This is a genomic window from Nannocystis punicea, assembly GCF_026965555.1.
Lineage (GTDB): Bacteria > Myxococcota_A > Polyangia > Nannocystales > Nannocystaceae > Nannocystis > Nannocystis punicea.
Window position 1 is genome coordinate 6,268,848 of the sequence record NZ_CP114040.1, and the last position, 230,686, is coordinate 6,499,533.

A 230,686-nucleotide genomic window follows, 5' to 3' on the forward strand; every position below is an offset into this window, starting at 1 on the left:
CGCATCGTGGCGATGGTCGCGGAGGGCCGGCGAACTCGCGCGCCCATCCAGCGGCTCGCCGACGTCGCCGCCGCGTACCTCGTGCCGGTCATGGCGGGCCTGGCGGGCCTCACGTTCCTCGTGTGGGGCGTGTGGGGCCCCGAGCCGCGAATGGCGTACGCCCTGATCAATGCGGCCTCGGTGCTGATCATCGCCTGTCCGTGCGCGCTGGGACTGGCGACGCCGATGTCGATCATGGTCGCGGCCGGGCGCGCGGCGACCGCCGGCGTGCTGTTCAAGAACACCGAGGCGATGGAGATGATGCGGCGCGTCGACACCCTCGTCGTCGACAAGACGGGCACGCTGACCGAGGGGAGGCCGAAGCTCGCCGCGATCGTCGCCACGGCGGAGATGGACGAGGCGGGGATCCTGCGGCTCGCGGCGAGCCTCGAGCGCGGCAGCGAGCACCCAGGGGCGGCGGCGATCGTCGAGGAAGCAGCATCCCGCCGGCTCGAGCTCGCCGCGGCGGAGCAGCTCACGGCGATGCCGGGCGAGGGCGTGACAGGCGTCGTCGACGGGCATCGCGTCGCGGTCGGCAACCTGACGCTGATGCGCCGCCTCGGTGTCGCGCTCGGAGCGAACGTCGAGCACGCCCATACGCTCCGCGCTGAGGGACACACCGTCATGCTCGTCGCAGTCGACGGGGCGATCGTCGGCCTCGTCGATGTCAGCGATCCGATCAAGGCGAGCACACCGGAAGCGATGGCAGCGCTCCGCGCCGAGGGTCTCCGCGTGGTGATGATCACCGGCGACGATCGGACGACGGCCGACGTGCTGGCGCGCAAGCTCGGCATCGACGAAGTCATGGCTGGAGTGGAACCCGATCAAAAGGCAGGCGCGATCGCCCGACTGCAGGCGCAAGGACGGCGCGTCGCCATGGCCGGCGACGGCATCGACGACGCGCCTGCGCTGGCATGCGCGCACGTCGGCGTCGCAATGGGCACAGGCGCGGACCTGGCGAGAGACAGCGCGGATATCACGCTGGTCAAGGGCGACCTCCGCGGCGTCGTGCGGGCGCGCCGGCTCAGTCGGGCAGCCATCGGCAACGTCAAACAGAACCTGATCCTCGCATTGATCTACAACGCCGCGGCCGTCCCGATCGCCGCGGGCATTCTCTACCCGGCGTTCGGACGCTTGCTCGACCCCGGCGTCGTGCTCGCGGTCATGTCGCTGAGCTCGGTCTCGGTGACCGTCAACGCGCTCCGGCTGCGTCGGCTGAAGGTCTGAACAGAGTGCGGTGCCATACGTCGCGTCGCACCTCGCGCCGCTGCCTGACCGCCAGTGACCGTGCGACATGGCTCGGCCGCCCGCTGGCGCGCCCAAAACTCGCGGCCACACTTCGCCGCGGACGCGTCCGATGCAGCGAATGACCGGACTCGACGCGAGCTTCCTTTACATGGAGTCGCCGTCGGTGTCGATGCACACAGTCAACGTCATGCTCATGGACGTGTCGCAGGTACCCGGCGGCTACTCCTTCGCCCGGATCAGGCAGCTGTTCGAGCGCCGCATCCACCTGGTCCCCCTGCTCCGGCGCAGAATCGTGGAGGTTCCGGGCGACCTCTACCATCCGGTGTGGATTGAGGATCCCACGCTCGACCTCTCCCAACACCTGCGACGGGCGAAGCTGGCGCCCCCCGGCGACAGACGCGCCCTCGAGTCTCTGGTCGGCGAGATCCTCTCGACTCACATGAGCCGCGCCCGCCCTCTGTGGGAGATCACGTTCGTCGAAGGTCTCGAAGGGAACCGGGTGGCGCTCATATGCAAGGTGCACCACGCGGTCATCGACGGCGCGGCGATGACCACAGTGCTGGAGCGAGTGATGGCCAGCGAACGGGACGACCACGACGTGGCGCCCCCGACGAGCACGTGGACCGCGGAGCCGCTGCCCGGCGCGCGACAGCTCGTCCTCGACGCGCTCCGCGATCGCCTGCGGGGCCTGTCCCGGCTGCCACGCCTCTTCGGAAGGACGGCGCGCGCCGGCGTGCAGCTGCTGCGGCGCACGCGCGGCCACAGGCTCTCACTCCCTTTTTCCGGGCCCCGGACCGCGTTCAACGCCCCGCTCACGCCGCGACGCAGCTTCGCCACGGTCGACCTGCCGCTCGCGGACGTGCTGACCATCAAGACCCTGACTGGTTGCACGCTCAACGACGTCGTCCTCGGCGTCGCCGCCGGCGCGCTTCGGCGCTTCATGGATCACCACAGCGAGGTCCATCGACGACCGTTGCTGGCGAGCGTGCCGGTCGCCACTGGCGGACTCGAGGACGGCCGGCTCAGCGGAAACAAGGTATCGAGCCTCCTCGTCTCGCTGCGCACGGATGTCGCCGATCCGCTGGCGCGACTGCGAGAGATCCACGCGCTCACGGCGGCAGCCAAGGACGCCCACGATCACGAGGTCGGCGGCTTGCTCGAGCAATGGAGCGAGTACGCGCGCCCCTGGCTGATACGGCTATTCATGGACCAGGTGCTGCCGCGCCTGCCGCGACCGCCGGTCAACCTCGTGATCTCGAACGTGCGCGGGGCGAGGGGGACGCAATACCTCGTCGGCTCCGCGCTCGACAGCGTCTACCTCGGCGGGCCGCTGCTCGAACAGATCGGACTCAATCTGACGGTCTGGAGCTACCGCGACACGGTGCATCTCGCCGCGGTCGGTTGCCCCGACACCATCCCCGATCCCCGCCTCCTGCTCGCAGAATGCGAGCACGCGCTCGCCGAGCTCGTCGTCGCGGCCCAGCGCGAAGGGCCGGAGCGCGGTCATCCCGACCTGTCCCATGAATGAAGATGAAACAACCGCCGGCCGGCGCGAACAGGCTCGCAGACTCGTCCTGCTCGCAACGGTGGCGGGCGCGTTCTACCTCTGTTGGTTGATGCTCGAGCCTTTCGTCGATGTGCTTCTGTGGGCAGGAGTGTTGACATTGACCTTCGGGCCCGTCCACCGGCGCCTCCTCGCGCGCGTGAGGCGGCCCGACCTGAGCGCCGGGTTGTCGACCCTGTTCGTGGTCGTCGTGATCGGAGCGCCGATGGGTCTCGTGACGTGGGTGATCGCCCGCGAGATCGCGCCGGCGGTCGGGATGCTGCAGACAGTGTTCGGGCAGCTCCTCGACCCCGACTCCGAGCCGCGGCCGCGTCGCCGCGGGTGAACGGCCGCCGTAGCCCCTCGGTTGCCGGTCGAGTCTGCTTCTCCGGGCCGTCGTTGCCCCACAGCCAGGCGCCGGCGGCGACGGACAGGGCGGCGATCCCGGTCGTTCGTATGGTCGTACTCGTCCGCATGGTCATGATCTCTCCTCCGTCGCTGCAAAGGCGGTCGATGCCAACATGGTGAGGGGCCGTTCCCACGGTGCCGCCGCCGACTTTCTTCCTGGCTCACAACGACACCTGAATCGCCCGAGCGGCTCTTTGTGGATTGGCCGACACAGCTCACGGCGATAGCGATCGGGCCGAGCTACGGGCCCGAGCGGCTCGTGGACGTATGGACGTGGCGCTGCATGTCAGCAGCGGTCGGCCGCCAACGTCCCTCTCACCGCTACTGCTCGTCATCACGCCCCTCCGACGTAACCCGCGTCGGGCGCTTGGGTCAAGACGCGGTACACTGGACGGTTACGCCTCACGTGCGGCTCCTGGGCGCCCGGGCGTCACCTCCTTGCCATGCACACCCCGATCAAGACCTCGCTCCTCGGCGAGCGTCTCGTCGCTGGTGGTCAGGGCGACCCCGCCGTCGCGCCCCGTCCACCGCACCTTCGGCGGCCGCCGGCCAACCTGTCCCCGTCCGCCGCTTCGTGCCCCAGCACGACCGGAGCGGAGGGCCGGCTGTCCGGGTGCCCCCGCCCTTAATGGTCGACAAGGTGGAGTTCCTCGACCCCAGACTGCCGCGGCCCGCTACGGGTCAAGGTCTTCGGTACGGAAGTTGGATTCGGTCTTCACGAACATCACCCCGGTGAATCTGCCGCTCACCGTCTCGTCGCGTTTATAGTATCCGTTGTCCAAGACGGTACCGGCGAACGGTGTCGTGTACCAGCGAGTGGCGGTGGTCGTGAACTGGAGATCCACCTTGCCGGTTTGGGCGATCCATCGGTAATCCCACCTCGTCTGCGCCGGGGCCGTGTATGTCTCGTTGGTAGAAACCGTGCGCGTTTCCTCGTGGCTCTTCGTGTTGCTGTCGGAAGCCTCGTAGTTGTAGTTGAGCGCCAGGGCTAGCGTACCCCCTCTACCGCCCGAGGGGGTCTCCCACGTATACGAATAGTCAATGGCACCGCCAGTGCTGTGCGTGGTGGTGACCGTGACGGAGGTCGACTCGGTGACGCTCCCGGTGTAATTGAAGTTGAGGATCGCGGGTTGATCTTTCGCGTTGACGGCGCCCTTCGATTCCAGCGTGCTGCTCGTCTGGTTGTGCGGGACGACATCGTGGATGACAACGTCCTGGATTACCTCCTTCACGGGCGTGACGCGAGTGAACTTGAACGAGCTTGCGGTGTCATTGAACGACACGGTCTTCAAATTGGCGACTTCCCCTTGGCCCCGGCCGACGTTCTGGAAACTCACTCCACCCCCGATGTGTTCGTAGAGAATCATGTTGACGGTGTCGAGCAGGCCCTGCCACTTGATCGCGCTGAGCCTATCGTTGATGTACCATTCGACCATGCTGTGGTCTTTGTTGAACTCCCACTCCGAAGGAAAAACCGTCGTCCGCGCGCCCGTGAAGTCGGCGCCTTCGAACAGGAACACATAGCCCTGAGACAGATCGACGATCCGCCACACGAAAGCGGAAACGCAGTCGTTCATGTTGTACTGCCGCAGATCGACTACGTGCTCTGCTCCGTCGCCGATGATGTCATAGACCCTGCCGGCCCTGTCGAGGAAGGGAAACTTTGACGTCGTCACATTGTCGAGCAGCGTGACGACGTGCCCCTTCGGGATGTTGTAGCGCACGAAAGATGTACAATCCTGAAACGTGCCAACGAGGGAATGGACGACGCTCGGGTTGTAGTTGTCCAGCTCAATGCGAAACTGTTGAGATTTATCATCAGCGTAATCCTTGTAGAGGATAACATAACTGTTCGACGTAGTCATGGTTCACGCTCCTTGTTCATGCCCCGTGAAGGGGAGAGTCGTCATTCTTCGCGTTCTGCGAATGCTTCGTCGTTTCGACTTGGGCGCAAGTTCGCCTAACCCTTAGTCCCTGTCAAGCCCCGTCGATGCTGGTCGACGCCGCTCGGCACCTCGACCAAGTGTTAAAATGCGCATTCTCTAAGGGCACCGCACGTATTTTTCAAAGTCGTGGTCCGCGAACGGACGATGTCGCCCTTTGGGACCGCGATGGCGGGCGTGGGACCGGACATCGACGAGCAAAGGAGGGGCGGCAAGTTCGAATCTGAGCTCGTGACGCGTCCAGGCAGCTGTCGCGGCATGGGCCTTATGCGATGGGCGGCCTCCGCAACGCCGTCTCGTCGCTGTTCGCCTCGGACTCGGGTCTCGAAGGAGGTGGCGGCCATCTTCTCCCTGCCAAGACTTCCTCGGAAGCGTTGGCCTCGAGGTGCGGGCGTCGAGCACCGAGCCACCGAGCCGACCCGGCCGTCGCCGACATGTCACTGGGGGCGGGACGGACGCGACGAGGTCGGGGAGATCGGCGGGCGCGGGGAGCTCAAACGGGGCGGTCGGACATCGCGCTCGAACTCTGGGGTCAGCGACGCGGGCAGCGCGTTGCGGGACGATTACAGCGAGGGCAGTTGGTGCGGGTGCCGCTCTCGCCGGGGGTGACCATTGTGTTGGTGGTTGGAACCTCAGTCGACGGCTCGTGGACGCTCCTCGTCGCAGACGGCCGCCGCTACCTGACGCGGGGCACACCAGACCTGCCCGAGACCTTCGCCTGCATCGCCCAGGTCGGCACGGACGGCGGAGACCTGCTCGGTGAGGCGCTGGTCCACGCGGTGAGCCCCGAGCCGAACGGCCCCGGTGGCTGCAACGAGCTTTTTCCGCGACGACGCGCTCCTCGTCGCCGCGCTCGTCTCGTGGACCGCCGACTACGATTCGGAGGGTACACCTGCTGAGTGGGCGAAGGCAATCGTGAACACCAAGGACGACGAGGAGTCCTTGGTCATGTTCAGTATTGGTGGTGCGCTCTGGTCGGCCACCGCCTGGGCCTGAATCCAGGTTGATGTGGAACCGGCGTTTCAGATGCACGGTTTCGAACTCTTGACAGGCGAACCAAAGTTGCTCCCTTCGATGGTCGAAGGCGAAGCGCATGGCGAGGTCGTCGGGCGCGAACTCGGGGCTCGACCGCGTCGCGCCGAAGTCGCTCGTGCGACGACGTGCCGCTGGGCACCACGGTCCCGGCCTGGTTCGCGCACCGGCGCGGTGCAGCCGGCCTCATCATGGCCGCCCAAGCGCCGCCGACCACGACCGCGCGAGCACCCAGCGAGGTCTGGGACGGGATCGCGGCCCTCGGCGACGCCCATCGACGCGCTTCACCGGTTCGAGCTCGCGCCGCGACCCAGCCCCCACGCCACGCCACGCCCTGCCGTGCCGATATCAGCCGGGCGCATGCACGAGCGGCGAGTGATGGATGATTCGCGCGAGCGCTTCGGGGTCGACCGGCTTGATCAAATGCAGATCGAAGCCGGCCTTCTTGACCTTCTCCGTGTCCGATGGGAGGCCGTGACCGGTCAAGGCGATGATGAGGGCGCCTGCTGTCGACGAGGCCGCGCGGAGGGCCCGGCACACCTCGTAGCCGTCCATGGAGCCGGAGAGGCTGAGGTCGCACAGGACCACGTCGGGTGGATCTGCGAGCGCCGCCTCCACCCCTGCTGCGCCCGAATCGGCGATCGCGGCGGCATGACCCCACATGCCGAGCAACATGCCGAGGCTCTGGGCGGCGTCCTCGTTGTCCTCGATCACGAGCACGTTCCGCCGATCGTCGGGGCGGCCCGGGAGCTCCGGCGCGTCCACTTCCGTGTCGGGCGGGGCTGAAGCCACAAGGGGCAAACGAATCGAGACCTCCGTACCACGACCCTGGCCCGCGCTCGTCGCCTCGACCGTGCCCCCGTGCAGCTCGACCAGCGCCTTGACGAGCGAGAGGCCGAGGCCGAGGCCGCCCCGCCCTCGTGCGAGGTGAACATCGGACTGCGCGAAGGGCTCGAAGGCTCTGGCCAGGGTCTCGGGGTCCATGCCGACGCCGTTGTCGCTCACGCGCACGACGGCGGTGTCGCCTCGCCGCTCGAGCACGACCGAAATCCGACCGCCGGGGTCGGTGAATTTGAACGCGTTGCCGAGGATATTGCTGATGCATTGCGACAGCCGCACCGCGTCTCCGTTCACCGGGAGAGGCTCGCGGGCGGTGAACTGCACGGAGACCCCCGCGCGGGCCGCCTCGGCGCGGTGATCCTCGACCACGGTGCGGACCACGGCGACGAGGTCTTCGCGCCGCTTCTTGAGGAGGATCTTCCCGCTGGAGATGCGCGAGACGTCCAGCAAGTCATCGATGAGCCGGGCCATGTGCGCGGCCTGGCGATCGACCATTCCCACCGCCCGCTGGATCGCCGGGGTGGGGGTGGGCAGGGCCCGCCGCAAATAATGAATCGCGTTGCGGATCGGCGCGAGCGGGTTTCGTAGCTCGTGGCCCAGCAACGCGAGGAACTCGGTCTTCTTCCGATCCGCCGCGTTGACCTCGTGGAAGCGCTCCTGGCTCTCGCGAAGGGCCTGCCGGTCGCGCTCGTGCTCGGTGATGTCGCGCGCGATCCACGAGACCGCAGCCCGGCTGCCCTGGGTGTCGGTGATGGGCGACAGACTCGCCAGCACCCGCACCCGCGAGCCGTCTTTTCGCTGCAGGAACGCCTCGATCGGCGGGCTGCGCTCACCGCGGAGGGCCGCGGCGAAGGCCGAGGCGAACGGCGACGATTCGTCGGGAGCGGCGAGGAAGTCGATCGTTCGCCCGGCGGCCTCCTTCGCAGTGTGACCGAACATCACCTCGGCGCCGTTGTTCCAGGTCACGATCGCAGCGCGGTCATCGAGCGCCAGGATGGCGTCGTGGGACGACTCCACGATCGCCGCGAGCCGGCGCGCCGAGTCCCTGGCGGACTTCAAATCGGTGATGTCGACGAATGTGATGACCACGCCGACGACCACGTCGTCGGTCGTTCGGTAAGGTTGGATCCGCTGCTGGTACCAGACATCCGCATCCAGCAGCTGGACCTCGCGTTGCGACGCGGACTGGGTCTGCAGCACTCGCTCGACGTCCGCGACGAGGTCACCGCCGGCGAACTTGGGGACGATATCCGTGATGTCCCGCCCGACGTCGCTGTCGATCAGCCGAAACAATTGGCTCGCCTCGGGCGAGAAGCGCTTGATGGTGAGGTCGCCGTTTAGGAACACGGTGGCGATCCGGCTGCTGGCGAACAGGTTTTGCAGGTCGTTGTTGGCCTTGTCGAGCTCCTGGAGCTTGCGGCTCAGCTCGGCGTTGACGGTATGGAGCTCCTCGTTGATCGATTGCAGCTCCTCCTTCGAGGTCTGGAGCTCTTCGTTGGCCGACTGGAGCTCCTCGTTGGACGATTGAAGCTCCTCGTTGGTCGACTTCAGCTCCTCGTTCGCGACCTCGAGCTCCTCGACCGCCGTCTGCAGGTTCTCCCGGGTGCTGCGCAGCTCGGTCTCCAGCGCCGCGGCGTGCGCGTCGCCGATTGCGGGGGTGCGGCCCTCGGCCTCCGCCTGTTCGGAGCTCAGGGAGGTGCCCGCCTCGTAAAAGATCACGGCGTACAGATCGGAGTCCGCGCCGAGCTCGAGCAGCGGTCGGACGACGATGTCGACCGGCTGAATGCGGCCGTCGACGGGGAGCGAGACTCCGCGCTGGATCCGCTCCTGGCGCTTGCTGGTGGCCTCGCGCAGCAGCACGTGCAAGTGCGGCCGGAGCTCCTTGCTGGCCATCTCGAGCACGTTGATCCCCGCGGCGCCCGGCGCGAGCTCGAGGAACTTCCGCGTCTGCCCCGAGACGAACACAATCCCGCCGTTGCCGCGGACGATGACGGCGGGGGGCGCATAGACGGCGAGGATCAGGCGCTCGAGCGTCCGGGTGAGGCTCTGATCCCGGGCCGCCGGCTCGTGGCCCTGCGGCGCCTCGGCGATCCGACGAGACAGGTCGAGCCCCCCGAGCGGAAACCTGACGGAGACCTTCGCCTCCTTCCGCTGGAAGATCCGTTGCTTCGCATCGACGACGGTGAACAGTTCGGGGTGGGCCGTGACGTTCTCGGACGGTCCGAGCAAAAGGAAGCCGCCCGGACGGAGACCGTAGTGGAACAACGGAAAGACGGTCCGCTGCAGATCGCTCTCGAGGTAGATCAGCACGTTCCGGCACGAGATCAGGTCGAGCCGTGAAAACGGTGGATCGCTGATGATGCTGTGCGTCGAGAAGACGCACATGTCCCGGATCTCCTTGCGGACCTGCCACCCCCCATTCGGTCGGGGAGCGAAGAAGCGTTCGAGCCGCTCCGGGGAGACTCGGTCCGCGATCGTCTCCGGGTATCGCCCGGCCCGCGCCACCTCCAGCGCCTCGTCGTCGATGTCGGTGGCGAAGATCTTGGCGCCTCGGGCCGCCGTCTGCGGCGCCTCGACCAGGATCATGGCGATCGAGTAGGCTTCCTCGCCGGTGGCGCAGCCGGGGACCCACACCCGCACAGGGTCGTCCGGCGCCCGGTCCGCGAGGATCCGCGGCAAAACGTCCCGAGCCAGCGCCTCGAACAGCTCGGGATCGCGGAAGAATTGGGTCACGCTGATCAGCAGGTCCTGAAACAGCTGATCGACCTCCGCGGGCGTGTTCTTCAACAAGTCGACGTAATCTTCCAGTGAGCGCTGCTGGAGCACATGGATTCGCCGCTGCACCCGTCGTTCCATCGTCGAACGCTTGTAGCGGCTGAAGTCGCGGCCGGTCCTGCGGTGAATGAGCGCGCACAGCTGATTCATCAGTACGTCGTGCTCGCGCGCCCTAGTCGGTTCGTGCGCGCCGTCGGCCGGGCGTGCGCTGGTACTCTGGATGCGTGCGACGTACTCCATCACCTTGGCGGGCATCGCCTCGACCGGGAGGATCCAGTCGACCTGGCCGGCGTCGATCGCGGTGCGGGGCATCGTGTTGTACTTCGCGGAGGCGAGCTCCTGTGCCATCGCCACCCCGCCGTGCTCCTTGATCGCCTTGAGGCCGAGGCTGCCGTCGCTGCCGGTCCCGGAGAGGATGACGCCGATCGCTCGCTCCCCGCGCTCCTCCGCCAGGGAGCGGAGAAACGTGTCGATGAGGTTGGTGCGGTCGTCTCGCGCTTCGAGTCGAAGCGCGCCGTGCTCGAGGGTGAGGGCTGCGTTGGGAGGGATGATGTACACGTGGTCGGGCTCGACGCGCGCTCCGTCCTCTGCCGCGCTCACCGGCAGCGCCGTCTGCTTGGCGAGCAGTTCGGGCATGAGGCTCGGGAGGTGCGGGGCGAGGTGCGAGACGACGACGAAGGCCACGCCAGGCTCGGGCGGCACGTGGGCGAACAGTTGCTCCAAGGCCTCGAGGCCGCCGGCGGAGGCGCCGATACCGACGACGGGACAGAGAGCCGAGCGTTCCTCCGAATTGCCGAGGCGAATAGAGGTCGGCACGTGTATTTCCTCGCGTGGAACTCGTCTGCGGCGCAGCAGAGTAACCCGATCGCATAGCACGCGGATGTCCCCGGGCGCAATCGAAAGCGCGGGCGCAGGGCCGAGGCCGCTCCCGCCTGCAAGAGCTTTTTCGCCTGGGGCGTGTGAGCCCCGCCTTCGGACGGCGGACGCGCCTGCCACAGACAGGTCTCGGGCGTTGGTGCTCGGCTACTCGCTGGCGCCGGTGGCGACGGTGGACATCGTCAAGCTGACCGCGCGAGGAGCCGCTCGTCGAGCGAAGGGTCGGCGAACGTGACGGCGCGGAAAGGTCATGAGCGACCAGAACAGTCTGCGGCGTGCAAGTGACGCCACGTCTTCGTCGACTCGAGCAGCCCCGTCGACAGGGGCGCAACAAAGACGCGAAGGATGGTCGACCCATCTGCGGCGCGCCGGGAACAGGTCCGAATGGCAGGTTCTCGAGCCGGCGGCGCGCCAGGCAGGCTCATCATGGCTCTGGCGCCTCGCCAGCTTCCGTGGCCTTCGGGGCCGCTCGAAGCAGGTCTTGTGCCGTCGCGAGCGCGGTCTCGGGGCCGAGCAGGACGAGGATGTCGCCGAGCTCGAGCGGCCCTCGCGACGACGGGAGGAGCGCGCCGACCCCAGGACGCTCGATTGCGACGACATCGGCGCCGCTGCGCGACTTCAGGTCGAGTCCGGTGAGCGAATTGCAGGCCGCGAGGCTGCCCGCTTCGAGGCGGATCCGTCTCAGGCTGGAACACCCGGGGGGCAGATCGTGCGCCGGTGGGAGCGGCTCGGCGAGCTCCGCCGTGTCGCGTCCCTGGCGCGCCAGTACCTGGACGATCAGTTCGGCGCCGGCGTGCGTGTGTGCTTCCAGCATGGTGATGCTCTGCCAGGCCTTGTGGGCGAGGAGGGCGAGCACGAAGACCAGGATGAGCAGGCCCGAATGGACGGGGACGAAGGGCTGCGAGAGGAGCACCAGCGGCAGGCCGATGACGATGAGGAGAGCCAGCTCGATCACGACGGTCAGCACGGGCCACGGCGCTTGCCCCACCTCCGCGGTGTCGGCCCTGTGAGGCGGGAGGGTCCCTTCGGCGAGGGTGCGGGCGAGTGCCGCGCTGCGCCGGACGACGCCGACGAAAAAGAGGCCGGCGAACAGCAGCGTCACTGCGGTCCAAACGCCGCCCACCAGCGCTGCGGGCAGCGCGAAGCGGTGAGAGATGACGGCGACGATCTCGTCCCGGACCTCGCTCGACGCGGCGAGCACGGCAACCAGCGACACCGCGTCGACCGCGAGATAGAGCGCGCCCCGGCGGAGCCGGCTCGACGCCGAGGCCGGGGGCGCGGACCAGAGGCGCTTGATCCACGCTTCGTAGAGCGCCACCAGGAGGCGCAGTTTGGCGGGCAGGTGCGCCTCGAAGCCCGCGGCAGCGCCGTGCGAGCGCCGGACCATCCACGGCGTGATCACCGACGTGAGCAGGGAGACGCCCACGACGACCGGGAAGATGAATTCGCCGGTGACCCCGGACGCGATGCCGAGCCCGGCGATGATGAACGAGAACTCGCCAATCTGAGCGAGGCTCATCCCTGCACGTACGGAAGTCTGCACCCCCTGGCCGAACAGGAACGCGCCGAGCGAGACGCCGGCGACCTTCCCGACGAGCACGAGGGCGGTGAACGCGAGCACAGGAAGCCAGTGCGCGGCGATCTGCGACGGGTCGATCGATATCCCGACCGAGATGAAGAACAGCGCGCCGAAGATGTCGCGCAGCGGTCGAATGACGTGCTCGACGCTCGTGCCCTCCCCCGATTCGGCGACGAGGAGGCCCGCGAGGAATGCGCCGAGGGCGACCGAGTAACCTGCGGCCGACGTCAGGGCAGTCGTGATGAAGCAGATGGCGATCCCGGCGATCAGCGTCGACTCGGCACGATGCTGTCCGACGACGCGGCGGAGGAAGCGCGGCACGACGAGCAAGCCCGCGGTGAGCACGACGATGAGAAAACCGAGCAGCTTGCCGAGAGTCAGTGCGAACTCGCCGGCGGACAGGCCGCTCCCCGAGGCGATCGCCGTCAGCACGGCGAGGAGCAGGATTGCGATCAGGTCCTCGAACACGAGGACGGCGGTCGTGACCGCGGTGAACTCGCCACGGAGGTGCTGATCCTCGAACGCCTTGGCGACGAACATCGTCGAGGAGATGGCGATGCACGCGCCGACGAACAGGCTCTCGACCCTGGTCCACGCGAACGCTCGACCGAGCAGGTAGCCCGCCGACACCATCAGCCCGACGACGAACAGAGCCGTCATGCCGGTCGAGGGGCCGATGCGGGCGATCTTTCGCAGGTTGAATTCGATGCCGATGCTGAACATCAGGAGGATGACGCCGAATTCGGACATCACGTGCGTCAAGGCGGCGCCGCCGGGGCCGGCGATCATCTTCCAGGGCACGTGCGGCCCCAACAGCATACCTGCGAGCAAATGGCCGAAGATGGGCGGTTGCTTGAAACGCTGCGAGACCAGGCTCGTCATCGCGGCCGTGCCCAGGACGACGCTGAGCGCCTGGAGGTAATATGGGAGGCTGGCCGCCATGGTCCCGCTAAAGGTACCATCCGCGAGGAGGGCGGCCCAACAAGGCCTCGCTCGCTCATTCCACCACGGCCGAGTTCGGTATTGTGGGCTCTCCGGGGTGGCGAAAAGCTTCGAAGAGCGAGAGGGCGATCGCCAACACCACCGGCCCGAGCACCAGGCCGATGAGCCCGAACACCTGCAAGCCGCCGAGCACCGCGAAGAAGATGAAGAGTTCGTGCAGCTTGGCCCGCTTGCCCACGAGCCGGGGCCGCAGGAAGTTGTCGACCAGGCTGATGACGAACACTCCCCACAGCGCGAGCAGGATGCCCTTGATCCACGCGCCGGTCACGACGAGGTAGATGGCGGCCGGGATCCACACCACGAACGCGCCGGCGAGCGGGATAAGCGACAGGAAGATCATCGCCACGCCCCAGATGATGGCCGAGGGCACGCCGAGCACCGCGAACGCCACGCCGCCGAGGACGCCTTGAAGGGTCGCGATGACGAGCACGCCGTTGACGCTGGCGCCGACGACCTCGCCTATCCGCCGCAGGATCTCCCGGGTCTGACGGTCCTGCAGCGGGATCGCGCCTGCTAGCGCGTCCCGCACCATCCGCCCGTCGCGGAACAGGTAGAACATCACGAACACGACGAACAACGCCCGAACGAACAGGCCGAGCACGTCGCCGAGGACGCCGAGGGTCCTGTTGGCGAGCTGCATGCCGAACGTCCGCAGCTGTTCGCTGATCTGCCGACGGATCTGCTCGAGGTCGACGTGTCGCCCCAACCACCGCATCGCCGGCCCGGTGAGCTCGGACTCGGGATCGAGGAGCTGGCCAAAGCCTGTCTGCAACAGCCCGACTGCCGGCGTGATCTCGCGGACGATCGCCCACATCACGAGACCCATCGGCGCGCCGATCGCTACGATCACGAACAGGGTCGTCAACCCCGCGCTGAGGTTGGGCCGTTTCGTGCGCGCGAGGATCCGCCGATGCACAGGATTGAAGGTGAGGATCAAGACACCTGCCCAAAGGAGCACGTCGACGAAGGGCAGGAGCATCAACCAGCAGAGATAGAACGCGCCGACCACCGCGGCGAGCAAGATGAGTCTGCGGGCCTGTTCTCGCCGATCCGGGTTCGTTTCCGTGTCGTTCATGAGACGCCAGACATGGATCGGATCTTGGCGTGTGGGGCCGGGCCGCGTCGGCCGGGGCGGCGGCTGCTGCGCCGACCAGGGTCCGCCGCGACCCCCGCTGCGCGTGACGCCGCGCGAGACACCGGAACCCCCTGGCTTGGTGGCGAGCGACCCGCTCGAGCCTATCTGCTCTCGCGTATCGGCGCGGCGCCCGAGGGCGAAGGCGCCGGCGGGCGAGCCGACCGGGGCGTGAGGCGCGGCTGCTACGGCCTCACCAGCGGCGGCGTGAGCGGAGGCATCGTCGGTGGGGGCAGGATGACCTCGGGATGGCGGAATGCCTCGAACAGTGACAAAGCGACCGCGAGCACGACCGGCCCGAGCACGATGCCGAGGAAGCCGAAGAGGTGCAGCCCGCCGAGGATGGCGAAGAAGATCAGGAGCTCGTGGAGCTCGGTGCGCTTGCCGACGAGGCGTGGGCGCAAGAAGTTGTCGATGAGTCCGATCACGAAAGTGCCCCACACCGTCAGCACGATCGCCTTGATCCACGCGCCCTGAACGGCCAGGTAGATGGCTGCTGGGACCCACACGAGGAAGGCGCCGATCAGCGACATGAAGATCATCACGAGGCCCCACAGCAGCGCCGAGGGCACTCCGAGCACCCAAAACGCCAGCCCGCCAAGGATACCCTGAATCGCGGCGATGACGACGCCGCCGTAGATGGAGGCAGCGACGACCTCGCGGACCCGCAGCAGTAACGCCCGGGTGGGTGCGTTGCGCAGCGGGATCGCGTTGGCCAGCGCGTCGCGGATCGTCAAACCATCGCGGAACAGGTAGAACATGACGAACAGCGCCAGCAGCGAGCCGACGACCGCCGCAGCCGTGTTTTGCATCACCGCGAGCACGCGGGCGGCGAGCTCGCGCCCGGCGGTATTGAGGTACTCGGTCGCCTCGGCGCGGATGTGCAGGACGTCCATGCGCTCGTTGAGCCAGCGGATCGCGGTGCCGGTGGTCGGCGAGTCGGGATCCATCAAGGCGGCGAGGGCCAACTGCAGGCCCGCGATCGCCGGGCCGATCTCACGCGCCGTCATCCACACGACGAGGGCCATCGGCAAGCCGAAAGTGAGGACCACGAGCAGGCACGACACCACCGCGCTGAAGTTGGGGCGTCGGGTGCGCGCAAGGAGGCGCCGATAAATCGGCTCGAACGCCAGCGCCAGCACGGCCGCCCACAGGAGCACGTCCACGAACGGCGCCAGCATCAACCAGCACAGGTAGAGCGCGCCGACAAGGGTGGCCAGGAGGACTATCCAGCGAGCTTTTTCGCGAGTATCGAGGGGAGATGTCACGTCGATCGTTTTCGGTGAGATTCGGTGGACAAGGCCGGCGAGGGCACGACACAAAAACGGGCTCCTGGCCGCGAGGCCGGAGCCGTCTACGCTCGGGGCGGCGGAGTCGCCGCTACAGCGCGCTCGAACCCTTGCGACCGACCTCTTCCTGGCCGTCGCCGAAGCGCCTTTGGATGGTCCCGTAGAGCTTATCGGCGGACCCCTTGAGTCGCTCCCACTTGCCCTGCATTTGATCGTGGTTCATCGGACGTCTCCCTGCGCCTGCGCCAACCCTGATCGCGGTTGCACAAGTCGCTAGTCCGCCTAGCGACCCCAAAAGCGTCTGGAGCACACCTGAGCTCGTTGGGAGGCAGTGATTCTGGCACGGTAGGAGCCCGGGTCGCCTCGTGCCCCCCGTTCAGCTCCGGACCCTGTTGAATCCGGCGCGGCGGGCAGTGGCGAGGAGAACCCAAGCCCACGACGGGGCGCCGGCAACCGCACAGACGAGGACATCGCCAAGCTGCGCAACCCTGACTGACCCGCTCGCCCTGCTCTGCCCGATCCTTCAGGCCCATGCTCTCGAAGGGTGGCTTGAGGAGGCAGGTTACTGCCCGCCGCGTTCCGGCAGGTCGCCAGCGGGAAAAAATCACCTGTCCTCTGGGTCACATCGAGCGCTGGCCTCGAGGCCTCCGCAGAGGGCGGCATCGGCGCGATCGGCCACGAGCGAGGTCATGGTCAAGAACATCCCAGCGCCGCAGGAAGACCGGGCGGCCTTCGCGGCCTACGGCGGCGGCCATCGAGATGGACCGGATAATTCGCGTCGTGAGGATGCGCGATTTCCGGGCATTCTATGAATAGAGAGCTGATTTCATGCAGTTCGCCGCTGGCGAAGAGCGCTGCGGGGGCTTCATTGGTTTGACTTTCCATCGTATCCTTCCACTCTCGCATGACTCGCGGCCTTACGGTGGCTGTCGGGCGAAGCGGTCGAACGGGACGAACATGTGGAATTTTTACATCCGCGCGCTCATGCGGGCCTGGGCCTCGTTTCGCGCCAGTAAACCTCCGCCGGGATGCCGGCGAAGCTCTCGGCGCCTGCGGGAAGTCCAGCTAGGCCAGGCCGTGCTTGCGGCGGAGTTTGCAAGGCGTCGCATAGGTCGCTACTGACGGCCTGCGAAAGTCAGGACATGTTCGGCAAGACTCGACGCAGGCACCGGCTCGCCGCCGCCATGGAGAGGATGACGGTCGCTCAGGGTGAGTTGACCGCGGCCATGGCCGAACTCGTCGTCACGGAGCGGGCCGAGAAGCAGATTGTGGGGGAGCGGCTGCGCACGGCGATGGCGGAGCTCGTCGCGGCACGAAGCGGGTTGTCCGAGCTCACTCGATGACGATCGCAGCGGATTCGGGTTTCGGCACAAGCGAGCTTTGGCCCCCCGCACGCCGAGTCGCCGACTTTGCTCAGGCGAGCGGCTCCCGGCTGGGCTCACAACCTGGCGAGGCGACGGCGCTACGGTGAGCGGTGGACGATGGCGTCTTGATAGACTGAGGGCACGGGACGCAAACCAATGCCGGACTCGACGGCCCCAGTCAGTCATCGCCGTGACCGCGCAGCACGTTCACATCTCTTGATCATTCTGGGAGCGGGGGCGGCGGTCCTACCCGGGTACGCGGCGCGAGGTCGGGGATCGCTCGACAGGCCCGCCGGCTGCACCTCACCGGCGGAGAACGAGTAGCGCTGCTGCGAAACTCTCCAAGGTGGGAGGAGCCACGGCGTCGAGCCGGCGCAGGAACGGTCGCCCCCGCGACGCGGGCTCGTCCCGGCGAGAGAGCAGCGTCTTACGGCTCCAATTCGAGGCAAAGGCCGACTTGGTGCCCACCAGCCCTCGGCTGCACCTTCATATCGGTGTCCGCCGGAGGGGTCTCGGTCGTCTCTGCCTCCGTCTCGCTCGGCGCGGGGGTCTTCTTCTCGATCTCGTCGATCGTTGGGTCGCTCATGATTTGATAGGTACCACAGACCCGCTCACCCCTGGAGAACTGCGGAGCGGCGAAGGGGAGTGATGGCGGGCGCGAGTGCGGGCGCGGGCGCGAACGCGACGCGTTCGTTGTCTCGATGGCCCATCGGCTGGCGGCCTCGCGGCTGGCGTTGCAGGAGTGTCTGGGTTGGCTCAGCGCCCCGAATGCGCGCCGGCGCGATCTCCGGGTTGTCTCGAGAATTCGTCCCGATTTTGTCGCGATCCGGGCAGTTTTCGAAACACTCCCTCGTATTCGAGATCGTAGAGGGGTCTAGCTGCGGTTGTACACCACATCACCAACGTCCGCGAGGACGGCTCCGTGCCGGCGGTCGAGCCGCCGAATTGGAAGACCGACGGTCTCAACAATTACCGCCAGAACGTCCAGCCCGAGGGCGAGTTCTCCGCGCCCGACCTGACCGCCAGCCTGTTCCCCCGCTGCGAGGGCCCCTACGGCCTCATCGCCCGCGTCCGCAACATCGGCCAGGCGGCCGTGCCCGCCGGCGTGACCGTCGGCTTCTACGAGGGCGACCCCGACATGGGCGGCGTCAAGCTCGGCGAGGGCACCACCAAGAAGGCGCTGTACCCCGCCGAGGCCGAGGACGTGGCGATCGACGTCCCCAACCCCTCGATGGCCCTCACCGACGGCAGCACCCCGGTCTACGTCGTCCTCGACGACGGCATGCCCGAGCACCTCTGGCAGGAGTGCCGCACCGAGAACAACAAGGTCGCGGGCTCCGGCTATTGCGTCATGCCGGGCTGAGTCCTCGCTGCCGCGAGCGCGCGGACCCGAGGGCAAACCGCGCGCGCTTCATCCGCCAGAGGACGCGCGCGAGCCCACCTGCCGAGAATGTCGCGAGCGCGACACACTGCGCGCGTCGGCGGCGCTGCGCCGGCGCGCCCTCGCCCGCAGGCTCGGTGCTACGATGCAGTAAAGGCGGGTCCTCATGCGTGCGCTGCTCTGGCTCTCGATCGTCGCGCTGGTCCTCGCCGGGATCGGCTGGTGCATCTATTCGCTCATCTACACCGATCTCGAGCCCGTCGCCCGCCGCGCCTTCTCGGCGGCACACAGCTGTCCCGAGGAGCGACTGACGGCGCGCGTGCGGCTCGACCTCGATTTCTTCGCCATGGCCTTCGGGCCAGCCGCGCCGGCGCCGGAGCCCCCGCCCGAGGTCCGCGCCGACCCGGCGCGCCTGGCAGTGTGGGAGTCGACCCGCCAGCAGAGCGCGGCCGGCCGCGACACCTGGAAGGACGCCGGGCAAGTCGTCGAGGTCGAGGGCTGCGACCGCCGCCAGCTCTACGCGTGCTTCCGCTGGGCCGAGACGAGCACCACGAGCAACATGCCGCTGTGCAACCCGGTCAACCCGGCGTTCCTGCCCGTGACGCCGCCGGCGGCACATGGACGGTAATGGACCGCCCGCGCGCGACCGGCGAGCCCGACCACGCCGGGCCCCCCGAGTCTCCCGCGCGATTCACTGCGGGTTGATCACCTTGAGCCGCGTCCCGCCCGGGTACGCGTACGAGGTGACCGGCGTGTAGCCGATGTTGAGGATGCCGAACGGCTGCGCGCTCTCGGCCAGGTGCGGGCCCTCGGAGATCTTCCAGTCGGCGACCTCGTAGCCGCCGACGACGGTGTAGCCGCTCACGACCGCCCCGTCGATCAGCACGTCCGGGGCACCCTGCACGCGGATGATCTGCGCGTAGTGCTGCGCGTAGTTGGTGCCGGTCGCGAACGCGTAGCGGTCGAGGTACTGCTCGACCGGGATCATCTGGTACATCGCCGGGTCGCCGGTGCCGGCGCCGCCGTTCTGGCCCTCGAGGTATTGCACCGGCAAGAACGGCTTGTTGCCCTCGAAGATGAAGCTGGTCCCGTTCGGCACCACGAGCTCCTGCCACTGGCCCTTGTTGAGGTTCATCGGCGTGCCCGGCTGCGCCGGCACCGTCGTCACCACCGTGCCGTCCTCGCCGCCGTAGACGCGCCAGTAGTGCTTCTCGTTGCCGCGCTTCGGCGACGCCGCGCCGACGTAGGTCATGCCCCAGTACTCGAGCGGCAGCATCTGCTCCTCGACGTGGTCGCAGTACAAAGTGTTGATGTTGGGCACGTTGACGCACTCGTTGGCGCCGATCACCGAGATCGGCTTGTCGGCGGTGACGATCGTCCCCGACAGGTCTCCGGGCGGATTGGGCGCGACCACCTGCAGCGTGTCGTAGCGGTTCAGCACCACCTGCCCGGTCTGCCCGGCCGTCACCGCCGGCACGCCGCCGCCGCCGAGGGTGTTGACCGGCGGCGTCCACGACACCGTGGTGTTGTCCGCCGCCGCGATCACGTTGAAGTAGCTCGGCGAGTTCGCCTGGCTCTGCTTGTACGAGGCGACGATGTAGTTCGCCTGCAGCGCGTGCTCGGGGAACATCATCGAGGCGTCATTGGTCGCCTGCGAGCCGATCGGCGAGTGCTGGTAGGCGACCACCGGGACGTTGCTGTCGATGCGGTACGCCCCGCCCTTGCGCAGCGTCGACACCTTGTCGATCGGCGGGTTGGTCAGCGTGAACGTGTAGGTCTGGCCCGGCGCGATCATCACCGGCGCGCCCTGCGGCTGCTCGACGTTCTGACCGGTGGGCGCCAGGTACAGCTGCACCGTCGCGGTCTTGGTCTTGTGGGTGTTGCCGACCACCAGCGAGTCGCTCTGATCGCCGTAGTAGTTGTCCATGCGGTTGGCGAAGAACGAGCAGCCGACGGTGCTCGGCGTCTGCAAGACCAGGTCGCACAGCGCGTAGCAGTCGCCGAGCGAACAGCCCTCGAACTCGCCGCAGTCGACCGGCGGGTCGTAGGCGCTGCCGTCGCCGTTGCACTGCTTGAAGCTGTCGTCGTCCTCGCAGGTCTTGGTGCCCGGCTTGCAGAAGCTGGCCGCACACGCGCCGCCGTTGCAGGTCGTGCCGGGCGGGCACGCCTCGGGCGCGAAGGTCATGCAGTCGTCCTGACAGACGAGGATGTCCTTGCCCTCGCACTCCGCGGTCTCGCCCGGGGTGCAGTCACACGGCAGGGTGGTCTCGCCGGGGCCGTCGGTGGTGGTCGTCGTCGAGGTCGACGACGTCACCGGCGCGCCCGTCGACGAGCTCGTCTCCTCGTCGGTGGTCGCGTCCGTGCCCGTACCGGTCGTCGACGTCGACCCCGACGCCGACGCCCCGCTGGTGGTCGGCGCCGCGGTCGAGCCGGTCGTGTCGGCGCCCGACGAAGTCGGGCCCGTCAGGCTGCTCGCGGTGCTCTGTCCCGACACCCCCGAGGCCTCCGAGACGCTCACGGTCGACGCGTCGTTTCCGCACGCACAGAGGATGGAGACCGCGACCAGGGGAGCCAGGGAGCCGAGCTTCGACATGCGGCCAGAGTCGCCGAAGACCCGTGGCTCGCGCAACCGACCCTGCGACCGGTAATTTCGTGGTGGCCGCGGCCGGCCGCTCGGCCATCAGCGAATGATGATCGCGTGTTCCCCTGCGTGACGCGGAGCTCCGCGAGCGTTCTCGATCCTCGCGCGGCAGGTGGCGATCGCGCCGAGCAGCACGTCCAGCGCGCTCGGCGGTGGCGCGCGACGAGGCCATCCACGGACCGATGCGGGCGGCCAGCGTCGCTCGCGCATGGGCCCGGCTCCGATCCGTATCAACGACGTTACTCGGTCCTCAGGCCGCAGACGTGTTCGTGAATGCTTGCACAGGCAAGCGACGACACCATCTTCGCGAGCCGTGTCCGACACGTCCAAACCAGAGTGGTCCGAGCCCGCGGCGATGGCGATCCCGGAGGGCGGCTTCTTCCCCGACGAGGTCGAGTACGGCCGCTATGGGCCCATCTTCCCCAAGACGCCCGCGTGCTACGGCTTCACGATCGTCGCCAAGATCATCCCGGGGCGCGAGGAGGTGTTCCGCGAGCACGGGCGCACCATCGAGAAGGCGGTGAAGGACCAGCCGGACATCCTCGCGCCGCTCGAGCTGCACTACCTGCGGTGGGTGCTGTTCGAGATCAAGGGCGAGACCTACTTCATGTATCAGGGCATCTTCGACACCGACTTCGACAAGTACACCGAGGACGCAGTCGCCCTGTTCTCGCAGTCCGGGATCAGCACCGTGTTCGAGAACCTGGAGGGTTTTCCGGCCGACTGGAAGACCAACCCGCCGGCCTTCATCGAATTCGTGCGAGCGCACCATTGCCCGAGCTTCCTCGAGTACGGCGAATATCCGTACGTCAGCGCCGACGAGATCAAGAAGTCGCTGCGCGTGAAGTACTTGGTGTCGCAGATCCTCGACCAGATGCAGTGACCCCCGGGGCCCCATGCTCGACCTCGACGACATTCAGTACCTCCTCCTGAACCGCGCCCCGGCGCGCGCCGGCCGGTACGAGTTCCTCTCGTTCCACAGCGCGGCGGCCGGGCGGGCGTGGCTGTCCGCGATGGTCGAGCAGGTGCATTCGGTCCAGACGATGCGCGCGTCGATCGCCGACGAGAAGCGGTGGGTGACGCTCGCGTTCACGTGGAACGGGCTGCGCGCCCTCGGCGTCGACGAGGCCGCTCTGGCCACCTTCCCGGAGGAGTTCCGCCAGGGCATGGCGGCGCGCGCGGAGATCCTCGGCGACACCGGCGCGAATCACCCGGACCACTGGGTGGGCGGCATGGCCGACCCGGACCTCCACGCAATCGTCCTCCTCTTCACCCGCGACCTCGAGGAGCAAGCGCGCTGCCAAAAAGAGCTCGCCGACCTGCTGGCGGACGCTCCGGGTACGGAGGTGCTCTCGACGCTCGACGTCGCGGCCGTCCCGCCACTGGACTACGCCCACGATCACTTCGGCTACCGCGACCAGCTCACGAACCTCGCCATCGAGGGCTCCGGCGACGAGCCGCTGCCCGGCTCCGGCGGTCTGCTGAAGCCGGGCGAGTTCATCCTCGGCTATCCCGACGAGCTCGGACCGCCGACGGCCGAGCCGCAGCCGGAGGTGCTCTCGCGCAACGGCAGCTTCATGGCGTATCGCCGGCTGCAGGAGCACGTGGGGAAGTTCCGCGACTTCCTCGCGCAGCACGGCGAGACCCCCGCGGAGCAGGAGCTCCTGGCGGCGAAGCTGATGGGGCGCTGGCGCAGCGGCGCCCCGCTCGTGCTCGCGCCCGACAGGGACGACCCGGCGCTCGCCGCCGACCCGCAGCGGAACAACGACTTCAATTACAAGCAGGATGACCCGTACGGCTACGCCGTCCCGCTCGGCGCGCACATCCGCCGCGTGAACCCGCGGGACACCGCGGCCAGCATCAACCGGCACCGCATGATCCGCCGCGGCGCCACCTACGGCCCCCACCTGCCGGACGATGCGCCGGAGGACGGCCAGGAGCGCGGCATCGCGGCCTTCGTGCTGTGCGCCAGCCTGATCCGCCAGTTCGAGTTCGCCCAGAACGTGTGGATCAACGACAAGAACTTCCACGAGCTCGGCAACGAGCGCGATCCGATCATCGGCACCCAGGACGGCACGCTCGAGTTCAAGATCCCGACGCGACCGATCCGGCGCCGGATCACCGGTCTGCCCGCATTCACCACAGTACGCGGCGGCGCCTACTTCTTCATCCCCGGGCTCAAGGCGCTGCGCTGGCTCGCCGCCGGCTGAGCGCACGCGCACGATCCTGTCCGAACGCTGCCCCGATTGATTGTCATGACCCCGAAGAACCCCATCTCACCGCCGGCGAGGACCTACAATCAGTCGCACGTCCCGCGCAAGTACACGCCGGGCAAGCGGCGCATCAGCATCTACTGGGCGTGGAGCTACCCGTGGGAGGCCCAGCGCGACCTCACCACGCTGGACAACCGCCTCTCGACCATCACCGAGGTGCGCAGGGTGCTGTGGCCGGCCTACGAGACGCCGGAGTTCAGCCCGGCGCAGTTTCTGCAAGGGATCGACGGCACCCTGGAGCTGTTCCACCGCTCCGCGCTGAGCTTTCAGGCGGTCGCGGGCGAGACCACCGGTCACCCCGTGGCGGTGTTCCAGCGCGTCGATCAGGCCGGCTTCACGCTGCCGATCGACGAGCGGATCCTCGCCGACACCGACACGCTGCTGGTGTTCGGCCTCGATCACCTGCTCTCCGACCAGGCGGCCGCGCCGGAGGAGATCGAGGCCATCCGACGCTGGCTGGAGCGGCAGGACACCTGCCTCGTGATCGCCCCGCACCACGACGTGGGCGCCACGCCGGATTACGCGCAGCGCCAGGAAGAATACGAGCACCACGGTGACCCACTCGTGCCGCGACAGCAGCGCTTCGGCGGCTATACCCGGTCGCTGCTCAAGGCGCTGGACATCCCCGTGATCAATCAATGGGGCCTGCACCCCGCCTTCGTCCCGGGCACCCCGGACATCGCCCCCCTGACCGCCTTCCACGATCTGGACGAGAAGGGGCTGCTCGCGGACGTGCCGACGCTCAGCTTCCACCCGCACCTCCCGCACTACGCGCTGATCGGCGACGACACGAAGTCGGTGCGGGTGCTCGCGCGCCAGCCCATCGATCTCCAGCGCCCGCACCCCTTCACCGCGGCGGGCCACACCGAGTTCAACTGCCTGCTCTGGCTCCCGCCCGCGGGGCAGCGCGCCGGCGACATCCTCATGGTCGATTCGACGCACTTCACGACGCTGTTCGGCGGCACGGACAGCTTGCGGCGCTTCTGGCGGAACCTCGCCCTGATGAAGTGACGCCGCGAGCCCGGGGCTCGGTCCTCGTGAAGCCGGGTGAACCTCTGCGCGGCCGGTCAGGCGCGGACGCCCACGACCTGCCGGCCGCGGACGACGCTCACTGCGGCGCCGTCGGGGCGCAGGTGGAGACACCGGCGCCGACGATGCTGATCGGCGCGTCGGCGACGACGACCGTGATGTCCTGCTGGCCGTTCATGTCGCTGTCGTCGTAGTCGATGTGGGTGACCTCGCTGCCGGGGCCGTTCTGGCTGTTGGTGAAGAAGTAGAAGTCGCCGCCGAAGAACGCGAAGGCCCAGGCGCTGCCGAGCTCGACGCCGGGCAGCGGGGTCACTGCCAGCTTCTGGCCGGTCGCCTTGTCGATCTCGACCAGCTTGGCCGGGTTGGCGCCGGCGAACAGGAACGCCCGGCCGTCGCCGGTGCCGGTGACCTCGGCGGTGCCGTAGTCGGACTTGCCGATCTGCTGGACGTTGAGCGACACGGGATCGATGGCGAAGAAGTCGGAGACGGCGTTGCCCTCCGGCACGAAGTTGGCGCGGTTGCCGTAGATCCGGTCACACGCGTCCGACTGGCTGTTCGAGACGAACGCCATGCCGAAGTTGGTGATCCCCTGCTGGCCGACGACGTAGCCGGGGTCGGTGCAATTGGCGACGTTGGTGACGTCGATGGTGCGCAGCTGGCCGCCGCTGTACTGGACCCACGCGTAGCCGAGCCGATCGACCGCCATGGAGAAGGTGTTCGGCGGCAGGTCGCAGCTCAGCGGACCCAGCTTTTGGAAGCTGTTGTCCATCGGGAAGAACTTCCACAGCTCGGCGGTGAGCGAGAGGACGAACACGCCGTCGTCGAGCGGGACCTCGAGGTCGGGGCACGGACACAGCTCCTCGACGCCGGTCGTCGACTCCTCGCCGGTGCTGGTCGAGTCGGGCCCGGTGGTGGTCGTCGTGTCGGGGCCCGTGGTGGTCGTCGTGTCGGGCCCGGTGGTCGTGGTATCGGGACCGGTGCTCGTGGTGCTGGTGACGGGCATGGTGGTGCTCGTCATGTCGACGGTGGTCTCGGAGGTCGACGTGGGCGAGGTCGTCGAGGTGGTGTCGGCGGTGCTGCCGCTCGCGGTCATGCCGTCGGAGCCGCCGGTCGGGAAGTCGCCGGTCGAGCTGGACGTGACGGGGCCGCCGGTGGTCGGACTCTGGGTCGTCGAGCCCGTCGAGTCGCTGTCGGTCACAGTCGACGAAGTGGTGCCAGTGGAGCCGCAGGCGAGGATCGTCGCGGAGAGGAGAGACAAGCCGTACGCGCGCATGATGGCAGCCTATCGCGTCCGTGGCGTCGATGTGCAGCTCAGGAGAAGCCGCAGCGGGTGCTGGAGGCACCGGCGTCCGCGGACGGCGGCGGGCTCGAAGCATGACGAAGCTCACTGCTCCTCGGCGGCCGCGCGCTGCTCGCCTGACCCCGAGTCGCCCACCGCCCAGCGTCCGCACATGCGCCCGCGGAATCATCACACCGCTCCACCGCCGCAGGGCCACGTCGAGCTCGACCCGAGCGGCCGCCCTCGGCCCGAGGCCGGTCGTGGTAGCGTGGTCGCATGTCTCCGCGCGCCTCCTGGCTCGCTGTCTCGGCGCTGTTCGCCTTCGCCTGCTCCGACGACGCCGTCGACGTCGACGCGCTGCTCGAGCAGCACGGCTTCGCTTGCGTCAGGTTCTGGGCCGTCGACGCGTTCGCCGGCACCGCGACGATCGAGGCGACGATCACCTACGAACAATGCCTCGCCGACTTCTACGCGGAGGTGCGACCCGACCTCCGCGTCGACCAGCCGACCGGCGCTGCGTTGTTCGAGGCTGCGCGCGCCCGGCTGTGCGATGGCGGCTGGCCCTGGTCGACTGTCCCCTGCGAGGTCGCGGCGGACGCCTTCACGCAACGATTCCCCGAGGATGGCAGCGCCTCGCTGACGATCCGCTACGACCTCGTCGGTACGCCCGACCTGTACAGCCAGACGCTCGTCTGGGGTCCGGCGCCGCTCGAGCCGCTCGCCGGCTGCGTGCCGCAGGTCTCGAACTGGCGGCTCCCCGACAGCATCATGGGGTACGACGCCCAGGGCGCGCCGCTGTGGCGCATGCACGCGTTCCACCAGCCGCAGACCACGGTCGCGGAGAGCCCGAAAATCTGCATGGAGGCGATGATCTCGGCCGTGCAATGAGTCCTTCGGCGAATGCTCGGTCGTGACGGCGATCCCCGGGACCTGCTCCGTCCTATGAGCATAGGCGAGGATCCGGCGCCCCACCGGCCTCGAGCGTGCGGCCGGCAGCCTCGACGATTGGCTCCGCTTCTGCTCCGGCAGGAGGTCACGGCGCGCGGCGCGTCCGTGGTCGCGTGAGGCAGCCTCGGCTGCAGGTAGGAACGGTCCTGCGCGATCCTGCGCGGTCCATGTGATCGCCGTCGACGGCTCTCGTGTCGCACCTGGCGCCTGCTTGTCGCATCGCTGGCCGGCGCTAGCCTGGCAATCAGTGCAGTCTGCTCTCCGCCACCCTGCGCCGTGAATGGTTCGGCGCGGGCTGGCGGGCGCTACCTCGGAAGCGAGGCCGGAAGTGCCGCCGCGAGAACGCATTTGGGTCGATAGCAAGGACGTCGGTCACCCGGCCGCGAGGCCCGGCACGATCGCCACGAGTCTGGCGATCGCCGCGCTCCTGGTCGGAGCCTGTCAGCCGGACCCGGGCGAGCGAGACGGGGCCGAGGATCTGGGCGCCGAGCTCGACAACGCCGGCTTTCGCGACCGCGTCGTCGAGTTCGTGCGCGACGTGACGACGGACGATCCGGGCCTCTCCTGCACCTTGCCGCTGAGCGCGGCGCAACCCTTCACCGTCGCCGTCTCGATGTACGATCGAGGCGCGGTCGTCGGTCGCGGGCTCGCGGCCGGCACCGAGCTGTGCGAAGCCCTGGAGGAGGCCACTCGCCGCGCCCTCGCCGCCTCCGGCCCCGATGGTTCGCGCGTGACCCGGGCGCGCTTCGTCGTCGAGCTCATCGATCACGACTACGCGCTGGTGGAGTACGAGGGCAAGGGCGTGGAGCTCGTCCGCGGCCTCGTGCCCGTGCGCGCGCTCGACCGCGCCATGGTGCGCCGGCGCATCGACGAGGGCAAGGCGTACCTCCTGCGGGTGATGGACCCCGCGCTCGGCGGCGTCCACAAGTACTATCACGCGCCGACCGACAGCTTCGACGACCGGCTGCACACGATCTACACCGCGTCGACCCTCTACACCTTGCTGGCGGTCCACGCCCACGATCGGGACGAGAGCCTGCGCGAGCCGATCGCCCGCGCCGCCGGGTTCCTGCTCTCCATGCAGCGCGTCGCCCCGGACCAGCCCGGTCACGGCGCATTCCACTATTCTCTGGACCTCCGGCGGCTGGAGCGCGAGCCGCGATTCGTCGTCGGCACCACCTCCAAGTCCATCTTCACCTTGATCGAGCTGCACGCGCTCACCGGCGACCGCGCGTACCTCGACGCCGCCCGGCTGGCCGCCGACTGGCTCTTGACCATGCAGGGCGACGACGGGCGCGTATCGTCGGAGCTGCGCCTGGATTCGAACCACACGTGGAGCGTCAGCGGGCGAGAGTCGATGCTGTACACCGGCCAGGTGCTCTCGGCGCTGTCGCGCCTCTACGAGGCCACCGCCGACGCGCGGTACCTCGACGCCGCCGCGCGCACCGCCGGCCGTCTCACCGCCAAGGTGGAGCGCGAAGGCTGCTACGTCGGCGACGACTATCGCTCGCCCAACCCGATCTCGAGCTCCTGGGTCATCCTGTCCCTCTTCGACTTCGCCCGCGCCAGCGAGGACCCGGCGATCCGCCAGACCGTGTGGGGTTGCGCGGACGAGCTGCTGACGCGGCAGATCGACGATCCCGACGACGTCTACCGCCACGGCCGCTGGCAGGCCTCGCTGTCGAGCAGCGGCAACGGCTGGCTGGCCGAGGTCCTGTCCGAGCTCTACCTCGATTGCCCGGACAGCGACCCCGACGATTGCGCCGGCTTCCGCGGGGCAGTCGTCCGCCTGTTTCGCCTGCTGATGCAGTACACCTACTCGCCCGAGAACTCCTTCGTCGCCCGAAACCCGGACATGGCCCGGGGCGGCGTGTTCTGGAGCGCCCGCGACCGCTACGTGCGCACCGACTCGGTCTGCCACGCCATGAACGCCTACGTGTTCATGGTCGACCACCTCCCGGACGGCGTCCTCGTCGAGCTGCCCGAGCCGCCCCTGGCCGAGCGGCTCGGGCTCGAGGAGCGGTCGGGGCGACTCGCCGGCGACGAGGACGAGGAGGTCGACGACGCCCTCGAGGAGGACGATGAACCCGCCCTGTAGATCGCCGATCGCGGCGCCGGACGTCGATTCGCGGCGCGGCCGCGCCGCCGCGCTCGTGGCCAATGGCCCCTCCCCCGGGCGGTCGACCGGCCGGCGGGCGACGTCATTCGCACCACAGTCTGCTGGACGCCTCGCGGGACGAATCACATGCTTGGTGGCCATGCCGAAGATACTGGTACGATGGGCTCGCGCCGCGGAAGTGCGCCTCGTCGTGCCCGGGTCTCTGCATGGCCGGGCCGCGGGTCGCCCCGGTCGATGTCGATTGCGAATACGCGGGCGGGCCCCTCGCCGGGCCTGACCGCATTCTCGTCTGTTCACAGAGAGTAGGAGGCTCAAGATGCAAATGTCACGAGGGATCACCGTGCTCACCCTGACGTCCCTGGCCGCGTCGCCGGTCGGCTGTACGTCGCATTCGGCCGCGGACGAAGCGTCCGACGAGCTTGCGATCGGCGGGGCGGCCGAGCCTCAGGAGCGCGAGGGCTCCTCACCGGGGCTCGTCCGCGCCCAATCGTGTGAGGACGTCGCCGGCGCCCTGAAGGTCAAGCTCGCCCAGGCCATGACGGAGCAGCTGCAGGCCAATCTCGACCAGGCCATGCTAGCCGCGACCTACACCTGCGACGAACTCTACGGCGAAGAGGAGGAAGAGGAGGAGGAAGAGGAGGAGGAAGAAGAGGCCAGCGAGTATTCCGGGACCAATGTCCAGGTGGAGGACGTGGACGAGGCCGACTTCGTGAAGAACGACGGCGGCTACCTCTACATCCTCGCCGACGGTCGCTTCCAGGTGCTGGACGCCTGGCCCGCGGCCAAGGCGCACGCGCTCTCCTCCTACCCGATCAAGGGCACGCCGCGGCGGATGTACGTCCACGAAAACACGGCGGTCATCTACTCCTCCCTGGAGGCCTGGTCCAGCGAGATCGCGGATACTGAATGTACGTACGGTTACGACTGCGACTTCACCGGGGACGGGCGCAATCTCCAGGTCACCGTGCTCGACATCAGCGATCGCGCCAAACCTCGCCTGACGCGCGAGGTGGAGTTCAACGGCTCGTACCTCAATTCGCGGCGAGTCGGCATGGACGTCCACACCGCGGTGGTGTTCCCCGAGTACGACGTCCCGGGCCTGTCCTACTGGCCCGATGCGCTGCCCGGCGTGAGCTGCGGGCTGAAGGAGCAGGGCTTCAGCCCGCTCAAGGTGCAGCAGCTGTTCGCCAAGCTGCGCGTCGCCAACCTGAAGCGCATCGAGGCCGCCCCGCTGACCGGGCTCATGCCGACGGTCCGGGACACCTGGTACTACTTCGGCGGCGGGATGGACGTGACGGAGGGCTTGCTCTCGGCCTGCGACGACGTGTACCTGTCGCAGACCGGTGACGCCCGCGGGTTCCTGTCGCTGGTGTCCTTCGCCATCGACGGATACCAATCCATGGCCGCCAGCACGATCATGAGCCGCCCCGGCGCGGTGTACGGGACGAAGGACTCGCTCTACGTCGCGGTGAGACACCAGCAGGAGGAGCAGGACGGCGCCTGGTTCCCCGAGCTCGAGGAGGAGGGCGTGGACGAGGCCACCACGGTGCACAAGTTCGCGCTCCAGCCCGGCGGGTCGGCGGCGGAGTACGCGGCCAGCGGCGTGGTCAAGGGCCGGATCCTGAACCAGTTCGCGATGGACGAGTACGAGGGCGCGCTCCGGATCGCCACCACCACCGGGCACCTCCCGGACCCGGAGGTCCACAGCACCGTCGAGGTGCTGCGGGAGCAAGGCTCGCGGCTGGTGGAGCTCGGCAGGCTCGATCACCTCGCCCCGAGCGAAGACATCCGCTCCGTGCGCTTCCGCGGCGACATGGGCTTCGTGGTGACGTTCAAGAAGACCGACCCGCTGTTCGTGCTCGACCTCGCCGACCCCGGCGCGCCGAGCGTCAAGGGCGAGCTCAAGATCCCGGGCTTCTCGACGTACATGCACCTCATGGACCACGACCACCTGCTCACGATGGGCTACGACGCCGACGATCAGGGCGACTTCGCGTGGTTCCAGGGCATCCAGCTGCAGGTCATCGACGTGTCCGATCTGGCGCACCCCTCGGTGCTGGACAAGGAGGTGATCGGCACCCGCGGCTCGACCTCGGACGCCGCCACCGATCACCTGGCCTTCACTTACTTCAAGGCGCGCGACCTGCTCGCGGTGCCCATGACGATCTGCGAGGGCGGCGGCGGCGGCGGTGATTTCGGCGACCTCATGACCTTCAGCGGCCTTTTGGTCTACCGCGTGACCGTCGACGGCGGCTTCACCCCGCTGGGCGGCGTCCCCCACGAGGAGCCCGAGACGGAGGAGACGTGGAGCGGCAGGTGCGACAATTGGTGGACGGATTCGGCGTCCACGGTCAAGCGCTCCGTGTTCATGGAGGACTGGGTGTTCTCGATCGCCAGCGATCGGGTCAACGTGGCCCAGCTCGACGATCTGGCGCACCCGACCGCGTCCATCCCGTTGATGGACGAATGAGGCCGAGCGCCTCGCGCATCGCCGGCGCGACGCCCCGCCGGGGCGTCGCGCCGGCGACGAATCACGCTTCGGCGCCGCCGGCGTTCGCGCCGGACTCTCGCCACATGCGGTGGAGGCCCGCGATGTCGCTCGAGCACAGCAGCGGCATCGCCTCGTGGATCCGCTCCAGCGGCCAATCCCACCAGGCCATCTCCAGCAGCATGGCGATCTCCGGCTCGGAGAAGCGCTTGCGGATCGGCCGCGCAGGGTTGCCGCCGACGATGGTGTAGGGCTCCACGTCGCGGGTGACGAGCGCCCGACTGCCGATGACTGCGCCGTGGCCGACCCGCACGCCCGGCATGAACATCGCCTCGGCGCCGATCCACACGTCGTTGCCGATCACTGTGTCGCCGGCGGGCTGGAAAGCGTCGCGCGCGCCGGCGAAGGCCGGCACCTCGGGCATGTAGAAGAACGGGAAGCTGGTGACCCAGTCGTGGCGATGGCCCTGATTGCCGGCCATGACGAACGCGGCGCCGGTGCCGATCGAGCAGAAGCTGCCGATGATCAGCTTGTCGACGTCGGCGCGATCCGGCATCAAATAGAGCGCGCAGTCGTCGAACGAATGGCCGTGGTAATAGCCGGAGTAGTAGCTGAAGCGGCCCGCGACGATGTTGGGGTTGGTGACCTGGTCGGTCAGCAGCTTGCCCTTGAACGGGCTCTCGAAGTAGTTCATGACGGGGCAGGTTCTACTCCAAATCGCGCCGCTCCGGAACGAGTCGCGCGGCGGGCCGGGCCTCCGCGGATCCCGCACGGCTGACTCCGAGCCTGGCGGACAGCCCGCGCCCGCGCCCGCCCGAGGACCGCGACATGTCCTCGACGACATGCCTTTCACGACATGCTCTATTAGACATGTCCGAATGTTCGCTCGCCGGCCCCCGGGCCCTTGTCGCTCACTGCACGATCACGCCGCTCTTCATCACGCCGTGGACGCCGCCCAGCAGGACGCTCACGTCGGTGAGCGGGTCGCCGTCGACCGCGACGATGTCGGCGAAGTAGCCGACCGCGACGCGCCCGACCTCGTGATCGACGCCGATGCTGGCCGCGCCCCGGATCGTCGCCGCGCGCAGCGCGTCGAGCGGGGTCATCCCGGCCTCGATGAACCACTCGAGCTCGCGCTTGTTCTCGCCGAACCCGCTGAACACCGCGTCCGAGCCGAGAGCGATGTCGACCCCGGCGAGGTACGCCTGGTTGGCGGTGGCGAGGTTGAGCGCGATGTAGGCGTCGAACTGCGGGCCCATCGCCGGGTCGTAGCCGAAGTAGGCCAGGTTGTCCCGGTAATAGCGGTTGTGATCGATGGTCGGGACGTACGTGATCCCCATCGCCAGCATGTCCATGAAGTCGACGGTATCGAGGCCCTCGGGGTGCTCCAGCGAGTCGGGCCCGGCCATGATCGCCAGCTTCGCGGTGTCGGCGTGGTAGGCGTGGATCGCGATCGGCTTGCCGAGCGCGTGCGCCTCGTCGACCGCGGCCTTGAGCTGCTCGAAGGTGAACTTGGAAGTGCAGGTGAGCGTGTCGTCGCTGCAGTTGTCGGCCCACACCTTGATCAGATCGGCGCCGTCCGCCGCGTTCTGCTGGATCCACCCCTTCATCGTCTCGATCGACGGCACCGGCCCGCTGATGCCGTAACCCGCGGTGTAGATCCGCGGACCGACGAGCTCGCCGGCCGCGATCGCGTCGCGCAGCTCGGCGACGATGCTGTCCCCGGGACCCGCGCCCTTGTCGATCGCGGTGGTGACGCCGAGCTTGACGAGCTCCTCGGCCGCCTGCTGCGCCAGCTCGGCGAGCACCGCCGGGTTGTTCTGAAACAACCACCAGCTGCGCGACCACGGGAAGGTGCCGGGCTCGTCGTCGGTCTGGTAGATGAAGTGCGTGTGGGCGTCGACGAGCCCCGGGACGCCGGTGTAAGCCGACCAGTCGATCACCTCGGCCCCACACGGGATCTTCGCCTCGTCGGTCTCGACCGCGACGACCCGATCCTCGTGCACGAGGACGATCGCGGGCTCGCGGACGCTGCCGTCGGCCGGATCGATCAATCGCGCGAGCTTGACCGCACGGTCCTGGCTGTCGCAGCCCCCGGTCGTGTCGCCCGTGCTGCTGTCGCCCGTGCTGCCCTCGCTCGTGCTCGTGCCTTCGCTCGTGCTCGTGCTGCCCTCGCTCGTGCTCGTGCCTTCGCTCGTGCTGGCCTCGCTCGTGCTCGTGCTGCCCTCGCTCGTGCTCGTGCTCGCCTCGCTCGTGCTCGTGCTCGCCTCGCTCATGCTCCCTGCAGTCGTGCTTCCGGCGCTCGGATCGGTCTCGCCGGTGCTCTCGTCCGGCCCCTCGGTCGTATTGGCGGTCCCTGTCTGCGCGGACGACGTCGCCGCCGTCGACTCCTCCTCGCCGGTGGTCTGCAGCGTGGTTCCGCCGGTGCTCGGCTCCCCGCCCCCGTCACAGCCGACGAGCGCGACGAGCAGGCCGCCGAGGCTGGCCATTCGCGTGATCCTCTTAATAAAACGTGTGCGGCTGCGCAGCGGGAGCGCGGCGGTGAAGTCGTACGTATCGATGATCGGACGTGGCGTCGAATGCATGGCCGTCGAATCTCCGGCAGCGTCCGGACCCGTCGAAGAATTTTCAGGGCACTTCACGATTTCTCGCCGCGAGGTCCGCGCGGTCCTTCGCTCGCGGATCCGGCCGAGCCGGGCGCGGAAAGGCGCCCGCTGCTCCGCGGTGAACTCCCCGATCCGGTGCGGCCTCCGCGACGCTCGACGCTCGCGTGCGCCCGCCCCCGGCCCGGACGCGCGGGCCCTCACGCTTGTCGCCGCGAGCCGGCCTCGCTACGCTCGCTCGCCCGCCGCACATGTCCTTTCGACCATGTTCTTGCCTCACCGCGCTGTGCCTGTCGGTCCTCGGCGCCGGCGAGGCCGCGGCGAGCCCGTCCTGGCTGGAGCTGCGCTGGCCGGAGCAGGCGGGCTGCCCGACGCGAGCCGAGGTGGAGGCGATCGCCCTGCGGCTGGCCGACGGCCAGTCGCCGCAGCCGGTCGCGGCCGAGGCCCTGCTCTCGGCGGACGCCGACGGCTTCACCCTGCAGCTGCACGTGCGCGACGGCGCCGGGGAGCAGCGGCGGACCCTGCAGAGCCCGCGCTGCGAGGCGCTGGCCGACGCGACCGCGGTGATCCTCGCAGTCGCGGCCGCCCCGCTCGACGTCGCCGCGCGCCTCCTCGACCCTCCTCCGCCGCCACCGCCGAGCGACCCGCTCGAGCTCGACCTCGTGCCGGCACCCTCGCCCTCGCCCTCGCAATCGCCGCTCTCGCCCCCGCCCTCGAAGCCCCCCGTGCGGCGGCCCGGGCTCGCGGTCGGCTTCGGCGCGGCCGCCGGGCTCGGGCCCACGGCGCGGTTCGCCGCCGGCCTGTCCGGCAACCTCTCTCTGGTGTGGCGCCGGGTCCGACTCGACCTGCGCGGCAGCGGCTGGCTCCCCAGCCCGCTGCACGACGCCGACCACCCGAGCGCCGGCGCCACGCTGCGGCTCGCCGCGGGGGCCGTGCGCGGGTGCCCGCGCCTCGTGCGACGCACCCTCGCGCTCGAGCTGTGCGCCGGGGTCGAGCTCGGGGCGCTGCGCGCCGAGGGCGTGGGCCTGACCTCGATCGAGCGGACCCGCGGCCTGTGGGCGGCCGGCCTGCTCGCGCCCGGGCTGCAGTGGCGACCGCTGCGCTGGCTGGTGCTCGGGGTCGAGGTGGAGGCCCTGGTCGCCTTCACCCGCCGCAGCTACGCGATCCGCGACGGCGGCGTGTTCCACGTCGTGCCGCCGGCCGGGGTTCGCCTGGGCGGCGGGATCGCGGTGCAGTTTTTCTGACGGATCCGCCACGACCCGGAGATCCCGCGACGCCATGCACCTCCAACCCCTCGAGCCCGAGACCCGCGCGGCGCCGCCCGCCGGCAGCCCTGCGTTCGAGGCGCTGTTCCGCGAGCACTTCGGCTTCGTGCACCGCAACCTGCGGCGCATGGGCGTGCCGCCGGCGACCGTGGAGGACGCGGCCCAGGAGGTCTTCCTGGTCGTCCTGCGCCGCCCCGACGCGCCGATCACCTCGGTCCGCGGCTGGCTGTTCGGGATCGCGCGGCGGATCGCGTGGCGCCAGCGACGGAGCGCGGGGCGGCAGCACCGGCTCGCCCAGGCGTTCGCCGACGAGACCCCGCGCGCGCACGACGGCCCGGGCGCGGTCGCCGAGCGCGAGGCCGCGGCGCTGCTCGAGCGCTTCCTCGGCCGGCTCGACGAGGACAAGCGCGCGGTCTTCCTGCTGGCCGAGCTCGAGCAGATGACCGCGCCGGAGATCGCCCGCGCCCTCGAGGTCAAGGAGAACACGGTCTATTCGCGGCTACGGGCGGCCCGCCAGGAGTTCGACCGCACCTTCGCGCGGGTCCGCCTGCGCGAGCGGCGGGCCGCCGGCGAGGCCGCGCTCGACGAGCAGGCGCTCCTGCTCAGCCGCGCGCGGCGGGCCGGCGAACCGAGCCCCGCGGCCCGCCAGCGCGTGTGGCTGGCCCTGGCGGCCCCGGGGGCGGCGCTGGCCGGCGCCGGCGAGGCCTGGGCGGCCTCCGGCGCGGGGCCGGGGCAGGCGTCGGCGTGGACCGCCCCGGCGCACGCCGGCAAGCTCGCGACCTGGGCCGGCACCCACGGGGCCTGGACGGCCGCCGTCGGGCTGGTCGGCGCGCTCATGGTCGTCACCCGCCCGGACAGGCCCGACGCCGAGCCCCCGGCAGCACGCCCTGCGGTCGAGCGCGCGGCCAGGTCCGCCGGCGAGGGCGCAGGCCCGCCTCCCGCCCCCGCCGAGCCGCCGGCGGACGACCCGGCGGTCCCGTTCTCGCGCCTGGCCGCGGCCGCAGCTCGAGCCACCGCAGCGCCGCAGCCCGTCGGCCGGACTCTCACCAATGACCCAAAAGACATGTCCTCGGAGACATCCACACAATCCGCCTCATCGCCCCCGACCGCGCCGGTCGACGTCGACGCGCTCCGCCGCGAATCCGCGCTGATGACCGACGCCCGGGCCGCCCTGCGCACCGGCGCCTGGACGCAGGCGCTCGCCCTGCTGCAGCAGCACGCCCGCGAGTTCCCGGCCGGCGCCCTGGTCGACGAGCGGCGCCTGTCCCGGATCGCCGCGCTCTGTTCTCTGGGACAGGTCGACGCCGCTCGCGCCGAGGCGGCGCAGATCGCCGGCGAACAGCCCGGCTCCGCCCTGGCGCGCAAGGCCGAAGCCACCTGCCCTCGCCCCGCGGCGCCGCCTCCGACGGGAATGTGAGCACCATGCATTCACCGTCCCTCTGCGCGCTCCTCCTCGCCGTCGCCGCGGTCGCCCCGGCCTGCGTCCTCTCGCCGGAGTTCGTCGGCGCGACGCTCACCGAGGCCGCCAGCAATGGCACTGCCGCCAGCGCCACCACAGTCGTCGAGGAAGGCGCGAGCGTCAGCAGCACCACGGCCGTCGAGAGCGTCACGACCGGAACCCCGACCACCAGCGCCACCTCGGGGGTCCCGGCCGCCGGCGCGTACGGCTCGTTCTGCGAGCTGGCCGGCATCACTTTCGTCCCCGAGAGCACCGTGATCACCCCGCAGCCCGAATGCGACGGCGGGATCTGCCTGGTCGTGAGCGACGACGGCCCGCTCGCCTGCGACTTCGACTTCGAATGCGCCGAGGAGGCCGAGGGCTCGGTTTGCGCCCCCAGCCGCGGCTTCTGCACGCTGTCGCCCGCGTTCCTCGAGGCGAACACGCGCTGCACTCAGACCTGCGAGCTCGACGAGGACTGCCCCGACCTGCCCGGCTGCGCGACCGGGTTCCGCTGCGCCACGATCACCTTCCTCGGCCCGCTGTGCTGCCAGAAGGTGTGCGCCTGCAAGGATCACCTCTACGACCTGCAGGCGGACGACGCCGACGCCTACTGCGCGATCGCTGCCGACGAGGCTTGCTCCTGACTGCGGCGCGCGTCACTCGAGGTCGACGAGGCGGAGATCGTAGCGCGGGTCGACGCCCGACGGCGCCGAGAACTGCGCCTCCCACGTCGCGAACTCGGGGCACTGCAGGACCACCTCGAGGTTCGCGTCGAGCACGGCGTCGTAGTAGTCGAGGTACGTGTCGCCCACGCCGCCGGCCTCGCGGAAGTGCAGCAGCGACGCCGCCGCGACCAGCGCCTCCTCGAGCTCGAAGCGCGCGCACGCCTCCATGTCGCCGCGGCGGAAGTACAGGTCGTTCATGGCCGCGTCGACGCTGTTGAGCCGGTCGACGTAGCGGTGCAGCAGCTCGTGCACCACCGTCTCGGCCACGCCCTCGCGCATGTAGCGGAGGAAGTTCTCGTCGTCGCCGGGCTTGTCGTAGATCGGCCGGCTGCCGACCTGGTCCGACGAGCCGAGGATCGTCTCGCGGTCGATGGAGATCGCCGGCGTGTTGCTGTAGAGGTCGAGGCCCATCTCGTTCGTCGGCGCAGTGTCGAGCACCGTGATGCCGGCCGCGATGTACAGCGGCGAGGTGTCGAACGAGATCACGACGCTGCGCACCCGATTCTTCCACGCGAGATCGTCGATCGGCGGATCCGCCGGGTAGTCCGTCGTGTCGACGAGCAGCGCCTGGTAGGTCGCCGGGTGGTCGACCCGCAGCAGCTCGAGCGCGCGCACGGTGAAGAACACCTCGAGCTGGTCGCGCGCCTGGTCCTGCTCGGTCATCACGTAGACCGCGTCGCCGTAGCGGTAGACGTGCCGTACGCCGTCGAGCCAGGCGATGTTCGACGGCGAGATCACGTCGTCGGCGGTGAACGCCCCCGACTCGTTCGGATGGATGTGGCCGAGGTACTCGAGCGGCACGCCGTCGAGCGAGAACTCGTCGCACAGGAGGCTGGTCTCGCCCGGCCCCGGCCGCTCGTCGGCGCCGCAGCTGAGCAGCTCGCAGTCGATCCACCGCAGGTCGTGCTCGGCGAGCTCGTCGGCCGCGACCTCAGGCACGACCCAGGTCGGCGCGCACACCATCGACCCAGTGTCGGTCTCCTCGCTGCCCGTCCCGCTGCTCGTCTCCTCGGTGCTCGTCCCCGTGCTCGTCCCCTCCGTGCCCGTCCCGCTCGTGCTCGTCCCCTCCGTGCCCGGCTCCGCGGTCGTGCCCGTGCTCGTCGCACCGGTCGGGTCAGCGGTCGTCGTCGGTTCGCCTGCAGTCGGGTCGTCTGCAGTCGTCGCGTCGGTCGTCGTCATCGCGCCGGACGAGCCGTCGGAGTCGGTCTGGCTCGCCGAGCCTCCACAGGCCGACGCGGCCGGGACGGACAGCGACAGGGCGCCGAGTAAAAGAGAGCTCCGTGAAATTCGCATGTCCGACGTCCTCCGGCGCGGGCGCTTCCTGCCGACGCCGGCGGACGGTACACCGCCCTGTCTACCGGCGGAAGTCGACGCCAAGGGCGAGCGGTTGGGGGCTCCGACCGACAAGCGCATCGACGACGCCGACGCGTGCGTCGCCCGACCGCGCGGCGTTCAATAATAGAACTCGGCCCGGACCGCGCGGTGGTCCGAATAATTCAGCTCCGGGTCGGTGTCGCCCGTGAGCTCCTTCGCCGCCGCCTCGGCCTCCGCGTACGTGATCGTGTGCGCGCGGCGGGTGCGGGCGCGGCAGCCGTGGCCGTCCTGGCCGAACAGCATGTCGATCCGGCGATCGCCGCCGATCGTCCAGTTGTCGTCGAGGCAGGCCTTGAGCCCCCCGCCGGACTTGCACGCGCGGAAGATCGGGTCGCGGTAGTTGAGCGCGCCGCCGACCTCGCCGTTGGCCTCGGCGTACCACGGGCGCCAGTCGCCGTTGTCCTTGCGGTCGGGCTCGTTGAAGTCGCCGCCGAAGATCCGCAGGTCGCCGCCGAAGCCCTTCTTGCGCAGCTTCTGGTCGGCCTCGAGCACGTTCGCCCTGGCGCACGCCGGATCGGGCCCCTCGCCCTGCGCGGTCGCCCAGTGCAGCGAGGCCACCGTCACGTCCCTGTCGGCGATCTTGTCGTGCAGCTTGATCATCACGTTGCGGGTGCGCGCCTGGTTGTTGCGCACGCACTCGCCGTCCTTGTTGACCCACGACTGCCAGACGTGCTTCTCGCCCACCCTGGAGAAGCGGCCCTGGCGGATGATGATCGCGTTGGTCTGCTTCTCCTTCTCCTTGCCGCACGGCGACAGCTGCGTCCACGGGTCGGCGTCGGCGATGATGCCCTCGAAGATCCCGGGCAGCTCGTCGGTCATGCGCTGGACCAGCGCGTCGAGCTGCGCGCTGTCCGAGATCTGCTGGACCAGGAACAGGTCCGGGCTCGGCTGGATCGACTTCATGGAGGCGATGAGGTCGGTCCAGTCGCCGGGGCACTGCTCGCCCTGGATCTTCAGGTTCTCGACGTTGTTGACGTAGACCTGGATGAACGCCGGGTCGTCGTTGATCGCCTCGGGCGCATCCACGGCCGGCGGCGCGTCGTCCTGGTTCGCGCACAGGTCGACCGGCGGCTCGTCGCCCGTGTCCGCCGGCTCGCCCGTGCTGCCGGGCTCGCCCGTGCTGCCGGGCTCGCTCGTGCTGCCGGCGGTCGCGGGCTCGTCCGCGTCCGTCGACGCGCCGGTCGTGCCGGTCGACGAGGTCGAATCAACGCCGCTCGTGCTGCTCGTCGGCGCATCGGTCGAGCCGGCCGCCGTCCCGCCGGTCGTGAGGGCCTCGCCGGAGGTGGTCGTGACGTCCTCGGTGCTCGCGCTCTGCTCGGAGCCCGCGCTGGTGTCCGAGCCGCACGCGGCGAGGATCACGAGCACGAGCGACGACGCGAGCCGAATCGATGAACATGAGTTCGCAGATGGGATGCCTTCCATGGCCCCACGACGTTAGCCCATCCCTCGCGGGCCCGCGCCGGCTCGCGAACGCGGGCCTGGGCGCGCGCTTCAGGGGTACGTCGCGCGCAGGTTCATCATGTACTCGGCCAGGGTCTCGGAGATCCGGATCCCCGCCGACGAGTACAGAGTGTTCGCGGCGCACGTGCTCGAGTTGCACTGGTTCCACACGGTGTTGCCGATGATGTAGGGCCCGTTCACGCCGGGGCTGGTGCTGTAGATCGGGCCGCCGCTGTGACCCCCGCTGGTGTCGCAGCCGGTGCGCAGCTTGCCGTTGGTGCCGTAGAGCGGCCAGCGCGAGTCCGGGTCCGACACCGCCGGAGCGACGCCGGCGCACGTCAGGTCGCCGTAGGCGACGTTGCTCGTGCACGGCGACGGCGACAGCGCGTCGCCGCAGGCGGGGTAGCCGACGTTGCTGGTCGCCCAGGTCCCCACGGTCGCGTCGCCGGCCCAGTACACGCCCAGGTAACCCGGCGCGCCGTTCGGGCTGCTCGCCCACGGGTTCGCCGGCAGCACCAGGATCGCCCAGTCGTTCTTGACGCACGACGCGGTGTAGCTGGTGTTGCAGCCGTCGTTCAGGAACGAGATCGGATAGACCGCGCCCTGCGACGTCACCGTGCCGTAGGGCAGCTCCGAGCCGTTGCGGCGGGCGCGGAAGGTGTGGTTCGCGCTGTAGTTGCCGCTGCCGTCGAAGATGCAGTGCGCGGCGGTCAGGACCAGTCGGTTGCCGAACAGCGCGCCCGTGCAGCCGCCGCCCACCTGGCCGATCCGGCGGAACGTCGAGTGCGTGAGCGAGATGTCCTCGAGCGAGATCCGGTTGTCGACGTCGTGCGACCACCCGCGCGGCGTCACGAGCTCGTCGAGCTCATCCTCCGCGCCCGGGCTGGCGTCGGCGAAGCCGAGATTCACCAGCTCCTGGGCCGCAGCGTGCACCGCCGCCCCGTCGTAGGTCGCGATGTACTCGGCGGCCTCCTCGTAATCGACGTACATGACGCTGAACTTGCCGTCGGCGCCGGCCTCGTGCTGCGACAGCAGCGGGTCGCGGCTGGCCAGACGCAGCTGCGGATCCTCGTCGACGATCGTCGGGTGGAACTCGTAGTCGTCCGGCACCGGGACGAGCTCGATCGGCGCCCGGAACTGCAGCTCGGGCTCGACGTGCAGCTCCGACCCCTCGGAGGCCTGCGGCTCCTGGTCCGCCTCGGGCTCGGCGTCACAGGCCGCCGCGGGCAGCAGCAGGGCGCCCAGGGCACAGACGAGACGGGAGACGGATACGCGACGATTGGCGGTCGAAGTAATGGAGGCGATGTCGTGGTTGCGCGTCATGCCGGAGGAGTGACGACGGGCCTCCCGACAATTGCGCCGCCCGAACTTTTGCGCGAAGAACCGCGTCCCCGGACGCTACGGGCTCCTGCGGCGACGCAGGGGCGCCCGTGAATCGCGGCGTGTGACGTCCTTCACCGGTCGCGTCCGCGGTGAAGCACTGAACTCGCCCGCCTCACTCGCGCGCCTCCTCCTCGAGCTCCTCGAGGACGCGCTCGATCACCCGCAGCAGCTTCGGGCTTCCGTCCAGCTTCACCAGCGCCTCGCGAGCGAACTCGAGATCCTCGAGCACGCCGAATTGCCCGGTCTCGGCCGCCGGCGACCACCGCCGCTGGTGCGCCGCGAGCCAGCGCGTGAACGCGGTCAGCTGCGACAGCGCCGCGCTGGCCTCGACGCGGACCGGGTCGGCGGCGATGATGATCTCCTCGAACATCTCGCGCGCCTGCGGGGCCACCGGCGCGCGCGCCAGCTGCTGCTCGAGCGCCTCGTACTCCGGGGCCTGCGCCGGCCTCACCGGCGGCGCCACGGCCGTGAACACCTGCGCGTGGATCAGCACCTGCCGCAGCGAGCGACCGTCGAGCGTGAAGGTCGCCTCGCCCCACTCGCTCATCGTGTTGACGCGCTCGAACAGGTAGAGCAGCGACTCGATGCCGGGCCGACGCACGAAGCTGGCCAGCTCGTCCCGCGCCCACCCGGCCTCGACCCGCTTCGCCTGGACGAACCGCGCGAAGCCGGCCACGAACAGCTCGGTGCGGAAGTCCGGCGTGAAGCCGTCGATGGAGCCGCCGCGGTCGTAGCAGCCGCGCAGCGGCAGCGACAGCGGCGACCACTCGCCCGGCGAGACCTCGATCAGCGCGACGTGGACGGCATCTGCGGCCCGCAGCGACAGGCCGGACACCGGACAGCGGAAATCGAACAGACCCACGCGAACCTCTCCTTCGCTGGTCCCGAAGGACATGTTTTAAAAGACATACGCCGCGCGACCCCGGCTCGCCCTCGCGGCGTCCGGACATCTCGCTCGGTGGTGAGTCCCTGCACGCGGCCTCGTGAGCGCCACGCTTATCCGAGGCGCCCCGCCGCCGCAAGCCCGGCGCAGGTCCTCACGCCAGCCGGCGGCCGTGGTAGACGGTCACCGCCGAGCCCTCGGCGAGGAACGCCGAGCGCGGCGCTGCGGCCAGGGCGGGCGCGAATTCGTGGCCGTACAGCGCGGCGACGTCGAGGCCGATCTGCGGCTCGACGCCCGACCACACCCGCCACGGCGGGTGCTCGACGCGGTACTCGACCGTCGGGCGGCCGGGCCCGGCGACGTAGCCCCAGTAGTGCTCGGCGATGAACTCCGCCTCCGACCCGGGCACGAGCGCGGCCGGCTCGCCGTGGTAGCCGAGGCCGAGCTCGTGCCAGCGACCGCCGACGCGCACGCCGTAACCGACCGCCCCGGCGGCCCCGGCGGTGGCCGCCGTCTTCGTGTGTCTCATCGGCCAGGCCTCGTAGCGCTCGCCGTACATCCGCCGCGCCACCATCGCGACCGCCGCCCGCGGCACGATCTCCTTGAGGAAGGCGACCCCGCGCTTGTTGCCGTCGGGCCCCACGTGCGGCTCGTCGTCGCGCCCGCGCCGGCGCACGTAGAGGCGGAGGTTGAGCTCCTCGAAGTCGCGGTGCCACGGGACCGGACAGCCGAGCAGCCGCGTGCGCAGGAACATGAAGCCGACCAGGCTGACGTAGGCCTCGCCGGCGAACAGGTCGAGCTCGGTGCCCGCGGGCACGTGCGGCGCGAGCAGGGCCGGGTCGACGACGAAGTTCAACATCACGAGGTCGCGCCACTCGGCGGTGAGGAACGCGGTGTCGGCCATGCGCACAGCCTAGCCCGGATTTCTCACCACGGATAGGTGGGGCCCGCCAAGCGGCTGTCAGGCGGCTTGGCGGGAGGTTGTTGGATGCCGTGGACGTGAGTCGCGAGGCCGCGCTCGTTACGCCCGGGGCTGGCGCGAGATCGAGCTGTAAGAGGGATTACAAAGCCGGCTACGCGTTTTGGGTGACCTGTGCATAAGGACAGACGAATCCCGGCGCGAGTGCAGCGCACCATTGTGTGACGGACGGCGAGGGCCTTCAGCGTCTCATGACGTGATGACGGTGGAGGTTCTCGAGGACGCGCCACCACACGTGCTGGAGTGGGAAAACCGAGCTTAGGGAGACGCGGATCCTGCGGACCGAGGCGGTGACGACGACACCGATCTTGAGCAGCCGCGTGCGGATCGTGGAGACCTGGGCATGGGCGAGCTCGGTGCCGGCGAGGGCGATTCGTCGGAGCTCGTTGAGGATCATGTAAGCGACGGATGAGAGCCACAGGCGGAGCTGGTTGGCGCGCAGCGTGTGAGCGCTGGTGCGGTCGGCAAAGAGGCCGAGCTGCTGTTCCTTGATCCGGTTCTCCATGTCTCCGCGAGCGCAGTAGAGGTCCTCGTAGAGCGAGCGCGCGTCGTACTCGTCGGGTGAGAGGTTGGTGGTGACGAAGCGAGGATTCTCCTTGTCCGTCGTGTACTCGGCCTTGCCGACCACCCGGCGCTCTCGTGACCACGTCCGGTTGGTCTCGTAGCGAAAGTCCTTGAAAACGCGCGCTTCCTTGCCGGTCTGCTCGGAGATGGCGCGGGCCTGCTTCATCTCGCCCTCGATCTCGGCGATCAGGCGCGAGTTCTTCTGCAGGCCGAGGACGAAGAAGAGCCCGTTCTCCTCGCACCAGCGCATGACCTCGTCGCGGCAGAAGCCGGAATCGCCGCGCACGATGATCCGGACGTCGGGCCAGCGGGCGAGGAGCTGACTGACGATCCTCTCGAGCTCCTCGACCGCGCCGCTCACTGGCTGCTTGTCGGCGGTGTTCAGCGCGGCGCCGAGGAGGAAGTCGCCGCAGAAGACGTACAGCGGCAGGTAGCAGTAGCTGTCGTAGAAGCCGTGGAAGAAGCGACCCTCCTGCTTGCCATGTACGGGGTCGTCCGTCGCGTCGAGATCGAGGACGATCTCGGCGGGCGGCCGATCGTGCGCGGCGAGGAAGGTGTCGACGAAGAGGCGCTGAATCCCGTGGTCGTCGTAGCTGATCTTCTTGTAGCGCTCGTCGCCGGCCACCGTGGGCTTCGCCAGCTCCAGGCGGTTCAGCGTGCTCTTGCCGGCCAGGGCGTGCCCCCGGTCGCGCTCCCGCTTGCGCTGTTCGCCGGTCGGATCGATCTTGCCTACCGCCAGCGCGAGCAAGGCATCATCGCGGAGCATGTCGTGGTCGTTCAGGTCCTCGTAACCACACAGCAGGCCCAGCACGCGCTGTGCGAGCAGTTCCTCGACGGTGTGCTCGACGCGGCTCGGGTCACGGTGGTCCCGGAAGCAGGAGGCGAAGTCCCGGAACACACCTGAACTCTCGGTCAACTCGCGCAGCAACAGCAGGCCGCCGTCCGAGCTGACCCGTCCGCCGTCAAAAGCGGCCTCGACGCGCCTCCGCCCGGCCGGTTGAAAATCGAACTCGGTGCGGATACACCTTGTCGTGTTCCGGCCGTACCCCTGGGTGGTCAGCAATCGTTTCACACCCGCTCGAACTCGGGAAGTACGGCCGGAATTCCTTCCCGTGGTGAGAAATCCGGACTAGCCGACCGACGCGCGCCTCCGCGGGGTGCGACGCGTTGTCTCGCAGGCGCGACTGGGCCGCGCGGACGCGAGCGAGGCCGGTGCTTCGCGGCCTCGCCTGCTCGCGGTCACCCGCTTACGATGGCGCATGTCTTCGCTTCGCCGCCCCCTCGTCGTCGTCCTCGCCGCCTCTTTCGCCGCCGCCCTCGCCTGCGGCCCGGGCGACGACGGAGGCACCGCCTCGGCGACGGAGAGCACGACCGTGGCCACCGGCGACACCGGCCCCACCACCACCGGCCCCACCACCACCGGCCCCACCACCACTGCGACCGGCGGGCCCGTCCCGAGCGGGCCCGAATGCCAGGAGGACGCCGACTGCGTGCTCGTCAACAATTGTTGCCAGTGCGATCCCAAGCCCGCCGACGCCGAGGTCGAGCCGTGCGAGGGGAACTGCCTGCAACCGACCTGCGACGCGCTCGGCCTCGCGGGCGCCCAGGCCGCCTGCCGCTCGGGGATCTGCGAGTTCGCCAGCATGCCCTGCGGCGACGGTCCGGTCGCCTGCGATCAGCAGAAGCCGATGTGCGTCGAGGGCACCGTCAACACCGTCGTCGACGCCTGCTGGGGCCCGTGCTTGCACCCCCGCTACTGCGAGGGCGGCGGCTGCACCCCCGGCTCCTGCGGCGACGGCTGGACCTGCGTCGGCCACCAGTCCGGCGCCAGCACCTGCGCCCTCCTCCCGGCCGCCTGCGCCGGCGAGGCCACTTGCGAGTGCCTGGCGCCGTACTTCGACGAGGTCTGCCCCGGCGCGTGCAGCGACGTCGACGGCGGCGTCCTGTGCGAGGACGGCGGCTGACGCATGTCCACGAGGACATGCTCTTTCAAACATGTCCATGAGAGCATGAACGTTCGCGCATTGTCGTGACCGCCCCCCGGCGCGCCGGGGCAGCGCCCCATCACTCACGGTCCGCGAGCGTCAGCGCCCCGCTCACGTCGACCACCGCGCCCAGGTCGCGCCAGTGCGGCACCAGCAGCGCCAGCGCGTCCTTCGCCGAGATGCCCCGCCGTCCGCACGCCCGCTCGAGCATCTTCATGCCGGTCCGTCCGAGCGAGCCGAAGTAGAGCTGCAGGCGCCAGGCGTCGAACATGTGCGGCCGGTCGAACTTGTCGTGGACGTCGATCGCCCGCCGCGACACCCGCTCGTAGAACCCGACCCCGCCGCCGTGGCGCACGTATTCCCAGCGCCGGCCGTCGAGCTCCATCGCTCCGACCTGCGGTATTTCGCGGAACCAGAACTCCCCGCGGGCGAAGGCCCGGTGAAAGGCCGCCACGAGCGCCACCTGCGTGTCGACGAAGCGCCGCAGCTCGCCCAGGATCGGCCCCTGATCGCCCGGCTCTGCGCGATGCACGTCTGCCTCGTCCGCCACGCCCGCCATCCTAGCCCGGCGCGCCGCGGACCGCGAGCCGCCGGTCTAGCGCACCTCGCCGAGCCAGTCCGCGACCCCGTCGATCAGCGCCGGCACCACGGGCAAGCTCGGATTCGTGTACGCCTCCCACTGCGACAATTCGTCGAGCCTCGCCGCCTTGAGCACGTGGTTCATGCCCTCGAAGATCATCAGCTCCGCCTCGGGGGCCGCCATGGCCAGCAATTGCGCGTCCACGACGCTCACCTGGATGTCGGTCGTGCCCTGGACGATGGCGATCGGCATCGTCAGGGTCGCGATCACCGCCGCCGGATCGTGGCGGAGCAACGAGATCAGGTACGGCTGGACGCTGGGCCGGTAGAGCGCGTAGAGCTCGGGCGACACCTCGGCGACCTCCTGCCCCGCCTCGAGCGACGCGATGATCGCCAGCGCCTCGGCGCGCAGCGGCCCGCTGAGGAACTTCTCCGCCTGCTCGCGCAGCAGCTCGGCCGGGGGACGGCCCATGCCGGCGATCGACACGAACGCCGCCGCGGAGCTCCGCCCCGCCGCCAGCATCCCGATCAGCGAGCCCTCGCTGTGCCCCGCGAACGTCACCCCGCGGAAGCGCTCGTCCTCGGCGAGCAGCTCCACCCACGCCGCCGCGTCGTCGACGTACATGTCGAAGCGGAGGTCCCGCTCCGACGGCGCCGCGTCCGCGCTGTCCGCCACCCCGCGCTTGTCGAAGCGCACCACCGCGAGGCCGCGATCGGCGAGCCCCTCGGCCAGCAGCCTCAGCGAGTCGTTGCGGATGCCCGGGCTGTTGCCGTCGCGGTCGGTGGGCCCCGAGCCCGCGTGGATCAGCACCACCTCGAACGGAGCGCAGCCGGCCGGAAACAGCAGCGAGCCCGCGAGGTCGCCCGTCGGCGTCGCCAGCACGATCTCCGAGCTGCTCGCCCCGGGGCACGGCGCCGGCTCCTCGCTGCCCCGGCTCTCGCTCGCGTCGGCCGAGTCCGCGGCCACCCCGGCGTCGTCGCAGGCGACCGCGGCGAACGCCAGCGCCGCACCGACGACGCGAGGGAACCACCCGCGCACCCATCGACGCGCGCACCCATGAAGCTTGCACTTGCGCATGAACCCATCCTCCAGCGGCCCGCTCGTCCGGCCGACCGACGCGCCTCGAGGCCAAGGTGTGTCGCCGCTCCACGAGCGCGTCAAGGCGACCGCGCCGGCGGACCCGTCTCGACCCACGACGAGCGGCCGAGCCCGTCGCGGCGCCTCCATCGCCGCGGCGAACCGCCGCTCGAGCCCCTGTCATGGTCATGGAATACGGCCGCGGACGCCCGCGCCGGGCGAGACCTCTAAAATGTCCCGAAGGACATGTCGATCGAATCCATGGCCTCCCGTCGAATCTGTCCCAAACAACATGTCCGTGAATTCCTGTCGAGGGCGACCCGCCGGCGCACCCGCACCGACGAGCCCCCGCCCTGACGCGCCTCGGCTCCTGTCTCTTGCGACACCTGACGCCGCTGTCGCGCGCGTGCGCATGAGGGTCGACTTGCCGGCGCCGTTCGGCTCGCGCAGGCCGAACATCCCGGCCTCGATTGTCCTGCAACGAGAGGTTCGCGCTAGCGGTGCTTCCACGGCTCGCCCGCCAGCTGCGGCGCGGTCGCCATGCTCGGAGGCGGTATCGCCTCCTCCTGGTGCGACGCGAACACCCCGATCGCCGCCTGCAGCGCCTGCGCGGCCGCCTCGAAGCGGCGCACCGAGCCCGCGAGCGTCACCTCGAGCCAGGCCGTCCGCGCGGGCGGAGGCAGGCGCTCGAACGCCTCTCGCGTCATTGCGTGGACCCACCCTGCAGTGGTCGCTACGATCGACGCAGTGCGCGCGGCGCCGGCGAATGCATCGACTCCGACGATCGCTCCCGGCTCGAGTCGACCCAGCAGCAGCGTCCCCCCGCGCGTGTCGACCGTGCGCAGCACGTCCGCCTGGCCCGCCGCCAGCACCAGCACGCGCGCGTCGGCGTCGCCCTGGCGCAGCAGCACCTGGCCGGCGCGGAACGCCTGCGGCGTGAACGTCTCGGCGATCGCCGCCCGCACCTGCGGGCTCGCGCGGCCCAGCAGCGGATGGTGGGCCAGGAAATTGGTGAGCGGCGGGCAGTCCGCCGGGTTCGGCGTGGTCCGGGCCACCCGGCGCCACAATCGGCGGAAGATCCCCGAAGACGCCGACGACGGCGCCGCGAACTTGCCGACCTGCAATTGCGCGAGCACGCGGTCGAACACCTGGCTGCGATGCGTCGCCGCCGCGATCGCCCGCCGCAGCAGCGCGTCGTGGACCGGGCTCTCGTGCGCGCGCAGCTGGGCGATGCTCGCCCGCGACAGCACCAGCGCGTGCGCCCGCACGCTCGCGCGCACGCTGGCGAATCGGCGCGCCTCCGGGGTGTACAGCGCCGACTCGCCGATCGTGTCGCCCGCCTCCACCCTGCCGATCACCGTCCCGTCGACCAGCACGTCGAGCGCGCCGGCCAGGACCAGCGCGAACGCGTCGGCGGGCCGTCCCTGCCGCCACAGGATCGACTGCTCGCGCACCTGCACCACGCTCCACAGCGGCAGCGTCGCCCGCAGCGCCGCCTCGGGCACCTCCGCCAGCACTCCCGACAATGCGAACAGCAGCGGCTCCATCTCCCGTTCGTGGCCCGATCTTTCGCGCTGCGCCACGGGACGCGATCACGCCCCGCCACGACGACCGCTCCCGCGCGCGTCCGCGTGTCATGAATCGCGCGACCTCGGCGACGGCTCGATCGCCGCGGGCGCCTGGCGACCGCGCGATCCGGACAGCGCCACGGGCGCCGAATCCATAGGCCCATTCGGACATGTCTAAAAGAACATCACCGCCAGGGACCCGCGCAGGGCCCCGGCGCCGCTCTGCGGAGCTCGAGCGATCGGCGACCTCGATCTCGACGCCGACGACCTCCGGCCCGGCCCGCCGCCTCGACCTCGAAGGCCTCGCGGCGGGCGTCCACTCGCGTCGCCCCGCCCGCGCGACCTTATGCAAAATTCAAAGATTAAAAGGCGAACGGCGGAAGCATTGCTGCGAACCTGTCGCAGCGCCCCGCCGACACCTTCGATTACCATGTCCATTCATTGGCGTCAAATAGCGATTCCGGTCGCGCGCGCCGGCGCTCGCCGGGATCGGCGCCGCCCACGAATGTGACAGACAGTCGACGCGAATCCCGTTCGCCCCGCCATATCGCCGTATTTCGCGACAATCGTCGCCCGTCGCCCCCTGACAAACGACGTCAACCACGCGCATCCGGACCCGGGCTATCCTACCTCGATGCGCGCACCGATCGCCGTCGCCGACGTCCTCGCCGCCGCGCCGCAGCGCCCGCCCTCGCTCGCCACCTGGCGGCGCCTCACCGCCGCCCTCGACGCCGCGACCGGCGACGACCTCGCCCGCGACCTCGACCTCGCGGCGACCGCCTGCGCCGACTGGCCCGACCCGGTGCGCCGCGCCCCCGGCCCGGGGTTGCACGACCTGTTCGAGGGCCGCCGCCAGCCGCGGCTGCAGATCGCCCGGACCCTCGACCTCGCCCTCCTGGGCCCCGACATCCGCGGCGATCGCCTCGCGTGGGCCGACGTGCCCGAGCTGGCCGCTGCCACGGTCGTCCGGATCTTCGACGACCGGCTCGGCGACGCCGGCCTCGCCCGCTGGCTCGCCTCGGCCAACAATGCGCGCCCCGTCGAGATCGCCCTGGCCGCGGGCATCACCGACGACGGCGCCCGCGAGCTCGCCGCCGATCCGCGCCTCGTCCACGTCCGCAGCCTCGCGCCGTTCCGCAACGCCATCGGCCCCGACGGCCTCGCCGCCCTGCTCGCCGCGCCCATGCCCCGACTGCGCCGCCTGCGGCTCGGACGCAACCTGTTCGGAGAGCCCGGCGCGCCGCGACAGGCCGGCCTGCAGCGTCTGTGCCTGTGAATCGCCAGAGGAGCCTCCGCGCATGCCCTTCATCAACCACACGGCCAGGGAGATCAACCTCAAGATCGTCTATTGGGGCGCCGGTCTGTGCGGCAAGACGACCAACCTCCAATACATCCACTCCCGGATCCGCCCTGCGCATCGCGGGGCATTGCTGAGACTGGAGCTCGAGACCGAGCCGATCCTGTTCTTCGACTTCATCCCGCAGACGCTCGGCGACGTCGACGGCTACAGGCTCCGCTTCCACCTCTACTGCGTCCCAGGCCCGGTGTTCTACGACGCCTCGCGCGTGCTCGTGCTCAAGGGCGTCGACGGCCTCGTGTTCGTCGCCGATTCGCAACGGGCCCGCGAGGAGGCCAACGTCGAGATGCTCGAGATCCTGCAGTCCGACCTCGCCGCTCGCGGCCACGACCTCGCGCGCCTGCCCCTGGTGTTCCAGTACAACAAGCGCGACGTGCCCGACATCTTCTCGCCCGCCGAGCTCGACGACCTCCTCGACGTCGGCGACCACCCGCGCGTCGAGGCCGTCGCAGTCCAGGGCGTCGGCGTGTTCGACACCCTCAAGGCCTCCGCCCGACAGCTCGTCGCCGAGCTGCGCAGGCCGGCCTGAGTTCGCGCTCACGCCCTGGGTATCCCGCCGGTCTTGCGCGTGCGCTCGAGGTGGCGCTCCGCGAGCGGCTGCCCGCATGTTCGCATCGGCTCCGGGTCGGCGCGATGAAGCCGATTGCGCGGCGGGCGAACGCGCTCGTTCGATCCCGCGAGTCGGCGAATTTGCCCCGCTTTTCGCCGGCCTCCGCGTGCCCCCGCAATCGCCGCACGACCGGCCGACGAGCGCGACCCGCATGCGCCGACTTGTCATCGTCGGGGTGCACGTGGTCCCATCCTCGCCGATGCGTCGCGCGATCCTGGCCCCCAATCTCCTCGTTGCGCTCGTCGCTGCGTGCGGCGACGACGGTCGCCCGGCCGGAGACACCGCGACCCCGACGACCCCCGGGACCACCGTTCCCGTGACCGACGGCCTGACCGAAGCCACCACCGGGCCCACCACCACCGACGCCGTCCCGACCGAGGGCACCGGCGGGCTGACCGACTCCTCGACCGGCACCACCGGCTCGACGTGCGACCTCGACAGCTGCCCCGAGGGCACCTGCGTCGGCGACGTCTGCTGCGCCGCCGATCTGGCCTGCGGCGACATCTGCTGCCAATCGGACCAGGTGTGCTCGTTCCAGCAGTGCGTCGTCCCCGGCGCCGAATGCGTCGACGCCGCCGAATGCCCCGAGGGCAACTATTGTGAATACACTCTGGGCGAACCTGGCAGCATGGGCGGCGACCAGTGCGGCGGCGGCTTCATGCCGGCGACCGGCAAGTGCCTGCCGGAGCCGCCGGAGTGCGACCCGGGCGTCGTACCCGAGGGCGACGACATCGACTGCCTGTCCAAGTGTGAATACAAGCCGCAGAGCAGCTTCGAGCCGGTGCTCAAGTACGCGTGGACCGACGCCAGCGTGATGATGCCGCCGATCGTCATCCAGCTCGACGACGACGACTGCAACGGCGAGGTCGACGAGCGCGACATCCCCGAGATCGTGTTCATGTCGTTCGACGAGGGCAACTACAGCGCCAACGGCACCCTGCACGCGATCTCGATCGTGAACGGCGCGCTGGTCACCAAGTGGACGCAGAAGCCCGCGGCCGACACCCTGTTCGGCGGGCGCTCGCTGGCCGGCGGCAACATCGACGGCCTGCCGGGCAACGAGGTCGTCGCTTGCACCGCCGAGGGCAAGGTGCGGGCGTACACCGCCGCCGGCGCCGAGCTGTGGATCACCGCCGAGGTGGTCGGCTGCGACCACATCTCGCTGGCCGACTTCGACGGCGACGGCAACGTCGAGATCCTCACCGAGTCGAGCGTGCTCGACGGCAAGACCGGCGCGCTCGAGCTGACCATCGACGGCCTCACCAGCAGCTGGTGGAACAAGAAGGCCATCGCCGCCGACGCCGACGGCGACGGCCAGCTCGAGATCGTCACCCCGACCCGGATCCTCGAGGCCGACGGCACCGTCCTCGTCGACACCGGCCTCGGCGGCACCTTCCCCGCCGTCGCCGACTTCGACCTCGACGGCAAGCCCGAGATCGTCGGCATCGACAACGTCCACGGCACCGGCACCCACGACCTCAACATCTGGCGCTACGACCCCAACGCCCCGGGCATGCACGTCATCGTCCGCCAGGACCTCGACATCAACGGCCCGCTGTCGCCGGACCTGTGCCCCGCCGACAGCGCCGGCAACATCGGCGGCGGCGGCCCGCCGACCATCGCCGACTTCAACGGCGACGGCACGCCCGACATCGGCGTCGCCGGCGGCATCGGCTACGCGGTGTTCGACGGCAAGAAGCTGCTCGACCCCAACGTCGCCGCGGCCGACACCTTCCTGTGGATCAAGCAGACGCAGGACTGCTCGTCCGCGTTCACCGGCAGCTCGGTGTTCGACTTCGACGGCTCCGGCTCGGCCGAGGTCGTCTACGCCGACGAGCAGTACATGCGGATCTACGACGGCGCCACCGGCGACGTCCTGCTCGAGGTCTGCAACACCTCCGGCACCCTGCACGAGTACCCGCTGGTCGCCGACGTCGACAACGACGGCCAGGCCGACATCGTCGTCACCTCGAACGACTACTCGAGCCTCACCTGCCCCAAAGAGCAGATGAAGACCCGCGGCGTGCGGATCTTCGGCGACGCCAAGAACCAGTGGGTGCGCACGCGCCGGATCTGGAACCAGCACGCCTACCACGTCACCAACGTCGCCGAGGACGGCACCATCCCGACCGCCGAGGTGACCAACTGGACCACCCCGGGCCTCAACAACTTCCGCCAGAACGTCCAGCCCGAGGGCGAGTTCGCCGCGCCCGACCTCGTCGTCTCCGGCCACACCCAGTGCTTCGACGGCTTCAAGGCGTTCGCCCGCGTCCGCAACCTCGGCCAGGCCGCCGTGCCCGCCGGCGTGCCCGTCGGCTTCTACGAGGGCGACCCGAACCAGGGCGGCACCCTGCTCGGCACCCTCAACACCACCAAGGTGCTGTACCCCGCCGAGGCCCAGGAGCTGGTGCTCGAGCTGCCCGAGCTGCCGCCGAGCTTCGTCGACGGCACCAAGCCGCTGGTCCTCGTCGTCGACGACGGCATGCCCGAGCACCCGTGGCACGAGTGCCGCACCGACAACAACACCTCGACCCTCGACCCCGCCTGCAAGATCATCGGCTAGGACGTGGGCGAAATGTCCGCCAAGACATGTCCTGAAGACCCTATCCTTGCGGCGACCGGCGGCCCCATCGATCGCGGCGAGGCGATGGGGAGCCGACGCGAGCGCGGATGGTGGATCGCAGCGGCGCTCGCGTGCGCCTGCGCGAAGCCGACGACCTCACCGACCGCGGCCCCTCCGGCCCGCGAGGCGAAGGCGCCCGCCGCAGCGCCGTGGGAGCCCGTACGGAGCCCCGCGGGGGCGTTCGCGGTGGAGATGCCGCCCGGGGTGGAGGCCAGTCGGAGGGCGATCGCGGAGGACGAGGGGAAAGCGGCCAGCTACACGTACCGCTCGGTCGAAGGCGAGACGATGTACGTGGTGTTCGTGACGGTGTACGCGGGCGCGCGCCGGCTCGACGATCGGGAGGCCGTCCTCGACGTCGCGCAGCAACGAGCGATGAGCAACGTCGGCGGGACCGTGTTCTCGACCCGCTCGGCGGACGTCGCGGGTCACCCGGGACGCGCGGCGGTGCTGCATCTCACCAGCAAGAACATCGCCCTCGAGGCGAACGTCCGCCTGGTGCTGCTCGACGATCGAGTCTACGAGCTCGTGGTCCTCGCCCAGCGCGACAAGACGCCGGCGGCGGGCGCGGACCGCTTCTTCGCGTCGTTCCAGCCGCTCGCGTCCGAGCCGAATGCATTCACCGGCGGCGACGAGATCCAGACGCTGATCCAGTCCGAGATCGACGAGGTCCGGCGGTGCTACGCCTACGCCAGCGCCGCCGCCGACCGCGAGCTCGCCGGGCGGATCGCCATGCACTTCACGATCGGACCGGAGGGCACGGTGACCGCGTGCCGCGCCGGCGAGACGTCGCTCCCCGAGGAGATGACGGGCTGCATGGTCGAGGTGATCCAGGCGCTGAAGTTTCCGCGGCCGAGCGACGGCAAGCCCATCGCCGTTCAGTACCCGTTCGTCTTCGACGGGTGAACGGCGCGCAGGCGCCTCGAGGTGGGCGCGTGGCGCCGCGGGTCGGCAGCGGGCGGCAAGTCTTGCGGCGAGCGATCGGCCAGGGAATGACGGCAGCGCGGGCGAGCAGGCGTGCGCGCATTCATTCGAGCGAACCGCGCGCGAATCGCCGGCCGCGTCCTTACAATGTTCAACCGGCGCAGGACAATGCCCATTCGCCGCACCGGCGTCCGCTCGCCTGCTCGCGGCCGGCGGCGCCTCGCCGCCCGCGGGCTTTTCATCGCCGCGCCCGCGTGGTCTGCTGGGCCTGTATGGCCTCCCCCGAACGCATCCGCGCCTGTGCGGAGTCCCTCCTGCCGCGGACGGAGCTCGAATCCGGCCGCTCCATCGACCCCATCGTCGCCGGCGCCGCGCAGTGGTTTCACCTCGACGCCCGGCAGACCGAGCAAGTGCGCACCACGGCGCGCAAGTGGATCGAGGGCGCCCCGCTCATGCCCGCCGATCTGGATTGCCTCGAGGCGATCCTTTTGCCCAAGGAGCGTCCGGTCGCCGACCTCGCCGGCGGCAAGCTGCTCGGCCTGCCGCAGGGCGAGTTCTTCGACCTCTACGCCGACACCGCCCTCCGCGGCCGGATCGAGGCGTGCTTGCCCGCGATCGGACGCATCGAGCTGCCGGGCAACCTGTCGCTGCCGTACGGCGGCGCCGGCTTCGTGGTCGGCGACGGCCTCGTCATGACCAATCGCCACGTCGCCCAGCTGTTCGCCAGCGGCGTCGGGCGCAACGCCCTGCGCTTCCTCCCCGGACAGACGGCGGCCTTCGATCCGCGGCACGAGCGGCCCGACGAGCCGGCGGGTCCGATCTACGCCCTGTCCCGCGTCGTCATGATCCATCCGTACTGGGACATGGCCCTGCTGGGCGTCGACGGCTTGCGAGTCGCCCCCCTCGAGCTCGCGACCGACGACGTGCCCGCCCGCCGGCGCGTCGTCGTCGTCGGGTATCCGGGCTTCGATCCGCGCAACGACGTCGAGGTCCAGCAGCGGGTGTTCCGCGGGCGCTACAACCTCAAGCGCCTCGCCCCCGGCTACTTCGGCGGGCGCCGCCGGGTCGCCAGCTTCGGCCGCACCGTGTCCGCCGCGCTGCACGACGCCTCGACCCTCGGCGCCTGCTCGGGCGCCGCGATCGTCGACGTCGCGACCGGCCGCGTGCTCGGGCTCCACTTCGGCGGCGTCTACCTCGATCGCAACTTCGCCGTCCCGGCCGCCGAGCTCGCGTGGGACTCGCGGGTCGTCGACGCCGGGGTCAAGTTCGCCGGCCGGCCCGCCGCGCGCCCCTTGCCGCGCGAGTGGAGCGCCGCGTGGAGCGACGTCGAGGAGGTCCTGCCGCCCGCGCAGTCACCGGGAGAAGTCCCGCGAATGGCAGTCGCCGGATCGGAGCAGACCCTCAGCCTCACCGTGCCGATCGAGATCACGGTGCGAATCGGCCCCGCCGGCCCGCACGGTGCCACCATTGCCGCCGGCCCGACGACCGAGCCGACGATCGTCGTTCGCCCCGAGCTGCGCCAGCTCGTCGCCGCCGCGCGGGCGCGCCGCTATTACGACGCCGGCCAGGACGCGGTCGACCGCGACAAGTACTACGCCGACGTCCTGCACGACGTCTCCTACGAATCGCTGTCGGCGCTGGTCGCGGCCACCCACCTGGAGACCCCGAGCTACGATCCCAGCCGTCACCTCTATCCGTGGGTCGACCTGCGGCCCGACCGCCGCCTGGCCTCGATCTACTCCAACGTCACCTTCACCCCCGAGGAGCTGATCGCCGCCGACGCCCGCATCGACGCGGCCCGCCGCGCCCGCCGGGCCGAGGCGCTGGCCTGGCGCAGCTTCGAGTCGCCCGCGGCGCTCGCCGAGCTCGAGGCCGCGATCGAGGCCGAGCTGCCCTACAACTGCGAGCACGTGGTCCCGCAGAGCTGGTTCCGCAAGCGCGAGCCGATGCGCGGCGACCTCCACCACCTGTTCGCCTGCGATCATCACTGCAACCAGCTGCGGGCCAACCGCTCGTACTTCGAGTTCGCCCGCGACGAGCCCCTGCCGCCCTGCGGCGAGGGCGAGGGCCCGCACTTCGAGCCCGCCAACGGCCGCGGCCCGGTCGCGCGCGCCACCCTGTACTTCCTGGTCCGCTACCCCGGCGAGATCGACGCGCCGCACGAACTCCAGCCCGCGCAGCTCGAGCTGCTCACGCGCTGGTCCAAGGAGGAGCCGCCCGGGCAGTACGAGCGTCACCGCAATCAGGCGATCTTCGCCGTCCAGGGCAATCGCAACCCGTTCGTCGATTATCCGCAGTGGGTCGACCTCGTCGACTTCACGCCCGGGCTGGGCGTCCCGTGACGGCGCCGATCATCATCCACGATTCGCAATGACGGCAGCGCGTCCCCGCTGAATCGCCGCCATCGGAGCGCCGACGTCGACTTCGGCCTATGCGGCAGCCCGGCGGGGACCCGCTGTCTCGGCCGTTCGAGGCCGGCCGAAGTCGCGCAGTCGAGCGAGGATTCGCCGATCCTCGCGGATCCGCGCGTCCGCTCGCCAGACCGCGCCGCCGGCTGCGCAGCGGTCGATCGGCTACCATCGCCGGCGATGAGCGTACGTCGCGTCGTCGCGCAGGGCGAGAGCCTGCCGCAGATCGCCGCCGAACACGGACTCTCGCCCGAAGCAGTGTGGTCGGCGCCCGAGAACCGCGAGCTCGCGGCGCTGCGGCGCAACTACAACGTCCTCGCGCCCGGCGACGTGCTCGTCATCCCCGACAAGCGCGGCAAGTCGTACGACGTCGCCGTCGATCGCCGCCACGTCTTCCGCCGCAACGGCGTGCCCGCGCAGCTGCGGCTGCAGCTCTACGACGGCGAGGCCCCGCGGGCCGGCCTCGAGTACGAGCTGGTGTGCGGCGAGCAGGTCTTTCACGGCACCACCGACGCCGACGGCGTGCTCACGCACTGGGTCGCGACCGGCCTGCGACGCGCGCTGCTGCGGGTGACCGGCAGCCCGGAGGTCGAGATCCGGATCGGCCACCTCGATCCGATCGACACCCTCTCGGGCGCGCAGAAGCGGCTCGCCAACCTCGGCTACGGCTGCCCGCTCTCCGGCCGCTACGACGCCGCCACCGCCGAGGCGCTGCGCCGGTTCCAGCGCCGCCACGGCCTCGATGACAGCGGCACCCTCGACCCCGCCACCCTCGCCGAGCTCGAGCGCCTGCACGACACCACCGCGCACCCGAAGCCGCCATGCGCCTGACCGAAGCCGAGATCAAAGCCAACCGGGTCACCGCCCTGCAGACCGCCAACCCGGGTCCCACCACCAGCACCACCACGGTGCAGGGCGCGCTCGTCAGCGGTCAGTCGACCACCACCACCGTCCCGGTCGTGATCGCCAAGCCGCCCAAGAAGATCTTCACGATCGTCTCGTGGAACATCCAGGACTACAAGGGCAGCAAGATCACCGACGACAGCAAGGCCTGGGTGCACGCCTTCGTCAAGCTGCTGGTCGAGTCGCTCGCCGTCGACCTGCTGCTCCTCATCGAGACCGACGTCGACCTCACCGAGGCCGCCGCGCGCATCGAGCTGGCCGACCACCAGAATTGGGGCAGCGAGCTGGCGACCTCGAGGTGCGACTTCCATCTGGCGGCCAGCGGACGCAGCTTCAAGAAGGTCGAGCTGCCCGCCAAGTTCACCCTCGACGACCTGCAGAAAGACAAGCAGACGCCGAGCGAGAACTGCGACTGGCGCGAGGAGATCGAGGCGTTCTTCTACACCTACGAGGTGACCTACAAGAACGCCCGGATCGACTATCCGACCCTGAAGCAGCTCATCCTCGGCGGCAAGTCCTACAACCCTGGCGACGTCCGGTTCAAGCGCAGCAGCGACTGCCCGGCCTGCGCCGGCGCCGGCTGCGTCTGCGCCGGCCAGAAGACCTGCAAGTACTGCACGTGCACGGAGTGCAACCAGCAGCACGACGCCTACCTCGCGTGCGGCGCGTGCAAGTGCGCCACCTGCGACGAGCGCGGCATCGTCGACCGCCCGTGCACCTTCTGCGGCGGCAAGGACCGCGGCTGCATGATGTGCGGCGGCGTCCCCACCGTCGAGCTCTGGTGCCCCGACTGCCACTGCACCACCTGCCGCGGCGAGGGCACCCTCGAGTCGAAGCAGCGGCAGGCGTGCCCGACCTGCAACGGCGCCAAGAGCCTGACCATCACCTGTCCCAAGTGCCAGGGAAAGCGCGGCCACCTCCAGCCGTGCGGCAACTGTCAGGGCGGCGCCCACCCGTTCGCCAAAGCCTGTCAGCCGTGCGGCGGCCGCGGCCAGGTCGCCGTCCCCTGCGACGCCTGCGGCGGCGCCGGCCAGGGCCAGCAGGCCTGCGGCGACTGCGGCGGCGCCGGCACCAAGGAGATCGTCGTCACCACCGATTGCCCCCGCTGCGGCGGCGCCGGCCGGCTGTCCAAGCTGAAGCTCGGGCAACAGTGCACCGCCTGCGAGGGCGTCGGCACCACCCACGTCCGCTGCCTCGCCTGCGCCGACGCCCGTTGCCCGGCCTGCGGCGGCGAGGGCGAACCGAACAGCGACGCCTGGACCCACGCGATCGAGACCGCGAGCTTGCTGCTCAAGGCCGAAACGTTCGGCACCTACGACGTCGAGACCTACACCGCGATGTGGCGCACGCCGAAGCACCGGCTCCCGAGCCAGTACGGGGTGGGCCACGAGGCCTGCGATCGCAAGCTCGCCTGGCTGTGCACCGGCTCGACCCTGTGCTCCACCGACAAGAACGGCGCCGAGCTCGGGTACCAGGATCTGAACGGCGACTTCAACTGTCGCTCGCCGTTCACGATGCCGCTGTGGCTCAGCCTCGACGGTCAGCACGTGCAAGTGCCGATGGCCGCGTTGCACGCCATCTGGGGCAAGAGCACTTCCACGTTCGTCAAGGCCCGCGGCGCCAGCGTCGAGAAGATGTTGTCGCTCGCCGTCGCCTACCCCGGCGCCGACCTCGAGAACCTCGGCGACTACGCCAACCCGCTGCTCGTCGGCGACTTCAACCTCAACTACAAGATCGGCACCACCGCCGAGGCCAGCAGGGCCATCAACAAGCTCATCGCCAGCGGCTATCGCACCACCACGTCCGCCACCCAGACCTCGCTGTCGATGCTGAGCGCGGGCATGAAGAAGGTGCTGGCCGCGAAGCCCGACAAGAACAAGCTGTACAGCGCGGCCTACGATCACTTCCTGCTCAAGACCGGCTCCGCGCTGAACCAGCACGTCGTCCAGGCCGGGGTCATCGACATCCTCGACATGGCCAAGCGCCTGATCGCCGGCAACTCGACGCTCGCCGCCCAGATCGACGCCGACGCCGCCGCCACCCACAAGACCAAGAATGGCACGACGAAGGCGAAGAAGAAGACGCAGATCTTCGACCTGTCGAACGCCAAGGACAAGGACCTCGCGCGCGCCTTCTACCTCTACCGCAAGTACGTCAGCGACCACATCCCGATCCTGATCGACATCCTCGTCGACACTCAGGACGCCAAGCAGGCCGAATGGCGCGACGGCATGCTGCAGCAGGGGCACGACCTCCGCTTTCGCCTCGGGCAGCAGCCGCCGCCGCCGCCGCAGGTGCCGAGCTACGAGGGGCACTGGACCGAGGGCAAGTTCGTGTTCACCGGCCCGCACTCGCTCAAGGTCGACAAGGGCGGCAGCGTCGTCCACGTGTGCGGCCGCGTCATCCGCTGGCGGCGCGACAAGGTGACCGTCCGCGTGTCCCAGCTCGACGACCAGGGCAAGGAGACGTGGCTGCACATCGACTTCGTCGGCACGCACACGATCGACCCCGAGATCCTGCGCGACTTCAGGACCGTCGGGGTCGTGTGGCTGCAGGGCGTCTTCACCGTCGCCCGCGCGCCCGACCAGATCTTCGCGCAGCCGAAGGGCCAGACGCCGGAGCCGCCGGCGTTCTGGCGCGCGAAGTGAGGCCGATCAGCCGGCCTTGAGCGCCGCCGCGAGCGCGTTCGGCGTCGACGCGAGCACCGAGCGCAGCATCGCGATCGGCCCGAACGACCTGGCGCGGTGGCGCTGCAGCTCGCTCTCCGGGTAGCGGCGCGAGATGTGGTGCCAGTCGAGGATCCCGGCCATCCAGTCCTTCAGGCCCTCGATGTAGGCGTCGAGCGCCGCGCGGGCCTCGGCGTCGAGGTCGAGGTCGGCGACCATCGGCGGCACGTCGTGCGCGAGCACGTGCTGGAACTGCTCCATCCGCGACGTCATCAGCTTGTTCGCCGCCAGCACCGCGTCCTCGCGCGACAGGTCGAGGAACGTCTGCAGCACCAGCACGATGTTGTGCAGCTCGCCCTCGTACTCGATCTCCTTCTGGTACGAGAAGATGTCGTTGGTGAAGCAGGCGTAGTCCTGGGCCGAGACCTCGAGCCACTGCAGCGCCCGCGAGCGCAGCGCCGCGGGCGGGATCCGGCCGCCCTTGGTGATCCGCGCCAGGTTCATCGTCATGTCGGAGCCGAAGGTCGCGCGCCGCATCTCGACGTAGTCGACCGGGTCGGGGATCCGGTGCTGGGTCTGGTTCATCAGCTCCCACAACCAGCTGTCCGTCATGTCCTCGACGCTCTTGCGGAAGCTGGCGCGCTGGTCCGGCGACAGCGGGCCCGCGGTGCGCAGCCACAGATCGGCGAGGCCGGCCTCGAGCGGGTTCAGCGGCGGCGGCGTCGGCTCGTCGTTCAGCGGCATGAACAGCTCCAGGCGATCGTTCTGCTGCTTGGCCGCCGCGAAGTTGCGCCCGCTGCCGAACACCAGCGGGAAGTAGTCGTCGCCGTAGGTGCCCCACGTCAGCCACGCCGACGACACGTCGAGCTCTTCGGCCGTCGCGTCGGGGTGGATCCGCGCCGCGCACTCGGCGAAGTCGTAGCCCGCCAGGCGATCCTCGTCCCACACGCACGCGCCCGGCACCCCCGGCACCTCCGCGAGCATGCCGGTCGCCCGCGCGTAGTCGATGCAGTGCTGCTTGGCGCGCGCGAGGTTGCCGTTCACCCGCGCCTTGTACGGCATGTAGAAGTCCGGCAGCTTCGTCGGCCCGACCGGCTGGAACAGCAGGTGCGAGAAGTTCTTGGCCCGCTTGAGCCCGAGCGCCGACGGCGACAGCGTCAGCCGCACGCCCGAGGTGCCGAGCCCGGTCGGCCCGCGGAGCACCCGCTCGATCAGCGTCGCCGCGCGGCTGGCAGCCTCGCTCGAGTCGCCGCGGGCCAGCCGCCGCTCGGTGCCGACGCGGAAGTACTTCGCCAGCGCCGGCGGGACCTGCAGCTCGGCCGTCGGCGACGACGTCCCGCCCTGCCCGCCGCCGTTCATGTAACGGCTCGAGCGCATGTGCCACTCGTGGCCGCCCGACTGCCAGTCCTGCAGGCCCTTGACGTAGAGGAACACCGCCTGCCGCTCGCTCGGGTCGAGCGCGTACTCCTCGAACAGCGGCGGCAGCTCGACGAACGTGGTGTTCTCGAACTGCTGCAGCCGCGACGTCAGCAGGTCGTTGGTGATCTCGGCCGCCTTCTGGGTCGGCACGTCGAAGAAGCGCTCGACGACCAGCACGCAGTTGGCGTTCTCACCCTCGCGCTCGACCTCTCGCTGGTAGGAGAACAGGTCGTTGCGCAGGTGCACGCCGTCGCTGAACGTGTCCTTCAGGACCCGCAGCGGCCGCGTCTCGGCGACCCGCGCCGGGATCTCGGCCCCGACCGCGTGCTCGACCAGGCAGGCCGACCACGGCGCGCCGCCGACCTTGCGCCGCATCTCGATGTACTCGATCGGGTTCGAGACCCGCGCCTGGCGGATGTTGCCGAGCTCCCACAGCGACTCCTCGAGCAGGTGCCGCGTGACGACGTGGAACCGCCGGCGCCAGTCCGCCGACGTCGTCGGCGTGGTGCGGCGCCACAGATCGAGCAGCCCCGCCTCGACCGGGTTGGTGGGCTCGGGGATCGGCGTCGTCAGGTCGACCGGCATGAACGCCGGCAGGCGGGCCAGGTACTCCTTGGCCCCGACCATGTCCCGCGTCTTCTTGTAGACCTCGAGGAAGTGGTCGTCGAAGAAGAACACCCACACGTACCAGTCGGTGATGAGGTCGAGCTCCTCGCCCGAGCAGTCCGGGTGGGTGTAGGCGCACAGCAGCGCGTAGTCGTGGTTGTCGAGGTCCTCCTCGGTCCACACCCCGGTGTCGATCATCTCCATCGCGTAGGCCCACTCCTTGGTGTGCCTGCGCGCGCCTTCGAGGTGAGGATTGATCCGCGCCGGATGCGGCATGTAGAAGTCCGGCAACTGAAACGGCTGCTGCGTCATTGACTACTCCTGGCGACCGATCGCCACGTCCTCGAGCATCCCGAGCGCGTCGGGCACCAGCACCGCGGCCGAGAAGTACGCGCTCACTAGATATTCGTGGATCGCCCGCTCGTCGACCCCGATCGGACGCACCGACAGGCTGGGCTCGACCTCGTCGGGGAGCCCGGTCTGATGCAGCCCGATCACGCCCTGCGAGTCGGCGCCGACGCGCATCGCCAGGATCGAGCTGGTGCCCTCGGGCGTGATCGGGATCTTGTCGCTCGGCACGATCGGCACCCCGCGCCACGCGATCATCGGGCTGCCGTCGATCGCCGCGGTCTGCGGGTAGATGCCGCGGCGGGTGCACTCGCGGCCGATCGCGGTGATCGTGCGCGGGTGGGCCAGGAAGAACCGCGTCGAGCGCCGGCGGCACAGCAGCTCGTCGAGATCCTCGGGCGTCGGCGGGCCGCTGCGGGTCGGGATCCGCTGCTTGAGGTCGACGTTGTGGAGCAGCCCGAACTCGCGGTTGTTGAGCAGCTCGTACTCCTGCTGCTCGCGCACCGCCGCGATCGTCAGACGGAGCTGCTCCTGCGTCTGATCCATGGGCTCATTATAGAGGTCGGCGACGCGGGTGTGTACGCGCAAGATCGTCTGCACCACCGAGAGCTCGTACTCGCGCGGGCGCAGCTCGTAATCGACATAGCCCAGCGGCAGCGGCGCCTCGCCCATGTGTCCGGCCGACATGGCGATCGCCTGCTGGCCGCTCTTGTCCTGCGGCCGCCTGCGCAGGCGCGCGTGGGCCTCGACGTGGGCCTGCAGCGCCGGCGAATCGGCGAGCGCCCGAGTCAGCGCCTGCTCCGACAGCGTCAGGACGATGCAGCGCGTGAGCGCCTGGACCGTGTAGGGCCACGCATCACCGCGCGCGACCAGGCCGTCGTCGCCGAAGTGGTCGCCGTCGACCAGCACGCCGAGAATTAGCGAATCGTCATACTTGCCGACCCCGAGCTTCTTCGCCTTGCCGTGCGCGAGGAGCACCACCTGATCGGCAGGCGCGCCCGCCGCCACGATGAGCTCGCCGGCGGCGACCTCGCGCTGGACGAAGCGGTCCGCCAGCGCGGACAGCACCGCATCATCCTCGAACCCGCGCAGCAGCGGGAGCTCCGTCAGCTCGCGCGGGATCACCTGCACGCGCGGGCCGACGCTGGTAAAGCCGACGCGGCCGTCGCCGACCGCGTAGGTCAGGCGACGGTTGACGCGGTAGGTCCCGCCGGGCACGTCGACCCACGGCAGCAGGCGCAGCAGCCAGCGCGGGCTGATTCCCGCCATCTGCGGCGCCGACTTGGTGGTCGTCGCCAGGTTGCGAGCCGCCGCCGTGGCGAGGCTCGTCTGCGCATTCTCTCTCGGGGTCGACGGGTCCGTCATGATCGTGGGCTCCTCCGCTGCGCACGTCCGCGATCAGTCGCGCCTCAGCGACCGATCTCCGCGTCCTCGAGCACCGCCAGCGCGTCGGGCACCAGCACGGCGGCCGAGTAGTAGGCGCTGACGAGGTACGAGATGACCGCCTTCTCGTTGATGCCCATGAAGCGGACCGACAGGCTCGGCTCGACCTCGTCGGGGATGCCCGGCTGGTGGAGGCCGATGACGCCCTGGTTCTTCTCGCCGGCGCGCAGCAGGATGATCGAGCTGGTGCGGGTGTCGGTCACCGGGATCTTGTTGCACGGAAGGATCGGCACGCCGCGCCAGGCCGGGATGTGGTGGCCGGCGAACTCGACGGGGTGCGGGTAGATGCCGCGCTTGCTGCACTCCTGGCCGAAGGCCGCGATCGTGCGCGGGTGGGCGAGGAACGCGGTCGGCTCCTTCCACACCAGCGCCAGCAGCTCGTCGAGGTCGTCCGGCGTCGGCGGGCCCGAGCGGGTGTGGATGCGCTGCTTGAGGTCGGCGTTGTGCAGCAGGCCGAACTCGGGGCTGTTGATCATCTCGTGCTCTTGCCGCTCGCGCAGCGCCTCGATGGTCAGGCGCAGCTGCTGCTGCGTCTGGTTCATCGGCTCGTTGTACAGATCGGCCACGCGGGTGTGGACCTGCAGGACCGTCTGGGCCACGCTGAGCTCGTACTCCCGCGGCGACAGCTCGTAGTCGACGAACGTGCCCGGCAGCACCACTTCACCGCGGTGACCGGACGCCAGCGCGATCTCGGCCTCGCCCTGCCCGCTCTGCGGCTTGCTGCGATTGGCCTTGAACTTCTCGACCTGGGCGCGCAGCGCCGGCGACTGCTCGACCGCGGCGGCGAGCGCCTTCTCGGGCAGGGTCAACGCGATCACGCGGGTCACCGCCTTGACGGTGAAGCCCCACGTGTCGTTCTCCTCGACGAGGTTCTGGTCGCCGAAGTGGGCGCCGTCGGCCAGCACGCCGAGCACCGTCTCGTCGCCGTACTTGCCGGTGCCGAGCTTGTTCACCTTGCCGTGGGCGATGAGGAACACCTGGTCGGCCGGCTTGCCCGCCTCGACCAGCACCTCGCCGGCCTTGTACTCGCGCTGGACGAACTTGCCGGCGAGGGCGTTCAGCACCTCGACGTCGTCGAAGCCGCGCAGCAGCGGCAGCTCGGTCAGCTCCTGCGGGACCACCGAGACCTTGGCGCCGACGTTGGTGAAGCTCAGGCGGCCGTCGCCGACCGCGTAGCTGAGGCGGCGGTTGACGCGGTAGACGCCGCCCGCGGCGCGCACCCACGGCAGCAGCTTGAGCAGCCACCGCGAGCTGATTCCTTGCATCTGCGGCTCCGACTTGGTCGTCGTCGCCAAATTCCGCGCCGCTGCGGTCGCCAGGGCGGTCTGCTGCGCGCTATCACCAAAATTCTGTGCATTCGTCATGACGTACCTCGAGGTTGCTTCAACTGCGACGATTGACCCGAACCGCCGAATCGACGCACGGTCCCCCGGAGACGGACTCGCAGGGCGCTCGCCATTCGATGGTCACAAGAACCGTACGGGTTCGTGACATTCCGCCGCGGTCCGTATCCGCGCGCGGAAATGGTGACTGAACTTCGGTCCGAGCTACTACCCGGCTCGCTATTGCCCTGTCAAACGTTAAATCAGCGGCGCGAATGCGAGCGAACGGGCGACGAATATTCTTACGCAACGTCGACGCGTGGGAGGGGAAATTCGCCGCTGGGCGCCCACTGGGCGCCCACTGGGCGCCCTTCGGAGCGCCCGGCGCCGACGCCGGACAGGTGTCACAATGCGCGCTAATGCCGGCCCGTTCATGTCGTCCCGTTCATGTTCTTTCGTGGAATGTCCCGCTCGCAATCGGTGTACACGGGGTCTCGACGAGTTACGGCCGATGAGCAACACTGTCGGGCCGATGTCCGCAGCCATGCTGTTGAACAACGCGCTGATATTCGGCGCGGCCCTCCTACTCGTCATCGTCGTCTCGCTGATCGCGTCGCGACAGTCCGGTCGCCTGCTCCGGCTGGCGCTGCGGCTCGTCCGCGCGCCCGACCACGAGGCGCTGGCGGCGTCGCTGGCGAACCGCGTCTCGCGGGCGATCGTCGTCTTCACCACCGTGGTCGCCATCGCGCTGATCTGCGCCGGCGTCTCCTTGACGATGTACGAGATCGACTGCGCCCCGCGGCTGTGGGCCTGGACCGAGGCGTCGCTCCTCCGCGATCCGATGGCGGCGGTGTGGCTGGTCCTCAGCGTGCTGGGCGTCCTGGTCGCGGCCTACGTGCTCTACCGGTTCATCAAGGTGGTCGTCCACTACCTCGTCGCCGGCCTGCGACGCAACCCCGCATTCTCCCAGCACGACGCGCAGCTCGCCACCCTGCTCGAGCGCCTGCTCGTCACCCTGCGCTGGGGCATCGCCCTCGCCGCGGTGAGCCTGTGCGTCGCGCTCGCACCTCCGCCGGAGCTGGTGGTGCAGGCGCTCGGGACTGTCACGATCGTCGCGCTCGGCGTGCTGATCGCGCGGACGATGATCGTCATCGCGCACCTCGCGGTCGACGTCGTGTTTCACTTCGCCCGCGGCCGGGAGAGCCACCGCACCCTGCGCTACGTCGGCCGGCTCGAGCACCTCGCCGGCATCACCAAGCGCACGCTCGACTACTTCTTCTTCGTCGGCGCGGCCACCTGGATCTTCGACCAGATCAACCCCGGCGGCCGGCTGTCCGAGTTCGGCCTCATCGGCATTCGCATCATCGCCCTGGTGTACGCCGGCCGGGTGCTGATCGAGGTGTTCGAGCTGTTCGTGCGCGAGCTGCTGCTGGCCGACCCGGAGAAGCGCAGCGAGGCCGAGAACCAGCAGCGCCTCACCCTCGTCCCGGTCGCCAGCAGCATCCTCCGCTACGCGATCTACTTCTGCATGACCGTGATGGCCATGCAGGAGCTCGGCGTCGACACCTCGCCGATCCTCGCCGGCGCCGGCCTGCTCGGCCTGGCCGTCGGCCTCGGCGCGCAGGCGTTCGTCGGCGACGTCGTGTCCGGCTTCTTCATCCTGTTCGAGGGCCTGTTCCTGGTCGGCGACCGCGTGCGCGTCGGCGACGTCGTCGGCAACGTCGAGGAGATCGGGGTCCGCGTGCTCAAGATCCGCGACGAGGCCGGCGTGCTCCACTGCATCCCCAACGGCGAGGTCCGCAGCATCGCCAACCACGCGCGCCTCTACGTCAACGCCCTGGTCGAGTTCCGCCTGCCCTACGCCCTCGACGTCCCCGGCGTCCTCGCCGGCCTCAAGGCCCACCTGCTCGAGTACCGCCCGCGCTGCCCCGACATCCTCGACGACCCCGAGTTCGTCGTCCAGGACCTGCAGGACACCGGCGTGCTCATCCGCTGCGTCGTCCGCGTCAAGCCCGGCCGCGACGACGCGACCTGCGAGCTGCTGCGCGCCGAGCTGCTCACCGCCCTCCTCGCCGCCGGCGTCGCGCCGCAGGCGTGCCACGTCGTCGCCCTCCAGGGCGGCACCCCGCGCTGACGGCCGGGCCGCCGGACCGAGGTCGCACGAACCCTCGCGGCGCGACGAGTCACGATTCGTCGCGCCGCTGCGCTCGTCTCAACCCGCGAGCACCGGCAGCACGATCGCCGACGGACGCGCCGGGTCGTGGTGCACCTGCTGCTCCGCGATCACCATGCGCGTCCCGGTGGCGAGCGGCTCGCCGGCGCCGAGGTTGCGCACGAATCGGGGGTGCGCGCCGCTCGAGACCTGCACCCGCAGCCGGTGCCCGCGCGGGAAGCGATACGCAGTGGGCCACAGCTCGACCGGCACGCGCATCACCCCGCCCTCGTCCTGCGGGACGCGCCCCGGCGTCAGTCGCAGCAGCCCGTCGCACACGTTGAAGGACCGCCCCGACGGCTGCACGTCGCACAGGCGCACGAACACGTCGGTCCACGACGTGCTCGACGAGAAGAACACCTCGGCGCGCACCGGCCCGACGACCTCGAGGTCGCGCTCCAGCGGCGCGCTGGTGTAGACGCGCACGTCGGCGCGGGCCTCGAGCGCCCGGTTGTCCTTCGCGCCCGCCTCGGGGCCGAGCAGCACGCCGCCCACGCCCGGCGTCGGATCGGCGGGATCGTAGCGGTAGCGATCGGGCGCCGAGACCGGCGGCGGCGCCTCGGACAGCCGGCCCTCGGGGTGCAGATGCAACCTGCGCTCGCGCGCGCCTGGCGGCGGCCACGCGGCGAGTTCACGCTCGACGCCCGCCGTCCCGTGGGTCATCACGGTCACGCGGATCGACGGCGCCGCGTCGCGCTCCTCGAGCACGTGCGCGCGCAACCACTCGATCCCCTCGCGCAGCCCGGCCGCCATCACCCCCATGTCGGCGTGCGCGAACGGGCCGACGTACAGCCGCGGCCGCCGGCCCGCGGCGACCAGCGCCTGAAAGTCCTGCAGGGTCCAGGGCAGGAAGATGTCGAACCACCCGGTCACGATCTGGATCGGCGCGGCGACGTGGGCGACGTCGCTGCGATGGTCGCGAGTCGCGGTCCAGTACGGATCGTCCTTCGCGTCGTGGGCGAGCCACGCCTGCCAGAAGTCGACCGTCTTGCCCGTCAGCGCGCGGTCGAGGCTCGCCAGCGGCAGCTGCGTGAACGCCTCGCGGCGGCGTCGCCCCCCGACCAGCTGCAGCGTCAGCACGCCCTGCTTGGCGACCAGGATCGACATCAGCTGCGTCCACGACAGCGTCGCGTCGAGCGAGTAACCCTCGCCCGCGTAGGTCTGATCGCGGAACTGCGACGCCGTCACTTGCATGCACAGGGCCTTGAGCGACGCCCCGGCCTCGCGCGCCAGGGCCCACTGCGTGAAGCCGTAGTAGCTCGCCCCGAAGGTCGCCAGCCGGCCGTCGAACCACGGCTGCTGCTCGATCCACCGCACCGTGTCGACCCCGTCGGCCCCCTCCTGCCCGAACGGGTCGAGCACGCCGCCCGAGCCGTCGGTGCCGCGCACCGCCTGCACCACCACCCTGAACCCGCGCTGGGCCAGCGGCGTGGCCGCCGTCAGCTCGGCGAACCCGCGGCGGCCGTACGGCGTGCGCACGAGCACCGTCGGCAGCGCCGTCGCGGCGACGGCCTTGCCGCGCGGCGTGTGCACGTCCGTACGCAGGCCCACGCTGTCGCGCATGGGCACGAGCTGGTCGCGTTCGACGTGGACCTCGCGCGTGAGGGGCGGCGGCAGCTTGGCGAGGCGATCGATCAGGCGAGACGCGAGCGACATGCGTGGCCTCCGAGCGTAACGCGTCCGGGCGCAGGATTGCCACCCGCGAAGCGTCGCGCTCTCCTGCCGGCGATGCGGCCCAGCTGCTCGCCGCTCGCCGTGCACGAGGCCCTGCGCACGACCCGGCGCGTCCGCCTGCGCTTCGGCTTCCTCGCCGCTCGGCGCCCCCGTCACGCGCGGGCGGCGGCCAGAGAGCCGGTCGCTCGCCGGCCGCATTCGACCGCGCGCGCGGGGTCCCGCCTCGACCTCTCGCCCCGCGACGGGCCCGCCGCGCGCGGCGATGACCTGTCTCGAGAGACAGCCATTGGATTTCCGTGCGCACCGGCGAATGCACCGTTCACGACCGCGCTTGCCACATTGGCCGGCCGTCCCGTAGCATCCGCCGATGCGCCTAAATTACCGCCCTGGCCTCCCCATCCTCGTCGCCCTGCTCGCCTGCGGCCCCACGACGCCCGGCACCACCGACGCGACCACCACCACCGACGGCACCTCGACCGTCGCGCCCACCTCGACCACCCCGACGACGACCGCGGGCGAGCCGAGCCACACTGACCCCTCGACCCTCGAGCAGGTGTGCATCGACTTCTGCCTCAACCTGATCGAGCGCGACTCCGGCTGCGCGCTGGCCGACATCGCCTGCTACGACGGGTGCATGGAGGGCTTCGAATTCGCCGGCACGTGCCTGGCCGAGCAGCTGGCCGCCCGGCGCTGCGAGGCCGAAGCGGCCGCCTTCGACGACGTGACCAAGTGCGAGGCCTCCGAGTGCGCCGCGGTCTACCTCGCCGCCGACGTGTGCAACGGCTGGTGCTACCACCTCGGCGGCAACCCCTCGAGCGGCGGCGACGCGAAGGAGTGCGAATGGGGCAGCCAGTGCCTCGACGATCACGACTACGAGATGGTCTGCTCGCTCGGCGACGCCCCGTTCTGCACCTGCTGGGTCGACAACAACCAGGTCGGCGCCTGCCAGCACGACGGCGCGCTCGAGCAGTTCTGCGACGGCGTGCACGTGTTCAGCGGCTGCTGCAAGGAGTTCTTCCTGCCCGTCCTGCAGCCCGCCGCCGTCGAGCCCGCGCCCGCCCCCGAGCCCGGCGGCACCGCCTCGCCCGGCGATCCGTGCCCCCTGGTCGGCCTCCACCTCGCCTGCGAGCACGACGGCGTCGTCGGCGTGACCTACTGCGACGACGACGGCAACCCCCCGGAATTCGGCCCGTGCATCGCCGAGCCGGAGTGCAGCCTGCTGGTCTCGGCGTGCGAGGGCACTTGCCAGCTGCACGACGGCGTCCCGACGTGGGTCCCGGAGGATTGCGGGGGCAACTCCACCGGCTGACCGGCCGTGCGCTCGCATCATTACGGCAATTCGAAGTCCCGCACGTGATTCCACGTGAACGGGTTCTGCGTGCTGTTGTACCAGTCCCACCAGATGGCGGCGCCGTCCGGCGGCGACACCGACGCGTGCAGGGCCGCCAGCTGCGCCGCGGTCTTGGCGAACGTCGGGCACGCCGGGACCACCCGCGAGAACCCGAGCGATCGATACGCCGCGATCGACCGCTGCGGGTAGCCCGAGCCCTGATTGTTGTCGATGTCGTAGATCTGCGGCACCGCGAAGTCGACCCCCGTGAACGCCGCCCACGGGAACCGCGGGAAGTTCCACGGCGCGCCGTACGACGTCAGTCCGACCGCCAGACCAGCCGCGCGGGCGGCCGGCAGCAGCGCTGCCATCAATCGCGCCGCCGCCTCCGGCGCCCCGACGTACGGCGCCTCGGCGTCGACCAGCACCCCGCTCGCCCCGCTGCTCGTCGCCGACGACAGCAGCACCTCGACGAATTCCGCCTCGCGCCCCGGCCACGGGAATCCCCACACCCAGCACGCCTGGCCCGCCGCGCGCAGCGCCTTCGCGTGCCCCGTGAAGCCGCTCCACACCTGGCTCTGCTTGTTCTCGTATTGCCAGATGCACTGGAACGCCAGCCAGCGCAGCCCCACCTGCGCGACCTGGGCCTGCATCGCCGCGATCGAGCCGAGGTGCTTGACCGAACGGACGAACATCCCCTTGCCGCGGGGCAGGCCGGCCGGCGCGCGGAACAACTCGTCGAGGACGGCGCGGGTCCTGGGACCGACGATTCCGTCGCTCACCAGCCCGTGATCGGCCTGGACCGCCCGGATCCCCCGGTCCAGCAGAAACAGCACCTCCCGCAGCGACAAATCGAGGCTCTCCGCCCGCACAGTCATGCTCGTCCCCACAGCCTTCCGCCTATTTCACCAGACTACGCGCCCGGGAACGCCGCTTCAACTCGGCCCGCCGGCCCGTCGCAATGCCGCCACCCCGCGCGGATCGCAGCAATGCGACGATCGCGGTCCCACGATTGGCGCGTCGCGCCTCCGCCGCGCCGGTGGGACCCCGAGGCGCCGACGTCCGTCGCGGTTCCGATCACGGCGAGGGCCCGATGCGGCGACGCCGACTAGAGTTCGAGCAGGAGGACTCGCCATGCCGCGGTACCTGTCGCTATTCCGCCGAGCCGCGCCGTTCGCCCTCGCCCTCGCGTGCGAGGCCGCGGGCGCCGGCACCACCACCGACCAGCCGCCGGAGGAGGACGACGACGGCGAGCCGGCCACGAGCAGCGGACCCACCGGCGGCGGCCCGCCCGAAACGGAGCCGGACGTCGGCCCCGGCCCGGCCTTTCAGTGCGACCCGTGGCAGCAGGACTGTCCTCCGGGCCAGAAGTGCAACCTCTACAGCCTCGACGGCGATGCGACCCTCGACGGCGCCAAGTGCGTGCCGCTCGACGACACGCCCGCGCAGGTCGGCGAGCTGTGCCTCGCCGAGGACGGCTACGGCGCGGGCCCGGACGACTGCGACGCGGGTCTCCTGTGCTGGAACGTGATCCCCGGCGGCCAGGGCACGTGCATCCAGGTCTGCGACGGCATGGCCGACACCCCGCAGTGTCCCGAGGGCCAGGTGTGCGGCAAGAGCTTCGGCAATTATCACTACATGTGCCTGACGCGCTGCGACCCGCTCGACCAGAACTGCATCGAGGGCGAGATGTGCGCCGCGCTCTCGGAGGACTTCGTGTGCGCCCCCGACGTCTCCGGCGACGGCGGCCAGATCTACGACCTCTGCACCGCCGCCAACGACTGCGACCGCGGCCTGATGTGCAGCCCGCCCGATGCCGCCCCCATGTGCCCGCAGGGCCCCGAGGGCGGCTGCTGCTTGCCCTACTGCGAGGTCGGCGGCATCTGCCCCGACGGCCTCGAGTGCTTCAGCTTCAACAACCCCGACCTGGCGCCGGAGCTCGGCGCGTGCGGTCAGCTCCCCTGACCTTCGGGACAGGCGAGCGCCCGCCCGCCGTCGACGACCCCGAGCCGTCGGGCGCCGAGTTCTCCTGGCCTTCGGGACAGGCGAACTCGCCCGCCGCTTCGGGTCGGCGACGCCGCAGCACCGGCGCAACATGACCTTTCGGACAGGCGTACGCGCGGCCCGACTGCGCCGTCGCCCGCGGCTGTCGAGGCCGCGGGCGCTTCGGCCTCGCCGTCGCCCGCGCTCGGCGGGATCGCCTGGCCTTCAGGACAGGCTCACGCGCTCGCCTCGCGGTCCAGCAGCTTGCGCTTGCGCTCGACGCCCCAGCGGTAGCCGGACAGCCCGCCGTCGCGCTGGACCACGCGGTGGCACGGGATGGCCACCGCCAGCGCGTTCTGGGCGCAGGCCTGGGCGACGGCGCGGACCGAGCGCGGCGCCCCGATCCGCTCGGCGATGTCCGCGTAGCAGACCGTCGCGCCGGCCGGGATGGTGCGCAGCGCCTCCCACACGCGCTGCTGGAAAGCCGTGCCGCGGACGTCGAGCGGCAGGTCGAGGCCGAGGCCCGGCGCCTCGACGAACGCGACCACCGACGCCACCTGGCGCTCGAACGCCGGGTCGCCGCCGATCAGCTCGGCGCGCGGGAACCGGTCCTGCAGGTCGCGCACCAGCTTGTCGGGGTCGTCGCCCAGCAGGATCGCACACACCCCGCGCGCGCTCGCGGCGACGAGGATCGATCCGAGCGAGCACTCGCCCACGGCGAAGCGGATCGCCGTCGCCGCCCCGCCGGCGCGGTAGGCCGACGGCGTCATCCCCAGCACCTGCTCGGCGCGCGCGTAGAAGCGGCCGCCCGAGCCGTAGCCCGCGCCGTAGATGGCCTCCGTGACCGTGGTGCCGCGCTTCAGCTCGTCGCGCAGCCGCGCGTCGCGGCGGGCCGCCGCGTAGCCTCGCGGCGTCAGGCCCGTGATCGCCTTGAAGATCCGGTGCACGTGGTACGCGCTGAGGCCCGCCTGCTCGGCCAGCACCGCCAGCCGCGGCGCGGTCTCGGCGTCCTCGATGAAGCGGCACAGCGCCGCCACCATCTCCGCGTGCAGCTCGGCCTGCGACTGGCCGCCCGGCTTGCAGCGCTTGCACGCGCGGAACCCCGCGGCCTCGGCCTCGGCCACGGTCGCGTGGAAGGCCACGTTCTCCGGCCGCGGCGTCCGCGAGGCGCACGACGGCCGGCAGTACACGCCGGTCGTGCAGACCGAGTAGAAGAAGTTGTCGTCGGCGGCCGGATCGGCCGCCACCACGGCCGCCCAGCGAGGGTCGCTGACGACGGCTGCCGCGCGCGCTGCGGACTTGGTGGACATGGCGCTCGTGCTCCTGGATCTGGCGGGACCCCCCCCGCCGCTGCCGTCACGCTAGCCGCTCGGCCGGCGCCGGGCACTCCGGGTCTTGCTGTCGCATTCGAGGTCGGCCTCCCGGCGCCGACGACCCGACACTGTGCCACCCGCGCCCGGCTCGCGCGCTCGCTCGGCTGTCGCAACGGTCAGGTCCTCCCTCGACGCGCGCGGCGCCCGCCCGCCGCGGTTGCGCCGGCCCGGGGCATCGCGCATCCTGCAGACGAAGCCCGCCGCTCCGGCGGGCTTCGTCTTTTTTCCGAGGCCATCGCCATGCAATCCACCCCACCGATCACGATCTCTCGCCTCGACCTCGGCCGGCTGAAGCGTCTGCTCACCGCCCCGGGCGTCCGCGACACCGACGCCGCCGACGCCCTCGACGACGAGCTCGAGCGCGCCGCGGTCGTCGACCCGGACGCGCTCCCGCCCACCGTCGTGTCGATGAACTCGCGCGTGCGCCTGCGAGAGCGCCGCAGCGCGCGGGAGCTCGAGCTCACCCTCGTCTACCCGGGCGACGTCGGCCCCGACCGCGTCTCCGTGCTCGCGCCGGTCGGCAGCGCCCTCCTCGGCCTGTCCGTCGGCCAGGACATCGAGTGGCCGCTGCCCGGCGGTCGGGTCGCCGAGCTCACGGTGCTCGAGATCCTCTACCAGCCCGAGGCCGTGGGCGAGGACCTCGAAGACGCCTAAAAAAACATGTCCCGAAGAGCATGCCCTTTACGACATGCTCTTCGTATCATGCCCATTCGGACATGTCCTTGGTCACACCAGCGCCGCGAGCGCCTCGAGCTCGCCGTCGAACAGCTCGAACACGCCGATGAGCTGCGTGACGTGCAGGATCTCGAGCACCTTCGGCGGCACGCGGCACAGCGCCAGCCGGCCCCCGGCGTTGGCGGCGCTCGAGTAGGCGCTGACCAGCGCGCCGATGCCCGACGAGTCGACCGTGGTCACCCGGCCCATGTCGAGCACGATCTTGCGCTCCCCGCCGTCGAGCGCCGCGAGCACCGCCTCGCGCAGGGCCACCGCGCCGGCGCCGATCGTAATCTTGCCGGTCGGCTCGAACACGCGGACGTCGTCGCGCTGGCGCGCGTCGATGATCGTCCGCGGCTCTCTCGGCAGCTGCTCGGTCCCCACCCCTGGCGGCCTCACGCGCTCGTGCAGGCGCGTCGACATCGTCACGGTCGTCCCGCCGCCGGCGCGGCGGTCGTGGACCACCTCGTCCATGAAGTGGCGCATCAGGAACACCCCGCGCCCGCGCGGCTCGAGCCGGCGCGACTCGTCGCGCGGATCGGCCAGCCACGCCCCGTCCCAGCCGGCGCCCTCGTCGTGCACGCGCACCACCAGTCGACCGCCGCCGAGCTCGACCGCGACGCCGACCTGCTTGCCCGGGTCCTCGCCGTTGCCGTGGACGATGGCGTTGGCCACCGCCTCGCGCACCGCGACCTCGGTCCGCCAGCAGGCCTCGTCGTCGACCCCGATCCGGCGCAGGAATCCCTTCACGGCCTGCGACGCGGACTCGACCTCCACGCGTCGGCTGGCGATTGCGAGGCAGAGTTGTGCGGACGCATTCACGGCGATCCGTGTAGCACCGTGTCGCAAGCGTGCAGACGCTGGCCCACCGCCGTCCGCTCGCGCGTGGCCGAGCGCCGGCGCGACGACCCGGCCATCGCTCGCCTGCGACGCCCTCCGTCCCGCGCGGCGCGGAGTCCCGCGCGCGCCACCGCAACGGCCGTTCGCAAGGTCCCGCCCGAACCTGCGCGGGCCTCGCCGCCAGCGTTCCAGCGGCGGCGAGGCCCATCGGGAAGGCCTGCGGGGCCGGAGCCGCTCGTCCCTGGTGACATGACCGTTCGGACATCCGCGCGCGGCGCTGCCGGCTCGCGGGCTTGCGATGGCCGGGGCCCGCGCGATCCATCACCCTCGCCGCCGGCCTGCGCGTGATGTCCCGCCCCGGCCCCAGGTTCCGCGGCTACCGGCGCGCGCGTAGCCTGGAGAGGATGTCGGCCGCCTCCTCGTCGCTCGCGTGTCTCCGGGTCGCCCTCCTCCACGCCCTCGGCCTCGGCGCGGCCGCAGGCTGCACCCGCCCGCCGCTCGGCGACGACACCGCGACCGCGACCGGCACCACCACTACCACCACGACCACCAGCGCCACGACCGCGCCCGCGACCACCAGCGTCCCGCCGGACCCCACCACCGGCGCGACCACCACCACCGGCGCCGCGACCACCCTCCTCACCACCGCGACCACCGGCGTCGACAGCAGCACCGGCCCAGTCACCACCACCGGCGAAGTCGAGCCGGCGACGACCACCACCACCTCGAGCACCACCGACGACACCACCACCACGACCTCGAGCGACGAGACAACCGGCACCACCGGGGCGACGTGCCGCAGCGTCTCGGCGCTCGGCGACGAATTGATGCCCACCGACCTGCTCGAGATCCCCGGGTGCGAGGAGTTCAACGCCTCCGACTGTTTTGATTACGTCCGGATCTGCGTGCCCGTGCCGGACGGCCTGCAGAGCTGCGACGAGTGCGTCCCCGACTGCCTCGGCGATCTGCCGGAGCTCTGCAAGGACTTCGGCTTCCTGGTCGCGTGCGGCCCCCTGCCCGCCGACGGTCAGTGCTGTCACGTCGTCCAGTACAGCTGGAATTGCCAGGACGGCCGACCCTTCCTGGTCGAAGGGACAGCTCGCACCGCCGCCCCGACGCGCCGCCGCGACTGGCTGGCCGACGCCACCGGCCCGGCCCCCGCCTTCGTCGCCGGCCTCGATCCGGCCGCGCGCGCCGAGCTGGCCGCCCTGTGGACCGCCGACGCCCTCGCCGAGCACGCCTCGGTCGCCTCCTTCGCGCGCTTCACTCTGCAGCTGCTCGCCCACGGCGCCCCGCCCGGGCTGGTCCAGGAGGCCTGCGCCGCCCAGCTCGACGAGGTCGTGCACGCCCGCCTGACCTTCGCCCTCGCCAGCGACTACGCCGGCGCCCCGGTCGGTCCCGGGCCGCTGGCCACCGACGACGCCCTGGGCGGCCCCGGTGACCTCGCCGCCGTCGTCGCCGCCGTCGTCCGCGAGGGCTGCGTCGGCGAGACCCTGGCCGCCGCCGAGCTCGACCTGGCCGCGAGGACATGTGAAGACCCGGCCCTGGCCGCCACCTTGCGGCGGATCGCCGCCGACGAGCAGCGCCACGCCGCCCTCGCCTGGCGCACCGTCCAGTGGGCCCTCGGCCGCGGCGGCCCGGCCCTGCGCCGCGTCGTCGCCGAGGCCCTGGCGGTGCGGATCGCCGCCCCGCCGCCCGACCGCCTCGACCCGGCGGTCCTGCGCCGTCACGGCCGCCTCCCCGCCGGCGAGCGCGTCGCCCTGGCCGCCCAGTGCATGCGCTCCGTGGTCCTCCCGTGCGCCCGCGCCCTCCTCGACGACCTCGCAGTCGCCCGCCCGACCACCGACCTGCCGGTCTGACCGCCGCGCAGACGACCTGGCCGCAAAGACATGTCGTGCCGGCCGGGTGCCGCGGCCGCCCGCCCCGCCGCTGCGGGTGCTACCATCGGCGCGTGCGCGCCTCCGTCGCCTCGTCGCCCTCGCTCACGCGCCCCAGAGGTGCTCTCGCGCCCGTCCTCGCCCTGCTCCTCCTGTCCCAGGGGACAGCCGCGTGCCACCGCCCCGCCGCCGACGAGCCGCCGCCCGCGAGCGCCCCCGTCGCGGCCGCCCCGGCCGACCTGCCGCTGCCGGCCCCGGCCCCGCCTGCGCGGGTGCGCGGGCGCAAGGTCCTCGCCGAGGCCACCTCGCAGTACTCGAAGATCCGCGTCGCCCAGAACGGCACCAAGCGCACCCTCGGCTTCATCCGCAAGCGGGGCGACGAATTCGTGCAGACCATCGTCGACCTCACCGACCCCGACGTCCCCGCGCATCCTTATGCGGAGACCATGGCCGCGCCGTTCATGGTCGTCGACGACCCGAAGCGGCTGCTGATCGTCGGCCTCGGCGGCGGGACCCTGGTGCGGTACTTCCATTCGCGCGTGCCTGCGGCCCGGATCGACGTCGTCGAGATCGATCCGGAGGTCGTGCGCCTCGCCGGCGAATGGTTCGGCGTGGTCCCCGGGCCGCGCCTGCAGCTCATCACCGACGACGCGGTGCGCTTCATCGCCGGCGAGGGCGAATCGTACGACATCATCTGGCTCGACGCCTTCCTCGACCCCGGGGCCCCCGGCACCGACAACGCCGGCGTCCCCGAAGAATTGCGCGGCCTCGGGTTCCTCCGCCGCGTCAAGGCCCGCCTCGGCCCCGGCGGCGTCGCGGCCTTCAACATTCACCATTTGACCGGCTACGACGCCCACGTGAACGCCATCGCCGAGGTGTTCCCGCAGGTCCAGGTGGTCCGCCGGCGGGACAGCAACGAATACATCGTCCTCGCATTGACGCGCGAGGAGCCGCTGAGTCCCGAGGCCCTGCGCAGCCGCGCGGCCGCCCTCGACGCGCTCGGCACCTGGGGGATCTCGTTCACCAAGCTCGCCGAGGCCACCTCCCCGTGGGAAAGGCGCCCCGCGCCATAAAATTGTGGCATTGCGGCATCGCGCTGTCGCACCCCGAAGCCCGCCATCTCCGCGGCTCCGCGATCGCGGGCCCCGGATTCGCGGCTCGCCGTCCGCGCAAAAAGCGCACGAACGTCACGTCGTCGTCACGCCCCGGTGTCAGCGCACGTCGGCCTCGCGAAGGCCCTGTAGCGAGCTGTGATAAGACGGACCGTAGGGAGACTCCAGCGTGATCCGGACAAGCCCGCTCGCCGCCACAATCGCCGCCCTGACGCTCACCGCCCTCGTCGGCGCCTGCGGCGACTCTGCCACCGAATCCGCCTCCGACGGCACGACCACCACCGGGTCGACCACCACCACCGACGGTCCGCCGACCGGCACGGACACGACCGTCCCGACCACCACCACCGGCACCGACGGCACCACCGGCAGCGTCCTGCCCGAGCCCGATCCGAACGTCGACTGGCCGACCCTCGAGTGCGATCCGCTCGACCCCAATTACTGCCTGTTCCCGTTCCCCAACAATGTCTATACCACCGCCGATCCGGCCACTCCGACCGGCCGGCGCGTCGCCCTCCCGCAAAAATCGCTGCCGATGTCGACCGGCGGCATCTTGCCCGAGACCGACGTGTTCGCCGAGCTCGACGGCTTCTCGGGCGGCCTGCCGGGGATGGTACACATGCCGGGTGCCACCATTACCGGCCTGCCCGGCCCGTGGAGCATCGAGCTCTCGCTGACCCTGGACAGCCCCACCATCGTCCTCGACGCCGACACCGGCGAGCTCGTGCCGCACTTCAGCGAGCTCGACATGTCGCACGGCGACGACGCCCGGCGCACCCTGCTGATCCGCCCCGTCGACCGCCCGCGCGACGGCGCCCGCCTGATCTACGCCGTGCGCAACGTCGTCGACGCCGGCGGCCAGCCGCTCGCGCCCTCGCCCGCGTTCGCCGCCCTGCGCGACCTGACCCCGTTCCCCGACGACCCCTCGATCGACGCTCGCCGCCCGCTCTACGCCGACATCTTCCAGCGCCTCGAGGAGGCCGGCGTCGCCCGCGACGACCTCCAGCTCGCGTGGGACTACACCGTCGCCAGCACCGAGAACATCACCGGCCGGCTCCTGCACATCCGCGACCACGCCCTGGCCCAGGTCGGCGCCGCCGGGCCCGACTACGAGATCGAGTCGGTCACCGAGAATTGCGACGAGTACATCGCCCTGTGCGTCGAGGGCGAGATGACCGTCCCGCTCTACCTCGACAAGCCCGAGTCGGGCGGCCGCATGATCCTCGACGACGCCGGCCTGCCGACCCAGAACGGCACCGCGACCTACCCCTTCACCGTCCTCATCCCGTACAGCGCCTTCACCGCGCCCTCGGCCCCGGTCGCCTACGGCCACGGCCTGCTCGGCAACCGCTCGCAGGTCAAGGCCAGCCACTTCCGCCAGTTCGCCGAGGACTACAACTACATCCTGTTCGCGGTCGATTGGGTCGGCATGGCCGAGGACGACATCGTCACCATCGTCGGCGCTCTCGGCGGCAACCTCCACCAATTCGCGGCGGTCCCCGACCGCGGCCAGCAGGGCATCCTCAACTTCATGCTCGCCACGCGGATGATGCTCGGCGACTTCGCCAGCGACCCCTCGCTGACGTACCAGGGCGACCCGGCGATGTTCGACACCTCGTCCGCCTATTACTTCGGCAACAGCCAGGGCGGCATCTTCGGCGCCACGCTGATGGCCGTGCAGGTCGACGCCACCCGCGGCATGCTCGGCGTCCCCGGCCAGCCGTACAACATCCTGCTCAACCGCAGCGTCGACTTCGACAACTTCTTCGCGGTCGTCAAGGGCGCCTACCCCGACCCGATCGACATCCAGGTCGTGCTCGGCCTGGTGCAGATGCTGTGGGACCGCGCCGAGCCCAACGGCTACAGCCACCACATCCGCGAGCCGCTGCCGAACACGCCCGCCCACGACGTCCTCCTCAACGTCGCCATCGGCGATCACCAGGTCACCACTCTGGGCGCCCACATCATGGCCCGCGCCATCGGCGACGTCGTCAACATGGGCCCCGTCAACCGCCCGATCTGGGGCCTGGAGGAGGTGGAGGGCAGCCACTCCGGCTCGGCCATGGTCGAGTTCGACTTCGGCCTCCCGCCCGAGCCGACCGTCAACGTGCCGATGAAGGAGGGCGAGGACCCGCACGGCGGCCCGCGCAAGACCGCGGCCGCCAACGCCTCGATGGACAAGTTCTTCCGCGAGGGCGTGGTCGAGACCTTCTGCGACGGGCCCTGCGACCCGGAGTGACGCCTGGCGGCACGAATGCCATGACATGTCCCACGGGGCATATCATGTCATTTCGCGAGCCCGCGAATCACTCGAGCAAGAAGGCGGTCAGGGCCGGATCCACGTACCCATTCCCGCTGCCGCCGAGCAGCAGCACCGGCCCGGTGTCGAGCAGCACCGCCGCGACCGGGAACGTCGGCGAGGGCAGCGACGGGCCGGGGGTGAGCGCGTCGGTGGCGGGATCGTAGAAGTGAGTGGCGACCCCCGGATCGTGGCCGGGTTCGCCGACGATCCACACCCGACCATCGGCGAGCACGACGCCCGTCGGCGCGCGGCTGAACGCCGTCTGCGGATCGGTGAACTCCTGCAGCGCGGTCAAGGTGTCGGCCGCCGCGTCCAGGCGCATCAGCCAGGGCCCCGGCAGGACGCTCTGCCCGGGGTTCCCGAGCAGGAGCACGCTGCCGTCGGGCAGGGTCAGCGCTTGCCGGCGGAAGGTCGTGGCGTCGCCGGCGTCGGCGCCGATCGTTCGACTGCTGTTGCCGGCGAAATCGATCACCTGGGGCCCCTGAACATCCCACGCGGCGTCGAACGAGCCGTTGATGCCGCCGAGCACCACGAGCTCGCCGTTGCCCCGCCACGCGGCCGATCTCACCGGCGCCAGGAAGGCGGAGGTGAACGAGAACTCGAGGTCGACCGGCAGCGGTGTCGACATTCCGGTCGACGGATCGAAGCGCTCGGCGACCACGAACGAATCGCCGAGGACGACCACAGTGTCGCCCGGCTCGGCAATTGCGATGATGTCGCGCCGCTCCTCCGTCAGCGCACCGACGACCTCGCTGGCCGACCCCTCGGGATCGATGCGCTCTACGTCGACGATCTTCGGCTCGAACTCGTGGCTCGATCGCCCCGAGAACACCAGGACGCTGCCGTCGCTCAGGGCCGCGCTGTCGTGCTCGAAGCGCGGCTGCAGCAGCTCGGGGCCGGCGACGAAGCCGTCCTCGCGGCGCCACAGCACCGTGCCGGCGACCGGGTCGGGGTCCTTGCCGGCGTCGGGACCGTCGGGCTGAAGTCCGCCGATCAGGAGCGCCCGACCGCCCGGCAGCGCCTCGAGCGAGAACACGCCCCTCGCGAGGTCGGCTCCATGCGCCGACAGTTGCGCGCGCATGGCCCCCGATCGCGGCCCTCGGCGGGCCCGAGTCGTCGCGCGACGCATGGGCGGGTAACGGCACGCGGACGCCCGTCGCGCTCTCGAGTGATTTGACCGCGCCGGCGCGGCGCGGCATCCTGCGGGGCGCGTGTCCGAACCGTCGCCTCCCGACGACGCGCTCCTCGTGGCCTGGCTCGCGGGCGACCGCAAGGCCGGCTTCGAGCTGTTCGAGCGCCACTACGACGCGGTCGCCCGCTTCTTCCAGAGCAAGGTCGGCGAGCACAGCGGCGACCTCGTCCAGCGCACCTTCCTCGCCTGCGTCGAGTCGCTGCCGAGCTTCCAGGGCCGCGCCAGCTTCCGCTCGTGGCTGTTCGCCATCGCCTACCGCCAGCTCTGCCGCCACTTCCGCGACCGCGCGCGCGAGCAGCAGCGCCTCGACTTCACCAGCGTCTCGGCCGAGGACCTCCAGCCCTCCGCCGGCGCCGCCCTCGGCCAGCGCGAGGAGGTGCGCCTGCTCCTCGCCGCGCTGCGACGGATCCCCGTCGAGCTGCAGGTCCTGGTCGAGCTCCACTACTGGGAGGGTCTCACCACCGGCGAGATCGCCGAGGTGCTCGAGATCCCGCCCGGCACCGTGCGCACGCGGCTGATGCGGGCCCGCGAGCAGCTCGACGCGGTGATGCAGCGGATCGCCGAGTCGCCGTCGCTGGCGCACAGCACCCAGTCGGGGTTCGAGCGCTGGGCGGCCGAGCTGCGCGCCCCGCTGCGGGCCCGGCGCGAGCCGGAGCGGCGGTGAGCGAGGCGCGAAAAAAAATCGACCGGCCCGGCGAGCAGGACGGCGGCGCGGGGAACCACTCCGGTGGAGCCGATTCGATGCCCGTCCCGCCGTTCGACCGCACCCACCATTTCCCCGACGTCGACCCCACCGACCCCGACGGCCTCGCCGACCTCGCCGGCCTGCCGCGGCCCGAGCTGCGCCGCACCCCCGAGCTCGAGGTGATGCGCGTCCGCCTCGCCGACGAGCTGTTCGGCGTGTCCGTGGCGACGCCGCGGATCGGTCGCTTCCGCGTCCTCGGGGTCCTCGGTCGCGGCGGCATGGGCGAGGTCTACGCCGCCCACGACGACGAGCTCGATCGCCGGGTCGCGGTCAAGCTGCTGCACGGCTCGCGCGAGGCCGGGCCGCTGGCGCGGGCCCGCCTGACCCGCGAGGCGCTGTCGCTGGCCCGCCTGTCGCACCCCAACGTCGTCCAGCTGCACGAGGTCGGCGAGCACGCCGGGCAGGTCTACGTGGCCATGGAGTACATCGACGGCCACGTCCTGACCGACTGGCTGCACGCCTTGCCCGCCGGTCCGCGCCGCTGGGAGGCCGTCCTCGCGGTGTTCCTCGCCGCCGGCCGCGGGCTGCAGGCCGCGCACGACGCCGGCCTGGTCCACCGCGACTTCAAGCCCGCCAACGTGCTGGTCGGCGTCGACGGCCGCGCGCGCGTGCTCGACTTCGGCCTGGCGCGCTTCTCGGGCGACCTCGAGGATGACCTGAAGGACATGTCCGAATCGCCAGGCGAATTCGCCGGCCTGACCGCCACCGGCGCGGTCCTCGGCACCCCGGCCTACATGGCGCCGGAGCTGTTCACCGGCGGGCTCGCCAGCCCCGCGAGCGACCAGTACGCCTTCTGCGTCGCCCTCTACCAGGGCCTCCACGGCCGCTGGCCGCACGCCGGCGACAGCTTCGCCGAGCTCGTCGCCGCCAGGACCTCCGGCGCGATCGCGGCCCCCGACCCGCGCCGCGGCGTGCCCGGCTGGTTGCACGCCGCCGTCGTGCGCGGCCTGGAGGTCGCGCCGGCCTCGCGCTGGCCGTCGATGGCCGCGCTGCTGCGGGAGCTCGGGCGCGACCGACGGGCCGCCGCCCGGCGCACAGTCCTGCGCCTCGCCGGCGCCGCCCTGGTCGGCGTGGCCGGCCTCGCCGGCACGCAGGCGTGGCAGGCCGCGCAGGAGGCCGCGCGAGCCGACCGCGCCGAGTTGCTGGCCGAGCGGCGCGCGAACGAGAGCGAGCGCGCGCAGTTCGAGCGGGCCACGATCGCCGCCGCCGAGCAGGCCGCCGAGGTGTTGCGCCTGTCCTCCACGCCAGGTCACGAACGCGACGCCCTGGTCCGCGGCATCCAGCTCGCGGCGCCGCACGGGCCCGACTTCGCCGGCGCGCCGGCGCTGGTGTTCGACGGCCTCGCCGCCGCGCTGCCCGCCCTGATCCCCCACGCCACGCTCGACGGCCGGCGCGGCGCAGTCAAGGTCGCCTTCACCCCCGACGGCACCCGCGTCGCCTCCCTCCACGGCGACGGCTCGCTCCGGCTGTGGGACGCCGACAGCGGCGCCGAGCTGTGGGCCACGCAGGGCGTCGAGGGTCACACGAACGCCGGCATCGGCAGCACCCTCGCCTTCGACCGCGACGGCACCCGCCTGCTCACCGACGGCGTCGGCCCGCGCGAGCGACCGCGCTGCACCGTCTGGGACGTCGCCACCGGCACGCTCACGCGCGAGCTGTCCGACTGCGCCGCGCCGCAGCTCGCCGCCGGCGGCGCCCACGTCGTCGGTCGCCTGCGCCCCGACGAGGACGACCGGGGCCTCGCCGCCTGGGACCTCGCCACCGGCGCCATCGCCTGGCAGCTCGCCGGCAACTTCGGCGACATCCTGCTCGCCCGCGACGGCCAGGCGGTGATCGTCGCCCGCGACGACCACGCGCTCGACCTGCTCGCGGTCGCCGACGGCCGCCGCCTGGCCCGCCTGCCACCTGTCCCCGGGGCCAGGCCGTCGCGCTTCGATCGCCTCGGCCTGGCCGCCGGCGGCGACCTCCTCGCGGTCGCCGAGGCCGAGGGCGAGCTGCGCCTGTGGGATCTCGACGAGAACCGCCTCCTGCGCTCGCTTGGCCCGGCCCACGGCGTGCCGCGCTTCCTTCACGACGACACCCGCCTCGTCCTCGACGACTGGCACCAGCGGCTCTACGACGTGACCACCGGCGACCTCCTCGCGCTGTGGCCCGAGCCCAGCAGCGGCGCCGTCGAGCTCGCCGGCGGCGCCGTCGTCTCGCGCTTCGACGACCAGCTCCTCCTGCGCAGCGGCGCCACCGGCCAGCTCGTCACCCGCACTCGCGGCCACCGCGGCTTCATCCGCGACGTGGTCGCCTCGCCTGACGGCACCCGCTTCGCCACCGCCAGCGACGACGGCACGGTGCGCCTGTGGCGGACCGGCGACCCGCGCGTGCTCCGACGCCGCCAGGCCCCGCCGGGCGAGCGCGTCACCGCCTTCGACGACGCCTTCGTCGCCACCCTCGACGAGGCCGGCGTCACCCGGATCCGCACCGACTCCGACGCGCCCGTGGCGACCATCCCGGCGTTCCCGGGCATCTTCGGCGTGCCCCTCGTCGCCCGCGTCCCCGCCGGCTTCCTCGTCTGGCCGTTCGCGGTCTACTCCCCGAGCGAGTGGTCGATCCGCCTGCTCGACCCGCAGACCGGCGCCGAACTGTTCCGCCACGTCGTCGCCGCCGGGGACGAGCGCGTGCTCGACGTCGTCACCGCCTTCGCCCGCGACGCCGATCGCGTCGCCGTCGGCCAGCGCGACGGCTCGCTCGCGGTGTTCGACACCCGCACCGGCGAGCGCGCCTGCACCCTCGCCGGCGACGGCCAGCCGCTGCACGCCGCTGCGTTGCGCGACGACGGCCGCCTCGGCGCCACCCACGATGCCCGCGGCACCCTCGCCGTCTGGGACCTGACGACCTGCCAGAAGCTGTACGCCGCCGCGACCGCCGGCTCCGAAGAACATGTCCGAGAGTTCAGGTTCGTGGGGACAGGCTCCTTCCTGGTCCAGCGCGGCGGGCGTGTCACCGTCTACGCGGCGGCCACCGGCGAAGTCCGCCTCGGCGTCGAGGACCCCTGCTCCGCCGACTTCGGTGACGCCGACCTCTCCCCCGACGAGACCCGCCTCGTCACCTACTGCTACGGCCCCGGCCGCGGGTGGCTCCGCGACGTCCCGAGCGGCGAGCTGATCGCCACCCTCGACGGCATCGACCCCTACGGCGACGTCCACGATCGCTTCTCGCGCTCCGGCGATCGCCTGACGGTGCCGGCCGACGACGGGGACGTCCTGGTGTGGGACGCCCGCACCGGCGAGCTGCTGGTGCGGATCCGCGACACCCACCGGAGCGACTGGCACGCGCCCCGGCTCGCGGACGACGGCGCCACCCTGCACCTCCACCAGGGCAACGACGCCGTCCTCACCCTCCCCGCGACGCGCCCCGGCGTGTTCGCGGCCGCCTGCCGGGCCCTCGCCGGCACCGACGCGCGCGCCGACGTCCGCGGCCCCTGCGAAGCCGCGCCGGCTCCCGCGCACATCATGCCCTGAGAGACATGTCCCTCACGCCACCTCACGACAATCGCTCCCCGCTCACCGCGACTTGCGGTGATTGAGCAGCGCCGGGAACCAGCGATAACCGACCCCGAACGCCACGTATTCGAACAGGCCCCACCCGGCGGTCGACTCGACGCCGTGGCGACCGCCGCGGGCCGTCCGCCAGGGCGTGATCCACAGCCGCCCCTGACCAGCCAACCCATGGTAAGAAACATCCCACGACGATACTTCATTGCCGGCCGCGCAGGCGCTGGCTCGTGGTCGCGACGTTTTGCCGCAATTTTAGCGCTCGCGTGTCTCCACGAACGCGGAAAAATCGAACTGCCGGTCCTTTCGATCGGTCGGTGTACCGGCCTGCAGCCGCCCGTAACGGAGCTCGCAGCTGCGCCAGCCAGCCAGCGCGACATCCTCGGCTTCCGCCAGGTAGCCTCGCCGCTCGTCGGGCAACAAACACCCCTCCAGTTGGACCTCAGGATCGAGATCCCACAGCCGCAAGGTCTCGTCGGCGAATGTCATCACATGACGTGCGTCGCGGAGGAACGCCGTCGTGAACATCGTCGAACTCTCGTGAGCGCCCAGGACGGCCAGTTCGCGGCCATCGGCGACCTGCCAGACGCGCGCCGTCAGGTCGGCGGCCGACGTGACCACCCGTGCGCCATCCGGACTGAAATCTCCAGAAATGGTGGGAGCGGAATGTCCGTTGAGCACCACGGGCGCGTCCGGCATGCCCAATGTCCAGATGCGCGGCAAGATGTCCTCGCCGATCGTGAGTACTCGGCGCCCGTCTCGGGAGAATCGCGCACGAGACACAACCGCGTTGTGCCCGCGGAGGACGAGCGGAGGGACGTCCGGAGCGAGCGACCACACTCGAGCCGTCCCGTCGCCCGAACTGGTGACGAACCGATCGCCGCCACGCGTGAACTCAATCGAGGTGATCCTGCCCAGATGCCCCGTCAATCGGCGCGGCTCGCCATCCTCCTCGATGCGCCACCTCCAGACCATGCCGTCTCCGAAACCGAGCACAACCTCCCCTCCGTCAGGGCTCAGCGCTGCGCAATCGAGCGCCGCGTCCCATCCAGAAAGAACGCGAGACCGATGGGGTGTTGCGCGGTACAAGACCTCGACCTTCTTGCCGAAGACCGCGACGATGACGTCGCCGTCCGCCGAGGCAACGAGCTCCGTGACGGAGTCCCCGTCCGGCTCGCGCAACTGCTCCGGGCTGTTCGGCTCGTCGAGCGCATACCGCAGCACGGCGCCGTCGAGCGAGCCAGTGAACAGGTCTCGTCCACTCGCCGAGAAAGCGAGCGCCTGTACCACGCTGCGGCGCTTGAATTCCAGCGGCGCTCCATCAGCGGAGACATCCCACGAGCGGACAATTCCGCCGTACGAGGCAGCGACGTGCTCGCCGCCGGGTGACACGGCGACTCGATATATCAACTCCTTGGAATTCGTCGGCGGGTGGAAGATGTGCGTCAGCAGCGGCCCACCCCGGGCCAGCGCCGAACGGAACAGCGTGGGATCCGGAGCTTTCACCTCCCGAAGCAGATACGGAGCGAGCGCTCGCGCGTGCAGCGGCAGCAGCAGCGCCTGGCTCATGATGTAGCGGTCGCGGTTGCGCGCGGATTCGGACAGCGCGCTCGCGGCCTCGACCGTTGCCCGGCGCCACTGGACCACCAGCGCACCCACCAACACGGTCAGCACCAGGACCGACGAGCGCTTCAATCGCCGCCATCGACGAGCCTGGCGCTGTGACTCCGCCAGGCTGGCCTTCACGAACGTCTGCGCCTCCAGTCTCAGCTCCGCGGCGACCGAGCTCGCCGCGTACAGCAGCGCGCCCCGCAACAACAAGTCGTCCGAGCGCCCGCCGTTCGTCCAGCGCTGCGCGTCGCGCTCGATCTCCAGCCGGAGCCGCAGCCGCTCACGGTTCGTAGCGATCCACGCGCTCCACGCCGCGCTCGCCGCGAACACGCTCTCATGAATGACCTCGACGACGCCATCCCCGTCGAGGCCGTGCTGATGCACGACGACGAGGCGGTGCTTCACCAGCGACTCGATCACCGGCATCACCGGGACAAGCGCCGCGAGCGGCGCCGTGCGCCGACGCGGCGCCTCGTCCTCGCCGAGCTCTGTGAGGTTCGCGAAGACGACCTCCCACGCGTCCGCAGGCTGCGAGCCAGCCCGCTCCATCGCCGCGAAGCGTAACGTCAACGCCCGCGCCAGGACATCGCCGTCGCCCAACTGCGAGCGGCGCAAGATCTTGTCCGGGGAGCCGCGCCACAGGTCCTCCATGGTCGCCTGCACCAAGGGGAGGCTTTCAGGCCGCGCTCGCACCGCGCTGAGGAGCACGTCCATCACCGCCGGTTCGATGAAGCCGCCGGCGAGCCCGGCAGGGCCCCGCAATGCCTCCCCGAGTTCCTCGGTCAAGTGGGGGACCGCGAAATGGACGCCGCTGCGACAGGCCTCCGGCAACGCCCCCAGCCGAAGCAATCGCGGGAGAAAGTCGGCGCGGATCGTCGCCAGGACATGAACATGAAATGCGGGGTGTTCGGTCGCGGCGGCCAGTGCGGTCAATACCTGCGCAGCACCCGTGCGCAGCTCGCCGAGTTCATCGAAGATCTCTTCGGACTGATCGAGCACGACGAGGATCGGTCGCGCTCGCCCTTCGTCCTGCACCCGGTGGAGCAGTTCGAGCAGTAGATCCGGGCATAGCCGTAGCTCTCGCTGTTCCTGCAGGCTCGGCGGAGGGCGGCCGAACGCGCGCGGAAGGCCGCTCACGGCCTGGGCGAACGCCTCGGCCGGTCGCTGTCCGGGTCGGAGAACGATCGCTGCGCCGGGATCATCGGTCCACGTCGGCCACCAAGCGGCGACCCCTGCCCGCGCCAGTGAGGACTTTCCGGAGCCCGAATTGCCGAGCAGCCACAGCCATCGCCGCTGCACGAGTGCCTCGAGTACGGAGGCAGTCTCTCGCTCCCGGCCGTAGAACCAGCGGGCGTTCGCCACATCGAACGATTGCAGTCCCGGATACGGCGACCCCTCGGCGAACGGGCCGTGGGAGCGATGGTCGGGGCGGCCTCCGCCCATGGCCCCGAGGATGTAGCCGGCGAGCGCGCCCCCAGCATCGTCCTGGTCCGTGAGCTCGTACACCGGTACATCGGGCTCGGACAGCATCACCGAGCTCCCGCCCGGCAAGCGCACGAAGAGTCGCCTGACATTGGCGGAGGCGGCCATGTCGAGCTCGCACCGCTGCCGGATAGCCAGCCCGCGGGCGCCGACGCAGCAGAGTACGAGGTCGGCTTGGCTCACGGCCCGCCGAATCGCCGGCTCCACGTCCTCTCCTGGGCGGATATCCCAGCAATCGAGCCAGACATGGACACCGGCGAACTCCAGCGCTCGCGCCAATCGGATCACCACCTGCTTGTCGAGCGGATGATGGCTGAGGAAGACGTGGCAATCACGGGCCTGCAAGGCCGGCGCGAGCCCGCGAACATCGCCGGACCATGCCCGCTCGAGGCGCTCGATCTCACGGCTGCGCCGCGGAAACTCCGTCGCCAGCCGGGCGAAGAACGACCGGTCGAGCAACCCTCGACGGTGCAGCACCTCCAGCCCGCCTTCGATCACCGCCGACGTGGACGCGATGCTCCCGGGTAACAACGCAGCGATCACCTCACCGCCTGGCATGCGTCCGATCCACGACCGGAAAGCGTCGCCGGTGAACAAGGAGCACATCAACTGAAAGATCTGCCGCTCGATCGACTCGGTGAGACCGTGGCCGACGATGTGTCGACGCAGAAGCTCGAGTTCGCCGGGGAGCACGTACTGCGGAAAACTCCGCAAGATCGGGGGAACGATCTCTACGGTCTCGCAGAAACGAACGAAGATCCAGCTCGCTCGCACCCGATCGTCCGCGCCGATTGAGTCGACCATGACGCCACCATCGGTGCCGGGGTCGCCGCCGTCGAGCAAACATACAACATGATCCACGGATGGTGGCGCCGGCGCCAGCCATTGCGATGGTTCGGCCGGCGACGTGCAGGGCGCGTCGAACTCGATGTCAGCGCCCCATCTCCCGAGTTCTCGCGCCAACCAGCGCGCCGGACCGTGATCACGTGTTCCGCAGCAACGGATGAGGATCCTCGGTGTATTCATGAGGCAGCCCCGCGCTTCCGGCGAAGCTACCAGAACCGGTGACGGGAGGCTCGACGAATCCCACCCGCTGGCGCAGCGCCGGTGCAAGACAGAATGGGCACCCCGTTCTGAGAATGTCCACGAGCGCTCTCCTGCAATAAAAAAGAGCACCTGGCGCACGGCGGTGCTCTTCCTGTCGGCGGCAATATGTCCTCACAGACAGGGCCGGCGCGGCATGTCCAGCGGCTGGCCCATCTCCGGCTTGCACACGCCGGGCGAGCCGGACTGCGACACCTCGTCGGCCTCCATGGGTCGCCGACGACTCGGAGCGCCCCTCGAGTCGAGACGACATCTACAGGCGGTTCACGGTGTGGAGTACGTTCCAGCCGGCGCCGCCGGGGACGAACGTATTGTAGATCGCCATCGACTTGTAGTGGCTCTCGGCCGGCAGGCTGAAGAACATCTTCGGGGCCGGCTGGGTCTTCGTCGACGAGGTAATCTGCTGCAGGGTCGGCGGATCGTAGATCATGAAGAACGAGGAGTACATATCGTCTCCGTTCCCGCCGATCTTGCCCAGTTCGGCGACGAGCTTGAGCCCGGCGTCGAACACGCCGAACCAATCACCGCCGAACGCTTTTGCCACCGCGCTCGAGGCCGCCAGGGCCGCGCTCACCCAGTTGAAGTTGCCCTCCTCGGGATCGTTCTCGCCGACGCGCCAGACGTACATGATCGGATCGTACGAGAAGCTGGCCGAGGACGGGATGGACGTCTTGTTCACGAACCAGTACTCGTCCCCAGGGTTCTTGACCTTGCCGACTTCGGTCTCGCTGAACCACTTCCAGCCGGGGCCCCACGCGCCGTGGGCGATGAACGGCTCCTCGCTGTCGCAGCCCCACTCGTGGCCCCAATCGTCGGCGCACCGGTGCGTCTTGATCGCGCGGACCGATACCTGATAGTTGAAGCTCGCGCGCATTTGCAGCTCTTCCTCGTCGGCCGCGTCTTTCGCATACGAGAGTGCCGCGCGCGTGTCCTCTCCGAGCCGCTCGTGAAGCCACAGCCGCGTGACTGGCATGGGCCCGCGGCGGTCCGCTCGTCCGCTCGAATCCAGGGCGTCGGAGATGTCGTACAGAGTCTCGTCTTCGACGCCGTACTGCGCCAGTGCGGCCTCAAAGTCCGCTTCGATCTCCGTGGCACCTCCGGGGTAACCGGCGATACGACGGTCGATCAAGGACGAGAACACTTCCATCAACTCCTCCGTGTCAGCGCACGGCAGGCCCCGGCGACGACAGAGGTCAGGGGCGTCGTGGATGCTGTGGGGCGCAGCCCAGTCGATCTCCTCGTTCATCGACACCTGGCTTTGAGCGGTGTCGCAGCCGAGGCTAAATAAGGGGATCATGAACCAACAAGTGAGCAGTACCGGGTTCTTCATGGCATATTCCTACGTTCTGACCTGAACGGTCGGACAACTCTCAGCGGTGTCTGTGCCCTTGCGAATCGAAGCTCTGCGCATCGGTCGAGAGGGTCTGTCCTGGAGTCGCTACGAGAATCGGCGCCGATCACAGGCATCGGCGCCATGAACATAAGACGTAGCTCACATGTTAACCTACGCTCGTGCGTGCGCCCGCGCGCCGGCGCCAGTCCCTCCCCCCACCTCCCAGCTCGAACAAACTCAATACGACCCGAGGACGCCTCACTCCTTGCCCGGCACGTCGTCCCACGCGAACACCTCGAGCGTCGGCGGCCCGAGCGGCGCTTCGTTGGGGTCATTGCCGGACAGGTCGAGCACCCGCGACTTGAACCACAGCTCGAAGTCGTCCTTGGACGCCGCGTACGCGTCGGCGGCCGGCGCCGGCGCGTCGATCCGCGTCACCACCAGCACCACCAGCCCGTCCGGCGTGTCCTGCAGGTGCCACGATTCGTGGCGCACCCCGTAGCGGCGGAAGAACGCGCCCGTCTCGGCGCGCCGCGGCCCGCGCAGAGCCGCGACGAACGCCAGCAGGTCGCCGATCGATCTGCGCAACGGGGTCATGCGGACGACGTACTGCATGCAGGGCCTCCGGCGAATGCGCCGACCGATCAACATAGCACCGCGACTGCGCCGGCTCGCCGCAGTCCCTGCATTCGCGCCTCGCCGCGCGACCGACCCCGGCGAGCCCCGCGACGACCCGACGCCGCCGCCCCCGCCGGCGCCCGCCTCGCGAACCTCGGCGCGCATTCGTCCCCGCTCGCGCGGATCGCCCTGTCGACGATCTGTCCCGAATCAAGCGCGATCCGACCGCCGGCGCCGGCGCAGGCCCAGCAGGGCGAGCGCGGCGAGCGGCGGGGCGGTGCCGTCGCTGCGGCAGCTGCAGCCGTCGTCGTCCCCCAGCCCCGCGCCGCCGCTGTCAGAGTCGGAGTCCTCGAGCTCGCCCGTGCCGCTGCTGCCGGACGACGTCGAGTCGCCGGTGGTGGTCGGCTCGTCGCCCCCGCTCATCCCGTGACTGTCGCCCTCGCTGTCGCTGCCGGTGGTGACGGCCTCGGGAGGCGGCCTGGGAAAACCGAGCGCGATCGGGTCGAAGCGGATCGTCTCGTCGAAGGCAGGCAGGGTGATGGGAATCTCGATGTCGGCGATCTCGTAGTCCTGGCCGAAGATCTCCATCACCAGCGTCGGCTTGAGGACGATCGTCGGGGTGGTGGCGAAGTCGCAGACGAGCACGCCGTCGGCCGTCAGCGGGTCGGGTGCAGGTCCGGGACCTGCGAGGAAGGACACCGCCTCGCCCTCCTCGGTGACGATCGCCAGCTGCGGCGCCGGCTCCTCGGCGCGGACCTCGATGGATTGACCCGCGAGCGACCCGTGGAGGATCACATACGCGTCGATGTCGAGGTTGCCGGCGGCGATGAGCACGTCGGGCGTCACCGGCACCGACACGACGGTCGCCGGATCGGTCTCGTCGTCGATCGTCACCGGCCGCTCCGGGTTGCCCTCCAGCAGATAGGGCGTGAACGTCTCGCCCGCGATCACCGCGTAGTCGTAGGGGCCGAGGATGTCGGACTCCCACTGCACCCCGAGGACGTCGAAGCGGATCTTCGAGTCGATCTGGAACCCGATGTCGAAGCCGACCTGGCCGGCATCGGCCGCGCCGGTGAAGCGGATCGTCTCGCTCGCCCAGTCGTACTCGGCCTCTCCGGGCATCGAGATCATCACCGAGTTGCCGGCGTGGACGATGAGCCGCAGTTGCACCGGCGAGTCGTTCGGGAACCAGTCGCTGTCGAACGAGAAGTCGTCGAGCCCGACCAACTGGCGCTCGTGCAGCGGAGAAAACGCAGACACTGCGACCTCCGCCCGCGCGGTCGGAACCCCGAGGAGGATGAGCGGCAGGAACAGCCAGAGACGCGGCACGGCGCTCACCCTACCGTAATCTCGCGGGCCGCAAGCGGAGCGACCTGCGCATTGGGTCGCGCCCGTTCGCAGCCGCGCTCCTGACGCGCGCAGACCCTCCTCGTGACGACCTCTCGGTCCCTCACGCCGACACGCTCCCCGCAGCTGCCATCAATACGGGCTCGCCGTCGGCCGCACGATCATCTCGCTGACGTCGACCTCGGGCGGCTGCTCGATGGCGAACAGGATCGCGCGGGCGATGGCCGCTGCCGGGATGGCGATCTTGCGGAACTCCTTCATCCCGTCGCGCGCGCCCGGATCGGAGATGGTGTCTGCCAGCTCCGACTCGGTCACGCCGGGCGAGATGACCGTCACGCGGATGTCGCCGCCGACCTCCTGGCGGAGGCCGTCCGAGATCGCCCGCACCGCGAACTTCGTCGCGCAGTACACCGCCGCGGTCGGCACCACGTAGTGCCCGCCGATCGACGACAGGTTGACGAAGTGCCCGCGGCGTTGCTGCTGCATCAGCGGCAGACCGGCCGCGATCCCGTGCAGCACCCCGCGGATGTTGACATCGATCATGCGATTCCACTCCTCGACCTTGAGGGCCTCGAGGTTCGACAGCGGCATCACCCCGGCGTTGTTGACGATCACGTCGACGCGCCCGAACGTCGCCTGCGCGAACGCCACGAACGCCGCCACGTCCTCGCGCTGCGTCACGTCGAGCCGGCGGTAGCGGACCGAGCCGCCGTCGCCCGCGATCTCGTCGGCCAGCGCCTCCAGCCGGTCCGTGCGCCGGGCCCCGAGCACCACGTGGGCCCCGTTCTTGGCCAGCAGGCGGGCAGTCGCCTCGCCGATGCCGCTGCTCGCGCCGGTGATCAATACGACCTTGTTCTCGATTCCAGACATGTGAAACTCCTGCGCTCCGATGGGCCGCCCGCATGCGGGCGTGCCGGGACCACGAACACCTTAAAAGCCCCGGCCGGGGCGCGTTAGCCTGTTCCTCGCCGGCCCTTGCCCGATCCTCCACCGCGCGTCGGCCTTGCTGCGGCGGAGCCCCACGAGTAAGCTCGGTCGATGGCGACGACTGCGCCCGCCGCCGCGGAGCTGGCGGCCTTGCTGCTGCGCCACACGCCCGGCGACGGCGTGCACGCGACCGCGATCCCGCGACTGTCGCTGATCCGCGCCGCGCGGCCGGGCGAGCCGCTCGTGCTGCTGCATCAACCCGCCCTCTGCGTGATCGCTCAGGGCAGCAAGCGCGTGCACCTGGCCGACGAGGTCTACCTCTACGACGCCTCGCGCTTCCTGGTCGTCTCGGTCGACCTGCCGGTCACCGGTCAGGTCGTCGCGGCCAGCCCCGCGGCCCCCTATCTGTGCCTCCGCCTCGACCTCGACCCCGCCGAATTGGCGCAGATGCTGCTGCAGCTCGGCCCCCCGCCGCCCGTGGCGCAGCCGCCCGCGCGCGGCCTCTACCTCAGCCACATGACGCCGGCGATGCTCGACGCGGTGCTCCGGCTGGCGCGCCTGCTCGACGCCCCGGAGGACATCCCCGTCCTCGCCCCGCTGGCCGTGCGCGAGCTGTCCTACCGCCTGCTCAAGACCGACGAGGGCTGGCGGCTGCGTCAGATCGCCGCCGGCGACGGCCAGGCGCGCCGGATCGCCCGCGCCATCGACTGGCTCAAGCAGCACTACGCCGAGCCGCTCAAGATCGACGAGTTCGCCCGCGAGCTGCGCATGAGCCCGTCCTCGCTGCACCACCACTTCAAGGCCGTCACCGCCATGAGCCCCCTGCAGTACCAGAAGCAGCTGCGGCTGCAGGAGGCCCGCCGCCTGATGTTCAGCGAGGCCCTCGACGCCGCCAGCGCGGCCTTCCGCGTCGGCTACGAGAGCGCCTCGCAGTTCAGCCGCGAGTACAGCCGGCTGTTCGGCGACCCGCCGGCCCGCGACCTGCGGCGCCTGCGCGAGAACGGCGGCCTGGTCCGGCCGGCGTGACGTCGCGGGAATAGCCTGTCCCTTCGGACATGCTCTCGCGGCCACACGCACATGTCCCCCGGGACATCTCGCGCGCCCGCGCGCTGCTCGCGATCCGCTGGTCCGGTCGAGCTCGCCGCGCTACGCTGAGACCGTGCGTGATCTGTACGTCGTCCTCGGCATCGAACGCAGCGCCGACCCCCGCGCGATCAAGCGGGCCTACCGCGAGCTGACGCGGCGCTTCCACCCCGACGTGAACCGCGGCCGCGCGTGGAGCGAGGAGCTCTACCGCGAGATCGTCGACGCTTACACGATCCTCGGCGACGACCGCACGCGCGCCCTCTACGACGAGTTCGGCGAGCTGTCCCTGACCCGCGGCTTCGACCCTGGGCGGGCCCGGGCCGCCCGCGAGCGGGCCCGCGAGCGCGACGGCGACGACGGCCCGGCCGGTCCGCCGTGGGGCGCCGCTCGCCCCGGCCCCGCGGCGGACGTCGACGTCGACGACCTGCCCGACGACGCCGGCGACCTCGACTTCGACGACCTCAAGCACGCCCGCCGGACCGTCTTCGAGGACATCCTGTCGAGCTTCTGGCGCGGCCGCGACGTCCGCCTCGACGACGACGCCGACGACGACGTGGAGGACCCGATGGGTCGCGACGCCCGCGCCGAGGTCTCGGTCCCGCTGGCGCGCGCGGTCGTCGGCTGCACAGTGCAGGTCCGCGTCGGCGGCGGCCAGGGCGGCGGCCGGATCGTCGACGTCGCGGTCCCGGCGGGCACGGCCGACGGCGCCGTCGTCCACCTGCCGGGCCACGGCGAGCCCGGCAGCCCGCCCGGCGACTTGCACGTCACGATCCGCGTCCCTGCCGATCCTGCGCTGACCCGTCGCGGCCTCGACCTCCACCTCGACGTCGCGGTCACGCTGCTCGAGCTGTACCGCGGCGACCTCGTCGACGTCGCCACCCCGCGCGGCACGGTGCGCGTGAAGATCCCGCCCGCCTGCGCGCCCGACCACAAGCTGCGACTGCGTCGCCAGGGCGTGCCCGGCCCCGAAGGCGAGGTCGGCGACCTCTACCTCGAGTTCCGCGTCCAGCTCCCGCAGGCCGGCGACGTCGAGTTGCTGCGCGCGCTCGAGCGCCTGCAAGCGGCCGCACGCCCGCGGGCCTGAGCCCGCCGACGCGGCCGCGAATGTGACAGTGAGTTCCACCCCCTCGCCGAGCGTCGATGTGACAGTGGGCCCCACATCCTCGCCGAACGCCGAGCGGCCGCGATCTCCGGCGCCGTGGACGCGAACCCCCGGGCGCAGGCGCGCCTGGCTGCGGCGGCGGGCCGCAAGAATCGCCGAATCAACGTTCTCTGCTTCAGCGCCTGGGCTGAGCAGTGTTCGCTCGCGCCGTGGTACGCTGCCCGCAGTGGCGACCACGAGCGCGAGCGAGCCCCTGCAGATCACGCGAGAGCCGGACCTCGTGCACCTGCGAGTGCGCGGGCCCTTCGACCTCCCGGTCGCCAGGGCGGTCCACGAGCTCATCGCGCAGATCATGGACGAGAACGGGCGCTGCTACTTGCTCGCCGATATGTCGCAGCTCGACGGGATCCCCAACGACGCGCGCCGCTACGTCGGCGAGTGGCACAAGACGCACACCATCACCGGCGTCGCGGTGTACGGGGCCAGCTTCGCCACGCGCGCCCTGGCGACGCTGATGTTCCACGCGGTCCGGATCGTCGGCCGGCAGCAGATGGAGATGGAGTTCGTCCGCGACGAGGCCGACGCGCGCCGCTGGATCGCGGCCCACATCGCCAGGACCCACGCAGCGACCGGAGGTCACGATGTCCGTCGGTGAGGTCGATGCCATGCTGACGGAGGTGCCGGAGCGCTTCCACCGGCTCATGGCCGTCGTCGGCCTGGCCTCGGTCGGCGAGTTCGCGGCCGCGCTCGACCACTTCTCCTCCGAGTTGCGCGAGGACGCGTTCGGCCTGCTCGAGGAGGGCCTGCGGGTGTTCATCACCGAGCTGAAGGCCACCCACGAGGAGCGCGAGCGGGTGGTCGCGGCGCTGCTGGAGGCCAACCAGGAGATCGAGCAGAAGCTGCTCCTCATCGAGACGCAGCGCCACGAGATCCACCAGCTGTCGGCGCCGATCCTCGACGTGTGGGAGGGCGTGCTGGCGGTGCCGATCGTCGGCACCCTCGATCGCGCGCGCGCGCTCACGGTCACCGACGCACTCCTGCAGCGCGTCGTGGCCTCGCGGGCGCGCGCCGCCCTCGTCGACCTGACCGGCGTCGAGGGCGTTGACGCCAGCACCGCCGATCACCTGATTCAGCTGGTCGGCGCGGTCAAGCTGGTCGGCTGTCGCGCCGTCATCACCGGCGTGAGCCCCGGAGTCGCCCGGACCCTCTCGGAGCTCACCCAGACGCCGCGCGACCTGCAATGCCTGTCGACCCTGCGCGAGGGCCTGCGTCACTGCCTGACGAGCCGCACCGACGCGCAACGAGCAGCGCCGGCGCCGACGCGGCCGTGAGCCGCCGTCCTCCGCGCCGGGGGCGGCGAGCAGGCCGCTGAAAAGTCTCCCCCGGAGTCGGCCTGTCCCTTCGGACAGGTCACGCCTACACGCGCGCCTCGCTCGCGGCCGGCTTGGTCCGCCCGTGTCCCGAACCGTCGCGTCTCCGCGCCCCGCGTGAACCTCAGGGCAGGCACAGCCGCAGGCGCAGCGTCGGCGCATCCGACCCCGACTCGCGCGTCTGCACCTGCACGCCAGGGTACGGCATGTGCTCCGGATACGACGTGCCCTTGAACGTCGACGAACTCGGGACGATCACGAGGCCGGCGGCGATCTCCGGCACCCACTCGCTCGCCGCGCCGAGCGGCGCCAGGTCGAGCGGCTCCAACAAATTGCCCACGTCCTCGACGCTCTCGACGATCCCGAGCAGGTTCGACGTCCCTGGCGGAACCGACCACGGGCTCGCGCACGCGTCGCCGGCCATCGGGCCACACTCGCGACAGCCATGCGACGCCAGACCGTCGACGCACGGCACAGCAGCCCCCCCCTCGCCTTCCACCCAGGCCGCGTCGGCGTCGAGTGCATGGACTGCGAATCGCAGCTCGGCGAACGTGTTGTGGTCGACCTGCGCCGACAGGTCGAGATGGGCAGCCTGAATCAATTCGTTCGGGATCGGCTCGCCGTCGAACAGCAAGGCCCCGTCCGCGCTCGGGAACCGGAGCGCCAGCACGCTCGTGCCGACGATCGCCGACTCGATGGCACCGTCGTCTTTGAACAACAACGCCTCGGGCACCCCGCCGAAGCTCAAGTGCTGGCATTCGAGCTCACCCTGCAGCTCGTCCATCGGGCACCCGGAGTTCACCGCGTCGACCGCGTCGCTGAAGAACGTGTCGGCCTCGACCGCGATCGTCACCTCGCAGCACCCGTCCATGTCGACCTCGTCGCAGAAGAACGCCTCGCCGCCGGTCGTGCTCGTGCTCGTGCTCGTGCTCGTCGGCTCCACCGTGGTCGCGGTCTCGGACGTCGACGTCGTCGTGCTCGTGGTCGTCGGCGACACCGTCGTCGCGTCGGACTCCGAATCGGTGGTGGTCGTCGTCGTGCTCGTCGGAGACGTCCCCGTCTGCGTCGAGCCGTCGGAGTCCGTCGAGCCGGTGCTGTCTCCCGGGTCGCCCCCACAGGCGGACGACACCACGAAGACCATGGAAGCGAAGACGAAGCTGCGTGAAGTCATGGCGAGAGACTATCAGCCGCAGCCGCGCCGGTCGGCGGCCTGCCGCCCTCGATCGCCGTCGAGACCGCTCGTTCGTCCGGCCTCGGGGCCGCCGCGCGATCGATGCCGCGACCCGACGTCGTCGGGGTGCGGATCGCCGATTCGGTAAACCTCGCGCGTCCTCGGCGCGACCGCGAGCGACCCGCGAGGTCGCGCGCTCGCACGATGGTCCTGGCGTCGCCGCCACGAGTGCGGCCGGGCGCGTCCACGAGGCCTGCGCCGCCGCGGACGAGCCAGTTCCCGCAGGTCGCGCGAGCGCCCGCGCGCCCTCGCCCGCTGCAGCCCCGACCTGACTTCGTGTAGCGTGCCCCGTGATGCGCCCCGCGCTGGTCCGCTCCCTCGGCGAATTCGTGCACCCCCTCCGAACCGCCGCGCTGGTCTGCTCTGTGGCCCTGCTCGCCGCCTGCAACGACGATCCGGGCCGCCCCGCCGACGGCCTCCTCACCACCTCCGGCGAGCCCGACGGCACCACGACCGCCACCACCGGGAGCTCGCCCACGACGACCACGGAGAGCACGACCGAAGCCCCCACTGGCACGAGCGCGACCACCGAGCTCACGGGCGACACCGGCCAGCCCGTCGACGCCTGCGGCGGCTGCGAGGCCGGCAGCGTGTGCGATCCGGCGGTCGGCTGCCTCGCCTGCGACGGCCCCGGCAGCTGCCCCGACGCCGTCCTCTACGCCGCGCCCGACGGCACCGGCAGCGAGTGCACGTTTGCCGCGCCGTGCTCGCTGGCGGGCGCCCAGGCGGTGGTCCGGATCTTCAACGACGTCATGACCGGCGAGCTGCAGGTCTATCTGCGCGGCGGCACCTATTCGTTGACCACCCCGTGGGTGCTCGGCGCCGAGGACTCCGGCAGCGGCGGTCACGATGTCGTCTGGCGCGCCTTCCCGGGCGAGACCCCGATCCTGAGCGGCGGCGTCCCCGTGGGCCCGTGGCGGCTCGTCGACGCCGACAAGAACATCTTCCGCGCACCTGTCCCTACGGACAGCCGCCAGCTGTGGGTCGACGGTCACCGGGCAGTGCGCGCCCGCGGCCCCGAGGCCCCCCAGGGGTTCGTCGAGACCGCCGCCGGCTACACCGCGCCCGACGCGAGCATGGCCGCCTGGGCCGACATCGGCGCCGTCGAGGTCGTCGGCTTCCGCCACTGGAAGAGCTTCCGCTGCCCGCTCGCGGCCGTGGCCGGCCCCGAGATCACCGTCCAGAACCCGTGCTGGACCGACGCCCAGCTCCACCAGGACATGAACGGCGACTTCAGCATGGACGCGCCGCAGTGGTTCGAGAACGCCCGCGAGCTGCTCGACGAGCCCGGCGAGTTCTACCTCGACGGCGCCGCCGAGGTCGTCGATCACATCCCGCGCGCCGGCGTCGACCTGCAGGCCGCGCCCGCGGTCCTGCCTGTCCTCGAGACCCTGGTCCATGGGGCAGGTACGATCGAGGCCCCGCTCCGGCACGTCCGCTTCGAGGGCCTCACGTTCGCCCACTCGACCTGGCGGGCGCCGAGCGGCCCGCAGGGCTACGTCGAGCTGCAGGCCGGCATCCGCCTGGTCGGCGGCGGCACCTGGGCCAGCGAGAAGACCCCGGCCGCGGTCCGCTTCGAGGCCGCCGACCACGTCACGATCGCCGGCTGCAGCTTCGAGCACCTCGGCGCCGGCGCCCTGTCGTTCGAGCTCGGCGCGCACGACAACCTCGTCGCCGGCAACCGCTTCGACGACATCTCGGCCGGCGCGATCCAGCTCGGCAACGTCACCGAGCCGTGGCACCACCACCCCGAAGACCCGGCCACGATCGTCGCCGACAACACCGTCCGCGACAACTTCGTCAGCCGCATCGGCGTCGAGTATCCGAGCACCGTGGCGATCTGGGCCGGCTACACCGAGGGCACGCGGATCGAGCACAACGACCTGTTCGACCTGCCGTACACCGGGATCTCGGTCGGCTGGGGCTGGGGCGCCGTCGACGTCGACTTCCCGACGCCCGCCTCCTCGCAGGGCAATCACATCGAGGGCAACCGCGTCGGCTATCACATGCGCGTGCTCGCCGACGGCGGCGGGATCTACACCCTCGGCGCCCAGATGGGCTCGACCAATGGCGGCAACTACGTGCACAACCAGGGCCACCCGTACGGCGCGCTCTACCTCGACAACGGCACCCAGCATTACGCGGTCACCGGCAACGTGGTCGAGAAGGTCGACTACTGGCTGCTCTGCACCACCTACGCGACCGACGCGACGAACAATACCATCACCGGCAATTACAGCGAGCTCGACAACCCCTACGTCCAGCCCGACCCGCCGCACCCGTCGAACACGATCGCCGACAACGTCGTGTTCGGCCCGACCATGCCGCCCGAGGCGCTGGCGATCGTGGCCGCGGCCGGCCTGTCGCCCGAGCACCGCGCCATGCACCCCGACGACGTCGCCCGCGGCCTGCCCGCCACGGCCTCGTCGATCTACGACCCCGGTCACCCCGAAGCCCAGGCCAACGACGGCGACGGCCGCACCGGCTGGTCGCCCAAGGGCGGCGACGAGGATCCATCCCCCTGGTGGATGGTCGACCTCCAGCAGCCGCGCTCCCTGGCCGGCGCCGAGGTGGTGATGCGCTGGGAGCTCGACCAGCCGGCCACCCGCGCCGACCTCGAGATCGTCGGCGCCAACCAACCCGACGCGAGCGACGCCGTGGTCCTCGCCCGCCTCGGCGCCACCCCGCTGCCCCACCGCGCGATCTGGCAAGCCCGCTGGCCCGACCGCACCGCCTATCGCTACCTCCGCGTCCGCAAGGCCGGCACCGGCTACATGTACCTCGGCGAGGTCCGCGTCCTCGCGGCCCCCGAATGAATCTTGGGACATGTTGCTCGAATCATCACAGCGCCTGGCGCTCACGACCTGGCGCTGAGGACCTCTGCGACGGCTGACAGCCGTCGATCGCACGACCTCAAGTCATTCGCACGTAGAGCTTCACCTCGAGGTCGGCCTCGGTCCAGCCCGCGCTCGCCATCATGCGCTGCCACGCCGGACCGCGGGCGCAGGCGTCGATGTCGGCCTGCGCGCCGGCGAGGCCCGCGTGCAACTCGTCGAGCTCGACCTCGGCGGTGAGCGCGGGAGCGCGGACCTCCGCCAGCGTCCGCGCGACCACCACGTACTCGTGGCTCTTCCACGGCGTCATGCCGTCCGGGAGCGGCAGGCCGCTCGCGTCCCGCGGGCGCATGCCGAGCCCGGCCAGCAGTTCCACGTGCGTGGGGGTCCGCCGGCCCAGCGCGAAGGTCGGCGCGCGGACCAGGAGGGCCGTCCACGGCCCGTCGAGCAGCTCGCCGAGGCCGACGCCGTGGTCCGCGGCGCACGCCCCCAGCGCCGCCCGGTCGCGTGGCTTCATGGCCGCCTGCTTGCCCGCGACGAGCTCGCCGAGCAGCCGGCGCGGCGTGCCCGGGATGACGAAGTCCTCGTCGACCCCGAAGTCCACCATGCGGTCGCCCAGGAGCGCGTCGACCGTGCGCGGCCGGCCGTCGTCGAAGGCGCCGGACGCCATCACCGGGATCACGCCCATGCGCAGGCGCCGGTCGTGCTCGTGCCAGGCCAGCAGGAAGGCCTCCAGCCGCGCCGCGTCGACGGGGCCGAGCCGCCCCCGCCGCCCGTAGTAGAGCCCGGCGCCGTCCAGCCGGTTGAGGCGGAGGACACCGTCGAGGCCGGGGTGCTTGCTGAGCGCGGGCATCGGCCGCGAGGGTATCGCGGTCGGCGGCGCCGCACCCCGGAAGCGCCGAGGAGAACCCCCTGGAGGTGTTCAAGTGTCCAGGAGAGTTGGCGCATCTCCCATCACGCGAATCGGGGGGCCCTCTCGGGTGTCTGTCAGTCATGACCACGAAGCTGGCGACCCCGATCATCCTCGAGAGCCTCGACCTCCTCGCCGCCGAGCGGCTCCTCTGCGACAAGGCGCTGCAGGAGGGCGGGTCGATCGTCGCAGCGGCGCAACTCCTGGGGATCACGAGGCATTCGCTGAAGCGCAGGATCGTCAAGCTGCGCCTCTCCTGGCCGCCCGTCCAGCCCGACCACCTCCTCGCCGAGCTGCGACCCCACTCGTCCTGACGCTTGCGGAGCGCCCCGCGAAACTCGCCAGCGAGCGCCTCGCGGCTCTCGCCCGCGTAATCATTCCGGGGCCGCGGAGCGTCCGCCTCCCTCCCAGTCACGCGCCGAGGCGCTCGCCGAGCCCGGTGGACGTGGCCCCATTCCCTTGCCGAGGGCAGCCTGCGCCCTTCCTGTCGCTCGTCCTCGCGTGCGTGGAGTTCGGCTCGAGTCTCCACACCCGAACGCGCTCGCACTTCGCCGCGGGAGCGAACCCTCCCTTGCGAATCCGGAAGCTGACTGGACGGCTCGTTTCGCCCTCGCGTGCTCCTCGACCTCGCTCGACTCCCCGCGGCGCGAAGGACTGGCCGGGGAGCGCCCGCTCAACGGAGCTCGGAGCCGGTCCACAGCCACCTCTCCGCGAGGCCTTCGGGGTCCGCGTCACAATACGTCCAGGAGCCCGTGAACGCGGTGTTCGGGTAGCCCCACGGATCCGTCCCCGACGCGATCAGATCCAGCATGAACAGTCCATACTGGCAAGGACCGCCGGAGTCCCCGCGGGTCCGCTCCCAACGCCCTTTGAATCGGAGGGACTTCACCGCGCCGAATTCAAGGACGTAATAGGAGTAACCCTTCATGGTGCCGTTGTCGTAGGCCCCCGAGACCTCGCCCACCTGCCCGCTGGCAGACACGTAGATATAGCCCGAGTATTGCCCGGTCGGCGATCCCCAGGTCGAAAGCCACGTCCCGTTCCAGTTGATCCCGTTGTAATCCCATCCCACGGACCGCCTCCTCGTCGGGCAACGAACATAGCACGGCGCTGCGTCTCGACCACCTGCCAGCGAATCGGCGGTCGCGACGGCGAGCCTGAGGAGGGGTCGCGGCGGCCTCCGCGACCGATCCTCGCCGAGCCGTCCGACGGCGAGCCCGCCTGAAGCGGGCGCCACGCCCGGGCCATTCCCGGACTGCGCGCATATGCACCGTCGACGACGAGGCGCGGCGCGACATTGTTGCCACCGGCGGCGTCCGCGGACGTGATCCCGATCTCTCCTGCCATTGCGATCGCCTCGGAACGTCGTATTTTGACGAAAGAGGAGATCGTGCGCATGAACAGATCATGGACCGGCCCAGAGTTTCTCGCGGCCCTAAAAGAAGACGTAATGATGGGCGTCCTATCCGCAGAAGGGATGGCGAAATGGGACGAGAGCGACCCGGAGGCCGTCCTGTTCTCCAGAGGCCCCAATGCCGTCTGCGGCGGTTGGGTGAAGGTCCCCGTCGGCGCGATCGTGCGTGTCGACGTGCTCGGGAGTTCGACCTGCAAGGAGCATCGACACCCCTACGTCCGCTTGCACCTCGATCTGAGGGCCGGCGACGCCAGACACGCCGCGGTGCTCGCGGCGCTCCGCGAAACTCCCCCCGCGGCGCCCGGTCGCACGATCCCTCGCCGCACGCCCAGGAGCTGCAGCAGCGACGGGCGCCTGTGTTACGACTGCTTCGATGCGAATGGCCAGTGCATTTGTAACTGGTTCTACGACGGCAGCTACTTCGCCACCACGGATTGCGGGACCTCGCCCTGAGCTTCGACGGCGAATGTCATGAGCCGGCCGCGCGCGGTCGGGCTCGCGGGCTCGATCGGCTCGCGTGACACGCACGAGCGGACACGCGGTCGAACCTGTCCTCCAGGACAGATCGTGCGCGGACTCTGCCAGCGGAGCGAGCTCAGGCCGCCTCGCGCCCCTCCTGCGCGGCGACCCACCGCAGCAGCCGCAGCACCGCCTGCTCCTTGGCCTTGGCCTCGACGTCGACCGTGATCCGCCGCCCCAGCCACGCGCGCGGCACGTCGGCGGGGCGCACGTAGTCGTCGTGGATCTGCGGCTGCTTGCTGGCCCACCCGCCTTTCGGGCTCGACACGTGGGCCCACGGCTCGCGCTCGCCCCACGTCGCGGCGGCCAGCTCGATCGCCTCCTCGACGTCGATCCGGCCCGGCAGGCAGCGGTGGTGATGGGCGTCGTGGACGAGCGGCAGCCCGGCGCGGGCGCACACCGGCAGGAGGTCGTCGACCGTGAACACCCGGTCGTCGTTCTCGAGGGCGATCCGCGAGCGTGCCCGTGACGACAGGCGATCGAGGCCGCGCTCGAGCCGCGCGAGCGCGGTCGCCTTGTCCGGCTGGGCGCCGCCGCCGTGGAGGGTGATCTGTTCGGCGCCCACGAGCTCGGCCATCACGCCGTGGTGCTCGAGCTCGGCGAGCGAGCTCTCGACCACCGCAGGCGACGCCGAGCCCGGAACCACGAATTGGTCGGGGTGAAAGCTGAGCCGCACGTCCCGCGCCCGCGCCAGCTCGCGCACGGCCGCGAGGCGCCGCTCCAGGCCGCTCCACGTCGGCAGTTCTTCGAGTTCGTAGCCCACCTCGGGGTGCGTGGCGAGCGGGAACAATTGCGAGGATATCCGGAAGGCGCCGATCCCTCGCCCGGCGCACCAGGCCACGGCCGCCGCCAGGGCGTCGGCGTTGGCGAGGGCGATCTCGCCGAGGTGCAGCCGCTGCGCCGCGCGCGGCTTGGCGCCGACGAACCTCGCGGTCGCGTGGCGGAACTTGATCGGCTCGGCGAGGAAGGTGCAGCAGAGCCCCAGACGCACGGCTCCAGCATGCGCCGTACTGCGCACATTCACCACTGGTTTTCATCGTCGAGAAGACGCTCGTCCTGCGCTCTCACCAAGGGCTCCGGCGCTGGGGCGAGCGCGCTGGCACCGGCGCTTCCATGAATTAAAATTGAATTGCGAGCTCGTCCGCGGCTCGCCGACAATCCAAAGAGACCCGCCTCCGCGCCGTCCGGCGCGAGATGCGGGCCTTCCATCGCCCTGGGCGGGGCTTCACGCGGTCGCGTTGCTCTCGAGGCCGAGCTCGCTCTCCTCGCGTTTCCAGGCGCGGGACAGCATCGTCCGGCTCTGGCGCTCGAGGTCGGCGACCGGCAGGTTGTCCTCGCGGAGCTCCTGGGCGACCAGGCTCGGCAGGATGCGATCGATGTGCATGACGAGCCGGGCCGCGTCGCGGTAGCCCTGCTCGGCGAGCATCGCCGTCTCGCGGTCGCCGAGCACGTTGGCGGTGGTGAACAGCATCAGGTAGCTGACGGCCACGTGCGACAGGAACGTGTAGTCGTCGCGGATCGCCTTGCAGGCCTTCTTGGTGTACACGCGGTTGAAGAGCCCGGCGAGGAAGCCGGTGACGGTGGTGACCGCGTCCTTGAGCGGCTGGCTGACCTTGCCGCCCAGCTGCTCGGCCCGCGCGTCGAGCAGCTTCAGGTGCCCCTCGAGCGTGCGCTGGAACTCCTGCACCGCGCCCAGCGCCTGCAGATCGCTCGTGCCGGTCAGCATCCGGGCCTGGCGTTCGACCGCCCGCAGGCCGTGATTCACCAGCGCGTGCATGTCCGTAATGTAGGTCGTCAAGGTCGCGGTCGTCTTTTCGGTCATGATGTCGTCTCTCGCGTCGTCCGGTTCGGCGCGAGGCATGCGTCATCGCGCCGCGGCGGCAACCGGGCTGGGCCGGGACTCCGACGATTCGCCGGCGCAGTCGAGGCCGACGAATGGTGGCAGCCCGATCGGCCGCCGACGCGGAGCCGCGCGCGCAAGCTCCGCCGAGACCGATCGCCGCCGGCGCCGCTCAATCGAGCGAGAAGCCGCTGGCCTCGTAGCAGCCGGCGAAGGTCGTGAGGCTCAGGCCGGTCGCCGCCTCGGCGCCGGCGACCAGCCCCGGCGTGTCGCAACCGCCGTCGTTCTCCGGCCAGAAGTAGCCGCACGCGGCGAAGAAATTGAACTGACCCGACACGTCGGTCACCGTCGCCGCGCCCTGGCCCTGCACGGAGTGGGCGTTGTAGCCGTTCAGGATCACGTGCTCGAGCAGCACCCCGGGCGCGAGGTTCAGCGTGAACGCGACCGGCTCGTAGGACGACAGCACCAGAGTGAGCGGCACGTCGACGCGCGTGACGTCGACCGAGATCGCGCCCGCGGTCGCCTGGTACACGCCGAGGACGTGCAGCTCCTCCGCCTGCGCGAGCGGCTCGACGAAGCTCGTCAGCTGGCCCATCGTGCACAGGCCCGCGGGCACCGGCGGCCCCACGACCTCGCCCGTGTCGCCGGTCGTGCCGGTCGTCGTGCCGGTCGTCTCGTCCGCGGTCGTCGAGCTGGTGTCGTCCGTCGTCGTGCCGGTAGTCGTCGAGGTCGAGCTGCCCGCCGAGCTGTCGTCGCCGGGCGAGGAGCTCGAGTCGACCCCCTGCGTGGTCGTGCCGGTCGACGAGGTCGTGCTCGTGCTGGTCGACGTCGAGGTGCTGCTGGCGTCGGAGTCGCTGCCCGTCGAGGTCGTCGTGCCGGTGGTGCTCGTCGTCGGCTCGCCGGTGGTCGGCGTCGGCCCGGTGGTCGTGCTCGTGCCAGGCTCGCCGGTGCTCGGGACGGCCTCGGTGGTGGCGATCGTGTCGTCGCCGCAGGCGGCGAGCAGCAACGCGGACAGGCAAACGGCGCGGGTCATCGTCGCACACCGTACCACGGCCCGCGGACCGCGAGGATCGCCGGCGCCGCACGCGAAGACGCGCACGAGCTCGCCGGCGACCGGCGAATCGGAGCCACGTCGCACGCATCGGTGCCGGGCGAGCGGGGCCGACGTCCCACGCGGCCATGCTCGTATGATTGAAATCTATGGACATGATCTTTGGGACATGTCCAATTCGACAGCGACAGTCCGGGACCACGACCGCTCGGCCGCCGCCGCGGCAGTCGCGCGATGCCGCGCGAGCGCGCCGGCCACGACCGCGGCCTGGCCGTGAGTTGGGGCGAAGTCCGATTCAGCGGTCCAGCCGACGCGCAGGCAGTCACCTCGGACCGGGCCCGGATCCCGCCAAAGCCGCACCAGACGGGCGATAAAGCCGTCGGCCCCGCCACCTGCGCGCTCGCCGAGTCGCCCCGGGCCCGCGGCCGGTCGGGACACTTTACCGGCGAGGGCGCGGCGGCTAGCCTCGCGACGTGAAGTTCACCGAGGAGCAGCCCGGCGAGACGGAGCTGGCCGAGGCGCACGAGACCTCGACGATGCACACGCCGCTCAAGGCCGACACGCGCGTGGGCGTGCTCCTCGCCGATCGCTACCGGATCATGGATCGCCTCGGCAAGGGCGGCATGGCGGCGGTGTACCGCGCGGTCGACCGCCAGTCGGGCATGGAGTACGCGATCAAGTTCCTCGACCGTCGCTTCACGGCGGATCCCGACATGGGGCGACGCTGTCAACGCGAGGCGCGGACGATGGCGGAGATCGAGAGTCGCCACGTGCCGCGGGCGTTCATGGTCGGCACGACGCCCGAGAACGAGATCTACTTCGTGATGGAGTTCCTGCGCGGGCGTGACCTCGACCAGGTGCTCACGCGCGAGGGCCCGCTGCCGTGGCGGCGCGCGGCGTCGATCGGCCTCCAGCTGTGCGAGGCGCTGGCGGCCGCGCACGCGCGCAACATCATCCACCGCGACGTCAAGCCGTCGAACTGCTTCCTGGTCGAGGGCGGCGACGGCGGCGAGGACTTCGTCAAGCTGATCGACTTCGGCATCGCCAAGGACCTCGACGCCAGCGGCGAACAGACCGGCCTCGGCCTGGTGCTCGGCACGCCCGGCTACGTCGCGCCCGAGCTGCTCGCCGGCGAGTCGCGGGCCTCGCCGGGGACCGACGTGTACGGCCTCGGCGTGACGATCTACAAGCTCATGACCGGGCGCCTGCCGTGGCAGCCCGGCAGCGCCGGCGACATGACCTACGCGCAGATGCACGAGGCTCCGCGGCCGCTGCACGACCACGTGCGCGGCCAGCTGCCGGTGACCGTCGAGGCCGCGGTGATGCAGGCGTTCGAGCGCGACCCGTCGCGGCGCTTCCGCTCGGTCGAGGAGGTCACCGCCGCCCTGCGGCTGGCGCTGGAGGAGCCGCGCGCGGTGCCGCCGAGCGGCTCGGCCCTGCGCGAGGCCGCGGTGATCCCGGCGTCGGCGACGGGCCCGAGCTGGCGCCGCGAGGCCGCGATCGCGGCGGCCATCGCCGCGGCGCTGTTCGGCGGGGCGTGGACTCTGGCGCCCGTCGACAAGCCCGGTCGCGGCGGCTCGGGCCGGGTGCCGCTGGCCGCAGTGCGACCGACGCCGACGCACGAGCTGTTGGTGCGCGAGGCGACGGCGCAGGTCGAGCCGACGCGCGTCCAGGCGGCGCCCCCCGTCGTCCGTGAAGCGCAAACCGTGGCCCAGGCCGCGCCGGCCCAGGCCCCGAGCGTCGAGGCGCCGGCCGATTCGGCCGCAGCGACCCCGCCTGCCGCGCCCGTCGAGGCCCCTGTCGAGGTCGCTACCGCCCCGCCGACCACGCCGCCTGCGCCCGCGCGCCCGTTCTCGGCCAGCAAGGTCGAGACCCTGCTCGATCGCCGGCTGACCGACCTGCGCGTGTGCGCCCCGCCCGGCGCCGATCGCCTGCGCTTCACCCTGCTCGTCGCGCCCGACGGCGCGGTCGCGGGCGTGCAGGCGAGCCCGGCGTCGTTCCGCCAGTGCATCGCCGATCAGCTCGACGGCGCCACCTTCCCCGCCAGCGACGGCGGCGGCGAGCTCGAGTACGCGTTCCGGGCCAAGGACGCGCCGAAGCCGGCCGGCAAGCCCGCGCCGAAGCCGAAGAAGACGCCGCCCAAGGACGCGATGGACGACGACCTTCTGCCCGTGGGAGGCAAGTGACGGCGCCGACGATCGCCACGCCGCAGGGGCTCGCGCAGGGGCTCGCGCCGCGGATCCGCGCCGGCGCGTGGTTGACGCTGGTCTCCGGGCTGGTCGGCCTCGGCGTCAGCACCTGGCTGGTGCGGCTCAAGTTCGGCGCCGACCACCTGTGCGACGCCAGCGGCTGCCCCGGCGGCGAGGACGGCCCCGCCTGCGCCGAGGCGCTGGCGAGCGGCTGGTCGCAGCTGCTCGGCCTGCCGCTCGGCGTATGGTCGATCGGACATGTCGTGACGACCATGTTCCTGGCGGCCGCGGTGCTGCGCCGGCGCGGGCCGCTGGCCGAGGTCGCCGCGCCCGGCCTGCTGGGCCTCGGCGCGCTCGGGGTCGCGGTGTCGCTGCTGCTCGGCCTGTATGCGTACACCCAGTTCGCGCACATGTGCCCGTTCTGCGTCGCCCTCTACGCCACCTTGACGGCCGCGTTCGTCGGCGCGCTGCTGGTCCGCGGCGCCGCGCCGATCTGCCCCGAAGGACAGGCGCGAGTCGGCGCCGCGCGGGCGGTGCTGATCTGGGCCGTGGTCACCGGCGGGACCGCCCTCGCCTATCAGCTCGCGGCGCGCTCCGTGACCTGCCCGCCCCCGCCGCCCGATCCGCCGCCCGTCACGCTCGCGGCCACCGTCGACGCGCCGCGGGTCGCGGTGATGCTGTTCGTCGATCCGACCTGCCCGCTGTGCCGGCGCGAGCTCCACTTCCTGCAGCAGTCGCTGCCGCGGCTGCGCGCGCACGGGGCCGAGCTGTGGGTGTACATGTTCCCGCGCGCCAACTGCGACGAGCGGTTCTTGCCCTCGCACGAGTTCGTCGACGCCGAGGGCAAGCCGCAGACCCACGGCGAGGCGCGCAGCAACAACGCCTGCCTCGGCGCCCTCGCGGCCCTGTGCGCCGAGCGGCTGGCCCCCGGGCGCGGCCTCGACGGCCTGGCTGCCCTGTTCGACCTGCAGGACACCGAGGCTCCGCGCTTCACCACCGACAAGGTCGAGCGGGCGCTCGCCGAGGTCGCCCCGGCGCTCGGGCCCGGCGACAAGCTGCGCACCTGCATCGACGGCGAGGACGCCTCGGCGACGCTGGCGGCCCAGCAGCGCTACCTGCTGGCGTGGGTCAAGGCGCGCGGCGGCCGGGTCGGCGTGCCGCAGGCGTTCGTGGTGCCGATCGTCGACGGCCAGCTGCACCTCGACGAGGCGATGCCGGCGACCAGCGCGGGGAAGATCCTCAAGCTGGTCGAGGCGCCCGGCGCCAAGTGATTGTTTCAAAATGGCGATCGATCGCATCACAGTGAGCTTGAGCGCCCTGACGGCCGGCGTCTGGGCGATGGTGCTGTTCGTGGCCTGGGCGGTGGTCTCGGTGCCGACCGCGGCCGTCGAGCCCGAGGGCGGCCTGCGCTGCGACCCGCGCCGGCCCGACGAGGAGCAGTGCCCCGACGGCGAGTGGTGCGTGCACGGCGAGTGCACCCCGCACGAGGAGCCCCAGGTCGCCCAGCGCGGCGAGCAGTGTCGCGACTGCCCGTGCGACGTCGGCCTGCAATGCGGCGCCGACCTGCGCTGCCGCCCGCGCGGCGAGCCCGAGGCGCCGGCCCCCACCTGCGGCGATCCTGCGGTCGAGGCGGCCGTCTCGCGGCTGACGCAGGCCTGCCTGCAGCGGCGCACCAGCGTGCAGGACAAGGTCGAGGGCGGCGAGGGCTGCAGCGCCGACGAGTGGCGGGCCCTGCTCGCCGACGACGAGGAGATGAACGCGCTGCTGGCCGCGTTCCCCGACCGCCTCACGGTCTACTTCCCGTCCGGCGAGCCCCGCGCGCGCGCTCCCTGGCCCGATCCGGCCACGCGGGCGCACATGGTCGGCGAGCTCGCGCGCCACGCCAAGGCCCTGCGCGACGCCAAGATGCTGTTCGTCATCGGCCGCTCGAGCCCCGACGGCAACCCGACCGACGACCACGCGCTCGCCCTGCGCCGGATCAACGCGGTCGAGCGGCTCATCGACCAGGCGCTGGGCCGCGACAAGCCCAGCGAGCGCGGCGAGGGCCCGATGCTGATCGGCTGGGGCGCGCCGAGCGAGCGGCCGGTCGCGCTCGAGGCGTTCGTGCGCAACTACGCCGGCACCCAGACGCCGGTCGCCAGCACCCGCGAAGCCGGCGAGCGGCTCGCCGCCGCGTTCGCGGCCGTACGCGCCGGCGAGCCGGTCCCCGCCCGCCGCTCGCTCGAGCGCGACGTCAACCGCGTGGTCCTGGTGATCCCCGTCCCCTGCGCCGGCACCAAGGAGGCGCGGTGAAGCCCGCCCCCGCCCGCCGCCTGCTGCTCGCCGCCGCCCTGGCCGCCACCGTCGCCGTCGCCGCCGCGACCGCCGGCATCTGGCGCTTCCTACAGGTGCGAAGGGACATGTCCCGGACGCTCGAGACGTGCGCTTGCTGCGAGGAGCCGGCCCCGTGACGGCGCTCGCGGGGCTCGTCGAGGTGTCCCTTCGTGCAGGTGCGAGAAGACATGTCCGGAGCATCAGGCTCCTAAGAGCCTGGCGCTTCGGGCATGACCCATCGGACATGTCCTCTACGACCTGCCCCTGCGACCGCCGCCAGGAGCGCGCGCAGTGAAGACCACGCCGCTGCCCCCGCCCGAGCCGGAGGCCCCGCGCGCCTGGATCGCCGCGGCCTTCGTGCTCCTCGCTTCGGTGACCGTGCTGTCGGGCCTCACCCTGGTCCTGACCTGGCGCCTCGCCGCGCAGACCGAGGCGCTGGCCGAGCTGCGCGAGCGCGCCGCCTCGTGTCCCGTGCGCGAGCCGACCTCGTCGGAGCCGCGGATCGAGGTGGAGGCCGTCCCGCCGCCGCCGAGCGCCCCGCTCGGGTCCGGCGCCTACGTGGCCGCCGGCGTCGACGTCGCGCCGCTGATGCGCCTGCGGCTCGAGCGCGTCCGCCACGGGTCGCCCGCGGGCACGGTGCGGTTCGGCGCCGCCGACGTGCTGTCGCCGCGGGCCGTGCACGTCCTCAGCCTGTGGGCCCCGTGGTGCGTCGCCTGCAAGGAGGTCCTGCCCGACCTGCGCGAGCTGTTCGCGCGCCGCGGCGCCAGCTGGGGCGACGCTGTCCGCTTCCTCCCGGTCCAGGTGCTCGACCCCACCGCCCCCGAGGACGCCATCCGGATCTGGGGCCCGCTCATGCCGCCCAGCGCGGTGCAGCTGGCCGATCGCTCGCTGGCCGACAGCTTCATCGCCGCCCTGCGCGACGAGTCGCGCCGCCTGTACCAGGGCACCTTGCCGGTGACCCTGGCGTTCGACTGCAACCGCCGCGTCCGCTGGGCCCGGATCGGCGTCCCGAGCCCGGCGGAGCTGAAGGAGCTCGAGGAATGGCTCGACACCTTCCGCGCCGAGCTCAAGGACGGCGACCCGCGCTGCCGCCAGGTCTGGTGCGGCAACGGCCGCTGCGAGAACGGCGAGGCCGGCCGCTGCGAGGAGGACTGCGGCACCCCGGCCGAGGCCGCGGCCCCGAGCGAACGCCCGGTGACCGGCCCGATCGAGGTCGCGGTAGCCGCCCCGAGCGACGTCGCCGCGACGCCGACCGGCCCCGCGAAGACCGCGCCGAAACCGCGCGAGTGTCCGTCAGAGTGCCCGCGCTGCGACGCGAAGGGCCGCTGCCTCACGCTATGGGACGGCCCGCCGGCGACCGTGCCCATCCCGGCATCCGGCTGCGGCGACGGCAAGTGCGATGCCGGCGAGGACTCGAGCACGTGTTGCCGCGACTGCGGCTGCAAGCCCCCCCTGCAGTGCCGGCGCGGCCAGGGCGAGCAAGACGTCTGCCTGCCACCGCGGCTGTGGCCGGATTAGCGGCAACGCCGCGATTCGCTAGAGAGACGGCGGGCAGGCAGACCGCGACTATCCCGCGTCAGCAACATGCGGCATGTTCTTCTGAACATATCTCCAAGGACATGTTCAAAAGAACATACACGTTCTCGGCCACCTCGCTGTCGTGCTTTATGGCTTAGAAGCCATGTCCTGAAGGGCACATTCTCGAGAACCACGACCTTCAGGTCCCGTACGGCACCCCGCCTGGGTGGCTCAGAATCGCCCCTCGAGCACCAGCGAAGCTCCACCCAGTCGCACCTGGGGCCCGGCCGCGACCAGGAAGCGGCCGCCTCGATCGAGCAGGAGGCCGGTAACGGAGCTCGCTAGCAGGCCTCCACCGAGCCCGAGGAAAGCACCGCCGACAGTGTGCGTCACGCCGATTTGGCCAATGTTCCGCCGCTCGTCGTTGGTCCAGGCCATGCCGTCGGTCGCGCGATCGAACCGCTGCGCCCCGAGCCCGAGTGCCACCGCGCCGCCGATCGACATCAAGCCGCCGAGGGACGCGGTGACGATCCAACCGACGCGCCGCTGACGAGGCTCGGCCACACGGGCTACTAGCCCGCCGACCAGCGAGCCGGTGCCGACGCCGAGCACCGCGGCGCCGGCGGTCCGCAGCGTCCCCGCCGAGGCCACTGCCGCCTCGCAGGCCTGCACCGAGTACAGCGGATCGCCTGCCTGGCAGCGCTCGATGGGCCCGGCGAGGTTGGTCGACCACCGGCCCTGCCCGACCCCGAGCAAGCTCGCGCCGACCACCACTCCGACTGCGCCTACCCCCGACCACGCGAGGGTGAAGCGACGCAGCGTCCGTGCGTCCTGTCGCGGCCGGAGCTCGAGCACCTGCGCACCCGCACCGTTCGCCTCGACCCGTACGTCCTGCGCCACTGATTCGAAGCGCGGGTCGTCGATGCGGAGCTGCCAGACCCCGGAATCGAGCGCCAGCGTCGCGCGCCCCTCCGGGGGTACGGCGATCGTCAGGTCCGGTCGCAGATCCGACGCGTATGTGCCCCTGTACGACAGCGTGACGGTGACCGCCGACTCAATCTGGCGCGGCGCTCGCAGCTCGAGAGCCACGGGTCGCGTCTCCGTGCGAGCCGTCCGAACCAGCGCCGCAGCCTCCTCGCGCTGGACCGGCGTCAGCCCCGGCTGGACGAGCAGCGCCTCGAGGTGTGCGATCGCGTGGGTGTGATGACGCAGGGCGATCCGCGATGCTGCCGCATTGAACAGGTCCGATGCGACATGTCCTTCTCGCCACAAGGCCTCGAAGTCGACCGCTGCCTCGGCGTACCCGCCGCGTTCGAATGCCGCCCGCGCGCGACCGCGACGCGCCTCGACGTCGCTTGGAGCGCTCCCGCTCGCGGCCGGGGACGCGGACGCGGCCGGAGCAGGCGGCGCGAGAAGCAGGAGAGCGACCAAGAGGACGCAGACCATCGGCGGGGAGTGTACGGAAAACGACGGACGAACGCGAGGCCCAACCGAACTTGGGCGCCCCCCAACGCCAGTTGGGGGGCTCAGCGCACGCGCGCCCCGTTGATCGCTCGATCTGCCTCGCTTAGAGTTCCTCGTGATGCGCGTGCACGTGCGACTCGGCCTCCTGTTGACTCTCGGCGCCCTCAGCTGCCTCAAGAGCGACTTTCCGCCGGCGGACGACCCGTCGTGGCAGTGCAACAAGAACTTCGTCTGCGACCCCGACGAGAACCAGGTCTCCTGCCCCGACGACTGCATCTGGTCCGAGGCCGCCGGCGAGGGTCCCGCGGCAGTTGTATGCGACGCGCAAGAGAACTGGACCTTTGTCGAAGCCTGCCGCGAGACTTGCGGCAACGGCCAGCAGGACGACGGCGAGACCCAGGACACCTGCCCCCGCGACTTCCCCGGCCCAGGCTGCGGCGACGGCATTTGCGCCCCCGCCGAGGACCCGACCCGTTGCCCCGTCGAGTGCCACCCCGGCAGCTGCGGCGACGGCCTCTGCGACCACCACGAGAACACCGCCGTCTGCGCCGAGGACTGCACCGACAGCTGCGGCGACAGCGTGTGCCAGGCCGGTGAGGAGACCACCTGCACCCGCGACTGCCCGCCCTGCGAGGACGACTCCTGTGTCTGCGGGGACATGGTCTGTGGGACAGGCGAGTCCATGACCACCTGCCCCCAGGACTGCACCGAGCCCACCTGCGGCAACGGCGTCAAGGAAGGAAACGAGCCCTGCGACGACGGCAACAAGGTGGACACCGACGCCTGCACCAACGCCTGCGTCCTCGCCACCTGCGGTGACGGCATCGTCTGGCCCGGCGAGGAGGAGTGCGACGACGGCGACAACAACGGCCCCGGCCAGCCCTGCAGCGCCGATTGCGAGCTCAGCGAGTGCGGCGACGGCCAGGTCGGCCCCGGTGAGACCTGCGACGACGGCAACGACGACGACACCGACGACTGCGCCGCCTGCCAGCCCGCCTCCTGCGGCGACGGCTACCTCTGGGCCAGCGAGGAGACCTGCGACGACGGCAACCTGATCGACACCGACGCCTGCACCAACGCCTGCGAACCCGCCGACTGCGGCGACAGCATCGTCCACGAAGGCGAAGAAGAGTGCGACGACGGCAACGAGGTCGACACCGACACCTGCTCCAACGAATGCCTCAAGCCCCGCCGCGTCATCTTCGTGACGAGCAGCGAATTCAAGGGCAATCTCGGCCTCATCGGCGACATCGACAAAAAATGCCAGACCGCCGCGATGGCTGCTGGCCTGCCGAATCACTCAACCTTCAAAGCCTGGATCTCAACGTCTGCAACCTGGCCGGCAAAGCGCATGGATACGGGCTACCAAGGCATGTACGTCCTTGCGGACGGCACACCGGTCGTCGAGAACGGCTGGACGGACCTCACAGATGGAGCCCTGCTACACGCAATCGACCAGACGGAGAATCAGGACGCAGTAAGCGCGGGATCGTGGACAAACACGAAAGCAGACGGGACCAGAATTGACGAAGAAGATTGCGAATCTTGGACGGCTGATAGTGTGGACTTCTACGGAGCATTCGGGAAGACTAACGCGGCGGACACGTCTTGGACCGATTCGATGAACTCAATCACTTGCGATATCCCCCGAAGACTCTACTGCGTTGAGGACCCTTGACGCACAATGGCCGTTTTGAACGCCGCGAGCGCGAACGCGACGACTGCGGACCCGTGAAGATCTGCCGACTTGAACGCCGCGACTGCGAGCGCGCCGTCTGCGTGCCTGCCAAGATTCGGTCGACTTGAACGTAGCGAGCGAACCCGACGTCTGCGTGCCCGCCAAGATCCGGCCGACTTGAAGGCCACGAGCGCGAGCGCGAGGTCTGCGTGCCCGTCAAGAGTTCGCCGAATTAACACGGCGAGGGCGAGCGCGGCGACTGCCGACTCCCGCCGACCAGCGCCCCGGCGCCGACCAGCCCCGCGCCCGTCACCACCCCGACCGCGCCCGCCGCTCCCCAGCCCAGCGCGAAGCGGCGCAGCGCGCGTGCGTCGGGGCGCGCGCGGAGCTCGAGGATCTGCGGCGCCGTCGGGGCCGACGCCTCGACGCGAACTTCGAGCGTGATCGGCTCGAAGCGCGGGTCGTCGACGCGCACGCGCCACACGCCCGGGTCGAGCGCGAGCGCCGTCCGGTCGCCGGGACCGATCGTCTTGGAGATGTCGGGGCGCACGTCGGACGCGAACGCCGACACGGTGCCGAGCGTGACCGTGAGCGGCGTCGCCAGCGGCCGCGCGGACCGCAACACCAGAGTCACCGCCACCGTCTTGCCGCGGGCGATCTTCTCGAGGTTGGAGGCCTCGCCGCGCTGCTCCGGCGTCAACGTCGGCAACGCCAGCAGCGACTCGAGGTGGGCCACCGCGTGCGCGTAGTGGCGGAGCGCGAAACGCGAGGCTGCTGCATTGAACAGGTCCGAAGCGCCATGTCCTTCGCGCCAGAGCGCCTCGTACTCGAGCGCCGCCTCGGCGAAGCGACCGTTCTCGAACGCGGCCTGGGCGCGAGCACGACGCTCTTCGCCGCTCGTCGGCGCGTTCGGACCCGTGGCCGGCGACGCGGAGGACGGAGCGGCAGGCGCCAGGAGCAGGAGAGCGGCCACGAGGACGCAGACCATGGGCCAGCGAGTCTACGGAAAAGTGCCGACGAAGGCGAGCACCCAACTGCAGTTGGTCCCCCCCCAACCGGCGTTGGGGGGCGGATGGGTGGCCCACGCCGTTGCTCGCCGCAGATCCGTGCCTTAGGATCCATCGATGGCGCGCAAGCACCTCCTGATCGCTTTCTCGCTCGGCCTCGGCGGCCCGAGCTGCCTCCGCGGCGAGTTTCCGGCGGCCGACGATCCGCACTGGCAGTGCAACAAGGACTTCGTCTGCGACCCCGACGAGAACCAGGTCTCCTGCCCCGACGACTGCGTCTGGTCCGAGGCCACCGGCGAGGGCCCCGGCGCAGAGGTGTGCGACGCCCGAGAGAACTGGACCTTCGTCGCCGCCTGCCGCGAGACTTGCGGCAACGGCCAGCAGGACGACGGCGAGACCCAGGACACCTGCCCCCGCGACTTCCCCGGCCCCGGCTGCGGCGACGGCATTTGCGCCCCCGCCGAGGACCCCACCCGCTGCCCCGTCGAGTGCCACCCCGGCAGCTGCGGCGACGGCCTCTGCGCCCTCCACGAGAACACCGCTGTCTGCGCCGAGGACTGCACCGACAGCTGCGGCGACAGCGTGTGCCAAGCCGGTGAGGAGACCACCTGCACCCGCGACTGCCCGCCCTGCGAGGACGACTCCTGTGTCTGCGGGGACATGGTCTGTGGGACAGGCGAGTCCATGACCACCTGCCCCCAGGACTGCACCGAGCCCACCTGCGGCAACGGCGTCAAGGAAGGAAACGAGCCCTGCGACGACGGCAACAAGGTGGACACCGACGCCTGCACCAACGCCTGTACCACGGCCACCTGCGGCGACGGCATCGTCTGGAAGGGCGAGGAGGAGTGCGACGACGGCGAGGACAACGGCCCCGGCCAGCCCTGCAGCGCCGATTGCGAGCTCAGCGAGTGCGGCGACGGCCAGGTCGGCCCCGGCGAGACCTGCGACGACGGCAACGACGACGACACCGACGACTGCGCCGCCTGCCAGCCCGCCGCCTGCGGCGACGGCCACCTCTGGACCGGCGAGGAGACCTGCGACGACGGCAACACGATCGACACCGACGCCTGTACCAACGCCTGCGAACCCGCCGACTGTGGCGACAGCATCGTCCACGAAGGCGAAGAAGAGTGCGACGACGGCAACCAGGTCGACACCGATGCCTGCTCCAACGAGTGCCTCAAGCCCCGCCGGGTCATCTTCGTGACCAGCGAGAAGTTTGTCGGCAACCTCGGGGGTCTGAGCGGCGCGGACATGAAGTGCGCGACGGCGGCGACCGCCGCGGGGCTCACGAACGAGGCGACCTTCAAGGCCTGGCTGTCGAGCGGAGGAACCTCGGCTGCGAAGCGGCTCGACACCCAATACCTGGGGATGTACGTGTTGAGCGACGGAACTCCGGTGGCCGAGAACGGCTGGGCCGATCTGACTGATGGCGAGCTCCTGCACGCAGTCGACCTGACCGAGACGAACGTGAAGATAAACACGACTCCGTGGACGAACACGAAGACCGACGGAGCCGCCGGCGAGAACCACTGCGACGGCTGGAATGACGATACCGGGGACTTTTCCGGCGGATTCGGCAAGACCAATGCGAGCAATGCGGCCTGGACCGACGCGATGGACAGCAACTCGTGCAACAATTTCGCCTCCATTTACTGCATCGAGGACCCGTGAAGTACTGGAGGAGTTCAGGGCCTGTGACCAGTAGGCCTCACGCAAACGGGCCCATAGGGACTTGCCTCCTCGGGCTCGCCCTCGCGACCTGCGCAAGCGAGCCCGAGCACCCGCCCTGGCAGTGCAACAAAGACTTCGTCTGCGACCCCGACGAGAACCAGGTCTCCTGCCCCGACGACTGCGTCTGGTCCGAGGCCACCGGCGAGGGTCCCGGCGCCCAAGTGTGCGACGCCCGAGAGAACTGGACCTTCGTCGCCGCCTGCCGCGAGACCTGCGGCAACGGCCAGCAGGACGACGGCGAGATCCAGGACACCTGCCCCCGCGACTTCCCCGGCCCAGGCTGCGGCGACGGCCTCTGCGCCCCCGCCGAGGACCCCACCCGCTGCCCCGTCGAGTGCCACCCCGGCAGCTGCGGTGACGGCCTCTGCGACCTCCACGAGAACACTGCCGTCTGCGCCGAGGACTGCACCGACAGCTGCGGCGACGGCGTGTGTCAGGCCGGTGAGGAGACCACCTGCACCCGCGACTGCCCCCCTTGCGAGGACGACTCGTGTGTCTGCGGGGACATGGTCTGCGGGACAGGCGAGTCCATGACCACCTGCCCCCAGGACTGCACCGAGCCCACCTGCGGCAACGGCGTCAAGGAAGGAAACGAGCCCTGCGACGACGGCAACAAGGTGGACACCGACGCCTGCACCAACGCCTGTGCCCTCGCCACCTGCGGCGACGGCATCCTCTGGAAGGGCGAGGAGGAGTGCGACGACGGCGAGAACAACGGCCCCGGCCAGCAATGCAGCGCCGATTGCGAGCTCAGCGAGTGCGGCGACGGCCAGCTCGGCCCGGACGAGACCTGCGACGACGGCAACGACGACGACACCGACGAATGCGCCGCCTGCCAGCCCGCCGCCTGCGGCGACGGCCACCTCTGGACCGGCGAGGAGACCTGCGACGACGGCAACACGATCGACACCGACGCCTGCACCAACGCCTGCGAACCCGCCGACTGCGGCGACAGCATCGTCCACGAAGGCGAAGAAGAGTGCGACGACGGCAACCAAGTCGACACCGACGCCTGCTCCAACGAGTGCCTCAAGCCCCGCCGCGTCATCTTCGTAACTAGCGGAGAATTTAAGGGGAATCTCGGCCTCATCGACGACATAGATAAAAAATGCAGGACCGCTGCGGAGAACGCCGGCCTCGCAAACCCCATGACCTTCAAAGCCTGGATCTCCACGGGAGATTTCTGGCCGGCCATGCGAATGGATACGAGCTACCTCGGCATGTACCTACTCGTCGACGGCACGCTGGTCGCCGAGAACGGTTGGGCTGACCTCACGGACGGGACAATTTTCCATGCCATTGACAGAACGGAAATGGGAACGCTCGCGGACGGCACCCCTTGGACCAATACCAAGGCTGATGGCACCGCGGGTCTCAACCATTGTGTGGGTTGGTCCAGTTCTTCTCAAATGAACACAGGGTTGTACGGCTCTACCCTCGCCACGGACACCGCCTGGACCGACTCGACGAAGATAGCCGCTTGCTCCTTCCCGGCCCCGCTCTACTGCATCGAGGACCCATGAAATGCATTGAGGACCCATGAAACAGCGCAACGAGCTGGCTTCTACGCCCGACCGATTCACCACAGACGCCACCTGGACAAATTCGACGTTCGCAGTCTTTTGCTCCTTCTCTGCCCCACTCTTCTGCATCGAGGATCCGTGAACCACCGCAACGGTCGGGCACTTGCCCCCAGTCGACTCGAGGGTCGTCTGCGCTTCGGAGTCTCCCTACTCGCCCTTGCCCTCACCACCTGCGCAAGCGAGTCCGAGCACCTGCCCTGGGAGTGTAACCACGACTTCGTCTGCGACCCCGACGAGAACCAGGTCTCCTGCCCCGACGACTGCGTCTGGTCCGAGGCCACCGGCGAGGGCCCCGGCGCTGAAGTCTGCGAAGCCCGAGAGAACTGGACCTTCGTTGCCGCCTGCCGCGAGACCTGCGGCAACGGCCAGCAGGATGACGGCGAGACCCAGGACACCTGCCCCCGCGACTTCCCCGGCCCAGGCTGCGGCGACGGCTTCTGCGCCCCCGCCGAGGACCCCACCCGTTGCCCCATCGAATGCCACCCCGGCAGCTGCGGCGACGGCCTCTGCGACCTCCACGAGAACACCGCCGTCTGCGCCGAGGACTGCAGCGACAGCTGCGGCGACACCGTCTGTCAAGCCGATGAGGCGACGACGACTCGTGTGTCTGCGGGACATGGTCTGCGGGACAGGCGAGTCCATGACCACCTGCCCCCAGCACTGCACCGAGCCCACCTGCGGCAACGGCGTCAAGGAAGAGAGCGAGCCCTGCGACGACGGCAACAAGGTCGACGGCGACGCCTGCACCAACGCCTGCACGACCGGCGGCGACGGCATCCTCTGGCCCGGCGAGGAGGAGCTCCCCCCTCTTTTGCATCGAAGACCCCTAAAAAACTCGGCCCGACCGACCCCTCGCCTGCGTCTGCCCAAGGCCGCTGGTGAAGGTTCCGCCTTCAGGTGTGCGACGTGCGAAAGACTGGACCCTCGTCGCCCTCGGGCCACCCATCGACTCGCTACCGCTCACCCCAGCCCCGCGGCCAGCCCTTCCGCCAGCCGGGCCACGAACGCCTGCTCGTCGTGCGCCTCGATCTCCTCCGCCACCTCGTTCATCACAGTATAGACATTCGCCATCACGAACATCATGTCGATCGGATCGGGCGCCTCGTCGATGGCCAGGCGGGTGAGTGCGCGGGCGATCAGCGAGTGGCGCTGCTGTAGGACGATCCCCTCGTCGAAGCGGGCGATGCCCGGCTCGCTACCTGTCCCGATGGCCAGGCGATCGAGGCGCAGCTGTTCGAGCGCCGACCCGTGGCGCGCACGGGCCCACTCGAGCTCTGCGCGGACCAGCGCCAGCAACTGCTGCTCGGGCGTCGGCTTCGGCGCGGGCGCCGGCACTGCCGAGGCCACGGCCTCCGCCCCCGGAGCCTTCCCCGGCCCTTCCCCGAGAAACGCCCGCCGCACCTCTTGCTGCTGCACCTGCAGCTCCCTCGCCTGCGCCCTCCTCGCCGCATCCTGCACGAGCCTCACCAGCTCCTGCTGCGCCGCCGCCTCCGCCTCCACGCGCCTCCTCGCCTCCTCGGCCGCCTTCGCCCGCGCCTTGCGCAGCGCCGGCGGCACGATCTCCGCCAGCGCCGCCTTCAGCTCCGTCAGCGCCTTCCCCAGGTCCCCTGACATCCCCTCTGCACTCTCCAGCGACTCATCCACGTGGGCCAGCCAGTTCGCCGCCTTGTCGCGCTCGCTCGCGTTCATCCGGCCGCCGGACTTCACCTGTTTCGCCAGCGTCTCGTACAGCCGGCACACCTGCTTGCCCAGGCTGCTGTGCTGGCGCGCGTCCAGCCTCATTGCTCCGGATTCACCGTTCAGCCCCCAGCCGCTCACGATCCCTGCGCAGGGCAGCCCCGGCGCTGCCTGGATTCGCCCGACCTCTCGCCCCTCGCGGGCCAGCGCCACAGTATCGTCATTCGTCGGTGTGCGTGGGATCCACAGGTGCGCCTCGAGTCCGCCTGCGATCATCGCCTTGCGATCGACCCACGCCACCTCGCGCAGATCGGGCAGCTTGCACTCCGGCGCCGCGGCCAGCGCCCGGATCGCCGCCAGCTCCGCTTCCCAGCGATAATCGAGCACCTTCACCTCGCCCAGCGCCTCGAGCAAGCGGCGCGCCGGGGGGTCGACCACCAGGATCCTGCGCTCCGACTCGGCCGAGCGCGGCGGCGCCTCCACCGGCTTCGTCACCACCTCGAACGACTTCTGCGAGCGCACCGAAATTTCCGCCAGCGAGCACCGCGAGCCCCACACATCGATCAGCAGCGGCAACGCCTTCACCGCCTCCACCCCGCGCCCAGGCTCCGAGCCCTCCTTCGTCGCCTGCTGGATCCGCCGCGCCGCGTACTCGAGCAGCAGCACCCGCCCCGCCGCGCGCTCGTTCACCGGCAGCGATTCGTAGCCCTCGCACAGCGCCACGATCAGATTCGTCGCCGCCCGCCGGCAGCGGCGCAGCAGATGACCATAGCGCTTCGTCCGAGTGTCGACCTCGCCGCTCGACGTCAGCGGCAGCTCGAGATCGCTGGCGATCGCCACCAGCGGCGCCGCTGCGCCCTCGTGCACGAATTCCCCGATCTTGCGCCCGTCCAGGCACACATCGATGCGCAGCGTCGCCTCGCCGTTCTCGCGGCGCAACCCCACCTCGCCCTCGACCTTGCCCTTCTCGTCCGCCAGCGACGTCTTCGTCCACACGCTCGCCGCGTCCAGAGTCAGCGACGTGATCGTCGGCAGCTCGGCCAGGCGCCGCGCCAGTCGCTGCGCCCGCACCCGCTCGCTCCCGTCGACCACGCCTGCCTCACCGACCCACCGGCGCAGCGCCGCGATCGCCGGCGCATCCTCGCGCACGATCGGCGGCTCCGGCAGCGTCGCCCCCGGCGTCGTCATCGGCACCCACGCGATCCGGCCCTCTGCGGCCACCACTGCCTCGACCTCCTCGAGGCTCAGGACTCGCCGGCCGATCGTCGCGAACAGCGGCACTTGCATGAGCAGCGGCGCCGCGGCCAGCACCTCTGCGCGCGTGCTCTCGGCCAATCGACGCAGCAGCTGCGAGCGCAACCACGTCCACGTCGCATCGTCGATGCCCGACCCGCGCACCCAGCGGTCGACCACGCCCATCACCAGAGCCCACGCCGCGCTGCGCAGCGCGATCGCCACCGCCGAGACCGCCGCCTCTTCCGCCACGTCGTCCCAGCTCGCGTTCGGCCGCAGCCCCGTCGCCGACGCCAACCCCGTGATCGGCCCGAAGCCCAGCTCGAGCGTGCGCCTCGTCAACGGTCGGCCCTCGAAGCGCAGCTCGATCGTCGCCGGCGGCACCTCTTTCGCCGGCGCGCTCGCCAGTCCCGGCGGATGCAGCGTCAACACCGCCTCGACCTCCTCCGTGCGCCACGAATGGCACCACAGCCCCGGCTCGATCCCCGCGGCGGTCGCTGCCTCGTGCGCCGCGCGCGTCAGCTCCTCGCTCGAGCGCGCGTTCTGGGCCCAGAACTCGCGCTCACGGCGGCGCACCGCCAGCGTCGGCGCCCACGACTGCAGCATGCTTTCCCCGCCGAGCAGGCCCGCGAGGATCTTGCGGTCGCCGCGGCCGAGCCACGCGATCTCGCGGCCGAGCGACGGCTCCTGCGCCACCGAGCGATCGATCTCCTCGAGCCGACCGACCCGCGCCTGTCGCCGCGCCAGCTCGTCGAGCGAGCGCCGCGCCCCGTCGAAGTCCTCGAACAGCGGCACGTGCATCAGCGCTGCCAGCGGCCACGACGACGCGCGCAGCTGCGCCGCTGACGGCAACCACTGCCCCACGACCTCCTGACCCGGCCACAGCGCCTCCGGCACCCCGAGCCGCTGCCACAGGCCTACCCGCGTCTCCGCGTCGAGCGCCAGCAGCAGCCACGCCTTGACCACCCCGCGCACGCCCATCTTGGTCGACGTCCCGCCTGACCTTTGGGCCAGATCGGCCAGCGGCCCCTGCAGCGCCGCCAGCGCGCGCAGCACCACCTCGACCAGCACCGCGTCGCGGGCCGCGTCGTCGAACATCTCGCCCGGCGTGAACGGCCCCTCGACCGCCAGCTCGAGCCCCGCCACGCCCCAGTCGACCTCGATCTGGCGCAGCAGACAGCCCTGTCCGATCAGCCAGATCCGCCCCTCCGTCCGCCCGCCCTCGACCGCCTCGGCCGCCAGCCCGAGCTCCCCGCGGATCGTCGCCGTCGCCGCCAGCGGCGCGCGCAGCAGGTACTTCCGGCTCTTCGGCAACTGCGGCGACGTCCGGCGCTGCAGCCACGCCAGCCGCGCCCTCTCGCGCTGCTGCGCCGCCGCGAGCGCGTCGTCGACCGCGATCACGTTGCACGCCAGCAGCCGCGCCAGCTGATTCGCCTCCGCGCGAGGCACCCGCGGGATCGGCGGGCCCTCGGCCTTCAGCGTCGAGTACGTGCCCGTCGCGTAGCGCAGCTCACGAGCCCCGCTCTCCGCGTTCGTCGTCACCGCCCCCGCCAGCACCTCCAGGCCGACCGTTTGAACATGTCCCTCCGAACATGTCCTCGCGTCCATCCACGTGATCGCCCGGGCCAGCGGCGCCACCTCGGCCCGCTTGCGCAGGTCGCGGAGCTTGAGGAACTGCAGCACCTCCGCGCGGATCCGCGGCATCACCGACTCCGGCCGCAGCTCCCCGCTCTCCACCCCTGCGACCGCGCGCGCCAGCAGGGCCCAGCGGGTCGCGCGGACCAGCACCGCGACCTGCTCGAAGCCCGCGTCGGCGACGATCTTCGCCATCGACACGTCCTTGCGGAGCGCCTCGGCCTCGACGATCGCCACCATCCCGGGCCCCACGCCCTCGAGCGGGTGAGTGTCGATCCACACCCCGTCCTTGACCAGGTGCACCTCCGCCGGCGAATCGCCCGGGAGCAGCGCCACCATCCCCGTCATTCCCGGCTCGGCCAGCTCGAGCGTCAGCATCGCGTGCGCGACCCTGGGCCCGAACGCGATCGCCTGGCCGTCGAGCGTGATCGACATCTGCGCGTGGGCGCAGCGCTCGCGCAGGTACACCTCCTCGGCCAGGCTGCCGCGCAGGTCGCGGAAGAACGCGATCAGCAGGCCGACGTGCAGCCGCTTCTCCACGTGGATCGTCGTCTCCGCGATCGGCGGCTCGATCGTCGTCAGCGCGTCCTCGCGGCCGGGCACCAGCCGCAATTGTGAAGGCCCGCTGCGCAGCACGATCTGGCTCGGCCCCAGCCCGAGCGCCGCGTTGAGGCCGAGCGCCAGCTGCCGGAGCCCGCGCAGGTCGGCCTCGTCGCCGTCGGCGAAGATCGATCCCCACAGCTCGTCGAGCTCCGCGCGCCTGAACGGCCGGCCGTCGAAGCGCATGCGCATGTCGTCGGCGTCGATGTCGAACGCGATCCGCGTCGCCCCGCGCAGCGCCGCCGCCTGCACCAGCTCGAGCACGTAGCGGCGCGCGTCGGCCAGCTGGAACTTCTGCATCTTCGCCCGCGCCTGCGCGCGGTCCAGGGTGAAGCGGCCCTGCGAGTCGACCTCGCCGCCGGCCCGCAGTTCGTCGACCAGCTCGTTCAGCCGTCCATCCGTCGCCATCGCGCCTCCGCGGCCGCGCTCGCCAGCTCGGCGTCGACCGTCGAGCTCAGCTCGCCGTGCAGAAAGAAGGACTTGATCGCCAGGTACGCCGCCAGCTCCGGCTCGCGCCTCGCCACCGCGCGCAGGTGGAGCAGCGTCGGGTGCAGCGCCGACAGCACCAGCACGCGCCCGCTCGCCAGCCAGCCGCTCGCCAGCAGGCCGACGTCCGCCGTCTTCGTGCACTCGCCGAAGCGCGCCTGAGTGATCGCCACGCGCTCCGCGATCGCCGACTCCGGGTAATCGAAGCGCCCCACGGTCACCTCGCGGACCTTCCAGCCGCGCGCCTTCAGCAACGCCGCCAGCGCCGCGCACAGCGGCGCCCACGCGCTCGCCTCCTCCGATGCCAGCGGCAGCGCAGTGCACCACCGAGTGATCGGCGTCGCCCACGCCGCGGTCGCCGTGTACACCAGAGTGTCGATCGCGTCGCGCGGCGCGCAGGCGATCACGAAGTGCTTGTCGGCCCGCATCGCCGCGACCAGCGGCGACATCGCCGTCGCGCACAGCACCGGGCGCGAAGTCGCCTGCTCGCGCAGCGTCTTCATCGCCACCGGCGGCCCGCCGATCGTCGGCAGCACCTTCGCCGTCAGCCAGCGCGGCTGCGCGTAGCGGAAGTTGAACGGCGCCTCCGCGCAGCGGTACAGCAGCTCGCGCACGTGCGCGGGCGCGGCCTCGCCGGCGGCGATCCGCTCGAGCGCCGCGAACACCTGGTCCATCAGCCGCCCGCGCGCCACCTCCTGCACGATCGTCATCGCCTTGGCGTAGTTCTCGTCGCGGATCACGTTGTCGCGGGTCAGCGTGTGCTCGAGGAAGCGCGAGTCGATCTTGTAGGCGATGAACGGCAGCGACGCGTCGCGCTCCTCGTGCAGCGTCAGGCCGCCGTGGTAGTAGCCGCGCAGCGCCTCGGCCTCGGGCACGATCGCCATCACCAGCGAAGTGCCCTCCTCCTCGTGCCGCACCTTGCACAGCCCGTCGAGGTCGAGCGGGCCGCTCACGCGCTCGCCGTCGAGGAGCAGCTCGATCGTCACGTGCTTGCACCAATACGCCAGGGTCTCGCGCGCCCTCTCTCGCGCCGTCTCGACCTCGGTCGCCGACGCCGACTTGTACAGCCGCACAGTCGTGCCCTCGACCGGGTCGTGCAGGCGGATCCGCTCGAACGAGCGGTCGCGGCGGAACACCACCCGCCACCACTCGCCGGCGCGACCGGTGTCGACACAAACCACATCCGGATCGATCGCGAACACCGACACGAAGCCGATGCCGAACCGGCCGATCTTCGTGTAGTCGCCCTCCTTCGCCGACGAGAACAGACGGGTGAGGCGCGTGTCGATGATCTCGCGCGTCATCCCCTCGCCCGCGTCGGCGACCTCGATGATCATCGCCCCGCGGCTCGGGTCGTGATCGATGCGCACCTCGATCTGCGGGCTGCCGGCGTCGATCGAGTTCTGCACCAGCTCGCGGAGGAACGCCCACGGATCGGCGAACTGGTGGACGAGGCCCTCGAGCGCGTCGCCGACGTTCGTGATCTCCGGGGCCTGCCTCGCCATCGATCGGCGAGCACGGTACCTCCGGGCGCGACCGGCCGGCAAGTTACGGCCCCGCGCGAGGCGGAGCGGAAGCGCCCCGCAGCGCGCAGGACCGGGGCCGCTCAGCCGCAGCCGTCGCCTTCGGGGCAGGCGTTGTTCTCGTCGCGGGGGACCGTCTGCTCGCAGCCGGCGATGTCCTCGAACGTGTTGCTGGCCGAAAAGTCAGGTCCGCCGCCTTGCCAGCCGCGCGAGATGCCGTTGCCCGCGCTGTGGGCGATCGCCGTGTTCTGGATGAACGCGCTCGCCGGCATCCCCTCGACGAACAGGATGCTCGCCTCGTCGGCCTCGGCGCAGGTGAAGCCGACGCAGCCGCACTCGCCGCCCGCATACTCGACGCGCGCGTGCTCGAGGCGGTTGTGGGCCGCGGGCACGCTGCCGTACCACAGGCCGATCCAGTCGCCGGGCGCCGGGGTCTCCGCCGCCGACGTGAACACGATCGGCTGCTCCGCAGTGCCGACCGCCACCAGCGCCCCCGTCGCCGGCTCGACGTCGCTCGTCCAGTGCTCGATCTCCAGCGCGGTCCCCGGCAGGAACTCGATCTTCACCCCCGGCTCGATCGTCAGCGTCGTCAGCGCCTGCGCCGGCCCGCCGACGCTGAAGCGCGAGCCGCCGAACTCGCCGAAGTGGTACGGCACCCCGCGGTCGCGCATCGTCGCGTCCTCTTGCAGGCCGCCGCTGCTGTTCGCGCCCTCCTCGTCGATGTGGATCTTGTCGACCAGGTTGCCGGTGTAGTCGCCGTCGGGCAGCGAATCGAGCGTGTGCTCGCCGAGGCGCACCGGGTACGGGTTCTCCGCGCTGCCGCTGCCGGTCACCACCAGCTGCGTCGACTCGGGCAGGAAGCCCGACACCCACTGCGCCAGCACCCCCGTGCCGACCGAGTCCTTCACCGTCACGTGATCGACGCGGGCCAGCTTCTTGGTCGGCGTCTCGCTGTCGCCGCGCAGCACCAGCGACGCGTTGTAGAGGAACCCGTCGGACCCGCCGCCCTCGAGCGTCACGTGCGACAGCAGCAGCTGCGCCGTGTGATACGCCACCAGCGCGCTCCACGGCGCCTCGCCGTCGCGCACGAAGCGGATCGGCCGCTCCGGCTCGCCCTCGGCCTTGAGCGTCGTCACCACCGTGGAGCTCGTGTGGCCGAACACCAGCGCCGCGTCGGCCTGCATCCGCACCTCCGCGCACGGCTCGATCGTCAGCGTCGCCCCGTCGGGCACCGACACGAAGCGCGTGACGATGTGCGGGCTCCCGTCGGCCGTCCACACCTCGTTCATCCCGACCTCGCCGTCGTGCATCGTCGGCCCCGCCATCGGCGCCGGACAGGCTTCTGGCGCGCCGGTGGTCGGCGCCTCGGTGTCGGTGGCCGTCGCGCCGGTGCTGGTGTCGGTGTCGGGCGAATCGGTGGTCGCCTCCTCTGCGGGGCACGCGCTCAACGTGCAGAGGGTCAGCACCGCCGAGGTCGTCCAGGTCGAAGTCTTCAAGTCATGCTCCTTCAAAGATGCGGGCCTTGTAGCCGACGTGGCCCGGCCCGCGGATCACCGCGGCCGCTCGCCGACGCCGTGACAAGCTCACGCACGTGCGCATCGGCCGGCGAAACCGCGGTGACTGCCGCGCGAGCCGCTGCGAACGACGCCCCTCGAGGAGACTCTCCATGCGCGCGATCGCGACGCGCACCGCCGCGATCGCCGCGGTGACACTTCCGGCCGCGCGCGGTGTTGAGGGCGGACATGCAGCCCCGAACCGCCTTCTACGCGCTCACCCTGCTCTTGCCTGCGTGCGACAACGACGACCCGCCGCAAGACGAGCCGACCATCGCCGAGCTGGCCGCGTGCGACGAGTCCGACCTCGATCCGACCCCCTTCATGGGCCCGGCGTTCGACGACAGCGGCGACCTGATCGCCCCGCTGCCCCAGCCGCACGTCGTCGCCACCACCGTCGGCTGGCACACCCCCGAGAACACCGACGCGCTGTCGGCCGAGACCCAGCCGCCGATGATGGACCTCTTCACCCACGACGGCTTCCTCGGCGCCCGCTTCGCCACCTCCGAGCGCTGCGGCAGCGCGCGCACGATCTCGCTGTGGCGCGACGACGCCGCGCGCATGAAGTTCGTGTTCGGCACCGTGCACAGCAAGGCGATCAAGAACGGCCTCAAATTCACCCAGGGGTGGGAGACCACCAACTGGAGCGAGACCGCCTCCGACCAGCCGCCGACCTGGGACGACGTCCGCCGGCGGCTGAACGAGATCCGTCAATGACGACAATGTCCCCGAGGACATGCCCCATCTGGCATGCCCATGAGGACAGGTCTGTTCGCGCATGCCCTTCAGGCCATGGTCTACGGCAGCGCCAGCGCCAGCAGGGCGACGTCGGGGGCGCCGAGCCCGGTCGGATAGTCCCAGCCGGGCCCGGCGTGATAATGTTCGGTGGCGCCGTACTTGATGTCGCGGAAGGTCGAGCGCGTCGTCTCGTCGCCGTAGAGGATCGGGTTCAGGTAGCCGACGCGGGGCAGCCCGAGGGAGCGGCGGTAGCCGTTCACCACCGCCAGCATCCCCGCGAACGCCGGCGCCGCGAACGACGTCCCGCCGAAGTACTCCCACTTGGACCAGCGGCGCATCCACATCGGGTAATCGGTCGACGCGCACAGCGCCAGGTCGGCCATCGCCCGCCGGTCGATGTGGACGTCGGCGTCCTGCCAGTACGGGCGGGCGAACGACTTGGCCGGGCCCGAGCCCGACATCACCCACGCCCACTCCTTCTCGATCATCCCCTCCTGGCTGGCGACCAGCTCCGTCCCGCCGACGCAGAGCACGTACGGGCTCGAGCACGGCGTGTCGGGCATGCCGGAGTCGCCGCTGGCCGACACCAGAGTCATCCCGAGCGCCGCGCCCATCAGCGCCGACTCGTCGTACTGGTGGCGCAGCGGCTTCGGCTCCGAGTCCTCGCGGTGGGCGAACGAGAACGTCAGGACGTCGACCTCGTTGGCCGTGATCGCGTGGTTCCAGGTGAACAGCAGCGACGTGTTGCGCGCGTCGGGCCCCTCGTAGACCACCGCCTCGGCGCCCGGCGCCATCGACGTCGCCCACTGCACGTCGAGCGCGGTCTCGGTCACGCGCTCGAACACAGGCTCCATCACCGCCACCCGCTTCGGCAGCTCGCGCACCACCCCGAACGACTTCCAGAAGATCTGCAGGTCGATCGCGTGATACGTCCCGGCCGCGACCACCCCGATCGACGAGCCGGCGCCGGTGAACCCGGCGTCGAACAGCGGGTGCAGGTTGTACGCGCCGTAGAACGCCCGCGGCCCGTACGCCTCCGGCCCCGGCGGGTCGGCCACGATCGCGCCGACCTCCGGCGTCAGCTCGCCCTTCTCGGCCGGCAGGTCGGCGCTCGCCAGGCCGTTGGTGCGCTCGGCGACGAACTTCGGCAGGGTGAACCGGTCGAGCGTGCAATAGACCGGGAACGGCGGATCTTCCCACAATGGGTTCTTGCGCAGGCAGATGTGCAGCTCGGTCTGGAAGGTCGCGTTGAAGTCGGCGACCGTGCCCGAGAACTGGACCAGCAAGCGGTTCTTCGCCTCGTAGTCGATCGTGAACCCGCGCGAGCGCAGCCAGTTCTCGACCAGGCCGACGTCGGTCGGGTCGGGCGCGTGCTCGGCCATCCATTCGTCGACCGTCATGTAGCCGCGGAACAGCGGGCTCCCGGGCGCGTACATCAGCGCCACGCGGTCCTCGAGCAGCTCGCGCTGGCGCGTCGGGAAGCCGATCAGGGCCCGAAAACCGGCGTCGGGCGGCGCCACGCCCTGATCGTCGTAGACCCCCGGCAACGGGCTCGGGAGCCCGTCGGGCTTGTCGGTCGGCACCATCTCGCTGGGCGGCAGGCACAGCGGGTCGTCGCCGCACGGCCCGATCGGGTCGTCCGGTCCCGTCGTCACCCAGCCGGTCGAGCCCGACCAGCCGACCATCGTCTCGAACCCGTCGTCGATCGATCCGGTGCCGCTGCCGAACGACGCCGTCGCGGTGCCGACGGCCTCCGGTTCGCCGCAGCCGGCGAACACCACCAGCGCGGCAGTCCGCGACGCGACATTGACGAGACCGCCCACCGCATGACCCGCGCGAATCATCATACATCGCCCCCTGTGCCGCGGGCCTCGTCCGGTGAAATCCGGGCGTGGCGGCACGGCTTGACCGTGTTCCAGGTTCACCGCCCCGCAAGCAGTCTCATGTGATTTGCCGCGATCGCCGGGGGCCGCCCGCCAATCGTGACACCGCGTCCGGGCGGGCGAGCGGCGATTGTCGCCACTCGCGGTCGCCGCTCACGAGCGGCCGGCCATGAACGCCTCGAGCTGGCGCCGCGCCTGGCGTTGCAGCGAGCGCTCGAAGAAGCTCGTCCACCCGAGCACGAGCCCCGGCACGCCCATCGCCTGCCGCGCCCACGTCCACAGCGGGAAGTCGTCGTCGTGGCGCACGATCTTGCCGTCGCGGAATTCGAAGCGCGCCTCGATCACGTTGTGCACCTTCCGCCCGGTGCGGCCGAACGTGTACCACGCCTCCCAGTGGGCCGAGCCCTGGCGGTCGTCGGCCTGGACGTCGCGGAACTCGAGCTTCAGGTCCTGGCCGCGCTCGCACAGCATGCGCCACATCTCGCCGGCCTCGCGCCCGCGCAGGCCCGGGAACGCGTGGTCGCTGAACACCACGTCGTCGGCGTAACAGGCCGCCATTCCGGCCGCGTCGCGGGCGGCGAAGCAGGTGTAGAAGCGCTGGATGGTCTCGGCGTTGGCGTGCATGCGGGCGCGGAGTCTACCGCAGGCCGGGGTCTTCGTCGCCGGCGGCGCGCGGATCTGCCCGGCGGCAGGATTCACGCGTTCGCAGGGCTTGCGCGGGGCATTGGGCCCGGCCTAAGGTCGCGAGGCGTGAGCGAGGAAGGCCCCTTCGTCGCGGCGGGCGACGACGACGCCCTGCGGTGGCCCGACAGCGCCGACCTGCTCAAGCACCTGCGCTTCTGGCCGCGCGACGGCCGGATCACTCTCGGCGACGAGCGCATGGTCCTGGTCCACGTCGGCGCCCTGGCGGCGCTGCGGCGCGAGCTCATCGCCGCGCTCGGCGTCACCCGGGCGCGGGCCGTGCTCACGCGCATGGGCTACGTCTCGGGCCAGCGCGACGGCGAGTACGCCCGCCGCGTCCGCGGCACCGCCAGCTACTACGAGCTGTTCTCCGCCGGCCCGCAGCTGCACGCGCTCGAGGGCATGGTGTCCGTGCGCCCGCTCGAGGTGCAATTCGACATCGAGCGCGGCCACTACCGCGGCGAGTTCGCCTGGCGCAGCTCGGCCGAGGTCGAGGCGCACCTCGACAGCGAGGGCCGCGCGGCCGAGCCGGTGTGCTGGACCCTGATCGGCTACGCCAGCGGCTTCACCACCGTCTTCATGGGCCGGCCGATCGTCTACCGCGAGGTCGCGTGTCGGGCCTGCGGCGCGCGGCACTGCCGGATCGTCGGGCGCCCGCTCGGCGACGGCCCCGTGCCGCCCGAGTTCGAGTTCCTGGCCACCCATCCCAACCCGGCCCCGAGCGCCGGCGGCACCGCCCCGGCCGCGACGCGCGACGACGGTCCGGTCCTCGGCAGCGCCACCGGTCTGCGCGCCGCCTGGGCCCTCGTCGAGCGCGTCGCCGGATCCGAGCTGCCCGTCCTCCTCGAGGGCGAGGCCGGCGTCGGCAAGCGTCACCTCGCCCGCGCGGTGCACGACCGCAGCCGCCGCGCCGCCGGCCCGTTCGTGGTCGTCCGCGCCGGCGCCCTCGATCGCCCCGGCCTCGACGACGCCCTCGCGCGGGCCCGCGGCGGCAGCCTCCTGCTCGCCGACCTCGATCGCCTGACGCCTGACCTTCAGGACAGGTTGCTCCACGCCTTCGACGCCGGCGACTGCGACCTGCGCTGGCTGGCCAGCACCCGGCTCGACCTCCGGCGCGGCGGCCCCGTCCGCGACGAATTGGTGCAGCGCCTCGGCGCCTTCCCGATCTGGCTGCCGCCGCTGCGCGAGCGGCGAGAGGACATCCCGCTGCTGCTCGGCCGCTTCCTCGACCAGCAGGCGCGCGCGCTCGGCCGTCGCCTCGGCGGCGTCACCGAGGCGGCCAACAACGCCCTCCTCGATCACGACTACCCCGGCAACGTGCGCGAGCTGTGGGGCCGGGTCGCCCGCGCCGCGGTCCTCGTCGGCGACGACGAGCCGATCGATCGCGGCCACCTCTTCGGCGGCGACGAGGCTCCGCCCGCGCGGCTCGAGCTCGCGCCTGCCGGAATCCTGCAGCCCATCGGCAGCGCCGTCGACGGCGCCGCCCCGGGCGTCGACGATCTCATCGACGCCCTGCTCGATCGCCGCGCCGGCATCGAGGCGCTCGAGCAGGCCCTGATCCGCGGCGCGGTCGCCCGCGCCGGGGGCAACCTCGCCGCCGCCGCGCGCCTGCTCGGCCTCACGCGGCCGCAGCTCGCCTATCGCTTCCGCAAGACCGACGGCTGAGCCGCGTGCTCACGCGATCTGGCTGTAGCGCACGATCTGCGGCGGCGCGGCCAGCAGCGGCCCGAGCTTCTCGAGCACCACCCCCACGTGCGGGCTCGTCATGTGGGCGTCGACCGACTCGAGCCCGTCCCAGTGCTCGATCGTGATCAGCTGGTTCGGGTTCGACGATTGCTGGTGGACGGCGAAGCGGAGGTTGCCGGGCTGCGCGCGGCTGGTGCGCGCGAGCTCGCCGAGCAGGGCCGCGAGCTCGGCGGAGTGCTCCGGCCGGGCCTGGAGGGTGGCGACGACGTGGACGTGTTCGGTGGCGGTGGTCATGCCCACAAGCTGTCCGCCGGCAGCGCCGCTGTCATTTGCTCATATCGTCGAGCGCGCGGCCGGTGCGGGCCTCTCGATCTCACCGGATGATGCACCTCTCGCGCATCGGCGCGCACGAGCCCGTCGCGCGTCGACGCGATCACGAATCGCCGCGCCGGCCCGCGTCGGGTGCGGCGCGGGCGTCGCGACCGCGTGTCAATTGAGCAGCTTGATCTCGGTCACGATCCCGCCCTCGACCGCGACCTCGAACTCGTTGAACGTCCCGTCGCACGCCGTCGTGGCCTGCACGTAGCGGCCGGTCTTCGGCCCGCTCGTGCAGCGGATGAAGGTGTGGAACAGGACCTCGCGTTCGCCGGCGGTCCGGCGCTGCGTGTCGGCCGGCGGGCCCCACGCCATGAACGCCGCGAACTCCTGCGAGCCGGCCTTGAGCTGGCCGCGCTTGGCCGCCGTGCGCTCCGCCTCGGGGAGCGCCTGCCACCTGTCCCAAAGACCCTTGCTTTGGAGGAAGGTCTGCCGCTGGGCCTTCGGGACCTTGAGGTAGGCCGCGCGGTCCTCCGCGCTGTCGAGGTTCTGGTAGAAGCGCCGGTCGAGGCCGCGGAGGCGCTCGGGCGACGAGGCGCACGCGAGGGCGCCGCACACGAGCGTCCCCATGAGTGTACGAAAGATCGGGTGTGACATCGGTACCTGCGGTTGGCGACGACCCGCGCGCGCGGTTCGTCGAGTGTGACGCGTCGACGGCGACGGCCGGCCCTGGCTTCTCGCGCGCGCGTCAACCGGCGGTAAACGACGAGCGCGCCGGCGTTCACAAAAGGGCTCCGCGTTCGTCGCGCCTCGTGTTCGGCCCGAGGACCGTCGTCGCAAGCGGACAAGCGCAGAAACAGCCCGGGGGGCCGCCGGGTTGATCGGCCCAGGGTCCTGTGATGATCTTCGCCGGCGATGCAGCGAAGACTGTTGGGGCGGAGTTCGGGTTGGTTGTTGTGGTTCGTGGGCGCGGTCGGCTGCGGCGACTCGGGCGGCACCGTCACTGCCAGCGAAGGCGGCACTGCGACGACCACCGGCACCGGCACCGAGGGAACCACCACCTCGCAGGATCCCACCACCGGCGTGCCCACCACCGGTCCCACCGGGGGCATGACCGCGAGCGACAGCATGACGGGCACCGCGACCGTCAGCACCGACAGCAGCACCACCGACGGGCTCACGAGCGACAGCAGCTCCACCACCAGCGGCGACGACCTGTGCGAGGGCGGCACCCTGTGCGGCCAGCCGGCCACCTGCTGTCCCGCCGGCAACGAGTGTCTCCTCGACAACTGCATGCCGCTGTGTGAAAGCGGCGTCTACTGCGGCGCCAGCCTCGACTGCTGCGCGATCGGCCAGGTCTGCTCCGGCGCCGAGTGCGTCATGCCCGGCGCGCCGTGCCAGGACTCCTACGACTGTCAGCCGGGCGAGTACTGCGAGCAGACCCTCGGCCAGTGCTTGCCGCAGCCCGACCCGCTGACCTGCGAGATCGTGCCCGAGTTCGACACTCTGAACGCGATCCCCGAGTGGGAGTGGACCGAGGAGGAGGTGTTCTCGAGCCCCGCGGTGGCCGACCTCGACGGCGACGGCACCCCCGAGGTCGTCATCAACACCACCCGCTACAAGGACTCCGACGATTACACCGTCGGCGTGATCATCGTCCTCGACGGCGCCACCGGCCTCGAGAAGTTCCGCCTCGACCACGAGCCGGCCAACAACAAGTTCGGCTCGCAGGGCCGCACCACCGTCGCCGTCGGCGACGTCAGCGGCGACGGCCTGCCCGACATCGTCTACGCCGGCCGCGTCAGCGGCGGCAAGAGCCCGATCCACGCCGTCGACGGCATGGGCAACTGGCTGTGGACCTCGCACTCGGACAACGAGAACGCCATCTCGTCGACCACCCGGGTCGACAACGGCGGCGTCACCCTCGCCAACTTCGACGACGACGACCAGGCCGAGATCGTCATCGGCGCCACGCTGTTCGACCACGACGGCCGCGTCGTGTGGAACCTGAACAACAACGGCGGCATCGTCGGCTCGCCGGCCGACTACCAGGGCGGCCTCTCGGCGGTCGCCGACATGACGGGCGACGGCTACCCCGAGATCGTCAGCGGCAAGCAGGCCTGGTCGGTCGCCTGGACCCCCGGCGATCCGCCGACCGTCGCAGTCACCCAGCTGTGGAACAACAACAACGGCGGCGACGGCTGGCCGGCGATCGCCGACCTCGATCAGAACGGCACCCCCGAGGTCGTCCTCGCCGCCAGCGGCAACGTGCGCGTGCTCGACGGCGCCACCGGCAAGCTGTGGTGCGGCGTCGATCCGACCGGCGTCATGTGCGAGATGAACGACGCCCTGCGCACCCAGCCGCGGGCCGTCCCTGGCGGCGGTCTCGGCGGCCCGCCCACCGTCGCCGACTTCGACGGCGACGGCCGGCCCGAGCTCGCGGTCGCCGGCGCCTCGCGCTACACCGTCTTCGACCTCAACCGCGAGGGCGAGGAGATCGTCAAGCCCAACGGCGACCCGATGCCGGCGCTCGGCGCCATCTACCGTCGCTGGTCGGCCACCACCCAGGATCAGTCGTCGAACGCCACCGGCTCGTCGGTGTTCGACTTCCAGGGCGACGGCGCCGCCGAGGTCACCTACAACGACGAGTGCTACGCCCGCGTCTACTCCGGCAAGGACGGCACCGTCCTCCTGCAGGTCGAGAACTCGAGCGCCACGGTCCACGAGTACCCGCTGGTCGTCGACGCCGACGCCGACGGCAACTCGGAGATCCTCATGGTCGCCACCAACGTCGGCGGCTGCAACGCGCAGGGCTACCAGCAGCGCCGCGGCGTCTTCCTCTACGGCGACGCCGGCGACGGCTGGGTGCCGACGCGGCGCGTGTGGACGCAGCACACCTACCACGTCACCGGCACCACCTCGGCCGGCAACGTCCCGGCCAAGGAGGCCGACAACTGGACCACGCCGGGCCTCAACAACTACCGGCAGAACGTCCAGGGCGAGGGCGTGTTCAACGCCCCCGACCTCACCGTCGAGCTCTCGATCGGCCTCGGCTTCTGCGCCGACCAGCTCGAGCTCATCGCCACCGTCCGCAACGAGGGCGCCCTCGGCGTGCCCGCCGGCGTCGCAGTCGACTTCTACCAGGGCCAGGACGCCACCGGCACCAAGCTCAGCATGGACCTCGTCACCACCATCCCGCTCCTGCCGGGCGGCTCGGAGAAGATCAAGCTGCTGGTCCAGGCCCCGCCGGGCGACATGCCGGCCGACTACTACGTCGAGGTCGACCTCGCCAGCCAGGGCGACGGCGAGATCGCCGAGTGCAACGAGGAGAACAACAGCGACCTCACCACCTCCGCCGCCTGCCCCGCGCCGGGCTGATCGGCGCTTCCGGAGCATGTCCGGGAGGACATGCGCGAACGGGCATGCTCGCAAGAACATGCCTGTTCAAACATGCCCCGAAGGCCATCCATGAGGACTGCCCTTCGCAGTGGATGTCCTGAAGAACAGGCCCACCCGGCCCGCACCGTCCGCCGCGCCGCAGCCCTCGCTCCCGGCCCGCGCTGCCCGCCGCGCCGCAGCTCTCGCTCCCGGCCTGCACTGCCCGCCGCGCCGCAGCTCTCGCTCCCGCACTGCCTGCCGCGCCGCAGCTCTCGCTCCCGCACTGCCTGCCGCGCCGCAGCTCTCGCTCCCGCACTGTCCGCCGCGCCGCAGCCCTCGCTCACGCCCCGACCAGAGCGGCCCGGTGCGCGCGCAGGAACTCGGCCGCGCTCGTCGGCCGCTGCCCCGTCAGCTGCTCCACCGCGTCGCTGACGACCGCCAGCGTCCCCTGGGCGGTCGCGCAGTCGAAGCCCACCAGCACGTCGGCCAGGACCGGCGGTAGCCCCTGGCCGATCATCCCCTCGCGCAGCTGCGCCGGCGTCACGTTCACGTGCTGCACCGGGCGCTCGCCGAGCTGCGACAGGATGGCCGCCAGCTGCGCCTGCGTCACCAGCTCCGGCCCCGTCACGTCGAGCACCCTGCTGCTCTCCTCCGCGCTCGCCAGGGCAGCCGCGGCCGCCCGCGCGCAGTCCTCCCGCGTCACGTAGCCGACCGCGCCCTCGCCGGCCGCGTTCACCAGCTGCCCGCTCGCCAGCGCCTGCGCCCCTGCCTGCAGCAGCGACTCCGTGTACAGGTTGTTGCGTAAAATCGTGGAGGACATCCCGCTGGCCGCCAGCGCCGCCTCGGACTCGCGGTGATCGACCGCCAGCCCGATCGGCGACTCCGGCCCCGGGTTCGTCAGCGACGTGTAGACCACGTGCCGCACCCCCGCGCGCCCGGCCGCCGCGATCGCCCGCGCGTGCTGGGCAATGCGGCGGCCCGGCTCCAGCACCGCGTCGGTGCTGATCAGCAGCAGCCGATCGACCCCTTCGAAGCTCGCGGCCAGGCCTTCCGGCGACGCGTCGAAGTCGACCTCGCGGACCTGCACCCCGCGCCCGGCCAGGTCGGCCAGCTTCGCGGGCGTGCGGCTGCCGGCGATCACGGAGCGCTCGCCGGCGGCGAGCAGCAGCTCGACCACGCGCCGGCCGAGCTGGCCCGACGCGCCGGTGACGAGCAGAGTACGTTGCGATTGGTTCGTCATGCCGGCCAGTCTAGGCCGTTGCGAATTGGCGACAAGCAGCGACGGTGTCCTTATACTGTTCCGAAATGACAACAGTCGATCTCGACCGCCTCGCCCGCTTCGTCGCCGTCGTCGACACCGCCAGCTTCTCCGCCGCCGCGCGGCGACTCGGCCTGCCCAAGTCCTCGATCAGCCGCGGGATCGTCGGCCTCGAGCAGGCCATGGGCGTTCGCCTCCTGCATCGCACCACCCGGCGCGTCGCAGTCACCACCGCCGGCGCCGCCCTCTACGAGCGGACCGCCCCGCTCGTCGCCGCTCTCCAGCGCTCCCTCGCCGAGCTGCCCGAGCGCGAGGAGCAGCCTTCGGGCCGCCTGCGCGTCACCGCCACGGTCGACTTCGGCGCCGCGGTCCTGGCCGACATCGTCGCCCGCTTCGTCGCCCGCTACCCGAGCGTCGAGGTCGACATGCGGCTCGCCAACAACGTCGTCGACCTCGTCGCCGAGAGCATCGACGTCGCGTTCCGGATCGCCCGCCGCCCGCTCGGTGACGCCTCGTTCACCGCGCGCAAGCTCGGCACCATCGACGTTCAGCTCTACGCCTCGCCGGCCTACCTCGCGCGGCGCGGCACCCCTCGCAACCAGCGCGAGCTCGCCGGCCACGCGTGGGTCGCCTACCGCGGCGGCCCGGCCCTGCGCCTCGACGGCCCCGGCGAGGCGTTCGTCCTCAAGCCGAGCGGCCCGATCGTCTGCGACGACATGTCGTTCGCGCGCCAGGCCCTGCGCGCCGGCGTCGGCCTCGGCATCCTGCCCAACTTCTACGCCGAGCCCGACGTCGCCGCCGGCCTGCTGGTCCGCGTCCTCCCGCGCTGGACCACCCAGACCGGCGCCCTGTGGCTGATGTGCGCCGGCGGCAAGCACCTCCCGCGCAAGGTCAGCGCCTTCCGCGAGTTCGTGATCGAGGCCCTGCGCAGCGGCCCGTTCGCGGCCGCCGGCTGACTCGCTGCAGACCGCGCCTCGCGTCTCACCGCATCGCCCATCACCCGACGCGCGACGGGTACGGCGTCCCGTCGCGGTGCACAAACCCCTCCGGCGTCGCGCGCATGTCGATGTCGGGGTACTCCGCCTCGTCGCGCGCATCGTCGGTCCCGACCTCGAGCACCACCGCCTCGACCGCGCCGCGGTTCTGCAGGTGGTGCCCGTTCGCCACCCCGTGGGGGAAGCCCGCGCAGTCGCCCGCGCGCAGCAGCGTCTCGCCCGCGTCCGTCACCAGCACCACCTCGCCCGCCAGCACGTAGACGAACTCGTCCTCGCGCGTGTGCCAGTGACGCTGGCTCGACCACGTCCCCGGGGCCAGATGGAGCAGGTTCACCCCGAACTGCGACAGCCCCGCCGCCGCGCCCAGCCGGACCCGCCGCCGCTCCATGCACGGCGCGTGGAACGGGGCCGGATAGCCGCTGCCGAACCGCGTCGGCGCCTCGTCGATGTCGATCTTCATGCTCGCTTGTTAGCACGGACGCGGCCGCACGCCTCGCCTTTCGCAGCGAACACCGCCTACACTGTCCGCGCCTCATGACCCCCGGCGACGCCTTCGATCTCGAGCTCGGCGCCTTGCTCGGCGCGTGTGACCTCGAGGTCACACACACCGACGACCGCACCCACCTCGTCGCCGGCACCCTCGACCTCGTCATCCGCCGCCGCGACGCCCGCCTCGAGCTCGACCTGTCCGGTTGGACAGCCTCGGCCGAGCTCACCGACGACGACGACGGCCAGGACCACGCCGCCCTCGCCCTCGACTTGATCGGCGCCGCCCTGTTCGGCGACCTGCGGATCGTCGGCGAGCGCTGGTCCGCTCGCGCCGGCCGCTTCACCTCGAGCTCCGCGTCGGCGAGCGCTGGCAGCCCGGCCCCGTCCAGGGCTTGCGCCCGTGGAACCCGTTCGCCCGGGCCACCGTCACAATCCACCAGGCCGCCCTCCCGCGGCCACCCGCCTATCGCCCGAACGCGGTCGCCCCGCTGCCGTGGGCCCCGTGGGCCGGCCGGGCCGGATTCTTCGGCGCCGCCTTCGATCCCGACGCCGCCGCCGAGCTCCCCGTCGACGGCGAGCTCGACCTCCACAACTTCAACCCCAAAGACGTCAAGCGGCTCGTCCTCGAGTACCTCGACGTCTGCCTCGCGCGCGGCGTCACCGAGGTCCGGATCGTCCACGGCAAGGGCATCGGCGCCCTGCGTCGGACCGTCCACGCGATCCTCGATCGTCACCCGCGCGTCGTCGGCTACCGCCTCGGCGGACACCGCGGCGGCGGATGGGGCGCCACCGTCGTCGACCTGTCCCCCGGGCCATCTTCCGCCGGCGGCCGCGATCCGGCAGGGTGACGTGGACCGCCTCGCGCACCCGCGATAGCCTGAAGCGGGCGGATGCTGCACCACGAACTCCTGCTCGTCCTCTCGCTGCTGTTCGCGATCGGCGTCCTGCACGTCCTCAGCAGCCGGCTCGGGATCTCCTACCCGATCCTGCTGGTCCTCGGCGGCCTCGCTATCAGCCAGATCCCCGGCGCGCCGCACGTCAGCCTCGACCCCGACTTCGTCTTCCTCCTGTTCTTGCCGCCGCTGCTCTACGAGGCCGCGTGGTTCACCCCGTGGAAGGAGTTCTGGCGGCTGCGCGGCCCCATCGCCCTGCAGGCGTTCGGCCTCGTCCTGTTCACCGCCACCGCGGTCGCCCTGTTCGCCCACGCCATCATCCCCGACTTCTCGCTCGCGCTCGGCTTCATGCTCGGCGGCATCATCTCGCCGCCCGACGCGGTCGCGGCCACCAGCGTCCTCCACGGCATGCGGGTCCCGCGGGTCGCCGTCGGCATCCTCGAGGGCGAGAGCCTCGTCAACGACGCCGCCTCGCTGATCGTCTTCCGCTTCGCCCAGGCCGCCGTCCTCACCGGCAGCTTCGTCGTCCTCGACGTCGTCGGCGACTTCTTCCTCGTCAGCCTCGGCGGCGTCGCCGTCGGCCTCGCGGTCGCCCTGCTGGTCTACCGCGTGCACCGCCTGCTGCCGAGCACCCCGAGCGTCGACGCCAGCCTCACGATCATGACCCCGTACCTCATGTACCTCGCGGCCGAGGGCATCGGCTGCTCGGGCGTCCTCGCGGTGGTCGCCGGCGGCCTGTTCCTCTCGGCGCGCTCGGACGACTTCCTGAGCGCCACCTCGAAGGTCCAGTCCAACTTCGTGTGGAGCACCCTCGTCTTCCTCCTCAACGGCTTCGTCTTCATCCTCATCGGCCTGCAGCTGCCGCGGATCACCGAGGGCCTCGGCCGGGGCGCGCTGCCCGGCGCCACCCGCTACGCCCTCGCCATCAGCCTGCTCACCATCGTCGTCCGCTTCGTCTGGGTGTTCGCGGCCGCCGGCGCCCTGCGGCTGCGTCGCTCGCGGCCCGAAGGCGCCCCCGATCCCGACTGGAAGGCCCTCGTCGTGATCGCCTGGGCCGGCATGCGCGGCGTCGTCTCGCTGGCCTCGGCGCTGGCTGTCCCCCTCGCGCTCGCCGACGGGGCCGACTTCCCCCACCGCCACCTCATCCTCTTCATCACCTTCGTCGTCATCCTCGTCACCCTCGTCCTGCAGGGCATCAGCCTCCCGCTCGTCATCCGCCTGCTGCGCTTCGGCCCCGGCGACGAGGCGCGGCGGGCCCGCGACGAGCAGTCACTCGCCGCCCGCCTCGCCGCCGCCGCGCTCACCCACCTCGATGAGCACTACCCGGCCGAGGTCCGCCGGCACGACGTCTTCCAGCGCGTGCGGGCCCACCACGCCGCCGTCCTCAGCGCCTCGCAGTCCGACCTCCCTGTCGAGGCCGACCTCCGCGCTCGCCACCACGAACTCTTGATCGACCTCGTCCACGCGCAGAAGCGGGCGCTGCTGCAGGCCCGGCGCGAGGGGACGTTCGACCACGAGGTCCTGCGGGCCGCCGAGGATCAGCTCGACATGGAGGAGGCCCGCTTGCACCGCGGCCGGCATTGACGCCGGTTGGCTTTCGCCGGCCCTTGGCGATACAGTCGACGCGTGAGGCCCCGCGCCGCCCACCTGTTCGCCCTCGACCTGTCCGTCCTCGACTTGTCCGTCCTCGCTCTGGTCCTCGGCGGGTGCCTGCGCCCGAACCCCAGCTACGACGGCGCGGACGGCAGCGGCACCGCCGGCGTGACCACCACCGCCGCCGCGACGACGGACACCACCACCACCGGCACGACCACCACCACCGGCGCGCCGACCACCGAGCCGGCGCCGACCAGCGAGGACAGCGACTCGACCGCCAACGTCTCCTCGACCACCACCACCGGCACCTCGAGCACCACCGCCGAGCAGACCACCGGCCTCCTCGAGCCCGTCACCCTGCGCCCCTACGATCCGGCCAACTGCATCGACGGGCCGTTCTGCATGAGCGGCGGCGACCCGGTCTCGGCCAAGCTCGAGGCCGTCGAGTGTTTCAGCGCCCCCGCGGCCCCGCCGCTGCAGCTGACCCGCCTCGGCTTCGAGATCCGCTACGCCGTCGGCGAGCCGGCCGCCGTCCTCGACGTCCTCCCCTACGACACCCGCAACCGCGCCCCCGTCCTCGCGGTGCTCGACACCCGCGAGCTCGGCCCGATCGCGGCCGACATGACCTACCGCAGCTTCGACCTCGATCCACCTGTCCTTTTAGACATCCAGGACTTCTGCCTGCGGATCACCGGCGGCGGCGCGAACTCCACCCTCGTCCTCCACGCCGACCACGAGGGCATGGCCCCCGGCGACGGCTTCGTCGCCATCGATGACCCCGGCGACTTCTGCGACACCCCGCTCACCAACCTGCGCGATTGGTACGACTCCCCGGTCGCGCACTTCTGCCTCGACGTCGACATCGGCCCGCCCTGAGCCGCACCTATCCCCGAAGACAGCTTTCGGCGACGTCAGCGGCGGCTGCGCCGGCCGGGCCCAGGAGCAGCGTTTCGCCGGCGGGTGCATCCCCCGGGCGACGGCGCGCCGTCGAGTCTGCCACCGCGCCTCCGCGCTCGCGGACCTCACATTGGCCGCGACGATTCGCGCCCTTACACTCCTTAGGATGCGCCCCGACCGAGGCCCAGACCCTGCCACTGAGGCCACGGTCGAGCGCGCCCCCGCCGTGGGCCGTGAAGCCGCCGGCGAGCTCGAGCGGCTGCTCGAGCTCAGCGTCCGCCTCTCGTCCGGCCTCGAGCTGGGCCCGATCCTCGACGCCACCCTCGCCGCCGCCGCCGCGATCGGCGGCACCGCCATGGGCGGCCTGTGCCTCCTCGACGACGACGGCCCCGGCCCCGGCACCAGCCTCGGCTTCGAGGACGACCTGCTCGCGCGGCTCGGCGGCGTCGCCCAGCTGTGCCTCCAGCGCGGCGCGCCCGTCGTCGTCGCCGACACCGACCTCGACCCCCTGGCGCACGAGGCCCACGAGGCCGCCCTGGGCCGATTTCGGGCCCTCCACGCCGTCCCCGTGCGCGGCCCGAGCGGCCGGCTCCTCGGCGTCCTCACCCTCTACTTCCACCAGCCCGGGCGGCTCTCCGACCGCGCCGGCGAGCTCCTCCAGCGCTGCGCAGCGATCGCCGGCGGCCCGATCGAGAACGCCTTGCAGCACCGACGCACCCTGCGGGAGCTCGCGGAGCGGCGCGCCGGCGAGGCCGCGCGCGGGGCCGAGGCCGAGCGGCTCTCGCTCGGCCTCACAGCCGCCGGCGTGTGCGCGTGGGAGTGGCACACCGAGACCGGCGACGTCATCTGGTCGCACTCGATCTACGAGATGCTGGGCCTGCAGCCCGGCGACCCGACGCCCAACGCCGAGCAGTGGTACGACCTCCTGCACCCCGACGACGTCGCCGAGGTCCGCCGCGTCGCCGACCTCTGCGTCCGCACCGGCACCTCCTTCTACGTCGAGTACCGCGTGCGCCGCATCGACGGCACCTACCGCTGGATCGCCGCCAGGGGCGACATCGTGCACTCCGCCGTCCCGGGCCCGCCTCGCTTCGTCGGCGCCCTCCATGACATCACCGCCCGCCGCTGCGCCGAGGCGGCCCTGCGCGACGGCGAGGAGCGGCAGCGCAAGCTGGCCGACAACCTCCCGTCCGGCTTCATCTACCAGGTCATCGAGCAGCCCGACGCCACGCGCCGCTTCACCTACGTCAGCCGCGGCATCGAGGCCATCACCGGCAAGACGCCGGCCGACATCATGGCCAACCCGGTCGGCCTCGAGGCGTGGGTCCTCGCGGAAGATCTGCCGCTGGTCGTGCGCAGCGAGGCCGCCGCGTTTCGCGTCGGCGAGCACTTCGAGTGTCAGTTCCGGATCCACGGCCGCGACGGCGTCCGCTGGTTGCACTGCCGCTCGGCCCCGCGGCGCCTGTCCGACGGCACCAACGCCTGGGACGGCATCGCCCTCGACGTCACCGAGCGCGTGCAGGCCGAGGAGGCCCTGAGGGCCAGCGAGGCCCGCTACCGGACCCTGTTCAACTCGATCGACGAGGGCTTCTGCGTCATCGAGGTCCTGTTCGACGGCGACCACGCCGTCGACTACCGCTTCCTCGAGGTCAACCCCGCCTTCGAGAAGCACACCGGCCTGCGCGACGCCGCCGGCAAGACCATGCGGGAGCTGGCCCCGGATCACGACGCCCACTGGTTCAAGGTCTACGGCGAGGTCGCGCGCACCGGGCGGGCGACGCGGTTCGTCAACGAGGCGCGGGCGCTGGGCCAGCGGTGGTTCGACGTCTACGCCTTCAAGCTCGGCGAGGGCGACCGGGTCGCCATCCTCTTCACCGACATCTCCGCGCGGCTGAGCGCCGAGGCCGAGCGCGAGCGCCTGGTCGAGGAGCTGCGCGACGCCGACCGCAAGAAGGACGACTTCATCGCCCTCCTCGCCCACGAGCTGCGCAACCCGCTGGCGCCGCTGCGCACCGGCCTGCAGGTCATGCGGCTCGCCGGCGGCAACGTCGACGTCGTCGCCCGCACGCGGGCGATGATGGATCGCCAGCTGTCGCACATGGTCCGGCTGATCGACGACCTCATGGACGTCAGCCGGATCAGCCGCAACAAGCTCGAGCTCCGGCGCGAGCGCGTCCTGCTGGCCGACGTGATCGGCAGCGCAGTCGAGACCGCGCGGCCGCAGATCGAGGCGGCCAACCACGACCTGCAGGTCTCCTTGCCGGCCGGCCCGGTCTTCCTCGACGCCGACCTCACCCGCCTGGCCCAGGTGTTCAGCAACCTGCTCACCAACAGCGCCAAGTACACCGCGCCCGGCGGGCGGATCCGGCTCGACGCCCGGCGCCTGGGCGGCGAGATCGTCGTCACCGTGCGCGACAACGGCATCGGCATCCCGGCATACGCGCTGTCCTCGATCTTCGACATGTTCAGCCAGATCGACCGCACCCTCGAGCGCACCGCCGGCGGCCTCGGCCTCGGCCTCGCGCTGGTCAAGGGCCTGGTGGAGATGCACGGCGGCAGCGTCACCGCCGCCAGCGAGGGCGAGGGCCGCGGCAGCGTCTTCACCGTGCGCCTGCCCGTCCTCGCCGACCGGGCCCACGCCGACGAGGCCGACGCCGGCGCCGTCCCGTCCGGCCCGGCCTGCCGCGTCCTCGTCGTCGACGACAACCAGGACGGCGCCGGCGCCATGGCGATGATGCTCGAGATGCTCGGCCACGAGGTCCGCACCGCCCACGACGGCGTCGAGGCGATCGAGGCCGCCGAGGACTTCCGCCCGCACGTCATCCTCATGGACGTCGGCATGCCGCGACTCAACGGCCTCGACGCCACCCGACGGATCCGCGAGCAAGCGTGGGGCAAGGACATCGCCATCGTCGCCCTGACCGGCTGGGGCCAGGAGGCCGACCGCGCCCGCTCGAAGGCCGCCGGCTGCGACTGTCACCTCGTCAAGCCGGTCAACCTCGAGGACCTCGAGCGCCTGCTCGAGCAATACGCCGGCGGCCGCGCCCACAAGCCTGTTTGAGAGACGCGCGTCCGAAGACGCGGGACCGTGCAGGTCTGGCGCGCCCGAATGCACGGGGCCGTGGACCTTCGGCCCCTCTTTCTCTTCATGGAGGAGACCTCCCGCATCAAGGGCGCCGGGCGTGGTTTCGCTGGAATCGCGCATCGCGAGTCGAGCTTCGTAACGACTGCCCACAATGGCAATACAAGCCCGCTCCGCCACCCACGACGACTTCCCGGCCTTCGCGCGACTCTTCGCCGCGCGCTGCGCCTCGAGATCCTGTATCTGCGCGGCGAACGGCCCTGATCGTCACCAGCCGGCGAATTCTTTGGGCCTCGGCGTTTCCGAGGTCGGATCCCAGAACACGCCGGTGCAGCGAGAGGCCTCGCAGCGGCAGACGCTCCACACGCTCTTCGGGCACGCCGAATCGGCGCAAGCCTGCCCCTCCGGCGCCGGAGCGCAGCCGTCACCGACCCCGCAGCAGTCGGTCCGCATGCAGTCCTTGTCGGCCACGCACTCCGCCGGCCCCTGCGACGCGGGCTCTGCCGCGGGCTCCGCCTCGACCGGCGGACCGGGCGGCGCCGCCCCGGACTCGGCGACGGTGGAACAGCCCGCGGCGATCAGAACCGCGAGCGCCCATGGCAGCGGACGTGTCGGAGACGGGTCGGTCATTCGGGATCCACCACGCTGGCCAGCGGGCCCTCGACGTCGTTGCGGGCGTCGTCTTCGCAGAAGAACGACCAGTATACGAGCATCCTGTCGGCGCCGCAACCCTCACGACCTCGAGCACCGCTCGCACGCTCTCCGAGTGCACGTTCGCCACGACATGTCCATGAGAACATATGGAATGTCCACACGGACATGTCACGAGCGCATGGCCCCGGCGAATCGGCGCATGTCTCTCGGGTCAGATCGTCGGCGCCGTCACGAGCGCGAGCAGGAACGCCAGCGAGTCGACGTCCGCGTCGCGCATCGCGCACAGCTCGCGGAGCGTCGGGTCTGCGGCCTCGCTCGACGTGCACTTCGCCGTCGGGAACGTCAGGGTGCCGGCGCGATCGAAGCTGTGGCCGACGCCCGGGTACGTGCGCCAGATCAGCTCGTCGGCGGTGCCCGGATCGGCTCCGTACACGTTCCACGCGTTGTCGACGCGGCGCTGGCAGTGGGCGCGGAACGTGTCCGACTCGCCCATGTGCAGGCGCACCGGGTTGGCCGGCCGCCACCAGCCGTCGATCGGCTGCGAGATCTTGAACCCGTAGCCCATCTGCGAGCCGCAGCCGGGGTAGAACGCGGTCGCGGCCGCCCACGGCAGCGCCGTCGTGTACGGCGTGTTGCTGGTGCTGGGCGTCGCCGCCATCGCCACCAGCACCGACTGCGCCCCCTGCGACCAGCCGAGGAGGCCGTTCCCGTCGGTGTGGACGTCGTACGTATCGATCAGGAACGCCCGCGCCGCCGCCAGATCGTCGACCCGCTTGGTGTACGGATCGACCTCGCCCTCGAAGTCGTCGCCGCTGCACTGATTCTGGAACGCCACCTCGTCGTCGCCGGGCAGCGTGCGCGTCGTGAAGCTGTCGACGGCCAGCACCACGTAGCCCTGGGCCGCCAGCTCGATCCCCCACTTCTCGATGTGGCGCTGCGCCACCCCGGTCGACGGATCGTTGTCCGACCACATCCCCGAGCAGCCGTGCGCCATCACGATCGCCGGCGGGTTCTCCACCGGCGAATCGGGCAGATACAGCCGACCGTCGAGCGACAGCCCCGACTCCAGCGAATCGAACGTGACATTGGTATAGGTGTCGGCCCGGGCGGCCGCCGGTGCGGCGATCCAGACCAGGCCTGCGGCAATAATTCCGAGAGTGGTACGCGTGTGCATGATGCCCGCCGCGGTGAGCAAGACCGGGGCCTGCCGCCGCGCGCCGCGAAATCGCTGTTCCGACGGGACTTTGCCGTCGCCGCGCGCTCCGGGTGACGTGATTTCCGAATGCGCGCGCATTGCTTCGATGCGCGCGCATCGACTCGACAGCGTCCGCGTGCGCGGGCATCCTCGGGGCGTGCACGAGGACGACGGCCTGCTCGCGATCGCCGACGCCCACGGTCCGTACCCCGTCCGTCACGGCAATCGGGCTATCCCCTGGATCGACGGCGTCCCGTTCTACGAGCGTCTTTCCGCCGCGATCGCGGCCGCGCGGTCGCGCCTGTGGGCCATCGTCTCGTTCATCGAGCCCGGCTTCCGCATGCCCGACGGCGTCGCCTGGTGGGACCTGCTCGACCGGAGCCGCGCCCGCGGCCTCGACGTACGGGTGCTGTTCTGGCGCAACCCGCGGTTCTCGAGCACCCGGCACGTCTTCCTCGGCGGCCCGGCCGAGCGCGAGTTCCTCGCCGCGCGCGGCGCCGCCTGGGCTGCCCGTTGGGACAGCTCCGCCGAGCCCGCCCATTGTCACCACCAGAAGGCCTTCGTCCTCGACGCCGGCGAGCCCGACGCGCTCGCCTTCATCGGCGGCATGGTCCTCAGCAACGCCACCCTCGCCCGCCCCGGTCATCGCCGCGGCCCACACAAGCACGACGCCTTCCTCGAATTGCAGGGCCCCGTCGTCGCCGACGCCGAGCACAACTTCGTCCAGCGGTGGAACCTCGCCCGCCGCGACCCCGACGCCCCGCCGTGGCCCGACGACTCGCGCGCCGGCCCGCTCCCGTGGCCCGCTCGCCTGCCGCCCGAGCGCGGCGACGTCGCAGTCCAGCTCGCGCGCAGCCTCGCCCCGGGCTACTACCGCGGCCCGACCCCCGTCGTCGGCGCCGGCGAGTTCGACAGCGACGCCGGCGAGGCCACCGTCCTCGCGCATTACCTCGCCGCGATCGCGGCCGCCAGGCGCACGATCTACATCGAGAACCAGCACCCCGGCCAGCACGCAGTCCTGCGAGCTCTGGACGCCGCGTTACGCCGGGGCGTCCGCGTCGTCATGGTCGTCCCCGCCGAGCCGATGCCCGCCATCTACCGCGCGGCCGCCGAGGTCGCCGCCCTCGCCCGCGACGGCCGCGCCGACGAGCACCGCTACGGCCCCACGTTTAATCGATTGGCCGCCCTCGCCGATCACCCCGGCTTCACCCTCGCCGCCCTCGCCCGCAGCGACGCGGACGGCCACCGCGAGATCTACACCCACGCCAAGCTGTGCATCGTCGACGGCGCCTGGGCCACTCTCGGCTCGGCCAACCTCGTCGACCTCAGCCTCGAGCGCGACCACACCGAGCTCAACGCCGCCTGGTGGGGCCGGGCCCATTGCCTCCCGCTCCTCCTCCAGCTCGTCGCCGAGCACACCGACGTCGTCGTCGACGACGACCTCGACGCCCTCGACCGCTTCGCCGCCCACGCCCGCGCCAGCCGCGACAGCCTGCTCCGCGGCGGCCCGCTCCTCGCCGGCTGCTACGCCCTCGATCCCGCCACCTACGCCCTGCGCCCCCCGCTCACGCAGGGGCGGTGATTTCACCGTCTCGGGACATGCCTCCTCGGAGGAGGTCGCAGCAGACGTCGATTCGACACGCCTTGTGGACATGTTCATCAGGACATGTCCTTTTCACCTCGTCGAGGAGGCCGCGGCGCGACGCTCCTCGTACTCGCCGCATACCGCATTGAGGTCGGTCTCATGTCCCCCACATTCGACATACCCTTTGGCCATGTTCGATGAGGTCGCCGCGCCCGTCGTCGCTCGCGGGGCGCGAGAGCGCCGAGCCGACGGAGATGTCGATGAGGTCACCACGGACCGCGGCTCGCGGCGCGCTCGCACGTCGACCCGCGAATGACGTCGATGCGGGTAGCGACTCGCCATCGCGGCTCGCGGCACACAGCGCGCCTTCGCCGGCTCGCGGCACGCCACCGCCTCGAGCCGGCCAAGGCGTCAGCGCCGGCGCTTCGCTTCGATCGGCGTCATGCGCCCGGTCGCGGCGTCGATGCGCAGGCGGCGATTCAGCGCCGAGTTCACCAGCCAGCCCTCCCAGCCGCCCTCGACCGCGCGCAGGCACAGGGCGCTGCGCGGCGGCTCGACGCAGCGGCCGAGGTCGAGCAGGCGCTGCTCGGCGCCCTCGCGATCCACCGGCCCGGCGACTGCGTGACCACCGAGGCGCTCGAGGTACGCCGCGAGCTCGGGCGCCCCGATCTCCCGGGCCTGCGGCGCCCACCCGGCCGCGCGTCGCAGCCTCGCCTCGAGCCCCTCGCCGTGATACGCCGCCTGCCAGCAGCTGTCGCGCGCGTGGTGGGCGACGATGTCGACGAGAACCTGGCGCTTGGGCACACGACGCTCCGCGGCGGTCGCCAGCAGCGTCGGCACGAGCTCATCGCTCATCAGCAGCAGGTCCTCGTCCTGGCTCATCAAGTACCAGCGCGGCTGCCAGGCCCAGCGCCGGGCCAGCCCCGCGCGGACCCGTCCGCAGTTCTCCTCCGTCCGGTACGGCTGGACGAACCCGGCCGCCGCGAACGCGTCCCACAGGCGCCGGACCGCGTCGTCGACGTCGCTGGCGATCCGCGGCGGCTCCCCTGCCAGCTCGGCCCACCGCTCCGGCGACAGCGCCCCGTGACGATAGGCCCGCAGCAGCCTGCGGGCCAGCTGCAGGCCCTCGCCGTCCGGGAGCTCGCGCAGCCGCTCCACCCACGCAACGACGCTGCGCTCGTCGTCGTGCCACCCCACGGACGACAGGACCTCGACCAGGCGCGCGAACTCGGCCCGCTGTCGTGCACGAGACACCCGCCCACGGTACTACGGAGCGCGGCGCCACGCGACCGCACGTCCATGCCCGGGCCGCGGAGCCACGACATGTCCCTCAAGACATCTTGCGCCCGCCATCAAGCCCCGCGCCTCAGCGCTGCGACGCCGCCACCAGCGACGTCAGCGCAGTGCGCGTCTTCGGCTCCGGCGCCGCGTGGACCGCGATCCCGAGCTCGGCGAGGAACCCGGCGAACCCGGCCGTCGCCGACGCTGCCGCCGCCGGATCGGCCTTGATCGACAGCTCGAGCAGCGATCGACCGTCCGGCATCCGCCACGCCTCCGCGCACAGGCGGTGCGGCAGCCCCGGGTGGCGCACATACCACTTGCGCGCGTGCACCGGCCCGAGCGACAGGAGCTCCGACAGCTCCACGGGCGTCGGCGCCAGCTCGCGCAGGAACGCCTCCTGCGCCTGCGAGAACAGCTTCGCCACCGCACGCTCGCCGCGCGCCACCGCGTCGATCTCGTCGCGCCCCTGCCTCACCGTGAACGAAGCCGAGCGGATCACCGCCGAGCCGACGATGTCGGCCTCGAGCTTGAACCCGGGCACCCCGCGCCAGCGCTCGACGCGACCCGGGTCGACCGGGCGGATCTTCACCGTCGAGTCGTCGGGTTCGCCCTTCGCCGCGCGCGCCCGCAGCACCACCCCGCAGCCGTGCAGATCGAGCCCGGGCGTGTCGTAGAAGAACAGGCGCCGCCACAGCGCCTCCTGCGGCCGCAGCTCGAGCACCGACAGCGCCCGCGCGTGGGCGTGCGCCGCCACCGTCTGCTTGACCTCGATCGCCTCGATCCCCGCGGTGGCCCGCGCCATCGTCCCTGGAGCTGCGTCCATTCGCATCTCCAGACCGTGGTCCGGCGGCGCAGCCGCGATTGCGACCCCGATCACGCCGGCCGTCCGCCCGCCGCCCGCGCCGCGTCGATTGGCACGACATGTCCCCGAGGACATGCACACAACACCCACCCGCATCACCTGCGCACGCGCCGCGGCCGGCCTGCGGACCAACCCGACGAATTCGAGCCCATCCCGGCGCGGCCCCGCGCCTCGAAGCGCGATCCGGGGGATCGTATCCGCCTCCCGCGTGCCCGCTTCGAAGCCGGGCGACGCGGTGGATCCGGACCTGGAGGCCGGTCGCTGTCACGGGGTGTTCGGCCGCCGGCTCGCGGATCCTGGGCGAGATCCAGCGGCCCTCGAGCGAGCGCCGACGAGGTGCCGCCTCCATCGCTGCGGCACCACGCGACGCGCCTCGATTCCACGGCGCACCCGGTTCGCAGCATCATGAGCGCGTCTCAGCGCTGCACGCCCGGCTTCACCGCCCCCGGCTTCACGCTGGGCACCGTCTGGCTCGGGTTCAGCTTGCTCGCGCGGGCCGTGTTGACCTTCTGGACCAGATCCTTGCCGAAGTTCGTCTTGGCGAACGCGTCGCCGTTGGTGATCTCGATGACGTGCTCCGAGCCCGGCTTGCGCATCACTCCGCATTGTGGGCACTTGCTCGGGTCGAGCATGTCCTTCAGCTCCTTCAGCTTGTTGGGGGCCATCCCCGCGCCGCCGCCGCCCCCGCCGCACTTGCCTGCCCCGCCGAAGATCACCTGGGCGTTGCCGCCCTCGAGCTTCAGCGGATCGAGGGTCGAGTCGAACACCAGGCTCTTGCCGGCCGCGCTGAGCTCGAAGAAGCGCTCCTTCGCCGCCACCAGGTGGCTCGCCACCGCCCCGCCGGTCTCGAGCTCGACCACCGCCGCGGTGGGCAGCCCGCCGATCTCGAACTTGCACGCGTACCAGTCCGCCTCGGCGACCAGGTTGCCCTTCCACGTCAGCGAGCCCGTCGACTTCCACGACGGCAGGTTGTCGGCAGTCGCCCCGAGCACCGAGCGAGGATTCGCGCCGAGGTACACCTGACGAGCGATGCCGTCGGCGCCGAGCACCGCCGAGCACGCCTGACCGACCTTCGCCTGCAGGTCCTGGTTCGCGTCCACCAGCCCGAGCGGGATCGTCGCCCCCTTGAGCGGCCCGCCGTTGACCTTCGCGTACTCGCAGGTCTTCTTCGGCATCCGCACCGACCCGTACACCTTCCCGCCCGCGGATGCGCCCGTCATGCGGACCACCGCCGACGCCGCCAGCCCGCCGTCGGGCGTCACGGTGTGCACCTCGATCGACGCCCCGAGCTGCCCGAGCAATTGCCCCACGGTCTTGTTCACCCCCTTGATCGGCTTGTTCAGCAGCTTGTCCTTGATGTCGTTGACCTGATTCACGTACGGCTCGATGTAATCGTTGACCATGTCCTCGAGCCCGCGCGTCGCCTGGGCGAACAGCTTCTCGACGCGGTCGTAGAACACCCCGCTGACCTTCTTCTCGGCGATGTCGGCCGCCTCGTCGCCGAGGATCGCCAGGATCGGCCCCAGGATCGGCCCGCCGACCAGCAGGCCCACCGGCGACAGGCCGATGATCGTGCCCCACTTCATCCCCAGGCCCACCGCGGTGCCGTTGAGCTCGAGGTCGATGTTCTTGTCGTCGAGCGAGAACTCGAGCTGGACCGGCTTCGGATCGATCTTCGGCCACAGGCCGACCTCGACCGAGGCCTTCACGCCGATGACCACGAACACGTCGACCGGCACGTCGACGCTGTCGAACCACGTCTCCGCGTGGACATCGGCGTGCACCGACACCTTCGCCTGCGCGCTCAGCTCGACCTTGACCCGCGCGTCGCCCGACGGCCCGATCTTCGTCACCACCGGCTGGTTCTTCTTCGTGAACTTGAAGGTCGGCCGGATCCGGATGCTCCACGTCACGTCGGGGCACGGGTCCGTACACACCACGGTGTCGCCGATCTTGTTCGGCACCATCTCGTCGAGCTTGTCGCCGATCAGCTTCTCGAGCTGGTCGTAGGGGATCTCGAAGTCCTGGTAGAACAGCGGCGCGCCGTAGCTCTCGATCGAATCGAGGCGCGTCGCCAGCGGGTTGTGGAAGTCGACCGGGGCCTGCACGTGGATCCGGACCGTCTTGCCGGCCGCTTCCGCTTCCGCGGGCGCGAGGGCGAACAGGCCGGACACCGCGAGCGCAGCGGCGCACGGCAGGACGAACGATGGACGGGTCGTATTGCGCATACGTTGTTCCTCTGGAGCTCGGCCGCGATCCACGAATCCGAGCGCACCGCGCCCGCGCCGGTGGCTCGCGGCGAATGACCCAAAGTGAAAGAAGGGTCCCGCTCAATTGCGAAGAAACTCGTATGTTGAGTCACGCCCTGCTGGGGGCTGCGAGCATCGCGGGCATTCCCGCCCAGCGGCCTCGGCTCTCGCCGGCGCGCGTCGTGACAGTTCATATCACATGTCCCAAAGGACATTCACGCCACATCACCCGCCGGGCCTCGACTCCCGCGCCCCCGATCGCCACCCCGATCCCGAGCGGGGCCCCCGCGATTCGCCGCCTCGCGCGACTCGCCGCTCAGGCCGCCCCGCGCAGCACCTTGATCAGCGCCGCGTGCTCCTCCGCCCCGTGGCCGGCGTCGATCGCCCGCCGGAACAGGCTCGCCGCGAAGCGCGGCACCTCGCCGTCGATCCCCGCCTCCCTCGCGTGCTGCACCAGCCGCGCCACGTCGCCGCCCGCGGTCGCCAGAGTGCTCTCCGGGCGATCGAAGCGCCCCGACGCGATGACCTCGCCCATGTGCCTCGCGTCCTCCGCCAGCACGCCTGACAGGCCCGCCAGCACCTCGCCGAAGCCTGCCACGCCGAGGCCCTCGACCTCGCAGATCCGGGCCCCGTGGCAGATGCCGATCCAGCGCATCGCCAGGTACGCCAGCACCGCGGCGAACAGCGCCGCCGACGACCCGAGCTCCGCGCCCATCGGCGTCAGTCCGCCCGCCAGAAGGCGCAGGGCCGCGTCCGCGCGCGCCAGCGCCGGCTCCTCGCCCGACGCCAGGATCACCGCCGACGGCCCGCCGATCTGCCGCGGCCACGCCAGGATCGCCCCGTCGACGTAGTCCGCCCCCTGCTCGCGGGCCCACGCTCCGAGCTCGCGCGCCTCCTGCGGCGTCCCCGTGCTCAGCTGGACCAGCACCCGCCCCGCCAGCCCCGCCGCCACCGCGGGGGTTTGCAGGATCTCCCGCGTCGCCGCATAGTTCGACACGCAGACGATGACGATCGGGCTCGCCGACACCGCCGCGGCCGCGCCGGGCGCGAGCGAGGCCCCCTCGTTCACCAGCGCCGCCGCCCTCGCCGCAGTGCGGTTCCAGATCGTCAGCGAAGAGCCGCCGCGCAGCAGCGCCCGCGCCAGCGCGGCGCCCATCTCCCCTGCACCGAGTATCGTCGTATCGCCCATGTCCATCCTTTCGTCGCAGTGCGACGGGCCGAACATGCGCGCCGCGGCGGGCCGCCACAAGTACTTACAATTACGTAAGTGCTCCTGCGAATCCACCCCTCGGAGGGACTCATGACAAGGACGACCCAGGGCGAGACCTGCGGGCTGGGCGCGGCCCTCGACGTCATCGCCGGCAAGTGGAAGCCGACGATCGTGTGGCAGCTGCACGCGCGTCCGCTCCGCTTCGGCGAGCTGCGCCGGCTGGTGCCGGGCATCAGCGAGAAAATCCTGTTCGAGCAGCTGCGCCAGCTCGAGGCCGACGGCGTCGTTCATCGCCGCGACCACGCCGAGGTCCCGCCGCGCGTCGAGTACTCGCTGACGCCCGCCGGGGCCGCGCTCAACACCGCCGTGCACGCGCTCGCCGAGTGGGGCACCCGCCACGGCCGGGCTGCGCGGGCCCAGGCCGCTCTGGCCGAATCGACCGGCTGAACCCCGGTCTCGAGCTCGCCCTGCGACTCTGCGTTGGTGGACCGCCGCGTCCGCCCGGCGGACACCCGTGCACGTGCAACCACCGGTCGATGTTTGCACCGCTGTCATCTGTCACCGGGGACAGGATCACCGTTCGCCATGCCCCGCGGAATTATCGCCGCGGCCGGCGCTGCCCTGTTGTGATAGAAGCGCCGCGACCGTGCCACGCGCGACATTGAGGCAGAGGCTGCGCTATCGCTTCGACAACGCCATGGCGCGCGGGGTCGGCTCGCAGATCGCCATGCTGGCGATCGTCACCCTGCTCCTGATCCTCGTCACCTCGACCCTGCTCACCCTCACCGGGCTGAGCCCGCAGGGCGGCGACGGCGAGCCGGTCTCGTTCGGGCGGCTCGTGTGGCTCGGGCTCATGCACGCCATCGATCCCGGGGCTGTCGGCAGCGACGCCGGCTCGTGGACCTTCCTCTTCATCATGCTCGCCGTCTCGTTCGGCGGCATCTTCGTGTTCTCCGCCCTGATCGGCGTCCTCACCGGCGGCTTCGGCGAGATCCTCGATCGCCTGCGCAAGGGTCGGAGCGTCGTCATCGAGCGCGACCACACCGTCATCCTCGGCTGGACCGGCAAGATCCACGCCCTGCTCACGGAGCTCGCCGAGGCCAACGCCAACCGCCCGGGCGCCTCGGTCGTCATCCTCGCCGAGCACGACAAGGTCGCCATGGACGACGAGGTGCGGACCGTCCTCGGCGACGCCTCGATGCGGGTCGTCACGCGCACCGGCAGCCCGCTGGTGCGGCGCGACCTCGACCTCGTCAACCTCGGCGAGGCGCGCTCGGTCATCGTCATGTCGCCCGACGGGCCCGAGGCCGACACCGTCGTCCTCAAGACCTTGCTCGCGGTCGCAAAGGCCGGCGATCGGGCCGGCAAGCCGCCGCACGTGGTCGCCGAGATCAAGAGCGAGAAGACCCTCTCGGTCGCGCGCATGGTCGTCGGCGACGCCGCCGGCCTGATCCTCACCCCGCCGCTGATCAGCCGCGTCCTCGTGCAGACCGGCCGGCAGTCGGGCCTCTCCGTCGTCTACACCGAGCTGCTGTCGTTCAGCGGCGACGAGTTCTACATCCAGGCCCAGCCGCAGCTGGCCGGCAAGACCTTCCGCGAGGGCCTGTTCGCCTACGAGGACAGCGCCCTCGTCGGCGTCTACACCGCCGCGGGCGAGCGGCTGATGCCGCCGGCGTTCGATCGCCGGTTCGAGCCCGGCGATCAGGTCATCGCCATCAGCCGCGACGACGACACCGTGATCCTCAACGGTCGGCCGACCCCGGTCGCCGAAGAGGTGCTCGCGCCGCTGCACCCGCACGCCGAGCCGAGGCCGGAGCGGACCCTCGTGCTCGGCGAGAGCCAGCTGCTGCCGCTGGTGCTGCGCGAGCTCGACGCCTACGTCGCCCCCGGCTCGACCGCCCTCGTCGTCGGCGAGGCCCGGCACCTCGCGGCGCGGATCGGCGGCGACGCCCTGCGGCACACCAGCGTCCAGGTGCGGGTCGGCGACGTCACCGACCGCGCCGTCCTCGACGGCCTCGACGTCCCCGGCTTCGACAACATCCTCGTGCTCGCCGAGACCGAGGGCCGCACGCAGGAGATGACCGACTCGCGGACCATGATCACCCTGCTGCACCTGCGCGACATCCTGCGCCGGCACGGCAAGACGGTCCCGATCACCAGCGAGATGCTCGACGGCCAGAACCGAGAGCTCGCCGCGGTCACCGAGGCCGACGACTTCATCATCAGCAACACCCTCGTCTCCCTGGTCGTCTCGCAGGTCAGCGAGAACCAGCGGATCGCCGCCGTCCTCGACGACCTGTTGTCGCCCGACGGCCACGAGATCTACCTCAAGCCGGCCCGCGACTACGTCCAGCCCGGCGCCGACGTCGACTTCTACGCCGTCGTCGAGGCCGCGGCGCGGCGCGGCGAGCTCGCCGTCGGCTACCGCCTCGCCGCCCGCGCCCACGACTCGGAGCACGACTACGGCGTGGTCCTCAACCCGCGCAAGTCGGAGCGGATCCGCCTCGCCGCCGGCGACCGCGTGGTCGTCCTCGCCGAGCGCTGAGCCTGCCTCTCGGGGCATGCCCCCCGTGACATGCTTTGAAGGGCATGTCCGGATAGACATGCCCTTGCGGACACATTCCGCTGCGTACATATCGCAAGGGACAGCTCGATCGGTCGGCGTCTCGGGCCACCACGACCCGCGTGCCCGCGCGCCCAGGCCCGCCATCGTCTGGCCCTCTGCTTTGAGGACGCCCGCTCGCCCGGCTCTGGCGCAAGCCCCGGCCGGCCTCCCGCCGTCCGCCGCCCTGGCCCTCCCCGGCGCGCACGCGCGGGCCGCTCTTGCTGGCCGCAGCGCCCCGGGCTAGCATCGAGGCTCCTTTTCCTTGCCTTGACCTGACTCGACTTAGGAGCTGCTGGAGATGAAGCCTCTGCGACGCGCGTGGACGCTCCCCTTGTGTCTCGCCCCCTGGCTCGGCGCGTGTGCCATGGCGGAGGCCGGCATCGACGGAGGCCTCAGCGGCGCCACCGACAGCGGCTGGGGCACCGACGGCAGCGCCGGCGTCGGCACCTCCACCGACGGCACGGGAGGCGAAGCTCCGCCGCCCGAGACCGAGGACGACGGCGACTTCCGCGTCCCGCGGGCCAGCGGCAAGTACGTCTACAGCGCCAGCGAGTCGACCGATTCGGTCGCGATCATCGACACCGCCACCCTCGTCATCGACGTCGTCCAGGTCGGCCAGGGCCCCACGGTCGTCGAGCCGATCCCCGGCCAGGCGGGCGACGCCGGCAGCGTCGTCGTCCTCGATCAGGGCAGCGACGACGTCGCGGTCCTGCGCACCAGCGAGGCCGGCGCCACCACCGTCGAGATCCACAAGGTCACCCCGGGCGCCAACAACCTCGCGGTCTCGCCCGGCGGCAAGTACGTGTTCGTCTACCACGACGTCGACGGCCCCGAGCAGCAGGGCCCCGGCAGCGACCAGGAGCTCACCGTCCTCGACCTCGCAGGCGGCGTCGCCCATCGCATGACCGTCGGCGCCCACCCGCGCGACGTCGTGTTCGCCCCCGACGAGAGCACCGCGTGGATCGTCACCGCCGCCGGCGTCAACGTCATCTCCTTCGCCGCCCTCGGCGACGTCGGCAAGCCGCCGCTCTTGCCCGTCGTCAAGGATCCGGGCGTCGATCCGGCCCGCGTCGAGGTCCACATCGTCGCCGCCGAGCGCCTCGCCCTCGCGCGCGTCGACGGCGAGCCGTGGCTCGCGGTCACGCAGCTGCCCGGCGGCGAGCTCACCGTCCTCGACCTCCCCGGCGTCCCCACCGACCTCGACGTCGCCCCGACCGGCGAGTTCGCGGTCCTCACCCTCCCTGCGGGCGGCGGCAGCAGCTTCCTCGAGGTCCCGCTGCCGCTCGGCCCCGGCATGTTCGTGCAGCACGAAGTCCCGGGCGAGTACGTCGGCCTCGCCAGCGTCGCCGCCACCGGCGACGCCATGCTGCTCTACACCACCGTCGATCCGTTCGCGCTGACCGAGGGCCCGGCCCCCGACGTCCCGCTCGTCGACGACCACGCAGTCTTCGGCACCGGCACCACCGGCGACACCACCACCGGCGACACCACCACCACCACCACTGGTGGCGACGACGACGGAGGTTCGCAGCCCGACCCGCGCCAGCGGATCACCCTCGCCCGCCGCGACGGCAACGGCTGGGACCTCGTCACCCTGTTCGTCGAGGTCCCGCTGGTCAGCGTCGGCCTCGCCCCCGACAGCCGCAGCGCGATCCTCGTCCACGACGCCGATCCCGCCGCCTCGCCGGCCGCCTGGTCGTACAGCCTGTTCGACCTCACCCCGGCCTTCCCGCTGCTCAAGCGCCAGAACACCCTCGCCGCGCCCGGCCCGATCCTCTTCACCCCCGAGGGCGACCGCGCCGCCGTCCTGCTGCGCGACGACCTCGCCGGCGTGCGCAAGGTCGACCTCGTCAACCTCGACAACTTCATCGTCAAGCCGCTGCTGCTCGGTTCACCGCCCGAGGGCGCCGGTTACGTCGACCCGACGCAGAAGGTCTTCGTCTCGCAGGCCCACCCGACCGGCCGGATCACCTTCATCGGCCCCGACGGCGACGTCCAGACAGTCACCGGTTACGTCCTCAACGACTCGGTCAAGGACTGACCATGCGCGCCCCCACGCCCGCACGCCCGTGCGCGTGCCCGGCCGCTCGTTCGCGCGTACGCGAGAGAATTTCCCCGCCCGCAATTTTTCCGCCGCCGGCGGTTACTACCGTTCCGCGGCGCGGGCCGTGAGCTCCCGACCCGCCGTCCTCGAACCGTGGAGATGCGTCCGATGCCTCGCCCCCTCGTCTCGCAGTGGCCCGTCTGTCTCGCGCTCCTCGTCGGCTGCGGCGACGACAGCGGCAAGATCGGCGGCTCGTACACCGGCGACATCACCGGCCCCGGCGGCACCGACGGCGGCCCCGGCACCGGCGGCACCGGCGACTCGCCGACCACCGGCGACCCGCCGCCCGAGACCGAGGACGAGGGCGACTTCCGCGTCCCCAGGGCCAGCGGCAAGTACGTCTACAGCGCCAGCCAGACCACCGACTCCGTCGCCGTCATCGACACCTCCAACCTCGTCATCGACGTCGTCGAGGTCGGCCAGGGCCCGACCGTCGTCGAACCGATCCCCGGCCAGGCGGGCGACGCCGGCAGCGTCGTCGTCCTCGATCAGGGCAGCAACGACGTCGCAGTCTTGCGCACCAGCGAGGCCGGAGCCACCAGCGTCACCATCGTCCCGGTCACCCCGGGCGCGAACAACCTCGCGGTCTCGCCCGGCGGCAACTACGTGTTCGTCTACCACGACGTCGACGGCCCCGAGCAGCTCGGCGCCGGCAGCGATCAGGAGCTCTCGGTCCTCGACGTCGCCGGCGGCACCGCCTACGAGATGACCGTCGGCGCTCACCCGCGCGAGATCGTGTTCGCGCCGGACGACAGCGCCGCGTACGTCATCACCGCCGCCGGCGTCAACGTCATCCCGTTCGCCGAGCTCGGCGCCGTCGGCAAGCCGCCGCTCCTGCCCGTCGTCCAGGATCCGGGCATCGACCCGGCCACGCTCGAGGTCCAGATCGTCGCCGGCCTCGGCATCGCCCTCGCGCGCGTCGACGGCGAGCCGTGGCTCGCGGTCACGCAATTGCCCGGCGGCGAGCTCACCGTCCTCGACCTCCCTGGCGTCCCCACCGACCTCGACATCTCGGAGTCGGCCGACTTCGCCGTCCTCACCCTCCCGGGCGCCGGCGGCAGCCGCTTCCTCGAGGTCCCGCTGCCGCTCGGCCCCGGCATGTTCGTCGAGCACGAGGTCCCCGGCGAGTACGTCGGCCTCGCCAGCGTCGCCGCCGACGGCGACACCATGCTGCTCTACACCACGGTCGATCCATTCGCGCTCACCGTGAGCCCGGCCCCCGACTTGCCGCTCGTCGACGACGACCACCCCGTCTACGGCACCTCGTCCTCCTCGACCACCGGCGACGACTCGACCACCAGCGGCACCGGGGACGACACGACCACCACCACGACCACCACCACGAGCACCACCGGCGACGACGGCCCCTGGCCCGACCCGCGGCAGCGGATCACCCTCGCGCGGCGCGAGGGCAACGGCTGGGACCTCGTCACCTTGTTCGTCGAGGTCCCGGTCGTCAGCGTCGGCATCGCCCCCGACAGCCGCAACGCCATCCTCGTCCACGGCGCCGACCCGGCCGCCGCCGCCGGCGCCGCCGCCTTCTCGTACAGCCTGTTCGACCTCACCCCGGCCTTCCCGCTGCTCAAGCGGCAGAACACCCAGGCCGCCCCGGGCCCCGTCCTGTTCACGCCCGACGGCGGGCGCGCGGCCGTCCTGTTGCGCGACGACGCCGCGAGCGTGCGCAGGGTCGACCTCGTCGACCTCGGCAACTTCATCGTCGAGCCGTTGCTGCTCGGCTCGCCGCCCGAGGGCGCCGGCTACGTCGACCCCACCGAGAAGATCTTCGTCTCGCAGCAGCACCCCACCGGCCGGATCACCTTCGTCGACCCCCAGGGCGACGTCCAGACCGTCACCGGCTACGTCCTCAACGACTCGGTGAAGGATTGATCATGCAACCACCGCCGCGCCTCCGCTCCGTCCTCACCCTCGCGCTGCTCGCCGGCGCCTGCGCCCCGCCCAATCCCTACGACGGTTCGTTCCAGCTGCTCCCGCCGGTCACCACCCGCGACGGCCTCGTGTGGGTCGACCCTGCGCGCGACGAGGTCGTGTTCGTCCTGCCGAAGGGCGAGAGCGTCACCACCCGGCGGGCCGCCGTCGGCGACGAGCACACCGTCGTCGCCTGGAGCGCCGCCACCCGCGATCAAGAGTCCGTCCTCGCCCTCACCGTCCCCGCCAGCGCCAAGGAGGAGGACATCGACGAGCAGCTGTATCGCTTCCCCGCCGACGGAGAGGGCGAGCCGGTCGTCTACGAAGTGCGGGCCCCGTTCACCGCCAGCGCCCTCAGCCCCGATCACCGGCGGGCAGTGCTCTACTTCGGCGGCGACGGCAGCTCCGAGCAGCTGCACAACGCCAACCAGATCGCCATCGTCGACCTCCAGGGCGAGGGCGTCGAGAACGTCACCCTCAACGGCTTCGGCGGCACCTTGAAGGCGGTCCAGTTCCCCGGCCAGATCCGCGAGGGCGAGGAGACTCCGATCGTCATCGGCGGCGTCGCCCACGACATCGCCGCCTTCCTCGCCGACAGCGAGGTCGTGCTGATGGACATGGACGATCCGGCGCTCGACCAGGTCGCCGTCCCGCTCGGCAGCGACATCGGCTTCTCGCCGAAGACCACCCTCCTGCGCCCTGGCAACGACCTGTTCGTCGATCCGGCGCTGTTCGTCCTGTCGGCCCAGGGCAGCGAGGTCGGCATGCTCACCCTCGTCGCCGAGGGCGACGGCACCGGCTTCACCGCCCAGATCAGCCTGATCCCGGTCGGCCAGACCAGCAGCGACTTCCTCTTCTACGACAGCGCCAGCGTCCCCTACCTCATCACCGTCGACGCCGCCGGCAGCGCCCTCGTCTTCACCGACATCCGCACCCAGGGCGGCTTCACTGTCCCGCTCGGCAGCGCCGCGCAGCGGCTGTTCCTGCGCGACGCCGACGGCGGCAAGCAGGCCGTCGTGTGGGCCCCGAGCGGCACCCAGCTCAGCACCCTCGACCTCGGCGGCATCGAGGACAGCCTCGGTCGCAAGCCCAAGCACCTCAAGATCGAGACCGGCATCGACGAGCTGGTGGTCCTCGACAACGACCGCGTCCTGATCGGCAGCGGCACCAAGCTCTACGTCGTCTCCTTCCCCGAAGAGCAGGTCACCCCGCTGTCCTCGCAGGTCCGCTACGACCCCAGGGGCAGCGCCCTCGTCGGCGATCGCCTGCTGCTCGGCACCGCCGGCCAGCAGTGGGTCAGCACCGTCGACCTGCAGACCTTGAACCCCGAGTCGATGCTGCTCGACGACCCCATCGGCGCCTTCCACTACTTGCCCGGCCCCGACCGGATCGTCATCACCCACGACGACCCCGCCGGTCACCTCACCATCGTCGATCCGGCCGACCCGTCGCGATCCACCAGCCACGTGCACTGGGGCTTCCTGCTGCAGGGCGTGCTCGATCAGGAGTGAGACATGCCATCGCTTATCCTCGCCCTCGTCTTCGCCGCCGCTCCTGCAGCCACCGATCGCAGCGCCACCGAGGCCGAAGCGCCGACCGCCGTCGAGGCGTGGAGCCCGGCGCCGGCCGACCCGCCCGCGAACGCCGCGCCCGCGCCGACGCCGATGCCCATGCCGGTGCCGGTCGCTCCGCCGACGCAGAACGCTCCGCCGACGGTCACCCAGCCTCCGCCGCCGCCCGTCGCCGGCCCGCCGACCCCGCCGCCCAGCCGCAAGCGAACCTGGCCCGACCGGCCGATCCGCTGGCGCCTCGACCTCGGCGGCGACATCGGCACCACAGTCGTCTTCGACCCCGCCTGGCGCGCCTTCGACGACAACCGCTCCGCCTTCCACGCCGGCGCCACCGTGCGCGGCGACTTCCGCCTCGCCGACGGCCGCGTCTTCCTCGGCGGCGGCGCCAGCTTCCGCCGCCTCGGCAGCTACGGCGACCTCTACGACGCCGTCGAGACCGACATCACCGTCCGCGAGCCGCTGGCCTTCCTCCGCCTCGCGGTGGTCGTGCGCGAGGGCTTCGACGTGTTCGCCCAGGCCGGCGGCGGCCCCAGCTTCGCCCGCCTGGGGACGATGTCGTGGAGCGGCGCGTACAACACCTCGAACCAGTCCGCAGTCACCGGCATGGCCGACGCCCAGGCCGGCGTCTCGCTGTACCTGCCGAAGAAGTGGCTGCCGCGACGCGGCGCCGCGCGGGCCACCGCCGGTTTCGAGCTCGCCGCCGGTTACACCTTCCGCAGCAAGATCAAGGTGCGCCCCGAGCTCTACGTCGACGAGGACCCGATCCCGACCCACACCAGCAACTTCGGCGACCTCGCCGTCCGCGGCTTCGTGTGGCGCTTCGGCCTGTTCGTCCGCTTCCAGTGATTCGGCGAGCGCCGCACGAATGGCTCCCATGCGCTTCTCGGCAAGGACGCTCCCGCGGACAATCCTCGCCGCGACGGCTCGATCGCTCGAGGCCGCCGCATGGCTGGGCGCCGCCTGCATCGGCCTCGCGCCCGGGTGCGGCGACGAGTGCGTCGGCTGGACCGACATCGCCGTCGATCCGCGGATCCGTCGCTTCGAGGCCGGGATCCAGATCGGCACCGACGCCGCGATCTTCGCCGATTTCGCGGAGGTCGGGCACGCCGACGCGAGGCTGCGTGCACTCGCCATGTCCCCCGCCACCTTCGATGATTTCGCCGTCGTCGGTGACGCCGGGACGATCCGCTACTCACGCGACGGCGGCGAGACGTGGTCCGCCCCCTCCTCGCCGCCCCTGGCGGAGGATCTGTTCGGAGTTCGTTACTCCTGCGAAGACGACGCTCTCTACGTGATCGCCGTCGGCGCTGCGGGTCGAATCCTTCGCAGCACCACGGGCGGAGCGTCGTGGACCCCGGCGGAGTCGTCCACATCGCTCGCGCTGCGGGACGTGGCGATCGTCCACCCCGACACCGTGGTCGCCGTCGGCGACGGCGGCACCATCGTGCGCTCCACCGACCGCGGCATCACCTGGCAGTCGGTCGCCAGCGGAACCCGGGAGGACCTGCGCTCGCTCGCCCTCGAGGATTGTGCCGCGCAGCTCGGCCCGAATCACCCGATTCGCGGCCTCGCCGTCGGCGACGCCGGGACCGTCCTCCTCTCGCACGACGGCGGCGCGTCGTGGAGCCCGATCCAGTCGGAGCTCGCGGGCGATCTTCTTCAGGTGCAGATCGGCACGAGCAGCGTCGATCAATGGAAGATCCACGCCCTGCTCCTCGACTCGGGGCATCTCTGGCGGTGGCGCGAGGACAGTGGCGCGCTCGAACAGGTGCATGCGTTCGACGCTCCCGTGCACTGGTTCTCCGGCGTGAGCGGCGGAGGCATGCAAGTGCTCGGCGAGGGCGCGCTCCACACGTACCGCTCCGCCAAGCAGTGCGCCGACGATTGACCGCAGGCGCGGCCGAAGTGCGCGGCGAGGGCGTGCTCCACACGTCCGCTCCGCCAAGCAGTGCGCCTGCGATCGACCGCGGCCCGAAGTCGCACGAGTGACACGACAGACCGGGCGGCCCGTCTGTCCCCGGGGACAGCTCGTCCAGGTGCCGACCCTGTCGATGACGACCTGTCCGGCACCTCCTCGCGCTGCGAACCTCCGGCGCCCGCACGAGCGCGGGGCCTCACGCCTGCGGCGGCACCACCGAGCCGGCCGCCGCCGACTCGTCGCTCTCGAGCGTGCGCACCAGCGAGTTCGTCTGGCGCACCACCTCGTCGAGCCGCTCGCGGATGTCGACCGCCTGGTTCTGCACCGACGCGAGCGCCTCGTGCAGCGCCCCTCGCAGGGCCGCCACCGTCGGGTCGTACTCGCGGGGCAGTCGCTCCTGCGCCTGGTCGAGCAGATCGGTCGCCTCGACCAGCACCCGCAACGCCTGGTCGTACTCGCGGCCTTCTGCCAGCGTCTCGGCGCGGCGCGTCTTGGCCTTCGCGCGCAGCAGGGCCACCCGGCCCTCGACCGTGCGCACGCGCACCGACAGGGCCCGCTGGGCCTGTTCGGCGCTGCCGATCGACGAGTCGCGGATCTTCCGCGACTCGAGCTCCACCGTCGACACCAGGCGATTGACGTCGGCCTCCGCCCGGTCGAGCTGGGTCCGTATCTCCGCCTCCGCGCGGTCCTTCTCGCTCCGCACCACCTCGCGCAGGCGGGTCAGGCGGTCGCGGCTGTTCTGGTACGCCGCGTCGAGCGACCCTCGCGTGTGATCGACCAGCTCCGTCTGCTTCTCGCGCAGCGAATCGACCGCGGCCCGGATCTCCGCGTGGCTCGCCGCCGCGTCCTGCTTGCCGCCCGCGCGCCAGTAGGCGAACAGCGCCAGGGCGATGCTGAACGCCGACACCGCCAGCGCGCCGCCGGCCATGCGGCGAGTCGTCTCCGGCGTCATCGCATTCCTCCGGCCGCCCGCACGCGCTCGATCGGCCCCCCGCCTTGCACGTGCAAGATCTCCTTGATCCCGTCGGGCCGCACCAGCTCGAACGTCGCGATCACGTCGTCGCGATCGCCCTCGAGCACCCAGACCTCCGCCGGGCGGAACACCAGGTGGTCGGAGCCTTCGAGCTGCACCTCGAGCGTCTTCCCGTGCGGGTCGTAGGCGATGCCGAGCAGGCGGGCGTTCTGGGCGAACACTTGATCGCCGATCTGCAGCGACACCGCCTGGATCGTCACGATCCCGGCCGCCTCCGGCCGCAGGTGCTTGCGCGTGAACCCGTCGAAGTACGTCTTCCACTCGTGCACCGGGAGCTGCTTGGTCGTCTTCATCGAGGCCTCCTCTGCTCGCCTGCTCGCGCGAAGCCCTCGCGCAACCTGGTCGGATAGCACCGGCGCGGGGGCGAGCAAGCGGTCCGGAGGGCGCATCCGCGCCGCAGCGAGGCGATCGCCGGCCCCGCACCTCCGCGTCGCCGCGTCCGCGCGCGTGACGAGTTCGCGACGGAGCGCTCGCGCCGCGCCTCGTGGTGCCGCTCTTCACGACGTCGTGGCGCCTGCGCCCGCCTGCCCTTCGCGCGCCGCGTGGCCCTGGAGTGGAACGGTCCAACGATAGCCGGCGAGCACGACCCTCATGCCGCCTCACACCGCCGCGACTGTCCGTCGATTGTTCTTCGCTGGCGCCGCGCTGCTCGGCTGCGCGGGCAACCTCGAGCCTGCGCCCGAGTCGAGGCGGGTGCCCGGCATCGCCTCCTCGGCCGTCGACCAGGACAAGGGCATCGAGCTCGTCGCCGTCGCCGACGCCTGGCGCGGCTATCCGGGCGAGCTCGACGAGCTCGTCACCCCGATCCTCGTCACCATCACCAACACCGGCAGGCGGCCGGTCGAGCTGCGCTACGAGCACTTCGCCCTCGTCACGCCCTCGGGCGTGCGCTTCGTCGCCCTGCCACCCGTCATCGTCACCGGTGTCGCCTACGGCCCCGTCGACCTCGCCTATCCGCCGATGGGCTTCGGCCTCGCCCCCTACCTCTCCCCGTGGTACCCGGCCCTGTCGGTGTGGGGCGGCAGCTTCCCCTTCCGCGCCGACTACTACGGCAATTGTTACACCTCCTGCAGACACTTCCCGCTGCCCGACGGCGAGCTGCTGCAGCGCGCCTTGCCCGAGGGCGTCCTCAGCCCCGGCGGGCGGATCACCGGCTTCCTCTACTTCGAGGAGCTCGAGGACGTGCGCCACATCAACCTCATGGCCGAGCTCGTCGACCCCACCACCGGCCAGCGATTCGGCGGCCTCGACATCCCCTTCGTCTACGACGATTGATCGCCCGCATCCACGAGCGGCCGGCCGCGAGAGCGGCACTTCGACTCGCCGAACGATCGCACCGCCGCTCGGCATCGCCTCGCGCTGCGCTCGTGCCGGACCGCGAGCCCCGGGCGCGCGCTGTCCGAGGGTTGCATGGGCCGCCCGTCCGCTCCGGACGCGCGAGCCCTCGGGAGCCGCACTTCGACTCGCCGCAGGGCTCACGCCGGCGCGCCCTATCCCTGCGATCGCGCCGGGCCGCGAACCCGGCACGCCCTCCGATGATTGCATCCGCCGCCCGTCCGCCCGGGATCTCACGAGCGAGCGTTCGGCCCGCGAGAGCCGCGCTTCGACGGACCGTCGGTGCGAGCCTTGCGTGTCACTGCGATCGTGTCGAGCCGCGAGCCCCGGCACGCCCCCTGATGATTGCAATGGCCTGGACCAGCGGTCAGGCCCATGAGCGCCGGCCTCACGGACGATTCGGCGAGTAGTCGATCGATCCATCCGCGCGGCTCGACCCCGCCAGATCGGCCAGCCCGTCGCCGTTGAGATCGACGATGTGCAACGTATCGATGTCGCTCCCGAACCCGACGGTCAGGAGGCCGGCGAAGCCGCCCTGGCCGTCGCCGCGGCGGATCGATACAGAGCCGGTCGGCGAGCCCGGGGCGGCGGCGGCGAGATCGAGGACCCCGTCGGCGTCGAGGTCGCCGATCTCCAGCAAGACCGAGCCGCAGCCCACCGGATAGCGCGTGTCGGTGAAGCTCTCGCTCGGCGCGTCGAACTCGAGCACCGCGACCTCGCTGGTGTGATGAATCGTGTCGGTGAGCAGCGCGACGATCTCGCCGTCGCCGTCGCCGTCGAGGTCGGCGACCGCGAGGTCGAGCACCTCGGCGTCGGGCCCGAGTTCCTCACTGAACAGCGCGTCGCCGGGTCCGGCCATGAGGATCGTCAGTTCGCCGGCGGGCAGCGCCCAGACGACGTCGTTGACGGCGCCGTCGGCCTGCAGCGCGCCGATGGCGTAGCGCTCGATCGCGTCGGACCAGCCGAATTGCGGCGAGACCTCGAACTGCCCGGTGCCGTCGCCGCGCAAGGCGATGACGTCCTCGAGCTCCCCGGGCGCGATCACGACGAGGTCGAGGTGGCCGTCGCCGTCGGCGTCGAACAGGTCGGGCCCGAGCAGCTCGGCGCCGGTCAGCGCGACCGACTCACCGACGAGGTTGCCCGCGCCGTCCAGCAGCAAGATCTGGATCGAGTCGGTCGGGCCGTCGATGTGCGCGGCGACGTCGAGGTGTCCGTCCTCGTTGAAGTCGCCGACCGCGCGCAGCGACAGGGTGCCCCCGGAGAAGCTCTGCGGCCAGCTCAGGCCCGAAGTCTGCAGCCAGGGCACGGCCGCGAACAGCAGCCCCGAGACCGTGCCGTCCTCGTGCGAGATCAACAGGTCGCTGCCGCTCGAGCCGTCCAGCGGCAGCGCGATCGTCGACACCACGCCGTTCGGCGGTTGCGTGGCCCCGCTCCCGATCACGAAGCAGAGCTCGCCCGGCTCGACCGCACCATTCAGGCACGTCGCCGGCGGGACGATGGTGTCGACGAGGTCGCAGGTCGGCGCCGGCGGGCCGCCGTCGGAGTCGGAATCCGAGTCCGAATCGGAGCCGTCGCCGCCCGACGTCGACGATTCGCCGGGGTGCCAGTCGAGCCAGTCGCAGCCGGGCGCAGCGGTGAGGAATACGAGAGCGAGGGCGATGGAGTGAGGTCGTGGTTGCATGCGGGGTGGCCTTTCTCTCTTTTCAAATCTCCGGCTGCGGCGTTGTTCGTGCCTTTCTTTTTCGGCGCGTCCGCCGCTGAGCCGCCGCGCGAACCTGCCCCCTCCGCCTGATGGGCCGCCTGCTGAATCGAGCTCAATTCCTTCGAACCGCCGACCCGTGGCCGAGCTCCAGCCGCAGTCCGTCGAACGGCGCCCTCGTCCTCGCCCCCCTGCGATTGCTTCGCCTCGCTGCCTACGACCAATCGTGCCGCAGTCGCGACGCGCTTCGATAGCGGTCCCGGCCGTCGAGCAACACCGTCACCACCGGCACTTCCGGCCCCGCGCCGCCGCCCGCAGCATTGCCCCGAATCCGCCTGACCGATTGCGGCCGCAGCCGCCGCTCGCCGCGCTGGCGGTCCCCTGCGGGCAATACCGTCACCACCGGCCCTGCCAGCCCACCCGTCCCACGCAGCCCTGCGGCGCCGCCCCACCGCCGATGCGCTCCAACCCGTCGGGCAGCACCGTGCCCACCGGCCCTTCCAGCCCGCACCGCCACTCGCAGCATTGCGCCGCCAGCGATGCGCCCGCCTACCGCGATTGCGCCTGCAGCCACGGCTTGCTGCGATAGCGGTCCCAGCTGTCGGGCAGCACCGTCACCACCGGCCCGTCGAGCCCTCCACGGGCGGCCACGCGCAAAGCAGCCGCCACGTTCGTCCCGGCCGACCCGCCGACCAGCAGTCCTTCCTCCGCGATCAGCCGCCGCGCGGTCGCGAAGCTCTCCTCGTCGGAGACCCGCTCGGCCGCGTCGATCACCGTGCGGTCGAGGTTCCCGGGCGGCTCGCTCGCGCCGATGCCCTCGACCGCGTACGGCCCATCGGGCCCGAGCGCGCCCGACTCGACCCATTGAGCCAGCCCCGAGCCGAGCGGGTCGGCCAGCACCACCTGCACCTTCGGACATGCCCTTTTGAGCACCCGACCGACCCCCGTGATCGTCCCGCCCGTCCCGGCGCCGGCCACGAACGCCCCGACCACCCCGCCCGTCTGGGCCAGGATCTCCGCCGCCGTCGTGCGCGCGTGGACCTCCACGTTGGCCGGGTTGTTGAACTGGTCGGCGAGGAACCACCCGCGCTCGCGCGCCAGGCGTTCCGCGACCCGGCGGAAGTTGTCGGGGTGCGAGGGCGCCGCGTTCGGCGTCACGATCACCTCCGCCCCCAGCGTCGCCAGGGCCGCCCGCTTGTCGGCCGACATCTTCTCCGGCAGCACGCACACCAATCGATAACCGCGGGCCGCCGCCACCAGCGCCAGGCCGACCCCCGTGTTGCCGGCCGTCGCCTCCACGATCGTCATCCCCGGCCGCAGCAGCCCGCGCGCCTCCGCGTCGTCGGCGATCGCCACCGCGATGCGGTCCTTCACGCTCCCGCCCGGGTTCAGGTGCTCGCACTTCACCAGCACCGGCGCCGCCAGTCCCGCCGCCAGCCGGCGCAGGGGCACCAGCGGCGTCCCGCCCACGTGCCCCAGGATCCCGCCGCCCGCGCGCTGTTCACCTGGCGTTTCGTGCATGTCCGATCGAGCAGCCGGAGGGCGTCCTCGCCCACCACTACCGCGCCGCCCGCCCGCCCGCAAGCGCCGGCCGCGGAGATCGCGCGTTCTCGCGCCGGGTCCCCCGGGCCGGCGCTTGCCGCGACCGGGCGGCCATGGCAGCGTTGTCCAATGAGGGCCCACCTGGCGTCCGCGCTGGCGCTGCTCGTCGCCTGCACCGATCGTCCGCTCGGCGAGACCGAGGGCGGCAGCGACGGCGCCGGCAGCGGCGGCGGCACCGAGGGCTTCACCAGCGCCGGCCCCGGCGGCGACAGCGACGCCACCGGCGGCCTCACCAGCGCCGACCCCACCGAGGATCCGACCGACGGCCCCGGCGGCGACGCCCTCAGCCCCGCGCTCGAGCCCTACTCGCTCGAGGTCGCCGACTTCGACGGCGACGGCCACCAGGACCTGCTCGTCATGGGCCTCGACGACGCCGAGCTGATCGCCGGCTGGGTCGCGCGCGGCCGCGGCGACGGCACCTTCACCGCCGACCTCGCCCCCACGCTCAAGGGCGCCAGCGCCTATCCGGCGATCGGTCAGCTCGACGGCGATGCCGGCGTCGACGTCATGGTCGCCCAGTTCGCCGACGCCGCCCGGATCTTCCGCTGGGACGTCGCCCAGTTCGCCGCCTACAAGACGCTCACCAGCCCGCCGACCCCGCGCAACCACGTCGTCGCCGACCTCGACCGCGACGGCCGCAACGACGTCATCGCCCTCTGCCAGGGCGCCCACAAGTTCGGCCTCACCGTCCACCGCGGCAGCGACGCCGACGCCTGGACCACCACCACCACCGTCCTCGGCGCCGTCGCCGACTTCGCGCCCACCGGCCTCCTGGTCGGCCAACTCGACGGCGACGGCGTCCCCGACGCCCTCCTGTTCGAGGTCGACGGCCCGCGCGGCTTCCTCCGCGTGTTCGGCCGCCCCGACGGCGAGTTCGTCGAGCCCGCCGTCCAGGTCGGCCACCTGCGCCCCTGGAGCGCCGCGCTCGGCGACCTCGACGAGGACGGCGAGCTCGACGTCCTCGCCGCCGAGCACTTCCCCACGCGCCTGTCCCTTGCGACAGGTGACGGCGCCGGCGGCTTCACCTTCGCCGGCGCCATCGACATCGAGCCGCCCTTCACCCCGCACGCCCTCGACCTCGACGACCTCGACGGCGACGGCCACCTCGACGTCGTCGCCGTCGACGCCATCAGCCCGATCCTGCTCTACTGGACGGGCCACGGCGACGGCGCCTTCGAGCCCCCGCAGGCGCTCCAGCTGCCCTCCGGCGCCGTCCGCGTCCACGCCGCCCAGCTCGATCCCGACCCCGCCCTCGACCTCGCCGTCGCCACCTTCGACGCCGGCGCCGTCACCATCCTCCTCAACCCCGTCGCCCTCTGAGCCCTGCCCCGGAGGACATGTGCTATCGGACATGCGCGAAAGCGCATGTCCTCGAGGACTCACGCGCCTCCGCCCGACGCCCCACCTCTCCGTCCGCGATCGAACCCGTCCCTTCTCTGTCCGGCAGGGCACCCGCCGGCCGCGACCGAGCGCGCCCACCGAGCCCGACTCCGGCGAACACTCCCGCCACGATCGAGCGCACCCACCCTCGACCTCGCCCGTTCCAGCCCGCCGTTGACCGTGTCCACCCGTCGCCTCCTCCTCGGCCTCGCGCTCCTCGGCGCTTGCGATCGGCGCGACGCCGCCGACCTCGAGCACGCCAGCGACACGCCCGCGCCGATCCCCGTCCCCGCGCCCGGGAGCGCCGCAACCGACCCGCTCCCCGCCAGCCCGGACTCGCTCCCCGTGTCCCCCGACCCCGCCGACCCCGGCACCGCCCCGCCGCCGACCCCCACGGACGCCGCGAGCTCCACAGTCGCCCCCGCCGCTGCGCCGAACACCGCGAGCTCCACGGTCGTCCCCGCCGCGCCGCCGACGCTCGCCAAGATCCCGCCCGATCGCCGCTGCGGCGAGGCCGGCGAGCAGCCCACCGAGCTCCCGCCCGACCTCGCCCGCGGGCGCGTCCCCGCCGGCAAGGCCAGCCTGCGCCCCGGAGACAAGCGCACTCTCGGCAAGGCAGTCCTCCACTACGACCCCGACGCGTGGATCGGCACCCGCAAGGCCGGCCACCGCGGCCCCGCGCTGCGCATCGAGATCGATCGCGCCGAGGTCGGCCCGCACGACCCCTGGGGGGCTCACGAGGATCTGCACCCCGACCAGGAGCACCACACCTTCGTCGGCCCGTACCGCTTCGACCTCCGCACCGGCCCCGGCGATCCTCCCAGGCGCGTCGACGTCACCGTCAGCCGCGAGGTCTGTCCCCCCGCGGCAGACATGCCCGCGGCCGCCGCCACGCGGTCCTTCTGGCTCAGCACCGAGGCCATCCGCACCTACACTTACGACCTCGCGGGCGAGCTCTTGCAGTTCAACCTCGACGCCCGCGGCGACGCTCCGCGCCTCGACATCAGCGACCTCGGCTATCGCCACTCGCTCGCGCCGGTGCCCGACCGCGTGCGTCGCTTCCGCGTCGGCTCGCACTTCGTCACCCTCGATCGCGTCGTTCCGGGCCCCGGCACCCGTCACGACGGCGCCTGGAAGGCCGACGGCGACGCCCACCTCCACGTCCGCGTGCGCATCGATCCGGCCGCCGCTCTGCCGCAGCCCGCCCCCGTCGCGGCCACCGACCCCTGCGGCCTGTCCCCCGTGCGCACCACGGTCCCCGCCGCGCTGACGAGGATGCCCGCGCTGCAGCCCGCGCGCACCCTCGACGTCGGCAAGGAGCTCGCGCTCGGCCCGATCACCTACAAGTACGTCACCCTCGAGATCCCCGCCCGCGGCCACGGCCCCTACCGGGAGGAGGCCGAGCAGATGCCGCTGCTGCAGGTGTTCGGCGGCGCTCTCGGCGGCCTGTCCATCTCGCACGTCCGCAACTCGCCGCGGATCGTCCGGCTTGGCCAGGAGCTCGTGCGCGTCGAGGCCGACGGCCAGGGCGATCGCGTCCGCCTCCGCCGCACCGCAGTCACCTGTCCTCACGAACGCAAGCTGCCCGCGCTGCAAACCCCCGTGTACGTCTGGCTCAGCGCCCTCGGCCAAACCCTCGTCACCGTCCCCGGCCGCGGCACCATCCCCCTGTCGCTCCAGCTGTACACCGAGATCTCGGGCCCGGGCCTGTCGATCGGCAGCGAGAACGCCCACCTCTCGCGCCCGCTCCGCCCGGACAGCAGCGCCGCCTACACCATCGACGACTGGCTCGTCGAGCTCGTCGACGTCGTCCCTGGCCCCGATACCACCCACGACGGCCAGATCTGGCAGTCGAGCGGCCTGCTCCCCGTCGCCCACGTCCAGCTCAAGCTCACCCCCCAGCCCGACGGCCCATGACCTCGAGGGCATGTCCCTTTCGACATGCTCATTCGAACATGTTGCAATCAACATGTCCCAGAAACCATCTCCCAAGCCCCGCCGCGCCGGACCACCGCCAGGACCGAACCAGCTCGTAGCGAACGCCCGCGGCGTCCTGGACATCCTTTTGCACATGTCCAAATCGACATGTCCTCGAGGCAAGCCCGGCGCATCACACCGCCGCCGACCATGACCGCCAGGGCGCTCCGCGACGTCCTGCCTTCACCTCCCTCGTGAAGGCGGGGCGCCCGGGCTCAGCCGGCGCCGGCCTCCGCAGCCGCCATCGCGCCCGCTTCATCCGGCCCACCGACCATGCCGCCAGGGCGCTCCGCGCCGTCCTGCCTTCCTCGTGAAGGCGGGGCGCCCCGGCTCAGCCCGCGCTGGCCGCCGCCATCGCGCCCTCTTCGTCCAGCTCCTGCACGGCAGCCCCCGCGGGGCTGAGCGAGCGGAACGGCTGTCTGCGGCTCGCTCCGGCCAGCGCGTCGCGGTAGTGGGCCAGGTTCTTGACCAGCGATCGCCAGCGGCGGAGGTCTTCGTGCAGGGCGGTGTCCTGTTCGACCTGCGCCAGCGCGCGCACCCAGCCCAGGACCGCCTGGCGCTCGCCGAACCACGCCCCGACGTTCGCCCCGATCGCCAGGCCGACCACCATGATCACGGCCACCAGCAGCCCGCCGAGGAAGAACATCATATCGACAGTGAAGCCCGGCGGGTGCGTCAGCAGCTCGACGCACAGCGCCAGCAGGGCCGACGCGCCGGCCAGAGAACCTGCCAGGCGCAGGCGGTCGGTCGCGCGAGCGGCCCGCAGCTCCACCGCCGCCAGCCGCTGCGAGCCCGCGTACCCGCGCAGCCACAACCGCGAGCGTCGCACCTCCGTCGTCGCCGCCACCTCGACCTCGCCGCAGAAGTCCCCGCGGCGCACCTGCAGGCGCATCCCGGGCTGCTGCTCGCGCGAGCGGGACGGCGTCGTCGACGGCACCGACACGACCGCCGAGCGCGTCACCGAGTAACCGGCCGCGACCGGGAAGAACGACGCCCAGAGCCCCTCCACGTGGCGTGCAGCGGCATCCTCGGCCGTCGCCGGACACGCCACCGCCCATCCGAAGCCCTGACCGAGTCGCGCATCCATCGTCGTCAGGCTACCTGCGGGATCCGGCTCCGTCCAGCGGCGGCCACGGCGCGAATTCGCCGGAGCCCGCGAGCATCCCTCCAGGACCCGATCGCCCGCGACCGCGCCCCGATCGATCTCCCGCACCCACATCGTCCTCGCGCCACATCCGCACGCTCCACCCGCAGCGAACGGTCCGCGTCCTCGCCTCCACGCGAGCAGAAAGTCCAACCGCCCGCGCACTCGTGTCTCGGCCATCCCCACGCGCCGCCGTCGCTCCGGCCCCTTCGCGCACCGCCGTCCGCAGGCGCTCACTTCACCGTGCAGCCCGCTCCGCCGTCGCGTCTCGGCCTCGCCAACACGCCGTCGCCTGTCTCGAAGACCATGTCAGTTCCCGCCGCTGGCGCGCTCGCGCAGCAGATTCGTCAGTCGCGGGCGCAGCTGCGTCTCCGCCTCTGCCACTGCGGTCGCGATCGCCGGCGGTCCCGCAGCCACCGTCGCGCGGCCGCGTCGCGTCGTCGTCGCCCACACCAGCGCCTCCGCCAGCTCCGCCAGGACCAGCCCGGCCAGCGCCTCGTCCGGCCCCGACACCAGCGCCCGCCGCCACACCGCCGCGTGCTCCGGAAACACCTGTCTCGAAGACCATGTCGCTTCGTCCCCCGGAGTCACCACCACCGCCTCCCCCGAGTGCACCAGCAGGCGGTACGTCAGCGCCGCGAACACCACGTGCTCGAGCAGCCGCGTGTCCAGGCGGGACTCGCCGGCCGTCAGCCCCGACTGCAGGCGCAGCAGCATCCCCGCCCCGAACTCGTCGGTGATGTGGAACACCGCCACCTCCGGCGCCGCGGCCAGGAGCGACCCCACCGCGAGGCGCAGCAGCGCCGCCCGCGTCTCCGTCGCCACCTTCGCCCACGCCGACCCGGCCGGCGGCGCCACCAGCCCGAGCCCCTCGAAGCGCGGCAACGACTCCGCGCCGAGCCCGGCCGCAGTCGCCAGCCAGCCCGCTCGCTCCACCTGCAGCAGCGGCGGCGAGACGGTCGTCAACACCGCCACGCGCACGAATTCCGGCTGCTGTACGCCCCGGAGGTCGCCCAGGCCGAGCCCGCGCGACAGGTACAGCGCCAGCCGCTCCGGCTCGGCCAACGCGGCTCGCAACACCTCGGGATCGATGCTCTGGGGCGCCCGGCTGTCGTGCATCCTCCGCCCCTACCACTGCCGCGCGCGAAAATACACATTCGCGCAAGAACCGGCGCCACACCGGCGAAAGCCGGCGACAGCCCCCACCTCCGCGCTCCGAGCTCCCGGCCCGCGCATCACTGCCGCCCCCCCTGTCCCTTCGACCAGGCAGACCTCGACCGCCGCGCCCCCTGTCTCTTCGACCAGACCGCCGCGCCCCCTGTCTCTTCGACCAGACCGCTGCGCCCCCTGTCTCTTCGACCAGACCGCTGCGCCACCTGTCTCTTCGACCAGACCGCCGCCCCCCTGTCTCTTCGACCAGGCAGCCTCCGATCGCCGCCTGCCTCTTCGGCCAGGCACCGCGAGCGCACGAGACACGGCACCCTCCTGTCTCTTCGACCAGACCGCCGCCCTCTGTCTCTTCGACCAGGCAGCCTCCGATCGCGCCTGTCTCTTCGGCCAGGCACCCGCGAGCGCACGAGACGACGGCGCCCCCGGTCTCTCCGACCGGAGGCGCCGCAGCCCGCGCCTGTCCTTTCGGACAGCCTCTACCCGGCGACCTCGACCAGCGAGCGCGGCGGCAGCGGCCCTTCGCGCATCCGCTGGATCGCCCGCGCCCCCGCGGCCAGCCCGGCGATCGTCGTGTAGCACGGGATCTTGCGCCCCGTCGCCGCCGCCCGCAGCCCCGCCGCACCTGTCCCCGAGGCCAGGGCCAGAGTGACCCCCTCGAGCTCCGCGTCCAGCCGCCCGATCGGATAGCCGAGCCCGGCCAGCGCCTCCGCCGTCGCCGCCCCGGCCAGCACCTCGAAGCCGAGCAGCCGCAGGTGATCGGCCACCGGCACCAACCCCGGCGCGTCCTCGTCGGCCACCTCGAGCGCCACCCGGCCCTGCAGCGGCAGCCGCACCCCCGCGCCGAGCTGTGCCTTCGCGTACGCTTCAGCAAAACTCTCGCCGCTGCCCATCACCTCGCCGGTCGACTTCATCTCCGGCCCGAGCATCGGGTCCGCGCCGGGGAAGCGGCGGAACGGCAGCACCGCCTCCTTCACGCTCGCCATCGTCGGCAGCCGCTCTTCCGTCACTCCGAGCTCGCGCAGCGTCGCCCCGGCCATCACCCGGGCCGCCAGCTTCGCCAGCGGGCGACCGGTCGCCTTGGCCACGAACGGCACCGTCCTGGCCGCGCGCGGGTTCACCTCGAGCACGTAGACCTCGCCGCCGGCCACCGCGAACTGCACGTTCATCAGGCCGACCACCCCGAGCGCCTGGGCCAGCGCCACCGTCTGGCGCCGGATCTCCGCCTGGATCGGCGGCGGCAGCGAGTACGGCGGCAGCGCGCACGCCGAGTCGCCCGAGTGGACCCCGGCCTGCTCGATGTGCTCCATCACCCCGCCGATCACCACGTCTGTCCGATCGGACAGGGCGTCGACGTCGACCTCGATCGCGTCGCGCAGGTAGCGGTCGAGCAGCACCGGCTGCTCCTCCGCCGCCGCGAACGCCTCCGTCAGGTAGCCCGCCAGCTCCGCCTGCGAGCGGGCGATCGCCATCGCTCGCCCGCCGAGCACGTACGACGGCCGGACCACCAGCGGGAACCCGAGCGCCTCCGCCTTCGCCAGCGCCTCGGGCATCGTCGTCGCCGTCGCGTTGTCGGGCTGCTTGAGGCCGAGCGTGTGCAGCAGCGCCTGGAAGCGCGCCCGGTCCTCGGCCACGTCGATCGCGTCGGGCGACGTGCCGAGGATCGGCACCCCGGCCGCCTCGAGCCCGCGGGCCAGCTTCAGCGGCGTCTGCCCGCCGAGCTGCACGATCACCCCGCGCGGCTGCTCGACCGCGATCACCTCGAGCACGTCCTCGAGCGTCAGCGGCTCGAAGTACAGCCGGTCGGCGGTGTCGTAGTCGGTCGACACCGTCTCCGGGTTGCAGTTGACCATGATCGTCTCGATCCCCGCCTCGCGCAGCGCCAGGGCCGCGTGCACGCAGCAGTAGTCGAACTCGATCCCTTGCCCGATCCGGTTCGGCCCCGCGCCGAGGATCATCACCTTCTCGCGCCCCGTCGGCCGCGCCTCGCACTGCTCCTCGTAGCTCGAGTACAGGTACGGCGTCTCCGACGCGAACTCGGCCGCGCACGTGTCCACGCGCAGGAACACCGGCCGCACGCCCAGCGCCTGCCTGCGCTCGCGCACCGCCGCCTCCTTCACCTGCAGCAGCTGGGCGAGCCGGCGGTCGGCGAAGCCCATCCGCTTCAGCGCCCGCATCCTGCCCTCGTCGAGCTCGGCCAGCGAGCGGCCCGCGAGCGCCTGCTCGACCTCGACCAGCTCCGCCAGCTGGTCGATGAACCACGCGTCGATCCCGGTCAGGCTCTCGACCTGTCCCTTGGGCCAGCCGCGCCGCAGCGCCTCCGCCACCGCGAAGATCCGCTCCGGGCCCGGCTCGGCCAGCGCCGCGGTCAATCCTCGCTCGTCGAGCTCCGGCCCGCGCCGCTCGAGCCCCGCGGCCCCGATCTCGAGCCCGCGCAGCGCCTTGTGCAGCGCCTCCTGGAACGTGCGGCCGATCGCCATCACCTCGCCGACCGACTTCATCTGCGTGCCGAGCCGGGTCTGCGCGCCCTTGAACTTCTCGAACGCGAAGCGCGGGCACTTCACCACCACGTAGTCGATCGCCGGCTCGAACGACGCCGGCGTCACGCGCGTGATGTCGTTGCCGAGCTCGTCGAGGGTGTAGCCGACGGCCAGGCGGGCCGCGACCTTGGCGATCGGGAACCCGGTCGCCTTGCTGGCCAGGGCCGAGCTGCGGGACACCCGGGGGTTCATCTCGATCACCACCATCCGCCCGGTCCGCGGGTCGATGGCGAACTGCACGTTGGAGCCGCCGGTCTCGACGCCGATCTCGCGGATCACCGCGAACGACGCCTCGCGCATGCGCTGGTACTCCTTGTCGGTCAGCGTCAGCGCCGGCGCCACCGTGATCGAGTCGCCGGTGTGGACCCCCATCGGGTCGACGTTCTCGATCGCGCACACGATCACGCAGTTGTCCGCGCGGTCGCGGACCACCTCCATCTCGAACTCTTTCCAGCCGAGCACCGACTGCTCGACCAGGATCTGGCCGATCGGGCTGGCCTCGATCCCGCGGGCGGCGATCGCCCCCAGCTCGGCCGCGTCCGTAGCGATCCCGCCGCCCGTCCCGCCGAGGGTGAACGACGGGCGCACGATCGCCGGGAAGCCGACCGTCTCGGCCGCCTTCAGCGCCTCGGGCACCGTGCGGCAGAACACCGCCTGCGGCATCTCGAGCCCGATCGAGCGCATCGCCTTGCTGAACAGCTCGCGGTCCTCGGCCTTCTCGATCGCCTCGACCTTCGCGCCGATGAGCTCGACCCCGAGCCGCTGCAGCACCCCGTTGCGCCACAGGTCGAGCGCGCAGTTCAGCGCCGTCTGGCCGCCCATCGTCGGCAGCAGCGCGTCGGGTCGCTCGCGCTCGAGGATCCGGGTCACCGTCTCCCACTCGACCGGCTCGATGTAGACCGCGTCGGCCGTCTCGGGGTCGGTCATGATGGTCGCCGGGTTCGAGTTGACCAGCACCACCCGGTAGCCCTCGGCGCGCAGCGCCTTGCAGGCCTGCACCCCCGAGTAGTCGAACTCGCACGCCTGACCGATCACGATCGGCCCCGCGCCGAGGATCAGGATCGACTTCAGATCTGTCCTTTTGGGCATCTCACACCCTCCTCGCGGCCCGGCCCGCGACCACCTCGCGGGCGAACCGATCGAACAGCCCCGCCAGCTCGCGCGGCCCCGGCGACGCCTCCGGATGGCCCTGGAACGAGAACACCGGCCGGCCGGCCAGCTCCACCCCTTGCAGCGACCCGTCGAACAGCGACACGTGGGTCGCGCGCAGCTCGGCCGGCAGCGTCGCCGGGTCGGCCGCGAAGCCGTGGTTCTGGCTCGTGATCAGCACCCGGCCGGTGGCCAGCTCGCGCACCGGGTGGTTGGCCCCGTGGTGGCCGAACTTCATCTTGAACGTGCGGGCCCCCAGCGCCAGGCACAGCAGCTGGTGCCCGAGGCAGATGCCGAACACCGGCAGCCCCGAGGCCACCAGCTCGCGGATCGCCGCCTGCTGGGCCTGCAGCGGCTCCGGGTCGCCCGGCCCGTTCGACAGGAAGATCCCGTCCGGCCGCAGCGCCAGCGCCTGCGCGGCCGTCGTCGCCGCCGGCACCACCGTCACCCGCAGCCCGCGGTCGACCAGCAGCCGCAGGATGTTGCGCTTGACCCCGAAGTCGAACGCGACCACGTGCCCGGCTGCCCCCGGGGACATGCCCCAACGGACCTGCCCTTCGAGGCCTGTCTCCTTCGACATGCCCTCGAGGGCATGTCCCTCCAGCCAGCGGACCGAGCCCGCCGACCAGCCGGCCGGCTCGGGCACGCTGACCGCCTCGGCCAGGGCCGCGCCCTGCAGCCCCGGGAACGCCCGCGCCGCCGCCACGCAGGCCGCCTCGTCGCGGGCCGCCTCGCCGGCCGCCACGCAGCCGGCCATCGCCCCGCGCTCGCGCAGCAGGTGCGTCAGCCGGCGCGTGTCGATCTCCGACACCGCCACCACGCCCGTGCGGCGCAGGTACGCCGCGAGGCTCTCGCGGCCGCGCCACGACGCGAACAGGCGCGGCGCGTCGCGGACGACCAGCCCGGCCACCTGCGGCCCGCGGCCCTCCTCGTCATCCGGGTTGACCCCGACCACCCCGACGTGCGCCGCGGTCAGCGTCACGATCTGCTGGTGATAGCTCGGGTCGGTGACGACCTCCTGGTATCCGGTCATCGCCGTGTTGAACACCACCTCCCCGCACGTGCGCCCCTCGGCCCCGAGCGCGCGGCCGCGGAACAGAGTCCCGTCGGCCAGCGCCAGGAGGCCGGGAGTGCTCGGTGGGTCGATCCTCGACAGAGCTGCAGCCATGTGTCGGGCACGCTAGCTAGCGCGTTCCCGCCCGGAGGGGAAGCGCCCGCGAACCCCGCCCGACACTTTCGCGGAGCGGCCGCTCCGCCGCGCAAGCTGGCCCGAGGGACAGCTCCGCAGCGACGCCCCGAGGGTCCCGCCGCCGCCGCCCCGTCCCCGCCCGGGTCGCCGCCCACGCCGGTCCGCGGCGCCGGCGGTGCACAGCGCACGCGAGCGGGGTTGCCTCGCAGCGCCCCCGCCGACCCCCCTGTCTCCGCGGCGCCTCACGTCGCTACCGCACGCGACCGCGTCGCGTCGTTGCCCGTCTCGCAACCACCTCGTGCGCCGCCACGATCGGTTCCGCGACGACGATCGGCTCTCCTCTTCAGCTCGGTTCGCCAGGACCACCTCTGCCGGGGCCTGCCCCCTCCGGAGCCACGAGCGCCGCCCCGCGCGCTTGCGCGCATCCGCGAGCGGGTGATAGCGTCGACCCTCGTGCCCTCGGCCTCCACCAGCGCTCGGTCCGGGCGCAAGACTGGTGCCTCGCGAGCCGCCGCGGCCCCTCGCACGACCCGCCGGACCGCCCCGACCGCGCGCCGCTCGCGGCCGGTCGCCGCCGAGCCCACCCCGCCTGCCTCGAAGCGCCAGGCCTCCGCGCCTGCCTCCGCACAAAAACCCTCCGCCGCCCGGCCTTCCTCGCGGCGCACGGCCCCCGCGCCAACCTCTCCGCCGAAGCCCTCGCGGCGAAAGGCGCCCGCCCCGCCGGTCGCCGAGCCAAACACCGAGCGCCCGCCTCGACACGACCCCGCCGCCCGGCTCGCGGCGCTCCGCGCGATCGCCCGTCAGCAGGGCGGCAAGTGCCTCGCCGCCGCCTATCCCGGCTACCAGGGCCGCGCCGACTACGAGTGCAAGAGAGGTCACCGCTGGAGCACCACCTCCGCCATCATCCTCGGCGGCCACTGGTGCCCGACCTGCCGCTACCGCACCCCCGACAAGCTCGAGAAGATCAAGGCCATCGCCCGCGACAAGGGCGGCCGCTGCCTCTCCCGCGAATACCCGCCGCTCGGGCAGAAGATGCGGTTCCGCTGCGAACGCGGCCACGAATGGGACGCCGAGGCCAGGAAGATCCGCGAGGGCCACTGGTGCGGTCGTTGTCGCCGCACCCTCGCCGACATGGACGCCCTCGTCGCCAGGTGGGGCGGCCGCTGCGTCTCCTCCAAATACGTCGACTTCGACGGCCCCTTGCGCTGGGAGTGCGTTCGCGGTCACCGATTCAATTCGCGGGCCCGCAACATTCGCCTCGGCCATTGGTGCAAGGAGTGCCGGCGCGAGGACGGCTGGATCGCCGCCGTCCGCAAGATCGCCGCCCGCCGCGGCGGCGCCCTCCTCACCGAGCGCAACCTCCAGTCGGGCAAGAAGCTGCGCTGGCGCTGCGCCAGCGGCCACGAGTGGCTCAGCACCAGCGGCAACATCCTCAACGATCGCTGGTGCCCGCAGTGCGCCGACACCCGCCTCGGGATCGGCGAGATGCAGCGCATGGCCGCCGCCAACGGCGGCAAGTGCATCTCCAAAAAATACGTCGACCGCAACACCCACCTCCAGTGGGAGTGCGACAAGGGCCACCGCTGGTGGGCCCGCCCGGGCGCCATTCGCTATCAGCACACCTGGTGCCCCGATTGCGCCCACGAGGCCCGCCGCGCCAACCTCAGGGCCATGGCCAAGGACCGCCGCTGACTCGAGGCAATGCCCGCGACGTGCCTTCGGAATTCGCGCAAAATGCGCAGATTCGGCGAACAACCTGGCTCCAGCCGAGACGGCAAAAGTTATGGTAGTCTTGTTCGAATGAGGAAGAGCTCGATCTCGCGCGCGCTCGTTCTGACGACCCTCGTCCTGGGGACGGGATGCCCGCCCGAAAAGGGCGCCGGGACCACCGACAGCGACCCCACCGGGACGACCAGCAGCGGGGCAGACACAACCTCCGCCGCGACGGGAGCGACCACGACCGGCGATCCGACGGCCGGCACCACGGAAGCGGAAGAGGAGCCCTTCTGCGTCAACGCCGGCCCCGGCTCGGCCTCCGTGCAGGAGTGCGCCCTCGACTTCTGTCCGCCTGACGCCCTGCACGTGGAAGCGAACAACGCCGACGGAGGGGACGGCCTCGAGTACGAGGGGGGCTATACCGGGTTCCAGCTGTACAAGTACCGGACCGGTGATGAAGTGAGGCTCACCCTGCAGTTCGACGCCAAGCCCGACGCCGAGACCACGGACGCCGTCCTCGCCGAGAACCTCCTGGCAGTCACGATGTGGATCGACCACCCGTTCCCGGACGCGACGCCCCTCGGCTCCATGTCCACGCTCTTCAGATCGGAGACGAGCCCGTGGCTCCTCGAAGCGGTCGTGTTCGAGGGCGGCCGGTTCAAGCTGACCGCCGAGATCGACGTGACCGAGGCGACCCAGCACGTCTATTCCAACAGCGAGGCCTGTTACACCTCCGACATCGGCGGCCAGTGCCGGTGCGAGTACGCCGGATTCACGATCCCGACCACGATCGCCATCGATCTGTCGCTCGTTCACGAAGCGTGAGCCCTTGCACATGCCCCTTGGGGCATGTCCTGAAAGCCATTCACGATAGACCTCGCCCTGGCCCGTGCCCCGAGGACACGCGGGTCTGTGGATCCCGAGAAGCCCGGCGAGGGCGACCTCGTGCTTCCGCCGCGCCGGCGGAGCGCTCGTCGAGCCCCGAATCGTGCTCGCGGGGGATCCCCCGACGGACCCTGAAAGGGCCGGCTCGACCCCGAGCGCGTCCGCTCGAAAAATTTTGACGGCCGCGCGAACCAAGCCTCGACGTGCTCTCACTACGCATGGGACGGCGACGCTGGGTCGCCGAGCGTGGCCGCGACAGCGCGGCTCGAAGCACAGCGCATTCATCCCATGACCATCTCCAAGCTCGCAATCAGGACCTCCTCTCCTCTCTCTCGCCGCGCGCGGCCGGCCTCGCCCCTCCTGCGCAAATCCGCGGGCCTCGTCGTGCTGCTCGCATTGGGCTTCGGCGCCACCGCGCACGCCTATCCCGTCGCCTTCCCGGCCCGCGGCGACTCCTTGCCCAGCGGCGCCTATTTCCGGGCCACCGGCCACACCGGCTTCGATTACGGTCACAACGGCTGGGGCATCGACTTCCACGCCGCCGCTCACAACGGCACGCAATGGACGCGCTACGAGAGCGGCACCTCCGGGACCGCCAACGGCGACGCCCTCATCTTCGGGGCCCCGCTGTACGCCCCCGAGGACGGCGAGATCATCGCCTGCTGGCGCACCGCGCCCAACAAGCCGGCCCCCGGCGTCGACTACGACTTCAACAACGACGGGACCCCCGATTCCTCGCCGATGAGCGGCGGCAACCACCTCCAGATCCGCAACGCCGACGGCGACTATATCGTCTATCTGGCCCACATGGACTTCGACAGCATCCCGTCGTCGCTGTGTCCGCTGCCGACGAATCGCGACGCCAACGCCGACGGCTGGCCCGACAGCCTGTCGAAGACATGCTCGCTCGCCGGGACATGGGACGGTATGGTCACCGGCACCATCCTGCCGACCCCGGTGCCGGTGAAGAAGGGCGACTTCCTCGGCCGTGTCGGCCACTCCGGCGCCTCCAGCGGCCCGCACCTGCACATGCACGTCAAGCCGTTCTCGTACGACGCGTCCTCGCGCCCATGCGAGGGCCCGAGCGAGGAGATCAAATTCGTCGAGGGCTGGGAGCAGCTGTGTGAAACCACGGACGTGACGATCGCCGGCTGGGATCCGCTGGCGGCCGACAATCCGCTGGAGCCGTGGTTCCAGATCGGCGAGAACGAGTGGATCCCGGGCCGTCCCTATTGCTTCATGCCCGACGGGATCGGCGCCGAGCAGGACCACAACGATTACGGCGTCGCGGCCACCGACCTCCACTTCACGACCCACTCGAGCGGCGACCTGCTGGTGTACCAGAGCAGCGGCGCCCTGCGCCTGCGCTCGTACAAGCTCGAGACCGGCGGCACCATCACCGACCAGGACACCGTGAACGAGGGCTCGGTGCTCGACACCGCCGTCACCCGTCCGCGGAGCACACGGGACGTCGTCGTAGCGATCCGCGGCAGCAACGGCGACCTCAAGCACATCCCGTACACCGTCTCGTCGACCACCGGCGCGATCGTGCGCCAGGTCGGCAAGGAGCTGAGCGAGCCCGCCGTGTTCCGCGTCGAGACCACCAAGTCGCCGGCCCACGACGGCTACGTGGCGGCGATCGAGGACAGCTCGGGCAACCTCAAGGTCATCGATTACCACGTCGACTCGGGGCTCAACATCACCCGCGACCTCAGCGGCACCGGCTCGGGCGGGGCGATCGACGACGTGGCGATCACCACGGTGTCCTCCGGCTTCGACGGGGTCGTGACGGCCGAGCTCACGACCGGGGGGCTGCTCGTGCTGCGGAGCTTCGAGGTCCCCGCGGCCGGCGGCGTCACCTGGGCCGATACGTACACCACGATCCTCGGCGCGGACTCGGTCCGGGTCGACACGGTGCCGGTCGGCCTGACCGAGTACGTCGTCACCAGCGTGCAACTGTCGGCCACCGGGACCCTGCGCCTCGACACCTGGGAGGTCGACGGCAGCGGCCAGATCACGTGGGTCGACACGATCTCGGCCGGGGATGTCTCCGCCCACGACGCGACGCCCACGATCCCCGGCGGCGACCTCGTCTCGGCCATGCGCGACGACGCCGACAACTTCCGCATGATCGGCTGGCGCATCGACCCGTTCGGCGCGCTCACCCGCCACGCCACGCGGGGTCTGAGCGCGGTGACCGACACCGCCATCGTCGCCTCGCTCGCCAGCGGTGGGGATCACCTGGTGGCAGCCCGCACCGACACCTCGGGCGAGCTGCACCTGTTCTCGTACGGCGCCGCGTTCATGTCGGCGTTCTGATCGAGCTCGCGCCTCGGGCTCGAGCGGTCGACTCGAGCCCGAGCTTTCCTGGTGATAGGCTCATGTCGAGCACGATGAGCGATCCGTCGACGTGGCCGGACCCGGCAGAGGACCCCTCGGCCGCGCTGCCGGCCCGCGAAGCCCCGGAGGGCTCGCAGGTCGACGGCTGGTGCGCCGAGCTCGTCGACCGCGTCCGGCCCGGCGGCTTCGCGCCGGCCCCTGCGCGCGAGACGGCCCTGATCGCCGGACGCTATCGTCTGCTGCATCGCCTCGGTCGCGGCGGCGTCGGCGAGATCTGGTGCGCCGAGCACGTCGGCATCCGCAAGGAGGTCGCGGTCAAGCTGCTGCGCGACGAGCTGGCCGCCGATCCGCTGGTACGTCGCCGCTTCTTGCGCGAGGGCCGACTGGCGGCCGCGGTGCGCCACCCCGGCGTCGTCGACATCCTCGACGTCGGCGAGACCGAGGACGGCCTCGTGTACCTGGTGATGGAGCGGCTCGCCGGGCGCACCCTGTCCGAGGAGGTCGAGTGGGCCGGGCCGCTGCCGTGGAGCCGCGCGCGGGCGGTGCTGATCCAGCTCGCCGAGGCGCTGGCGTGCGCGCACGAGCGCGGGGTCGTCCACCGCGACCTCAAGCCGTCCAACGTGATGCTGGTGGGCACGCGCGACGACGGCAGCGATCGTTGCAAGCTCATCGACTTCGGCATGGCGCGCGGGCTGCTGCGCGCCGACGAGTCGACCGAGCTGACGCGCACCGGCGTGGTCCTCGGCAGCCCCGCCTACATGAGCCCCGAGCAGTTCCGCGGCGAGGAGGCCGACGCGCGCTCCGACGTCTACAGCCTCGGGTGCGTGGCCTACTTCGTGCTCACCGGCCAGCGTCCGTTCCTCGGCGCGACCCCGGCGGAGCTGATGTACCAGCACCTCATGCTGCCGCTGCCGCGCGTGCGCGGGCTCGGCCTGCCCGCGAGCGTCGAGGCGGAGCTGCGCCGCTGGCTCGACCGCGCCTGTCACAAGCGACCGGAGCAGCGCTTCGCCGGCATGGCGGCGATGCTCGCGGCGTTGCGCGAGCTCGGGGCCCGCTCCCCGTGGCGCCGGTTCGTGCCGCTGGCGGCCAGTGCAGCGGTGATGTTGGGCCTCGGCGTCGCGGCGCTCGAGGTCTCGCGTGAGGACGTCGATGCACCGAATCTGCCGCCCGCGAGCGCGAGCGATTCGGGCGAGGACCGCGAGCCCGTCGCAGTCGTCGCTCCCCCGCGCTGCGGCGACGGCCGCGTCGACGCCGACGAGCAGTGCGACGACGGCAACACCGCGCCCGCCGACGGCTGCGAGCCCGATTGCAGCGACTCGGAGATCGTCGACCTGCGCGCGGCCAACTCGTACACCTGCGCCCTCACCCGCAGCGGCCACGTGCGCTGCTGGGGTCAGCAGGGGCCTCACCTGGCGCAGCCCGCTCACGCCGGTCACATCGGCGACGACGAGCGGCCTTGCGACGTCCCGCCCGTCGACCTCGGCCCCCGTCGCGCCCGGCAGCTCGGCCTCGAGTTCCTCGCCCCGCACGTGTGCGTCGTCCTCGACGACGACACCGCCCGCTGTTGGGGCAGCGACGCGAGCGAGCAGCTCGGCCTCGGCCCCGGCGTGACCCACTGGGGCGACGCGCCCGACGAAATCCCGGCCCGGCTCCCGCCGCTGGCCTTGCCGCCCGTCCGCACGATCACCGCCAACGAGTCGGGCACCTGCGCCCTGGCAGGCGACCCCGAGCGACCCGGCGTGTACTGCTGGGGCAGCAACAGCCACGGACAGCTCGGCCGCGGCGACACCGAGCCGCGCACCGAACCTCCCGCCGAGCCGATCGACCTCGGCGACGTCGGCGTGCGCGAGCTGTCGCTCGGCATCACCAACGTGTGCGCGCGGCTCGACCACGGCACCGTGCGCTGCTGGGGCGGCAACCGCAACCTCCACCTCGGCACCGGCTGGCCCGTGAACCGCTACGCCGGCGACGGCGTCGGCGACGGCGCCCGCGGTCGCACCCCGAACACGCCCGACCTCGACGTCGAGGGGCTCGCGGGCTTCGACGTCGCCGCAGTGCGCATGAACGGCGGCTGGGCGTGCGTCCTGAGCCTCGCGGGCGAGGTGCGGTGCTGGGGCGGCAACGACGACGGCGCCCTCGGCGAGCGCTTCGACCGGATCGCCGCGTGCGACGAGGGCAGCCACGGCGTCGGCTGCCTGGTGCCGCGCCCGATCCTCGCCGTCGACCTCGGCGACCTCGACGGCGCCCGCGTGGTCGACCTGCAAATGGGTCGCAAGCGCGCCTGCGTCCTCGACGACGCCGGCCGCGTGCGCTGCTGGGGCTGGGGCATCCGCGGCAGCCTCGGCTACGGGCCGCTGCTCCGGGACACCACCGGCCACTGGAGCATCGGCCATCACCTCACGCCCGCGGAGGCTTACGCAGCGATGGGCAACGGCGGCGTGGTCGACGTCGGCGACCTCGACCACGACGGGCAGATCGATCGAGTGGCAAAGATCGCGCTCGGCTACTCGCACACCTGCGTGCTCGCCGTCGACGGCACAGTGCGCTGCTGGGGCAGCAACTCCGAGGGTCAGCTCGGCTACGGCACGACCGAGGACATCGGCGACGACGAGACCCCCGGGGATTACTACGCCGCCCACGCCTGCGGCGCAGTGCCCGTGTTCGCCGGCCACGGCTGCTGACTCGCGCCGTCGACTCTTTGTTTCTTCTCTAAAGAACTCAGCGAGCGCCTCGCGCTGCGCCGTCGAGGCGTTGGCGGATCTCCCGCATGCACTCGTCGAGCCCCGTGAGCGTCGAGTCGATCAGCTGCGCCGACTCGGCCGCGCGCTGCACCGCCACCGTCAATCGCTGGCGCGCGCGGTTGATCCGGCTCGACATGGTGTCGCGGCCTACCTCGAAGACCTCGGCCAGCTGGCGCGACGTCATGGCCTCGTACTCCTTGAGCTCGAGCACGATCTGGTCGTCGAGGGGCAGCGAGCGCAGCGCGCGGACCAGCAGCGCCTCGCGCTGCCGGCCCATGAACAGCGAGGTGATCGAGCGGTCGACGTCCGGCAGCTCGACCGAGTGCTCGAGCGGCTCGAAGCGCTCGTCGTGAAGCCGCCGGGTCCTCAGGTGGTGGACGAGCTTCCACCGGGCGATGCCGAACAGGTAGGTCAGCACCGACGACTCGCCGCGAAAGACCACCTTCTTGGCGCACAGCGTCTCGAAGGTCGCCTGCGTCAGATCGCGGCCGAGCTCCGGCCCCACCTTCGAGTAGAAGAACAGCAGGATCCGCCGGTAATGCCGCGTCACCAGCTGCTTGCCCGCCGCCGCGTCCCCATCGATCCACGCGTGCAGCAGCGCCTCGTCGCTCGTCTCCGTCATTTCACCTCGGCCTCGCACGATCGTGACATCACGACCGCCCATTGTCCCGTCGCCCGGCGAGTGCAAACGACGACCGTACCCTGCGAGAGATCGACCATGCGCCCGGCGCTCGTCCGAGGCGGCAACGTAGCAAAAAAATCGCCGAGCCGCCCCAGCCGCGGATCTTCGCCGGAAGCATCCGCGAACCTCGGAGGCCGGCCCGAGGTTCCGGGGGCATGACGCCCCGCCGAGGGTCGCTTCGCTCACGGGACCCGGACCCGCCGAGAGCCTCCTGGAGCGCACTTTTGAGCCCGAGTTCGCCCCTTCAGAACCGATACCGCAACAGCCGGCTGATCCGCCCCAGCGCCGGGATCAGCGTGAACAGCCGCACTGCGACGCGCGCCGCCCACGACAATCGCGCCACCTGCCGCGGATCGTACCCCTTCGGATCGTACGCATGATAATCGTCGATCAATCGCAACCGCGAAAATTCCCGCTCGAGCGAATGCGGGTCCTCGATGGTCCAGTGCATCGACGCCCCCGTCGCCTTGACCGCCTGGTGGCGCAGGATCATCCGCGCCCCGCGCTTGCTGAACCCGTCGAACGCCAGCTCTCCGCCATTTTTCTCGAACTTCTCGAGCAGCCGCCCGATCAATCGCGGCGCCTCCTCCACCCCCACGTACATCATCAGCCCTTCTGCCAAAATCAGCGTCGGTCGATCCGCCGGGATCGTCTCGATCCACCCCGGCGCAGTCACCGACGTCGCGATCATCGAATACCCCTCGCGCGCCGGATACAGCCGTTCGCGCAGCGCGATCACCTCCGGATAATCGACATCGATCCACCGCACCGCGGGCCCCGGGTCGACGCGAAACACTCGAGTGTCGAGCCCGCACCCCATGTGCACCACGGTCGCTCGCGGGTGCCGCGACAGGAAATCGCGGGTCCAGCCGTCGAAGATGTGCGCGCGCATCGACACCCCGATCATCAGGTTGCGGTCGACCTTCAACCGCGAAAAGTCGTAGTCGATGCGCTCGACCGCCCGCGCCGCCTGCTCGTCGTGCAGCAGCGAATCGGGCAATCGGCTCTCGCCCGCCTTCGCGGCCAGAGTGATGAGCAGTGTCTCCTTCTCCGCAGTCAGCGTCACCTTCTCCGTCGTCATCCCGATCTCCCGTCGGCGATCACCGCCGCCACAGTGTCCGATTCGATGAAGCGGATGCTCCCGTCCGGCAGCCCCAGGATCCGGTCGACCGCGATCCCGTGGAACCGCAGCCGGGCCTCCAGCGCCGCCATCGCCGTCGCCGCATCCTCGCTCCCCACGGCAGCCAGCGCCCGCCCCATCGCCGCCTGAATGGTCGTACCGAGCTGCAGCACGATCTCGGCCGCCGCCAGCGGATCCGGCACATCGAAGCGCCCCTCGTCGCGCCCCTGCTCGAGGATCTTCGCCAGCACCGGCGCGATCACCGGATTGACCGCCGCATGGATCCGCAGATACAGCAGAGTATTCTCCGGCCTGAACAGCGAATCGTAGGTGGCCCGCAGCGCCGGCGCCTCCGCCACCTTGATCGCGCGGGCCCGGGCGAAGAACGCGTTCAGCCGCGCCAGCCCGTCGAGCCCTGGCGCCGCCAGCACGTCGTCGAAGCGGGCCACAGTCGCCTGCGCGGTGCGGGCCGCCAGCGCCTCGAGCAGTTCCTCCTTCGATTCGAAGTGATGATAAAAGCCGCCCTTCGACACCCCCGCCCGGGCGATGATGTCATTCACCGTCGTGCGCTCGTACCCGCGCTCGAAGAACAGCGCCTGCGCACAATCCAGCAGCTCCCCCCGCCGCACCTCGGGATTTTTGATAATGCGCGCCATGCCCTCTTCCGACCGACCGACCGACCGACGGTCGGTAGCATGACCGACCGACGGTCGGTCGTCCAGACCTCTGCAGACGCCGATGCCACCGCGCGAGATCGCCCCGACGCTCGCCAGCGGCTCTTTCGAGCATGTCTCGATCGACATGTCTTGAAGAGCCTGTCCCTTCAACCAGAGAGAACGTCCGACCTCCGCCCCGCCCGCCGACGCCGGGAGCGCCGGCAGGACCACCGCGCCTGCCGCCCCGCCGGCGCCGCCACGTGAGCTCATCCCGACGGCCGTGCCGCGACGCCGCCGACGGCCTCGTCGCCGCCCCGCGAGGACCGGGGCCCCGCGCCGGTCCCCACGGCAGCCGACCTCGCAGCTTTCGCCCGCGAGCACCCCGCCTGGCGAGCGTGACGCCGGCGCCGCCGCGAATGCGAGAGGAAGTTCACAATCGCTCGCTCGCCGGCGCCTCGCGTCGGCCCCCGCGCCTATTTGGCCGACCGCCCCCCTGTGCTAGAGGAGCGCGCGTGCGCCACTTCCTCTCGACCCTCGACTACAGCCGCGCCGAGATCGAAGCCTTGCTCGCCGCAGCGCGCGCCATCAAGGCCGGGCCGCACGCGCAGACCCTCGCCGGCAAGTCGATCGCCCTGGTCTTCTTCAACCCCTCGCTGCGCACGCGCACCAGCTTCGAGCTGGGGATGCACCAGCTCGGCGGCAAGGCCATCGTGCTCGAGCCGGGCAAGGGCGCCTGGCCGATCGAGTTCGACGACGGCGTGGTGATGGACGGCGAGCCCGAGGAGCACGTCCGCGAGGTCGCGCGGGTGCTCTCGCGCTACGTCGACGCCATCGCGGTGCGCGCCTTCCCCAAGTTCCAGCGCTGGGAGGTCGACCGCGAGGACCGCGTCATCCAGTCGTTCGCGCGCCACGCCACCGTGCCCGTGATCAACATGGAGACGATCACGCACCCGTGCCAGGAGCTGGCGCTGGCGCTGACGCTGCAGGAGAAGCTCGGCGACCTCGCGGGCAAGAAGATGTGCCTGACGTGGACGTACCACCCCAAGCCGCTCAACACCGCGGTCGCCAACTCGGCGCTGATCATCGCCGCCAAGCTCGGCATGGACGTCACCCTTTTGTGCCCCACGCCCGAGTACGTGCTCGACCGCCGCTACATGGACGCCGCCGCCGAGTACACCAGGGCGGCCGGCCGCACCCTCACCGTCACCCACGACATCGAGCAGGGCTACCGCGGCGCCGACATCGTCTACGCCAAGAGCTGGGGCGCCCTGCCGTACTTCGGCCGCTGGGACGAGGAGAAGCCGATCCGCGAGGCCAGCAAGCGCTTCATGGTCGACGCCGCCAAGATGGCGATGACCCCGAACGCGCTGTTTAGCCACTGCCTCCCGGTCCGCCGCAACGTCAAGGTCACCGACGAGGTCCTCGACTCGCCGCGCGCGATCCACATCGACGAGGCCGAGAACCGCCTTCACGTCCAGAAGGCCCTCATGGACGCCCTCCTGCGCGGCGTCCTCTGAGACCGCCGACCGCTGATTCGCCTCGCCCCGCTCCCAGGATCCCCCCAAGATGTCCCAAAGTACAGCTTCGAACAAGAAGGTCGTGCTCGCCTTCTCCGGCGGCCTCGACACCAGCTTCTGCGTGCCCTACCTGCGCGAGCGCGGCTACGACGTCGTCACCCTGTTCGTCGACACCGGCGGGGTCGACGACGCCGAGCGGGCCTACATCGAGCAGCGCGCGCGCGACCTCGGGGCCGTCGAGCACGTCACCGAGAGCGGCGCCCAGCCGATCTGGGACGACGTCGTCGTCCCCCTGGTCATCGGCGGCCAGCTCTACCAGGACGTCTACCCGCTGCTGGTCAGCGACCGCTACATCATCGTCGAGCGCGCCCTGGCGCTGTGCGACGCCCGCGGCACCCGCGTGTTCGCCCACGGCTGCACCGGCATGGGCAACGACCAGGTCCGCTTCGACCAGACGGTGCGCTCGCTCGGCGACTACGACATCGTCGCGCCGATCCGCGACATCCAGCACGAGCACCGTGCGGTGCGCGCCTACGAGGCCGAGTACCTGCAGAAGCTCGGCCACCACGTGCGGCCGAAGACCGCCAAGTACAGCATCAACGTCAACCTGCTCGGCGTCACCGCCTCCGGCTCGGAGATCGACGAGTTCCAGGCCCCCGGCCCCGAGACCTGGCAGATGTGCGCGCGCCCCGAGGACTGGCCGAAGAAGCCCGCGCGCATCGACATCGAGTTCGAGCGCGGCGTCGCCGTCAAGCTCGACGGCGAGGCCCTGCCCGGCCCCGAGATCCTGCGCCGCCTCAACGAGCGCCTCGGCGCCTACGGCGTCGGCCGCAACATCTACACCGGCGACACCACGATCGGCCTCAAGGGCCGGATCGTGTTCGAGTGCCCCGGCATCGCCGGCCTGATGACGGCCCACCGCGCGCTCGAGGAGGCGATCCTCACCGCCAACCAGAACGGCTTCAAGCCGCTGGTCGCCAAGAAGTGGGTCGAGCTGGTCTACCGCGGCTTCTTCTTCGAGCCGCTCAAGGACGACCTCGAGGCGTTCCTGCGCTCGTCGCAGGCGTTCGTCAGCGGCACCGTCACCCTCGAGACCGCCGGCGGCGTCGTCACCCCGGTCGCGGTCCGCTCCGAGCACATCCTGCGCAACAAGGGCGCCGTCTACGCCCAGTCGGCCGACTGGGACGCCCGCGAGGCCGAGGGCTTCATCAAGCTGCTCGGCATGAGCTCGACCCTGTCCGCGCGCGTCAACCCGCGCCGGCGCCCCGGGCAGCGATGACCGACGCCACGCTGCGGCGCACCCTGGGGCACCTGGGGCGCCTGGTCGGGTTCGACACCCGCAACCCGCCGCGCGCCATCGCCGGCGACGCCGGCCTGTTCGCCTACCTGCGGGACATGCTCCAAGGGGCAGGTCTCGCCTGCGACACCGTCGACCTCGGCGACGGCTGCGTCTACCTGCTCGCCGTCCGCGGCGCCCCGCAGGTGCTGTTCAACGTCCACGTCGACACCGTCCCCGCCGACCCCGGCTGGACCGCCGACCCGCACGTCCTCCGCGTCGAGGATGACCGCGCGATCGGCCTCGGCGCCTGCGACATCAAGGGCGCCGCCGCCTGCCTCCTCAGCGTGCTCGAGACCACCACCGGCCCCGCCGCGGTGCTGTTCTCGTCCGACGAGGAGGCCGGCAGCAGCCGCTGCATCCGCGAATTCCTGGCCCGCTCGGACCTGTCCTCACAGACAGTCGAGATGTCCTCCGGGACAGCCTCGCCGGCGGCCCGCGCCGACCTGTCCGCCGGGACATCCGCCGCCGACCTGTCCTCGCGGACATCTCCCGCCGGCCTCACCGCGCCCGCGGGCCTCGCCGGCGACCTGTCCTCCGGGACAGCCGCCTCGTCCGCCCGCTCTGGCCTGTTTACCGGGGCATCCGCCGGCGGCCTGTCCTCGCGGACATCTCATTCCGGCCCCGGCGACCTGTCCTCCGGACCAGGCTCTCGCCCCTCGCGCCCGACCTTCGGCAGCGTCGTCGTCGCCGAGCCGACCCGCTGCTGCGCCGTGCTCGAGCACCGCGGGATCGGCACCGCCACCGCGGTGTTCTCCGGCACCGGCGGCCACGCCTCGGCCGCCCGGGCCCTGCGCGACAGCGCCGTCCACGAGGCTGTCCGTTGGGCCGCCCTCGCCCTCGCCCACGCCAGCGCCAGCGAGGCCGGCCCGGGTCCGCTGCCCGGTCTGCGCCTCAACCTCGGCGCCGTCGAGGGCGGCCTCAAGGCCAACATGATCGCCAGCGCGGCCACCGTCCGCTTCGGCGTGCGGCCGCCGCCCGACCTCCCGCCCGAGTTCGCCCTCGCCGAGCTGTTCGCGCTCGCGCCCGACCCCACGCGCGTCCGCTTCACGCCGGGCTTCCTCGCCCCGCCGCTGCCGGCAGGCGGTCCGGCGCGCCTCGCCGACGCCCGCGCCGCCGCGGCCGCCCTGGCCGCCCGCCTCGGCCTGCCGCCCGGCGACCCGGTCGACTTCTGGACCGAGGCCGCCCTGTTCTCCGCCGCCGGCCGCGACGTCCTGGTCTACGGGCCAGGTTCGATCGAACAGGCCCACACCGCGGGCGAGTACGTCCCGCTGGCCGACCTCGTCGAGGCGGCGACCCGCTACCGCGCGATCCTGTCCTGAAGATCCCACGACCATGCCCAACCCCCGCGAGCTGATCGTCAAGCTCCTGCGCAACCTCGGCGGCCGCAAGGAGGTCGAGCAGTACCTCAAGCAGTTCTCGAGCGTCGAGCACAAGCGCTTCGCCGTCATCAAGGTCGGCGGCGGCCTGCTCGCCGACGACCTCGAGAGCCTCGCCTCCTCGCTCAACTTCCTCCACCAGGTCGGCCTCCACCCGGTCGTCGTCCACGGCGTCGGGCCGCAGCTGCAGGCCGCCTTCACCGCCGCCGGCGTCGACTCCACCGACTGGAAGCAGCGGACCTCGCCGAGGGCGCTCGAGCAGGTGCGCCGGGTGTTCCGCGCCGAGAACCTGCGCCTCGTCGACATGCTCGAGGAGATGGGCGCGCGCGGCCGGCCGGTCGTCGGCGGCGTGTTCGCGGCCGAGCTCGAGGACGACGCGGGCGGCGAGCAGCGGACCCGGATCGTCCGCGTCGACACCGACGCCATCGAGTCGAGCCTCAAGGCCGGCTCGATGCCCGTGCTCGCCAGCATCGGCGAGACCGCCGGCGGCCAGATCCTCGACCTCGGCCCCGACCTCGCCGCCCACGCCCTCGCGCTGCGCCTGCAGCCGTACAAGATCATCCTCCTGCGCGCCCAGGGCGGCCTGCGCGACGAGTACGGCGACCTGATCTCCGCCGTCAACCTCGCCGAGGACTACGAGCCGCTGCTGGCCGAGAAGTGGCTGTCCGGCGCCACCCGCCACAAGCTCGAGCTGATCCACGACCTCCTCGGCAAGCTCCCGCGCGCCTCCTCGGTCTCGATCACCTCCCCGGACCTCCTGGCCATGGAGCTGTTCACCCACAAGGGCTCGGGCACCCTCGTGCGTCGCGGCGAGCGCATCGGCCTGCACGAGTCGCTGCACAGCGTCGACCTGCCGCGGCTCGCCGCCCTGCTCACGGCCGCGTTCGGCCGGCCCCCGGTGGCCGACTACTTCACCCGCAAGCCGTTCCGCCGGATCTACCTCGCCGACAGCTACCGCGCCGCTGCGATCCTCACCGACGAGGGCCCGATCCCCTACCTCGACAAGTTCGCGGTCACCGGCGAGGCCCAGGGCGAGGGCATCGGCGGCTCCTTGTGGCAGCGCATGACCCGGGAGACCCCCAAGCTGTTCTGGCGCGCCCGCGTCGACAACGCGATCAACCCCTGGTACTTCCAGCGCGCCGACGGCAGCTACACCGGCGGCGCCTGGACCGTGTTCTGGACCGGCATCACCGACTTCCCGACCATCCAGGAGTGCGTCGAGCGGGCCCTCTCCGCCCCGCCCACGCTGGAGGCCGCCCACACCATCGGAGGCGCGACATGACCGCGCGCGCCCCGAACCTGCCGCGAAGGACATGCTCCTTCGGACCTGGCCCGAGCGCCATGCCTACAAGGACATGTCGTCAAGGCCATGCGTCCCTCCCCGCACCCGTCGGCCCGCGCCGCTCCGCCCCGGTCCCGAGCGCGCTCGCGCCCGCTCCGAATCGCCTGTCGTCAGGGACATGCCCTTTCGGACCTGGCGTAATCCTCATGCCCGTGAAGACATATCGCACGGAAACCATTCGACTCACGGGCGTCCCCCCCACTCGGCCCGCCGGCCGGGCGAAGGCGCAGGCCCGGTGCGAAGTAAAGGGCTTCTCGGGCTCGATCGACGGCGGCTTCGACCTCGGCGTCCGGCTCGCCGCCCCTCGCCGCGCTCGCCGCTCCGGAGGTCCGCGATGACCCGCACTCTCGGCCTCGTCGGCGCCCGCGGCCACGTCGGCGGCGAGCTCGCGCGCCTGCTCGCCGGCCACGACGGCCTCCGCCTGACCCGCGCCGCCTCCCGCCAGGGGGTGGGCGAGCCGCTGCGGGCCCACCTCGCCCACGCCCCCGCGGACATTGTCCTCGAGGACATGTCCCCCGAGACAGTCGCGACCTGGCCGGTCGACGCGGTCGTGCTCGCCCTGCCCAACGGCCTCGCCGCCGCCTACGCCGACGTCCTGACCGGCCCGCGCGCCCCCGTGCTCGTCGACCTCTCGGCCGACTACCGCTTCGACCCCGAGTGGACCTACGGCCTCCCCGAGCGCCACCGGGCGCAGATCCGCGGCGCCCGCAAGATCGCCAACCCCGGCTGCTACGCCACCGGCATCCAGCTCGGCGTCGCCCCGCTGCTGGGGCTGCTCGCCGGCCCGCCCCAGGCCTTCGGCGTGTCCGGCTACAGCGGCGCCGGCACCACCCCCTCGCCGCGCAACGACCCCGAGCGCCTGCGCGACAACCTCATGCCGTACGCGCTCACCGGCCACCTCCACGAGCGCGAGGCCAGCCACCACCTCGACCACGCGGTCCGTTTCGTCCCCCACGTCGCCCCGTTCTTCCGCGGCATCAGCCTCACCATCACCCTCCCGCTCGCGCGCCCGCTCGAGCGCCCCGAGCTGCTCGCCCGCTACCGCGACGTCTACGCCGACGAGCCGCTCGTCCGCGTCGTCGACGGCGTCCCCGAGGTCCGCGCCGCCGCCGGCCGCCACGACGTCGTCATCGGCGGCCTCCAGGTCGACGACTGCCACGCAGTCGTCGTCGTCACCCTCGACAACCTCCTCAAGGGCGCCGCCTCGCAGGCGCTGCAGAACCTCAACCTCGCCCTCGGCCTGCCCGAGCGCCAAGGAGTGCCGCATGACGACCCGCCCGCTGTGGGATAAGGGCCAGGCCGCCCTCGACGCCGCTGCCCAGGCGTTCTGCGCCGGCGACGACGTCGTCCTCGACCGCCAGCTGATGCTGCACGACATCCGCGCCTCGGTCGCCCACGTCCACGGCCTCGAGCGGATCGGCCTCATCGACGCCGCCGAGGCCGCCGCCCTGACGCGCGGCCTCGCCGACCTCGCCGAGGCCTGGCGCGCCGGCGAGTTCGTCCTCGACGATCGCTTCGAGGACTGCCACTCCGCCATCGAGTGGTACCTCAGCGAGCGCCTCGGCGACGCCGGCCGCAAGGTCCACACCGGTCGCAGCCGCAACGACCAGATCCTCGTCGCCATGCGCCTGTGGCTCAAGGACGCCCTCGCCGGCCTGCGCGCGCGCTGCCTCGACTGCGCCGACGCCTGCCTGCTGCGCGCCGAGTCGACGCAGGATGTCGCCCTGCCCGGCTACACCCACCTGCAGCGGGCCGTCCCCTCGTCGCTCGCGGCCCTGCTCGCCGGCCACGCCGAGGCCTTCCTCGACGACGCCGAGACCGCCCGCGCCACCGCGATCACCCTCGACTCGAGCCCGCTCGGCACCGCCGCCGGCTACGGCGTCAACCTCCCGCTCGACCGCGACGGCGTCGCCCGCGAGCTCGGCTTCTCGCGCGTCCAGGTCTCGCCGATCTACGCCCAGAACAGCCGCGGCAAGCTCGAGCTGCTCGCGGTCCAGACCCTGCACCAGGCCCTGCTCGACGTCCGCCGCCTCGCCTGGGACCTGTCGCTGTTCTCGACCGCCGAGTTCGCGTTCGTGCGCCTGCCCGACGCCTACACCACCGGCTCGTCGATCATGCCCAACAAGCGCAACCCCGACGTCGTCGAGCTGCTGCGCGCCGCCCCGGCCGTCACCGAGGGCGCGATGTCCGAGCTGTCTTCGCTGCTCTCGCTGCCGAGCGGCTACCACCGCGACCTCCAGGCCACCAAGGCCCCGGTCCTCCGCGCCTTCGACCGCGGCCTCGCCGGCCTCGCCCTCGTCCCCGCGCTGGTGCACACCCTCGAGCTCGACCGCGCCCGCATGGCCGCCGCCATCGACTGCGAGCTGTACGCCACCGACCGCGCCGTCGAGCTCGCCCGCGCCGGCCTGCCCTTCCGCGACGCCTACCGCCAGGCCGCCGCCGAGATGCACGACCTGAAGGACCGGTCGCCGGCGACCAGCCTCGCCGCCCGCGTCAGCCTCGGCGGCCCCGGCAACCTCGGCCTCGACCGTCTGCGCGCCCGCCTCGACGCGCTCCGCTGAGCCCTCGTACGCCACCGAGCGGGCCGCACGTCCATTCGGACATGCCCTTCAAGGCATGTCTTAAAGGACATAGATTCTAAGCGCCGACTCGCACGCCCGCGTCGCCCCACCGGGCCCGCGGCCAGTCCTTCGACGGGTGAGGTTTAAGACATGCCCTTTAGGACATGTCTTAAAGGGCACCTCACGTGCATGATCGTCACGTGAACCGGTTGCTCGGCACCGGGCTGCCGGCGCGGTGGATCGGCCGCGAGCCGGCCTCGCGGCGCAGCCCGGGGCGCTGCGGCGCCGGCAGCCCCGCGAGCGCGCGGTCGATCGCTATCACCTGCTCGAGCGGCGTCGCGCTGTCGTCCGCCACCGGCTCCGCCGCGATCAGCCCGCCCAGCTCGGCATCATCGCGGGGGTCGGCCTCGGCCTGGCCGACCTTCTGCGTCTCCGGATCGAACGTCAGCGCCCCGCCGGTGAACGGGTGACGCACCACCTGGGCCAGCAACGTCGCCACATCGGGCGCGTACGCGAACGGCTCGATCCAGTCGGTCGCGTGGACGAACAGCGGCCGCCCCGGCGCGTGGCTCCGCATGCCGCCGAGGAAGGCCGGGTCTGCGACCGCGTCGAGGCTCCACACCACCACCAGCCCGCGCCGCCCGACATCGTCGGTCCAGGGCTCGACTGGCCGATCGAACAGCTGCGCCGCCGCGTGCGCGAGGATCCGGCTGGCGCGATCGGGGGCCGCCAGGATCCGCTCCGGCTCGTGCCCCACCGCCGCCAGCAGGCGCTGCAGCCGGTCGAGCCCGAGCCGCTGCAGCGCCGGCGAGTCGTTGAGGAACGCGTAGCGCCCGTGCATCGGCTCCGGGTGCCCGTGCGGCGACTCGTGCAGCAGGAGCGACCCATTGAGCACCGCGTGCCAGGCCGTCAGCGCGTCCTGACCGAGCCCCACGCCGGCAGCCCCCAACGCGTCCGCCCGCGCCAGCATCCCGGCCAGCGCCTCGCGCATGAACACCAGGTTCGCCTCGGTCACCCCCGCGAGCCGCCGCAGCCGCGCCCGCGGCCGCTCGAGGTCGCCGCACATCAACCAGTAGAAGCCCGACAGGTACGCCAGCAGCGGATCGTCGTCCGCCCGCCCCGAGGCCTCGATCACCAGCGCTGCCGGCCCGTAGTACAGCAGGTGCTCGAGCGCGTTGGCGAATTCGCCGACGATCCCGGGCTGCCCCGGCGCCACCTGATTCGCCCGCTCGAGCACGCTCGCCGCGATCGCGAACTGCCGCTCCTCGGTCAACCACCACCCCGCGTCGTAGAGCGCCTGCGGATCGTCGGGAGCCGCCGCCGCCGCCGCCATCGTCGCCACGCCGTCCGGCCCGGCCAGCTCGCGCGTGATCACCACCGCCAGTGCCATCGCCTCCGCGAACCCCTCGTCGCCGAGCGCCCCTCCGTTCGGGTAGCCGCACACCTGCGTGAGGGCCACCCAGGCGCCGGACGCGTCCCCGGCGGCCACCTGTTCGCGGATCGACTCGAAGCTCACGGTCATCACACGCGACGATACCACGCCGCCGGCCTCATCCATGGCGCGCGCTTTCGTCCCCCTGGACGCGCCTCCAGACATGCCCGATGGGACATGTCTGATGATTCGTCCCATCCCCGCCGGACCTGTCCCTCCGACCAGATCGGCGGGCGAACTCGCCATCCGCTCGCGCCGAGGCCGCGAACCAGCGCGAGCGCGACCCCCCAGGGCATCGGCCCACGCCACCGCCTGCAGGCCATCGCTTCACCCCGTCGTGGGACAGTCCACGGGCACTTTCGGCGGACCTACCACCTGTCTCCAAGGGCATGTCAACCCATGCCTGCCCCGGCGCCCGCCCCTGCGAGCCGCATCACCTGCCCATAAGAACAGGTGCCCGAGCCCGCGCCGCCGGACCGCGCCACCTGCCCGCAAAGACAGCCTCTCCCTCAGCTCGCCAGCACCCTGGCGAACACCGCCAGCGCCTCGTCCATCTCCGCCTGCGTCACGATCAGCGGCGGCACGAAGCGGACCACGCGCGGCCCCGCCGGCACCACCAGGAGCCCGGCCTCGAGCGCCGCGCGGGCGATCTCCGCGGCCGAGCGCGGCTCCGCCGACCCGAGCTCGGCCCCGAGCAGCAGGCCCCAGCCGCGCACCTCGGCGATCTTGCCCGGCGACGACTTCGCCAGCGCCTGCAGCCCCGCGCGCAGCTGGTCGCCGCGCTGGCGGGCGTTGTCGACCAGCCGATCCTTCTCGATCGTCGTCAGCACCGCCAGCGCCGCGGCGCAGGCCAGCGGGTTGCCGCCGAACGTGCTCGCGTGGTCGCCGGGCTGGAACACGTCGCAGCTGCGCTTGCACAGCATCGCCCCGATCGGCAGCCCGCCCGCCAGGCCCTTCGCCAGGGTGACGACGTCGGCCTCGACCTCGAGGTGTTGATGGCCCCACCACTTGCCGCTGCGGCCGACGCCGACCTGGACCTCGTCGAACATCAGCAGGATCCCGCGGGCGTCGCACAGCTCGCGGATCTTGCGGAACACCGCGGGGTCGCCGGGCCGGATCCCGCCCTCGCCCTGGAGCGGCTCCATCAACACCGCCGCCACCTGCTTGCGCTCGCGGTCGAGCTCGACGATCGCCTCGCCCAGGGCCGTCGCGTCGTTGAACGGCACGTGCACGAAGCCCGGCACCAGCGGGTCGAAGTTCTGCTGGTACTTCGCCTGCCCCGTCGCCGTCACCGTCGCCAGCGTACGCCCGTGGAAGCTCGCCTGCGCCGCGATCACCACCGGCCGCTCGATCCCGAGGCGCGTGCGCCCGTACTTGCGCGCCAGCTTGATCGCCGCCTCGTTGGCCTCCGCGCCCGAGTTGCAGAAGAACGCCCGCTCACCCGCCCCGAGCGCCGCCAGCAGCGCCGCCAGCATGCCCTGCTCCGGGATGTAGTACAGGTTCGACACGTGGTGCAGCTTGCCGATCTGGCGCGACACCGCCTCGACCAGGTTCTTGTGGGCATGTCCCAAAGTGCAGGTCGCGATCCCGGCCGCGAAGTCGAGGTACGATCGACCCGTCGTGTCCCACACGCGGCAGCCTTCGCCGCGCTCGAGCGCGATCGGGAAGCGGGCGTAGGTCGACATCACATGGGCGTCGAACGCCTGCGCGTCGAAGGGAGCGGCGGGAGACGAAGCGGACATGGCGCCGTGGACATTCCACATCGCGCCCTCGCTGTCGAGTAGGCGTCCGCGCGCAGCCACCCGGGGGCGATCCTCGCCACCCCGCCGGGCTCGACCTCGTCGGCGACGCAGCCCGCGCTGATGAAGACGATCCACCCGCGCTCCCCGGCGCCGTCGGCTCGCAGCGGCCCTGCCTGCCCTCCTCTGCGGTCCTCCGCGGCTCACGGCAGGCCGGTCGAGTTCTGCGGTGGTTCGTCGCAAGTCTGGCGTCCCGCAGCCAGCGGACCCCGAGCGGCCGCCGCGATCGCAGGGCCTTCACCCACGTAGCCCGTGCCGCTCCCTCGCTCGGGACGAGTTCCTCGACTCGGCGGCGCTCGTCGAGCGCAGCTCCGGCTCGGCGAACGCACCCGTGCTCGTCGAGCTCGCTGCAATCTCGTCGCTCGCCGCCGGGATCCGCGGGCCCCAGGCCACCCACCCACAACCTCCTCGGAATCATTCCCCGCCGGTCAGCGCGCGATCTCGATCTGCCCGCCCTGTGCGAACGCCGCGGCCGGTCAGGTGGCGACCTCCTCACGCGCCGCCGGATCCGCTACGATGACTTTTAGATGGCCCGCCGGAGCGAGCAGAGCCTCAACCAAGTCGTCGGGCTCGCCGTCGTCGTCACCGGGGTCGTCCTCCTCATCGGCCTCCTGGTGTTCAGCCAGGGCAAGAACCTGTGGAAGGAGCGGGTCACGATCACCGCCGACTTCCGGCAGGTCTCGGGCCTGCGAGAGGGCAGCGCCGTCCAGATCGAGGGCATCGAGATCGGCACCGTCGTCAAGCGCGAGTTCGTGTGGGTCGACTACCCGTGCAACCCGCAGACCGAGGATCGCGGGCGGTTCGGCCAGGGCCGCACCGACGACTGCGACCGCACCATGTTCTGCGCCCCCGAGGGCCGCTGCGCCGAGCTCGAGTCGTACTCCTTCAACAAGGACCTCCACGCCCCGTGCGAGGAGGACTCGCAGTGCAACCAGGGCGAGGTGTGCGTCACCCAGGAGATGCGCCGGCGCTACCGCGGCGTCCTGTGGACCGGCGGCACCGGCGTCTGCGACGGCTTCACCAGCGATCACAGCCGGATCCGCGTCACTCTGTCTGTCTTTCAGGACAGCATGCTGCACATCCGCGACGACAGCCGCGCGGTCATCTCGCAGAACGGCGTGCTCGGCGATCAGATCATCCAGATCTCGGTCGGTCGCGGCGAGCCGATCCAGGCCAACGGGCGGATCCAGACCACCCCGTCGATGACGGAGACGATCGACGCGGTCAAGGAGAAGGTCGACGGCGGCTTCGTCAAGGTCGAGGAGGTCATCGGCGGGATCGCCGAGCTCGCGGCCGCGATGGGCGACGGCGAGACCGTCAAGAACATCCAGAACCGCCTCGCCGCCGCCGACGAGAACCTGCGCAACACGGCAGCCGGCAAGGGAATGGTCGGCGCCATGCTCAACGACGAGGACCTGCTGCGCAGCTTCGGCAGCTCGCTCCGCGGCGTGCGCGACGGCGCCGCCGACCTCGACCACTTCCTCGCCAAGGGCCAGAAAGCGCTGACCAAGTTCGACGACAGCATGCAGCCGCTGGTCGACGACGGCCGCGTCAAGATGGCCGCGATCTCGGGCGCCCTGCACGACCCCTACAACGTCAACATCTCGACGCGCCTGCTCTACGACTCGCAGGGCAAGATGCTGAAGAGCGTGCAGGACACGCTCGGCAACGTGAACAAGATCGTCGCCGGCATCGAGCGCGGCGAGGGAACCATGGGCCGCCTCGTGCGCGACCCGAAGATCTACGACGACCTCGTCGAGTTCTTCCGCGGCTTCCAGCGCGACGGCAAGATCCAGTTCCTCATCCGCTGGGCTCGCGGCTCCGACAAGCCCGAGCGTCCCGCCCGCTGACAGCCCCCCTCGGGCCGCCTGCACCCGCGCCGACAGGGCAAACTCTGGCCCGCTCGTGCGTGCGTGCTAGCTCGCGCGCGCGATGCCCAAGCTGTCCCACGAGGCGCTGGTCCAGCTCGTCCGTCACGCCCCGGCGCTGATCCCCGACCTGCTCTGGCCCGGCGCGCCCGCCCCGGGCCCGGTCCGGATCAGCGCCGCCGAGTTCGTCGACCTTCACTTCGCCGAGCACCGGGCCGACGCCGTCCTCGGCCTCGGCGGCGCGCCCGAGCGGCCCGACGAGGCCCTGATCGTCGAGGTCCAGGTCGAGCGAGACCCTCGCAAGCGCTGGACCTGGCCGCTGTACGTGGCCGGCCTGCGCACGCGCCTCAATTGTCCCGTGACCCTCGTGGTGGTCTCGCTCGACCGCGACGTCGCCCGCTGGTGCGCCGAGCCGATCGACCTCGGCCGCCAGCGCAACATCCTGCGGCCGTGGGTCCTGGGCCCCGAGGCCGTGCCGAGGATCGTCGACGTCGATCGAGCGCGCGAGGTGCCGGAGCTGGCGGTGCTGTCGGTCGCGGCCCACGCCGACGAGCCCGGCGTCGAACAGATCGCCCTGGCGGCCCTCGACGCGAGCCGCGAGCTCGACGACGAACGGGGGATCCACTACCCTGACTTCGTCGTCGGCCTGCTCGGCCGCGCGGCCCGCCTCGCCCTGGAGCAGCTCATGGCCACCAAGAAGCGCTGGGAACCGATCAGCGACATGTTCCGCAAGCCCTGGCTCGAGGGCATCGCCGAGGGCGAGGTCAAGGGCCGGGTCGCCGGCAAGGCCGACCTCCTCCTCAAGCAGCTCCAGCTCAAGGGCTTCACCCTCACCGACGCCCAGCGCCAGCGCGTCCTCGACTGCCGCGACGAGGCCGTGCTCGAGACCTGGGCCGCCCGCGTCCTGGTCGCCACCCGCCTCGAAGAGGTCCTCCCCGACGAGTAAATCGCCGGCAGCCCCATCTGTCCGCAAGGACATCTCACTCTCGCCCCGGCACCTGCGAGCCCGGCACCGCTGCCCCTCATACGCTCGGCGGCCGCCCCCCGCCTGTCTCGAAAGACATCCTGCATTCGTCCGCCCGCGCGGCCGCGCCCGTCCCCCGTGGCCCGCCGAATTGTGCCATCGTCGGCGCATGCGACTCAGCGAGATCCGCGGCCCTGGTGGCGGCGCAGTGCCGGTGATCGAGCCCGAAGGTGACGCCGGCGTCGACGCCCTGCGCGCCTGGCTCGACGCCGAGGGCGCCTGGCTCTCCGGACAGCTGCGAACCCACGGCGCAGTCCTGCTGCGCGGCTTCGGCGTGCGCGTCCCGGTCGACCTCGAGCGGGTCGCGCGGGGGATCGACCGCGAGCTCAAGAACGAGTACCTCGGCACTTCGCCCCGCGACGCGCTCAGCGAATATGTCTTTTCGGCCAGCGAGCTGCCGCCGTACTACCCGATCCCGCAGCACTGCGAGATGTCCTTCCTGCGCGACCCGCCGCGGCGGCTGTTCTTCGCCTGTCTGGTCGCCCCCCAGGGCGGCGGCGGCGAGACCCCGCTGTGCGACTTTCGCCGCGTCGCCGCCGACCTCGATCCCGGCGTACGCGACCGCTTCGTGCGCGGCGGGATCCGCATCATCCGCAACTACGACGGCCCGGACGGCGGCGGGCGCCTCGACCTGTGGAAGCTCAAGCGCTGGGACGAGATGTTTTTGACCACCGACCGCAGCGTCGTCGCGGCCAAGTGCGCCGAGCAGGGCTTCGAGGTCACCTGGCTCTCGGGACAGCGACTGCGCCTCGTCAGCGAGCACGACGCCCTGCGGCCGCACCCCGAGACCGGCGAGCCGGTGTGGTTCAACCACGTCCAGGTCTTCCACGCCGCCAGCGCCGCCGCCGAGCTGCGCCGCGTCCACGCCCGCCAGGGCGACCTCCGCAGCCTCGCCCTGTCGCAGTTCGCCCGGCTCATGATCGGCGCGCGCCGCCGCCTCACCGCGGCCGACGACCTGCCGATGCACTGCACCCACCGCGACGGCCGCGAGATCGACCCCGCCGACCTCGAGCACCTGCGCGACGTCATCTGGCGCCACATGGTCGTGTTCCCGTGGCGCGCCGGCGACGTGGTCGCCATCGACAACTTCGCCGTCTCGCACGGCCGCCTGCCGTACCGCGGCCCGCGTCAGGTCGTGGTCGCCTGGGCCTGAGCGTCCTCCTCGCGCAGCGCCCGGCGGCGCCACACGAACGCCAGGGACAGGCCCGCGATCAGGTGCCACACGCCCCACCAGGCCGCGATCATCGCCGTCCCGCCGAGCCCCGGGAAGAAGTCGAACGCCAGCACCAGCGCCAGCCCGGCGTTCTGGATCCCGACCTCGATAGCGATCGCTCGCCGGTCGCGGCCCGGCAGCCCGGCTGTCCTTGCGACCAGCCAGCCCGACAGCAGCGCCGCCCCGTTGTGCAGCGCCACCACCCCGACGAGCAGCGCCCAGTGGTCGACCAGGATCCCCGCGTTGCGGCTCAGACCGATCACGATGAACAGCGCCAGGCAGCCGACCGAGAACAGCTTGAACGGCGCGCGCAGCCGGTCCGCCAGCCGCGGCCAGCGCCCCGCCACCAGCATCCCCAGCGCCAGCGGGGCGCCCAGGACCGCCAGCACGGTCTTCACCATCTCGTCCGGCGACACCGCGACCGCGCGGACCAGCGCCGCAGTGTCCGCGGACATGCCTGACCAAAAAGCCAGGTTGAGCGGCGTCGTCGCCACCGCCAGCACCGTCCCGATCGCGGTCATCGTCACCGACAGCTCGGTGTTGCCGCGGGCCAGGTGGGTGATGAAGTTCGACATGTTGCCGCCGGGGCAGGCCGCCACCAGCATCATCCCCAGCGCCACGCTCGGCGGCGGTCGCAGCGCCAGCACCAGCGCGAAGGTCAGCGCCGGCAGCACCACCACCTGACCCAGCAGACCGACGATGGCCGCGCGCGGCTGGCGGAGCACCGCCGCGAAGTCGGCCGGGCGCAGGTCCAGCGCCACCCCGACCATCACCAGCGCCAGCACCACGTTGAGGACCACCAGGCTGCCGGGTTCGAACGCCAGAGTCACCCGATCGAACTCCGCGCCGGTCATCGACCTTCACCCTACCATCCTTCGCCGCGGGCCACGAGCCGCCCGCGGGAACCACCGGCGAAGCGTCACGGACCGCCACGACGCCGACACATGACGCTCACGGTCCTCGAATGCTCTCGAGCGCGCACATGCGCGGCTCGCCGCGCTACGCTCGTCCCATGTCGTCTCGCGCTCGCGTGGCCGCTGCGCTGCTGCTCCTCGCGGCCTGCACCGACCCCCCGCCGATCGGCGACAGCGACGGCACGACCCTCCCCGCGACGACCTCGAGCTCGACCTCGTCCTCGACCGCCGCGATCGACCCGACCACCACCACCACGACCACCACCACGACCTCGACGAGCACCACCGCCGCCCCCGACCCCAGCACCACCACGGCCACCACCGCCGCCCCGACCGGCTGCGACGCCCCGCCGCCGTGCGACACCTGCACCTGCGAGGACGACGTCTTTCAGTGTCACTGTCCCGAGCTGTCCCCCGAGGCAGGTTATCTCGACGTCGACGGCGTCGACTACGAGATCGGCGAGGACGACACGGTCATCGCCATGACCAGCTCGCCCGCGCGGCTGTTCTACAGCTTCCACCCGGCAGACGACGATCCCGGCGACGCCCCGCTCCTGCTCCTCTTCAACGGCGGTCCCGGCGTCTCGACCGGCCTGATCCTCGCCGGCAACACCGCGCCGCAGACCCTCGGCGACGACCTCGAACCCACTCCGAGCCCCGCGCCCTGGACCGCCCTCGGCCACCTCCTCTACATCGACGCCCGCAACACCGGCTTCTCCCAGCAGTCGATCGCCGACCCCTCCGACATGCCGCTGCGCTCGGCCGAGCTCAACAGCCGCAACTTCAACAGCTACCTCGACGCGGCCGACTTCGCCCGGGCCCTCCTGCGCTTCTGGGACGACCACCCCGAGCTCGCCGATCGCCGCCTCGTCCTCGTCGGCGAGAGCTACGGGGGCATCCGCGCCTCGATCCTCCTGCACATGCTGCTGTTCCCGCGGCGCTACGAGCTCGGGCCCGGCCGCTACCGCGACCCGGCGCTGGCCGCCGCGATCGCCGATCACCTCGCCGCGCGCTTCCCCGGCGACGAGCCCCCCGGCCCCGACGTCGTCGGCGCCGCGCTCGGCCACCTCGTCCTCGTCCAGCCGAGCCTCGCCGGCTCGGCCCAGCAGGCGCGCGCCGGGGACCTGCTCGAAGCGCCAGGTTCTCCGGTTTATGTCCTCGCGGACAGCCTCGGCCTCGACTTCGTCGCCTGCGCCGACAAGCCGAACCCGTGCGACCCGTGGGCCAACGTCATCAACTTCGTCGAGAACGCCGGCCGCAGCCGCTACGACATCGCCGGCCCCGGCACCTGGCTGAGCGACCTGTTCGCGCGCACCCGCGCCGGCCTGTCGCGCCGCGACACCCTCGCCGCCGTCCTGCAGGTCGCGCCCGAGGACATCGAGGGCCTCGCCGCCGCCGACCGCCCGACCGCCTTCCGCGTGCGCAACCCCGGCGACTACCCCGCCGACGCCCCCGACCTCGCCGACCACCTGGGCGCCGTGCCGGCGTGGGACCGCTACTTCCTGCCGTTCTCGGTCGAGGCGCTCGACGGCTTCCGCGGCCCGGCCGCGATCATGGCCGGCGTCCACTCGAGCGACCCGCACTACGGCGCGCTGTTCCTCCACGACCTCGCCTACGCCCGCGTCTTCATCACCGACGCCGCCCGCGACCTCGCCGTCTGGGGCCCCTCGATCGCCCCCACCCTGCGCCTGTTCACCAGCCTCGTCGACGACGTCGAGCCCGTCGACGACCTGCCGCGGGGCAGCGAGCGGCCCGGCGAGCTGCACGTCCAGTTCAAGCCGGAGGCCTTCCCCGGCGAGCCCGACCCCGGCCTGCGCACGATCCGGCTCGCCCCCTACGACGCCTCTCACGCGGTCACCTACGACCGCCCGACCGAGCTGCGCGCCGACGTCGCCGCCTGGCTGGCCGAAGCGCCATGACCTCGGGGACATGCCCGATCGGGCATGCACGAAGGGCCATGGCCCGAAGGCCACGGCCCTCGCGCCCCTACGCCGCGCTCACAGGCGACTGATCAGCAGCTCGCGCTCGAAGATCATCGTCTTCGGCAGCGCCTCGGACAGCTCGAGGAACAGCTCCTCGTGCGACAGCGTCTGCTTCTTGACGCGGTCGCGCGCGTAGCCCATCAGCTCGTCCCACTGGGCCTCGGAGAAGTCGAGGCCGCGCCAGTCGATGTCGTGGTAGTGGGGGACCCAGCCGAGCGGCGACTCGACGCCGATGGCCTGGCCGCGCGAGCGCTCGACCACCCACCGCAGCACGCGCATGTTCTGGCCGAAGCCCGGCCACATGAACTTGCCGTCCTTCTTGCGGAACCAGTTGACGTGGAAGATCCGCGGCGGCTCCTTCACGCGCTTGGCCATCGACAGCCAGTGGCGGAAGTAGTCGCCCATGTTGTAGCCGCAGAACGGCAGCATCGCCATCGGATCGCGGCGCAGCGCCCCGACCTGGCCCTCGGCGGCCGCGGTCTGCTCCGAGCCCATGGTCGCGCCGATGTACACGCCGTGCGACCAATTGAACGCCTGGTAGACCAGCGGCACGTCGTTCATGCGCCGGCCGCCGAAGATGATCGCGCGGATCGGCACGCCGGCCGGGTTCTCCCACTCGGGGTCGATCACCGGGCAGTTGCGGGCCGGCGCGGTGAAGCGGGCGTTCGGGTGGGCCGCGTTGCGGCCGCAGTCCGGGGTCCAGTCCTTACCTGTCCAATCGACCAGGTGCTTCGGCGGCTCCTTGGTCATGCCCTCCCACCACACGTCGCCGTCGTCGGTCAGCGCCACGTTGGTGAAGATCGAGTCGCGCGCGCACGAGATCATCGCGTTGGGGTTGGTCTCCATCGACGTGCCCGGGGCCACGCCGAAGAAGCCGGCCTCGGGGTTGATCGCGCGCAGGTTGCCCTCGGCGTCGGGCTTGAGCCAGGCGATGTCGTCGCCGACGCAGGTGACCTTCCAGCCGACCATCTCCTTGGGCGGGATGAGCATGGCGAAGTTGGTCTTGCCGCAGGCGCTGGGGAACGCCGCGGTCACGTAGGTCTTCTTGCCGTCGGGGCCCTCGACCCCGAGGATGAGCATGTGCTCGGCCAGCCAGCCCTCGTCACGGGCCATCGCCGAGGCGATCCGGAGCGCGAAGCACTTCTTGCCGAGCAGGGCGTTGCCGCCGTAGCCGCTGCCGAACGACAGGATCGTGCGCTTCTCGGGGAAGTGGGTGATGTACGTGTTCTCGGGGTTGCACGGCCACGCGGGGCCGGCGTCGCCGGGCTCGAGCGGTTGGCCCACCGAGTGGACCGCCTTGACGAAGCGGCCGTCCTCGCCGAGCACGTCGAGCACCGCCTTGCCCATGCGGGTCATGATCTTCATGTTGGCGACCACGTACGGCGAGTCGCTGAGCTGCACACCGATCTGGGCGATCGGCGAGCCGAGCGGGCCCATGCAGAACGGGACCACGTACATCGTCCGCCCGCGCATGCAGCCGTCGTAGAGCGCGTTCAGCTTCTTGCGCATCACCAGCGGGTCCTCCCAGTTGTTGGTCGGGCCCGCGCCCTCCGGCGAGGCGCTGCAGATGAACGTCCGGCTCTCGACGCGCGCCACGTCGCGCGGGTCCGAGCGCACCAGGACGCTGTTGGGGCGCTTCGCGGGGTTGAGGCGGATCGCCGCGCCGCTCTCGATCAGCAGCCCCAGCATGCGATCGTACTCGGCGTCCGAACCGTCGCACCACTCGACGCGGTCCGGCTTGCAGCGCGCCGCCCACTCGTCCACAAAGCGTTGCAGCTCTTGGTGTTTCGTCTTGGTCTCGCTCATAAGTACCTCGTGCGCTCGGCGACTGTTATGCGTCGCCAAGCCTACCCCGGGGCGGCGGGTGGGGGTAAGAAAACTCAACCGTTCGCCGCGCGGCGAGGCTGGAGTTGCGGCTGTTCGGTCGAACGGCGTCCGTCGCCCGGGCCGCGCCACGCGCAGGCCGTTGCGCAGCCGCTACGCGGCGCCCTCGTGACCGAACTCTGCCAGAGCGATCGCCGGCCCGCGACAGCGGCCGCGTCCGGCACGCGCCTCGGCGGGTGCCGTCGGAAGACCTCTCGAGGCGACCCGCGAGCCGCCATCTCTTGGCAGCTGCGACGCCACGCCGCGAGCGATCGCCGGCCCCCACCGCCCTCGCGGAGCGTCGATCCGAGCGGGGTCCCCAAGATCCCACGCGCGCATGCACGGCCGAGCCCGCCGCCGCGGCGAGGCCCGCGCCTTGCTCTCGTATTGACCGCGCCACCGGCCCGGAGCGCTCGAGCGCGCGGCCGCCGATCTCGCTGTCCCCGCGGACATGCCCGAGAGGACATCCCCGTGATCGCCGCGCGCATCGACATGCCCCGAAGGACAGGTCAAGAGTCACTGCGGGATCAGCGGCGCGCAGGTCGACACGCCGGCGCCGACGATCCGCAGCGGCGCGTCCTCGACCACGACCTTGAGGTCCTGCACGCCGTTGTTGTCGCTGTCGTCGTAGTCGAGGTGGGTCACCTCGCTGGTGCTGTCGGACTCCTTGTCGGTGAAGAAGTAGAAGTCGCCGCCGAAGAACGCGAACGCGAAGCCGCCGCCGGTCTTGACGCCGGGCAGCGGCGTCACCTCCAGGGTCGCGCCCGTCGCCTTGTCGACCTCGACCAGCGACGACGGGTCGGGCCCGGCGAACAGGAACGCCCGGCCGTCGCCGGTGCCGGTCACCTCGGCCAGGCCGTAGTCGCTCAGCCCCTGCGGCACCACCAGGAGGGTGTCGGGGTCGACGCTGAAGAACTCGCTGACCATGTCGCCGTTGGCCACCCCGTTGTAGTGGTTGCCGTAGATCCGGTCGCACTTGTCGTCGGCGCTGTTCGACACGAACGCCATCCCGAAATTCTCGATCCCGTTCTGCATCGGCACGAAGCCGGGGTCGCTGCACTGGCTGGTGTCGGTGACGTCGATCTTGCGCAGCTTCATGTCGCTGTACTGCACCCACGCGAAGCCCTCGCGGTCGACCCCCATCGAGAACGTCGACGGCGCCAGCCCGCAGTCCGCCGGGCCCAGCAGCTCGAAGTCGTGGGTCTGCGGGAAGTACTTCCACAGCTGCGCCGTCTTCGACAGCACGAAGATCCCGTCGTCGAGCGGCACCTCGAGGTCGGGGCACGGGCACTTCTCCTCCACCACTCCGGTCGTGCTCGTCTGCTCGGTGGTCGCGGTGGTCGTGGTCGTGCTCGTGCTCGTCGCGTCGGTCGTCGTCGCAGTCGTCGGCTCGCCGGTCGTGCTCGTGCTCGTCGGCGACACCCCGGTCGTCGGCGTCTCGCTGTCACTCTCGCTGGCTCCGCCGGTGCCGTCGGTGGTCGGCCCGGCGCTGCCCGTGTCGCTCGCGGCGTCCGTGGTCGTGAGTCCCTGCCCGGTCACGCCGGTGATACCCGTGCCCGCCGACGAACCGGCGGTGGTGTCGCCCCCGCCCCCGTTGCAGGCGGGGAGCAGCGCGGCGGCCAACAAGACGTAAGTGGTTCGCATGGCGGCACCATACCTGTCCGCCGGGCCCGCGCGTCGGCCTCGCGGCGGCGGCCCGTGGGCCGGGTGGCTCGCGCGCGCAACCGCGGCACACGCAGCGCGCGACATCGCCGCACGGGCCTCGGATGGCCGATCGGACATGGCCCTCACGACAGGTAATCCCTCCAGCTCTCCCCGATCTGTGCGCCTCTCCGACCCTCGCGCTTGCAGACCGACACACCCGGGTTATGACCTGTCCAGGATTCCGCGAACCACGCGTGAATCCACACGGCCCGCCCGCAGAAACCCTCCATGGTAGCGCTTGCAGCGCGTTCCCGAACAGCCGATGGTGACTTCATGTCTCTTCCGACCCGTTCGCTCGCTCTCGGCTCTCTCGTCACCCTCGCGCTCCTCGGCTGTGGCGACGACAAGGCCGGCACCGCGAGCGCGACCGCGACGATGGGCACCACCACAGTCACGACCGCGCCGCCGCCTACCACCGGCGGGACCGATCAGCCGACCACCTCCGAAGGCAGCGCGACCGGTGACGGCACCACGACGACGACCACCACCGGCAGCGTCAGCGTCACCGCCGCGCCGACCACCACCACCGGTAACACCACCGAGCAGGTCAAGTTCGACCTCGGCGTCCAGCCAGACGGGGGTTCGAGCGGCTGCAGCGGCAACGGCGGCGGCGGTGGGATGCCCGAGTTCAGCTTCATCTGGATCGCCAACTCGGTCGAGGGCACCGTCAGCAAGATCGACACCTTCACGGGCGTCGAGGTCGGCCGCTACGTCACCGGCCCGGACACCAGCGGCCTCGGCGACAGCAACAACGGCCCCAGCCGCACCTCCGTCAACCTCTACGGCGACGCCGCGGTCGCCAACCGCAACGGCGGCGTCACCAAGATCGCCGCGCGCGCCGAGGACTGCCCCGACACCAACGGCAACGGCATGGCCGACACCTCGACGGGCCCGCTCGACGTGAAGCCGTGGGGCCAGGACGAGTGCGTCCTGTGGCACCACCCGACGCCGACCAACCCGACCGCGTATCAGGAGGGTCCGCGCCCGCTGGCGTGGGTCGGCGAGATCCAGCCCGACAAGTGCCCGGCCAAGAACCCGCCGCTGTGGTTCGGCTATTACAAGCAGGCGCAGAACATCGGCGCCTTCGAGCGGCTCGACGGCGCCACCGGTCAGACCCTCGACATGGTCGACGTCCCGTGGAGCGGCAACGCGTGGGGCCCCTACGGCGGCGCCGTCAACAAGGACGGCGACTTCTTCGTCACCGGCTGGTCCACGGGCCCCGCGATCCGGATCGCCCACGACACCCTGGCCGTCACCGTCTTCACCAACAACGGCTTCCCGTCCTATTACGGCATGGCGCTCGACGCCAAGGGCGAGCTGTGGGTGGCAGGCTGCGACAGCATCATCTACCACCTCGACCCGGCGTCGCAGATCTGGACCAACGTCGGCACCGGCCCCGGCTGCATGCGCGGGATCATGGTCGACAAGATGGGCCGCGCCTTCATCGCCCACAACGGCTTCCCGGGCGGGATCGTCGTCGTCGACACCATCACCAAGACGATCTTGAACCCCAACGTCCCCCTGCCCGGCGCGGCCACGCCCGTGGGGATCAGCATCGACGTCGATGGCTACGTGTGGGTCGTCGATCAAGGCGGGTGGGCCTACAAGGTCGACCCCGAGACCTACCAGGTGGTCCTCCAGGTCATGGGCCTCAACCAGCCCTACACCTACTCCGACATGACCGGCGCCGGCCTCAACCTGGTCGTCAATCCGCAGGGCTGACGGCCCGTCACCTGGCCTGAGCGACATGTCTTGAGCGCCAGATAGTACAGTCCGCATCGGCGGACGAACCCGCCCGGCGCGGAAACGACCAGAGAGGATCCACTCATCCACTGACAGGTTAATCCACTCCCAAAGATCACCGAAGTCTCACTGGATTTCGCATGATGGGAACCATGCGGAAGACAAGCGTTGGCAAGCGGTGGCTCGCGGTGCCCCTGGCGGTGGGGCTCGCGGCGTGCGGTGACTCGGGGACAGCGAGCAACACGGATACGGCAGGGATGACCCAGGGGTCGACCGTCGACCCGCCGACGGGCACCACGGCGACGACGGTGCCGACCGGCACCGATACCACCAGCCCCACCACTGCGTCGGGCTCCGAGTCCAACGGCGAGACGACGACGACGAGCACCACCGCGCCGACGACCACGGTCGCCCCGACCTCGACCGGGCCCGACACGACGACGACGACCGAGGGCGTCACGTCGACGACCGGCACGACGTCGACGACGACGACCACCGTGGGCACCACCACCACCGAGGGCACCACCACCACCGGGACCACCGGCAACCAGGTGTGCGAGCCCGGCGACGGCATGGGCATGGGCCCGATCGAGAAGAGCTTCATCTGGATCCCGAGCCAGGACCTGAGCGACGTCGCCAAGGTCAACACCCAGACGCTCGTCGAGGTCGCCCGCTACAAGACCGGCCCCGGCGGCGACAGCCCGTCGCGCACCGCCGTCAGCCTCGACGGCCGCTTCGTCGTCGTCAACAACCGCCAGACGGGCACCTCGTCGATGTTCGCCGCCAACATCGAGGACTGCGTCGACAAGAACGGCAACGGCATGATCGACACCTCGCAGAACAAGAACGACGTCCGCCCGTGGATGGCCGACGAGTGTCTGCGCTGGCACATCCAGTGGCCGTTCGCCGGCGGCTTCTCCAACGGCCCGCGCGGCGTCACCTGGACGCCCGGCACCTGGGACACCAACCTCTGCCAGTACGTCGAGCCCAAGGTGTGGCTCGGCTACAACGCGCCCGGCGGCTTCGCCCACTTCGTCCGCATCGACGGCGCGACCGGCACCATCGAGGAGACCGTCCCGGTGCCCAACTGGAACGGCCAGGGCTACGCCCCCTACGGCGGCGCGCTCGACCCCGAGTTCCGCCCGTGGTTCGGCGGCCTGCGCGGCGAGTTCGTGCGCGTCAACACCGACCAGAACCCGATCACGGTGTCGCGCTGGACCGCGCCGTTCAACATCCAGTCGTACGGCTTCACCGTCGACGGCGACGGCAACCCGTGGTTCGCCGGCTGCTCCGGCCCGGTCAGCACCTTCGACGCCGACACCGAGCAGTACACCTCGGTCCCCGGCACCAACGCCTGCTTCCGCGGCATCACGGCCGACAAGGACCACGTGTGGGTCGCCTCCAACGGCCCGTGCGCGCTGCTCCAGATCGATCGCCAGACCAAGACTCTGGTCGCCAGCCACAACACCAACCCCTGCTCGACCGCGATCGGCCTCAGCGTCGACGCCGAGAAGTTCGTGTGGCTGGTCGACCAGGAGGGCTGGGCCTGGAAGATCGACCCGGACAACGTCCCCGGCATGCAGCAGGTCCAGGTGCCCGGCAGCCACTACGTCTACTCGGACATGACGGGCGGCCAGCTGCTCAGCATCATCCCGATGTGACGCCGGGCGCCCTCCGCGGGCCCCACCCGTGACGCCGAAGGGGCATGTCCGCATGGACATGCCCCTTCGAACATTTTTAAACGGGCATGTCCATCTGGACATGCCCTTCGGTTCAGATCACTCGCAGGTCAGGTCGTCGTAGATCGCCGGGATCGTGGCGACCGCCGCCGTCTTGCCGTTCGCGCCCGGCGAGCCGGCGAAGCTGGACTGGGTCGGCGGGACGGTCCCGCCGGCCCCGGCGTCGACGCGGCGCATGCCGGTGAACGTGTCGGCCGGCGAGAACACCTTGATTCGGCCGCCGCCGCCGCCGCCGCCGCCCCAGGCCCACGTTTGGTTCTGATCGCCGAGGGCAGGGCCGCCGTTGCCGCCGCGCGCGTCGAGCGAGCCGGCCCCGAGCACCGAGTCCGCGGCGACCACGACGCCACCGCCCGATCCGCCGCCGCCGCCGCCGCGGTAGCCACACTGCGAGGGGTCGCCCGGCGGCTCCTCGCCGCGTGCGCTGACCGAGCCGTCGACCTGCACCCAGTCGTTGGCCAGCAGCAGCACCGAGCCGCCGCCGCGGCCGCCGCGAGCGCCCGAGTTGCTGCAGCCGCTCGAGTTGCCGGCCGCGCCGCCGCCGTTGCCGAGCGCCACGTCGTCGCCCATGTCGGTGCCGCCCACCACGCCCACGGCGCCCGAGCAGTGGGCGATCGTCGCCTGGTCGCAGCTGTTGCAGGGGTTGCCATTGCCGTACTGGTTGTTCGGCGCGCCGCCGGTGCCGCCGTAGCCCGCCCCCGAGCCGGCCTGGCCGACCGAGCTGCCGGGCCCGCCGCCGCAGCCCTTGCCCGCCCCCTGTCCGCCGAAGCCGCCGGTGGTGACCTGCGGCGACGGGCTGCCGCCGGCCATGCCCGCGCTGTCGGCCACCACCTTGCCGGTCGCGCCGACCAGGATCGTCTGCGACTTCAGCGTGAGCGTGCCGGTGGCCGGGTCGTTGGCGTACTGCGGCACCGTCACGGTGCCGAGGATCTTCACCCACTGCGCGTAGCAGTGCGTGCCGCCGAGCTCGATCGACGTCCCCTCGGGCACGTAGAGCACGTCGGCGTTGTTGATCGCCTCCTCGTCGCACAGGTCGCCGACCCCGTCCTGATCGGTGTCGGCCTGGTCCGGGTTCGGGTCGCTCGCACAGTTGTCGCACCCGTCGCCGACCCCGTCCTCGTCGCCGTCCTCCTGCCCCGGGTTCGCCGCGTCGACGCAGTTGTCGCTCGCGTCGGGCACGCCGTCGCCGTCGCCGTCCGCGTCGTCCCCGGTCGTCGTCGTGCTCGTGTCGGTGCTCCCGGTCGACGTCTCGGTCTCGCCGGTGTCCGTCGAGGTCGTCGTCGTCGTCGTGTCCGGACCCGTCGTCGTCGTCGTCGACGTCTCGGGCTCCGTCGTCGACGTCGTCGTCGTCGACGTCTCGGGCTCCGTCGTCGACGTCGACGTCGACGTGCTCGTCGGCGACGTCGTCGGCGCGTCGGTCGTCTCCGGTTCGCCCGAGGTCGTCGTCGGCTCGGTCGTCATCGACGACGTCGACGTCGAGGTCGACGTCGACGTGTCCGTGAGGCCCGCCGTGCCCGCGCTCGAATCACTGCACGCGGCCACCGCCGCCAGAATCAATCCCCACCTGCTCGCACTGTGCATCACAGAAGTGTCACCAAACGCCTCCGTCTCTGCGACGGAGGCGTTTGGTCACGTCCTCAATGGCACTGCCACTCGATGTCTCCGTCGAACACGTACATCACCCCCGAGTCGCCGAGGTTGATGTGGCAGAGGCTCTCGTCGAACTGGAAGATGAAGCTCGGCTCGACGCCGGGAGGCCCGTCCTGCAGCCAGAGCGCTCCGCCGTTGGCGTATCCGGCGGACGCGTAGACGATCCCGCGCACTCGCTTGGCCGCGCCCTCGAGCTCCTCGCCTTCGAAGATCTGGACCGGCACGTCGAACGGCTCGACGCGCAGCGTCACCGCGTCCTCCGTCGACCCGGGCGCGCGCGCCAGCTCCGCCTCGCTCGTCCACACCAGCTCGCCGTGGCCGTGGCGCTCGCCGGTGTCGGGGTCCGGCAGGTACAGCGACACCGAGCGCGACCCCGGGTGACGCGCCGCGAGCTCGGGCAGCTGCGCCAGGTCGAGCGTGATGATGTGCGTCATCGGCTCCTCGCGGTCGACCGGCGCCGTCACCACGCCGCGCGGCGTCCCGCCGATCCGCGCCACCGCGTCGGCCGCCGGCTCGTCCTCGCCGCGGTACAGGCGGTAGATCCGGAGCTTCGGCCCCGGCACGCTCGCCGCCAGCCGCCGCAGCTCCTGCTCCGGCGTCTCGACCGCCTTGCCGAGCCCCTCCTTGACCGCGGCGAACACCTCGAGCGCGAGGGCGCGCTCGAGCTCCTTCATGAAGGTGTTCTCGGCCGGCGCGTCGCCGATCGCCCGCAGCAGCGGCGCCACGAGCTCCGGCCCGAACTTGCCCAGGCGCTCGCCGAGCGAGCCGCGGCCGATCGCCTGCCGCTTGGTCATGACTGCCTGGAAGACCATGTCCAAAAGGTCAGCCGGCGCGTCGGGCCGCAGGATCCTCACCAGCCGGTCCGGCTCACCCGCGCAGCGCTCGCGGTTGGCGCGGACGATCTTCTCCCACCGCTCGAGCGGCAGCTTGTCGAGGAACGCCAGCACCGGATCGACCTTGCTGCCGCCGTAGTTGAAGCGGATCCGGTCGAGCTGCACGTGCTGGTCGAGGGCCGGGTCCCACGTCTCGCCGGCCGCCGACGCGCGCGCCAGGATGTAGAGGATCGCCTCACCGAACATCGCCTGGTTGTCGGGCGTGGTCGCCTGCTGCGCGGCCCGGGCCGCGTACGGCACCACCGCGGGCGAGCAGTACCCGAGCAGCCCGGCGTCGGTCGCGTACTGGCTGGCCGCCAGGCGGGCGAACGCCTCCTCCACCAGCGCGCGGTCGAAGTGCACGTCCAGGAACGCGGCGACCTTGCCGTACCAGAACTCCTTGGCCAGCGTCGCGCGCAGGATCGCGTGCGTGCGCGCCGGCCCGAGGATCTTCATCGCCCCGCGCAGCCGCTCGATCAGCTCCGGCTCGCTGTCGTACACGCGGTCCAGGTCGATACGCGCGTCCAGCTCGAGCGGGACGGCCTGATTGGCCGCGTGCGCCCGCTCGATGCCGACAACGGTCAGGATCGTCACCAGCAGCCGCACGCGCTCGTCCCCGCCGCTGGCCTCTTCGATGACGTCCTCCTGGTCCTCGTCGCTGCTGTCGTCGTCGCCGCCGTACCCGTCGAACTCGTCGTAATCGTCGCCGCCGCCGTCGTCGTCCTCGTCCTCGTCGTCGTCACTGCTCGCCGACGCCGCCGGCTTCTCCGCCTGGATCTGCGGCACCATGATCTTGAACGGCGCGGTGCCCTCCTCCGCCAGCTTCAGCGCCGCGGCGAACAGGGCCGCCGGCGCGTCGTTGCGCGCGTCGAGCACGGCGAACACCGACCGTGGATGCCAGTACCCGCCGCCGAACAGGTAGATGACGTCCGACAGCGTGGCCAGCCGCATCCCGGCCAGGCCGTTGCCGCTGACGTCGCCGGAGCGCTCGCGGAACACCTTCACTCGCGGCAGGATCCACGCCAGCGCCTCCTCGGCCCACGACGCCCCGAACCGCGCCGCCAGCTGCTCGACGTCCTTCGTCGACTGCAGCCGCCACTCGACCCGCTTGCCGTCCTCGATCCACGGGCAGTCCCAGTTGCCCGCCAGGCCGCGCTCGAGGTGATGCGCCACCAGGTGCCGCAGGATCTTCACGCTCGAGTCCGGCGGGATCGTCTCGCCCGCGCGGCGGCGGACGAAGTCGATCGCCAGCTGGAGGTTCTCCGGCAGCTCGTCGCGCACCGCCAGCACCGCCGCGGGATCGGCCACGTACGCGGCCGTGATCAGATCGTCGACGTGGGTGAGGACGCCCGGCGTGTACGTGGCCCAGTTGCGCGCCTCGCCCTTGTCGAGCACGCCCATGTCGGGGGGCACGCGGCGCAGCACCGCGAGGATGTCGGCCACGGACGCGTCGCGGGTGTTCTCGCCGAGGATCCGGAAGGTGCCGGCGGAGTTCACCGTCTGCAGCGCCAGGCCGTGGCGCACCAGGTGCCACAGCAGCGGCGCCGCCTGGTCGGCGCTCTTCCACAACAAGTTGTTGTGCTTGAAGCCGTTGGGGTCGACGAGCTTGTCGAGCTTCTGGCCGAGCGAGCGCAGCTTCTTCTCGGTGAGATCGCCGTAGGGGGGGATGGTCGACTTGGGGGGAGTCGTCTTCTTCATCGCGGCCAGCGATACCAGAACGGCCGTAGCGACGCAGCACTCGCCTCGCGACTGCGACGACGCGCGTGCACCCCGTCGAGGATCCGTCTCCGATCGCGTTCGGGGCCGGCCCGAGCAGCGCGGCGGATCAGCCGAACACGCGCTCGAACGCCGCCAGAGTGGCCCTGTCGCGGCTCTTGTCGTAGATGGCGAACACCACCCGGGCGAACGACTGCGCGTAGCTCGAGCGCAACAGATCCGCGAACACCTGCGCGACCTCCCTGGGATCGTTGCGGAACACCCCGCAGCCCCAGGCCCCGAGCACCAGAGTGTGTTGCCCGTGACGCGCCAGCACCCGCAGCACCCGCTCGGCCCGGCGCCGCAGCGCGGCCGAGACGTCGGCGCGACCGTCGGGCTTGCGGCGCAGGTGCTCGCCGGCGTTGGGCGCCGGCGCGGTCACGATCCCGACGTGAAACGGCCGGTCGAGCAGATCCAGCCGCTCGTCGCGGAAGAACGGGACCCGCGGCGACCAGATGACGTGATCGGTGTAGAGCACCGACTCGTTGGCGCGGTTGACGTCGTAGTACTCGCGCGCCTCGAGCAGGCAGTGGTAGAGCGCCGAGCAGCGGGCGAGGTCCTCCTCCTGCGCCTTGGCCCCGCCGAGGAACCCGCCGCCGGGGTTGCGGGCCGACGCGAAGTTGAGCGCCGCGACCTCGGCCACGCCCTCCTTTTCGACCAGCCGGCGCGACGCTCCGCCGGTGGTGTCGGCCCACACCTCGATCTTCGGCGACTGCCCCGTCCCGGCCGGGACCGGCAGGTCGTCGAACTCCCTGGGCCGGTAAAGCACCGTCCCGGCCTGCGCCGCCGCGACTGCCTGGGCGATCGAGACCACCTGTCCCGAAGGACCGGTGTAAGTGCCGCGCTCGACGATCGCCACCGTCTCCTTGGCCAACCCTGCGAGTGACATCCCGCGATGGTACGTGAGCCGGCCACCGACGCCAGCACGGGGTTGCGATCTCATTCGTGCTCCGCAGGGCGCGCACCCACGGTCTACGCGGCGCCCCCGGTCGCGCCCCGGACCCACCCACCGTTCGCGGCGGCCTCGCGGCTCTCGACCACACTCTCCCGCACGCCCGCCCGCGCTTGCTCGTGCGGGCGCCGGCGAGGGACACTCCCGCGCATTGACCTGGCGCGCCATCCTCCGCGAACCGCTCGTCCACTTCCTCGTCGTGGGCCTGGCCCTGTTCGCCCTGCACGCGCGCGTGCGCCCCGAGCCGGACGCGGCCATGCGCGTCGATCAGGGGCGCGTCGAGTCCACCCGCGCCGGGCTCACCGAGCGACTCGGGCGCGCCCCTGAGCCCGGCGAGCTCGCGGCGGCCCTGCGCGACGCGCTCGACGACGAGCGGATGGTCCGCGAGGCCCTGCGCCTCGGCCTCGATCGCGACGACCCGATCGTGCGGCGGCGCCTGATCCAGAAGCTGCGCCTCGCCTACGAGTCGACCGCCGACGTCGACGCCCGCGACGACGCCGCCCTGCTGGCCCTGCGCGACGCCGACCCGACCCGCTACTCCGCGCCTGCCCGCATCGCCCTGACGCAGGTCCTCGCCGCCCGCGGTCGTCACCCCGACCTCTCCGCCGCCGCCGAGGAGATGCTGCGCAGGCTCGCCGCCGGGGCGGACCCGGCCGAGCTCGGCGATCCGGGCCCGCACGCCCGCCGCTTCGGCCTGCGGCCTTCCGGCGACTACGCCGGCCTGTTCGGGCCCGAGTTCGCGGCTGCCCTCGCGGACATGCCCGAAGGCACATGGTCGATCGTACAGTCCCCGCTCGGCGCCCACGCCGTCCGCGTCGACGCCCGCGCCCCCGCCGAGCTGCTGTCCCTGGACGCCGCGCGCCCCCGGCTTCAGGCCGACCTCGCCGAGCGCCGCCGCGCCGAGGCCGTCCGGACGGCCCTCGAAGACCTGCGACGCGCCGACCCGGCCGACCTCGCCGGTTTGCCGGCCGACCTCGCCACCGCCCTCGCGGAGCACGACCTGTGAACGCCCTCCCGCGCGCCCCGGAGGCACCTGTCTCTCGGGCCATGTCCGGCCCGCGGTTTGAACCTGTTTCTCGGGACATGTCACCCCAGCCGGCCTCACCTGTCTCTCCGGCCCCATTTGGCCCATCGATCGAAGCTGTCTCTCCGGCCTCGTGCTCCCCGCGCGTCTCCGCGGCCCTACGTCGACCCGTCCCCGCCCTCGCCTGCGCCGCGCTCCTGCTCGCCGCCTCTGTCGCGCGCGCCCACGAGTTTCGCCCGGCCGTCCTCGTCCTCGAGGAGGCCGGCGACGGCAGGGTCGACGGCCGCCTCGAGCTCCCGCCCGAGCTCGACGCCTCGCCCCTCGTCGTCGAGCTCCCGCCGCACTGTCGCCCCCTGCCGGCCTCGCCCGGTCGTCTGCGCGTCGACTGCGGCGCGGCCGGCCTGCGCGGCGAGCTGCGGGTGACCGGCCTCGAGCGCGGCGAGCTGATCGTCCGCCTGCGCCTCCACCAACATGGCCTTCAGACCATGGTCGTACGGCCAGGTCAGACCTCCGTCCCGCTGACCGCCGACCCGGGCCCGCCGCCCGGCTACCTCGCGCTCGGCGTCGAGCACATCCTCGGCGGCGCCGACCACCTCCTCTTCGTCGCCGGCCTGACCTTGCTCGTGCGCCCGGCCCTGCGGCTCGCCGGCGCCCTCACGGCCTTCACCGCGGCGCACAGCTTGACCCTCGCCCTCGCGGCGCTCGGCGTGCTCGCCCTGCCGCAGCCGCCCGTCGAGGCCTGCATCGCGGTCTCGCTGGTGCTCCTCGCCCGCGCCCTCGCCCTCGACGCGCGGCCCTCGGCCGGGGCCGCCTGGCGCCTCGCCGCCGCCTGCGGCTTGCTGCACGGCCTCGGCTTCGCCGGCGCCCTCGCCGACGTCGGCCTCCCGCCCGGCGCCGCAGTCCCGGCCCTGCTCGCCTTCAACGCCGGGGTCGAGCTCGGCCAGCTGCTCGCCGCCCTCGTCGTCCTCGCCCTCGCCGCCCTCGCCCGCGCCGCCCTCGCGACCCTGCCCGCCCGCGTGCGCGCCCCGCTGCGCGCCCTCCCGGCCCTCGGCCTCGGCGCAGTCGCCGTCGCCTGGACCCTGGAGCGCGTCCTCGCCTTTTGGAGCCCCGCGTGACCCCCATGCCCGATCGCACAGGTCCTCTCCGCCATGTCCTCATCGCCATGTCCTCCACGACATGCTTGATGGGCCAGCTCGCCTGTCGCCCCGAGCCGGAGCCGTTCGTCGACCGCCGCGAGGCGTGCAGCGACCGCAACCCGCAGCGCAACCTCTACTTCGGCGACCTCCACGTCCACACCTCGTACTCGTTCGACGCCTGGATCAACGACGTGCGCACCGACCCGGCCGGCGCCTACCGGTTCGCCCGCGGCGAGGAGGTCGCCGGCCTCAAGCTGGCGCGCCCGCTCGACTTCGCCGCGGTCACCGATCACGCCGAGTACCTGGCCGAGGTCGAGGGCTGCACCACCCCCGGCTCGGCCGTCTACGACAGCGCGCGCTGCAAGGACTTCCGCGCCGGCAGCACCGCCGCGCTCGTCAACTTCGGCCTCGGCCTCGACGGCGACGAGGCCACACGCTGGGACGACCTGTGCGGCCAGGGCGGGCTCGACTGCGAGAAGCAGGCCGGCGCGGTGTGGACGCGGGTGCAGGAGGCCGCCGAGGCCGCCTACGACCGCACCGCCGCCTGCCGCTTCACCAGCTTCGTCGCCTACGAGTGGTCCGGCTCGCGCATGCTGTCGAACCTCCATCGCAACGTCATCTTCCGCTCGAGCCGCGTGCCCGCGCTGCCGGTCACCCACTTCGAGGCGCCGACGGCCGGCGAGCTGTGGCAGCGGCTGCAGGGCGACTGCCGCGACGGCGTCGCCGGCTGCGAGGTCCTGGCGATCCCGCACAACAGCAACTGGTCGAACGGCAACCTGTTCACGCCCGAGATCCCCGCGGGCGCCGACGAGGCCGAGCTCGCCGAGGTCCGCGCCGACCTCGAGCCGCTGCTCGAGATCTATCAACACAAGGGCGACTCGGAGTGCTCGCCCGGGGTCGTCGGCCTCGGCCCGCCCGACGAGCTGTGCGGCTTCGAGAAGCTGCGCGCGCTGCCGTTCGACGACTGCGGCGACGGCACCGGCAGCCAGGGCATGGTCGGCCGCGGCTGCGTCTCGCGCCTCGACTTCCTGCGCGGGATCCTCCTCGCCGGCCTCGGCGCCGAGCAGCGCCTCGGCGTCAACCCGTTCCGCCTCGGCGTCATCGCCAGCACCGACACCCACAACGGCACGCCCGGCAACGTCGAGGAGGCGACCTACCCCGGCCACTTCGGCGTCCGCGAGGGCGACCCGGTCGCGCGCCTCACCGGCAACGTCCCCGCCGGCGCGCGCAACGGCCCCGGCGGCCTCGTCGCCGTGTGGGCCGAGGAGAACAGCCGCGAGTCGATCTGGGACGCGCTGCGCCGCCGCGAGGTCTACGGCACCAGCGGACCGCGCATGGCCGTGCGGGTGTTCGGCGGCTGGGACCTCCCCGACGACCTGTGCGACGCCGGCGACTTCGTCGCGGCGGCCGAACCCGGCGGCGTGCCGATGGGCGCGACCCTGCCCGAATGGACAGGTACTTCGGGACCGGTCATCGCAGTCAGCGCGCAGATGGACCCGGGCAGCGCCGGGGCGCCCGGCTCTCGGCTCGAGCGGATCCAGGTGATCAAGGGCTGGCAGGACGCCGACGGCGTCGGCCAGATCGCGGTCGTCGACGTCGCCGGCGGCCCCGACGGCTCGACCGTCGACGAGGCCACCTGCGCCGCCGACCAGCGCGGCGCGGCCCTCCTGTGCGGCATGTGGCGCGACCCCGACTTCGACCCCGCGCGCCCCGCCTTCTACTATGTCCGCGTGATCGAGGACCCGGTGTGCCGCTGGAGCTGGCGCGACTGCCTCACCCTCGCCGAGGACGCCCGCCCGCCCGCGTGCACCGACCCGAACGTCCCGCACACGATCCAGGAGCGCGCCTGGACCAGCCCGATCTGGTACTCGCCATGAACCATGCGACAGGTCCGTCGGGGCATGTCGCATTGGACATGTCCTGAAAAATTAGCGATCGAGAACGCGTGCGGGCCCCGCCCCGCGTCTGCGCCTGCCTCTCGGGACAGGCGCTTCGCGGTCGGTCGCCTCACTGCGGAACGACGACCACGCAGCAGCCCGTCTGGCAGAACTCGCCCTCGGGGCACTCTGCGGTGTCGAGGCACGGCGTCACGCCCGGCTCGCAGGTGGGCATGCCGTTGCACTCGGGCGGCAGGTCGTCCTCGTCCTGGCCGAAGCACACCTCGCACATCTCGGGCTCGCACTGGTTGGCGCACTGCGGGAAGAACGTGCAGCTGTTGCACGCGTCGAGGTTGTCGAGGCTGCAGTCGGGGTTCGAGTTGAGGTAGACGAACTTGTCGCCGATCTGGCAGCAGCCGAAGCAGTCGCAGCCGTTCGGGATCAGCGGCACGCAGACGTCGAGGCACTGGGCCGGCAGCTTCGGCGTGCACATCTTCAGGCTCGGGTCGAAGCCGCAGCCGATGTCGGCCCCCGGGTTCTGCATGTCGCACTTGAGGTTCCACTCGCACTGGTCGTTGCCGACGCCGCTGTCCGAGTCCCAGTAGCAGTCGGACTTGCAGTCGAGGTTCTGCCCGGGGAGGCTGGTCTGGTACGACGACTCGTCCTCGTCGCACGGCGTCGTGCACTCCGGGTCGTCGAGGTCGATCGCGCCGTCGCCGTCGTCATCGAGGCCGTTGCCGCACTTGTAGAGCTTGTTGCCGCACTTGATCTCCTCGTGGCACTTCGCGCTGCAGCCGTCGAGGCCGATCCCGTTGCCGTCGTCGCAGGTCTCGTTCGGGCCGTCGAGGCCGTCGCCGCACACGTCGAGCTCGCAGTCGGCGTGGCACTGCTTGTCGTCGCCGTTGTTCGCCCCGTCGTCGCACGCCTCGCCGGGGCCCTTGTCGCCGTCGCCGCACACGTTGCTCTTGCACGTCGCCAGGCAGGCCTGGTTCGGCCCGTTGTTCGCCCCCTCGTCGCACTGCTCGACGCCGGCGTGGACCAGGCCGTCGCCGCAGCTGGCCGACTGACAGCCGGTCGTGCACGCGCCCGCGTCCGAGTTGGCGTTGCCCTCGTCGCACGTCTCGCCGGCCTGCACGATCGCGTCGCCGCAGCTCGCCGCCGTACAGGCGTTGGTGCACGCGTCGTCGTCGATCGCGTTGCCGTCGTCGCACGCCTCGCCCGCCTGCACGGCCCCGTCGCCGCAGCTCGCCAGGGCGCACTGGCTGGTGCAGTCGTCCCCGTCGTCGAGGTTGCCGTCGTCGCAGCCCTCGCCCGGGCCCTGATCGCCGTCGCCGCACACGTTGCTCTTGCACGTCGCCAGGCACGCCTTGCCCGCGCCGTTGTCGGCGCCGGCGTCGCACTCCTCGCCCGCCTGGACCACCCCGTCTCCGCAGGCCGGCAGCTCGCAGAGGTGGTTGCAGGCGTCGTCAGGCACCAGGTTGCCGTCGTCGCACGCTTCCCCCGGATCGACGACACCGTCGCCGCACACCGCCGGGTTCGGCTCGGTCGTCGTCCCGTCCGCGGTCGCGACGCCGGTCGTCGGCGAACCTTCGGTCGCGACGCCGGTCGTCGGCGAACCTTCGGTCGCGCCTCCGGTCCCGCCGTCGGTCGTCTCGGTGGACGTCGGCGCGGGCGCGGTCGAGGCATCGGCGGTGGTGGCGACGGGGGACGACGTACTCGCCGGGGTCGAGCCCGCGGCGGTGGTGTCGGAAGAGGTGCTCTCGGGGCCTCCGCAGGCCAACAGGCACCCACTCAGCGCAAAACATACAGATACGATTCGACGGACCATCGCTACATCGGACAGTCCGTGTGCGGCGAATTCCACGGCGATCGAGCCCGCCGATCACGAGCGCAAAGGAACATGTCCTCTTGGACAGACCCTTGGGGTCGCGCGCGGCGCGTCACGCCTCGAGGCCGAGCAGCGCGCGGCCGAGTTCGTGGGCCGCGCGGGTCGCCGCGAGGCTCTC

The 230,686-nt window shown here is 71.4% G+C and carries 167 protein-coding genes (2 of these 167 only partly in view); 88 read left to right on the plus strand and 79 right to left on the minus strand.

Annotation, left to right across the window (positions count from 1 at the left end; all coding sequences use genetic code 11):
• The 3 genes from O0S08_RS24185 to O0S08_RS24195 all read left to right on the plus strand — a co-directional run.
• Positions 1–1,266, plus strand: partial view of a copper-transporting P-type ATPase gene (locus tag O0S08_RS24185; protein WP_269041867.1) — the 3' portion only. The gene continues 1,011 nt to the left of window position 1, outside the view; the window shows 1,266 of its 2,277 coding nt (coding positions 1,012–2,277); the start codon falls outside the window, past its left edge; the stop codon is at positions 1,264–1,266.
• A 139-nt stretch (positions 1,267–1,405) separates the two neighbouring features.
• On the plus strand, positions 1,406–2,815 hold the full coding sequence (locus O0S08_RS24190; protein WP_269041601.1) for a WS/DGAT/MGAT family O-acyltransferase: 1,410 nt from the start codon (positions 1,406–1,408) through the stop codon (positions 2,813–2,815).
• A gap of 136 nt (positions 2,816–2,951) precedes the next feature.
• Positions 2,952–3,176, plus strand: coding sequence for a hypothetical protein (locus O0S08_RS24195; RefSeq protein WP_269041602.1), 225 nt, complete (start codon positions 2,952–2,954; stop codon positions 3,174–3,176).
• A gap of 736 nt (positions 3,177–3,912) precedes the next feature.
• Here the strand turns inward: O0S08_RS24195 and O0S08_RS24200 are convergent.
• On the minus strand, positions 3,913–5,103 hold the full coding sequence (locus O0S08_RS24200; RefSeq protein ID WP_269041603.1) for a hypothetical protein: 1,191 nt from the start codon (positions 5,101–5,103) through the stop codon (positions 3,913–3,915).
• An 882-nt stretch (positions 5,104–5,985) separates the two neighbouring features.
• Here O0S08_RS24200 and O0S08_RS24205 point away from each other — a divergent pair.
• Positions 5,986–6,177 (plus strand): hypothetical protein, encoded by a 192-nt coding sequence (locus O0S08_RS24205; protein WP_269041604.1) that lies wholly within the window; start codon positions 5,986–5,988, stop codon positions 6,175–6,177.
• A gap of 384 nt (positions 6,178–6,561) precedes the next feature.
• On the opposite strand, the gene O0S08_RS24210 is transcribed toward O0S08_RS24205, so the two are convergent.
• From O0S08_RS24210 to O0S08_RS24230, 5 genes are all read right to left on the minus strand, one after another.
• Positions 6,562–10,644: a chemotaxis protein CheB gene (locus tag O0S08_RS24210; protein WP_269041605.1), complete on the minus strand. Its 4,083-nt coding sequence runs from the start codon at positions 10,642–10,644 to the stop codon at positions 6,562–6,564.
• 484 nt (positions 10,645–11,128) lie between these two features.
• Positions 11,129–13,225, minus strand: coding sequence for a cation:proton antiporter domain-containing protein (locus O0S08_RS24215; RefSeq protein WP_269041606.1), 2,097 nt, complete (start codon positions 13,223–13,225; stop codon positions 11,129–11,131).
• A 55-nt stretch (positions 13,226–13,280) separates the two neighbouring features.
• Positions 13,281–14,360 (minus strand): AI-2E family transporter, encoded by a 1,080-nt coding sequence (locus O0S08_RS24220; protein WP_269041607.1) that lies wholly within the window; start codon positions 14,358–14,360, stop codon positions 13,281–13,283.
• 242 nt (positions 14,361–14,602) lie between these two features.
• Positions 14,603–15,685, minus strand: coding sequence for an AI-2E family transporter (locus tag O0S08_RS24225; protein WP_269041608.1), 1,083 nt, complete (start codon positions 15,683–15,685; stop codon positions 14,603–14,605).
• A 112-nt stretch (positions 15,686–15,797) separates the two neighbouring features.
• Positions 15,798–15,929, minus strand: a complete 132-nt coding sequence (locus O0S08_RS24230; RefSeq protein WP_269041609.1) for a hypothetical protein — start codon at positions 15,927–15,929, stop codon at positions 15,798–15,800.
• 919 nt (positions 15,930–16,848) lie between these two features.
• On the opposite strand from O0S08_RS24230, the gene O0S08_RS24235 reads away from it, so the two are divergent.
• Entirely contained in the window at positions 16,849–17,049 is a 201-nt protein-coding gene (locus O0S08_RS24235) for a hypothetical protein (RefSeq protein ID WP_269041610.1), read from the plus strand.
• Positions 17,050–17,497: 448 nt separating this feature from the next.
• On the opposite strand, the gene O0S08_RS24240 is transcribed toward O0S08_RS24235, so the two are convergent.
• Positions 17,498–17,656 carry a hypothetical protein gene (locus O0S08_RS24240; RefSeq protein WP_269041611.1) on the minus strand — a complete coding sequence of 53 codons (159 nt, stop codon included), beginning with the start codon at positions 17,654–17,656 and terminating at the stop codon, positions 17,498–17,500.
• 336 nt (positions 17,657–17,992) lie between these two features.
• Here O0S08_RS24240 and O0S08_RS24245 point away from each other — a divergent pair, with 336 nt between their 5' ends.
• Both O0S08_RS24245 and O0S08_RS24250 read left to right on the plus strand, forming a co-directional pair.
• A complete protein-coding gene (locus tag O0S08_RS24245; protein WP_269041612.1) occupies positions 17,993–18,433 on the plus strand; it encodes a hypothetical protein in 441 nt (146 codons plus the stop codon).
• A 184-nt stretch (positions 18,434–18,617) separates the two neighbouring features.
• Positions 18,618–19,079, plus strand: coding sequence for a hypothetical protein (locus tag O0S08_RS24250; protein WP_269041613.1), 462 nt, complete (start codon positions 18,618–18,620; stop codon positions 19,077–19,079).
• Positions 19,080–19,142: 63 nt separating this feature from the next.
• Here O0S08_RS24250 and O0S08_RS24255 read toward each other — a convergent pair whose 3' ends face one another.
• Positions 19,143–20,969 (minus strand): IgGFc-binding protein, encoded by a 1,827-nt coding sequence (locus O0S08_RS24255; protein WP_269041614.1) that lies wholly within the window; start codon positions 20,967–20,969, stop codon positions 19,143–19,145.
• Between the two features lie 478 nt (positions 20,970–21,447).
• Here O0S08_RS24255 and O0S08_RS24260 point away from each other — a divergent pair, with 478 nt between their 5' ends.
• From O0S08_RS24260 to O0S08_RS24270, 3 genes are read left to right on the plus strand one after another with little or no spacing between them, the layout of a single operon-like run.
• On the plus strand, positions 21,448–21,975 hold the full coding sequence (locus tag O0S08_RS24260) for a hypothetical protein (RefSeq protein WP_371879551.1): 528 nt from the start codon (positions 21,448–21,450) through the stop codon (positions 21,973–21,975).
• Between the two features lie 13 nt (positions 21,976–21,988).
• Positions 21,989–23,302 (plus strand): Dyp-type peroxidase, encoded by a 1,314-nt coding sequence (locus O0S08_RS24265; RefSeq protein ID WP_269041616.1) that lies wholly within the window; start codon positions 21,989–21,991, stop codon positions 23,300–23,302.
• Positions 23,303–23,347: 45 nt separating this feature from the next.
• A complete protein-coding gene (locus O0S08_RS24270) occupies positions 23,348–24,376 on the plus strand; it encodes a hypothetical protein (RefSeq protein WP_269041617.1) in 1,029 nt (342 codons plus the stop codon).
• 97 nt (positions 24,377–24,473) lie between these two features.
• On the opposite strand, the gene O0S08_RS24275 is transcribed toward O0S08_RS24270, so the two are convergent.
• A complete protein-coding gene (locus O0S08_RS24275; protein ID WP_269041618.1) occupies positions 24,474–25,667 on the minus strand; it encodes a hypothetical protein in 1,194 nt (397 codons plus the stop codon).
• A gap of 282 nt (positions 25,668–25,949) precedes the next feature.
• Here O0S08_RS24275 and O0S08_RS24280 point away from each other — a divergent pair, with 282 nt between their 5' ends.
• The 3 genes from O0S08_RS24280 to O0S08_RS24290 all read left to right on the plus strand — a co-directional run bounded on the left by O0S08_RS24280 (position 25,950) and on the right by O0S08_RS24290 (position 31,210).
• A complete protein-coding gene (locus O0S08_RS24280; protein WP_269041619.1) occupies positions 25,950–26,561 on the plus strand; it encodes a hypothetical protein in 612 nt (203 codons plus the stop codon).
• Between the two features lie 388 nt (positions 26,562–26,949).
• Positions 26,950–28,719 carry a glycoside hydrolase family protein gene (locus O0S08_RS24285; RefSeq protein WP_269041620.1) on the plus strand — a complete coding sequence of 590 codons (1,770 nt, stop codon included), beginning with the start codon at positions 26,950–26,952 and terminating at the stop codon, positions 28,717–28,719.
• Between the two features lie 337 nt (positions 28,720–29,056).
• Positions 29,057–31,210: a beta-propeller domain-containing protein gene (locus tag O0S08_RS24290; RefSeq protein WP_269041621.1), complete on the plus strand. Its 2,154-nt coding sequence runs from the start codon at positions 29,057–29,059 to the stop codon at positions 31,208–31,210.
• A 61-nt stretch (positions 31,211–31,271) separates the two neighbouring features.
• Here the strand turns inward: O0S08_RS24290 and catB are convergent, their stop codons facing one another.
• Positions 31,272–31,922 (minus strand): type B chloramphenicol O-acetyltransferase, encoded by a 651-nt coding sequence (gene catB / locus O0S08_RS24295; RefSeq protein ID WP_269041622.1) that lies wholly within the window; start codon positions 31,920–31,922, stop codon positions 31,272–31,274.
• Positions 31,923–32,139: 217 nt separating this feature from the next.
• Positions 32,140–33,813, minus strand: coding sequence for an amidohydrolase family protein (locus tag O0S08_RS24300; RefSeq protein WP_269041623.1), 1,674 nt, complete (start codon positions 33,811–33,813; stop codon positions 32,140–32,142).
• A gap of 269 nt (positions 33,814–34,082) precedes the next feature.
• Here O0S08_RS24300 and O0S08_RS24305 point away from each other — a divergent pair, with 269 nt between their 5' ends.
• Genes O0S08_RS24305 through O0S08_RS24315 form a run of 3 tightly spaced genes read left to right on the plus strand, consistent with a single transcriptional unit; the run spans position 34,083 to position 37,181 of the window.
• Positions 34,083–35,075 (plus strand): hypothetical protein, encoded by a 993-nt coding sequence (locus O0S08_RS24305; RefSeq protein WP_269041624.1) that lies wholly within the window; start codon positions 34,083–34,085, stop codon positions 35,073–35,075.
• A gap of 34 nt (positions 35,076–35,109) precedes the next feature.
• Positions 35,110–36,513, plus strand: a complete 1,404-nt coding sequence (locus O0S08_RS24310) for a sigma-70 family RNA polymerase sigma factor (RefSeq protein WP_269041625.1) — start codon at positions 35,110–35,112, stop codon at positions 36,511–36,513.
• A 5-nt stretch (positions 36,514–36,518) separates the two neighbouring features.
• Positions 36,519–37,181, plus strand: a complete 663-nt coding sequence (locus tag O0S08_RS24315) for a hypothetical protein (RefSeq protein WP_269041626.1) — start codon at positions 36,519–36,521, stop codon at positions 37,179–37,181.
• A 12-nt stretch (positions 37,182–37,193) separates the two neighbouring features.
• On the opposite strand, the gene O0S08_RS24320 is transcribed toward O0S08_RS24315, so the two are convergent.
• Positions 37,194–38,441 (minus strand): hypothetical protein, encoded by a 1,248-nt coding sequence (locus tag O0S08_RS24320; protein WP_269041627.1) that lies wholly within the window; start codon positions 38,439–38,441, stop codon positions 37,194–37,196.
• Positions 38,442–38,553: 112 nt separating this feature from the next.
• On the opposite strand from O0S08_RS24320, the gene O0S08_RS24325 reads away from it, so the two are divergent.
• Positions 38,554–38,721, plus strand: coding sequence for a hypothetical protein (locus O0S08_RS24325; protein ID WP_269041628.1), 168 nt, complete (start codon positions 38,554–38,556; stop codon positions 38,719–38,721).
• Here the strand turns inward: O0S08_RS24325 and O0S08_RS24330 are convergent.
• The 5 genes from O0S08_RS24330 to O0S08_RS24350 form a co-directional block, all read right to left on the minus strand.
• Positions 38,715–40,001 (minus strand): hypothetical protein, encoded by a 1,287-nt coding sequence (locus tag O0S08_RS24330; RefSeq protein ID WP_269041629.1) that lies wholly within the window; start codon positions 39,999–40,001, stop codon positions 38,715–38,717. The two genes, O0S08_RS24325 and O0S08_RS24330, sit on opposite strands and share 7 nt — an antisense overlap.
• Positions 40,002–40,127: 126 nt before the next feature.
• The gene (locus tag O0S08_RS24335) at positions 40,128–41,399 is read right to left on the minus strand and encodes a trypsin-like serine peptidase (protein ID WP_269041630.1); all 1,272 of its coding nucleotides are present in this window, start codon (positions 41,397–41,399) and stop codon (positions 40,128–40,130) included.
• A gap of 172 nt (positions 41,400–41,571) precedes the next feature.
• On the minus strand, positions 41,572–42,321 hold the full coding sequence (locus O0S08_RS24340; protein ID WP_269041631.1) for a hypothetical protein: 750 nt from the start codon (positions 42,319–42,321) through the stop codon (positions 41,572–41,574).
• Positions 42,322–42,496: 175 nt separating this feature from the next.
• The gene (locus O0S08_RS24345; protein WP_269041632.1) at positions 42,497–43,246 is read right to left on the minus strand and encodes a YqjF family protein; all 750 of its coding nucleotides are present in this window, start codon (positions 43,244–43,246) and stop codon (positions 42,497–42,499) included.
• A 256-nt stretch (positions 43,247–43,502) separates the two neighbouring features.
• Entirely contained in the window at positions 43,503–44,945 is a 1,443-nt protein-coding gene (locus O0S08_RS24350) for an IS1380 family transposase (RefSeq protein ID WP_371879552.1), read from the minus strand.
• Between the two features lie 199 nt (positions 44,946–45,144).
• On the opposite strand from O0S08_RS24350, the gene O0S08_RS24355 reads away from it, so the two are divergent.
• Positions 45,145–45,849: a hypothetical protein gene (locus O0S08_RS24355; RefSeq protein ID WP_269041633.1), complete on the plus strand. Its 705-nt coding sequence runs from the start codon at positions 45,145–45,147 to the stop codon at positions 45,847–45,849.
• Between the two features lie 100 nt (positions 45,850–45,949).
• On the opposite strand, the gene O0S08_RS24360 is transcribed toward O0S08_RS24355, so the two are convergent.
• The 3 genes from O0S08_RS24360 to O0S08_RS24370 all read right to left on the minus strand — a co-directional run bounded on the left by O0S08_RS24360 (position 45,950) and on the right by O0S08_RS24370 (position 49,074).
• The gene (locus tag O0S08_RS24360; RefSeq protein WP_269041634.1) at positions 45,950–46,420 is read right to left on the minus strand and encodes a DUF6896 domain-containing protein; all 471 of its coding nucleotides are present in this window, start codon (positions 46,418–46,420) and stop codon (positions 45,950–45,952) included.
• Between the two features lie 45 nt (positions 46,421–46,465).
• Positions 46,466–47,527, minus strand: a complete 1,062-nt coding sequence (locus O0S08_RS24365; protein WP_269041635.1) for an alpha/beta hydrolase — start codon at positions 47,525–47,527, stop codon at positions 46,466–46,468.
• A gap of 494 nt (positions 47,528–48,021) precedes the next feature.
• A complete protein-coding gene (locus tag O0S08_RS24370) occupies positions 48,022–49,074 on the minus strand; it encodes a cyclic nucleotide-binding domain-containing protein (protein ID WP_269041636.1) in 1,053 nt (350 codons plus the stop codon).
• Positions 49,075–49,729: 655 nt separating this feature from the next.
• On the opposite strand from O0S08_RS24370, the gene O0S08_RS24375 reads away from it, so the two are divergent.
• The 7 genes from O0S08_RS24375 (at position 49,730) to O0S08_RS24405 (ending at position 60,565) form a co-directional block, all read left to right on the plus strand.
• Positions 49,730–50,371 carry a hypothetical protein gene (locus O0S08_RS24375; RefSeq protein WP_269041637.1) on the plus strand — a complete coding sequence of 214 codons (642 nt, stop codon included), beginning with the start codon at positions 49,730–49,732 and terminating at the stop codon, positions 50,369–50,371.
• A 22-nt stretch (positions 50,372–50,393) separates the two neighbouring features.
• Positions 50,394–50,981: a GTP-binding protein gene (locus O0S08_RS24380; protein WP_269041638.1), complete on the plus strand. Its 588-nt coding sequence runs from the start codon at positions 50,394–50,396 to the stop codon at positions 50,979–50,981.
• 280 nt (positions 50,982–51,261) lie between these two features.
• The gene (locus tag O0S08_RS24385) at positions 51,262–53,625 is read left to right on the plus strand and encodes an FG-GAP-like repeat-containing protein (RefSeq protein ID WP_269041639.1); all 2,364 of its coding nucleotides are present in this window, start codon (positions 51,262–51,264) and stop codon (positions 53,623–53,625) included.
• Between the two features lie 12 nt (positions 53,626–53,637).
• Positions 53,638–54,588, plus strand: coding sequence for an AgmX/PglI C-terminal domain-containing protein (locus tag O0S08_RS24390; RefSeq protein ID WP_269041640.1), 951 nt, complete (start codon positions 53,638–53,640; stop codon positions 54,586–54,588).
• Between the two features lie 290 nt (positions 54,589–54,878).
• On the plus strand, positions 54,879–56,948 hold the full coding sequence (locus tag O0S08_RS24395; protein WP_269041641.1) for an endonuclease: 2,070 nt from the start codon (positions 54,879–54,881) through the stop codon (positions 56,946–56,948).
• Positions 56,949–57,194: 246 nt separating this feature from the next.
• Entirely contained in the window at positions 57,195–57,845 is a 651-nt protein-coding gene (locus O0S08_RS24400; RefSeq protein ID WP_269041642.1) for a peptidoglycan-binding domain-containing protein, read from the plus strand.
• Positions 57,836–60,565 carry a hypothetical protein gene (locus tag O0S08_RS24405; protein ID WP_269041643.1) on the plus strand — a complete coding sequence of 910 codons (2,730 nt, stop codon included), beginning with the start codon at positions 57,836–57,838 and terminating at the stop codon, positions 60,563–60,565. Before O0S08_RS24400 ends, O0S08_RS24405 begins: the two co-directional genes overlap by 10 nt.
• Before the next feature lie 6 nt (positions 60,566–60,571).
• On the opposite strand, the gene O0S08_RS24410 is transcribed toward O0S08_RS24405, so the two are convergent.
• From O0S08_RS24410 to O0S08_RS24420, 3 genes are read right to left on the minus strand one after another with little or no spacing between them, the layout of a single operon-like run.
• Positions 60,572–62,920 carry a terpene synthase family protein gene (locus O0S08_RS24410; protein WP_269041644.1) on the minus strand — a complete coding sequence of 783 codons (2,349 nt, stop codon included), beginning with the start codon at positions 62,918–62,920 and terminating at the stop codon, positions 60,572–60,574.
• A gap of 3 nt (positions 62,921–62,923) precedes the next feature.
• Complete coding sequence (locus tag O0S08_RS24415) at positions 62,924–64,321, minus strand: family 2B encapsulin nanocompartment shell protein (RefSeq protein WP_269041645.1); 1,398 nt, start codon at positions 64,319–64,321, stop codon at positions 62,924–62,926.
• Positions 64,322–64,365: 44 nt separating this feature from the next.
• Complete coding sequence (locus O0S08_RS24420) at positions 64,366–65,763, minus strand: family 2B encapsulin nanocompartment shell protein (protein WP_269041646.1); 1,398 nt, start codon at positions 65,761–65,763, stop codon at positions 64,366–64,368.
• Positions 65,764–66,232: 469 nt separating this feature from the next.
• On the opposite strand from O0S08_RS24420, the gene O0S08_RS24425 reads away from it, so the two are divergent.
• A complete protein-coding gene (locus O0S08_RS24425; RefSeq protein ID WP_269041647.1) occupies positions 66,233–67,855 on the plus strand; it encodes a mechanosensitive ion channel family protein in 1,623 nt (540 codons plus the stop codon).
• A 78-nt stretch (positions 67,856–67,933) separates the two neighbouring features.
• On the opposite strand, the gene O0S08_RS24430 is transcribed toward O0S08_RS24425, so the two are convergent.
• Complete coding sequence (locus tag O0S08_RS24430; protein ID WP_269041648.1) at positions 67,934–69,589, minus strand: CocE/NonD family hydrolase; 1,656 nt, start codon at positions 69,587–69,589, stop codon at positions 67,934–67,936.
• A 385-nt stretch (positions 69,590–69,974) separates the two neighbouring features.
• On the opposite strand from O0S08_RS24430, the gene O0S08_RS24435 reads away from it, so the two are divergent.
• Positions 69,975–70,916: a hypothetical protein gene (locus O0S08_RS24435; RefSeq protein ID WP_269041649.1), complete on the plus strand. Its 942-nt coding sequence runs from the start codon at positions 69,975–69,977 to the stop codon at positions 70,914–70,916.
• A 20-nt stretch (positions 70,917–70,936) separates the two neighbouring features.
• Here O0S08_RS24435 and O0S08_RS24440 read toward each other — a convergent pair whose 3' ends face one another.
• Positions 70,937–71,815 carry a peptidoglycan-binding domain-containing protein gene (locus O0S08_RS24440; RefSeq protein WP_269041650.1) on the minus strand — a complete coding sequence of 293 codons (879 nt, stop codon included), beginning with the start codon at positions 71,813–71,815 and terminating at the stop codon, positions 70,937–70,939.
• Between the two features lie 256 nt (positions 71,816–72,071).
• On the opposite strand from O0S08_RS24440, the gene O0S08_RS24445 reads away from it, so the two are divergent.
• On the plus strand, positions 72,072–72,902 hold the full coding sequence (locus tag O0S08_RS24445; RefSeq protein ID WP_269041651.1) for a hypothetical protein: 831 nt from the start codon (positions 72,072–72,074) through the stop codon (positions 72,900–72,902).
• A 254-nt stretch (positions 72,903–73,156) separates the two neighbouring features.
• On the opposite strand, the gene ada is transcribed toward O0S08_RS24445, so the two are convergent.
• A complete protein-coding gene (gene ada, locus O0S08_RS24450; protein WP_269041652.1) occupies positions 73,157–74,230 on the minus strand; it encodes a bifunctional DNA-binding transcriptional regulator/O6-methylguanine-DNA methyltransferase Ada in 1,074 nt (357 codons plus the stop codon).
• A gap of 303 nt (positions 74,231–74,533) precedes the next feature.
• Between ada and rnk the strand changes: the two genes are divergently transcribed.
• Complete coding sequence (rnk, locus tag O0S08_RS24455) at positions 74,534–74,947, plus strand: nucleoside diphosphate kinase regulator (RefSeq protein ID WP_269041653.1); 414 nt, start codon at positions 74,534–74,536, stop codon at positions 74,945–74,947.
• A 72-nt stretch (positions 74,948–75,019) separates the two neighbouring features.
• On the opposite strand, the gene O0S08_RS24460 is transcribed toward rnk, so the two are convergent.
• Entirely contained in the window at positions 75,020–75,829 is an 810-nt protein-coding gene (locus O0S08_RS24460; protein WP_269041654.1) for an ATP-binding protein, read from the minus strand.
• 422 nt (positions 75,830–76,251) lie between these two features.
• Here O0S08_RS24460 and O0S08_RS24465 point away from each other — a divergent pair, with 422 nt between their 5' ends.
• From O0S08_RS24465 to O0S08_RS24475, 3 genes are all read left to right on the plus strand, one after another.
• Positions 76,252–77,706 carry a ferritin-like domain-containing protein gene (locus O0S08_RS24465; RefSeq protein WP_269041655.1) on the plus strand — a complete coding sequence of 485 codons (1,455 nt, stop codon included), beginning with the start codon at positions 76,252–76,254 and terminating at the stop codon, positions 77,704–77,706.
• Positions 77,707–77,798: 92 nt separating this feature from the next.
• Entirely contained in the window at positions 77,799–78,797 is a 999-nt protein-coding gene (locus O0S08_RS24470; protein WP_269041656.1) for a spermidine synthase, read from the plus strand.
• Between the two features lie 208 nt (positions 78,798–79,005).
• Positions 79,006–81,075 (plus strand): hypothetical protein, encoded by a 2,070-nt coding sequence (locus O0S08_RS24475; RefSeq protein WP_269041657.1) that lies wholly within the window; start codon positions 79,006–79,008, stop codon positions 81,073–81,075.
• A 67-nt stretch (positions 81,076–81,142) separates the two neighbouring features.
• Here O0S08_RS24475 and O0S08_RS24480 read toward each other — a convergent pair whose 3' ends face one another.
• Entirely contained in the window at positions 81,143–82,174 is a 1,032-nt protein-coding gene (locus O0S08_RS24480; RefSeq protein ID WP_269041658.1) for a Kelch repeat-containing protein, read from the minus strand.
• Positions 82,175–82,349: 175 nt separating this feature from the next.
• Between O0S08_RS24480 and O0S08_RS24485 the strand changes: the two genes are divergently transcribed.
• Positions 82,350–82,994, plus strand: coding sequence for an RNA polymerase sigma factor (locus O0S08_RS24485; RefSeq protein WP_269041659.1), 645 nt, complete (start codon positions 82,350–82,352; stop codon positions 82,992–82,994).
• Between the two features lie 77 nt (positions 82,995–83,071).
• Positions 83,072–86,587: a WD40 repeat domain-containing serine/threonine protein kinase gene (locus O0S08_RS24490; protein ID WP_269041660.1), complete on the plus strand. Its 3,516-nt coding sequence runs from the start codon at positions 83,072–83,074 to the stop codon at positions 86,585–86,587.
• 42 nt (positions 86,588–86,629) lie between these two features.
• Here the strand turns inward: O0S08_RS24490 and O0S08_RS24495 are convergent, their stop codons facing one another.
• The 6 genes from O0S08_RS24495 to O0S08_RS24520 form a co-directional block, all read right to left on the minus strand.
• Complete coding sequence (locus O0S08_RS24495; RefSeq protein WP_269041661.1) at positions 86,630–86,791, minus strand: hypothetical protein; 162 nt, start codon at positions 86,789–86,791, stop codon at positions 86,630–86,632.
• Between the two features lie 84 nt (positions 86,792–86,875).
• The gene (locus O0S08_RS24500; protein WP_269041662.1) at positions 86,876–90,556 is read right to left on the minus strand and encodes an nSTAND1 domain-containing NTPase; all 3,681 of its coding nucleotides are present in this window, start codon (positions 90,554–90,556) and stop codon (positions 86,876–86,878) included.
• A gap of 514 nt (positions 90,557–91,070) precedes the next feature.
• Entirely contained in the window at positions 91,071–92,147 is a 1,077-nt protein-coding gene (locus O0S08_RS24505) for a hypothetical protein (RefSeq protein WP_269041663.1), read from the minus strand.
• A 261-nt stretch (positions 92,148–92,408) separates the two neighbouring features.
• Positions 92,409–92,765 carry a hypothetical protein gene (locus O0S08_RS24510; protein ID WP_269041664.1) on the minus strand — a complete coding sequence of 119 codons (357 nt, stop codon included), beginning with the start codon at positions 92,763–92,765 and terminating at the stop codon, positions 92,409–92,411.
• Positions 92,766–92,978: 213 nt separating this feature from the next.
• Positions 92,979–94,097: an MYXO-CTERM sorting domain-containing protein gene (locus tag O0S08_RS24515; protein ID WP_269041665.1), complete on the minus strand. Its 1,119-nt coding sequence runs from the start codon at positions 94,095–94,097 to the stop codon at positions 92,979–92,981.
• Positions 94,098–94,247: 150 nt separating this feature from the next.
• Positions 94,248–94,985: an SDR family oxidoreductase gene (locus tag O0S08_RS24520; RefSeq protein ID WP_269041666.1), complete on the minus strand. Its 738-nt coding sequence runs from the start codon at positions 94,983–94,985 to the stop codon at positions 94,248–94,250.
• 168 nt (positions 94,986–95,153) lie between these two features.
• On the opposite strand from O0S08_RS24520, the gene O0S08_RS24525 reads away from it, so the two are divergent.
• From O0S08_RS24525 to O0S08_RS24540, 4 genes are all read left to right on the plus strand, one after another.
• Complete coding sequence (locus O0S08_RS24525; RefSeq protein WP_269041667.1) at positions 95,154–96,068, plus strand: AraC family transcriptional regulator; 915 nt, start codon at positions 95,154–95,156, stop codon at positions 96,066–96,068.
• Positions 96,069–96,201: 133 nt separating this feature from the next.
• Positions 96,202–97,212, plus strand: a complete 1,011-nt coding sequence (locus O0S08_RS24530) for a DnaJ C-terminal domain-containing protein (protein WP_269041668.1) — start codon at positions 96,202–96,204, stop codon at positions 97,210–97,212.
• Between the two features lie 244 nt (positions 97,213–97,456).
• Positions 97,457–97,885 carry a SpoIIAA family protein gene (locus tag O0S08_RS24535; protein ID WP_269041669.1) on the plus strand — a complete coding sequence of 143 codons (429 nt, stop codon included), beginning with the start codon at positions 97,457–97,459 and terminating at the stop codon, positions 97,883–97,885.
• On the plus strand, positions 97,872–98,561 hold the full coding sequence (locus tag O0S08_RS24540; RefSeq protein ID WP_269041670.1) for an STAS domain-containing protein: 690 nt from the start codon (positions 97,872–97,874) through the stop codon (positions 98,559–98,561). The genes O0S08_RS24535 and O0S08_RS24540 overlap by 14 nt, the downstream gene beginning before the upstream one ends.
• A 163-nt stretch (positions 98,562–98,724) precedes the next feature.
• Here the strand turns inward: O0S08_RS24540 and O0S08_RS24545 are convergent, their stop codons facing one another.
• A complete protein-coding gene (locus O0S08_RS24545; RefSeq protein ID WP_269041671.1) occupies positions 98,725–99,771 on the minus strand; it encodes a hypothetical protein in 1,047 nt (348 codons plus the stop codon).
• A gap of 353 nt (positions 99,772–100,124) precedes the next feature.
• Here O0S08_RS24545 and O0S08_RS24550 point away from each other — a divergent pair, with 353 nt between their 5' ends.
• Positions 100,125–102,647: a discoidin domain-containing protein gene (locus O0S08_RS24550; protein WP_269041672.1), complete on the plus strand. Its 2,523-nt coding sequence runs from the start codon at positions 100,125–100,127 to the stop codon at positions 102,645–102,647.
• Positions 102,648–102,744: 97 nt separating this feature from the next.
• Here the strand turns inward: O0S08_RS24550 and O0S08_RS24555 are convergent, their stop codons facing one another.
• Positions 102,745–103,518 (minus strand): hypothetical protein, encoded by a 774-nt coding sequence (locus tag O0S08_RS24555; protein ID WP_269041673.1) that lies wholly within the window; start codon positions 103,516–103,518, stop codon positions 102,745–102,747.
• 140 nt (positions 103,519–103,658) lie between these two features.
• On the opposite strand from O0S08_RS24555, the gene O0S08_RS24560 reads away from it, so the two are divergent.
• On the plus strand, positions 103,659–103,889 hold the full coding sequence (locus O0S08_RS24560) for a helix-turn-helix domain-containing protein (RefSeq protein WP_269041674.1): 231 nt from the start codon (positions 103,659–103,661) through the stop codon (positions 103,887–103,889).
• 359 nt (positions 103,890–104,248) lie between these two features.
• On the opposite strand, the gene O0S08_RS24565 is transcribed toward O0S08_RS24560, so the two are convergent.
• Positions 104,249–104,647: a hypothetical protein gene (locus O0S08_RS24565; protein WP_269041675.1), complete on the minus strand. Its 399-nt coding sequence runs from the start codon at positions 104,645–104,647 to the stop codon at positions 104,249–104,251.
• A gap of 405 nt (positions 104,648–105,052) precedes the next feature.
• Between O0S08_RS24565 and O0S08_RS24570 the strand changes: the two genes are divergently transcribed.
• The gene (locus tag O0S08_RS24570) at positions 105,053–105,442 is read left to right on the plus strand and encodes a hypothetical protein (RefSeq protein ID WP_269041676.1); all 390 of its coding nucleotides are present in this window, start codon (positions 105,053–105,055) and stop codon (positions 105,440–105,442) included.
• Between the two features lie 142 nt (positions 105,443–105,584).
• Here O0S08_RS24570 and uvsE read toward each other — a convergent pair whose 3' ends face one another.
• From uvsE to O0S08_RS24585, 3 genes are all read right to left on the minus strand, one after another.
• The gene (gene uvsE, locus O0S08_RS24575) at positions 105,585–106,499 is read right to left on the minus strand and encodes a UV DNA damage repair endonuclease UvsE (RefSeq protein WP_269041677.1); all 915 of its coding nucleotides are present in this window, start codon (positions 106,497–106,499) and stop codon (positions 105,585–105,587) included.
• 234 nt (positions 106,500–106,733) lie between these two features.
• Complete coding sequence (locus O0S08_RS24580) at positions 106,734–107,330, minus strand: DUF892 family protein (protein ID WP_269041678.1); 597 nt, start codon at positions 107,328–107,330, stop codon at positions 106,734–106,736.
• Positions 107,331–107,520: 190 nt separating this feature from the next.
• A complete protein-coding gene (locus O0S08_RS24585) occupies positions 107,521–108,381 on the minus strand; it encodes a hypothetical protein (protein WP_269041679.1) in 861 nt (286 codons plus the stop codon).
• A 491-nt stretch (positions 108,382–108,872) separates the two neighbouring features.
• Here O0S08_RS24585 and O0S08_RS24590 point away from each other — a divergent pair, with 491 nt between their 5' ends.
• The 5 genes from O0S08_RS24590 (at position 108,873) to O0S08_RS24610 (ending at position 114,419) form a co-directional block, all read left to right on the plus strand.
• Entirely contained in the window at positions 108,873–110,585 is a 1,713-nt protein-coding gene (locus tag O0S08_RS24590; RefSeq protein WP_269041680.1) for a serine/threonine-protein kinase, read from the plus strand.
• Positions 110,582–111,859, plus strand: coding sequence for a vitamin K epoxide reductase family protein (locus O0S08_RS24595; RefSeq protein ID WP_269041681.1), 1,278 nt, complete (start codon positions 110,582–110,584; stop codon positions 111,857–111,859). The genes O0S08_RS24590 and O0S08_RS24595 overlap by 4 nt, the downstream gene beginning before the upstream one ends.
• Positions 111,860–111,869: 10 nt before the next feature.
• Complete coding sequence (locus O0S08_RS24600; protein ID WP_269041682.1) at positions 111,870–112,880, plus strand: hypothetical protein; 1,011 nt, start codon at positions 111,870–111,872, stop codon at positions 112,878–112,880.
• Positions 112,877–113,038 carry a hypothetical protein gene (locus O0S08_RS24605; protein WP_269041683.1) on the plus strand — a complete coding sequence of 54 codons (162 nt, stop codon included), beginning with the start codon at positions 112,877–112,879 and terminating at the stop codon, positions 113,036–113,038. Before O0S08_RS24600 ends, O0S08_RS24605 begins: the two co-directional genes overlap by 4 nt.
• A gap of 154 nt (positions 113,039–113,192) precedes the next feature.
• Complete coding sequence (locus tag O0S08_RS24610; RefSeq protein WP_269041684.1) at positions 113,193–114,419, plus strand: TlpA family protein disulfide reductase; 1,227 nt, start codon at positions 113,193–113,195, stop codon at positions 114,417–114,419.
• Positions 114,420–114,650: 231 nt separating this feature from the next.
• On the opposite strand, the gene O0S08_RS24615 is transcribed toward O0S08_RS24610, so the two are convergent.
• Positions 114,651–115,508 (minus strand): hypothetical protein, encoded by an 858-nt coding sequence (locus O0S08_RS24615; protein WP_269041685.1) that lies wholly within the window; start codon positions 115,506–115,508, stop codon positions 114,651–114,653.
• Between the two features lie 493 nt (positions 115,509–116,001).
• Between O0S08_RS24615 and O0S08_RS24620 the strand changes: the two genes are divergently transcribed.
• Positions 116,002–117,561 carry a DUF4215 domain-containing protein gene (locus O0S08_RS24620; RefSeq protein WP_269041686.1) on the plus strand — a complete coding sequence of 520 codons (1,560 nt, stop codon included), beginning with the start codon at positions 116,002–116,004 and terminating at the stop codon, positions 117,559–117,561.
• Positions 117,562–117,793: 232 nt separating this feature from the next.
• Here the strand turns inward: O0S08_RS24620 and O0S08_RS24625 are convergent, their stop codons facing one another.
• Positions 117,794–118,549: a hypothetical protein gene (locus O0S08_RS24625; protein ID WP_269041687.1), complete on the minus strand. Its 756-nt coding sequence runs from the start codon at positions 118,547–118,549 to the stop codon at positions 117,794–117,796.
• A 136-nt stretch (positions 118,550–118,685) separates the two neighbouring features.
• Here O0S08_RS24625 and O0S08_RS24630 point away from each other — a divergent pair, with 136 nt between their 5' ends.
• The 3 genes from O0S08_RS24630 (at position 118,686) to O0S08_RS24640 (ending at position 122,948) form a co-directional block, all read left to right on the plus strand.
• On the plus strand, positions 118,686–120,245 hold the full coding sequence (locus O0S08_RS24630) for a DUF4215 domain-containing protein (RefSeq protein WP_269041688.1): 1,560 nt from the start codon (positions 118,686–118,688) through the stop codon (positions 120,243–120,245).
• Positions 120,242–121,828 carry a DUF4215 domain-containing protein gene (locus tag O0S08_RS24635; protein ID WP_269041689.1) on the plus strand — a complete coding sequence of 529 codons (1,587 nt, stop codon included), beginning with the start codon at positions 120,242–120,244 and terminating at the stop codon, positions 121,826–121,828. The genes O0S08_RS24630 and O0S08_RS24635 overlap by 4 nt, the downstream gene beginning before the upstream one ends.
• Positions 121,829–122,528: 700 nt before the next feature.
• Positions 122,529–122,948, plus strand: coding sequence for a hypothetical protein (locus O0S08_RS24640; protein WP_269041690.1), 420 nt, complete (start codon positions 122,529–122,531; stop codon positions 122,946–122,948).
• Here the strand turns inward: O0S08_RS24640 and O0S08_RS24645 are convergent.
• The 3 genes from O0S08_RS24645 to O0S08_RS24655 all read right to left on the minus strand — a co-directional run bounded on the left by O0S08_RS24645 (position 122,849) and on the right by O0S08_RS24655 (position 130,538).
• Positions 122,849–127,441 carry a hypothetical protein gene (locus tag O0S08_RS24645; protein WP_269041691.1) on the minus strand — a complete coding sequence of 1,531 codons (4,593 nt, stop codon included), beginning with the start codon at positions 127,439–127,441 and terminating at the stop codon, positions 122,849–122,851. The two genes, O0S08_RS24640 and O0S08_RS24645, sit on opposite strands and share 100 nt — an antisense overlap.
• Entirely contained in the window at positions 127,420–129,024 is a 1,605-nt protein-coding gene (locus tag O0S08_RS24650; RefSeq protein WP_269041692.1) for an ATP-binding protein, read from the minus strand. Before O0S08_RS24650 ends, O0S08_RS24645 begins: the two co-directional genes overlap by 22 nt.
• A gap of 101 nt (positions 129,025–129,125) precedes the next feature.
• Positions 129,126–130,538 (minus strand): beta-helix domain-containing protein, encoded by a 1,413-nt coding sequence (locus O0S08_RS24655; protein WP_269041693.1) that lies wholly within the window; start codon positions 130,536–130,538, stop codon positions 129,126–129,128.
• Positions 130,539–130,784: 246 nt separating this feature from the next.
• Between O0S08_RS24655 and O0S08_RS24660 the strand changes: the two genes are divergently transcribed.
• Complete coding sequence (locus O0S08_RS24660; RefSeq protein WP_269041694.1) at positions 130,785–131,312, plus strand: hypothetical protein; 528 nt, start codon at positions 130,785–130,787, stop codon at positions 131,310–131,312.
• An 80-nt stretch (positions 131,313–131,392) separates the two neighbouring features.
• Here the strand turns inward: O0S08_RS24660 and O0S08_RS24665 are convergent, their stop codons facing one another.
• Together O0S08_RS24665 and O0S08_RS24670 are read right to left on the minus strand one after the other, a co-directional pair.
• Positions 131,393–133,156: a S53 family peptidase gene (locus tag O0S08_RS24665; RefSeq protein WP_269041695.1), complete on the minus strand. Its 1,764-nt coding sequence runs from the start codon at positions 133,154–133,156 to the stop codon at positions 131,393–131,395.
• A 213-nt stretch (positions 133,157–133,369) separates the two neighbouring features.
• Positions 133,370–133,840, minus strand: a complete 471-nt coding sequence (locus O0S08_RS24670; RefSeq protein ID WP_269041696.1) for a nuclear transport factor 2 family protein — start codon at positions 133,838–133,840, stop codon at positions 133,370–133,372.
• Positions 133,841–133,966: 126 nt separating this feature from the next.
• Here O0S08_RS24670 and O0S08_RS24675 point away from each other — a divergent pair, with 126 nt between their 5' ends.
• On the plus strand, positions 133,967–135,562 hold the full coding sequence (locus O0S08_RS24675) for a sigma-54-dependent Fis family transcriptional regulator (RefSeq protein WP_269041697.1): 1,596 nt from the start codon (positions 133,967–133,969) through the stop codon (positions 135,560–135,562).
• Between the two features lie 9 nt (positions 135,563–135,571).
• On the opposite strand, the gene O0S08_RS24680 is transcribed toward O0S08_RS24675, so the two are convergent.
• Complete coding sequence (locus tag O0S08_RS24680) at positions 135,572–135,877, minus strand: putative quinol monooxygenase (protein ID WP_269041698.1); 306 nt, start codon at positions 135,875–135,877, stop codon at positions 135,572–135,574.
• Positions 135,878–136,072: 195 nt separating this feature from the next.
• On the minus strand, positions 136,073–136,528 hold the full coding sequence (locus tag O0S08_RS24685; protein WP_269041699.1) for a hypothetical protein: 456 nt from the start codon (positions 136,526–136,528) through the stop codon (positions 136,073–136,075).
• A gap of 285 nt (positions 136,529–136,813) precedes the next feature.
• Here O0S08_RS24685 and O0S08_RS24690 point away from each other — a divergent pair, with 285 nt between their 5' ends.
• Positions 136,814–139,276 (plus strand): FG-GAP-like repeat-containing protein, encoded by a 2,463-nt coding sequence (locus tag O0S08_RS24690; RefSeq protein ID WP_269041700.1) that lies wholly within the window; start codon positions 136,814–136,816, stop codon positions 139,274–139,276.
• Positions 139,277–139,616: 340 nt separating this feature from the next.
• On the opposite strand, the gene O0S08_RS24695 is transcribed toward O0S08_RS24690, so the two are convergent.
• Positions 139,617–140,516: an SDR family oxidoreductase gene (locus tag O0S08_RS24695; protein WP_269041701.1), complete on the minus strand. Its 900-nt coding sequence runs from the start codon at positions 140,514–140,516 to the stop codon at positions 139,617–139,619.
• Between the two features lie 65 nt (positions 140,517–140,581).
• Here O0S08_RS24695 and O0S08_RS24700 point away from each other — a divergent pair, with 65 nt between their 5' ends.
• Complete coding sequence (locus O0S08_RS24700) at positions 140,582–141,490, plus strand: LysR family transcriptional regulator (RefSeq protein WP_269041702.1); 909 nt, start codon at positions 140,582–140,584, stop codon at positions 141,488–141,490.
• A 40-nt stretch (positions 141,491–141,530) separates the two neighbouring features.
• Here the strand turns inward: O0S08_RS24700 and O0S08_RS24705 are convergent, their stop codons facing one another.
• Together O0S08_RS24705 and O0S08_RS24710 are read right to left on the minus strand one after the other, a co-directional pair.
• Positions 141,531–141,989, minus strand: coding sequence for a cupin domain-containing protein (locus tag O0S08_RS24705; RefSeq protein WP_269041703.1), 459 nt, complete (start codon positions 141,987–141,989; stop codon positions 141,531–141,533).
• 56 nt (positions 141,990–142,045) lie between these two features.
• The gene (locus O0S08_RS24710; RefSeq protein WP_269041704.1) at positions 142,046–142,270 is read right to left on the minus strand and encodes a hypothetical protein; all 225 of its coding nucleotides are present in this window, start codon (positions 142,268–142,270) and stop codon (positions 142,046–142,048) included.
• 140 nt (positions 142,271–142,410) lie between these two features.
• Between O0S08_RS24710 and O0S08_RS24715 the strand changes: the two genes are divergently transcribed.
• The 4 genes from O0S08_RS24715 (at position 142,411) to O0S08_RS24730 (ending at position 148,465) form a co-directional block, all read left to right on the plus strand.
• On the plus strand, positions 142,411–142,866 hold the full coding sequence (locus tag O0S08_RS24715) for a Smr/MutS family protein (protein ID WP_276082620.1): 456 nt from the start codon (positions 142,411–142,413) through the stop codon (positions 142,864–142,866).
• A 42-nt stretch (positions 142,867–142,908) separates the two neighbouring features.
• Positions 142,909–144,495 (plus strand): Na+/H+ antiporter, encoded by a 1,587-nt coding sequence (locus O0S08_RS24720; RefSeq protein WP_269041705.1) that lies wholly within the window; start codon positions 142,909–142,911, stop codon positions 144,493–144,495.
• Positions 144,496–144,537: 42 nt separating this feature from the next.
• Positions 144,538–145,383 carry a hypothetical protein gene (locus O0S08_RS24725; protein ID WP_269041706.1) on the plus strand — a complete coding sequence of 282 codons (846 nt, stop codon included), beginning with the start codon at positions 144,538–144,540 and terminating at the stop codon, positions 145,381–145,383.
• Positions 145,384–145,570: 187 nt separating this feature from the next.
• Entirely contained in the window at positions 145,571–148,465 is a 2,895-nt protein-coding gene (locus O0S08_RS24730; RefSeq protein ID WP_269041707.1) for a PAS domain-containing protein, read from the plus strand.
• Between the two features lie 288 nt (positions 148,466–148,753).
• Here O0S08_RS24730 and O0S08_RS24735 read toward each other — a convergent pair whose 3' ends face one another.
• Positions 148,754–149,116 (minus strand): hypothetical protein, encoded by a 363-nt coding sequence (locus O0S08_RS24735; RefSeq protein WP_269041708.1) that lies wholly within the window; start codon positions 149,114–149,116, stop codon positions 148,754–148,756.
• A gap of 235 nt (positions 149,117–149,351) precedes the next feature.
• Entirely contained in the window at positions 149,352–150,314 is a 963-nt protein-coding gene (locus O0S08_RS24740; protein WP_269041709.1) for a dienelactone hydrolase family protein, read from the minus strand.
• Between the two features lie 178 nt (positions 150,315–150,492).
• Here O0S08_RS24740 and O0S08_RS24745 point away from each other — a divergent pair, with 178 nt between their 5' ends.
• Positions 150,493–151,917 carry a phospholipase D-like domain-containing protein gene (locus tag O0S08_RS24745; RefSeq protein WP_269041710.1) on the plus strand — a complete coding sequence of 475 codons (1,425 nt, stop codon included), beginning with the start codon at positions 150,493–150,495 and terminating at the stop codon, positions 151,915–151,917.
• 414 nt (positions 151,918–152,331) lie between these two features.
• Here O0S08_RS24745 and O0S08_RS24750 read toward each other — a convergent pair whose 3' ends face one another.
• The 4 genes from O0S08_RS24750 to O0S08_RS24765 form a co-directional block, all read right to left on the minus strand.
• Complete coding sequence (locus O0S08_RS24750; RefSeq protein WP_269041711.1) at positions 152,332–153,174, minus strand: hypothetical protein; 843 nt, start codon at positions 153,172–153,174, stop codon at positions 152,332–152,334.
• A 112-nt stretch (positions 153,175–153,286) separates the two neighbouring features.
• Complete coding sequence (locus tag O0S08_RS24755; RefSeq protein WP_269041712.1) at positions 153,287–154,024, minus strand: CYTH domain-containing protein; 738 nt, start codon at positions 154,022–154,024, stop codon at positions 153,287–153,289.
• A 455-nt stretch (positions 154,025–154,479) separates the two neighbouring features.
• Entirely contained in the window at positions 154,480–156,291 is a 1,812-nt protein-coding gene (locus tag O0S08_RS24760) for a hypothetical protein (protein ID WP_269041713.1), read from the minus strand.
• A 337-nt stretch (positions 156,292–156,628) separates the two neighbouring features.
• Positions 156,629–157,501: an NAD(P)-dependent oxidoreductase gene (locus O0S08_RS24765; RefSeq protein ID WP_269041714.1), complete on the minus strand. Its 873-nt coding sequence runs from the start codon at positions 157,499–157,501 to the stop codon at positions 156,629–156,631.
• Between the two features lie 111 nt (positions 157,502–157,612).
• Between O0S08_RS24765 and O0S08_RS24770 the strand changes: the two genes are divergently transcribed.
• The 7 genes from O0S08_RS24770 to O0S08_RS24800 all read left to right on the plus strand — a co-directional run bounded on the left by O0S08_RS24770 (position 157,613) and on the right by O0S08_RS24800 (position 167,616).
• On the plus strand, positions 157,613–157,969 hold the full coding sequence (locus tag O0S08_RS24770) for a winged helix-turn-helix transcriptional regulator (RefSeq protein ID WP_269041715.1): 357 nt from the start codon (positions 157,613–157,615) through the stop codon (positions 157,967–157,969).
• A gap of 199 nt (positions 157,970–158,168) precedes the next feature.
• Positions 158,169–160,067 (plus strand): CASTOR/POLLUX-related putative ion channel, encoded by a 1,899-nt coding sequence (locus O0S08_RS24775; protein WP_269041716.1) that lies wholly within the window; start codon positions 158,169–158,171, stop codon positions 160,065–160,067.
• Between the two features lie 358 nt (positions 160,068–160,425).
• Positions 160,426–162,168 (plus strand): YncE family protein, encoded by a 1,743-nt coding sequence (locus O0S08_RS24780; RefSeq protein ID WP_269041717.1) that lies wholly within the window; start codon positions 160,426–160,428, stop codon positions 162,166–162,168.
• A gap of 171 nt (positions 162,169–162,339) precedes the next feature.
• The gene (locus O0S08_RS24785; protein WP_269041718.1) at positions 162,340–164,118 is read left to right on the plus strand and encodes a YncE family protein; all 1,779 of its coding nucleotides are present in this window, start codon (positions 162,340–162,342) and stop codon (positions 164,116–164,118) included.
• Positions 164,119–164,120: 2 nt separating this feature from the next.
• The gene (locus O0S08_RS24790; protein WP_269041719.1) at positions 164,121–165,668 is read left to right on the plus strand and encodes a hypothetical protein; all 1,548 of its coding nucleotides are present in this window, start codon (positions 164,121–164,123) and stop codon (positions 165,666–165,668) included.
• Positions 165,669–165,671: 3 nt separating this feature from the next.
• Positions 165,672–166,574: a hypothetical protein gene (locus O0S08_RS24795; protein ID WP_269041720.1), complete on the plus strand. Its 903-nt coding sequence runs from the start codon at positions 165,672–165,674 to the stop codon at positions 166,572–166,574.
• Between the two features lie 28 nt (positions 166,575–166,602).
• On the plus strand, positions 166,603–167,616 hold the full coding sequence (locus O0S08_RS24800) for a WD40/YVTN/BNR-like repeat-containing protein (protein ID WP_269041721.1): 1,014 nt from the start codon (positions 166,603–166,605) through the stop codon (positions 167,614–167,616).
• 226 nt (positions 167,617–167,842) lie between these two features.
• Here the strand turns inward: O0S08_RS24800 and O0S08_RS24805 are convergent, their stop codons facing one another.
• Together O0S08_RS24805 and O0S08_RS24810 are read right to left on the minus strand one after the other, a co-directional pair.
• Positions 167,843–168,598 carry a hypothetical protein gene (locus tag O0S08_RS24805; protein WP_269041722.1) on the minus strand — a complete coding sequence of 252 codons (756 nt, stop codon included), beginning with the start codon at positions 168,596–168,598 and terminating at the stop codon, positions 167,843–167,845.
• Positions 168,595–168,972, minus strand: coding sequence for a DUF5335 family protein (locus O0S08_RS24810; protein ID WP_269041723.1), 378 nt, complete (start codon positions 168,970–168,972; stop codon positions 168,595–168,597). Before O0S08_RS24810 ends, O0S08_RS24805 begins: the two co-directional genes overlap by 4 nt.
• A gap of 298 nt (positions 168,973–169,270) precedes the next feature.
• On the opposite strand from O0S08_RS24810, the gene O0S08_RS24815 reads away from it, so the two are divergent.
• The gene (locus O0S08_RS24815; RefSeq protein WP_269041724.1) at positions 169,271–169,954 is read left to right on the plus strand and encodes a hypothetical protein; all 684 of its coding nucleotides are present in this window, start codon (positions 169,271–169,273) and stop codon (positions 169,952–169,954) included.
• A gap of 448 nt (positions 169,955–170,402) precedes the next feature.
• On the opposite strand, the gene O0S08_RS24820 is transcribed toward O0S08_RS24815, so the two are convergent.
• Both O0S08_RS24820 and O0S08_RS24825 read right to left on the minus strand, forming a co-directional pair.
• On the minus strand, positions 170,403–171,695 hold the full coding sequence (locus tag O0S08_RS24820) for an FG-GAP repeat domain-containing protein (RefSeq protein WP_269041725.1): 1,293 nt from the start codon (positions 171,693–171,695) through the stop codon (positions 170,403–170,405).
• A 567-nt stretch (positions 171,696–172,262) separates the two neighbouring features.
• Positions 172,263–173,234 carry a PLP-dependent cysteine synthase family protein gene (locus O0S08_RS24825; protein ID WP_269041726.1) on the minus strand — a complete coding sequence of 324 codons (972 nt, stop codon included), beginning with the start codon at positions 173,232–173,234 and terminating at the stop codon, positions 172,263–172,265.
• A 150-nt stretch (positions 173,235–173,384) separates the two neighbouring features.
• Between O0S08_RS24825 and O0S08_RS24830 the strand changes: the two genes are divergently transcribed.
• Both O0S08_RS24830 and O0S08_RS24835 read left to right on the plus strand, forming a co-directional pair.
• Entirely contained in the window at positions 173,385–174,635 is a 1,251-nt protein-coding gene (locus O0S08_RS24830) for an FG-GAP repeat domain-containing protein (protein WP_269041727.1), read from the plus strand.
• 240 nt (positions 174,636–174,875) lie between these two features.
• Positions 174,876–176,612: a hypothetical protein gene (locus O0S08_RS24835; protein WP_269041728.1), complete on the plus strand. Its 1,737-nt coding sequence runs from the start codon at positions 174,876–174,878 to the stop codon at positions 176,610–176,612.
• A 391-nt stretch (positions 176,613–177,003) separates the two neighbouring features.
• On the opposite strand, the gene O0S08_RS24840 is transcribed toward O0S08_RS24835, so the two are convergent.
• From O0S08_RS24840 to carA, 4 genes are all read right to left on the minus strand, one after another.
• Positions 177,004–177,759 carry a hypothetical protein gene (locus tag O0S08_RS24840; protein WP_269041729.1) on the minus strand — a complete coding sequence of 252 codons (756 nt, stop codon included), beginning with the start codon at positions 177,757–177,759 and terminating at the stop codon, positions 177,004–177,006.
• Positions 177,760–178,125: 366 nt separating this feature from the next.
• Complete coding sequence (locus O0S08_RS24845) at positions 178,126–178,935, minus strand: hypothetical protein (protein WP_269041730.1); 810 nt, start codon at positions 178,933–178,935, stop codon at positions 178,126–178,128.
• 527 nt (positions 178,936–179,462) lie between these two features.
• On the minus strand, positions 179,463–182,612 hold the full coding sequence (carB, locus tag O0S08_RS24850) for a carbamoyl-phosphate synthase large subunit (protein ID WP_269041731.1): 3,150 nt from the start codon (positions 182,610–182,612) through the stop codon (positions 179,463–179,465).
• Position 182,613: 1 nt separating this feature from the next.
• The gene (carA, locus tag O0S08_RS24855) at positions 182,614–183,840 is read right to left on the minus strand and encodes a glutamine-hydrolyzing carbamoyl-phosphate synthase small subunit (RefSeq protein ID WP_269041732.1); all 1,227 of its coding nucleotides are present in this window, start codon (positions 183,838–183,840) and stop codon (positions 182,614–182,616) included.
• Positions 183,841–184,314: 474 nt separating this feature from the next.
• On the opposite strand from carA, the gene O0S08_RS24860 reads away from it, so the two are divergent.
• From O0S08_RS24860 to O0S08_RS24875, 4 genes are all read left to right on the plus strand, one after another.
• Positions 184,315–185,553, plus strand: coding sequence for a zinc-ribbon domain-containing protein (locus O0S08_RS24860; protein ID WP_269041733.1), 1,239 nt, complete (start codon positions 184,315–184,317; stop codon positions 185,551–185,553).
• A gap of 108 nt (positions 185,554–185,661) precedes the next feature.
• Positions 185,662–186,402: a hypothetical protein gene (locus O0S08_RS24865; protein ID WP_269041734.1), complete on the plus strand. Its 741-nt coding sequence runs from the start codon at positions 185,662–185,664 to the stop codon at positions 186,400–186,402.
• 444 nt (positions 186,403–186,846) lie between these two features.
• On the plus strand, positions 186,847–188,781 hold the full coding sequence (locus O0S08_RS24870; RefSeq protein ID WP_269041735.1) for a hypothetical protein: 1,935 nt from the start codon (positions 186,847–186,849) through the stop codon (positions 188,779–188,781).
• A 62-nt stretch (positions 188,782–188,843) separates the two neighbouring features.
• Positions 188,844–191,483: a protein kinase domain-containing protein gene (locus tag O0S08_RS24875; protein ID WP_269041736.1), complete on the plus strand. Its 2,640-nt coding sequence runs from the start codon at positions 188,844–188,846 to the stop codon at positions 191,481–191,483.
• Between the two features lie 37 nt (positions 191,484–191,520).
• Here the strand turns inward: O0S08_RS24875 and O0S08_RS24880 are convergent, their stop codons facing one another.
• The 3 genes from O0S08_RS24880 to O0S08_RS24890 form a co-directional block, all read right to left on the minus strand.
• Complete coding sequence (locus O0S08_RS24880; protein WP_269041737.1) at positions 191,521–192,165, minus strand: RNA polymerase sigma factor; 645 nt, start codon at positions 192,163–192,165, stop codon at positions 191,521–191,523.
• A 304-nt stretch (positions 192,166–192,469) separates the two neighbouring features.
• Positions 192,470–193,306: a class I SAM-dependent methyltransferase gene (locus tag O0S08_RS24885; protein WP_269041738.1), complete on the minus strand. Its 837-nt coding sequence runs from the start codon at positions 193,304–193,306 to the stop codon at positions 192,470–192,472.
• Positions 193,303–194,148: a TetR/AcrR family transcriptional regulator gene (locus tag O0S08_RS24890; RefSeq protein WP_269041739.1), complete on the minus strand. Its 846-nt coding sequence runs from the start codon at positions 194,146–194,148 to the stop codon at positions 193,303–193,305. Before O0S08_RS24890 ends, O0S08_RS24885 begins: the two co-directional genes overlap by 4 nt.
• Before the next feature lie 365 nt (positions 194,149–194,513).
• Between O0S08_RS24890 and O0S08_RS24895 the strand changes: the two genes are divergently transcribed.
• The 6 genes from O0S08_RS24895 to argH all read left to right on the plus strand — a co-directional run bounded on the left by O0S08_RS24895 (position 194,514) and on the right by argH (position 202,136).
• Positions 194,514–195,518: an N-acetylornithine carbamoyltransferase gene (locus O0S08_RS24895; RefSeq protein WP_269041740.1), complete on the plus strand. Its 1,005-nt coding sequence runs from the start codon at positions 194,514–194,516 to the stop codon at positions 195,516–195,518.
• Between the two features lie 49 nt (positions 195,519–195,567).
• The gene (locus O0S08_RS24900; RefSeq protein ID WP_269041741.1) at positions 195,568–196,797 is read left to right on the plus strand and encodes an argininosuccinate synthase; all 1,230 of its coding nucleotides are present in this window, start codon (positions 195,568–195,570) and stop codon (positions 196,795–196,797) included.
• Positions 196,794–198,176: a M20/M25/M40 family metallo-hydrolase gene (locus tag O0S08_RS24905; protein ID WP_269041742.1), complete on the plus strand. Its 1,383-nt coding sequence runs from the start codon at positions 196,794–196,796 to the stop codon at positions 198,174–198,176. The genes O0S08_RS24900 and O0S08_RS24905 overlap by 4 nt, the downstream gene beginning before the upstream one ends.
• Positions 198,177–198,189: 13 nt before the next feature.
• Positions 198,190–199,515 (plus strand): acetylglutamate kinase, encoded by a 1,326-nt coding sequence (locus O0S08_RS24910; protein WP_269041743.1) that lies wholly within the window; start codon positions 198,190–198,192, stop codon positions 199,513–199,515.
• Between the two features lie 394 nt (positions 199,516–199,909).
• Entirely contained in the window at positions 199,910–200,866 is a 957-nt protein-coding gene (argC, locus tag O0S08_RS24915; RefSeq protein WP_269041744.1) for an N-acetyl-gamma-glutamyl-phosphate reductase, read from the plus strand.
• Complete coding sequence (gene argH / locus O0S08_RS24920) at positions 200,841–202,136, plus strand: argininosuccinate lyase (RefSeq protein WP_269041745.1); 1,296 nt, start codon at positions 200,841–200,843, stop codon at positions 202,134–202,136. Before argC ends, argH begins: the two co-directional genes overlap by 26 nt.
• Positions 202,137–202,332: 196 nt before the next feature.
• Here the strand turns inward: argH and O0S08_RS24925 are convergent, their stop codons facing one another.
• A complete protein-coding gene (locus tag O0S08_RS24925) occupies positions 202,333–203,658 on the minus strand; it encodes a hypothetical protein (protein ID WP_269041746.1) in 1,326 nt (441 codons plus the stop codon).
• Positions 203,659–204,077: 419 nt separating this feature from the next.
• Positions 204,078–205,310 carry an aspartate aminotransferase family protein gene (locus O0S08_RS24930; RefSeq protein WP_269041747.1) on the minus strand — a complete coding sequence of 411 codons (1,233 nt, stop codon included), beginning with the start codon at positions 205,308–205,310 and terminating at the stop codon, positions 204,078–204,080.
• A gap of 584 nt (positions 205,311–205,894) precedes the next feature.
• Here O0S08_RS24930 and O0S08_RS24935 point away from each other — a divergent pair.
• From O0S08_RS24935 to O0S08_RS24945, 3 genes are all read left to right on the plus strand, one after another.
• Positions 205,895–207,217, plus strand: a complete 1,323-nt coding sequence (locus O0S08_RS24935; protein ID WP_269041748.1) for an MlaD family protein — start codon at positions 205,895–205,897, stop codon at positions 207,215–207,217.
• An 82-nt stretch (positions 207,218–207,299) separates the two neighbouring features.
• Positions 207,300–208,181, plus strand: coding sequence for a hypothetical protein (locus O0S08_RS24940; RefSeq protein ID WP_269041749.1), 882 nt, complete (start codon positions 207,300–207,302; stop codon positions 208,179–208,181).
• Between the two features lie 187 nt (positions 208,182–208,368).
• Complete coding sequence (locus tag O0S08_RS24945; RefSeq protein WP_269041750.1) at positions 208,369–209,412, plus strand: TauD/TfdA family dioxygenase; 1,044 nt, start codon at positions 208,369–208,371, stop codon at positions 209,410–209,412.
• Here O0S08_RS24945 and O0S08_RS24950 read toward each other — a convergent pair.
• Positions 209,388–210,326, minus strand: coding sequence for a bile acid:sodium symporter family protein (locus tag O0S08_RS24950; RefSeq protein WP_269041751.1), 939 nt, complete (start codon positions 210,324–210,326; stop codon positions 209,388–209,390). The two genes, O0S08_RS24945 and O0S08_RS24950, sit on opposite strands and share 25 nt — an antisense overlap.
• A gap of 158 nt (positions 210,327–210,484) precedes the next feature.
• On the opposite strand from O0S08_RS24950, the gene O0S08_RS24955 reads away from it, so the two are divergent.
• Positions 210,485–212,305 (plus strand): S10 family serine carboxypeptidase-like protein, encoded by a 1,821-nt coding sequence (locus O0S08_RS24955; protein WP_269041752.1) that lies wholly within the window; start codon positions 210,485–210,487, stop codon positions 212,303–212,305.
• Positions 212,306–212,383: 78 nt separating this feature from the next.
• On the opposite strand, the gene O0S08_RS24960 is transcribed toward O0S08_RS24955, so the two are convergent.
• A complete protein-coding gene (locus tag O0S08_RS24960) occupies positions 212,384–214,213 on the minus strand; it encodes a phosphoenolpyruvate carboxykinase (GTP) (protein WP_269041753.1) in 1,830 nt (609 codons plus the stop codon).
• Positions 214,214–214,747: 534 nt separating this feature from the next.
• Positions 214,748–215,875 carry a Rieske (2Fe-2S) protein gene (locus tag O0S08_RS24965; protein ID WP_269041754.1) on the minus strand — a complete coding sequence of 376 codons (1,128 nt, stop codon included), beginning with the start codon at positions 215,873–215,875 and terminating at the stop codon, positions 214,748–214,750.
• Between the two features lie 333 nt (positions 215,876–216,208).
• Here O0S08_RS24965 and O0S08_RS24970 point away from each other — a divergent pair, with 333 nt between their 5' ends.
• Positions 216,209–217,657 (plus strand): Vgb family protein, encoded by a 1,449-nt coding sequence (locus tag O0S08_RS24970; protein ID WP_269041755.1) that lies wholly within the window; start codon positions 216,209–216,211, stop codon positions 217,655–217,657.
• Positions 217,658–217,830: 173 nt separating this feature from the next.
• Entirely contained in the window at positions 217,831–219,339 is a 1,509-nt protein-coding gene (locus tag O0S08_RS24975) for an NHL repeat-containing protein (RefSeq protein WP_269041756.1), read from the plus strand.
• 117 nt (positions 219,340–219,456) lie between these two features.
• On the opposite strand, the gene O0S08_RS24980 is transcribed toward O0S08_RS24975, so the two are convergent.
• The 3 genes from O0S08_RS24980 to O0S08_RS24990 form a co-directional block, all read right to left on the minus strand.
• Positions 219,457–220,995: a thrombospondin type 3 repeat-containing protein gene (locus O0S08_RS24980; RefSeq protein ID WP_269041757.1), complete on the minus strand. Its 1,539-nt coding sequence runs from the start codon at positions 220,993–220,995 to the stop codon at positions 219,457–219,459.
• A gap of 56 nt (positions 220,996–221,051) precedes the next feature.
• Positions 221,052–223,634 (minus strand): hypothetical protein, encoded by a 2,583-nt coding sequence (locus O0S08_RS24985; RefSeq protein WP_269041758.1) that lies wholly within the window; start codon positions 223,632–223,634, stop codon positions 221,052–221,054.
• Between the two features lie 127 nt (positions 223,635–223,761).
• Positions 223,762–224,580 (minus strand): TIGR02452 family protein, encoded by an 819-nt coding sequence (locus O0S08_RS24990; protein WP_269041759.1) that lies wholly within the window; start codon positions 224,578–224,580, stop codon positions 223,762–223,764.
• Positions 224,581–224,794: 214 nt separating this feature from the next.
• Here O0S08_RS24990 and O0S08_RS24995 point away from each other — a divergent pair, with 214 nt between their 5' ends.
• From O0S08_RS24995 to O0S08_RS25005, 3 genes are all read left to right on the plus strand, one after another.
• Entirely contained in the window at positions 224,795–225,649 is an 855-nt protein-coding gene (locus O0S08_RS24995) for a peptidylprolyl isomerase (protein ID WP_269041760.1), read from the plus strand.
• Positions 225,650–225,726: 77 nt separating this feature from the next.
• The gene (locus O0S08_RS25000; protein ID WP_269041761.1) at positions 225,727–226,782 is read left to right on the plus strand and encodes a HupE/UreJ family protein; all 1,056 of its coding nucleotides are present in this window, start codon (positions 225,727–225,729) and stop codon (positions 226,780–226,782) included.
• A gap of 47 nt (positions 226,783–226,829) precedes the next feature.
• Positions 226,830–228,680, plus strand: a complete 1,851-nt coding sequence (locus tag O0S08_RS25005; RefSeq protein WP_269041762.1) for a DUF3604 domain-containing protein — start codon at positions 226,830–226,832, stop codon at positions 228,678–228,680.
• 130 nt (positions 228,681–228,810) lie between these two features.
• Here O0S08_RS25005 and O0S08_RS25010 read toward each other — a convergent pair whose 3' ends face one another.
• Entirely contained in the window at positions 228,811–230,460 is a 1,650-nt protein-coding gene (locus tag O0S08_RS25010) for a DUF4215 domain-containing protein (protein ID WP_269041763.1), read from the minus strand.
• 160 nt (positions 230,461–230,620) lie between these two features.
• Positions 230,621–230,686, minus strand: partial view of a ferritin family protein gene (locus O0S08_RS25015; protein WP_269041764.1) — the final stretch only. Its footprint extends 486 nt past the window's final position; only the last 66 of its 552 coding nucleotides appear in the window; its start codon lies off the right edge, out of view; its stop codon occupies positions 230,621–230,623.

Coding starts and splice junctions, on each gene's coding strand:
- O0S08_RS24190 (WP_269041601.1), top strand. CDS start 1,406: ATGACCGGACTCGACGCGAGCTTCCTTTACATGGAGTCGCCGTCGGTG.
- O0S08_RS24200 (WP_269041603.1), bottom strand. CDS start 5,103: ATGACTACGTCGAACAGTTATGTTATCCTCTACAAGGATTACGCTGAT.
- O0S08_RS24215 (WP_269041606.1), bottom strand. CDS start 13,225: ATGGCGGCCAGCCTCCCATATTACCTCCAGGCGCTCAGCGTCGTCCTG.
- O0S08_RS24220 (WP_269041607.1), bottom strand. CDS start 14,360: ATGAACGACACGGAAACGAACCCGGATCGGCGAGAACAGGCCCGCAGA.
- O0S08_RS24230 (WP_269041609.1), bottom strand. CDS start 15,929: ATGAACCACGATCAAATGCAGGGCAAGTGGGAGCGACTCAAGGGGTCC.
- O0S08_RS24235 (WP_269041610.1), top strand. CDS start 16,849: ATGTTCGGCAAGACTCGACGCAGGCACCGGCTCGCCGCCGCCATGGAG.
- O0S08_RS24240 (WP_269041611.1), bottom strand. CDS start 17,656: ATGAGCGACCCAACGATCGACGAGATCGAGAAGAAGACCCCCGCGCCG.
- O0S08_RS24250 (WP_269041613.1), top strand. CDS start 18,618: ATGCGTGCGCTGCTCTGGCTCTCGATCGTCGCGCTGGTCCTCGCCGGG.
- O0S08_RS24260 (WP_371879551.1), top strand. CDS start 21,448: ATGGCGATCCCGGAGGGCGGCTTCTTCCCCGACGAGGTCGAGTACGGC.
- O0S08_RS24265 (WP_269041616.1), top strand. CDS start 21,989: ATGCTCGACCTCGACGACATTCAGTACCTCCTCCTGAACCGCGCCCCG.
- O0S08_RS24270 (WP_269041617.1), top strand. CDS start 23,348: ATGACCCCGAAGAACCCCATCTCACCGCCGGCGAGGACCTACAATCAG.
- O0S08_RS24275 (WP_269041618.1), bottom strand. CDS start 25,667: ATGCGCGCGTACGGCTTGTCTCTCCTCTCCGCGACGATCCTCGCCTGC.
- O0S08_RS24280 (WP_269041619.1), top strand. CDS start 25,950: ATGTCTCCGCGCGCCTCCTGGCTCGCTGTCTCGGCGCTGTTCGCCTTC.
- O0S08_RS24290 (WP_269041621.1), top strand. CDS start 29,057: ATGCAAATGTCACGAGGGATCACCGTGCTCACCCTGACGTCCCTGGCC.
- catB (WP_269041622.1), bottom strand. CDS start 31,922: ATGAACTACTTCGAGAGCCCGTTCAAGGGCAAGCTGCTGACCGACCAG.
- O0S08_RS24300 (WP_269041623.1), bottom strand. CDS start 33,813: ATGCATTCGACGCCACGTCCGATCATCGATACGTACGACTTCACCGCC.
- O0S08_RS24305 (WP_269041624.1), top strand. CDS start 34,083: ATGTCCTTTCGACCATGTTCTTGCCTCACCGCGCTGTGCCTGTCGGTC.
- O0S08_RS24310 (WP_269041625.1), top strand. CDS start 35,110: ATGCACCTCCAACCCCTCGAGCCCGAGACCCGCGCGGCGCCGCCCGCC.
- O0S08_RS24315 (WP_269041626.1), top strand. CDS start 36,519: ATGCATTCACCGTCCCTCTGCGCGCTCCTCCTCGCCGTCGCCGCGGTC.
- O0S08_RS24320 (WP_269041627.1), bottom strand. CDS start 38,441: ATGACGACGACCGACGCGACGACTGCAGACGACCCGACTGCAGGCGAA.
- O0S08_RS24325 (WP_269041628.1), top strand. CDS start 38,554: ATGTCCGACGTCCTCCGGCGCGGGCGCTTCCTGCCGACGCCGGCGGAC.
- O0S08_RS24335 (WP_269041630.1), bottom strand. CDS start 41,399: ATGACGCGCAACCACGACATCGCCTCCATTACTTCGACCGCCAATCGT.
- O0S08_RS24345 (WP_269041632.1), bottom strand. CDS start 43,246: ATGGCCGACACCGCGTTCCTCACCGCCGAGTGGCGCGACCTCGTGATG.
- O0S08_RS24355 (WP_269041633.1), top strand. CDS start 45,145: ATGTCTTCGCTTCGCCGCCCCCTCGTCGTCGTCCTCGCCGCCTCTTTC.
- O0S08_RS24365 (WP_269041635.1), bottom strand. CDS start 47,527: ATGCGCAAGTGCAAGCTTCATGGGTGCGCGCGTCGATGGGTGCGCGGG.
- O0S08_RS24370 (WP_269041636.1), bottom strand. CDS start 49,074: ATGGAGCCGCTGCTGTTCGCATTGTCGGGAGTGCTGGCGGAGGTGCCC.
- O0S08_RS24375 (WP_269041637.1), top strand. CDS start 49,730: ATGCGCGCACCGATCGCCGTCGCCGACGTCCTCGCCGCCGCGCCGCAG.
- O0S08_RS24380 (WP_269041638.1), top strand. CDS start 50,394: ATGCCCTTCATCAACCACACGGCCAGGGAGATCAACCTCAAGATCGTC.
- O0S08_RS24385 (WP_269041639.1), top strand. CDS start 51,262: ATGCGTCGCGCGATCCTGGCCCCCAATCTCCTCGTTGCGCTCGTCGCT.
- O0S08_RS24390 (WP_269041640.1), top strand. CDS start 53,638: ATGTCCGCCAAGACATGTCCTGAAGACCCTATCCTTGCGGCGACCGGC.
- O0S08_RS24395 (WP_269041641.1), top strand. CDS start 54,879: ATGGCCTCCCCCGAACGCATCCGCGCCTGTGCGGAGTCCCTCCTGCCG.
- O0S08_RS24400 (WP_269041642.1), top strand. CDS start 57,195: ATGAGCGTACGTCGCGTCGTCGCGCAGGGCGAGAGCCTGCCGCAGATC.
- O0S08_RS24405 (WP_269041643.1), top strand. CDS start 57,836: ATGCGCCTGACCGAAGCCGAGATCAAAGCCAACCGGGTCACCGCCCTG.
- O0S08_RS24410 (WP_269041644.1), bottom strand. CDS start 62,920: ATGACGCAGCAGCCGTTTCAGTTGCCGGACTTCTACATGCCGCATCCG.
- O0S08_RS24415 (WP_269041645.1), bottom strand. CDS start 64,321: ATGACGGACCCGTCGACCCCGAGAGAGAATGCGCAGACGAGCCTCGCC.
- O0S08_RS24420 (WP_269041646.1), bottom strand. CDS start 65,763: ATGACGAATGCACAGAATTTTGGTGATAGCGCGCAGCAGACCGCCCTG.
- O0S08_RS24425 (WP_269041647.1), top strand. CDS start 66,233: ATGAGCAACACTGTCGGGCCGATGTCCGCAGCCATGCTGTTGAACAAC.
- O0S08_RS24430 (WP_269041648.1), bottom strand. CDS start 69,589: ATGTCGCTCGCGTCTCGCCTGATCGATCGCCTCGCCAAGCTGCCGCCG.
- O0S08_RS24435 (WP_269041649.1), top strand. CDS start 69,975: ATGCGCCTAAATTACCGCCCTGGCCTCCCCATCCTCGTCGCCCTGCTC.
- O0S08_RS24440 (WP_269041650.1), bottom strand. CDS start 71,815: ATGACTGTGCGGGCGGAGAGCCTCGATTTGTCGCTGCGGGAGGTGCTG.
- O0S08_RS24445 (WP_269041651.1), top strand. CDS start 72,072: ATGCCGCGGTACCTGTCGCTATTCCGCCGAGCCGCGCCGTTCGCCCTC.
- ada (WP_269041652.1), bottom strand. CDS start 74,230: ATGTCCACCAAGTCCGCAGCGCGCGCGGCAGCCGTCGTCAGCGACCCT.
- rnk (WP_269041653.1), top strand. CDS start 74,534: ATGCAATCCACCCCACCGATCACGATCTCTCGCCTCGACCTCGGCCGG.
- O0S08_RS24465 (WP_269041655.1), top strand. CDS start 76,252: ATGTCGGCCGCCTCCTCGTCGCTCGCGTGTCTCCGGGTCGCCCTCCTC.
- O0S08_RS24490 (WP_269041660.1), top strand. CDS start 83,072: ATGCCCGTCCCGCCGTTCGACCGCACCCACCATTTCCCCGACGTCGAC.
- O0S08_RS24505 (WP_269041663.1), bottom strand. CDS start 92,147: ATGAAGAACCCGGTACTGCTCACTTGTTGGTTCATGATCCCCTTATTT.
- O0S08_RS24510 (WP_269041664.1), bottom strand. CDS start 92,765: ATGCAGTACGTCGTCCGCATGACCCCGTTGCGCAGATCGATCGGCGAC.
- O0S08_RS24520 (WP_269041666.1), bottom strand. CDS start 94,985: ATGTCTGGAATCGAGAACAAGGTCGTATTGATCACCGGCGCGAGCAGC.
- O0S08_RS24525 (WP_269041667.1), top strand. CDS start 95,154: ATGGCGACGACTGCGCCCGCCGCCGCGGAGCTGGCGGCCTTGCTGCTG.
- O0S08_RS24540 (WP_269041670.1), top strand. CDS start 97,872: ATGTCCGTCGGTGAGGTCGATGCCATGCTGACGGAGGTGCCGGAGCGC.
- O0S08_RS24545 (WP_269041671.1), bottom strand. CDS start 99,771: ATGACTTCACGCAGCTTCGTCTTCGCTTCCATGGTCTTCGTGGTGTCG.
- O0S08_RS24550 (WP_269041672.1), top strand. CDS start 100,125: ATGCGCCCCGCGCTGGTCCGCTCCCTCGGCGAATTCGTGCACCCCCTC.
- O0S08_RS24555 (WP_269041673.1), bottom strand. CDS start 103,518: ATGCCCGCGCTCAGCAAGCACCCCGGCCTCGACGGTGTCCTCCGCCTC.
- O0S08_RS24560 (WP_269041674.1), top strand. CDS start 103,659: ATGACCACGAAGCTGGCGACCCCGATCATCCTCGAGAGCCTCGACCTC.
- O0S08_RS24570 (WP_269041676.1), top strand. CDS start 105,053: ATGGCGAAATGGGACGAGAGCGACCCGGAGGCCGTCCTGTTCTCCAGA.
- O0S08_RS24580 (WP_269041678.1), bottom strand. CDS start 107,330: ATGACCGAAAAGACGACCGCGACCTTGACGACCTACATTACGGACATG.
- O0S08_RS24585 (WP_269041679.1), bottom strand. CDS start 108,381: ATGACCCGCGCCGTTTGCCTGTCCGCGTTGCTGCTCGCCGCCTGCGGC.
- O0S08_RS24600 (WP_269041682.1), top strand. CDS start 111,870: ATGGCGATCGATCGCATCACAGTGAGCTTGAGCGCCCTGACGGCCGGC.
- O0S08_RS24620 (WP_269041686.1), top strand. CDS start 116,002: ATGCGCGTGCACGTGCGACTCGGCCTCCTGTTGACTCTCGGCGCCCTC.
- O0S08_RS24625 (WP_269041687.1), bottom strand. CDS start 118,549: ATGGTCTGCGTCCTCGTGGCCGCTCTCCTGCTCCTGGCGCCTGCCGCT.
- O0S08_RS24630 (WP_269041688.1), top strand. CDS start 118,686: ATGGCGCGCAAGCACCTCCTGATCGCTTTCTCGCTCGGCCTCGGCGGC.
- O0S08_RS24640 (WP_269041690.1), top strand. CDS start 122,529: ATGACCACCTGCCCCCAGCACTGCACCGAGCCCACCTGCGGCAACGGC.
- O0S08_RS24645 (WP_269041691.1), bottom strand. CDS start 127,441: ATGGCGACGGATGGACGGCTGAACGAGCTGGTCGACGAACTGCGGGCC.
- O0S08_RS24650 (WP_269041692.1), bottom strand. CDS start 129,024: ATGGCGAGGCAGGCCCCGGAGATCACGAACGTCGGCGACGCGCTCGAG.
- O0S08_RS24660 (WP_269041694.1), top strand. CDS start 130,785: ATGCAGCCCCGAACCGCCTTCTACGCGCTCACCCTGCTCTTGCCTGCG.
- O0S08_RS24670 (WP_269041696.1), bottom strand. CDS start 133,840: ATGCACGCCAACGCCGAGACCATCCAGCGCTTCTACACCTGCTTCGCC.
- O0S08_RS24680 (WP_269041698.1), bottom strand. CDS start 135,877: ATGACCACCGCCACCGAACACGTCCACGTCGTCGCCACCCTCCAGGCC.
- O0S08_RS24685 (WP_269041699.1), bottom strand. CDS start 136,528: ATGGGGACGCTCGTGTGCGGCGCCCTCGCGTGCGCCTCGTCGCCCGAG.
- O0S08_RS24690 (WP_269041700.1), top strand. CDS start 136,814: ATGCAGCGAAGACTGTTGGGGCGGAGTTCGGGTTGGTTGTTGTGGTTC.
- O0S08_RS24695 (WP_269041701.1), bottom strand. CDS start 140,516: ATGACGAACCAATCGCAACGTACTCTGCTCGTCACCGGCGCGTCGGGC.
- O0S08_RS24700 (WP_269041702.1), top strand. CDS start 140,582: ATGACAACAGTCGATCTCGACCGCCTCGCCCGCTTCGTCGCCGTCGTC.
- O0S08_RS24705 (WP_269041703.1), bottom strand. CDS start 141,989: ATGAAGATCGACATCGACGAGGCGCCGACGCGGTTCGGCAGCGGCTAT.
- O0S08_RS24720 (WP_269041705.1), top strand. CDS start 142,909: ATGCTGCACCACGAACTCCTGCTCGTCCTCTCGCTGCTGTTCGCGATC.
- O0S08_RS24730 (WP_269041707.1), top strand. CDS start 145,571: ATGCGCCCCGACCGAGGCCCAGACCCTGCCACTGAGGCCACGGTCGAG.
- O0S08_RS24735 (WP_269041708.1), bottom strand. CDS start 149,116: ATGACCGACCCGTCTCCGACACGTCCGCTGCCATGGGCGCTCGCGGTT.
- O0S08_RS24740 (WP_269041709.1), bottom strand. CDS start 150,314: ATGCACACGCGTACCACTCTCGGAATTATTGCCGCAGGCCTGGTCTGG.
- O0S08_RS24755 (WP_269041712.1), bottom strand. CDS start 154,024: ATGGACGCAGCTCCAGGGACGATGGCGCGGGCCACCGCGGGGATCGAG.
- O0S08_RS24760 (WP_269041713.1), bottom strand. CDS start 156,291: ATGCGCAATACGACCCGTCCATCGTTCGTCCTGCCGTGCGCCGCTGCG.
- O0S08_RS24765 (WP_269041714.1), bottom strand. CDS start 157,501: ATGGGCGATACGACGATACTCGGTGCAGGGGAGATGGGCGCCGCGCTG.
- O0S08_RS24770 (WP_269041715.1), top strand. CDS start 157,613: ATGACAAGGACGACCCAGGGCGAGACCTGCGGGCTGGGCGCGGCCCTC.
- O0S08_RS24780 (WP_269041717.1), top strand. CDS start 160,426: ATGAAGCCTCTGCGACGCGCGTGGACGCTCCCCTTGTGTCTCGCCCCC.
- O0S08_RS24785 (WP_269041718.1), top strand. CDS start 162,340: ATGCCTCGCCCCCTCGTCTCGCAGTGGCCCGTCTGTCTCGCGCTCCTC.
- O0S08_RS24790 (WP_269041719.1), top strand. CDS start 164,121: ATGCAACCACCGCCGCGCCTCCGCTCCGTCCTCACCCTCGCGCTGCTC.
- O0S08_RS24795 (WP_269041720.1), top strand. CDS start 165,672: ATGCCATCGCTTATCCTCGCCCTCGTCTTCGCCGCCGCTCCTGCAGCC.
- O0S08_RS24800 (WP_269041721.1), top strand. CDS start 166,603: ATGCGCTTCTCGGCAAGGACGCTCCCGCGGACAATCCTCGCCGCGACG.
- O0S08_RS24805 (WP_269041722.1), bottom strand. CDS start 168,598: ATGACGCCGGAGACGACTCGCCGCATGGCCGGCGGCGCGCTGGCGGTG.
- O0S08_RS24810 (WP_269041723.1), bottom strand. CDS start 168,972: ATGAAGACGACCAAGCAGCTCCCGGTGCACGAGTGGAAGACGTACTTC.
- O0S08_RS24815 (WP_269041724.1), top strand. CDS start 169,271: ATGCCGCCTCACACCGCCGCGACTGTCCGTCGATTGTTCTTCGCTGGC.
- O0S08_RS24820 (WP_269041725.1), bottom strand. CDS start 171,695: ATGCAACCACGACCTCACTCCATCGCCCTCGCTCTCGTATTCCTCACC.
- O0S08_RS24825 (WP_269041726.1), bottom strand. CDS start 173,234: ATGCACGAAACGCCAGGTGAACAGCGCGCGGGCGGCGGGATCCTGGGG.
- O0S08_RS24830 (WP_269041727.1), top strand. CDS start 173,385: ATGAGGGCCCACCTGGCGTCCGCGCTGGCGCTGCTCGTCGCCTGCACC.
- O0S08_RS24840 (WP_269041729.1), bottom strand. CDS start 177,759: ATGGATGCGCGACTCGGTCAGGGCTTCGGATGGGCGGTGGCGTGTCCG.
- O0S08_RS24845 (WP_269041730.1), bottom strand. CDS start 178,935: ATGCACGACAGCCGGGCGCCCCAGAGCATCGATCCCGAGGTGTTGCGA.
- carB (WP_269041731.1), bottom strand. CDS start 182,612: ATGCCCAAAAGGACAGATCTGAAGTCGATCCTGATCCTCGGCGCGGGG.
- carA (WP_269041732.1), bottom strand. CDS start 183,840: ATGGCTGCAGCTCTGTCGAGGATCGACCCACCGAGCACTCCCGGCCTC.
- O0S08_RS24865 (WP_269041734.1), top strand. CDS start 185,662: ATGAGGAAGAGCTCGATCTCGCGCGCGCTCGTTCTGACGACCCTCGTC.
- O0S08_RS24875 (WP_269041736.1), top strand. CDS start 188,844: ATGTCGAGCACGATGAGCGATCCGTCGACGTGGCCGGACCCGGCAGAG.
- O0S08_RS24880 (WP_269041737.1), bottom strand. CDS start 192,165: ATGACGGAGACGAGCGACGAGGCGCTGCTGCACGCGTGGATCGATGGG.
- O0S08_RS24885 (WP_269041738.1), bottom strand. CDS start 193,306: ATGACGACGGAGAAGGTGACGCTGACTGCGGAGAAGGAGACACTGCTC.
- O0S08_RS24890 (WP_269041739.1), bottom strand. CDS start 194,148: ATGTCGATCGAGACATGCTCGAAAGAGCCGCTGGCGAGCGTCGGGGCG.
- O0S08_RS24900 (WP_269041741.1), top strand. CDS start 195,568: ATGTCCCAAAGTACAGCTTCGAACAAGAAGGTCGTGCTCGCCTTCTCC.
- O0S08_RS24905 (WP_269041742.1), top strand. CDS start 196,794: ATGACCGACGCCACGCTGCGGCGCACCCTGGGGCACCTGGGGCGCCTG.
- O0S08_RS24910 (WP_269041743.1), top strand. CDS start 198,190: ATGCCCAACCCCCGCGAGCTGATCGTCAAGCTCCTGCGCAACCTCGGC.
- argC (WP_269041744.1), top strand. CDS start 199,910: ATGACCCGCACTCTCGGCCTCGTCGGCGCCCGCGGCCACGTCGGCGGC.
- argH (WP_269041745.1), top strand. CDS start 200,841: ATGACGACCCGCCCGCTGTGGGATAAGGGCCAGGCCGCCCTCGACGCC.
- O0S08_RS24925 (WP_269041746.1), bottom strand. CDS start 203,658: ATGACCGTGAGCTTCGAGTCGATCCGCGAACAGGTGGCCGCCGGGGAC.
- O0S08_RS24930 (WP_269041747.1), bottom strand. CDS start 205,310: ATGTCCGCTTCGTCTCCCGCCGCTCCCTTCGACGCGCAGGCGTTCGAC.
- O0S08_RS24935 (WP_269041748.1), top strand. CDS start 205,895: ATGGCCCGCCGGAGCGAGCAGAGCCTCAACCAAGTCGTCGGGCTCGCC.
- O0S08_RS24940 (WP_269041749.1), top strand. CDS start 207,300: ATGCCCAAGCTGTCCCACGAGGCGCTGGTCCAGCTCGTCCGTCACGCC.
- O0S08_RS24945 (WP_269041750.1), top strand. CDS start 208,369: ATGCGACTCAGCGAGATCCGCGGCCCTGGTGGCGGCGCAGTGCCGGTG.
- O0S08_RS24950 (WP_269041751.1), bottom strand. CDS start 210,326: ATGACCGGCGCGGAGTTCGATCGGGTGACTCTGGCGTTCGAACCCGGC.
- O0S08_RS24955 (WP_269041752.1), top strand. CDS start 210,485: ATGTCGTCTCGCGCTCGCGTGGCCGCTGCGCTGCTGCTCCTCGCGGCC.
- O0S08_RS24965 (WP_269041754.1), bottom strand. CDS start 215,875: ATGCGAACCACTTACGTCTTGTTGGCCGCCGCGCTGCTCCCCGCCTGC.
- O0S08_RS24970 (WP_269041755.1), top strand. CDS start 216,209: ATGTCTCTTCCGACCCGTTCGCTCGCTCTCGGCTCTCTCGTCACCCTC.
- O0S08_RS24975 (WP_269041756.1), top strand. CDS start 217,831: ATGCGGAAGACAAGCGTTGGCAAGCGGTGGCTCGCGGTGCCCCTGGCG.
- O0S08_RS24980 (WP_269041757.1), bottom strand. CDS start 220,995: ATGCACAGTGCGAGCAGGTGGGGATTGATTCTGGCGGCGGTGGCCGCG.
- O0S08_RS24985 (WP_269041758.1), bottom strand. CDS start 223,634: ATGAAGAAGACGACTCCCCCCAAGTCGACCATCCCCCCCTACGGCGAT.
- O0S08_RS24990 (WP_269041759.1), bottom strand. CDS start 224,580: ATGTCACTCGCAGGGTTGGCCAAGGAGACGGTGGCGATCGTCGAGCGC.
- O0S08_RS25000 (WP_269041761.1), top strand. CDS start 225,727: ATGTCACCCCAGCCGGCCTCACCTGTCTCTCCGGCCCCATTTGGCCCA.
- O0S08_RS25005 (WP_269041762.1), top strand. CDS start 226,830: ATGTCCTCCACGACATGCTTGATGGGCCAGCTCGCCTGTCGCCCCGAG.